244 protein-coding genes, 1 tRNA gene, 1 pseudogene, 4 riboswitches and 1 other annotated feature (1 of these 251 running past the window's edge) are annotated in these 229,781 nt (G+C 39.9%); of the genes and pseudogenes, 82 read left to right on the top strand and 164 right to left on the bottom strand.

Annotation, left to right across the window (positions count from 1 at the left end):
* The 3 genes from O2Q26_RS14015 to O2Q26_RS14005 all read left to right on the top strand — a co-directional run.
* Positions 1–154: the final stretch of an SCO family protein gene (locus tag O2Q26_RS14015; RefSeq protein WP_289216484.1), read on the top strand. It extends 410 nt beyond the left edge of the window; the window shows 154 of its 564 coding nt (coding positions 411–564); the start codon falls outside the window, past its left edge; the stop codon is at positions 152–154.
* Between the two features lie 65 nt (positions 155–219).
* Positions 220–687, top strand: a complete 468-nt coding sequence (locus tag O2Q26_RS14010) for a YkyB family protein (protein WP_289216483.1) — start codon at positions 220–222, stop codon at positions 685–687.
* Positions 688–774: 87 nt separating this feature from the next.
* Positions 775–990: a hypothetical protein gene (locus O2Q26_RS14005; RefSeq protein ID WP_289216482.1), complete on the top strand. Its 216-nt coding sequence runs from the start codon at positions 775–777 to the stop codon at positions 988–990.
* Between the two features lie 210 nt (positions 991–1,200).
* Here the strand turns inward: O2Q26_RS14005 and O2Q26_RS14000 are convergent, their stop codons facing one another.
* The 5 genes from O2Q26_RS14000 to O2Q26_RS13980 all read right to left on the bottom strand — a co-directional run bounded on the left by O2Q26_RS14000 (position 1,201) and on the right by O2Q26_RS13980 (position 4,729).
* The gene (locus O2Q26_RS14000) at positions 1,201–2,106 is read right to left on the bottom strand and encodes a chemotaxis protein (RefSeq protein WP_289216481.1); all 906 of its coding nucleotides are present in this window, start codon (positions 2,104–2,106) and stop codon (positions 1,201–1,203) included.
* A gap of 380 nt (positions 2,107–2,486) precedes the next feature.
* On the bottom strand, positions 2,487–2,876 hold the full coding sequence (locus O2Q26_RS13995) for a hypothetical protein (RefSeq protein WP_289216480.1): 390 nt from the start codon (positions 2,874–2,876) through the stop codon (positions 2,487–2,489).
* A 53-nt stretch (positions 2,877–2,929) separates the two neighbouring features.
* Complete coding sequence (locus O2Q26_RS13990; protein WP_289216479.1) at positions 2,930–3,628, bottom strand: DNA alkylation repair protein; 699 nt, start codon at positions 3,626–3,628, stop codon at positions 2,930–2,932.
* 16 nt (positions 3,629–3,644) lie between these two features.
* Positions 3,645–4,505: a patatin-like phospholipase family protein gene (locus tag O2Q26_RS13985; RefSeq protein WP_352232253.1), complete on the bottom strand. Its 861-nt coding sequence runs from the start codon at positions 4,503–4,505 to the stop codon at positions 3,645–3,647.
* 77 nt (positions 4,506–4,582) lie between these two features.
* A complete protein-coding gene (locus O2Q26_RS13980; protein ID WP_253934619.1) occupies positions 4,583–4,729 on the bottom strand; it encodes an FbpB family small basic protein in 147 nt (48 codons plus the stop codon).
* Between the two features lie 113 nt (positions 4,730–4,842).
* Here O2Q26_RS13980 and O2Q26_RS13975 point away from each other — a divergent pair, with 113 nt between their 5' ends.
* Positions 4,843–5,997, top strand: a complete 1,155-nt coding sequence (locus tag O2Q26_RS13975) for an aminotransferase A (protein ID WP_289216477.1) — start codon at positions 4,843–4,845, stop codon at positions 5,995–5,997.
* Positions 5,998–6,137: 140 nt separating this feature from the next.
* Entirely contained in the window at positions 6,138–6,659 is a 522-nt protein-coding gene (gene lepB, locus O2Q26_RS13970) for a signal peptidase I (protein ID WP_289216476.1), read from the top strand.
* A gap of 36 nt (positions 6,660–6,695) precedes the next feature.
* On the opposite strand, the gene O2Q26_RS13965 is transcribed toward lepB (O2Q26_RS13970), so the two are convergent.
* The 3 genes from O2Q26_RS13965 to O2Q26_RS13955 form a co-directional block, all read right to left on the bottom strand.
* The gene (locus O2Q26_RS13965; RefSeq protein WP_256558196.1) at positions 6,696–6,818 is read right to left on the bottom strand and encodes a YvrJ family protein; all 123 of its coding nucleotides are present in this window, start codon (positions 6,816–6,818) and stop codon (positions 6,696–6,698) included.
* An 87-nt stretch (positions 6,819–6,905) separates the two neighbouring features.
* Positions 6,906–7,118 carry a DUF2922 domain-containing protein gene (locus tag O2Q26_RS13960; protein WP_289216475.1) on the bottom strand — a complete coding sequence of 71 codons (213 nt, stop codon included), beginning with the start codon at positions 7,116–7,118 and terminating at the stop codon, positions 6,906–6,908.
* Between the two features lie 31 nt (positions 7,119–7,149).
* Positions 7,150–7,374, bottom strand: coding sequence for a DUF1659 domain-containing protein (locus tag O2Q26_RS13955; RefSeq protein WP_253934614.1), 225 nt, complete (start codon positions 7,372–7,374; stop codon positions 7,150–7,152).
* A 507-nt stretch (positions 7,375–7,881) separates the two neighbouring features.
* On the opposite strand from O2Q26_RS13955, the gene O2Q26_RS13950 reads away from it, so the two are divergent.
* On the top strand, positions 7,882–8,379 hold the full coding sequence (locus tag O2Q26_RS13950) for a DoxX family protein (RefSeq protein WP_289216474.1): 498 nt from the start codon (positions 7,882–7,884) through the stop codon (positions 8,377–8,379).
* 20 nt (positions 8,380–8,399) lie between these two features.
* On the opposite strand, the gene O2Q26_RS13945 is transcribed toward O2Q26_RS13950, so the two are convergent.
* Positions 8,400–10,091 carry a sensor domain-containing protein gene (locus tag O2Q26_RS13945; RefSeq protein ID WP_289216473.1) on the bottom strand — a complete coding sequence of 564 codons (1,692 nt, stop codon included), beginning with the start codon at positions 10,089–10,091 and terminating at the stop codon, positions 8,400–8,402.
* A 145-nt stretch (positions 10,092–10,236) separates the two neighbouring features.
* Here O2Q26_RS13945 and O2Q26_RS13940 point away from each other — a divergent pair, with 145 nt between their 5' ends.
* From O2Q26_RS13940 to O2Q26_RS13925, 4 genes are read left to right on the top strand one after another with little or no spacing between them, the layout of a single operon-like run.
* Complete coding sequence (locus O2Q26_RS13940) at positions 10,237–11,004, top strand: carotenoid biosynthesis protein (protein ID WP_289216472.1); 768 nt, start codon at positions 10,237–10,239, stop codon at positions 11,002–11,004.
* Entirely contained in the window at positions 10,988–11,659 is a 672-nt protein-coding gene (locus tag O2Q26_RS13935; protein WP_289216471.1) for a lysophospholipid acyltransferase family protein, read from the top strand. Before O2Q26_RS13940 ends, O2Q26_RS13935 begins: the two co-directional genes overlap by 17 nt.
* Before the next feature lie 6 nt (positions 11,660–11,665).
* Positions 11,666–12,769, top strand: coding sequence for a glycosyltransferase family 2 protein (locus tag O2Q26_RS13930; protein WP_289216470.1), 1,104 nt, complete (start codon positions 11,666–11,668; stop codon positions 12,767–12,769).
* Positions 12,766–14,235: a phytoene desaturase family protein gene (locus O2Q26_RS13925; protein WP_289216469.1), complete on the top strand. Its 1,470-nt coding sequence runs from the start codon at positions 12,766–12,768 to the stop codon at positions 14,233–14,235. The genes O2Q26_RS13930 and O2Q26_RS13925 overlap by 4 nt, the downstream gene beginning before the upstream one ends.
* 10 nt (positions 14,236–14,245) lie before the next feature.
* Here O2Q26_RS13925 and O2Q26_RS13920 read toward each other — a convergent pair whose 3' ends face one another.
* The 3 genes from O2Q26_RS13920 to O2Q26_RS13910 are packed head-to-tail and all read right to left on the bottom strand — an operon-like array spanning position 14,246 to position 18,043.
* Positions 14,246–15,082 carry a phytoene/squalene synthase family protein gene (locus O2Q26_RS13920; protein ID WP_289216468.1) on the bottom strand — a complete coding sequence of 279 codons (837 nt, stop codon included), beginning with the start codon at positions 15,080–15,082 and terminating at the stop codon, positions 14,246–14,248.
* A 1-nt stretch (position 15,083) separates the two neighbouring features.
* A complete protein-coding gene (locus tag O2Q26_RS13915) occupies positions 15,084–16,565 on the bottom strand; it encodes a phytoene desaturase family protein (RefSeq protein ID WP_289216467.1) in 1,482 nt (493 codons plus the stop codon).
* Entirely contained in the window at positions 16,562–18,043 is a 1,482-nt protein-coding gene (locus tag O2Q26_RS13910; protein ID WP_289216466.1) for a phytoene desaturase family protein, read from the bottom strand. The genes O2Q26_RS13915 and O2Q26_RS13910 overlap by 4 nt, the downstream gene beginning before the upstream one ends.
* Positions 18,044–18,530: 487 nt before the next feature.
* Here O2Q26_RS13910 and O2Q26_RS13905 point away from each other — a divergent pair, with 487 nt between their 5' ends.
* Positions 18,531–18,650 (top strand): YjcZ family sporulation protein, encoded by a 120-nt coding sequence (locus tag O2Q26_RS13905; RefSeq protein ID WP_289216465.1) that lies wholly within the window; start codon positions 18,531–18,533, stop codon positions 18,648–18,650.
* A 44-nt stretch (positions 18,651–18,694) separates the two neighbouring features.
* Here O2Q26_RS13905 and O2Q26_RS13900 read toward each other — a convergent pair whose 3' ends face one another.
* The 5 genes from O2Q26_RS13900 to O2Q26_RS13880 all read right to left on the bottom strand — a co-directional run bounded on the left by O2Q26_RS13900 (position 18,695) and on the right by O2Q26_RS13880 (position 24,180).
* Positions 18,695–20,056: a TrkH family potassium uptake protein gene (locus O2Q26_RS13900; RefSeq protein WP_289216464.1), complete on the bottom strand. Its 1,362-nt coding sequence runs from the start codon at positions 20,054–20,056 to the stop codon at positions 18,695–18,697.
* 43 nt (positions 20,057–20,099) lie between these two features.
* Positions 20,100–20,525, bottom strand: a complete 426-nt coding sequence (locus O2Q26_RS13895) for a YwpF-like family protein (protein ID WP_289216463.1) — start codon at positions 20,523–20,525, stop codon at positions 20,100–20,102.
* Positions 20,526–21,004: 479 nt separating this feature from the next.
* The gene (gene moaA / locus O2Q26_RS13890; protein WP_289216462.1) at positions 21,005–22,024 is read right to left on the bottom strand and encodes a GTP 3',8-cyclase MoaA; all 1,020 of its coding nucleotides are present in this window, start codon (positions 22,022–22,024) and stop codon (positions 21,005–21,007) included.
* A 13-nt stretch (positions 22,025–22,037) separates the two neighbouring features.
* Positions 22,038–23,312, bottom strand: a complete 1,275-nt coding sequence (locus O2Q26_RS13885; RefSeq protein WP_289216461.1) for a molybdopterin molybdotransferase MoeA — start codon at positions 23,310–23,312, stop codon at positions 22,038–22,040.
* A gap of 334 nt (positions 23,313–23,646) precedes the next feature.
* On the bottom strand, positions 23,647–24,180 hold the full coding sequence (locus tag O2Q26_RS13880; RefSeq protein ID WP_289216460.1) for an HD domain-containing protein: 534 nt from the start codon (positions 24,178–24,180) through the stop codon (positions 23,647–23,649).
* A 126-nt stretch (positions 24,181–24,306) separates the two neighbouring features.
* On the opposite strand from O2Q26_RS13880, the gene O2Q26_RS13875 reads away from it, so the two are divergent.
* The 3 genes from O2Q26_RS13875 to O2Q26_RS13865 all read left to right on the top strand — a co-directional run bounded on the left by O2Q26_RS13875 (position 24,307) and on the right by O2Q26_RS13865 (position 25,629).
* Positions 24,307–25,056 (top strand): SDR family NAD(P)-dependent oxidoreductase, encoded by a 750-nt coding sequence (locus tag O2Q26_RS13875; protein WP_289216459.1) that lies wholly within the window; start codon positions 24,307–24,309, stop codon positions 25,054–25,056.
* 76 nt (positions 25,057–25,132) lie between these two features.
* Positions 25,133–25,465, top strand: coding sequence for a hypothetical protein (locus O2Q26_RS13870; RefSeq protein WP_289216458.1), 333 nt, complete (start codon positions 25,133–25,135; stop codon positions 25,463–25,465).
* A gap of 23 nt (positions 25,466–25,488) precedes the next feature.
* The gene (locus O2Q26_RS13865) at positions 25,489–25,629 is read left to right on the top strand and encodes a hypothetical protein (protein WP_289216457.1); all 141 of its coding nucleotides are present in this window, start codon (positions 25,489–25,491) and stop codon (positions 25,627–25,629) included.
* A 139-nt stretch (positions 25,630–25,768) separates the two neighbouring features.
* On the opposite strand, the gene corA is transcribed toward O2Q26_RS13865, so the two are convergent.
* Positions 25,769–26,719 carry a magnesium/cobalt transporter CorA gene (corA, locus tag O2Q26_RS13860; RefSeq protein WP_289216456.1) on the bottom strand — a complete coding sequence of 317 codons (951 nt, stop codon included), beginning with the start codon at positions 26,717–26,719 and terminating at the stop codon, positions 25,769–25,771.
* 118 nt (positions 26,720–26,837) lie between these two features.
* Here corA and O2Q26_RS13855 point away from each other — a divergent pair, with 118 nt between their 5' ends.
* Positions 26,838–27,443, top strand: a complete 606-nt coding sequence (locus O2Q26_RS13855; protein WP_289216455.1) for a GNAT family N-acetyltransferase — start codon at positions 26,838–26,840, stop codon at positions 27,441–27,443.
* Positions 27,444–27,465: 22 nt separating this feature from the next.
* On the opposite strand, the gene O2Q26_RS13850 is transcribed toward O2Q26_RS13855, so the two are convergent.
* Positions 27,466–28,392 (bottom strand): manganese-dependent inorganic pyrophosphatase, encoded by a 927-nt coding sequence (locus O2Q26_RS13850; protein WP_289216454.1) that lies wholly within the window; start codon positions 28,390–28,392, stop codon positions 27,466–27,468.
* 169 nt (positions 28,393–28,561) lie between these two features.
* On the opposite strand from O2Q26_RS13850, the gene O2Q26_RS13845 reads away from it, so the two are divergent.
* Both O2Q26_RS13845 and O2Q26_RS13840 read left to right on the top strand, forming a co-directional pair.
* Entirely contained in the window at positions 28,562–29,695 is a 1,134-nt protein-coding gene (locus tag O2Q26_RS13845) for a zinc-dependent alcohol dehydrogenase (RefSeq protein ID WP_289216453.1), read from the top strand.
* A 156-nt stretch (positions 29,696–29,851) separates the two neighbouring features.
* On the top strand, positions 29,852–30,706 hold the full coding sequence (locus O2Q26_RS13840; protein WP_289216452.1) for a DUF1206 domain-containing protein: 855 nt from the start codon (positions 29,852–29,854) through the stop codon (positions 30,704–30,706).
* Between the two features lie 127 nt (positions 30,707–30,833).
* Here the strand turns inward: O2Q26_RS13840 and rsgA are convergent, their stop codons facing one another.
* The 3 genes from rsgA to O2Q26_RS13825 form a co-directional block, all read right to left on the bottom strand.
* A complete protein-coding gene (gene rsgA / locus O2Q26_RS13835) occupies positions 30,834–31,847 on the bottom strand; it encodes a ribosome small subunit-dependent GTPase A (protein ID WP_289216451.1) in 1,014 nt (337 codons plus the stop codon).
* A 442-nt stretch (positions 31,848–32,289) separates the two neighbouring features.
* Positions 32,290–34,269: a penicillin-binding transpeptidase domain-containing protein gene (locus O2Q26_RS13830; RefSeq protein WP_289216450.1), complete on the bottom strand. Its 1,980-nt coding sequence runs from the start codon at positions 34,267–34,269 to the stop codon at positions 32,290–32,292.
* Between the two features lie 120 nt (positions 34,270–34,389).
* Positions 34,390–34,743, bottom strand: coding sequence for a hypothetical protein (locus tag O2Q26_RS13825; protein WP_289216449.1), 354 nt, complete (start codon positions 34,741–34,743; stop codon positions 34,390–34,392).
* A 397-nt stretch (positions 34,744–35,140) separates the two neighbouring features.
* Between O2Q26_RS13825 and nfsA the strand changes: the two genes are divergently transcribed.
* Entirely contained in the window at positions 35,141–35,878 is a 738-nt protein-coding gene (gene nfsA, locus O2Q26_RS13820; RefSeq protein WP_289216448.1) for an oxygen-insensitive NADPH nitroreductase, read from the top strand.
* 18 nt (positions 35,879–35,896) lie between these two features.
* Positions 35,897–36,649 (top strand): NAD-dependent protein deacylase, encoded by a 753-nt coding sequence (locus tag O2Q26_RS13815; protein WP_289216447.1) that lies wholly within the window; start codon positions 35,897–35,899, stop codon positions 36,647–36,649.
* Positions 36,650–36,667: 18 nt separating this feature from the next.
* Here the strand turns inward: O2Q26_RS13815 and O2Q26_RS13810 are convergent, their stop codons facing one another.
* Positions 36,668–39,031, bottom strand: a complete 2,364-nt coding sequence (locus tag O2Q26_RS13810) for a penicillin acylase family protein (RefSeq protein ID WP_289216446.1) — start codon at positions 39,029–39,031, stop codon at positions 36,668–36,670.
* A gap of 134 nt (positions 39,032–39,165) precedes the next feature.
* On the opposite strand from O2Q26_RS13810, the gene O2Q26_RS13805 reads away from it, so the two are divergent.
* Together O2Q26_RS13805 and O2Q26_RS13800 are read left to right on the top strand one after the other, a co-directional pair.
* Positions 39,166–40,161 carry an aldo/keto reductase gene (locus O2Q26_RS13805; protein ID WP_289216445.1) on the top strand — a complete coding sequence of 332 codons (996 nt, stop codon included), beginning with the start codon at positions 39,166–39,168 and terminating at the stop codon, positions 40,159–40,161.
* Positions 40,162–40,272: 111 nt separating this feature from the next.
* Positions 40,273–40,755 (top strand): DUF456 domain-containing protein, encoded by a 483-nt coding sequence (locus tag O2Q26_RS13800; protein ID WP_289216444.1) that lies wholly within the window; start codon positions 40,273–40,275, stop codon positions 40,753–40,755.
* Between the two features lie 41 nt (positions 40,756–40,796).
* Here O2Q26_RS13800 and O2Q26_RS13795 read toward each other — a convergent pair whose 3' ends face one another.
* The 11 genes from O2Q26_RS13795 to O2Q26_RS13745 form a co-directional block, all read right to left on the bottom strand.
* Positions 40,797–41,264, bottom strand: coding sequence for a helical membrane plugin domain-containing protein (locus O2Q26_RS13795; protein ID WP_253934583.1), 468 nt, complete (start codon positions 41,262–41,264; stop codon positions 40,797–40,799).
* Positions 41,257–44,208: a formate dehydrogenase subunit alpha gene (fdhF, locus tag O2Q26_RS13790; protein WP_289216443.1), complete on the bottom strand. Its 2,952-nt coding sequence runs from the start codon at positions 44,206–44,208 to the stop codon at positions 41,257–41,259. The genes O2Q26_RS13795 and fdhF overlap by 8 nt, the downstream gene beginning before the upstream one ends.
* Before the next feature lie 11 nt (positions 44,209–44,219).
* Positions 44,220–45,026, bottom strand: coding sequence for a formate dehydrogenase accessory sulfurtransferase FdhD (gene fdhD, locus O2Q26_RS13785; protein ID WP_289216442.1), 807 nt, complete (start codon positions 45,024–45,026; stop codon positions 44,220–44,222).
* A 408-nt stretch (positions 45,027–45,434) separates the two neighbouring features.
* The gene (locus O2Q26_RS13780) at positions 45,435–46,625 is read right to left on the bottom strand and encodes an MFS transporter (protein ID WP_289216441.1); all 1,191 of its coding nucleotides are present in this window, start codon (positions 46,623–46,625) and stop codon (positions 45,435–45,437) included.
* A 104-nt stretch (positions 46,626–46,729) separates the two neighbouring features.
* On the bottom strand, positions 46,730–47,317 hold the full coding sequence (locus O2Q26_RS13775) for a DUF2087 domain-containing protein (protein WP_289216440.1): 588 nt from the start codon (positions 47,315–47,317) through the stop codon (positions 46,730–46,732).
* Positions 47,318–47,409: 92 nt separating this feature from the next.
* Positions 47,410–48,273, bottom strand: a complete 864-nt coding sequence (locus O2Q26_RS13770; protein ID WP_289216439.1) for a DUF1028 domain-containing protein — start codon at positions 48,271–48,273, stop codon at positions 47,410–47,412.
* A gap of 329 nt (positions 48,274–48,602) precedes the next feature.
* Positions 48,603–50,081: a phospholipase D family protein gene (locus O2Q26_RS13765; RefSeq protein WP_289216438.1), complete on the bottom strand. Its 1,479-nt coding sequence runs from the start codon at positions 50,079–50,081 to the stop codon at positions 48,603–48,605.
* A gap of 108 nt (positions 50,082–50,189) precedes the next feature.
* Positions 50,190–50,762: an energy-coupled thiamine transporter ThiT gene (thiT, locus tag O2Q26_RS13760; protein WP_289216437.1), complete on the bottom strand. Its 573-nt coding sequence runs from the start codon at positions 50,760–50,762 to the stop codon at positions 50,190–50,192.
* 81 nt (positions 50,763–50,843) lie between these two features.
* Positions 50,844–50,944: riboswitch (TPP riboswitch) on the bottom strand.
* 66 nt (positions 50,945–51,010) lie between these two features.
* Positions 51,011–51,436 (bottom strand): universal stress protein, encoded by a 426-nt coding sequence (locus tag O2Q26_RS13755; RefSeq protein WP_289216436.1) that lies wholly within the window; start codon positions 51,434–51,436, stop codon positions 51,011–51,013.
* A 99-nt stretch (positions 51,437–51,535) separates the two neighbouring features.
* Positions 51,536–52,285, bottom strand: a complete 750-nt coding sequence (locus tag O2Q26_RS13750) for an alpha/beta hydrolase (RefSeq protein ID WP_289216435.1) — start codon at positions 52,283–52,285, stop codon at positions 51,536–51,538.
* Positions 52,282–53,136 carry an SDR family oxidoreductase gene (locus tag O2Q26_RS13745; RefSeq protein ID WP_289216434.1) on the bottom strand — a complete coding sequence of 285 codons (855 nt, stop codon included), beginning with the start codon at positions 53,134–53,136 and terminating at the stop codon, positions 52,282–52,284. The genes O2Q26_RS13750 and O2Q26_RS13745 overlap by 4 nt, the downstream gene beginning before the upstream one ends.
* A gap of 341 nt (positions 53,137–53,477) precedes the next feature.
* Here O2Q26_RS13745 and O2Q26_RS13740 point away from each other — a divergent pair, with 341 nt between their 5' ends.
* Positions 53,478–54,059, top strand: coding sequence for a YgjP-like metallopeptidase domain-containing protein (locus O2Q26_RS13740; protein WP_289216433.1), 582 nt, complete (start codon positions 53,478–53,480; stop codon positions 54,057–54,059).
* A 299-nt stretch (positions 54,060–54,358) separates the two neighbouring features.
* Here O2Q26_RS13740 and zupT read toward each other — a convergent pair whose 3' ends face one another.
* Together zupT and O2Q26_RS13730 are read right to left on the bottom strand one after the other, a co-directional pair.
* On the bottom strand, positions 54,359–55,165 hold the full coding sequence (gene zupT, locus O2Q26_RS13735) for a zinc transporter ZupT (RefSeq protein WP_289216432.1): 807 nt from the start codon (positions 55,163–55,165) through the stop codon (positions 54,359–54,361).
* A gap of 850 nt (positions 55,166–56,015) precedes the next feature.
* Positions 56,016–57,209, bottom strand: a complete 1,194-nt coding sequence (locus tag O2Q26_RS13730) for a dicarboxylate/amino acid:cation symporter (protein ID WP_289216431.1) — start codon at positions 57,207–57,209, stop codon at positions 56,016–56,018.
* A gap of 281 nt (positions 57,210–57,490) precedes the next feature.
* On the opposite strand from O2Q26_RS13730, the gene O2Q26_RS19090 reads away from it, so the two are divergent.
* Entirely contained in the window at positions 57,491–57,964 is a 474-nt protein-coding gene (locus tag O2Q26_RS19090; protein ID WP_352232252.1) for a 3D domain-containing protein, read from the top strand.
* A gap of 41 nt (positions 57,965–58,005) precedes the next feature.
* On the opposite strand, the gene O2Q26_RS13720 is transcribed toward O2Q26_RS19090, so the two are convergent.
* The 15 genes from O2Q26_RS13720 to O2Q26_RS13650 all read right to left on the bottom strand — a co-directional run bounded on the left by O2Q26_RS13720 (position 58,006) and on the right by O2Q26_RS13650 (position 76,180).
* Positions 58,006–58,245, bottom strand: a complete 240-nt coding sequence (locus O2Q26_RS13720; RefSeq protein WP_289216430.1) for a hypothetical protein — start codon at positions 58,243–58,245, stop codon at positions 58,006–58,008.
* 155 nt (positions 58,246–58,400) lie between these two features.
* Entirely contained in the window at positions 58,401–58,799 is a 399-nt protein-coding gene (locus O2Q26_RS13715) for a secondary thiamine-phosphate synthase enzyme YjbQ (protein WP_289216429.1), read from the bottom strand.
* 18 nt (positions 58,800–58,817) lie between these two features.
* Positions 58,818–59,777 (bottom strand): diaminopimelate epimerase, encoded by a 960-nt coding sequence (gene dapF / locus O2Q26_RS13710; RefSeq protein WP_289216428.1) that lies wholly within the window; start codon positions 59,775–59,777, stop codon positions 58,818–58,820.
* Positions 59,778–59,828: 51 nt separating this feature from the next.
* The gene (locus O2Q26_RS13705; RefSeq protein ID WP_289216427.1) at positions 59,829–61,856 is read right to left on the bottom strand and encodes an iron ABC transporter permease; all 2,028 of its coding nucleotides are present in this window, start codon (positions 61,854–61,856) and stop codon (positions 59,829–59,831) included.
* A 129-nt stretch (positions 61,857–61,985) separates the two neighbouring features.
* Positions 61,986–62,987 (bottom strand): ABC transporter substrate-binding protein, encoded by a 1,002-nt coding sequence (locus O2Q26_RS13700; protein ID WP_289216426.1) that lies wholly within the window; start codon positions 62,985–62,987, stop codon positions 61,986–61,988.
* Between the two features lie 939 nt (positions 62,988–63,926).
* On the bottom strand, positions 63,927–64,979 hold the full coding sequence (ilvA, locus tag O2Q26_RS13695) for a threonine ammonia-lyase (protein WP_434221040.1): 1,053 nt from the start codon (positions 64,977–64,979) through the stop codon (positions 63,927–63,929).
* Complete coding sequence (leuD, locus tag O2Q26_RS13690; RefSeq protein WP_390216664.1) at positions 64,936–65,523, bottom strand: 3-isopropylmalate dehydratase small subunit; 588 nt, start codon at positions 65,521–65,523, stop codon at positions 64,936–64,938. The genes ilvA and leuD overlap by 44 nt, the downstream gene beginning before the upstream one ends.
* A gap of 3 nt (positions 65,524–65,526) precedes the next feature.
* The gene (leuC, locus tag O2Q26_RS13685; RefSeq protein WP_289216425.1) at positions 65,527–66,945 is read right to left on the bottom strand and encodes a 3-isopropylmalate dehydratase large subunit; all 1,419 of its coding nucleotides are present in this window, start codon (positions 66,943–66,945) and stop codon (positions 65,527–65,529) included.
* An 18-nt stretch (positions 66,946–66,963) separates the two neighbouring features.
* Positions 66,964–68,070: a 3-isopropylmalate dehydrogenase gene (leuB, locus tag O2Q26_RS13680; protein WP_289216424.1), complete on the bottom strand. Its 1,107-nt coding sequence runs from the start codon at positions 68,068–68,070 to the stop codon at positions 66,964–66,966.
* A gap of 12 nt (positions 68,071–68,082) precedes the next feature.
* Positions 68,083–69,627 (bottom strand): 2-isopropylmalate synthase, encoded by a 1,545-nt coding sequence (locus O2Q26_RS13675; protein WP_289216423.1) that lies wholly within the window; start codon positions 69,625–69,627, stop codon positions 68,083–68,085.
* Entirely contained in the window at positions 69,614–70,645 is a 1,032-nt protein-coding gene (gene ilvC / locus O2Q26_RS13670; protein ID WP_289216422.1) for a ketol-acid reductoisomerase, read from the bottom strand. The genes O2Q26_RS13675 and ilvC overlap by 14 nt, the downstream gene beginning before the upstream one ends.
* Positions 70,646–70,669: 24 nt before the next feature.
* Positions 70,670–71,191: an acetolactate synthase small subunit gene (ilvN, locus tag O2Q26_RS13665; RefSeq protein WP_253935862.1), complete on the bottom strand. Its 522-nt coding sequence runs from the start codon at positions 71,189–71,191 to the stop codon at positions 70,670–70,672.
* Positions 71,188–72,903: a biosynthetic-type acetolactate synthase large subunit gene (gene ilvB, locus O2Q26_RS13660; RefSeq protein WP_289216421.1), complete on the bottom strand. Its 1,716-nt coding sequence runs from the start codon at positions 72,901–72,903 to the stop codon at positions 71,188–71,190. The genes ilvN and ilvB overlap by 4 nt, the downstream gene beginning before the upstream one ends.
* Positions 72,904–73,266: 363 nt before the next feature.
* Positions 73,267–74,172: a branched-chain-amino-acid transaminase gene (gene ilvE, locus O2Q26_RS13655; protein ID WP_253935864.1), complete on the bottom strand. Its 906-nt coding sequence runs from the start codon at positions 74,170–74,172 to the stop codon at positions 73,267–73,269.
* A gap of 1,135 nt (positions 74,173–75,307) precedes the next feature.
* Complete coding sequence (locus O2Q26_RS13650; RefSeq protein WP_289216420.1) at positions 75,308–76,180, bottom strand: SMP-30/gluconolactonase/LRE family protein; 873 nt, start codon at positions 76,178–76,180, stop codon at positions 75,308–75,310.
* A gap of 156 nt (positions 76,181–76,336) precedes the next feature.
* Positions 76,337–76,453, top strand: a riboswitch (SAM riboswitch).
* A gap of 83 nt (positions 76,454–76,536) precedes the next feature.
* Here O2Q26_RS13650 and O2Q26_RS13645 point away from each other — a divergent pair.
* Together O2Q26_RS13645 and metC are read left to right on the top strand one after the other, a co-directional pair.
* Positions 76,537–77,661, top strand: coding sequence for a methionine biosynthesis PLP-dependent protein (locus O2Q26_RS13645; protein ID WP_289216419.1), 1,125 nt, complete (start codon positions 76,537–76,539; stop codon positions 77,659–77,661).
* A complete protein-coding gene (gene metC, locus O2Q26_RS13640; RefSeq protein WP_289216418.1) occupies positions 77,654–78,841 on the top strand; it encodes a cystathionine beta-lyase in 1,188 nt (395 codons plus the stop codon). Before O2Q26_RS13645 ends, metC begins: the two co-directional genes overlap by 8 nt.
* A 1,134-nt stretch (positions 78,842–79,975) precedes the next feature.
* On the opposite strand, the gene O2Q26_RS13635 is transcribed toward metC, so the two are convergent.
* Positions 79,976–80,749, bottom strand: coding sequence for an SDR family NAD(P)-dependent oxidoreductase (locus tag O2Q26_RS13635; RefSeq protein WP_289216417.1), 774 nt, complete (start codon positions 80,747–80,749; stop codon positions 79,976–79,978).
* 373 nt (positions 80,750–81,122) lie between these two features.
* Between O2Q26_RS13635 and O2Q26_RS13630 the strand changes: the two genes are divergently transcribed.
* Together O2Q26_RS13630 and O2Q26_RS13625 are read left to right on the top strand one after the other, a co-directional pair.
* Positions 81,123–81,545: a GNAT family N-acetyltransferase gene (locus O2Q26_RS13630; protein ID WP_390216658.1), complete on the top strand. Its 423-nt coding sequence runs from the start codon at positions 81,123–81,125 to the stop codon at positions 81,543–81,545.
* A 14-nt stretch (positions 81,546–81,559) separates the two neighbouring features.
* Entirely contained in the window at positions 81,560–82,210 is a 651-nt protein-coding gene (locus O2Q26_RS13625; protein WP_289216415.1) for a YczE/YyaS/YitT family protein, read from the top strand.
* Positions 82,211–82,223: 13 nt separating this feature from the next.
* On the opposite strand, the gene O2Q26_RS13620 is transcribed toward O2Q26_RS13625, so the two are convergent.
* The 4 genes from O2Q26_RS13620 to O2Q26_RS13610 all read right to left on the bottom strand — a co-directional run bounded on the left by O2Q26_RS13620 (position 82,224) and on the right by O2Q26_RS13610 (position 83,909).
* Complete coding sequence (locus O2Q26_RS13620; protein ID WP_289216414.1) at positions 82,224–82,733, bottom strand: hypothetical protein; 510 nt, start codon at positions 82,731–82,733, stop codon at positions 82,224–82,226.
* 395 nt (positions 82,734–83,128) lie between these two features.
* Complete coding sequence (locus O2Q26_RS19085) at positions 83,129–83,452, bottom strand: hypothetical protein (RefSeq protein ID WP_352232251.1); 324 nt, start codon at positions 83,450–83,452, stop codon at positions 83,129–83,131.
* Positions 83,453–83,497: 45 nt separating this feature from the next.
* Positions 83,498–83,677 (bottom strand): hypothetical protein, encoded by a 180-nt coding sequence (locus tag O2Q26_RS19080; protein WP_352232250.1) that lies wholly within the window; start codon positions 83,675–83,677, stop codon positions 83,498–83,500.
* A 76-nt stretch (positions 83,678–83,753) separates the two neighbouring features.
* Positions 83,754–83,909, bottom strand: coding sequence for a DUF1540 domain-containing protein (locus tag O2Q26_RS13610; protein ID WP_289216413.1), 156 nt, complete (start codon positions 83,907–83,909; stop codon positions 83,754–83,756).
* A 208-nt stretch (positions 83,910–84,117) separates the two neighbouring features.
* Between O2Q26_RS13610 and O2Q26_RS13605 the strand changes: the two genes are divergently transcribed.
* On the top strand, positions 84,118–85,674 hold the full coding sequence (locus O2Q26_RS13605; protein ID WP_289216412.1) for an ABC-F family ATP-binding cassette domain-containing protein: 1,557 nt from the start codon (positions 84,118–84,120) through the stop codon (positions 85,672–85,674).
* 46 nt (positions 85,675–85,720) lie between these two features.
* Here O2Q26_RS13605 and O2Q26_RS13600 read toward each other — a convergent pair whose 3' ends face one another.
* Positions 85,721–86,023 (bottom strand): DUF2178 domain-containing protein, encoded by a 303-nt coding sequence (locus O2Q26_RS13600; protein WP_289216411.1) that lies wholly within the window; start codon positions 86,021–86,023, stop codon positions 85,721–85,723.
* Complete coding sequence (locus O2Q26_RS13595; protein ID WP_289216410.1) at positions 86,016–86,225, bottom strand: helix-turn-helix transcriptional regulator; 210 nt, start codon at positions 86,223–86,225, stop codon at positions 86,016–86,018. Before O2Q26_RS13595 ends, O2Q26_RS13600 begins: the two co-directional genes overlap by 8 nt.
* Before the next feature lie 202 nt (positions 86,226–86,427).
* Between O2Q26_RS13595 and O2Q26_RS13590 the strand changes: the two genes are divergently transcribed.
* Entirely contained in the window at positions 86,428–87,552 is a 1,125-nt protein-coding gene (locus O2Q26_RS13590; protein WP_289216409.1) for a DUF2515 domain-containing protein, read from the top strand.
* A 53-nt stretch (positions 87,553–87,605) separates the two neighbouring features.
* On the opposite strand, the gene O2Q26_RS13585 is transcribed toward O2Q26_RS13590, so the two are convergent.
* The 4 genes from O2Q26_RS13585 to O2Q26_RS13570 form a co-directional block, all read right to left on the bottom strand.
* A complete protein-coding gene (locus tag O2Q26_RS13585; protein WP_289216408.1) occupies positions 87,606–87,809 on the bottom strand; it encodes an anti-sigma-F factor Fin in 204 nt (67 codons plus the stop codon).
* 301 nt (positions 87,810–88,110) lie between these two features.
* The gene (locus tag O2Q26_RS13580) at positions 88,111–90,834 is read right to left on the bottom strand and encodes a UPF0182 family membrane protein (protein WP_289216407.1); all 2,724 of its coding nucleotides are present in this window, start codon (positions 90,832–90,834) and stop codon (positions 88,111–88,113) included.
* Positions 90,835–91,363: 529 nt separating this feature from the next.
* Positions 91,364–91,822, bottom strand: a complete 459-nt coding sequence (locus O2Q26_RS13575; protein WP_289216406.1) for a flavodoxin — start codon at positions 91,820–91,822, stop codon at positions 91,364–91,366.
* 66 nt (positions 91,823–91,888) lie between these two features.
* Positions 91,889–92,101 carry a hypothetical protein gene (locus O2Q26_RS13570; RefSeq protein WP_289216503.1) on the bottom strand — a complete coding sequence of 71 codons (213 nt, stop codon included), beginning with the start codon at positions 92,099–92,101 and terminating at the stop codon, positions 91,889–91,891.
* A 335-nt stretch (positions 92,102–92,436) separates the two neighbouring features.
* On the opposite strand from O2Q26_RS13570, the gene O2Q26_RS13565 reads away from it, so the two are divergent.
* A complete protein-coding gene (locus O2Q26_RS13565; protein WP_253935879.1) occupies positions 92,437–92,622 on the top strand; it encodes an H-type small acid-soluble spore protein in 186 nt (61 codons plus the stop codon).
* 145 nt (positions 92,623–92,767) lie between these two features.
* Here O2Q26_RS13565 and O2Q26_RS13560 read toward each other — a convergent pair whose 3' ends face one another.
* The 5 genes from O2Q26_RS13560 to O2Q26_RS13540 form a co-directional block, all read right to left on the bottom strand.
* The gene (locus O2Q26_RS13560) at positions 92,768–93,982 is read right to left on the bottom strand and encodes an EAL domain-containing protein (RefSeq protein ID WP_289216405.1); all 1,215 of its coding nucleotides are present in this window, start codon (positions 93,980–93,982) and stop codon (positions 92,768–92,770) included.
* 160 nt (positions 93,983–94,142) lie between these two features.
* Positions 94,143–95,327 (bottom strand): GTP-binding protein, encoded by a 1,185-nt coding sequence (locus O2Q26_RS13555; protein WP_289216404.1) that lies wholly within the window; start codon positions 95,325–95,327, stop codon positions 94,143–94,145.
* A 20-nt stretch (positions 95,328–95,347) separates the two neighbouring features.
* Positions 95,348–95,617 (bottom strand): 30S ribosomal protein S14, encoded by a 270-nt coding sequence (rpsN, locus tag O2Q26_RS13550; RefSeq protein WP_289216403.1) that lies wholly within the window; start codon positions 95,615–95,617, stop codon positions 95,348–95,350.
* Between the two features lie 197 nt (positions 95,618–95,814).
* On the bottom strand, positions 95,815–96,471 hold the full coding sequence (locus O2Q26_RS13545) for a reverse transcriptase-like protein (RefSeq protein ID WP_289216402.1): 657 nt from the start codon (positions 96,469–96,471) through the stop codon (positions 95,815–95,817).
* 111 nt (positions 96,472–96,582) lie between these two features.
* Positions 96,583–97,314: a ZIP family metal transporter gene (locus O2Q26_RS13540; RefSeq protein WP_289216401.1), complete on the bottom strand. Its 732-nt coding sequence runs from the start codon at positions 97,312–97,314 to the stop codon at positions 96,583–96,585.
* A 197-nt stretch (positions 97,315–97,511) separates the two neighbouring features.
* Between O2Q26_RS13540 and rlmN the strand changes: the two genes are divergently transcribed.
* Positions 97,512–98,597, top strand: coding sequence for a dual-specificity RNA methyltransferase RlmN (gene rlmN, locus O2Q26_RS13535; RefSeq protein ID WP_253935884.1), 1,086 nt, complete (start codon positions 97,512–97,514; stop codon positions 98,595–98,597).
* A gap of 48 nt (positions 98,598–98,645) precedes the next feature.
* Here the strand turns inward: rlmN and O2Q26_RS13530 are convergent, their stop codons facing one another.
* A complete protein-coding gene (locus tag O2Q26_RS13530; RefSeq protein WP_390216650.1) occupies positions 98,646–99,188 on the bottom strand; it encodes a DinB family protein in 543 nt (180 codons plus the stop codon).
* A gap of 149 nt (positions 99,189–99,337) precedes the next feature.
* Positions 99,338–99,640: a hypothetical protein gene (locus O2Q26_RS13525; protein ID WP_289216400.1), complete on the bottom strand. Its 303-nt coding sequence runs from the start codon at positions 99,638–99,640 to the stop codon at positions 99,338–99,340.
* A gap of 289 nt (positions 99,641–99,929) precedes the next feature.
* On the opposite strand from O2Q26_RS13525, the gene O2Q26_RS13520 reads away from it, so the two are divergent.
* Positions 99,930–100,460, top strand: a complete 531-nt coding sequence (locus O2Q26_RS13520; RefSeq protein ID WP_289216399.1) for a DUF420 domain-containing protein — start codon at positions 99,930–99,932, stop codon at positions 100,458–100,460.
* Between the two features lie 292 nt (positions 100,461–100,752).
* Here O2Q26_RS13520 and O2Q26_RS13515 read toward each other — a convergent pair whose 3' ends face one another.
* The 7 genes from O2Q26_RS13515 to O2Q26_RS13485 all read right to left on the bottom strand — a co-directional run bounded on the left by O2Q26_RS13515 (position 100,753) and on the right by O2Q26_RS13485 (position 107,641).
* A complete protein-coding gene (locus tag O2Q26_RS13515; RefSeq protein WP_289216398.1) occupies positions 100,753–101,961 on the bottom strand; it encodes a Bcr/CflA family efflux MFS transporter in 1,209 nt (402 codons plus the stop codon).
* Between the two features lie 237 nt (positions 101,962–102,198).
* On the bottom strand, positions 102,199–103,215 hold the full coding sequence (locus O2Q26_RS13510; RefSeq protein ID WP_289216397.1) for a ThiF family adenylyltransferase: 1,017 nt from the start codon (positions 103,213–103,215) through the stop codon (positions 102,199–102,201).
* Positions 103,215–103,985: a thiazole synthase gene (locus O2Q26_RS13505; RefSeq protein ID WP_289216396.1), complete on the bottom strand. Its 771-nt coding sequence runs from the start codon at positions 103,983–103,985 to the stop codon at positions 103,215–103,217. Before O2Q26_RS13505 ends, O2Q26_RS13510 begins: the two co-directional genes overlap by 1 nt.
* Complete coding sequence (gene thiS, locus O2Q26_RS13500) at positions 103,982–104,185, bottom strand: sulfur carrier protein ThiS (protein ID WP_289216395.1); 204 nt, start codon at positions 104,183–104,185, stop codon at positions 103,982–103,984. The genes O2Q26_RS13505 and thiS overlap by 4 nt, the downstream gene beginning before the upstream one ends.
* Positions 104,169–105,260 (bottom strand): FAD-dependent oxidoreductase, encoded by a 1,092-nt coding sequence (locus O2Q26_RS13495; protein WP_289216498.1) that lies wholly within the window; start codon positions 105,258–105,260, stop codon positions 104,169–104,171. Before O2Q26_RS13495 ends, thiS begins: the two co-directional genes overlap by 17 nt.
* A 26-nt stretch (positions 105,261–105,286) precedes the next feature.
* The gene (locus O2Q26_RS13490; protein WP_289216394.1) at positions 105,287–105,904 is read right to left on the bottom strand and encodes a thiamine phosphate synthase; all 618 of its coding nucleotides are present in this window, start codon (positions 105,902–105,904) and stop codon (positions 105,287–105,289) included.
* A 148-nt stretch (positions 105,905–106,052) separates the two neighbouring features.
* Positions 106,053–106,165, bottom strand: a riboswitch (TPP riboswitch).
* Between the two features lie 141 nt (positions 106,166–106,306).
* Entirely contained in the window at positions 106,307–107,641 is a 1,335-nt protein-coding gene (locus tag O2Q26_RS13485; protein WP_289216393.1) for an NAD(FAD)-utilizing dehydrogenase, read from the bottom strand.
* 311 nt (positions 107,642–107,952) lie between these two features.
* Here O2Q26_RS13485 and O2Q26_RS13480 point away from each other — a divergent pair, with 311 nt between their 5' ends.
* Positions 107,953–108,342 carry a hypothetical protein gene (locus tag O2Q26_RS13480; protein WP_289216392.1) on the top strand — a complete coding sequence of 130 codons (390 nt, stop codon included), beginning with the start codon at positions 107,953–107,955 and terminating at the stop codon, positions 108,340–108,342.
* Positions 108,343–108,387: 45 nt separating this feature from the next.
* On the opposite strand, the gene O2Q26_RS13475 is transcribed toward O2Q26_RS13480, so the two are convergent.
* The 10 genes from O2Q26_RS13475 to O2Q26_RS13430 all read right to left on the bottom strand — a co-directional run bounded on the left by O2Q26_RS13475 (position 108,388) and on the right by O2Q26_RS13430 (position 116,366).
* Positions 108,388–109,167 carry a PAS domain S-box protein gene (locus O2Q26_RS13475; RefSeq protein ID WP_289216391.1) on the bottom strand — a complete coding sequence of 260 codons (780 nt, stop codon included), beginning with the start codon at positions 109,165–109,167 and terminating at the stop codon, positions 108,388–108,390.
* A gap of 371 nt (positions 109,168–109,538) precedes the next feature.
* Positions 109,539–110,330, bottom strand: a complete 792-nt coding sequence (locus O2Q26_RS13470) for a GNAT family N-acetyltransferase (RefSeq protein ID WP_289216390.1) — start codon at positions 110,328–110,330, stop codon at positions 109,539–109,541.
* 177 nt (positions 110,331–110,507) lie between these two features.
* Positions 110,508–110,681: a hypothetical protein gene (locus tag O2Q26_RS13465; protein WP_253935891.1), complete on the bottom strand. Its 174-nt coding sequence runs from the start codon at positions 110,679–110,681 to the stop codon at positions 110,508–110,510.
* A gap of 12 nt (positions 110,682–110,693) precedes the next feature.
* Entirely contained in the window at positions 110,694–111,215 is a 522-nt protein-coding gene (locus tag O2Q26_RS13460) for a hypothetical protein (RefSeq protein WP_289216389.1), read from the bottom strand.
* A 203-nt stretch (positions 111,216–111,418) separates the two neighbouring features.
* Positions 111,419–112,111 carry a Na-translocating system protein MpsC family protein gene (locus O2Q26_RS13455; RefSeq protein WP_289216388.1) on the bottom strand — a complete coding sequence of 231 codons (693 nt, stop codon included), beginning with the start codon at positions 112,109–112,111 and terminating at the stop codon, positions 111,419–111,421.
* A gap of 98 nt (positions 112,112–112,209) precedes the next feature.
* Entirely contained in the window at positions 112,210–112,485 is a 276-nt protein-coding gene (locus O2Q26_RS13450; RefSeq protein WP_289216387.1) for a four-helix bundle copper-binding protein, read from the bottom strand.
* Between the two features lie 507 nt (positions 112,486–112,992).
* Positions 112,993–113,238 (bottom strand): hypothetical protein, encoded by a 246-nt coding sequence (locus O2Q26_RS13445; RefSeq protein WP_289216386.1) that lies wholly within the window; start codon positions 113,236–113,238, stop codon positions 112,993–112,995.
* A gap of 43 nt (positions 113,239–113,281) precedes the next feature.
* Positions 113,282–113,788 carry a GNAT family N-acetyltransferase gene (locus tag O2Q26_RS13440; RefSeq protein WP_289216385.1) on the bottom strand — a complete coding sequence of 169 codons (507 nt, stop codon included), beginning with the start codon at positions 113,786–113,788 and terminating at the stop codon, positions 113,282–113,284.
* Between the two features lie 20 nt (positions 113,789–113,808).
* Positions 113,809–114,456, bottom strand: coding sequence for a DUF3267 domain-containing protein (locus tag O2Q26_RS13435; protein WP_289216384.1), 648 nt, complete (start codon positions 114,454–114,456; stop codon positions 113,809–113,811).
* Between the two features lie 488 nt (positions 114,457–114,944).
* Entirely contained in the window at positions 114,945–116,366 is a 1,422-nt protein-coding gene (locus tag O2Q26_RS13430) for an MDR family MFS transporter (RefSeq protein ID WP_289216383.1), read from the bottom strand.
* A gap of 187 nt (positions 116,367–116,553) precedes the next feature.
* Between O2Q26_RS13430 and O2Q26_RS13425 the strand changes: the two genes are divergently transcribed.
* Positions 116,554–117,276 carry a 3-ketoacyl-ACP reductase gene (locus tag O2Q26_RS13425; protein ID WP_289216382.1) on the top strand — a complete coding sequence of 241 codons (723 nt, stop codon included), beginning with the start codon at positions 116,554–116,556 and terminating at the stop codon, positions 117,274–117,276.
* Between the two features lie 91 nt (positions 117,277–117,367).
* Here the strand turns inward: O2Q26_RS13425 and thpD are convergent, their stop codons facing one another.
* The 6 genes from thpD to O2Q26_RS13395 form a co-directional block, all read right to left on the bottom strand.
* A complete protein-coding gene (thpD, locus tag O2Q26_RS13420) occupies positions 117,368–118,270 on the bottom strand; it encodes an ectoine hydroxylase (RefSeq protein WP_289216381.1) in 903 nt (300 codons plus the stop codon).
* Between the two features lie 508 nt (positions 118,271–118,778).
* Positions 118,779–119,975: a S8 family peptidase gene (locus tag O2Q26_RS13415; protein ID WP_289216380.1), complete on the bottom strand. Its 1,197-nt coding sequence runs from the start codon at positions 119,973–119,975 to the stop codon at positions 118,779–118,781.
* Between the two features lie 129 nt (positions 119,976–120,104).
* Entirely contained in the window at positions 120,105–120,365 is a 261-nt protein-coding gene (locus O2Q26_RS13410) for a hypothetical protein (protein ID WP_289216379.1), read from the bottom strand.
* A gap of 40 nt (positions 120,366–120,405) precedes the next feature.
* Positions 120,406–120,603, bottom strand: a complete 198-nt coding sequence (locus tag O2Q26_RS13405; protein ID WP_289216378.1) for a hypothetical protein — start codon at positions 120,601–120,603, stop codon at positions 120,406–120,408.
* A gap of 251 nt (positions 120,604–120,854) precedes the next feature.
* Positions 120,855–121,049: a hypothetical protein gene (locus O2Q26_RS13400; RefSeq protein ID WP_253935904.1), complete on the bottom strand. Its 195-nt coding sequence runs from the start codon at positions 121,047–121,049 to the stop codon at positions 120,855–120,857.
* Between the two features lie 119 nt (positions 121,050–121,168).
* Entirely contained in the window at positions 121,169–121,321 is a 153-nt protein-coding gene (locus tag O2Q26_RS13395; protein ID WP_289216377.1) for a hypothetical protein, read from the bottom strand.
* Between the two features lie 256 nt (positions 121,322–121,577).
* Here O2Q26_RS13395 and O2Q26_RS13390 point away from each other — a divergent pair.
* Positions 121,578–122,246 (top strand): annotated as a pseudogene (locus tag O2Q26_RS13390) (SDR family NAD(P)-dependent oxidoreductase); the annotation flags it as partial.
* Between the two features lie 57 nt (positions 122,247–122,303).
* On the opposite strand, the gene O2Q26_RS13385 reads toward O2Q26_RS13390, so the two are convergent.
* Positions 122,304–123,794 carry a potassium/proton antiporter gene (locus tag O2Q26_RS13385; RefSeq protein WP_289216376.1) on the bottom strand — a complete coding sequence of 497 codons (1,491 nt, stop codon included), beginning with the start codon at positions 123,792–123,794 and terminating at the stop codon, positions 122,304–122,306.
* 412 nt (positions 123,795–124,206) lie between these two features.
* Entirely contained in the window at positions 124,207–126,270 is a 2,064-nt protein-coding gene (locus O2Q26_RS13380) for a cation:proton antiporter (protein ID WP_289216375.1), read from the bottom strand.
* Positions 126,271–126,522: 252 nt separating this feature from the next.
* Here O2Q26_RS13380 and O2Q26_RS13375 point away from each other — a divergent pair, with 252 nt between their 5' ends.
* Entirely contained in the window at positions 126,523–126,714 is a 192-nt protein-coding gene (locus O2Q26_RS13375; protein ID WP_289216374.1) for a hypothetical protein, read from the top strand.
* A 171-nt stretch (positions 126,715–126,885) separates the two neighbouring features.
* On the opposite strand, the gene O2Q26_RS13370 is transcribed toward O2Q26_RS13375, so the two are convergent.
* The 5 genes from O2Q26_RS13370 to O2Q26_RS13355 form a co-directional block, all read right to left on the bottom strand.
* Positions 126,886–127,419, bottom strand: a complete 534-nt coding sequence (locus O2Q26_RS13370; protein ID WP_289216373.1) for a PilZ domain-containing protein — start codon at positions 127,417–127,419, stop codon at positions 126,886–126,888.
* Between the two features lie 12 nt (positions 127,420–127,431).
* Positions 127,432–128,148 (bottom strand): EAL domain-containing protein, encoded by a 717-nt coding sequence (locus O2Q26_RS13365; protein WP_289216372.1) that lies wholly within the window; start codon positions 128,146–128,148, stop codon positions 127,432–127,434.
* Between the two features lie 324 nt (positions 128,149–128,472).
* Positions 128,473–128,562: riboswitch (cyclic di-GMP riboswitch) on the bottom strand.
* A gap of 13 nt (positions 128,563–128,575) precedes the next feature.
* Positions 128,576–128,707, bottom strand: coding sequence for a response regulator transcription factor (locus O2Q26_RS19075; protein ID WP_352232249.1), 132 nt, complete (start codon positions 128,705–128,707; stop codon positions 128,576–128,578).
* Positions 128,689–128,946, bottom strand: coding sequence for a hypothetical protein (locus O2Q26_RS13360; protein ID WP_289216371.1), 258 nt, complete (start codon positions 128,944–128,946; stop codon positions 128,689–128,691). The genes O2Q26_RS19075 and O2Q26_RS13360 overlap by 19 nt, the downstream gene beginning before the upstream one ends.
* A gap of 254 nt (positions 128,947–129,200) precedes the next feature.
* A complete protein-coding gene (locus tag O2Q26_RS13355) occupies positions 129,201–130,274 on the bottom strand; it encodes a branched-chain amino acid aminotransferase (protein WP_289216370.1) in 1,074 nt (357 codons plus the stop codon).
* Positions 130,275–130,652: 378 nt separating this feature from the next.
* On the opposite strand from O2Q26_RS13355, the gene O2Q26_RS13350 reads away from it, so the two are divergent.
* The 3 genes from O2Q26_RS13350 to O2Q26_RS13340 all read left to right on the top strand — a co-directional run bounded on the left by O2Q26_RS13350 (position 130,653) and on the right by O2Q26_RS13340 (position 132,021).
* Positions 130,653–130,814: an aspartyl-phosphate phosphatase Spo0E family protein gene (locus tag O2Q26_RS13350; RefSeq protein ID WP_253935913.1), complete on the top strand. Its 162-nt coding sequence runs from the start codon at positions 130,653–130,655 to the stop codon at positions 130,812–130,814.
* 234 nt (positions 130,815–131,048) lie between these two features.
* Entirely contained in the window at positions 131,049–131,543 is a 495-nt protein-coding gene (locus O2Q26_RS13345) for a L,D-transpeptidase family protein (protein ID WP_289216497.1), read from the top strand.
* Positions 131,544–131,646: 103 nt separating this feature from the next.
* Positions 131,647–132,021: an SET domain-containing protein gene (locus O2Q26_RS13340; protein ID WP_289216369.1), complete on the top strand. Its 375-nt coding sequence runs from the start codon at positions 131,647–131,649 to the stop codon at positions 132,019–132,021.
* Between the two features lie 320 nt (positions 132,022–132,341).
* On the opposite strand, the gene O2Q26_RS13335 is transcribed toward O2Q26_RS13340, so the two are convergent.
* On the bottom strand, positions 132,342–132,704 hold the full coding sequence (locus O2Q26_RS13335; protein ID WP_289216368.1) for a YuzC family spore coat inner layer protein: 363 nt from the start codon (positions 132,702–132,704) through the stop codon (positions 132,342–132,344).
* A gap of 171 nt (positions 132,705–132,875) precedes the next feature.
* Between O2Q26_RS13335 and O2Q26_RS13330 the strand changes: the two genes are divergently transcribed.
* Complete coding sequence (locus O2Q26_RS13330) at positions 132,876–133,007, top strand: YjcZ family sporulation protein (RefSeq protein WP_253935916.1); 132 nt, start codon at positions 132,876–132,878, stop codon at positions 133,005–133,007.
* A gap of 92 nt (positions 133,008–133,099) precedes the next feature.
* Here O2Q26_RS13330 and O2Q26_RS13325 read toward each other — a convergent pair whose 3' ends face one another.
* Positions 133,100–133,813, bottom strand: a complete 714-nt coding sequence (locus tag O2Q26_RS13325) for an EAL domain-containing protein (RefSeq protein ID WP_289216367.1) — start codon at positions 133,811–133,813, stop codon at positions 133,100–133,102.
* A 130-nt stretch (positions 133,814–133,943) separates the two neighbouring features.
* A complete protein-coding gene (locus O2Q26_RS13320) occupies positions 133,944–134,495 on the bottom strand; it encodes a hypothetical protein (RefSeq protein ID WP_289216366.1) in 552 nt (183 codons plus the stop codon).
* Between the two features lie 178 nt (positions 134,496–134,673).
* On the opposite strand from O2Q26_RS13320, the gene O2Q26_RS13315 reads away from it, so the two are divergent.
* Positions 134,674–134,826: a YjcZ family sporulation protein gene (locus O2Q26_RS13315; RefSeq protein ID WP_289216365.1), complete on the top strand. Its 153-nt coding sequence runs from the start codon at positions 134,674–134,676 to the stop codon at positions 134,824–134,826.
* A 40-nt stretch (positions 134,827–134,866) separates the two neighbouring features.
* On the opposite strand, the gene O2Q26_RS13310 is transcribed toward O2Q26_RS13315, so the two are convergent.
* The gene (locus O2Q26_RS13310) at positions 134,867–135,346 is read right to left on the bottom strand and encodes a site-2 protease family protein (RefSeq protein WP_289216364.1); all 480 of its coding nucleotides are present in this window, start codon (positions 135,344–135,346) and stop codon (positions 134,867–134,869) included.
* A gap of 294 nt (positions 135,347–135,640) precedes the next feature.
* On the opposite strand from O2Q26_RS13310, the gene O2Q26_RS13305 reads away from it, so the two are divergent.
* The 3 genes from O2Q26_RS13305 (at position 135,641) to O2Q26_RS13295 (ending at position 137,995) form a co-directional block, all read left to right on the top strand.
* The gene (locus O2Q26_RS13305) at positions 135,641–136,597 is read left to right on the top strand and encodes a ribose-phosphate diphosphokinase (RefSeq protein ID WP_289216363.1); all 957 of its coding nucleotides are present in this window, start codon (positions 135,641–135,643) and stop codon (positions 136,595–136,597) included.
* A gap of 110 nt (positions 136,598–136,707) precedes the next feature.
* Positions 136,708–137,571, top strand: a complete 864-nt coding sequence (locus O2Q26_RS13300; protein WP_289216362.1) for an SDR family oxidoreductase — start codon at positions 136,708–136,710, stop codon at positions 137,569–137,571.
* Between the two features lie 187 nt (positions 137,572–137,758).
* Positions 137,759–137,995: a hypothetical protein gene (locus O2Q26_RS13295; RefSeq protein WP_289216361.1), complete on the top strand. Its 237-nt coding sequence runs from the start codon at positions 137,759–137,761 to the stop codon at positions 137,993–137,995.
* Between the two features lie 470 nt (positions 137,996–138,465).
* On the opposite strand, the gene O2Q26_RS13290 is transcribed toward O2Q26_RS13295, so the two are convergent.
* Positions 138,466–138,538 (bottom strand) — tRNA-Val (locus O2Q26_RS13290).
* Between the two features lie 238 nt (positions 138,539–138,776).
* Here O2Q26_RS13290 and O2Q26_RS13285 point away from each other — a divergent pair.
* The 4 genes from O2Q26_RS13285 (at position 138,777) to O2Q26_RS13270 (ending at position 141,258) form a co-directional block, all read left to right on the top strand.
* Positions 138,777–139,508 (top strand): alpha/beta hydrolase, encoded by a 732-nt coding sequence (locus O2Q26_RS13285; RefSeq protein ID WP_289216360.1) that lies wholly within the window; start codon positions 138,777–138,779, stop codon positions 139,506–139,508.
* Positions 139,509–139,523: 15 nt separating this feature from the next.
* The gene (locus O2Q26_RS13280; RefSeq protein WP_289216359.1) at positions 139,524–140,036 is read left to right on the top strand and encodes a YjcG family protein; all 513 of its coding nucleotides are present in this window, start codon (positions 139,524–139,526) and stop codon (positions 140,034–140,036) included.
* Between the two features lie 5 nt (positions 140,037–140,041).
* Positions 140,042–140,470, top strand: coding sequence for a GNAT family N-acetyltransferase (locus O2Q26_RS13275; protein ID WP_289216358.1), 429 nt, complete (start codon positions 140,042–140,044; stop codon positions 140,468–140,470).
* 101 nt (positions 140,471–140,571) lie between these two features.
* A complete protein-coding gene (locus tag O2Q26_RS13270) occupies positions 140,572–141,258 on the top strand; it encodes a YetF domain-containing protein (RefSeq protein ID WP_289216357.1) in 687 nt (228 codons plus the stop codon).
* Here the strand turns inward: O2Q26_RS13270 and O2Q26_RS13265 are convergent.
* The 4 genes from O2Q26_RS13265 to O2Q26_RS13250 all read right to left on the bottom strand — a co-directional run bounded on the left by O2Q26_RS13265 (position 141,240) and on the right by O2Q26_RS13250 (position 143,146).
* Positions 141,240–142,133, bottom strand: a complete 894-nt coding sequence (locus O2Q26_RS13265) for an MBL fold metallo-hydrolase (protein WP_289216356.1) — start codon at positions 142,131–142,133, stop codon at positions 141,240–141,242. The genes O2Q26_RS13270 and O2Q26_RS13265 overlap by 19 nt on opposite strands.
* A 24-nt stretch (positions 142,134–142,157) precedes the next feature.
* Entirely contained in the window at positions 142,158–142,454 is a 297-nt protein-coding gene (locus O2Q26_RS13260; protein ID WP_289216355.1) for a hypothetical protein, read from the bottom strand.
* A gap of 58 nt (positions 142,455–142,512) precedes the next feature.
* Entirely contained in the window at positions 142,513–142,821 is a 309-nt protein-coding gene (locus tag O2Q26_RS13255; protein ID WP_289216354.1) for a DUF1360 domain-containing protein, read from the bottom strand.
* A 61-nt stretch (positions 142,822–142,882) separates the two neighbouring features.
* Positions 142,883–143,146 carry a hypothetical protein gene (locus O2Q26_RS13250; RefSeq protein WP_289216353.1) on the bottom strand — a complete coding sequence of 88 codons (264 nt, stop codon included), beginning with the start codon at positions 143,144–143,146 and terminating at the stop codon, positions 142,883–142,885.
* A 193-nt stretch (positions 143,147–143,339) separates the two neighbouring features.
* Between O2Q26_RS13250 and O2Q26_RS13245 the strand changes: the two genes are divergently transcribed.
* Positions 143,340–143,792, top strand: coding sequence for a CotY/CotZ family spore coat protein (locus O2Q26_RS13245; protein WP_289216352.1), 453 nt, complete (start codon positions 143,340–143,342; stop codon positions 143,790–143,792).
* Between the two features lie 44 nt (positions 143,793–143,836).
* Here the strand turns inward: O2Q26_RS13245 and O2Q26_RS13240 are convergent, their stop codons facing one another.
* From O2Q26_RS13240 to mgtE, 3 genes are all read right to left on the bottom strand, one after another.
* Positions 143,837–144,343 carry a CotO family spore coat protein gene (locus O2Q26_RS13240; protein ID WP_289216351.1) on the bottom strand — a complete coding sequence of 169 codons (507 nt, stop codon included), beginning with the start codon at positions 144,341–144,343 and terminating at the stop codon, positions 143,837–143,839.
* Between the two features lie 182 nt (positions 144,344–144,525).
* Positions 144,526–145,302: an enoyl-ACP reductase FabI gene (fabI, locus tag O2Q26_RS13235; protein ID WP_253935951.1), complete on the bottom strand. Its 777-nt coding sequence runs from the start codon at positions 145,300–145,302 to the stop codon at positions 144,526–144,528.
* Between the two features lie 92 nt (positions 145,303–145,394).
* Positions 145,395–146,759 carry a magnesium transporter gene (gene mgtE / locus O2Q26_RS13230; protein ID WP_289216350.1) on the bottom strand — a complete coding sequence of 455 codons (1,365 nt, stop codon included), beginning with the start codon at positions 146,757–146,759 and terminating at the stop codon, positions 145,395–145,397.
* Positions 146,760–146,902: 143 nt separating this feature from the next.
* Here mgtE and O2Q26_RS13225 point away from each other — a divergent pair, with 143 nt between their 5' ends.
* Both O2Q26_RS13225 and prpE read left to right on the top strand, forming a co-directional pair.
* Complete coding sequence (locus tag O2Q26_RS13225; RefSeq protein WP_289216349.1) at positions 146,903–148,075, top strand: FtsW/RodA/SpoVE family cell cycle protein; 1,173 nt, start codon at positions 146,903–146,905, stop codon at positions 148,073–148,075.
* Positions 148,076–148,148: 73 nt separating this feature from the next.
* On the top strand, positions 148,149–148,889 hold the full coding sequence (prpE, locus tag O2Q26_RS13220; RefSeq protein WP_289216348.1) for a bis(5'-nucleosyl)-tetraphosphatase PrpE: 741 nt from the start codon (positions 148,149–148,151) through the stop codon (positions 148,887–148,889).
* Positions 148,890–149,203: 314 nt separating this feature from the next.
* On the opposite strand, the gene O2Q26_RS13215 is transcribed toward prpE, so the two are convergent.
* From O2Q26_RS13215 to yjbM, 3 genes are read right to left on the bottom strand one after another with little or no spacing between them, the layout of a single operon-like run.
* Positions 149,204–150,088: an RluA family pseudouridine synthase gene (locus tag O2Q26_RS13215; protein ID WP_289216347.1), complete on the bottom strand. Its 885-nt coding sequence runs from the start codon at positions 150,086–150,088 to the stop codon at positions 149,204–149,206.
* The gene (locus tag O2Q26_RS13210; protein ID WP_253935956.1) at positions 150,054–150,860 is read right to left on the bottom strand and encodes an NAD kinase; all 807 of its coding nucleotides are present in this window, start codon (positions 150,858–150,860) and stop codon (positions 150,054–150,056) included. Before O2Q26_RS13210 ends, O2Q26_RS13215 begins: the two co-directional genes overlap by 35 nt.
* 7 nt (positions 150,861–150,867) lie before the next feature.
* Entirely contained in the window at positions 150,868–151,515 is a 648-nt protein-coding gene (gene yjbM, locus O2Q26_RS13205; protein WP_289216346.1) for a GTP diphosphokinase, read from the bottom strand.
* A 171-nt stretch (positions 151,516–151,686) separates the two neighbouring features.
* Here yjbM and O2Q26_RS13200 point away from each other — a divergent pair, with 171 nt between their 5' ends.
* The 4 genes from O2Q26_RS13200 (at position 151,687) to O2Q26_RS19160 (ending at position 153,938) form a co-directional block, all read left to right on the top strand.
* Entirely contained in the window at positions 151,687–152,268 is a 582-nt protein-coding gene (locus O2Q26_RS13200) for a CYTH domain-containing protein (RefSeq protein WP_289216345.1), read from the top strand.
* 54 nt (positions 152,269–152,322) lie between these two features.
* Positions 152,323–152,724 carry a globin domain-containing protein gene (locus O2Q26_RS13195; RefSeq protein WP_289216344.1) on the top strand — a complete coding sequence of 134 codons (402 nt, stop codon included), beginning with the start codon at positions 152,323–152,325 and terminating at the stop codon, positions 152,722–152,724.
* Positions 152,721–153,608, top strand: a complete 888-nt coding sequence (locus tag O2Q26_RS13190) for a ClpXP adapter SpxH family protein (protein WP_289216343.1) — start codon at positions 152,721–152,723, stop codon at positions 153,606–153,608. Before O2Q26_RS13195 ends, O2Q26_RS13190 begins: the two co-directional genes overlap by 4 nt.
* A 153-nt stretch (positions 153,609–153,761) precedes the next feature.
* Entirely contained in the window at positions 153,762–153,938 is a 177-nt protein-coding gene (locus tag O2Q26_RS19160; RefSeq protein ID WP_491624962.1) for a hypothetical protein, read from the top strand.
* A gap of 216 nt (positions 153,939–154,154) precedes the next feature.
* On the opposite strand, the gene pepF is transcribed toward O2Q26_RS19160, so the two are convergent.
* From pepF to mecA, 3 genes are all read right to left on the bottom strand, one after another.
* Positions 154,155–155,960: an oligoendopeptidase F gene (pepF, locus tag O2Q26_RS13185; RefSeq protein ID WP_289216342.1), complete on the bottom strand. Its 1,806-nt coding sequence runs from the start codon at positions 155,958–155,960 to the stop codon at positions 154,155–154,157.
* A gap of 73 nt (positions 155,961–156,033) precedes the next feature.
* A complete protein-coding gene (locus O2Q26_RS13180; RefSeq protein WP_289216341.1) occupies positions 156,034–157,176 on the bottom strand; it encodes a competence protein CoiA in 1,143 nt (380 codons plus the stop codon).
* An 86-nt stretch (positions 157,177–157,262) separates the two neighbouring features.
* Complete coding sequence (gene mecA, locus O2Q26_RS13175) at positions 157,263–157,964, bottom strand: adaptor protein MecA (RefSeq protein WP_289216340.1); 702 nt, start codon at positions 157,962–157,964, stop codon at positions 157,263–157,265.
* Positions 157,965–158,248: 284 nt separating this feature from the next.
* Here mecA and O2Q26_RS13170 point away from each other — a divergent pair, with 284 nt between their 5' ends.
* The gene (locus O2Q26_RS13170) at positions 158,249–158,911 is read left to right on the top strand and encodes a TerC family protein (protein WP_289216339.1); all 663 of its coding nucleotides are present in this window, start codon (positions 158,249–158,251) and stop codon (positions 158,909–158,911) included.
* 39 nt (positions 158,912–158,950) lie between these two features.
* Here the strand turns inward: O2Q26_RS13170 and spxA are convergent, their stop codons facing one another.
* From spxA to O2Q26_RS13130, 8 genes are all read right to left on the bottom strand, one after another.
* A complete protein-coding gene (spxA, locus tag O2Q26_RS13165; protein WP_253935964.1) occupies positions 158,951–159,346 on the bottom strand; it encodes a transcriptional regulator SpxA in 396 nt (131 codons plus the stop codon).
* Between the two features lie 300 nt (positions 159,347–159,646).
* Entirely contained in the window at positions 159,647–160,231 is a 585-nt protein-coding gene (locus O2Q26_RS13160; RefSeq protein WP_289216338.1) for a GNAT family N-acetyltransferase, read from the bottom strand.
* Between the two features lie 229 nt (positions 160,232–160,460).
* Positions 160,461–161,666, bottom strand: a complete 1,206-nt coding sequence (locus O2Q26_RS13155) for a putative glycoside hydrolase (protein ID WP_289216337.1) — start codon at positions 161,664–161,666, stop codon at positions 160,461–160,463.
* Between the two features lie 175 nt (positions 161,667–161,841).
* Positions 161,842–162,783 carry an ABC transporter ATP-binding protein gene (locus O2Q26_RS13150; RefSeq protein WP_289216336.1) on the bottom strand — a complete coding sequence of 314 codons (942 nt, stop codon included), beginning with the start codon at positions 162,781–162,783 and terminating at the stop codon, positions 161,842–161,844.
* Positions 162,780–163,838, bottom strand: coding sequence for an ABC transporter ATP-binding protein (locus tag O2Q26_RS13145; protein WP_289216335.1), 1,059 nt, complete (start codon positions 163,836–163,838; stop codon positions 162,780–162,782). Before O2Q26_RS13145 ends, O2Q26_RS13150 begins: the two co-directional genes overlap by 4 nt.
* A 16-nt stretch (positions 163,839–163,854) precedes the next feature.
* Positions 163,855–164,988, bottom strand: coding sequence for an oligopeptide ABC transporter permease (gene opp3C / locus O2Q26_RS13140; protein WP_289216334.1), 1,134 nt, complete (start codon positions 164,986–164,988; stop codon positions 163,855–163,857).
* Positions 164,989–164,995: 7 nt separating this feature from the next.
* The gene (opp3b, locus tag O2Q26_RS13135; protein WP_289216333.1) at positions 164,996–165,922 is read right to left on the bottom strand and encodes an oligopeptide ABC transporter permease; all 927 of its coding nucleotides are present in this window, start codon (positions 165,920–165,922) and stop codon (positions 164,996–164,998) included.
* A gap of 161 nt (positions 165,923–166,083) precedes the next feature.
* The gene (locus O2Q26_RS13130; RefSeq protein ID WP_289216332.1) at positions 166,084–167,760 is read right to left on the bottom strand and encodes a peptide ABC transporter substrate-binding protein; all 1,677 of its coding nucleotides are present in this window, start codon (positions 167,758–167,760) and stop codon (positions 166,084–166,086) included.
* Positions 167,761–168,108: 348 nt separating this feature from the next.
* Here O2Q26_RS13130 and O2Q26_RS19070 point away from each other — a divergent pair, with 348 nt between their 5' ends.
* Both O2Q26_RS19070 and trpS read left to right on the top strand, forming a co-directional pair.
* On the top strand, positions 168,109–168,534 hold the full coding sequence (locus tag O2Q26_RS19070; protein ID WP_352232247.1) for a DUF3899 domain-containing protein: 426 nt from the start codon (positions 168,109–168,111) through the stop codon (positions 168,532–168,534).
* A gap of 59 nt (positions 168,535–168,593) precedes the next feature.
* Positions 168,594–168,783 (top strand) — a binding site (T-box leader).
* A 51-nt stretch (positions 168,784–168,834) separates the two neighbouring features.
* A complete protein-coding gene (gene trpS, locus O2Q26_RS13125; protein WP_289216331.1) occupies positions 168,835–169,833 on the top strand; it encodes a tryptophan--tRNA ligase in 999 nt (332 codons plus the stop codon).
* Positions 169,834–169,861: 28 nt separating this feature from the next.
* Here trpS and O2Q26_RS13120 read toward each other — a convergent pair whose 3' ends face one another.
* Both O2Q26_RS13120 and O2Q26_RS13115 read right to left on the bottom strand, forming a co-directional pair.
* Positions 169,862–170,623 (bottom strand): YjbA family protein, encoded by a 762-nt coding sequence (locus O2Q26_RS13120; protein WP_289216330.1) that lies wholly within the window; start codon positions 170,621–170,623, stop codon positions 169,862–169,864.
* Positions 170,624–170,713: 90 nt separating this feature from the next.
* Complete coding sequence (locus O2Q26_RS13115) at positions 170,714–170,914, bottom strand: YuzI family membrane protein (RefSeq protein WP_289216329.1); 201 nt, start codon at positions 170,912–170,914, stop codon at positions 170,714–170,716.
* Positions 170,915–171,062: 148 nt separating this feature from the next.
* On the opposite strand from O2Q26_RS13115, the gene O2Q26_RS13110 reads away from it, so the two are divergent.
* Positions 171,063–172,043: an LCP family protein gene (locus O2Q26_RS13110; protein ID WP_289216328.1), complete on the top strand. Its 981-nt coding sequence runs from the start codon at positions 171,063–171,065 to the stop codon at positions 172,041–172,043.
* Between the two features lie 224 nt (positions 172,044–172,267).
* Here O2Q26_RS13110 and fabF read toward each other — a convergent pair whose 3' ends face one another.
* From fabF to O2Q26_RS13095, 3 genes are all read right to left on the bottom strand, one after another.
* Complete coding sequence (gene fabF / locus O2Q26_RS13105) at positions 172,268–173,509, bottom strand: beta-ketoacyl-ACP synthase II (protein WP_289216327.1); 1,242 nt, start codon at positions 173,507–173,509, stop codon at positions 172,268–172,270.
* Positions 173,510–173,527: 18 nt separating this feature from the next.
* Positions 173,528–174,460 (bottom strand): beta-ketoacyl-ACP synthase III, encoded by a 933-nt coding sequence (locus O2Q26_RS13100; RefSeq protein ID WP_253935978.1) that lies wholly within the window; start codon positions 174,458–174,460, stop codon positions 173,528–173,530.
* 169 nt (positions 174,461–174,629) lie between these two features.
* Positions 174,630–175,163 (bottom strand): hypothetical protein, encoded by a 534-nt coding sequence (locus O2Q26_RS13095; RefSeq protein ID WP_289216326.1) that lies wholly within the window; start codon positions 175,161–175,163, stop codon positions 174,630–174,632.
* Between the two features lie 135 nt (positions 175,164–175,298).
* On the opposite strand from O2Q26_RS13095, the gene O2Q26_RS13090 reads away from it, so the two are divergent.
* Together O2Q26_RS13090 and O2Q26_RS13085 are read left to right on the top strand one after the other, a co-directional pair.
* Positions 175,299–175,472, top strand: a complete 174-nt coding sequence (locus tag O2Q26_RS13090; protein ID WP_253935980.1) for a YjzD family protein — start codon at positions 175,299–175,301, stop codon at positions 175,470–175,472.
* A 166-nt stretch (positions 175,473–175,638) separates the two neighbouring features.
* Complete coding sequence (locus O2Q26_RS13085) at positions 175,639–176,448, top strand: undecaprenyl-diphosphate phosphatase (RefSeq protein ID WP_289216325.1); 810 nt, start codon at positions 175,639–175,641, stop codon at positions 176,446–176,448.
* Positions 176,449–176,552: 104 nt separating this feature from the next.
* On the opposite strand, the gene moaD is transcribed toward O2Q26_RS13085, so the two are convergent.
* From moaD to O2Q26_RS13060, 5 genes are all read right to left on the bottom strand, one after another.
* Positions 176,553–176,786: a molybdopterin converting factor subunit 1 gene (moaD, locus tag O2Q26_RS13080; protein ID WP_289216324.1), complete on the bottom strand. Its 234-nt coding sequence runs from the start codon at positions 176,784–176,786 to the stop codon at positions 176,553–176,555.
* Positions 176,783–177,253 carry a molybdenum cofactor biosynthesis protein MoaE gene (locus O2Q26_RS13075; protein ID WP_289216496.1) on the bottom strand — a complete coding sequence of 157 codons (471 nt, stop codon included), beginning with the start codon at positions 177,251–177,253 and terminating at the stop codon, positions 176,783–176,785. Before O2Q26_RS13075 ends, moaD begins: the two co-directional genes overlap by 4 nt.
* Positions 177,243–177,761 (bottom strand): molybdopterin-guanine dinucleotide biosynthesis protein B, encoded by a 519-nt coding sequence (gene mobB / locus O2Q26_RS13070; protein WP_289216323.1) that lies wholly within the window; start codon positions 177,759–177,761, stop codon positions 177,243–177,245. Before mobB ends, O2Q26_RS13075 begins: the two co-directional genes overlap by 11 nt.
* A gap of 83 nt (positions 177,762–177,844) precedes the next feature.
* Positions 177,845–178,156 (bottom strand): metal-sulfur cluster assembly factor, encoded by a 312-nt coding sequence (locus O2Q26_RS13065; RefSeq protein ID WP_253935984.1) that lies wholly within the window; start codon positions 178,154–178,156, stop codon positions 177,845–177,847.
* A 71-nt stretch (positions 178,157–178,227) separates the two neighbouring features.
* Positions 178,228–178,992, bottom strand: coding sequence for an alpha/beta fold hydrolase (locus O2Q26_RS13060; RefSeq protein ID WP_289216322.1), 765 nt, complete (start codon positions 178,990–178,992; stop codon positions 178,228–178,230).
* A 179-nt stretch (positions 178,993–179,171) separates the two neighbouring features.
* On the opposite strand from O2Q26_RS13060, the gene O2Q26_RS13055 reads away from it, so the two are divergent.
* The 3 genes from O2Q26_RS13055 to O2Q26_RS13045 all read left to right on the top strand — a co-directional run bounded on the left by O2Q26_RS13055 (position 179,172) and on the right by O2Q26_RS13045 (position 180,439).
* Positions 179,172–179,996, top strand: a complete 825-nt coding sequence (locus tag O2Q26_RS13055; RefSeq protein ID WP_289216321.1) for a Cof-type HAD-IIB family hydrolase — start codon at positions 179,172–179,174, stop codon at positions 179,994–179,996.
* A gap of 95 nt (positions 179,997–180,091) precedes the next feature.
* Positions 180,092–180,229: a hypothetical protein gene (locus O2Q26_RS13050; RefSeq protein WP_253935987.1), complete on the top strand. Its 138-nt coding sequence runs from the start codon at positions 180,092–180,094 to the stop codon at positions 180,227–180,229.
* Positions 180,230–180,439: a DUF3813 domain-containing protein gene (locus tag O2Q26_RS13045; RefSeq protein WP_289216320.1), complete on the top strand. Its 210-nt coding sequence runs from the start codon at positions 180,230–180,232 to the stop codon at positions 180,437–180,439.
* Between the two features lie 66 nt (positions 180,440–180,505).
* On the opposite strand, the gene O2Q26_RS13040 is transcribed toward O2Q26_RS13045, so the two are convergent.
* Together O2Q26_RS13040 and O2Q26_RS13035 are read right to left on the bottom strand one after the other, a co-directional pair.
* Positions 180,506–180,928: a hypothetical protein gene (locus O2Q26_RS13040; protein WP_289216319.1), complete on the bottom strand. Its 423-nt coding sequence runs from the start codon at positions 180,926–180,928 to the stop codon at positions 180,506–180,508.
* A gap of 21 nt (positions 180,929–180,949) precedes the next feature.
* Positions 180,950–181,783, bottom strand: coding sequence for a DUF2785 domain-containing protein (locus O2Q26_RS13035; protein ID WP_289216318.1), 834 nt, complete (start codon positions 181,781–181,783; stop codon positions 180,950–180,952).
* A 133-nt stretch (positions 181,784–181,916) separates the two neighbouring features.
* On the opposite strand from O2Q26_RS13035, the gene O2Q26_RS13030 reads away from it, so the two are divergent.
* Positions 181,917–182,180: a NifU N-terminal domain-containing protein gene (locus O2Q26_RS13030; protein WP_253935991.1), complete on the top strand. Its 264-nt coding sequence runs from the start codon at positions 181,917–181,919 to the stop codon at positions 182,178–182,180.
* A 33-nt stretch (positions 182,181–182,213) separates the two neighbouring features.
* Here the strand turns inward: O2Q26_RS13030 and O2Q26_RS13025 are convergent, their stop codons facing one another.
* Both O2Q26_RS13025 and O2Q26_RS13020 read right to left on the bottom strand, forming a co-directional pair.
* Entirely contained in the window at positions 182,214–183,080 is an 867-nt protein-coding gene (locus tag O2Q26_RS13025) for a BsuPI-related putative proteinase inhibitor (RefSeq protein ID WP_289216317.1), read from the bottom strand.
* 68 nt (positions 183,081–183,148) lie between these two features.
* Positions 183,149–184,000: a YitT family protein gene (locus O2Q26_RS13020; protein ID WP_289216316.1), complete on the bottom strand. Its 852-nt coding sequence runs from the start codon at positions 183,998–184,000 to the stop codon at positions 183,149–183,151.
* 191 nt (positions 184,001–184,191) lie between these two features.
* On the opposite strand from O2Q26_RS13020, the gene O2Q26_RS13015 reads away from it, so the two are divergent.
* Positions 184,192–185,052 carry a DegV family protein gene (locus O2Q26_RS13015; protein WP_289216315.1) on the top strand — a complete coding sequence of 287 codons (861 nt, stop codon included), beginning with the start codon at positions 184,192–184,194 and terminating at the stop codon, positions 185,050–185,052.
* A 149-nt stretch (positions 185,053–185,201) separates the two neighbouring features.
* On the opposite strand, the gene O2Q26_RS13010 is transcribed toward O2Q26_RS13015, so the two are convergent.
* From O2Q26_RS13010 to O2Q26_RS13000, 3 genes are all read right to left on the bottom strand, one after another.
* Entirely contained in the window at positions 185,202–186,725 is a 1,524-nt protein-coding gene (locus O2Q26_RS13010) for an alpha-amylase family glycosyl hydrolase (RefSeq protein WP_289216314.1), read from the bottom strand.
* Positions 186,726–188,100: 1,375 nt separating this feature from the next.
* Positions 188,101–189,945 carry an asparagine synthase (glutamine-hydrolyzing) gene (gene asnB, locus O2Q26_RS13005; protein WP_289216313.1) on the bottom strand — a complete coding sequence of 615 codons (1,845 nt, stop codon included), beginning with the start codon at positions 189,943–189,945 and terminating at the stop codon, positions 188,101–188,103.
* A 392-nt stretch (positions 189,946–190,337) separates the two neighbouring features.
* Positions 190,338–190,697 (bottom strand): YisL family protein, encoded by a 360-nt coding sequence (locus O2Q26_RS13000; protein WP_289216312.1) that lies wholly within the window; start codon positions 190,695–190,697, stop codon positions 190,338–190,340.
* Positions 190,698–190,856: 159 nt separating this feature from the next.
* On the opposite strand from O2Q26_RS13000, the gene O2Q26_RS12995 reads away from it, so the two are divergent.
* Positions 190,857–192,050 (top strand): ornithine--oxo-acid transaminase, encoded by a 1,194-nt coding sequence (locus O2Q26_RS12995; RefSeq protein ID WP_289216311.1) that lies wholly within the window; start codon positions 190,857–190,859, stop codon positions 192,048–192,050.
* Positions 192,051–192,110: 60 nt separating this feature from the next.
* Here O2Q26_RS12995 and O2Q26_RS12990 read toward each other — a convergent pair whose 3' ends face one another.
* Genes O2Q26_RS12990 through O2Q26_RS12980 form a run of 3 tightly spaced genes read right to left on the bottom strand, consistent with a single transcriptional unit; the run spans position 192,111 to position 195,005 of the window.
* On the bottom strand, positions 192,111–192,611 hold the full coding sequence (locus tag O2Q26_RS12990) for a GDYXXLXY domain-containing protein (protein WP_289216310.1): 501 nt from the start codon (positions 192,609–192,611) through the stop codon (positions 192,111–192,113).
* The gene (locus O2Q26_RS12985; protein WP_289216309.1) at positions 192,608–193,798 is read right to left on the bottom strand and encodes a DUF2157 domain-containing protein; all 1,191 of its coding nucleotides are present in this window, start codon (positions 193,796–193,798) and stop codon (positions 192,608–192,610) included. The genes O2Q26_RS12990 and O2Q26_RS12985 overlap by 4 nt, the downstream gene beginning before the upstream one ends.
* Positions 193,799–193,814: 16 nt before the next feature.
* The gene (locus tag O2Q26_RS12980) at positions 193,815–195,005 is read right to left on the bottom strand and encodes a DUF418 domain-containing protein (protein ID WP_289216308.1); all 1,191 of its coding nucleotides are present in this window, start codon (positions 195,003–195,005) and stop codon (positions 193,815–193,817) included.
* Between the two features lie 88 nt (positions 195,006–195,093).
* Here O2Q26_RS12980 and O2Q26_RS12975 point away from each other — a divergent pair, with 88 nt between their 5' ends.
* From O2Q26_RS12975 to O2Q26_RS12950, 6 genes are all read left to right on the top strand, one after another.
* Positions 195,094–195,312 carry a spore germination protein gene (locus O2Q26_RS12975; RefSeq protein ID WP_253936002.1) on the top strand — a complete coding sequence of 73 codons (219 nt, stop codon included), beginning with the start codon at positions 195,094–195,096 and terminating at the stop codon, positions 195,310–195,312.
* Positions 195,313–195,325: 13 nt separating this feature from the next.
* On the top strand, positions 195,326–195,550 hold the full coding sequence (locus O2Q26_RS12970) for a spore germination protein GerPB (protein WP_289216307.1): 225 nt from the start codon (positions 195,326–195,328) through the stop codon (positions 195,548–195,550).
* Between the two features lie 81 nt (positions 195,551–195,631).
* Complete coding sequence (gerPC, locus tag O2Q26_RS12965) at positions 195,632–196,156, top strand: spore germination protein GerPC (protein WP_289216306.1); 525 nt, start codon at positions 195,632–195,634, stop codon at positions 196,154–196,156.
* Positions 196,153–196,356, top strand: a complete 204-nt coding sequence (locus O2Q26_RS12960; protein ID WP_289216305.1) for a spore gernimation protein GerPD — start codon at positions 196,153–196,155, stop codon at positions 196,354–196,356. The genes gerPC and O2Q26_RS12960 overlap by 4 nt, the downstream gene beginning before the upstream one ends.
* 13 nt (positions 196,357–196,369) lie before the next feature.
* Positions 196,370–196,717 carry a spore germination protein GerPE gene (locus O2Q26_RS12955; protein ID WP_289216304.1) on the top strand — a complete coding sequence of 116 codons (348 nt, stop codon included), beginning with the start codon at positions 196,370–196,372 and terminating at the stop codon, positions 196,715–196,717.
* A gap of 53 nt (positions 196,718–196,770) precedes the next feature.
* A complete protein-coding gene (locus O2Q26_RS12950) occupies positions 196,771–196,986 on the top strand; it encodes a spore germination protein (RefSeq protein WP_253936007.1) in 216 nt (71 codons plus the stop codon).
* Between the two features lie 31 nt (positions 196,987–197,017).
* Here O2Q26_RS12950 and O2Q26_RS12945 read toward each other — a convergent pair whose 3' ends face one another.
* The 5 genes from O2Q26_RS12945 to O2Q26_RS12925 form a co-directional block, all read right to left on the bottom strand.
* Positions 197,018–197,302 (bottom strand): HNH endonuclease, encoded by a 285-nt coding sequence (locus tag O2Q26_RS12945; RefSeq protein WP_289216303.1) that lies wholly within the window; start codon positions 197,300–197,302, stop codon positions 197,018–197,020.
* Between the two features lies 1 nt (position 197,303).
* Positions 197,304–200,993, bottom strand: coding sequence for a helicase-exonuclease AddAB subunit AddA (gene addA / locus O2Q26_RS12940; RefSeq protein ID WP_289216302.1), 3,690 nt, complete (start codon positions 200,991–200,993; stop codon positions 197,304–197,306).
* Positions 200,977–204,498 (bottom strand): helicase-exonuclease AddAB subunit AddB, encoded by a 3,522-nt coding sequence (gene addB / locus O2Q26_RS12935; protein WP_289216301.1) that lies wholly within the window; start codon positions 204,496–204,498, stop codon positions 200,977–200,979. Before addB ends, addA begins: the two co-directional genes overlap by 17 nt.
* An 861-nt stretch (positions 204,499–205,359) precedes the next feature.
* Entirely contained in the window at positions 205,360–205,896 is a 537-nt protein-coding gene (gene lepB, locus O2Q26_RS12930) for a signal peptidase I (protein ID WP_289216300.1), read from the bottom strand.
* Between the two features lie 54 nt (positions 205,897–205,950).
* A complete protein-coding gene (locus tag O2Q26_RS12925) occupies positions 205,951–206,598 on the bottom strand; it encodes a TVP38/TMEM64 family protein (protein WP_289216299.1) in 648 nt (215 codons plus the stop codon).
* Positions 206,599–206,797: 199 nt separating this feature from the next.
* Here O2Q26_RS12925 and O2Q26_RS12920 point away from each other — a divergent pair, with 199 nt between their 5' ends.
* A complete protein-coding gene (locus tag O2Q26_RS12920) occupies positions 206,798–207,205 on the top strand; it encodes a YhjD family protein (RefSeq protein ID WP_289216298.1) in 408 nt (135 codons plus the stop codon).
* Here the strand turns inward: O2Q26_RS12920 and O2Q26_RS12915 are convergent.
* Positions 207,174–207,653, bottom strand: a complete 480-nt coding sequence (locus tag O2Q26_RS12915) for a competence protein ComK (protein WP_289216297.1) — start codon at positions 207,651–207,653, stop codon at positions 207,174–207,176. The genes O2Q26_RS12920 and O2Q26_RS12915 overlap by 32 nt on opposite strands.
* A gap of 191 nt (positions 207,654–207,844) precedes the next feature.
* Here O2Q26_RS12915 and O2Q26_RS12910 point away from each other — a divergent pair, with 191 nt between their 5' ends.
* On the top strand, positions 207,845–208,306 hold the full coding sequence (locus O2Q26_RS12910) for a DUF3939 domain-containing protein (RefSeq protein WP_289216296.1): 462 nt from the start codon (positions 207,845–207,847) through the stop codon (positions 208,304–208,306).
* Positions 208,307–208,618: 312 nt separating this feature from the next.
* On the opposite strand, the gene O2Q26_RS12905 is transcribed toward O2Q26_RS12910, so the two are convergent.
* The 3 genes from O2Q26_RS12905 to O2Q26_RS12895 all read right to left on the bottom strand — a co-directional run bounded on the left by O2Q26_RS12905 (position 208,619) and on the right by O2Q26_RS12895 (position 212,111).
* Positions 208,619–210,151, bottom strand: a complete 1,533-nt coding sequence (locus O2Q26_RS12905) for a long-chain-fatty-acid--CoA ligase (RefSeq protein ID WP_289216295.1) — start codon at positions 210,149–210,151, stop codon at positions 208,619–208,621.
* A gap of 157 nt (positions 210,152–210,308) precedes the next feature.
* Complete coding sequence (gene lplA / locus O2Q26_RS12900) at positions 210,309–211,307, bottom strand: lipoate--protein ligase (protein ID WP_289216294.1); 999 nt, start codon at positions 211,305–211,307, stop codon at positions 210,309–210,311.
* A 66-nt stretch (positions 211,308–211,373) separates the two neighbouring features.
* Positions 211,374–212,111 carry an MBL fold metallo-hydrolase gene (locus tag O2Q26_RS12895; RefSeq protein ID WP_289216293.1) on the bottom strand — a complete coding sequence of 246 codons (738 nt, stop codon included), beginning with the start codon at positions 212,109–212,111 and terminating at the stop codon, positions 211,374–211,376.
* 119 nt (positions 212,112–212,230) lie between these two features.
* Between O2Q26_RS12895 and yhfH the strand changes: the two genes are divergently transcribed.
* Positions 212,231–212,359: a protein YhfH gene (yhfH, locus tag O2Q26_RS12890; protein WP_253937472.1), complete on the top strand. Its 129-nt coding sequence runs from the start codon at positions 212,231–212,233 to the stop codon at positions 212,357–212,359.
* Between the two features lie 1,057 nt (positions 212,360–213,416).
* Here the strand turns inward: yhfH and O2Q26_RS12885 are convergent.
* From O2Q26_RS12885 to O2Q26_RS12865, 5 genes are all read right to left on the bottom strand, one after another.
* Complete coding sequence (locus O2Q26_RS12885) at positions 213,417–214,436, bottom strand: LacI family DNA-binding transcriptional regulator (protein WP_289216292.1); 1,020 nt, start codon at positions 214,434–214,436, stop codon at positions 213,417–213,419.
* A 127-nt stretch (positions 214,437–214,563) separates the two neighbouring features.
* Positions 214,564–215,964, bottom strand: a complete 1,401-nt coding sequence (hemY, locus tag O2Q26_RS12880) for a protoporphyrinogen oxidase (RefSeq protein ID WP_289216291.1) — start codon at positions 215,962–215,964, stop codon at positions 214,564–214,566.
* Positions 215,964–216,899, bottom strand: coding sequence for a ferrochelatase (gene hemH / locus O2Q26_RS12875; protein ID WP_289216290.1), 936 nt, complete (start codon positions 216,897–216,899; stop codon positions 215,964–215,966). The genes hemY and hemH overlap by 1 nt, the downstream gene beginning before the upstream one ends.
* 13 nt (positions 216,900–216,912) lie before the next feature.
* Positions 216,913–217,950, bottom strand: a complete 1,038-nt coding sequence (gene hemE, locus O2Q26_RS12870) for a uroporphyrinogen decarboxylase (protein WP_390216607.1) — start codon at positions 217,948–217,950, stop codon at positions 216,913–216,915.
* 110 nt (positions 217,951–218,060) lie between these two features.
* Positions 218,061–220,226: a transglycosylase domain-containing protein gene (locus O2Q26_RS12865; protein WP_289216289.1), complete on the bottom strand. Its 2,166-nt coding sequence runs from the start codon at positions 220,224–220,226 to the stop codon at positions 218,061–218,063.
* 91 nt (positions 220,227–220,317) lie between these two features.
* Between O2Q26_RS12865 and O2Q26_RS12860 the strand changes: the two genes are divergently transcribed.
* Positions 220,318–220,824 carry an antibiotic biosynthesis monooxygenase family protein gene (locus O2Q26_RS12860; protein WP_289216288.1) on the top strand — a complete coding sequence of 169 codons (507 nt, stop codon included), beginning with the start codon at positions 220,318–220,320 and terminating at the stop codon, positions 220,822–220,824.
* 1,359 nt (positions 220,825–222,183) lie between these two features.
* Here O2Q26_RS12860 and O2Q26_RS12855 read toward each other — a convergent pair.
* Together O2Q26_RS12855 and O2Q26_RS12850 are read right to left on the bottom strand one after the other, a co-directional pair.
* The gene (locus O2Q26_RS12855) at positions 222,184–222,660 is read right to left on the bottom strand and encodes a thioredoxin family protein (RefSeq protein WP_289216287.1); all 477 of its coding nucleotides are present in this window, start codon (positions 222,658–222,660) and stop codon (positions 222,184–222,186) included.
* On the bottom strand, positions 222,657–223,085 hold the full coding sequence (locus O2Q26_RS12850) for a disulfide oxidoreductase (protein WP_289216286.1): 429 nt from the start codon (positions 223,083–223,085) through the stop codon (positions 222,657–222,659). The genes O2Q26_RS12855 and O2Q26_RS12850 overlap by 4 nt, the downstream gene beginning before the upstream one ends.
* Before the next feature lie 170 nt (positions 223,086–223,255).
* Between O2Q26_RS12850 and O2Q26_RS12845 the strand changes: the two genes are divergently transcribed.
* Positions 223,256–223,693 (top strand): ferritin-like domain-containing protein, encoded by a 438-nt coding sequence (locus tag O2Q26_RS12845; RefSeq protein ID WP_289216285.1) that lies wholly within the window; start codon positions 223,256–223,258, stop codon positions 223,691–223,693.
* A 139-nt stretch (positions 223,694–223,832) separates the two neighbouring features.
* Positions 223,833–225,011, top strand: coding sequence for a M20 metallopeptidase family protein (locus tag O2Q26_RS12840; RefSeq protein ID WP_289216284.1), 1,179 nt, complete (start codon positions 223,833–223,835; stop codon positions 225,009–225,011).
* Here O2Q26_RS12840 and O2Q26_RS12835 read toward each other — a convergent pair.
* The 3 genes from O2Q26_RS12835 to O2Q26_RS12825 are packed head-to-tail and all read right to left on the bottom strand — an operon-like array spanning position 225,002 to position 227,710.
* Positions 225,002–225,712 (bottom strand): EcsC family protein, encoded by a 711-nt coding sequence (locus O2Q26_RS12835; protein ID WP_289216283.1) that lies wholly within the window; start codon positions 225,710–225,712, stop codon positions 225,002–225,004. The genes O2Q26_RS12840 and O2Q26_RS12835 overlap by 10 nt on opposite strands.
* 47 nt (positions 225,713–225,759) lie before the next feature.
* A complete protein-coding gene (locus tag O2Q26_RS12830) occupies positions 225,760–226,974 on the bottom strand; it encodes an ABC transporter permease (protein ID WP_289216282.1) in 1,215 nt (404 codons plus the stop codon).
* Entirely contained in the window at positions 226,967–227,710 is a 744-nt protein-coding gene (locus O2Q26_RS12825) for an ABC transporter ATP-binding protein (protein ID WP_289216281.1), read from the bottom strand. The genes O2Q26_RS12830 and O2Q26_RS12825 overlap by 8 nt, the downstream gene beginning before the upstream one ends.
* Before the next feature lie 153 nt (positions 227,711–227,863).
* Between O2Q26_RS12825 and O2Q26_RS12820 the strand changes: the two genes are divergently transcribed.
* From O2Q26_RS12820 to O2Q26_RS12810, 3 genes are all read left to right on the top strand, one after another.
* Positions 227,864–228,295 carry an HIT family protein gene (locus O2Q26_RS12820; RefSeq protein WP_289216280.1) on the top strand — a complete coding sequence of 144 codons (432 nt, stop codon included), beginning with the start codon at positions 227,864–227,866 and terminating at the stop codon, positions 228,293–228,295.
* Positions 228,296–228,404: 109 nt separating this feature from the next.
* Positions 228,405–228,932: a tryptophan transporter gene (locus tag O2Q26_RS12815; RefSeq protein ID WP_289216279.1), complete on the top strand. Its 528-nt coding sequence runs from the start codon at positions 228,405–228,407 to the stop codon at positions 228,930–228,932.
* Between the two features lie 162 nt (positions 228,933–229,094).
* Positions 229,095–229,508: a YtxH domain-containing protein gene (locus O2Q26_RS12810; RefSeq protein ID WP_289216278.1), complete on the top strand. Its 414-nt coding sequence runs from the start codon at positions 229,095–229,097 to the stop codon at positions 229,506–229,508.
* Positions 229,509–229,781: the final 273 nt, after the last annotated feature.

Below are 229,781 nucleotides of genomic sequence, written 5' to 3'. Positions count from 1 at the left end.
ATCTCCTCTTAGCCAGTTAGATAATACAGACCAAGTCTCACATGGTACCAGCTTCTTCTTAGTTGATCCAGATGGAGAGGTAGTTAAGCGGTATAATGGTACGGAAGCAGGAGAAATGGAAAATATCGTAGAGGATATAAAAAAAGTTCAATAGCTTTTTTTTGCTAAATTTTACTTTCTCAACTAAAATGGAAGATAATTCAAGAAAGGAGGACATTTATGGATAGAGCACAACTTTCTAACCGAGAACTTGCCGAATCATTATTCATTGTAAATAGACACGCAAAAACTGCACCTCAGCCTAAACATTTATACGATATAAAAAAAGAAGCGATTTCAAAATTGCTGAAAGAAAATAAAGCAAAAAAAATCGGCTTACATTTTTCAGAACGCCCTAAGTACAGTAAACAACATTCCACTCTCCTTATTGAGGTGGGCGGGTATTATTTTCATGTACCCGCTGAGAAAAAAGATTTTGATCAGTTGGAACACTTAGGTAACATTGATCAAGCTTACAGAAATCCTAAACCTAAACTTTCCCTTTCCAGAGCAAAGAAAATTCTATACAGTTACTTAGGTTGGAATGCTAAGAACCACTCACCTTCCCCTACTTCTTATCAAACGTCTCCAACTATGTTAGGACAACAGAACATCACCCCTTGGAACCAACGTCATAAACGCAGGTAAAGCAGTCAGATTTACTGGCTGTTTTTATTTATTCAAATGTTTCATATTATTGGAAAAAGGTTAGTAGAGGTATAGGAGGTTGATTAAATGACTATGAATCCAATGGATGATTTTCTATATCATCTTAAGCGTTACATGGAATATACTACTGAAATGAGGTCTTCCTATGAACACCTCACAGCTCAAGAGAAAGAAATGATTGTAGAGTCCCATCCAGATGGAAACAGCCCTGAGGTTATCTCGAAACAAGTGTACCAATGGCACGATAACTTATTTAAAAGAATGGGAAAAGATCAGGAGTAAAAAAGGCCTTGTTAAAGGCCTTTTTTACTTAAAAGATATTTTTGTAGGGTATTTCGAATATCAAACCATGTACGACAATCACTGAAGAGTAAGTGCTGCTTTAGAAACAACTTTCTTTTGCAGGATATTGAAAGTTTTTACATTACAAACCATTAATTTTTATCCATTCAGATACTTCCCTGAAGCATGTAAGTAAATCCCATTTCACTCCTATTGAATTACATTATCGATCGTGTGTATTAAACCTACAATTTCAGGTTTTGATATTTGGGCATCCGCTCCGACTTTCTCCCCTTTATGCTTGAGATCAGCTGTAATTAGAGAAGAAAAAATCACTACAGGCAATACTTGAAGCTCATTATGCTGTTTGATCAACTTAGTGAAATGGTGGCCGTCCATTCTCGGCATTTCAATATCCGTAATAATAAGCTGATATTCGTCTAAAATATTTTTTCCGTTTTCTACTTGCTTCAGTAAATGGTCGTACGCTTCTTTTCCATCATCAAATAGAAAGGTATGAACGTATCCCGCCTCTTTCAGTGTTTCTTGTAAGAGACCTCTTAATAATGCGGAATCCTCAGCAATTAATATTTTTTTATCTGACCTCTCCCGCTTTTCAAGAGCTTTCATTTGATCTTTGTGGATACTCGTTTCTGGTGTAATATCCGCTACAACTTTCTCAAAGTCCAATAAAAGCAGCATTTCATCATCTTTTTTGATAATCCCGGTAATTTGCTTTTCCAGCCCCTGGTACATCCTTCCTGGCTTTTCAATGTCTTCCCAGGATATTCTGTGTATTTGAGTTACAGTATGAACATGGAATACGATTTTAGTCTGATTGAATTCAGCAAGAATGAATTTATCTTGATGAGGGTGATCGGATGGGGCAAAACCTAAAGCGTTGGCCATATTCACCACAGGTACTACATCCCCTCTTATTTCTATAATCCCTTCTACAGATGAGTGAGAATGAGGGATTTTAGTCACTGGGGCTGGATTTAGAATCTCCTTAACTTTAATGACATTGATGCCAAATCGATTGTCCCCAACACTAAATTCCACAACTTCCAGTTCGTTAGTACCACTTTCAAGTAAAATGCCTTCGTTTTTAATCATATGTATAATTCTTTCTCCTTTGTAAGGTGCAGTCTCAATATAGACTCTACCATAATTTACACATTCTTAGTACTTGTGAAAGAGGAAATTATGCTTACCTTTTATAAAAGTGACTGACCAAAAACTCCTTAATTGAGATATAACTTTAGAAAACAGTAGTAGAATTATGGTAATCTTCTTAAACTATTGGGACCGCCTCCACGGTTTGGTCCTGGTATTTAAAAGTTAATTCTTTCTTATTAATGAGCCAGTAAATATTTAAATAGCAGAAAAAAAGATAGAAGTCACTTAAGTATAGTAAGTGAACCTCTACCTTTTTTAACCCTGTTAAATCAAATTATTGATTTAATCCCTCATTGTATCAATGATTTTCACCTGCACTAAGCAGCTTTCTTAGATTTTTTCATAAACTTTTTGGCAAGTTTGGATAAGCTTCTGCCAAGAACTAGAAAAGTCCCAAATGCACTCATAGCAAGCAGACTGATCGACCAAAAATATGGAGGCAGCAGCGATCCATCTACATCTATAGCATATCGATCAACTAATTGAAGAAACAAAAAAACTACGAGTAAACTGCATACATAGCTCATGAAAGTGATCCAATTTCTACTGATCCCCCACTCAAGAACTGGCTTTATCACCCACATACTGCTCATAACAAGTAAAAAAACGAGTCCAAAGAGAACATGCCATGCTTCAATTCCGAATATCTGTAATAAATCATTGTCAAACCATTGGAAAATCGAGTCTAAAATGGAAAAACTAATCATAAGAGCACGCCCCTTTGGTCACTTTTCCTCATTCTAGACAATCATCTTCCATTTTATACGGTTATTGAACTTCCTCGATTCTTAAGCCATTTCAAAGCTTCTCTCTTACTTAAGGAGCTTAAATTTTGAGTTTGAATAAAGTTAATTACGAGCTTGGGATTTGTTTTACTGTATTCCCTTAAAGCCCAACCTATTGCTTTTTCAATAAAAAATTCTTTCTCTTCTTTCAACTGATCTATCGTTTGAAAAAGCAATTCATAATCAGTTTGTTGTTTAAAACGCAGTTGGGAAATGATAGACGCTCTTCTGACCCACATATTCTCAGAAAATGACCATTTCTCGATGATAGGCCATAAATTTTCACGATGATACAGAAAATAATCTCCACAAAGATTTGAAGAAATCATATCAACTGTGTCCCACCATGGTTTTATAGACAATAAATCTTTGTACACCGCAATACTTGAAACAGGAGGGGATAAGGAAGCTTTACTTAGAAGAGACAGTGCAGCGTACTGACATTCCCTTTCATCTTTTTCAAAAAGCAGATAGGCAGCTTCTACAATTTCTCCATAAGTCAGATTGGGGTAACGGTTATACACCTCCCTGAAAACTTTATTCCTTTCTGGAGTTTTGATTCCAAAAAAACAGAACTGGTTTTTCATATATTTTTGCATCGGATTCTTTTGGTCTTCGTTCTGATGATCTTTAAGGGTACAGTATATTTCACTGCTGATCGTTTGACCGCTCAATGCACGAACGCTCCCTTCAGCTGCTTAGAAACCTGAGCAGCTCTTCGCGTTTTAGTTGTGAATCTTCATATCCTTTTTGATAGAGATTGTGAAGTTTCTCTCTGTTTCTTTCAATTCTACTGACATGAAGCGGGCTTATCGGCCGAATAACGAACGCCTGGTCTGTTCTTTCCAATTCTCGAATTACTTTAAGTGTTTCATTATAAACAAAATGACGCATTTTAAGAGCATGGGTGAACCGGGGATAATCCTTAAATTTTCTTCGAAAAAGCCAATTCCATTTCATAGTAGGTTTAACATATTGCTCATTTCGGGTCAGCACGATTACATGTTTTTTATTACCATCATGTATGGATTGCTGAATAGGGATGGGATCTGAAATCCCGCCATCCATTAAATCTTTACCTAAGTAGCGTATGCTCGGAGCAATCAAGGGAAGCGAACTTGCGGCTCTAATGATTTGCAATAAACTTTTATTATCAGGGAAGTCATCATAAAAGTGTGCTCTTCCAGTTTTCATATCTGTGGTTCCCACTATAAAAGTCGCAGATCGGTTCATGAAAGACTCATAATCAAAAGGTACAAGTTGGTTGGGCAATGTATCAAAGATAAAATCCATCCCGATTAATTGTTTGTGAGTTAATATTTTTTTATAAGATATGTATTCAGGGTGGCCACCATATTCAACCATGACTTTGTAATTTCTTCCCCTTTGTCGAGCTACATAGGAACTGCCATTACACGCACCGGCGGATGTTCCCACTACATATTCGAAATGTATGTTTTCATCTAATAAAAAATCTAACACGCCAGCAGTATAGCTGCCCCTCATGCCACCGCCTTCTAATACCAATCCAATATTTCTCAACAGACACACCTCCTTACTATTCCAATTTTTAGCATAACCACAAAGAAAGCAACCACAAATGCGGTTGCCTTTCCTGTATGATATGATCAGTTTAACGTTTTGTTTTTATCCGTATTTTTCAGCATTTTTTCATCAACCTGGGCATCAATTTTGTCTAATGCCTGTTGATCAGCTAGTAACTGCTTTTTATTCTGATCTACGAGCTCTTCAAATGAGATTCGGTTTGGTCTCATGATCAAACTCCTTTCTCTCTAGTTAATACGCTTTCATTGTATCAGAAAAAATAAGTGATAAATCAAAATTGTTTGAACATTTTGTTAACATCTTGTAAATGGAGGTTCTTTGTATGAAGCCAGAAATAAATAAAAATTTATCCACTATTGAAATTTCCGGTATCCGTAAGTTTTTTAATTTAATTGAAGAATATGAAGATGTAGTATCGCTGACGATTGGCCAGCCTGACTTTCCTACACCTGATCACGTTAAAGAAGCGGCTGTTCAAGCGATTAAAGATAACAAAACTACATATACACATAATGCAGGTATCGTTGAATTGAGAAAAGCAATCACCCGATACACCAAAGACCGCTATCAATTAGACTACGATCCAATGAAGGAAGTGATTGTGACTGTAGGAGCATCTCAAGCTATTGATATCACACTCCGCACCATCATTGAACCCGGGGATGAGGTCATTCTACCCGGCCCTATTTATCCTGGATATGAACCTTTGATCAAGCTGGCTGGTGCAACTGTAAAATATGTGGACACTAAACAATCAAATTTCAAGCTGACAGCTGAAAATTTAAAAGAAGCCATAACAGAAAAAACTAAATGCGTTATTACTCCTTATCCATCAAACCCTACCGGAGTAACTTTGTCCGAAAAGGAACTAAGAGAAATCTCTGAAGTCATTCAAGAAAATAAAATCTTTATGATATCTGATGAAATTTACAGTGAACTTGTTTATGAACAAGTCCACACTTCAATAGCTTCTATGCCAGGGATGAGAGACCAGGTCATCGTTGTGAATGGAGTATCAAAATCGTTTTCTATGACTGGCTTCAGGTTGGGTTATCTTCTTGCTCCTGATTGGCTGTCCCAGCACATCCTGAAAGTTCACCAATATAATGTTTCCTGCGCATCCTCGGTCAGTCAATATGCAGCTCTGGAAGCTCTCGAAAATGGCACTAAAGACCCTGCCGCTATGAAAAAAGAATATAAAAACAGACGTGAATATGTAAAAGGCAGACTGGATAAAATGGGGTTAGAGTATGCTCAGCCTGACGGTGCTTTTTATATGTTTGTCAAATTTCCTGAAAGTAAGAACTCAACGTTTGATACAGCTATAGAATTAGTCGAAAAAGCTGGAGTTGCCCTGGTGCCGGGCAGTGCTTTCTCAGTTTATGGTGAAGGGTATATGCGACTTTCTTATGCTTATAGTCAACAAACTTTGGAAAAGGGAATGGACAGAATTGAAAAATATTTAACAGTTACTTAGACAGCTTGATCCACTTTGAGTTATTGAATCATTAAATTTTTATGACATTGACCATTTCCATCCATGTATTTTTAAATGCTGTGGTAAAATGAAATAGAGTATAGTGATTAACACGGCTCAGCTAGAGAGGAAGATTAAGATTGTCCGAAGAAACTAAAAATGAATGGTTGGAATGGATAAAAGCGATAGCGATAGCCATTGCACTCGCTTTTATACTAAGAACTTTTTTCTTTGCCACCTCAATCGTCGAAGGGGCTAGTATGGATCCCACCCTTGAAAGTGGAGAGAGAGTAATGTTCAATAAAATCATTTACTACTTAGATGAACCGACTCATGGGGACATCGTTATTATTGAAAAACCCTCAAAGAATTATGTCAAGAGAGTAATTGGAAAACCGGGAGACACAATCGAATTCAGAAATAACCAGCTTTATATCAACGACCAAGTACAAGACCAAAATTATCTTGACCATCAGTCTCTGTCAGGCACCCGTGATTTTGGTCCTATCAAAGTTCCTGAAGAAAGGTATTTCGTAATGGGTGATAACAGGTCAATTAGTAAAGATAGTAGAAATGGGCTCGGGTTTGTGAGCGAAGATGAAATCATTGGTCGTACAGAACTCATAATATATCCTTTTAATGAAATTAGTCTGACCAATTAAAATGCGCTTTAACCTTAAAAAGGTTAAAGCGCTCTTTTAATGCACCTTATTCGGGAGTTGGTGAAGAGTTTCTATGAGCAGATCCAACTTTCCTTCAATGCGATGAAGCAAATAAAAGGTCACCGCAATCGGAAAACCAAGTTCTGTTATCAAAGTCATCCAATTCTCCACGTAACATCACTTCCTCCTATAAATAGTGTAGTGAGGAGCCTGCTAAGAAAAGGCCGCTATCTCAGCGGCCACATTCTATAATTCAATGTTTGTAACATTTCTTTCTACGATTCGGGCTTCTTTCTTCGCCACTAAATCTCCTCCACTTGAGTAAAAGCAATTTTCGTTGATAATTGTATCCATTGCGGCATCAATTTCTTGTTCCACCACTGGTTCAATTGGGTGATCTACGGAAATGGTTACGATTTTACCTTCCTCATTCAAGAACTTTAACTCTAGTTTCTTCATAATAACGCCTCCTTTCTATTTTGTTTTCATTTTAAAGATCTACTAGTAGTGAACTATCATTTCTCTCAACTGTAGAAAGAGTGCTTTGCTGAAGATCGGCTAACGCGATAGCCACATTGTAAAGCTGCTCCTTGGTCGCCTCCATTTTTACGTTATTGAAGGACTTTCTGCGAAACTTCACGTTTCCCTTATCATCAGCGCCGTTTTCAAATACGAGTTGCAATTGCGAATTCATCAAGTCGGATGTTACTGCCATGTTTATCACCTCCTTTCACTTTTATAATCGAAAAAGGTGAAGAAGAGGTGTCAATAAACATAAAAAAAGTGAAAGCCTTATACAGCTCTCACTTCTTATCTTCTGTGTATATATACTATCAATTTATGTCGGCAGCGCTTACCCGCGGTCAAAAATGCAAAACCCGATTAACGCAAACAATACAACAAGACATACAATAAACATGATAATTTCCGCCATAATTTCGCCCCCCCTTTATATCTTTATTAATTTTACCAAAACTTTCAATCGTTAGCCTGAACTTTTAATAATTTTATCATAACATTTTTTTAAAACCTCATGCACGTTCCTTTATGGAAAGTCACTGCATAACTCCATAACCTTGTTTCACCATGTTCATAAAACAGACAAAAAGTTTCGAACAGTTTGTGAAGTGTTGAACAATCGATATTCATAATGCATGATTAAAGTTATTATATACATGTAAAGATATTGTGAAATGTTGAACATAATAAGGAGGAAACAAAAATGATCAAACAATGGTTTACTGAACACGTAAGTGCCGCTATCATCTTACTCGGGTTACGAATTTATTTAGGTTATTCCTGGTTTACCTCAGGTCTTGGAAAAATAACTGGTGGTTTCGATACGAGTGGTTATTTACAGGGAGCAATCGGGAAGGCTCAAGGCGAAGATGCCATAGTTCAACCATGGTGGGGTGCTTTTCTAGAGACTTTCGCTCTTCCAAACAGCGGGCTGTTCACTTTCCTTGTGATGTGGGGAGAACTGCTGGTCGGGCTGGCACTGCTCATTGGGTTACTAACTAAAACGGGTGCATTTTTCGGGATGTTAATGAATATGGCTTTCTTACTTAGCGGTACGATCAGTTCAAATCCGGAAATGCTAATAATAGGCAGTTTGATTATATTAGGTGGAACAAACGCCGGACGCATTGGACTTGACCGCTATGTTAAATCTATTATGAAACAGAAAAATCTTACATCTGTGAAAAAGAAGGCAGCCTGATGTCTGAACCAGCATAGCTATTAGCTATGCTGGTTCTCAGACTGCAGGGATGAATAGAAAATATGCTGGCTCCTCCCCCGTTTTTTCGCTTCATATAAAGCCAGGTCTGCAAATTTCTGAATGTCCTCGATTTCATTGGAGTCATCAGGATATATACTGATGCCTAAACTGCATGTAAAATTAAAGGTATGGTCTTGAATATAGAACAATTGGCGGATACTTTCTATGATTCTGCGTGCCACTGACTCTGCTTCTTTGGAGGAAGAGACGTTCGGTAAAAGAATAGCAAACTCGTCCCCTCCTACTCGTGAAACTATATCTTCTTTTCGGACAGCTCGCTCCAGCCTTTCGCCGATGTATCTGAGTAATTCATCACCAATGTTGTGGCCGAATTCATCATTCACAGACTTGAACTGATCGCCATCTAAATAGATTAAAGCAAATTTATTTACTTGTACTTCAGTTCTTCCTGCATGAATATCACTCAAATAGTCTTCAAAGACTCTTCGATTGGTCAGCCCTGTCAGATGGTCTGTATACGCTAATTGTCTCAGCTTATCTTCAGCTCTTTTTCTCTTTGTAATATCACGAGTAGTAGAGACAATCTTTGTATAGCCTCCCTCTTCATTTTTGACGGGTGTCAACCTTGTTTCTACCCATAGTACCTCTCCATTATTCTTGATCATCCTTACTTCATAACGAAGCTCTTGTAAGTCCGTTAACAATGATAAGGAATTCTCTTTAATCACTTTATGATCCTCTGAGTATATGTGCTCTATATACTTATTTCCAACTAAATCTGAGGGTTCATAGCCAAGTACATGCGAATGAGAAGGGGAGGCGTATTGAACGATTCCCTCCCTATCAATGATTTTAATAAGGTCTTGAGAATGATCTGCGATCAACCGGTATCTGTTTTCTGATTCTACTAGTTGTTTTTTAGTATTCACTTTTTCGGAAATGTCTTCTAAAATCATGACGATTCTCGTATAATCCCCGTTCTCATCAGTAATCGCAGTTAGACCGATTGAAGCGGTCATCCATTCCCCGTTTTTACGCTGCATTTGATATTCGAAACGTTTTAATTTCATCCCTGTTTTAAGTTTTTTTATTAACTTTAAAAAGTCTTCCTGTGTATTCGGATATATCACAAACCACGATTGGGCGTAGAGTTCGGATTTCTGATATCCAAAGATGCGGTAGAAAGATTCGTTTATTCTTAAAAAGTTCAAATCGACATCAAATAATGCGAAGGCTTCTTCAGTATTTTCAGTATAAGATGAAAAAATCCTGTTCAAATGGCGCATTTCAGGTGATTTCATTGAGTACATGGAAATGTTTTTCGTAACAGCAAGGATATATGTAATATGGGATTGAGCGTTTTTCAGTGGAAACAGTGTCGTTTCTGCAAGATACTGGACATCTGGAAACACGACGGTGTCTTTGTAGGAGATCTTATGGTGGAGTTCCAATACTTCTTCATATTGGTTGGTTAAAAAAGCAGCTTCACTTTCCGGTAAGCATTCGTAAAGGCTTTTTCCTAAATCTTTACGATTTAGTCGCGCCAATTCATACCCTGAATCGTTCATAAACTCGTAAATCAGTTGTGAGCCTTCAACTTTCATGATAAAGAGACAGTCACTCATACAGCTTCCCAATTCTTTAAGAAGCTGGAGGTCGTCCTCTTTTAAGACGTTTAAAGATGGTGTCATGTCATTCCTACTTTCCAAATAGCACATTCACCTAGTTTCAATTGAATAAAACTGAGGTATCTTTATATAAACTGTTGCTTTACATTATACAACACTTTCCATCATCATTTACAATAGAAATATATTCTTCTTAAGAGGTGCATGAATGCTAACTATCATATTTCGTTTTTTTATTTTTTGGTACATATGCGGTATCTTTTTACTAACTTTTAATTGGCTCCCTTCATGGCTGGAATGGGCCAACAGTGTATTTCTCATAACAGCAGGAGCTATAGGCGGTATTTACTTCACACAATTGTATGGGACAATTAAAGGCCTCCTTTACAGCATACTTATTATCGTTATTAGTATATATGTAGAGCACCTCGGAGTTGAAACTGGGTTTCTATTCGGGGAGTATCTTTATAACGAAAATTTCGGGGTGAAAATATACAATACTCCCATTACCATTGGATTCGCTTGGCTGCTAATCATCGGGTGTTCTCATGAAATAGCCAGAGGTTTAACGGCACGTATTAAGGGATGGCAAAGAGCTGCAGTTTTCATCCTCTCCGGAGCTCTGATTTCAGTAACAATGGATTTAATTCTAGATCCTGTAGCTTTTAAAGTACAGGAGTATTGGTTATGGCAGGAACCAGGTATCTATTATGACATTCCCTTGTCCAATTTTACCGGGTGGTTTTTATTGGCTTTGTTCTTCCATAGTCTTCACTTCGTATTTAAAAACAACTTATCAACTGGTCACTCTCCATGGAAAAAACGTATGGCTTTTATGTTCGGCGCGATAATATTTATGTTCAGCTTACTGGCAGTTACTGGAGGGGTCCCAGGGGCAGCCTTCCTCGTCACTTTCCTTACTTTGCTGTGGTACGCTTTGTACTATTGGGGGTTGCGAAATGCTGAAAGCAGATAAGAACAATTTTATTCTATGGGGATTCACTAGATTCAACCGCAAGTTTCTAAAACATCACTTCCATAACATTTATGTAAAGAATTCAACTAAAAAACCAATGAACAAACGTACCCTCTTTATGGTCAACCATTCAAGTTGGTGGGATTCATTGGTCATTTTCTTCTTGAACGAACAAATCATCAGGTCTGATGCCTATGGAATGATGCATGAAGAAGGAATTCGTCGATTTCCTTTTTTTAGAAAAATCGGTATGTATTCTATTAACACGGATGACCGCAAACATCTACTTGAATCTTTACGATATAGTGTAGATTTATTGCATCATGATAAAACTGTCTGGATCTTTCCTCAAGGTGAAGAGCAGCACCTGGAGAAACGTCCATTAGGGTTCTATAGTGGCGCTTCTTATATTTCCCAAAAAGTTGAGCAGCTTTCTATTGTACAAGTATCAATTTATTACTCGATGGAACATCATAAAAAACCAAATTTGTATATTCACATTGGCCCTCCTTTGAAACCAGAGGCATACGCGAATTACAGCAGAAAAGCGAGAACTCAACTGTTTGAAGACAAGGCTACAAATCAGCTTGATCAGTTGAAACAATGCGTTATTGCAGAGGACCACAAATCTTTTATTAACTACGGAAGGGAATGATGCAAATTGTTAACGACCGCTGTCATTTGCACGTTCCTCTTGAACGTATGGACAATCATCAATTCGATTTTTCTTCCTAAACTTAAGCTTAGGCGTTCACAACCGATACATCACAAGGTATCCTTGCTCGTACCTTTACGTAATGAAGAAGAAAATGTTGAAGGGCTGGTGAGATCCCTTAAAAAACTGACATACACTGATATCGAGTTTGTTTTGTTAGATGATCATTCTGAAGACGACACTCTGCGCCTTTTACAAGAGCAGACTAAAGAAGATTCAAGATTCAAGATTGTTACAGGAAAAAAGTTGCCTGAAGGTTGGAATGGGAAAGTATTTGCTTGTCATCAACTTGCCGAACAAGCAGAAGGTGACCTTTATTTTTTTCTAGATGCAGACGCACGGGTTCAACCCTCTGTCATTGAAAAAACTATCGCGACTATGGAAAAACATGGCGCTTCTATGTTGAGCGGATTCCCGAAATATCCTAACTACCATTTTTTAGCACATATGCTGGTTCCCCTGCAGCACATGGTCGTACTTTTACACCTTCCATTGGCAGTAGCCAATTTCACATTACGTCCTGCCTTCACAGCAGCCTGCGGTATATTTATCGTGATCAAGCGGGAGGTTTATGAAAATATCGGCGGGCATGCTTCTGTAAAAAATTCTTTAGTAGAAGATGTACATATCGCAAGAGAGGTAAAGAAACAGGGCTATAAAATGCTTTTATGTAATATCACTGATGAAGTGATTTCATTCATGTATGACTCCTCAAAAGAAACGTGGGAGGGTTTCAAGAAGAATATTTATACTGGAGTCGGACGCTCTCCTTTGATGGTAATTTTTCTGACGATTTCTTACTTGATTCTTTTTCTACTACCTTTTACTTTAGGTATTTACGGAGTGCTGATTCAAAATTGGATATTTGTCCTCCCTTTTCTACTCACTGTCTGTTTTAAAATGTATATAGACACTATAACGAGGCATCCCCTCTGGTTAGCCTGGTTGCTGCCAGTATCTATCATCCTTTTAATCTCAATCCTTTTTGCTTCTATGAGTGTGCATATAAGAGGGCAATCTTACCAATGGAAAGGAAGATCTTATAAATGAAAACTATAATTATAGGTGGAGGACTTGGAGGCTTGTCTTCAGCCGTGACGCTTGCCAAGCACGGGGTAGATGTTGAATTATTTGAAAAAAACGAGCATTTTGGAGGTAAAATGATGGACGTTAAACAAGATGGCTATCATTTTGATTTCGGCCCCAATACGATTACGATGCCCCATGTGTTTAAACAAATCGTTTCGCAAGCAGGTCTTGTACCCGAAGAAGAACTTCCCTTCATTCAAATAGAAAATCATACAAGGAACCAATTCGAAGACGGCACCATTTTTGATTTTTCTACTGACAGAAGTTATATGAAAGAGCAATTTTCCCGGCTTGATCCTAAAGGTATGGCATTATATGATGAATTTTTAACAGAAGTCCACCGATTATACACTCTTTCCAATCGTCACTTTTTGAATCGAAGCTTCACAGGCTATATGGACTATCTTTCTCCTGAATTATTCGCCAGCATGGCCAAGGTAAGACCATTTGAGTCTATGGATCATTTTTTCAAAAAATATTTTCAGAATTCTCATATCATCCAATCGTTGAACCGTTATGCTACGTACACGGGTTCAAACCCATACACCTCCCCCGCAACCTTTGCTATGATTGCCCACCTTGAACTAGGAGACGGCGTATATTACCTTCCTGGAGGAAATACGAAAATCGCAGAGTCCTTTGTTAAAGCTGCAAAAAAATTGGGGGCTACTCTCCATAACCGTACGGAGGTAGTAAAGCTGATCACGGATTCTAATAGAATTACAGGTGTCAAACTGTCGAACGGTCAAGTAGTTGAAGCAGATCATGTGATTCTAAATGGAGATCTACTGTCTTCTCTTCCTATGCTCTTGAAAGACGAAGAAAGACCGTCTTTCAGCGACCGCATCATTCACAAAATGGACGCTTCTACCTCCGCCTATGTCATATTGGCAGGGTTAAACACTAAAATCGATCCGCTACATCATCATCATGTAGTTTTTTCAAAAGATTACAAAAAGGAATTTCAAATGTTGAAAAATCAAGAATATAGCGAAGACCCTACTATCTATGTATGTACTTCATCAAAAACCGATCCCAGCATATCACCTCAAGGGGATAACTGCTTCATTTTAGTAAATGCCCCTCCTTTAAATAATAATGAATCTGCACCTGAAGGTTATAAGGATTTGATATATAGTAAGCTGAAAAGGACAGGTCTCCCGCTTTCAGACTACGTAGCTGCTGAAAGAGTGATTGACCCTGGAGAAATACAATCGACGTTCAGAGCTTATCGCGGCTCCATATACGGACCTTCTTCCAACACCAGATTACAGGCATTCCGCCGTCCATTCAATAAATCGCAGGATTATAGTAACCTTTATTTCTGCGGTGGCAGCACACACCCAGGTGGTGGTTCTCCTATGGTCGTATTAAGCGGTCAAAATGTCGCTAATCATATTTTAGGGAAAATTGTTTCTATAGAGTAAAAGAAGCAAATTATTGCATTTCAGCAATAATTTGCTTCTTTTGTTGATCAGAAACATAATTCCTTTTTTTAAAAACGTCATAATTATTATTTCTTACAGAAGTCAGAATAGCTCTGTACATGTACGCAGCGCCCTTAACAGGAGTCCTTGAATAGATAGGATACTGCGGCAAAGTGGAGATAGCACTAGTATAATAGCTTTCTGCGTCTTTCGCTAAATCTTCCCACAATGCAATAAATGATGGGTCAATCGTGCCGTTCATAAGGTCTGAATGTGTATATTGATGAAGTTCCATAGTTTGTCTAGGAATATATACTCGTCCTCGCTCCAAGTCCTCCCCTATGTCACGTAGAATGTTAGTGATCTGCATGGCGTATCCCAGTTCGATCGCCCCTTGCCTCAGATCTCTTTCTTTGCCCGGAGCAATTACTGGTAGCAGCATTAATCCTACTGTACTTGCTACGTGGTAGCAATAATGTAATAAGTCTTTCTTATCTTCGATATCCGTTGGCCTTAAGTCCATCCACTGTCCTTCGATCATTTGATGAAACGGTTCTACATCAATTGTGAAATGATCGAACACATCAGCTAACGCGATCCATCCTGGGTGATCTGTCTTCAGTTTGCCCTCAATGAATAAGTCAAACTCTTGAGAAAAGGCTTTTAACTCTTCTTCGGGATGCAGTCCTTCATCTACTATATCATCCACTCGTCTGCAGAAGGTATAAATAGCCCATACAGCCTTCTTCTGCTGTTTCGGAAGCATCGAGAATGCTTTAGAGAAAGTTTTAGAATGGTTATCAATTACATTTTTGCAATAATCGTAAGCTTTGTTCAAGTCCGTCATTTTACCCACCTCGCTTGTAATTATGCCTCGAAGTCCTCTTTTCTTGCAAATGATCAGCCAGTAATTTCGCTCCCTGCATAACGATAGGGATACCTCCTCCAGGGTGAATAGACGCCCCTACAGCATATAAATTATCTACAGGGTAAGGCTGAAGCTGAGGGCGAAAAACACCGGATTGAAATAAAGTCGGTGCAATTCCAAAACTTCCTCCTGCAAAAAGCCCCTCTTTGGATGCGTCTTCTGGAGTTCTCACTTTCATCCACTCGATATGTTCTCGTAAATTCGGAAAACCCCTGTTTTCCATTTCATCGAGAACTGCTTGAACGAGAACTTCCCGATCTTTCCAATCTACCATTTCCCCCGCAGGGACCGGTATCAGCGTATAAAGTACACCTTTCCCTTCAGGAGCTAAAGAAGAATCAATCAATGAAGGCTGGAAGGTGTAAAAAGACGGGTCTTCAGGCAAAATCTTTTGGGTAAATACTTGATTCATATGAGCGTCGAAATTATCAGACATGAAAAATTGATGAATAGTGTCATTTTCAAAATGTCTATTAACCCCCATATAAATGAGCACACAGCCTGATGATGGAGTATATTTACGATTTAATCGATCTTTTTTATTGAAAAGTTTGTCCATCACGGGGAAGTCACCGTTTAAAACCACCTGATCGACGGGTGTTGTAACACCTGAGACCTCTATATTATTGATTCGTTTATTCGTTATCGGCAATTGCTCGACTTCACTTTTCGTGTGTATTTCCACTCCTCTGTTTACTAATTCTTGGACAATTAGATCCACAAGGTGTGCATACCCACCCTTCATATACCAGATTCCGTGGGTATGCTCACTGTAAGAGACCAATGAATACATTGCAGGTGATTGTTCAGGGTGTCCACCTATATATAAAGTTTGAAGTGTATAAGCTTCGACCAGACGCTCATCGTTAAAATAGCTCCTCATCATTTTCTTTACATTTTGATAAGCTTTCAGCCTCAACAGGGTTTGAAGGTTTTTACGAGTGAAAAAGCTTTTCTTGTCTACAAATGATTGTTCTAGAAACTGCTCTTTTCCTTGCATAAACCTTAGCTTCATATCCTTGAGAAATCGATCATAACCTTGTTCATTCCCCGGGAACTTTTTGTTTAGTTCTTCTTTTTGCTTTTCTGTATCTGCATATTTCGTATAAGTAGTTCCGTCCTTGAAATGAATGTGATAAAGCGGGTCACAAAGCTCAATTGGAATTTCCTCACGTCTCATTCCGCCTTCTTCCAATATATCTAACAGCATATCAGGAAGTAAAATAATGGTAGGTCCTTGATCGATCTTATACTCTCCGTGCCTTTCGTAAGTGAGACGCCCACCAAGATAGTCATTTTTCTCAAAAATTGAAATGCGGTCATTTCCCTTATTAGACAAGAGCAAAGCAGTAACTAGTCCGCCAATCCCTCCTCCTACAATAGCTGTATGAGACTTTATCATTGGGCCGCCTCCATTTCGTTTATCCAGTTCGTCGTAATTCTTGCAGATTCAAGAATGGTCGGCAGTCCGCTTCCGGGATGCGTTCCTCCTCCTACCAACCAGCAGTTATCAAATTCCTGAAATCGATTGTGAGGACGGAAATACATCATTTGAGAAAGTTGATGACCCATACTGAACGTTGCTCCTTTATGCACGAAATGGTCTGTTTCCCACTGCATCGGTGTCAAAACTTTCTCTTCAACAATGTGAGCACGAAGGTTGTTAAAACCTGTCTTCTGTTCCACTTCATTTAAGACAAGTTCTTTAAATTGCTCTTCTTTATCTGCCCAGTCGATTTCTGCGTAATTATTTGGCACTGGTGCTAATATATAGATTGCTGAGTGACCTTCTGGTGCTAATGTAGGATCTGTAACACTGGCATTATGAATGTAAATCGATGGCTCCTTTGAAAGCACTAAATCCTTAGTCATTTCTTCGACATTTTTTTTATAATCTTCAGCAAACAATATCGTATGATGTGGCATATCGTACAATTTATCGACACCGGCATAAATCATGAAAGTCGAACAGGAATACTTTTTCTTTTCAATCTTTTCTTTTGAATATTTCTTAAGGGTATCATCTTTTATCAAGTGGCTCATAGCTTGAGCGAAATCGGCATTAACAATAACCTCATCCGCTTCAAACGTTTCTCCTGAATCGAGCTTTATACTGGATATCCTTTTCCCATCCAGCATAAATTCCTGGACTCCCTGATTTAAATGAATAGCGCCGCCATGTTCTTCCGTTACTTTAGCCATAGCTTTAGAGAGCTGGTTCACCCCACCTAACGGGTGAAAAACTCCGTATTCATGCTCCATATAGGATAAGATGGAAAAGGCGCCTGGGCATTCCCATGGTGACATTCCCAGATACTTAGCCTGGAAGGTAAAGGCGATTTTTAAATTCTCATCAGTGAAATAGTCCGATAAAACATCGTATACAGACTTTCCTAATGAAAGCCTTGGCAGCGCCTTTAAGGCTCTTTTACTGACATAATCCCTCAAACGATGGTGTCGGGTTTGCAGCAATGGAAGCAAGGCGTTCATCTTTTTTCTCGTATCTTCCATGAAATTCAAGTAACCTTGTTCATTCCCCGGGAAATGCTTTGCAATCTCAGCTAACATTTTTGTACGATCCCGATACATAGGGACACGCTTATCCGAAAATTGCAGCTCGTACATAGGCGCTAACTCTACCAGGTCTAAGTAATCATGAACATTTCTGTGGGATTGATTAAACAGCTCTTCTACAATATGAGGCATACTTAGGAACGTCGGCCCTATATCGAATGTATATGAGCCTAAATTAAAATGGCCGTTCCTTCCACCTACATAACCCTGCTTTTCAAAGACATGAACATCGTGCCCTTCGCTGGCTAGAATCATTGCAGCTGCTAATCCACCCGGCCCTGCACCTACTATTGCAATTTTCTTCATGGTCACTACACCTGCTCTCTAATACAAAACTTATACAAAAAGTATACAAATGAAATATGTAACTTGCAATTGATTACATTTGTTTAATGTGCTTATGCTAAATTTTGGATTTTAATATGTTTTATATTCCACGATACCCTTCGATAAACTTATATACTCTAAGTTTACCTTATAATATTTCACTTTCTAATAGTTTCTTTACAATAATGTGAAAATTAGAAGAAGGTTATTAATTGTGACCATCAGTTAATAACTAAAATGGTAAAAAAAAGCAATGAAAATGACGCTACTCTATTTGAACCTTTGGCAAAGCTAATTTTTAAAATGGAGACAGAGCCGCCCTTTCTAAAAACCGATCGTAAGCCAGGTTATGTTTGATCGAGCTGGCAGCAGATGCTTTGCAGGTAATGAAGATTGTTTATTTTTCGCCCATACGATCTTTCATCATATGCATAGGCTGAAATGTAGACACTTGGGAGGTGAGATCATGTACGCAAACAGTCCATACCAACACGGGCGCAGGTGCCCTAGACCAGGCAGCAGTTTCGCTTTAATTGTTGTGTTGTTCATCCTACTGATCATTGTAGGTGCAACATTCTATTGCTGATAAAAAAAGCTGTCCCGCTTATTACAAGCGGGGCAGCTTTTTACTTAACCGATTAATATTCGTTCTTTAGGATAATGGTAATTCGTTGATTTCCTATCATTTGAGAAACTGAACAAGAATGTCAATATGCCGATCCTTCCAATAAACATAAGAATCATTAGTACGGCTTTCCCGAACGAACTCAATCCTGGGGTTATGCCTAAAGAAAGTCCAACGGTTCCAAATGCAGAACACACTTCGAAAATAATTTCATTGAGTGAGAACGGCTCGCTGATGGTTAGAGCTATTACAGCTGTGAATACTGTAATCAGCGCCATAATAGTTACCACTACGGCCCTATTCAAATCCTCGTGATGGATTTCTCTTCGAAAGACGCGAATATTCTTTTCTCCACGAGCAAAAGTCAAAATGAAAATGACAACAAGTGCAAACGTGGTGGTTCTAATACCCCCTCCTACGCTGCTTGGGGATGCACCAATGAACATAAGCGATGACATGAAAAGCTGAGTATGTTCAGCAAATTCATTAATATCCATAGTTGCAAGCCCTCCGCTCCGTGTCGTAACGGATTGGAACAGTGCATAGAAAAACATCTCATGCCAGCTTTTATCAGCGAAAAAATTATTGAATTCAAGCGCGATAATCATGACAACACCATAAAGAATTAGCGCAAAAAATGTGAATGACGTTAATTTAGCGAATAATGAAAACTGTATGGTTCGAATTTCATAATTGTTGAAAAGATACTGCTTAACTTCAATCAGTACAGGGAAACCTATTGCACCAGCTACAATTAAAATCATATTGATGAATTGGACAAAATAATCATCACTGAAAGGAATAAGCGACTGTCCGGTAATATCGAATCCTCCGTTAGTCATAGCACTTATCGCACCAAAAAAACCTTGAAGATAGGCTTCGCCAGGATCATAATATTGTAAAAAGTAAGTTCCTAATGTTAAAAACCCTATAAATTCAATAATCAATACGACAATGACGATTTCTTTCACCATTCGAACCATGCCTTGGAAAGAGGTCTGGTTCTGGTCCGTCATAATTAGTCGGCGCTCTTTCAAACCGATTTTTTTCCCCATAACCAGCCATATCATTGTTCCAACAGTCATAACACCTATTCCGCCAAACTGAAGGACAAAGGCTAAAATGAAATAACCTGTGGTACTGAATGTTTCAGCAGTCGGAACAGTCGTCAGCCCTGTCACGCTGACAGCACTTACTGCCGTAAATAATATGTCAATAAACGACAATTCCACCCCTGGATTGTGAGCTACTGGCAGGGCAATTAAAATGGATGAAATTGTAACAGCAAACAAATAAAACATCGCAATCAATTGGAATGGGGATAATGCATTAATCCATCTCCAACTGCGCTTTCTCACCCATAACATAAATTTTTGCCCCTTTTAATTCATTATGTACTAGACGAAGCGCCTATGCCCCGGCTTCTTCGCCTCTTCTTCTGAACTCGTCAAGAAGCTCGTCTCCTTGATATCCTTCATCCAATAATGTTTTAAGTACTTTTTCAATATTTTCTCTTCGTCGATCGATCATCGTCCCCATGAATATCACATTCATATCATTTCCGATTACATTCATATCAATTACTTTTGCTATAAATGTTGCCGGCTGATTACTGCTTTTAGTAATTTTAACTTGTATGAACAATTCTTCTTCCGTTTGTAAAATGCTGCTGAAGTACTCTTCATATATATTATCCACGTATGCTTCAATAACCCAGCGTCCTCGATCATCCTCACGATTTATAATTAAACCATCATTCAGCTTAATCCTTCTTTGAGTTATGTCTTCGTTTTTCTCTTCCACAATATCAAGGGATACAAGCTTAAAGGTTTTCACAGTCTGCACCTCCGTATGAATTCTATCATCATTATAGATGAGGATAAAGGATTGAGCAAAGTATCCTTTCAATTTTATTTTAATTTTGGCTCTGTTAAATTTCCGTATTGATATTCAAATAAGCTCCCTTTAGTGGAAGACTCAGATTCGAGATATTCGGGCCGTTTCCGTTATGAGTGACAGCGTTTAGAGCTCCGTGAAATCACTGCTTTCCGCGCCGCCCTGATCCACTCACCAAATGTCTCGAAATCAAGGCTTCCACAATCCTGCCATATTGTTGAATAACTCACTTATCAATATCAACAACCAACTTTAACATAGCCTATTTTTAAAAAGGCTCTGCTGAATTTCTTTATTGATCAATAAATCCCCTTGTTTGGAAGGTACTCGAAACTACCTTTTAAGTGAAGGAATCTTGAGAAACTGATAAGTAGTCTAAAAATGAAAAGCGGACTCATCATTTAATGAGTCCGCTTTTTTTATCCCCCTATATATGACATTTCAATTTTATTTTTAACCGGTTTTTTATTTTTACGATCTATAGAATATTGATCATCACGTCTTGTCCATATTTTTACCAGTTTAGAGATGATGGCTTTATCCTCTTCTTCGCTGCGCAGCATCTTCTTAATGTCATACCCTTCTGATGCGAACAAGCAAGTGAATAGCTTACCATCTGCAGACAGGCGCACTCTTGTGCAACTGCTGCAAAATGCGTCTGTCACGGATGAAATGACCCCTATCTCTGAAGACCCATCTTTGTATCGATAACGATTGGCAACTTCCCCATAATACTTTGGTTCCAACGTTTCTAAAGGGAGTTCTTGATGAATTTCATCGATAATTTCTTTTTTTGAAACGACAGTATCCATGTTCCAGCCATTGTGGTTTCCTACGTCCATAAATTCAATGAATCTTAATGTGTCTCCTGTCTCCTTGAAATAACGTGCCATGGGAAGTATCTGGTCTTCATTCATCCCTTTTTTTACGACCATGTTGATCTTGATTGGCAGTCCAGCCTCTCTTGCAGCTTCTATACCTTTAATTACGGGCGCCGTCTTGATTCCGCGACCGTTCGTTTTTTTGAAAACATCATCTTCTATAGCGTCCAGACTGATATTGACACGATCCAGTCCTGCTGCTTTTAATTTTTGCGCCTGTCTTACTAGAAACACAGCATTGGTTGTGATCGCTACATCTTTTATTCCCTCAACTTGTTTAATTCGAGTAATTAATTCATCCATGTTTTTGCGCATCAAAGGTTCCCCACCAGTAATACGGACTTTTTCAGTGCCGAATTGGGCGAATATTTTAACCAATCGAACGATTTCATCAAAGCTTAACAATTCTGATTGGGGCATAAATGCATAATCATCGCCGAAAATTTCTGCAGGCATGCAATAAGTACAGCGGAAATTACACTGATCAATTACGGAGATGCGTAAGTCTTTCATCGGTCTCTCGTGTTTGTCTAAAACGTATTGAACCAAAGTCGACATCCCCTTTCTTAATTTAAGCGTCTATTTGAAAAAACTGTGATCCCTCATTTGGGCTCAAAAGAAGGACTTGAACCTCGTCCCCTTTTTGGTAACCTCTAGTGCCGCCTTTTAAAATTATAAATGCGTTTGTGTGCGCAAGTGAAGTTACAACGGCTGATTTATCAATTCCTGCGGGGTGCACTGTAACTTTTCCTTTTTCATAAGCTACGGACCCTCTTATAAAACGGGTAAATGGATTAGGTTTCATTATATCAGTTCCTAGAATACCCTCAATGATTGAGTGATACGGCTCAGTTTTATTTAATGATTTTTGGATATAAGGATATACATATAACTCGAACCCTACATAACAGGCTGAGGGATTGCCAGATAGACCGAACATTAACTGTCCGTTGACTTGAGCAACAGTTGTGACACTGCCCGGTCTCATTGCGATTTTATTAAAAAGGACCTCTGCTCCCAATTTTTCATATACGTCAGGCATCAAGTCATAATCACCTACAGATACTCCGCCAGTAGTAATGAGCATATCCACCTTATTCAAAGCCTCACTTACCGCTTCATAACAACGATCAAATTCATCCGCCAGCTTTCCTAGATATAAAGGTTCCGCACCGCTCCGTTCAATCTGAGCTGTTACCATATATGCATTGGAATTGCGGATTTTTCCTGGCTCTAATGCCTGATCTACATCAAGAAGCTCTGTCCCCGTTGCAAAAACTCCAACTACCGGTTTTCGGTAGACTTGCACGTTTGAATAACCGAATGTGGCTAGTAAAGCTTTGACCCCAGGATTTATTTCCGTGCCTTTTTCAACCAATAAGGTTCCCTTTTTTGTTTCTGAGCCCTGCTCAATAATATTCTGTCTTTTTTCCATTGGGCGTTTAATTGTCATATAAGACTTGTCCTCTGCCTCATAGGTTTGGCATATTTCGAACATCGCTACACAATCAGCACCTTCAGGTATTTCTGCTCCTGTCATAATACGAACAGCTTCTCCAGGTGCAATAGCCCGGCTGGCTCTATGTCCGGCACCAATTTCTTCTATAACATGAAGATGGACCGGAGATGTTTTTGAAGCATCATTCGTACTTTCCGAATTGATTGCAAAACCGTCATAAGGAGATTTATTGAATGGAGGAATAGAATGAGTGGCTACTATATCTTCAGCCAGAATTCTATCATAACTGTTCTCAATTTTTACTTTCTCTATATAATTTTCTGCTTCTAAACTAAGCACACGCTTCACCGCTTCTGCAACAGGTATTGGCTCTCTATGTAAATTCATTTTCTTTCCTACCTTCTAATAACGTCTTTAATTGACCATAACGAAAATTATAATAAAATACAAAAATTTTAAAGCATAAAAAAATCCTTCCCCGACTCAGGTAAGGATTTAAATCTAGTACAAGTTGTGGTATTGAGCTTTTCGATTCAATAGTTTTTCCTTAGCTTTCTTATATTCCTCCTGCTTTACAGTATTACTATTCTTCTTTACTGTAATTGAAACTCTATAGAAAAAAATGTTAAAGACCATCAGACCTCTTCCTTCCTCAAATGAATAATCCGTGTTAAAAAAGCCACAAGATTACCTTACGCGAGGTCTAATCAGAGGATGTGTACTATTCTGCTTCTATATTATTTTCATAATAGTCTGTTATTTTCTTATCGAGAACACTGAGGTTTTTGATCGCGCTGCTTGGGCTCATTTTATTGTAATGATGCAGCCCATTCGGCTGTTCATCTTTGCGGTCAGCTTCTGCCACTACATCCTGTAACGAAGTTCTTTTCCCTGACAATGAAAAAGGAAGGTAGCTGTCTGTGTGCAGCAATACAGCTAAAGAAACTTCTTTTGCTACTAAGCGGTCTTCCCCTAGACGAATGAGCAATTTATGGGCTCTTTCAGCTCCTTTAATCGCATGGATATCATGTTTTCTATACTCCTCATAATCCCATTTCCCATCAAGGTACCATTCGTAATGTCCCATGTCATGCAGGAGAGCAGATTTTGTGGCTAAGTCGGGAGATACTGAAGCTTCAAGTGCTAAATCATAGGCATAGCCTGCCACTGTGACCGCATGATGTATTCCTGAGCGCTGCAAATACTTCTGAGTAATTCTATGTTTAAAAACGTCTACTAAAGTTACGCGGGCCATCCTATCACCTCTTTTCAAAAGAATATACCATTTTATCAGGTGAATCCTCAAGCACTCCGTTTACTTTAATGGTTTATATTTTCATGGAATAAGGAAATAGAAACAAAGTATAGGAGGAAATAAAATATGAAATTTGCAAACGATACAGTATTAATTACAGGGGCAAGCAACGGGATTGGCAGACATCTTGCTCACGCTTACTCTAGAAATGGCGCTACAGTAATCATGGCCGACCATGACGCAGAGCACGGAAGGCAATTGTTAGGAGAAATACGTGAAAATGGTGGAGATGGCTTTTTCTTCTACTGTGATGTCAGCGACCCTCAGTCGATTGATCAGCTATATAATAAAATACTAGATGAAGTGGGATCTTTTACTATATTAATTAATAATGCCGGTATTAGTGAATTTCAACCATTAGAAGAGCTGTCAGTGGAAAGCTGGGATTCGATCATCAATACGAATTTACGAAGTGTTTTTTTACTTTCAAAACATGCGACACAAATTTGGAAAAAGAACGGGGTAAATGGAAGAATCGTAAATCTCGCTTCAACTCGCGCTTACATGTCAGAACCGAATTCTGAAGGATACGCAGCAAGTAAAGGCGGAATTATAGGTATCACCCACGCTCTTGCAGCTTCTCTATCTGAATTTCAAATTCGAGTGAATTCGATCAGTCCCGGATGGATCCAAACAGAAAACTATTCTGATCTAAGAGAGATCGATCATAAACAACACATGAGTAATCGGGTAGGAAAGCCTGAAGATGTAGCAAAAGCCTGCTTTTATCTGACAGATGAAGAGAACGATTTCTTAACAGGAACTGACTTGACGGTAGATGGAGGAATGACAAGAAAAATGATTTATGAACATTGATATCTGTCATGTTTTAAAAAAAGATGACTCGGGTAATATTATTGTAAGAAAATGAAGCAGCAGGGGGGTGAAAGGAATGAGTCAATTATCTTCTTATCAAATTCGTTTCAACCAGCCATTATCTACTACTCAGATTGTAAATATTTATAAATACTCTTCCAATAAAGAGCGCAACATTTACCTGCACCAGGACCATTTGATCGCAGATGCCGGTCACTTAACTAAACTGTTATCTTTCTTTTTGTTCGTGAATACAGACCAGCCTGCGGTAATGATCATTGATGGTGAAAACATTGAAGAAGTCTATCATACGATACACAATGAACTGGAAGACTGTATTGATGATATCAGTGTTCGTTCCAAATACAGCGAGGCTCAAGTGAATAGTCAAACATCTATATTCGTTTAATCATCTTTAATGAGGTGTATAAAATGAGCCAGCCTTCAGGTAATCAAAAAGAAGATCAATCCAGCCGGAAAACCAGTGGTTCATTGGAACGATTGAAGTATATTCTTTATTTACTTATATTTTTTTCAATACTTTGGGTCATTGCAAATTACTTATTAGTTTAAATTGAATAGATAAACAACAATGCCGATATCCTCTTGACGAGGAATATCGGCATTGTTTATCTTTTATTTAACGAAATAAACTGATTTGAACAGGAAACATTATAATTAGAAGCCTGTTTTATTCGGCTTGCTTCATCAATCAGTCAAACCACCCTTTGTTCTTGAACCAAAAGAACATTCCGACTGCCATAACGATCATCAGTCCCCACACTACGAAATAACCATACTCTGTATTCAGTTCCGGCATGTTCATAAAATTCATCCCGTACACTCCTACAACGAAAGTCAACGGCATGAAAATAACTGAAATCACTGTAAGAATCTGCATTGTCCGGTTTGTCTCATGAGAGTTCAAAGATAAATAGCTGTCTCTTATATCCTGAGTCATTTCCCGATTCGACCCGACGATTTCAGCTACCTTTATCAGATGGTCATAAATGTCGGCAAAGTACTCTCTTCTCTCTTTCACTCCATCTAGATGATGCGTATTCAACATCCGGTATAGCAGGTCTCTCATAGGATGTACCGTTTGCCTTATTCGCAGCAGCTCTCCTCTGCGGTCAAATAATTCTTCTAACAACTGTTCCATAGACAAATTCTGTGTATTATCTTCTATTTCGTTGATATGATCTTCTATTTCATACACGATTGGAAAATAACGGTCCACGACTTTATCTAATAGTTGATAAAGAACATAATACTCATCCAGCTCCTGCTGATTTTTATGTCGGGTCAGCATACTTTTTACAGCTTCTATTTCTTTAGAAGGCTCTTTGTGAAATGTAACCACAAACCCCTCACCAAGGAACAAATTGATTTCCTGGCGGTCCATTGACTCTTGATGCAGGGCATGAAATACAAAAAAAGTATGGTCCTCGTAATAATCAAGCTTTGGTCTTTGCAAGTCATGCAAACAGTCTTCTATAGCTAAGGGATGAAACTGAAAGTATGTATCTAAACATTTCACTTCTTCCTCAGTCGGAGAATCAAGGTCCACCCAATACCATTCTACAGCAGCCTGATCCATATTTTCTAAAGAAGTAAAAGTTTGAAGACCTTCTTCTTTTGAATAACCGTAAACACTTATCATATAATCACCCTTTTCTGCTTACGAAAATTAATTACCCTGCTCATTCATTCTAAAACATACTTTTCATGAATCGTGTGATACGATGACTAATAAAGCTTTTCTTTTAGGAGGGGAAATCATGGTTGCTACAGAAACTAAATTGTTGAATAACAAACTACAATTAAGAAGTATTAATGAAGCAGATACCAAAACATTGTGGGAGCTGATTTACAGCAGCCCAAATCCTGAATGGAAAGAATGGGATGCGCCGTATTATCCCTTAGAACCCCACACTTTAGAAAGTTATCGCAGTCACGAGAACGCTCGAAAGGAACGAATTAAAAATGGGGAACCGGATTCGAGGCTTCTTATCGAAGTAGATAATGTAATCATCGGCACGGTCACATATTACTGGGAGCATAAGCCGTCATTATGGCTGGAGGTTGGTATCGGCATATATAATAAAGAGTATTGGAACGGGGGATATGGTACCTCTGCTTTAACGTTGTGGATAGACCACCTGTTTCAAAACTTACCTATTGCAAGAGCGGGTCTGACTACATGGTCCAGGAATGAAAGAATGATGCAAGTCGGACGTAAACTTGGGATGAAATTAGAAGGAAGAATGAGAAAGTGCAGAATCTATGAGGGAAAACATTACGACTCCATCCGTATGGGTGTTCTAAGAGAAGAATGGTACGAGCATATAAATAAAACGAAGGGCTTACTCCGTGAATTGGAATAAGCCCTTCTTCATGATTGTTTTCTTAGTCAAGCTGCTCATTTAAAGGAGGCACTATTTGCTTCTTGCGGGAAACTACACCTTCAAGGACGGCCTGATTGTCTTTCAGTTCCACTCCGAAGGCTTTATTTACAGAAGAAGCCTCATCACCTAAAGCAATGACTGTCGAATCATTTGTCAGGATGTCTGTGATTACAAATACAAACAAACCTAAAGATTTATCTGAAATCGTATTTTTAATCGCCTTTGAAATTTCACTTTTACGTAGAAGCACCTCTTCGGTATCTACTGTGTTTACTTGTGCAATCTCGACTTTAGAATTACCCATTGAAAACTCTTTAGCGTCTAGAGAAAGAAGCTCTTCTGCACTAAGTCCGCTTATATCTGCCCCGGCTTTCAATAATTCCAAACCATACGATTCAGCGTCAACACCTGCAATAGCCTCAAGCTCTTTCGCTGCCTTCACATCTTCGTCTGTGCACGTTGGAGATTTAAAAAGTAAAGAATCCGATATAATGGAAGAAAGCAATAACCCAGCTTGGCTCTTAGAGATTTCCTCCCCATTTTCTTTAAACATTTTAGTTAATATGGTAGCCGTACATCCAACAGGCTCAGCACGGTAATAAAGCGGACCATTGGTTTCAAAGTTCGCTATTCGGTGATGATCGATCACCTCAGCTACTTCCACTTCATCGATATCATCAACACTTTGCTGGCGTTCATTGTGGTCCACTAGAATGACTTTATCCACCTCATTCGCCACAGTTTCAACTAAACGCGGAGCGTCCACTTGGAAATAATCCAATGCGTATTGGGTTTCACTGCTTACTTCTCCCAAACGTACAGCTTCTGCCTCTTCCCCGATTTTGTTTTTCAGCTCAGCGTAAACAATAGCCGAACAAATGGTATCTGTATCAGGATTTTTATGACCGAATACTAATTTTTTTGTCATAAGACACTCTCCTTTTCTATTCGTTATGTAGTTAAACTCCAGTTCCGATTATAAGGGAAATTAATTGATACGTCTATCAGTGCGCCATAATGGATGATTCACCACTATGTTTACTATTCTAAAATAATGGTTATAGTACCCTAAATCTGTTAACAAGGAAGTGTAATGAATGAGAGCAGTTACTTACCAGGGCAAAGAAAAAATGGTCGTAAAGGATGTAAAAGACCCTTCTATAGAATTAAGTGATGATATGATTGTTCGAATTACTGCAAGTGGTATTTGCGGCTCTGACCTCCACTTATATAAAGGTGGTATTGAACCGGAGCAAGATTATATCGTCGGGCACGAACCTATGGGTATTGTAGAAGAGGTTGGACCAGACGTGAAAAATCTTAAAAAAGGTGATCGAGTGGTCATCCCATTCAATATTGGATGTGGAGAATGCTTTTTCTGCAGCAATCAAATGGAAAGCCAATGTGACAATTCCAACCCCCACAGTGATGCAGGCGGACTATTCGGTTTTACAGAACCATTCGGGAACTATCCTGGAGGACAAGCAGAATTTCTACGTGTACCTTATGCTGACTTCACCTCTTTTAAAGTGCCCGAATCAAGCAGCCTTGATGACGAAAGTGTGCTATTTTTATCTGACGTCATTCCAACAGCATACTGGAGTGTGGAAAATAGCGGAGTTAAGAATGGAGATACAGTAATTGTCTTAGGGAGCGGTCCTATAGGATTGATGACTCAGAAGTTCGCCTGGCTTAAAGGGGCTAAGCGAGTAATTGCTGTGGATCAAGTAGATCATCGCTTGAATCACGCTAAGAAAACGAACAATGTGGAAACCTATAATTTTAAAGATACTAAAGAAATCGGGCCTCTGCTTTACAATGAGACCAATGGCGGTGCCGACGTGATCATTGATTGTGTAGGCATGGATGGCACCGTCTCACCTGGTGAGGAATTCGGTTCTGACCATGATAATCAATTTGGAACAATCAGTCCGATTATTACAGCCTCACAATCAATTAGAAAATTCGGAACGGTACAATTGACTGGAGTATACGGTACAGAGGCCAACGCTTTTCCATTAGGTGACTTTTTCAGCCGCAACATTTCTTTAAAAATGGGACAGGCACCAGTTATTCATCTAATGCCGAAACTTTATGATATGGTTGAAAATAATGAATTTGATCCGACAGATATCATTACACACAGCATCAGTCTTGAAGATGCAGCCAAAGGTTATGATATTTTCGATAAAAAAGAAGATGGTAACATTAAAGTCATTTTAAAACCATAATTATAAATATTATAAGGTTCTACAAATAACAGTGTAGTGATAGATATAATGTAAAGCGGGAACTTTGCGGTTGCCGCTTTTTTTTATTGGTTTGCATGTCTTTTTTTGGGGAATTAAATGGTAGAATTTAAAATTGTATTGAAGGGGAAATGACACATGGCGACTACTTTATCTAAGGGAAAAAACAAAACGAATGGTGTGGATACTAACGAAGACATTAAACCTTGGATAAGAAGATTTGGGCGATTTGGACATATGGCGAAAGGGACCGTATATGCTCTAGTCGGTTTATTATCCTTAATGGCTGCCGTAGGAGTCGGTGGGAAAACAACCGGTACCGGCGGGATGTTTCAGTCCCTGGCTAGTATTCCGTTTGGTGAAATATTATTATGGATCATTGGAATCGGACTGATTGGTTATATTTCCTGGCTCGTCATTAAATCGATTAAGGATACATCACGTAAAGGAAGCGATAGTAAAGGGCTGTTTATCCGTTTTTGTTACTTGATCGGGGGCGTGATTTATGGTGCATTAGCCGTAAACGCTATTCAAATAGCCATGCACGCTGGCAGCGGTGGCGGTAATTCTGAAGAATCCATTTCAGCTCAACTCCTGTCCCAACCGTTTGGGGCCTGGCTTGTAGGACTTCTCGGGGCAATTATAATCGGCTACGGCGTTAGTGAATTTTACAGCGGCATTACTAAGAGATTCATGAAAAAATTCAATATTAGTGAGATGGATGACCATGAAAGGAAAATCGCCAAAAACTCTGGAAAAATGGGACTCATTTCGAGGGGAATTGTTTTAGGCACCGTCGGATTCTTTTTCATTCAGACAGCCTTCTCATCCAATCCAGATGAAGCAAAAGGTTTAGACGGGGCTTTGGCTGAAATATCACAACAACCTTTTGGCCAATGGATGTTAGGAATCGTTGCCGTAGGTTTAATACTATACGGTATATATGAAGTCATAAGAGGCCGTTATGAAAAAATGAGTTTCGGAAAACAATAGCACTTTATACCGACTTAAATGAAAGACCACACTCTTCTTCGTAGATGAAGCCTTAACTGAGTGATGTATAGAAGGGCTGGCCATAAAAGTCTATTTATGGCCAGCCCTTCTTCTTTTTTAATAACTACTAGAACTTTTTGGAATTAGGACTATGAAGAATTCGATTTGTCCGATGAGCCCCATATTTTTCTTTAAGTTCTAATCTTTCAAGCTCGCGAGTGAGCTTGTGATAGCTTTTCAAACGATCAATGGTCATGCCCCCATTAGATATAGCAGCCTGCACCGCACACCCTGGTTCCTCGTTATGTTCACAATCACGAAATTTACAGTCCTCAGCCAGCTGATCAATATCAGAAAAACTTAAATCCAAAGATTCAGACTCTCCCCAAACTTGTATCTCCCTCATGCCGGGGGTATCCATAACGATAGAGCCGTTATGAAGAAGGAACATTTCTCGATGAGTTGTCGTGTGACGTCCTTTCCCATCCTGTTCTCTAACTTGATTCGTTAATAAAACGTCTTGACCTAATAACTGGTTGATGAGAGTCGACTTACCCACCCCGGACGATCCAATCAACGCATAAGTTTCCCCTGATTTCAGCTCAGACATAAAATCTTCCATACCATTTCCGTCAAAACTGCTTATCACATAAACAGGGACTGCAGGAATATAGTTTTCAATTTCCGCTCTATACTCATCATAATTCTCGACTAGATCACTTTTCGTACAAATGATAATTGGCTTAGCGCCACTTTCATAGGCTTGCATTACATACCTTTCCAGCCTTTGCAAGTTAAAGTCATTCTTTAACGCTGTCACTATAAATACGCTGTCTATATTTGCTGCAATCATCTGCTTTTGATGCAGAGTACCGGGTTCTTTTCGATAAAGTACTGTCTTTCTATTCAATACTTTGTGAATAATAGCTTGGTCATTCGAATGCGGTTTATGAACTACCCAATCACCGATGATCGGCCATTCATTAGATTCGTAGCGAAATTTACCTGACACTTGGGAGAAGTAGCTTTTTTGCTCATCCCATATGACAAAACTTTCACCATTCACTCTCGCAATTCGACCAATCTTTTCCTCACTCACTCGCTGTGACTTAACATACTCGGGCACTGTGGTTTTTTCCATTCTATTCCTCCTGAATTTAGGAGGACACCGATTCAGCTGATGGGTCCTCCATTTTTAAAATGTTGACATGGACGGGGTAGATCAATATAATTTCTCATAAAACATCAGCTCCTCTACATTAATTATTTTTATTATATCTTACTATCCAAGGTTTTGGTCAGTTGATTTTGATAAGTATAAATGATTAGTAATTGATTCTTCTTTTTATCATCCTCGCAATGTACCCCCTTTGCAGAAATTAGTTACTAAAATTTCAACTTGCCCCTTTTCTACAGGGTTGCTCCGATTTGTAAATTCATCATGACTTTTAATAAAACGAGAGAGTCTAAGCAGCAAAACAGCAAGACTTCGGTTGATGGCTGCGAGTGACTAACATGAATCTTTTATCAAAAAAGCCCTAAGCCAAATTTAATCAAAGTGGCTTAGGGCTTTTTGTTGTTGATTAGTTCATTTCTTCAAAAACTTGTTTAACTTTGGAAACAGCTTCCGAACTTCCATTCTCGACATTCTCGATCATCATGGATACTAATAAATCTTCCTGATCTGTATCCCATGCGATAAACCATCCGTTTTCCTGGCCATCTTCATCGTCGAGTGACTCTTTTAATTCTGCAGTCCCAGTTTTGCCAGCCAGACTTACGTTTTCTAGCTGAGGTTCATAAGCGGAACCTTCTGGATCATTGACTACTGCCTTAAGATCTTCACGGATGCGAGATGCAGACTCTTCACTAATTACATCTTCTCTCCAGATTTGTTCGGTCTCATCACTCTGAATAAGAGTTGGTTCTAGTAAATCTCCATTTGTAATGAACGGAGTGTACGTCATAGCAAGGTGAAGTGTACTCATTTGCACTTGTCCTTGCCCATAGCCTGTATCGGCTAGTAAAACATCCTCCGTGATTTCTTCCTCATTAGCAATTTGAGAATTCTCGATTGGGAAAGAGAAAGGGACTTCTTCTGAGAAACCAAAATTCTTGGATTTATCCATAAATGAATCCGCACCGATTTCTAATATGGAGCGAGCGAAATAAATATTGTCAGAGCGCACTAGAGCATCCCTTAGATCTACCTTGTCGTCTACATTTGCTCCATCAACTCTACTGACAGAGTAACCACCCCAGCCGTCTTCCGTATATGTTTTATCCGGGATCGACATTTCCTCATCAGGATCGATGTTGCCAGTTTCAAGTCCGATGGCTGCAGTAATCGGCTTGAATGTTGAACCTGGAGAATACGTCTTATTGAACCTATTAACTGTAGTCTCCACGCTGCTCCTACCTAAAATTATGTCATTAGGATCGTAGCTGGGCGAACTGACTAAGGCTTTCACTTCGCCTGTAGTTGGGTCAATAGCTGAAGAAGCTCCCGGTTCTTCTTCCATGCTCTCATATATAGCCTGCTGTAGTTCTTTATCGATGGTAAGATTGAAGTCTTCACCATCAACCGCTTCATTCTCTGCTAATACTTCTTTTTCTTCATCATTTTCATCAAGGATGGAAACCTTTCCTCCTGCCTGCCCTCGTAAATCATCTTCTAGTACATATTCAAGACCTGCCTGGCCTATTTGGTCTCCAGCAGAATAACCTTGATCACCAACCTCTTCAAGCTGTTCTGCAGTTACATCGGATATGTATCCAATTAAATGCGCTGCTGATTCCCCTTCAGGATAGACGCGGGCACTTTTTTCCTGAAGCTGTATACCTTCTATGCCGCTTATATTTTCAATTCTTTCCTCATCGCCGGCAGCAATCGATCCAACGGGTACGAAAGATGAAGCCTGAACCCAGGATTGATTAAGCTGTCCATCAATATCCTCTACAGATATATCTAAAATATCAGCTGCTTCTTCCTTCGCTTCTTCTTCGTTTTCACCTAACTCACCAGGGACAAATCCGACTTGCTGTACCTCTCCATTTTCAGCCAAAGGATCACCTTCAACATCAAAGATTTCACCCCTCTCAGGTGAAGTGGATTGTGCACTGACCGTATCTTCTTCCTCCATGCCAGGGAAAATCATAGAAGGATCCCAATTTACAAGCCATTTACCATCTTCTTCATTTTCTTCAAACGTTAGCTGCACCTCATTAGCAAAGTTAAGTGCACCCGCTAGTGTTTCCATTTCTGCTTCATAACTAAAGGACGGTTGATCTTCTTCAGCAAAATCTTCATCTTCTGCGGGTTCATCATATGTAATCAGAAGGTTATTCATATTTATTCCATCATAAATAGTAGAGTATCTTTCAACAAATTCTTGCTCATTAATTCTATCTTTTGATTGCTCGCTAAGTAACTCGTACATTTCCTCAAAATTCTCATCTTGCCAGGCTTGCATATAAGCTTCTAAAGTGCCTGAGGGTTCAGGTTGTTCAGAGCAGCCTAATAGAGCAAGTACCAGCAGCAGTAATGCTGTAATCTGTTTCATTTTTGCCTCCTTGTGCTTCATTATCCCTAAATTTTTGAAGCATTATAAGACAATTATATCAAATCAGATTATAAGATTATAATTTAAAGTGTTATAGATTTCTATCAACTTTTTTACCATTTAGTCTCTAGCATTGTTGATCTCTTTTTCTATAAATACACATAGATCGCCTACCGTAGGAAAATTTTCAAAATTATTATCAAATAAACTCGTTTGAACAGCGTCTAAATTGATTTCCCAGTACTTTATCAGTTCATGAAACGTTTTATTAAAAATTTCTTCGTCCTCGTTAAAAATTACTTTAAGAGAAGTATCTGTCGTGATGTGGTCCCCAAGGTGCTCAGGTTGGAAAACTCCATGTTTCTTCACATATTTAATTGTTGTCAAATAAATCTCGTATACAAGATTTTCATGAGTAGTCTTTTTCATCTCTTTTTTGGATTTATAGCGATCGAAGTCAAATACTTCTGCCATAAGAACCCCTCCCCGTGCTTAAGCAAATAAATATATAATAATAATTCTACTTTATTCAACAGAACCCTCTAATTACTATAAAAATTTTATGTAAACTTATACTTTTACACTCATGCCTCTTTCAAATATGACGTATGTTGATGTTTCTATACACTATAGTGCGGTATGATACAAATATCTGTAAGTCTCGAACGAGATTTCTTTAAATAATTTATGTTATCTTAAATAAAAAGTTATGATAAACATAGTTGTAGACTTTTCATAAAACAAGCGTACACTGGGGAATACTTGGCTTCTCACTGAACCATTCATCCTTACTGTCAGCCTAGAAATATTTCTCATTAGGAAATAATAGTTAACAAGATTAATAAACATATAAATAATGGAGGCTTAAAATATGAATTCTACGATCCATACTCTTCTAAATCATAGAAGCATTCGCAAATTCAAAGATCTACCACTTACCGATGAACAGATTGATGCCATTATAGGGGCAGCTCAGCAAGCTTCGACCTCAAGTTATATGATGGCGTATTCGATTATAGGCGTAACGGATTCTGAACTTAAATCAGCTCTAGCTGATATTAGCGGTCAGCCCTATGTTAAACAAAATGGGCATCTTCTTGTTTTTTGCGCCGATCTTCACCGTCAAACTCATTTAGCGTCGAATGAAGAATACAGTGAAATGATCGAAAATTTAGAGAACAGCGAGCATTTTCTCGTCTCCGCCATTGATGCGGCGCTGGCTGCGCAGAACGCAGCTATAGCAGCAGAATCACTCGGCTTAGGAATCTGTTATCTTGGGAGCTTAAGGAATGATATAAGCAAAGTTGACCAGCTGCTTGACCTCCCTAAACATGTCATCCCTTTATTCGGTATGGCCATTGGCCACCCGGCCCACCAGCCGGATCTTAAACCAAGACTTCCAAAGAAAGCCGTTTATTTTGAAAATCAATATAAAGAACACGATGAGAGCTTACGAGCATTCGATAAAGAAATCGCAGGTTACTACGAATCTCGCAGTTCAAATAGTCGCACAGATACGTGGACGGAACAGATGAAAAGGCGCTTCATGAAGACAATGCGCATGGATGTGACCGACCTTGTCCAGAAGAAAGGTTTCAATAAACGCTAGAAAGAAAGGATGGAACTCATGTCTGAGAAACTAGTCGCAGCCGCCCGTCAAATTGACGAGGCAGCTTCCATCGTAATATTAACGGGGGCGGGTGTGTCTACAGCGAGCGGAATTCCTGACTTCCGGTCCTCTAAAGGGGTTTGGACTTATGATCGAAGAAGAGAAGATTACATGTCCAGTGAATATTTTGCTTATGATCCCATGGATTTCTGGAAAAAGTACAAAGAGATTTTCCGCATCAAGTTATTACAGGAGTATCATCCCAATCCGGTACACCACTTTATCAAAAACTTAGAAACTGAACATCGGGATGTTAATATCATCACTCAAAATGTTGATGGACTGCATGCGGCCGCACACAGCCGACGAGTTGTTGAATATCATGGTTCTTTGGATAAAGCATCCTGCCCATCATGTGGGAAAGTTTTTACCATCGATTATGTTCTGGAGCATGAAACACCTGAATGTGATGCTTGCCATACTATCATCAAACCAAATGTCGTTTTGTTCGGAGATTTGATTACTGCTCATGACGAAGCCGAAGCCATCATTGATCAAGCAGATTTCCTGATGGTTTTGGGCACGTCACTTCAAGTTACACCGTTCAGTCTTTTACCAGAATATGCAGTAAGCAGGGGGATTCCTTCGCTTTTAATAAATAAAGAACCAACTATAAAAGATTACTTGTTCGATGAAGTCATCACTAAAGATTTAAAAACGGTCATTCCCCAACTTGAACAATATCTTAAGAACGTGTCCTCATCGGAATAAGAGAGGACACGTATCTTATTAAGGATGCAAAGTAAGTTCGCTGCCATCAGATTCGTTAAGAAGTGTCGTGTGATACTTTCCTGAAACCCAATCACCCAGTTGATTGTGATACCACTCACTGCGAAAATGGCCCGCCTGCCCCGGCCCTACTACGTGCTCTGCCTTGCTTGGATCTGCTAGGTCCATTACAAACCTCCATGAGGCCCCATGATCGACAATTCCACTGTTATTGAAACCTGCCGCTCTTACGGTTATCCTGCTTCCACTAACAGGGACAGGAGCACCGGGATTATAAAACCTTTCCAAAAACCCAATGCTCGATAGCGGGTGAGTAAATTCTACAGCGTGCCATTTCCCCCACTCCCAGTCAGCAGGTTCCTGCACCTGTTCTTCCTTCAATTCAATGAGGGTTTCATCGAAAGCCAGCTGGACGACGTTCTCTATACCACCAGCCTCTTCCAACCAAATAGATTCTTCTCCTTTCATACTCGTACGTAGTATTTCATCCGTGGTCTGTCCTGCCCCTTTAAAAAACTCCAACATATCTTTTGGTATCTTCTTTGAAAATATTTGATCTTGTATCGCCAGCATCCACCGGTGAAATATGAGAGGCTGCGGCAAATTTTCTTCATCTTTATAGTTCCAGTCGTTCATTAATTGAATTGTCTCTTCGTTCGAACCTTCGAGCTGGTCCAGAAGATAAATTAGGAATTCTTCAGCCTGCAGGTTCAATACATCTAACTGCATGTCTTTCATATCTTTTGAGGTGTGGTTATCTTTGCCGTTAATCATGTCGATAATACGTTGATAACGGTAAGGTTGTGCCCAATTATGACTTATATGATAAGGGTATTCTACTGTAGTTATTTTATTATTAGCTGTTGCGATAAACCCCTCTTCCGGATTGACGGCACCTGGTAGTTCATCAAACGGAATAAACCCGTTCCATTCATCCTCAGATGTCCATCCTCTTAATGGAAGAAGAGCATCATCAGGGTTCTCATATATCGGAATTCTACCATTTGCTTTGTAGGCTATGTTCCCTTCTTTATCTGCATATACAAAATTCTGAGCGGGTGCTAGGAACTTCTCTAAACCATTTTCGAATTCTTCCCAATTTCTTGCTTTATTGATTTCCAGAATAGCTTCAAGTTCCGTAGTAGGATCAAGAGCCGTCCACCTTAATGACAAGACTGATGATTCACCCGTGTTTTCCGCAAATTCACTGATGACAGGTCCATGTCTCGTTTCTGTAACAGAATAGTCTATCGTATCCTCACCTTTCACCCGTATCGGCTCGTTAATAACCTCCGCTTCTTCCCACTTCTCTTCAAATAGAAATTCATTCTCATTTTCAGGATTTCTTTTTTCCATATACAGCTGCTGCACGTCCGGTCCTACATTTGTTACTCCCCATGCCACATCTTCGTTATGACCTAAAATAATTCCCGGAACACCGGCGAAAATAACACCGGAAACATTGTAATCAGGGGAGTTTAAAGTCATTTGATACCATATGGACGGAGTGGCTAAACCAAGGTGAGGATCATCCGCCAGCAAAGGAGAACCTGATGAAGTGAGGCTCCCATCAATTACCCAATTATTACTTCCATTGAATTCTTGTGGCAGGACGGCACCTTTAAAGCTTGAAGCTATGTCTATTGTTTCTTCATCCAGAATCGTCGGAGCATTTTCGGGATAGGCTGGCATAAGCTCTTCTGCTTCTTCGGGAGAAAACTCTTGCATCGCATAATAGTTAAAAGCCTGTCTCTCCCAATGTCCTCCTAAATCAAAGGCCATGTACTTCCCGATGGTCAATGAATCGACAGGTTCCCAGGGTTCTGGTTCAATTCCCATTAAAATGAATTCTGCAGGTAGTTTGTTTTGATCTACAGCCTGCGCGATGTACTCATTCACGCCTTCCGCAAATGCTTCCAAACTTTTCAAAGCCTCTTCGGAATATTCTTGAATAGACTTTTCCGCAGCCCTCCTTAACCCTAGCGTTCGAAAATACTTATCTTGATCGATGGCCGTACTCCCCACAACTTCACTTAGCGTACCCGATGCCTGCCTTCTTGCAAGCTCCATTTGGAACATACGGTCTTGTGCCTGTACATAACCCTGCGCTCTAAATAGATCTTCATCAGACTTAGCTTTAATATTCGGGACTCCTTGCTCGTCCCGAATAATGCTGACTTCCTCACTAAGACCTTCTAACTTAATTTGGCCGACGGTTTCGGGTAGTGAACGATTTATGTAAGCGTTTACAAATATAAGCGCAGCAGCCATTAGCAACATAATTACACCCGTAATCACTAATGTGACCTTTTTCCAGCGCTTTATTTTTCTCTTCTCGTGTTCAATCTCTTTTAAAGGTTCCATTTGGAACTCCCCCTTTTAAAAAAGCCTGAATTAATTATACCTCAACCACTTTTAATATGTATATATGCCGAAGTAGAAGGTTAATAGACGAACATTAAGGGTACATTCCATTATAAGATTTTGGAGGTGTAACGATGGAAAAGATAAATATTGCAAACACAGATATTACATCCAGCCGAATCGGGTTAGGAACCTGGGCTATTGGAGGCTGGATGTGGGGTGGAACAGATGAAAAAGAGTCCATAAAAACTATCCATTCAGCTTTAGATAAAGGAATCAACTTTATTGATACGGCTCCTGTTTACGGGTTTGGGCGATCTGAAGAAATAGTCGGTAAAGCCGTTAAAGAATATGGGAGCAGAGACCAAATCTCTTTGGCTACTAAAGTGGCTCTGGATTGGAAAGATGAGCAGCCATTTAGAAATGGCACTAAAGAAAGAATACATCAAGAAGTTGAAAACTCATTGAAGCGTCTTCAAACTGATTATATTGATGTATATCAAGTGCACTGGCCTGACCCTTTGACGCCTATTCATGAAACGGCGGAAGCTTTACACTATTTGCATAAACAAGGTAAAATCCGGGCAATTGGTGTAAGCAATTTTTCACCTGAACAAATGGACATTTTTAGAGAAGCTGCACCTATACACACGTTGCAGCCTCCATATAACTTATTTGAAAGAGATATTGAGGGAGACATTTTACCTTACACTCAAAAGCATGACATCACCACAATAACTTACGGCTCGCTTTGCCGCGGTTTACTTTCCGGGAAAATGTCTGCAGACCGTTCATTTGATGGGGATGATTTAAGGAATAACGACCCCAAGTTCCAACAGCCTCGTTTCAACCAGTATCTAAGTGCAGTACAAGAACTTGACGAATTAGCCAAGGAACGTTTTGACAAAGACGTCATCCACCTCGCTATTCGCTGGGTACTTCAGCAGCCGGGCTCTGGAATTGCGTTGATGGGTGGCCGCCGCCCCGATCAGCTGGACCCTGTTGATGGTGTCAACGATTTTTCAATTGATGATGAAAGCATGAAAGATATTGATGAGATCTTAAATAGAAATATCAAAGACCCAGTAGGTCCAGAATTTATGGCTCCTCCTACAAGACAAGAAGTTTAGTATTACGTTCTTTAAATCAAAAGGAAAATCGAGCTCAAAAAATTGAGCTCGATTTTTTATCGTTGATCATTTAAGATATAATCACTTGCAATCATACAGGAGGTCACTGCATTGGATATTGTAATATGGATAATTATCGGTTTATTATTCCTGGCTAGTTTCGCCAGTTTAATTTTCCCAATCATTCCGGGACCGCTCGTCTTATGGCTCGGATTTCTTGCTTACCAATTTTTTATAGACGGCGGAGAATTAAGTATCCTATTCTGGATAGCGATGATTCTGCTGACTGTTGTACTCATAGTATCGGATATCATCGCCAACAGTTACTTTGTTAAAAAGTATGGGGGAAGTAAATGGGGAGAAAGGTCTGCCGCTATCGGCGTAATTGCGGGGTCCTTCATTATCCCGCCTTTTGGCATCATCGTTGTTCCATTTGTACTTGTGCTCGTAGTCGAATTGGCTCAAAAAAGAACAGCAGATGAAGCGTTCAAGGCCGGCATTGGATCGTTATTCGGTTTTCTCAGTGGAAGCTTTGCTAAGGTCATCATTCAATTGATGATGATCATATGGTTTTTTGTAGAGATTTGGATTTAAAAAACAACGGCAGTGCCTGAGAATAGGCACTGCCGTTATTTTTAATCTCTACCCATACCTTTTAAGAGTTGCATAAGCATTGTGATGCTTTTATTGATTTCAGGGTCCTTTAAAGCTTTAGCTAAATCGAAAATGGTCGTTTTTTGCTCAGGCTCAAGTTCATTCATTTCTTTTATGCCTTGGTTCACCCGTCCTGTCGTTTCTCTAATTGCTTTCATATCAAGATCCCCCATTAGGAAGACAAGCTCAGGCAGATTCTCAAAAAGCTGAGTATATTGGTCTTTACTGACTTCATTAACAAGATGCTCCAAAGCTTTTTTCTTTGAATGAGAAAAAGCGTTGGCCGTATCCAGGGTTCCTACTTCATCAAGCGATTTTAACAATTTTATCCCTTTTAAAATTGCTTCTTTATTTTCGGAGACTGCTTCCCTGACTTCATCTAAATCTCTTTCCACCTGCTTCTCTTTAGGAACTTCCAACCTCTTAATATTAGTTATAGATTTAGCCATCTTTATTCACCTGATCTCCTGGGAATATATAATCTTCTCTTTCCCATTTCTCTTCAACCTTAACTCCAACTTGCGGAACGGGTTGGCCTCTTCTGTGATTATTCGTCGGAATTGGTGATTTCCCTTTTTTCTTAACAACTTCCATGCGCACCGCTATTTCTTTATAGGCGGGAGTGTTCGTATCCTTATCCACACGGTTATCTGTTAAGAAGTTTACGGCGGATTTACCATTGGCACTCATAGGAATGAACAATTCATTTCCTCTAACACGGTCAGTGACAGTGACCACACCCGTAGCTTCTCCAGCTTCAGAAATCAGTTTGATTTCAGCGCCTTCATGAATTTTCCGCTCTCTTGCTAACTCTTCAGATACTTCTATAAATGGGTTAGGTGTTTTCTTAACAATACCTTCCACTTTATAGGTCATGTTTCCTTCATGGAAATGTTCAAGAAGTCGTCCATTATTTACATGAAGGTCATATTCCTCTGAAGTATCGTAATCCAGTTCAAAGTCCAGCGGGAAAAATTTAGCTTTACGGTCTTCGAAAGGAAAGCCATCTAAGAACAGTAATGGTTCATCCGTGCCGTCTGCAGCCACTGGCCACTGAAGAGAATCATACCCTTCCAAACGTTCGTAAGATACACCTGCAAATAGTGGCGCTAAGCTTGCGGCTTCGTCCATAATCTCAGAAGGATGATCATAGTTCCAGTCACCACCCAGCTCTTGAGCAATAAGCTGGAGAATTTCCCAATCGGGCTTAGAGCCAGGGAGAGGGTCCAGAACTTTATATAATCGCTGGATCCGACGTTCTGTATTAGTAAATGTTCCTTCCTTCTCAAGACTTGGAGAAGCCGGAAGGACTACGTCTGCATATTCAGCAGTTTTTGTGAAAAATAGATCCTGAACAACGAAGAAATCCAACTTTTCAAAAGCAGCAGTAACGTAATTGATATTTGCGTCGACAATACCTGTATCTTCTCCGATGACAAACATCGAACTTAAATTGCCGTCATGTATTGCTTCTATCATCTGATGGTTATCTTTCCCTGCTTCTTTAGGTATTTCACAATTCCAGGCTTCTTCATAGCGGCTGCGAACTTCATCATCAGTGGTTTCCTCATATCCTGGGAAAAAGTTAGGAATACTGCCAAAATCGCTGCAGCCCTGAACATTATTATGGCCACGCAATGGATACGCTCCACAGCCTTCCTTCCGGTAGTTTCCTGTAAGTAGCAGTAAATTAGAAATTGCAGTACTCGTATCACTGCCACGCATATGCTGAGTGACTCCCATAGCCCAGCATACGGATACCTTACCTGAACGGGCTATATCTTCAGCAACATCTATAAGTTCACCTTCAGGAATTCCAGTCAAATTGGAAGCATACTCCATCGTAAATTGTTCTAAGCTCTGGCGGTACTCTTCAAACCCATTCACCCACTCGTCGATGAATGTTCTGTCCTCTAAACCACGATCTAAGATATACTTGGATACTGCAGAAATCCACACGAGGTCCGTACCTGATTTCGGTTGATAGAAACGATCAGCTCTCGTAGCCATCTCATGTTTTCTAATATCAAATACAAACAGCTTCTGCCCGAACAATTTTTGCGAGCGCTTGATGCGGGAAGCCAATACTGGATGAGATTCTGCTGTGTTTGAACCTATAGTAATTACTAAGTCAGCTTTAGCTATATCTTCAATGGACCCGGAATCTCCTCCATGCCCCACTGTGCGGAATAAACCTTTAGTTGCCGGTGTCTGACAATATCGGGAGCAGTTATCGACATTATTTGTCCCTATAATTTGACGAGACAGCTTCTGCATCAAATACGACTCTTCATTGGTAGCCTTTGAAGAGGAAATGAACCCGATATCATCGGCTCCACGTTTTTCTTTAATTTCTTTGAATCTGCTGGCTACATATGAAATCGCTTCGTCCCATTCAACTTCTTCAAAAGCATCCCCGCGTCTTATTAGCGGTTTAGTCAGTCGTTCCTCGCTGTTCACGTAGTCCCATCCAAATTTCCCTTTTATACAAGTGGAAATCCCATTGGCAGGAGATTCGGCATTAGGTTCTACCTTTAATATCTTACGGTCTTTAGTCCATACATCAAAGGAACAACCGACTCCACAGTAAGTACATACTGTTTTAGTCTTCTTGATTCGTTCTTCACGCATGGCTGCTTCACTATCAGAAACAGCAAACAATGGACCATAGCCTGTTTCCACTTTTTTTGTCATTTCAATCATCGACTTTAAAATGCCCGGCTCCTGATCAGTAAGAAAACCAGCCTCTCTCTCCATACCTTTTTCCATCATTGCATTACATGGACAAACTGTAGAACACTGTCCGCAGTTTACACATGATGATTGATCCATGGGAACATCGTTGTCCCATATGACCCGCGGCTGCTGCCTTTCCCAATCGATGGTCAATGTTTCGTTGACTTGAACATCCTGGCAGACTTCAACGCACCTGCCGCACAAAATGCACTGATCAGGATCATAACGGTAAAAAGGACCGGAATCATCTCTATTATATGGCTTTTCTTCAAATGGTCTCGACTGGTGTTCTAAACCGAACTCGGCCATTGTATTATGTATTTCACAATCGCCATTATTATAGTCACATACTGTGCAATACAGCTCATGGTTTTCTAAAATCCGATCCAGGGATTCTTTTTGTGCTTTGTGAACATGTGGCAGCTGTGTCTGTACCTTCATACCTGCTTCGACTTTCATACCGCAGGCACGTTGAAGTTCCCCATTGATTTGGACGAGGCAAGTGTCGCATGTTTCAATTGGTCCCAACGATTCGTTATAACAAATTTGCGGGACTTGCTCTTCTGTCGTATTAATAAAATCTAATAAGTTCTGCCCTGGATCTGCTAAGTACTCTTTCCCGTTAAGCGTTATCACCGTGTGATCTCTTTCTAACAAAATAACCCCTCCTAATTTAAGTCCAGCTCTGTTGATTCTTCAATGAGTAATCGATTGGAGTGTGTATATATATTCATTCGTTTTCCCCTGGCAAAACCTATCGCCGTAATATTCAGGTCGTCAGCGAGCTCAATAGCCAGATCTGTTGGAGCTGATTTAGATAGTAGGAAACCCAATCTCATTTTTGATACTTTTATTAAAATCTCTGAAGAGATCCTTCCACTGAAGATTACCATTTTTTCTTTTCTAGATATTTTATTTTTGATCATAAAGCCATTCAATTTATCCAGCGCATTATGTCTGCCGATATCGTGAAAAATCAACTCAATACCTTCTCTTGATGCAATGGCTGCCTGATGGACTCCGCCTGTCTTTTTAAAAATAGAGGCTCTCTCCTGAAACGCTTTCATCAAGTTAAGACAATCTTCAGGCTTCACTTTAAAATCATCCATTACTGTTTTAGCCTGTTTTGCATCTGTTTGAAAATAAAAAGCTCTGCTCATTCCGCAGCAAGACCCGATCCACCGTTTATTGGAAGATGTGGAATTAACCTGTTTATGGGTCGTTATGTAAGCATAGCCCCGACCTTTATCGATATGCATAGATAGGATATCGTCTACGTATCTTATTATCCCTTCAGAAGCGAGAAATCCTATGACTAATTCTTCGAGGTGATCTGGTGTGCATACCATAGTAGCGAACTCCTCATCATTCACCATAATGGTTAGAGGATACTCTTCGGCAATTTCATCGTCTGTATGTGTAATTTTTCCATCTTCGTACTTTATCATGGGAATATGACGAGTCTCTCTTTTCATTGTTCCCCACCTCAAATCGACAGTTATATACATTTAACCTTTTTCATCTTTGATTAAACGTAATTTTTATATTGCAATATTAATCAGACCTGCACTTTAATTAACTGCAGACTTAGTATCAGAGAGTTTTACTAGTTTCTTTAAATTCGCTGCTTTAATAAATTCTCACCATCATAAACCGCTGCTGCTACTTTATTATTTTTATAGAGATGTGACTTAGTTAATTACCCACTGTATACTTTTTGCAAATAATTTTTTATATCAATTCCTGCACCTTAAAAAATAATTCCATGTTTAGCATCACCGTTCTTATTTGCTTACTTTTTGTAATACTATACAGTTCTATTATTATCCGATTATGGTACAAGATATTATTAACTCTTTCGTTTGTTGTTTTAAATAGTTACCTTAACTGATCCTTTTACAAAAAACTTTAGAGCCAACAAGAATGAGCATAAATAGAACGGCCAACGCTATATTCAACTCCCCTCCATATAAGCCAAGTAATCTGGCTTCGAAACTGTCGATCAATATTCCGCCTGCAACCATAAATATCCCGACTTGTATATTTGATACAGCTTCTATAACTCCAAACACTTTCCCCAAGTGACTAGGATCTGTTTTTTCCATTACTAAGCTGTCTAAGCAGGCTGCCGTCACTCCGCCAGCTGCTGATATCATGATAAAAAGGAAGCACATAGAAACGATAGAGGAAGACTGACTGGCTAAAATTTGCATCACCCCTTCTACAACAATGAAAAAGAGACTGGCTTTCAGTAACTTCCTTTTATTAAAACGTGCTGAAATATAAAAGCTGATGACAAGACCGATACCAAGAGATCCATACAACAGGCCGATCCCTAGATCTTCCTTTCCAAACGTGTTGCCGCCGTAATAAGTAATTAAAACGTTAAATATCCCATCCGTAATCGGCAGCAAGAATTGGACGAAAAGGACAAACCAAATAATCGGTTTCAAGTTACGGTACCAATCCGATTCATCTTTAGTCTTTTCCATTTGTTTTTTATTTGATTTCAATTCAGGTAATTTTTTTATCCATAAAGCAGCAACCAGAAATGTTAGAGAGTTAATGATAAAAGAAACTTTTGGACTGATAAAAAATGCTACAATACCACCTGTCACTGACCCTAATATGAGTACGACTCCTATCATTACTTGTTCCAATGCGTTCACTTTAAGAAGCGATTCCTTTTCAACTAATGAACTAATAGTGGATTTTCTAATGGGCTGATAAAAGGCCTCTCCACAAGCAAGCACGATTACTGCAGTGTACACAACCCATAACCCTTCCTGATTTTCAACGAACAAAAATAACAGAGCGAAAGGAAAACGGATACTATCCGTTAGTATCATGAGTGTTCGTCGGTCATAACGATCTGCTAACCTGCCGCCTAATGGAGGTAAGATGATATACGGTATGATGCGTGCTCCCATCACGAGACCTACCATCAGCCCTGATCCCGTCAAATTCAAGACTAGTGCTAACACGGCCACTTGACTGAAGCGGTCACCAATCCCATTAACAATTCCAGCTTGAAATAAATACTTATATTGATGACCTTTTAGTAAATGAAACATAATAACCCCACCATAATTAGATATTCATCTAATTAGTTTCCTGAAATAAAAGTTCCGACCTATGTCAGAACTTTTATTCTATAAACCTATTTCATTTTGACTTTTTAGCGCTTCACAACGAGCGGCCACATTTCCTTAGGGTTCAATTCATATTTACCCTGTTCACGGTACATGAATTGATGCATAACCCATTCTCTTCTAATCGCTGCGTAATCCTCATGGAATGTCAAAACGTATTCATTCACTTCTTGCTCAGTATATAACTTCCCGTGCTCGAAACCTTGAACGAAATAAGAAAGAACGACGAGCTTTTTCTTAAGTTGACTCGGAATTCTCGTCAATTTCCCTTCCCTGCTAATAAAACTTCTCATTACTTTGAGCTGATCTGTTTCAGACATATACATCTCTTCTTGTTTCAATGGATCATCTCCTAACCTTAGAATTGCTGTAGCCATGAACTCAAGGCGTTTAGCATCTAAATAAAAATAAATCGTGTTCTTATCTCTCCTTGAATAAAGTATCCCTGTGTCTCTCAATTTCTTTAAATGATGAGTGATGGTAGGAGGTCTTAACCCTAATTTATGGGCAATGGCCTGGCCGTGAAGAGGACCACTCTTTAGCAGAGATACTATTCTGATCCTGGTTGGGTCACCAATTGCTTTATAAAAAGAAATCATTTTATCCAGTTGCATAGGATACCTCCTCTAGTTAGATTAATATCTAATTAGATGATAATCTATTTATGTTTTATATGCAATAAAAAAAGCTGCCTATTTAAGCAGCTTTAATCGCCCATCTGTTTTAAAAAATGCACAACTTCCATATCAATCCATCCTTGCTTCTGTTCTCTCTCTTCGAAATTTTCTGTATGAAGGAAAGTAGTTACCCCTTTATATAAGTCGATGTCGTCTGGATTAGAATTCTTCAAATAACCGACCCGATACAAGTGATAACTAACTTTTTCCTTCAAATCCCCCTTCAGCTGTTTGATTTGCGCAGGATTAGATTCTGCGAAATATAGTTGGTGAAGGAAATAAATCCTCTCCAATTCTTTAATAGGTTCTTGATGATCATCTACTCTTAGATCTACTAGAACATCACTTAGCCCGCCATATCCACCTTTTTCCTTTACAACGTAAAGAGCTGCAGATTGTTTACCTCGACGATCTCCTCCAGCTTTTTGTGCAGATTTTAATGCTTCCAGCAGCCTTTCGCTTAAATTACCTTTTGCATTTTCAAAAGCCTTCCCCATTTTAGTAACAGTTTCCTCATTCACTAAAATGTTTCCCTGGGCAGCAAAATGTTTGCCGGTGATACCCCCGGCCCAGTCATAACAGTCATCTCCTGTATAAGAAGCTGCATTCCCCTGAAAATCCACTACTCCAATTTGCCGTTCACTCGCTCCGGGATCAGACTTGATTAATTGATCAATGGTCTGTTCAGCATTCAAGCCTGAGCTTAAGTGCTCCAAGCCATCCGGTCCATAAGCAGGATTGGCAAAAGCCTGAGTAGCTACTGCGCCGACACCAGCTTTTGCATAAGGTACTACAGCACCTACACCAAGAAATTTTGATTGAACGGCTACACCCACCTCTCCTGTACTCGGATCTGCTGCGACAATAGAATATGTAGCAATAATATGCCTCAAACAATCACTCCCCTTTTCTACAATTATTCGACTTTCTTAATAGAATACCTTCAAAAAAGAAATACTGTGTTAGCTTAGCGAACGAAGACAAGGATATTTCTTACCCTTATCTAATCGTGAGATACCGCAACGCGTTAGCCCGGGGAAGATCACCTTATGCCCATGGAAAGCGAGTAATTCCCCGGGCTTTCAAGCTCCATCCTTAAAAACGGAAGCACCCGAATACCTTGAAGATGATTCTTTATGATAAAAGATTATATGAAGAATCAGAAAAGCGTTGTAAGAGCAGTAAAAAAGCTGTCGATAAATTTATCGACAGCTCTGCCTATTTAATATGTGGTAAACCACGTCCACTTCTGAAGGTAGTACGTAATATATCTTCCTATCGTCATATTATCTTGATATTCTTCATAGTCAGCCGTGTAATTTCCGTCTTCATTGGACCAGATACGCGTAAAGTATTCATCAACTTGTTGGAATACCTCTTCCTCAGAAGGCCCTATAATTCTTACATCCGCTTCAAGATTTAAGTTGGATAAATTTCTTCTTGTATAGTTACCTGAACCAGCGATAATCACACTTTCAGCATCTCTGTTTATATATAGCATTTTTGTATGATATTGCTCCATGTTCACGTCGTACCACTTAAGGTTAATGTTATCGTTTCCAAGCTCCTTCATTTCAGCTGCTACCGGTAAATTCGGAAGCCCAGATTTTTCATGTCCGAATGATTGCTTGTTCGGGTCCATGACAATGTTCACTTCGGCACCACGGTCAGCTGCTTTATCGAGCTGATCGATAATATTCCTTTCTGCTAAGTAATACATGCCAAGCCATACCGTATCACCAGATTCCGCTTTGGACAGCTCCTCAACTACAGCGTCTAATATTTTCCTTTCAGTAATATACTGCGCCTCTAAATTACCTGCTTCTTCTCCAAAGTCTCGGTTTTCATACTCCGGAAAATCAGCTTCTCCTGAAAAATTGACGACTGCCTCTTCTGCTTCGAGAATATCTCCAATAATAGGTCCAGTCATTTTAAAAGCGACATTTTCATGAAGTCCGCTCTCATTATGAGGATTCGCCGTAGACACCATGGCAGCATCTTCTGTAACTAGTACTTTCCTGTGGTTCGCCTTTACGTTTAAAAGTTTTAAGTAGGATCTGAGGGTAACATCTGGGGCCTCTTTTGAAAATGGATTAGCAATCCATCCATCGCCGCTCGTACCCATCCAGCTGAAAAAGACCCTCCAAATACTAGAATATACAGGATTTGAATCCCTTAACCTATTTAAATCTGTCAATACTACATCTACTTCATGGTCTCTAAGACGATCAATTTCTTTTGATTCGTAGGATCCATACACCGTATTAATTTCATCTGTTATAAATATCACTTTCATATCCGGATGTTTTTCCTTTTGTTCTATAATATGGTCTGTTAGTTTTCCAGCGATATTAGGGAATTTATCGCCATCATCGCTATAGCTGTTAAATAAGAACATATCAATGACAATAAAGTCTTCAGCTTCTGAAATGACTTTATTGATTTCTTCAAATATCTCGAGTTCGTGCACGACTTCACCATTTTCGTCCTCATAAGTCAAGTCTTTATAAAATTCTATGCCTTCAAGGTTCCTGAATTCGCCTTCATAAGACGTCCCTTCTGGTAAACTTTTCCACGACACATGGTACGCAGTAACTACAGATAATAAAAGGATAATTCCAACCATTATCCAAAACCATTTTTTCTTATGAATATTCTTTATTTTTTTCAACTCCAGCGCCCCAATCCTTAACTCCATCATGTACAAGCTATCCTTAAATTAAAGGTAACATTCCTTCATATAAAAGTATATGTGGAAATAAAAGGGCCTGTCTGATTAATATACGTAATCAGACAGGCTTATGGTCAATTATGCACTTTGGGTTAAGAGGGAAGGACGTTTTAGGAATAGTAAACCAAGAACGATCGTACTTACTATAAATGCCGGGAGCATATAACCTCCATTATAGATTAATGAGTATAACCATACTGGCTGTCCTTCAGGAGCAAATTCACCATAGAATACAATTCCAGCCACAAAATGACCAAGAAAACGGAATAGACTACCTATGAAGGCTCCGGCTATCACCCATGTCATCAATTTCTTTTTACGATGAGCTGCCGCTGCATCCCATACTGGCTTAGCAAATACTCCAGCCAGGCCTATCACTCCGAAAGCTACAATATAATCTAGTAGGGTCTGGAGAGGAGTTACCATTATAGCTCCGAATAGAATTTGATAAATACCTAATAGTACACCGGTTAAAACTCCACCGCTGAGCCCCCACCTGAAGGCCATAATAAATACCGGAACCATGGCAAAAGAAACTGATCCTCCTTGTGCCCACAGCTTGAATGATAGAAATGGTATAACGTCTAGTAAAATAGCAAGTGCAGAAAAAATTGCTACTTCTACTAGAAACAAAACTCTTTTGTTCCTCATTTTGTATCTCCCCTTTTTAAAGACACAAAAAAAGCAATGCCAAAGGGGAAAGCTTCCTGATGGAGGAATCCCGTGCATCGCCATCAAAAAAGCCACCATCCCTGCGTCAGTACTAACTGACAGGTTCGAAGGGTCTGAACTACACGTTCACTCTCAGCGCAAAGGCTCCCCCTGAAGGCTCATATTTCGTTTGCTTTTCTTGCTATACTTATATTATATACGATGAGAATAACTGTGACAAATGTTAGCTAAGGTACGATCGTAACGGGGATTGTGGTTGACTGCAGCACACCGTAACTGACACTTCCGAGAATGGCCCCTTTCACGCGCCCAACTCCTCTTGTGCCCATTACAATAATATCGGCGTCTGAATCACTTGCTTCTTCAAGAATCACCTGATCAGGGATCCCCATTCTTTTTCGCAGTGTATAATCTACATCACTGTCTTTCAAAAACTCTTCTGCCCTATCAAAAGACTCTCGTGCGGCGTCATCCAAGTAAGACTTGATTTGATCTTGCGTTGCAAAGCGTCTTACATTTCTCGTATTATAATCGAATTGGACATTCAGAATGATCAGTTTACTTCCATCTTCCTTAGCTGTATCCACCGCATATCTCAATGCACGCTCTGAACTAGGTGAAGCATCAAAAGGTACAAGCAGAATTTTATTCATTTCTACCCCCTCCTTACTTCTATTATACTTGAAATGGTGAGAATGAGCCATGGCATCCAAGAATTCACAAAAGAGCTGAAATACGTAATCACCTCGTAATTATTTTGCGTTAGAATACATCACGAAAAATTCCAGGCTTCTTTCAATGATAATGTCCTGATCGTTATCCAGTGTAGCCACATGGTAGCTGTTATCTAAGTGAATCAGCTCCTTATGTTCTGATAAGACCGTTTCAAATACCATCTCTGAATTCTCAGGAGGGACAACGTGATCTTCTTCGGATACAAATATAAAAATCGGGCAGTGAATTTTCGCTAATTGATCGTGCACTTCCTTCATCAAAGTCAGCAAGTTTTGAATCGAACGGACAGGCGTTCTTTGATAAGCGAGCTCTTCAATTCCTTCTTTTTTTATATCCGAACCAATGGCAGCAATAAATCGATCATCTGTCTGTTCTACTATGTTTTCCATAGCTGGTATGTCGATTGCTGCGTTAATGGGAACAACCCCTGCAATTTTATCATAACGAGCAGCCATACTTAGAGCCAGAGTCCCACCCATCGATAAGCCTACAGCAAATACTTTAGAACACCTCTTTTCCAGCCACTGAAAAGCACTCTCGACCGACTGTATCCAATCACGGTAAGTGGTTTCTTCCATTTCTTCAGGAGACGTCCCGTGTCCTTTCAAACGAGGAGCAGCAATGCTGTACCCTTCTTTTGCATATGCTTCTACTAATGGTTTCATACTTTGGGTTGTTCCTGTAAATCCATGACAAACTAATATACCTATTTCGTTTCCTTCGTGAAAAATTTCCTCTGCCCCTTTTTGAACTTGATGTACTGTCATTTATCCCTCTCCTTTTTATAGAGTATTTTATTGAGCACAGTCTTTTCAAGAAAAGACCATGGCAAACACCTTTTTAACAGAATGTTCATTCGAACACCCGGACCGATAGGATAGCGAAGTTTTTTCAAGGTGTTTTTCTCAGCCAACTGTCTTAAGAGAAGGGCTACCTTACGGGGATCTTCATGTGTTTCACGATTCAACGCTTTCCATAACCCTTTAGTATACTGATAATAAGGAGAATCAGGATGATAAACCGCCGGGGGCAGTTCTAAACCTGATGACCAGATATTCGTTTCGTAAGAACCTGGTTCTATAAGCGCCACATCTATGCCAAAAGGTTTCAATTCAAAGCGCAGGCTCTCAGACAACCCTTCAAGCGCATGCTTTGAACTCACATAAGCTGAGAGACCGGGAAAGCCGATCAGACCACTAATACTACTGACATTCAATATTTTACCGTATCCTTGACTTCTCATTTTAGGAAGTACGGCTTTAGTGACTCGAATGACTCCAAATACATTTGTTTCGAATTGACGCCTGTAATCTTCAATTGGAACCTGTTCTAGAAAGCCGCCTAAAGCAAACCCTGCATTGTTGACCAATACGTCTATGCGCTCCATTTTTCCAACAAGATTGCTAAAATGCTGTAAAGAGGATTCATCGGTTACATCTAATTTCCATACCGTGATATTTTCAAGAACCTCATCAGTAAGCTGAGATTGCTTGAAAACATCCAATTTCTCAGGATTACGTATCGTAGCGATTACTTTCATTCCTCTTTCCGCACATTTTACCGCTGTATGATATCCAAAACCGCTCGTTGCCCCAGTAACCAGAACCGTAGGCTGCATCTTAACCCTCCGTTCGGTAAATCTTCTGTTCTATCATCTCTTACCCTTTTTCGCTCTTATGTAAATCCGTTTTGTAAAGATAATCCACTTTTAAAGATTGTCTTTTCATTTTTAAATTTATAGATTAGCTATTGGGAAAAATAAAGTCGGGCTATGTGAGCAATTTTGGATTTGGATATGATTACCCTGGACGGCATCTTCACCATCATAGTAGTAATGTTTATCGTATTAATCACTGAGGCACATCCTTGTACAAGGTATCAAGTTCCTGGTTTTAAGTTTTGACGCTGATCTCCCCTTTTATTACAATTGAAACTAACGAAAAGAGAGAGGGGATTCTCATGCCCGTTTTAAAAATTGAAGAAGATACAATCAATTTTGCTTATTACAAGAAAGATGATGTATCATTTGTAAAGATATATTTGGACGATCTCAATGGCGTAAGTGTTACAGCTCATACTGATAAATCAGAAGAAGATGTCAAAGCCTTCCTGAGAAAAAAGAAGAATTGGCTTGATGAGAAGTGGAAAAAGCTCCACCTCGATCTTTATACAGAGAATGAACTAAAAGAGAATGCTAAAATCGCATACTTAGGCAGAAAATACAAATTGAACATAGAAGAAACGACTAGTAAAGATCCTGGTTTCACTTTTCATAAAGGTAAATTTAAATTTACATGTCCTCATTCTCTTTCAAAAAATAAACAAGAACAAACTTTCACCCAGCTAATGGAAAATTGGTTACAAAAAAAAGCTGAAGAAAAATTTCCTCAGCTTTATCAAGGCGCACTGATGGAAAACGATCAGTACCGCTTGGGCGTAAAAACAGATTCAGCCATCTACTTAAATTGGCGCTTGGTCAAACGTTCCAAGCAGGAGATCTCAAAAGTCATTGAAGATTTAAAACAAGAAAAAACCTACTAAAAAGTGTAGAGCTGAAGCTCTACACTTTTTTAATGAGTGAACCTGTTAAATTTCCGTGTTGATCTTAATATAAGCTCTTTTTTCTTGAGTACTCCTTTTCGAGACTTTCCTATGGCAGTAATGACGGCTTTAGTAGGCATGCGTTGAACTTTCTCATGCTTCGCCTTCAGGGCTCTTACTTACCGTGTTTATCCCACAGGAGACTCTCTACGCTCCCATGGAAAGCGAGCCGTTCCCCACCACCAGGAAACACTCACTAATATCTAGAATCGAGTCTTCAACCATCCATCCGTACCATTCTAAATGAATAATAATAAACTTAATGACATAACCATCATTCCCGCCACAACACCATAAATGGAGAGATGGGCCTCTCCATACTTACGGGAAGCTGGCAACAATTCATCCAAAGAAATAAAGACCATGATCCCAGCTACACCAGCAAACAATATACCAAACATCAAATCATTAAGGAACGGCATTAATAACAAATAAGCTGCAAGTGCGCCTACTGGTTCAGCAAGGCCTGATAAAAACGATAACTTAAATGCTTTTTTCTTGTCTCCTGTAGCGAAGTATACAGGGACTGAGACGGCGATACCTTCTGGAATATTATGAATGGCAATGGCTACAGCAATTGCAAACCCAAGTGACGGATCCTGGAGTGTCGAAGTGAAAGTTGCAATACCTTCAGGGAAGTTATGAATAGCTATTGCCAGAGCAGTAAATGTTCCCATTTTTAGAAGTTGCTTATTTTTAATCTCTTCAGGCGACTTCGACATATCCTCTACTTTCTTAACCTCATGTGGATTACCCTGCTTAGGAATTGCTTTATCAATGAGTGCGATAACTAGCATTCCTCCAAAGAAGCTGGCCACATTCACCCAGTTCCCAGTTACATCTCCTAGCGCATTCACTAGTGATTCTTGAGCTTTAAAGAAGATTTCCACGAAGGATACATAAATCATGACTCCTGCCGAAAATCCTAAAGCAAGGGACAGAAATCTTGTATTTGTGGTTGAAGTAAAGAAAGCTAGAATACTTCCGATACCTGTAGCCAATCCGGCCATTAATGTAAAACCAAAAGCGAGCAGCACGTTTTCCATAAAATACCTCTCCTTCTCCATATCTGTTTATCTAAATTTAGTTTAGTACAAAACTTTCCTTAGTGCAACTTTTTTAGTTATAGGTATATTTTATGTAGGCGGGTAAGTTTTGACACTTAAAAAAAGACCTCATTTTGAATTTCTTCAAAATAAAGTCTCCCTTGGTTCATCTACTTCTTGACCATCAAGGTAAAGAATTATCAATCGATCACTTTCATAAACTAACTCATACTTATATACAGTTATTTCCACTTCGACATCAACCGTTTCCTCAACACCTCGCGAAAACCTTAATAGTTCGTATTTTCAAGGTTCTATTGCATTAAGATCTTAAAAATTCAGTTTTTCGTTTTGATTCTGTTGTAAACGCACGACCACCTTTTAGCTTACTGCATAAAATAATCAAACCACCTGAGAGGAGTGTTGATCATGAGTGGTCGTCCAAACAAAAAAGATGCCCAAGATTCATCAAGAACAAGGAAGAGCTGCTGTGGAAAAAAGCGAAAAGGAACAAAATAATAAAAAAAACAAAATTAATCTAAATAGCTCAGATATCTAGGATAATCTAAAATTACAAACGAATTACCATACGATCAGAATGCTAGTTTCACTGGCAACACGGAAAAAAGCTCGGAGTCCATCTATGGCTCCGAGCTTTTTAACATATAATGTTTATTCAATGAAAGCTCTATTACCGGATGACTTAGCATTGTTCCTAAGAATTGATATTGGCGAGCTATTAAACTTATTAAATGGAGGGTGAGTACTGAAAAAGCACACCAATCAATATAAAAATCGAGTATAAAATCATCGCGATTTCATACTCGACTTCATCTGAAAAATATATAGTTTATCCGAACTTCTTTTTTTGGACTGTATCCAAATTCGCTTTTTTACCAGCTAAACGATTAGCAATCGTAGTAAGCGCTCCGTCCCCAGTCACATTTGTTGCTGTTCCAAAGCTGTCCTGAGCTAAATAAAGAGCGATCATCAAGGAAACCATTACTGAACTGAAACCTAGCATACTTTCCAGTAATCCTACAGCTGCCATTACTGCTCCTCCTGGAACTCCTGGTGCAGCTACCATTGTAACTCCTAGCATAAGAATAAATGGAAACACATCCATAAAACTAGTAGCTTGTCCTTGCATATACATGACAGCCATTGCACAGCTGGTAATTGTTATTGTACTGCCGGCTAAGTGCACATTGGCTAATAAAGGTACGGCAAAGTCTGCTACTCTCTCTCTTACACCAATCTGTTTCGTATGCTTCAACGTTACCGGAATAGTAGCGGCAGAAGACTGAGTCCCTAATGCTGTAAAATATGCCGGCGTCATTTTTTTAAGAAGATAGAAAGGATTCGCTCTATGCATAGCACCTGCGACCCCATATACAGAGACTAAATAAATAAGATGCAGAATAATGATCATAACGAACACTTTAGCAAACACACTTAAAATGGTCGCTACCTGACCAGCATAACTCATGTTAGCAAAAATCCCGAATATATGGAAAGGTAATAATGGGATGATAATTTTCTCAATCACTTTATATATGATTGAGCGGAATTCGTCCATTGTTTTATAAAGAGTATTCCCTTTAACTACTGTCATTCCGACACCTATGATAAAAGAGAATATTAAAGCAGCCATAACATCGATCATAGGAGTCATTTCGACCGTGAAGGAAGCTTCTACTAATGATTCTTCTGGATTAGACATTTCATTCGAATCCTGGGTGTTTAAAATGGCAGGATAAAGGTTGGAAGCAGCAAGATAAGCTGCCACACCTGCCAGTACAGTAGAAAGGTAAGCCAGCCCTGCGGTAAGGCCAAGCATTTTCCCAGCGCCTTTTCCTATAGAAGCTATGCCTGGAGCGATGAAGCCTATGATAATGAGCGGAATGACAAATCCTAGAAAATTATCGAATAGACCTGTAAAAGTGGCAAAGAGTTCAATCGCCCCTTCTGGCACTACTAACCCAATAACAATACCTAGAATGATAGCAATAATAATTCTTGCAAGTAATGGTACTTTCTTCATCACATTTTCCCTCTCTTTTCAAAAGATTTAGTCAATTAAAGTAGTGCAGAGTTTTTTCTTCATCCACATTAACGCACATATTCTATTTTGTGAAGGGGAAAATTACTTTGAATAGCCTTTAATAGTCAAAAAAATCAAAAAAGCGCTTACCTTTTCAAGGTGACTTTTGATATACAGCTTTGTCATTAAAACGTAATGTTTTTGTAGTGCTTTTGTATTTGTTATAAATCTATCCCCTTGATATAATTCAATGAGTGTCAAAGAGAAAGGGGTAAAAAGTCATGAAGTTTGCCATTATATTGTTTTCTTTTATGTCCTTTTATACTTTAGGAATACTAGGCTTTAATCCTGACCCTTCTTATATCCAAGCAGATGAAAAAGCAGAAATGAAAGAAACAGCCCTTTCTGAGAAATCAGAAAAACACCAGAGATTTATAAATGATGAAAACGAAAAAGAAGTTATAAAAACTGTGAATGTTGAGGCTACTGCCTATACAGCTTTTTGTGAAGGTTGCAGCGGCGTTACGAAAACGGGAATAGACTTGAGAGATAATCCTGATCAAAAAGTCATTGCTGTAGACCCTGACGTCATTCCTTTAGGTTCTAAAGTCCATGTTCCTGGCTATGGTGAAGCCATTGCGGGAGATACAGGCGGAGCAATTAAAGGTAACCGTGTGGATTTGTTCATGAAAGAAAATAGTGAAGCAATGGATTATGGACGTCAGCAAATAGAAGTGGAAGTTTTATCTTCCTAAATAATAAAAGGCAGCTCTTTTCAATTAAGAGCTGCCTTTTATTATTCTTTTGAAAATTTCGTACGTTGTGTGTACTCACTCAAATAATAACTTTCAACACTGGACGTATGAATAGATACTCCATCTTCTAAGAACCACCACTCACCTCTGTCCAGCTGCTTCGAAATAAATTCCATCGTTTCTCTCTCAGTCATCTCTTCACTTAAGTCCAAGTCATGAGTTACAACTCGGCCGCTTATGAGAAGAAACACTACTTTCCAATCTCTTTTGCTTGATGCCATTAATGTCACCTTCCTTTATGTATTCGTATAAATCTTTTCCCTATTTAATTAGAGGTTAATCTTTATTTTTATTATTTTCAAAATCCTGATTAGTTTTTACCATTTTATAAAGATGAATAATCGAGAAGTAATCAAAACCTGTCGTCATAACCCGTTCATGATGTTATTTTCACATGGACTTTTCGTGATCTAGGCCCATCAAACTCACAGAAATAAATTCCTTGCCAGGTCCCGAGCAGAAGCTCTCCGTCCGTGATGATAATGGTTTGTGCATGCCCTACCGTACTCGTTTTCATATGAGCAGCCGTATTGCCTTCCATATGCTTATCTTCCGCTTGCTCCCATGGGTATACTTCACGGAATCTTCTCAACATATCTGTTTTTACATCAGGGTCGGCATTTTCATTAATTGTAATTCCAGCGGTTGTATGCGCTGAAGATACTATGACCGTCCCTTCCTTTACACCTTGCTCGCGCACCCAATCAGAAATTTGGCTGGTTATATCAATCATCTGGTCATGGTGGTCTGTTTTAACCGGAAAAGTTTTTAACACAATATCACCTTTCTCTCATTAAATTTGAGATGAAGCGTATTCTTTAAGTTTCTCATACTTGTCGATTTCGGAGTGATGCGTTTCGGTTTCAATCCAATTCCATTCACTAGTTGAGATGTTCACGTCTATAGACGCACTGTACACGTTTGTTGCATTCCCTCTTAATTGGATTTTGTAACGTCTATCCGCTTTTTCAACGACACAGTTTACAAGACCACCTTTGTTTATAACGACTATCGGTGTTTCTAAATCGTTAGGCCCAAGAATCGTCGATACTAGAGTAGAAGCTGACATCGCTGTGCCGCAAGCGTTCGTCAAGCCGACTCCTCGTTCAAAGGTTTGTACAAAAATCTTATTTTTTCCAAGGATTTGAACGAAACTTACATTGACTCCTTTAGGAAAAACAGAAGGTGAGTTGTTAGCTTTCTCCCCAATATCGATGAGGTCCTGTTGAACAACCTCATCAACAATCGTGACGATATGCGGATTAGGCACACTTAACGCTGTGAAAGTGAAATCGTGTGAAAGGCCGGGAATTTCTACATCCATCGCCTCCGCCTTCTCGTAATTCATTGGTAAAGTTTCTACCTCAAATGAGACCGGTTCTATGTCTACAGAGAAAGTGTCGATTCCTTTATATATAGGTTCTACTTGCTCCACAGCAAGCACCGCCTTCTCAGTTTCTATATGAATAGAAGCCCGGCCATCGCTCTGGATAATATGACGTGCCACACAACGTAAACCATTTCCACACATTTCAGCTTCGGTACCGTCTGAATTGAACATGCGCATTCTCGCTTCGGCAACATCACTTTTCATAACAAACAGGATTCCGTCTGAGCCTACCCCATTCTTTCTGTCGCATAGCAATACGGAAAGCTGTCTTCGCTCTTCTTCAGAGAATGTGTAGCTATTTGCAATTTCATCAATCAAAATAAAATCATTTCCTGATCCATGACACTTAATAAAATTAATCATTCTTATACTCCCTCTACCTTTTTTATCATTATCATAGCATATTTTACCGCATTATACAGAACGTCGCTTCATGAGCCATAAGAAATAAGGAGCTCCTATTAAAGCTACCAAAATCCCCGAGGGGATCTCATTAGGTGCAAGAAGTGTGCGGCTGAACAAATCAGCCACAACGAGAAGGAATCCTCCAATGAGCATCGTCACGGGAAGCAGCTTCTGATTCGCACTGCCGACAAGTAATCTTGAAAAGTGTGGTGCGATCAGCCCAACAAATCCAATTGAACCTACAGCAGCTACACTGCATGCCGCAAGTAAAGTTGCTAATAAAGCCAATTGAAAACGCACAGAAACTACATGAAGCCCGAGTCCTTTAGCAGCTTCATCCCCTAATGAAAGGACATCTAAGTTTTTAATATAAAAAGCTAATAGTGGAATAAATATCAAAATCGGCCAAAGCAGAAACTGCAATATTTCACTCCACCCTCTAGCATACGTTGTCCCTGACAACCAAGTTAACGCTGAGGCTACTCCTAATTCCGATTGTACGACCATGATTTGTATAAAGGCTGAACCAAAGGCTGAAATCCCTATACCTAACAAAGCTAAAGTCGTAGGATGAAATTCAGCTTTAGCACCTAGAGCCATTACTATCAAGAAAAATACAAAAGCCCCTGTCATCGCCCCAATAGGAACCCAAAAAGCCGAAACACTGAAAAAGTACATCGTTGCAAGTGCGCCAACCCCGGCGCCAGATGTTATTCCAATGACTGACGGGTCTGCCAAAGGGTTTCTTAAGACTCCTTGAAAAATGAGCCCGCTTACGGCAAGGACTGCACCACTTAATAGAGCTACTAGCGAGCGGGGTAACCTGGAATCTATTATGAAATTCTTCATAAATTCATTCGTTCCACCGAACAATGCATTATACGCCACAAGAGGTTCAAAACCGTAGTTCCCTGAAGACATGCTTATAACGACCGCAGCAAGAATTATCACAGACAGAATGGGAATGATTTTCTTCAATGGCAGATTGACTGCGACTTTACCTGCGAGAATTGATCCCGTCTCTTTTGTATTTGAAGCCTGCTTCATCCTGAGGACCAACCAGATCAGCCATGGGGAACCAACGAGAGCAGTAATTGCACCGACCGGCAGCTCAGAAAAGGATGGGTCGATGATTCTCGCTGCAACATCTGCTAATAACAGCACATTAGCTCCCCAGAGGAAAGATCCGATCATTAATGGAAGATGCGTACGGTATCCTATTAATTTAATCAAATGAGGCGCCACAAGTCCTACAAAACCGATAGGCCCAACAACACTTACAGTTACCGAAGTAAGGAGCACAGCTGCTAAAATGGAAACGAACTTTACAGAACGTATATTTTGACCAAGAGCTGTAGCTACGTCATCACCTAACGCTAAAGTATCCAACTTTGGTGCATAGAAAAGCAATAACAGAAAAGCAGCTGCCACAAAAGGCAAGGAAAATTGGACGCCGTTCCAATCGTTCTGTACTAAAGTTCCAGATCCCCATAAAAATAGACCTTGAGTCTCGTTTTCATAAAAAATCTGCAGCATAGATGTGAGAGAAGAGAACAGAAAGGTAACGATCATACCAGCTAATACCATACGAACAGGAGTAGCGTCATTCCCACCAGAAAGTATATATACAAATCCGAATGTGAGAATACCCCCGATAAAGGCCGTGATAATTCCATTAGCGGCCAATGCAAATGGCATATAAATAGTTGTCACGATTACAGCAAAATATGTACCCGAATGAATCCCCAGAGTGCTGGCGGAGGCCAGAGGGTTTTTCGTAACCGTTTGAAGAACTACACCTGAAACGGCGAGAGCTCCACCTGCAAGAATACCAATGACGGCACGAGGGAGTCTAAGAACACGGACGGTATGGTGTTCAATCAGATTAGCTGGATCCACGATAGCTTGAACCACCGTAGATAAGGGTAGAGAAACATTGCCCTGATTAATATGTATAAAAGTCAATAAGCATAATAAGATGCTCCCACCTCCAAAGGTGAGAGCTCCTACTACTACTTTTTTGTATAATTGATTCATCTTCAATCACTACCTTTTACTTGCAGTAATGGGCAGGAAGAATAATATCTCCTGCCCAGATTCTATCAGTATAAGTCATCACTTGTTCGTGGTATGGATTTTAGTCGAACAGGACTAAGTGTTTGTGGCTTACTCACTTTCTCCTTCTTTTTCTAATACGGAATCGACCACTTGCTCAGCTAATACTTCCGCAGACAATGGACCGCCAAATGTCCATGTACTTCCCGGCATTTGATACAGCCTGTCGTTTTTAACAAAATCCAATTCTTCCCATACGGGGTTCCCAGCTAATTGTTCATCAAAAATATTGTCTTCGTCTTGAACGATGTAGAAGAAATTAGAATCTTGATAGTTTTGCAACGTCTCTACCGTAGTTTCAGTATATCCGTAAATTTCCAGTTCTTCAGATTCATAGTCGTTTGTCATTCCAAGCTCACCCATCACGTTAGCTACCATAGAATTATCTGTAAATAGACGCAGTGTAGGAGTGTTTTGCGCAGTAAAGGCTTGGCTGATGACGTAATTCATATCCTCCTGGCCAGCTTCTTCAAGACGGGCTCTCTGCTCTTCAAAGGATTGCTCCATTTTACTTACAGCTTGCTCAGCCTCATCTTCTTTATCAACGGCAGTTGCTACTGTATTGAACTCTTCAAGCATAGCATCGAATTGGTTCTGGGCACTCTCCTCAGAATAAGGAGCAAACATAAGGGTTGGTGCAATCTCCTCTAAATCTTCAGCAATTTCCTCATGACGGAAATCGACTCCGATAATCAAATCCGGTTCAAGACGGGAAATGGCTTCAAGGTTCGGTTCCTGTCTAGTACCTACATCTTCCACTGAATCGCTGAAAGGAATGCCCACATCAACCCAATCTCCATATGAATCAAGATCGGCTACCCCGGTAGGCTCCATGCCTAAAGCTTGCAGTTCTTCTGCGTAGGACCACTCTAGTACAACAACATTTTCTGGTGTGCCTTCAATTGTTTTTTCACCCGTTGCGTCCTCCACTGTCACCGATCTTGTTTCGTTCTCTGAAGATGTTTCATTTTCCGTTTCTTCCTCGTTATCACCGCTGCACGCAGCTAAAATCATTATGGATAAAATAAAAAGTAACATTAAAAGCTTTTTCATCAACTCTCTACCCTTCTGTATTAGATTAAGTCAACTCCAGATCGTTACAATATGTATATCAAAATCAAAGCCAACTTTTAAATGATAAGGATTATCATTATCAAAATGATATCGAAACCTTTATATCATGTCAATAAAAATGTTTGTTTGGGGGAGAAGTTCGAAAGTTGATTCTTATGTTTTCATATATAAGCTCCGTATTCTTCAAGACTTAGTTTCGATACATTCAGGGAGTTTCCATTACTTAGAATAGAGATAGAAGGTCCGGGAAATCACTCACTTTCCATGGGCGTACGGTGAGCTTCCTCGGGCTAACGCCCTCCGGGATCTCACCATGTACTGTCATCCCATCTCTTAGACGTAAATTAGTCTAGAGCCGTAAACGAGTTCATAAATATTATGGGAGACTATTCAGCTCCAGCGCTTAGCGGCTACTGAGACTTCCTTCACTTCTGTACAATAAGTCAACATCGAATCACTCTGTTCTTCGTGTTTCCTTTATCTCCGCCAGCTCAGTCCAGTCCATACACCGCTGAACGAAGCGCTTCCGCTTTTACAAAAGGAGTCTCGCAATTTCCCGGACCTTCTTGCGTTTGTAAGAATAACGGAAACATTTTATGAATGGCTTCACGAAAAATTACAGCGTTTTAGTGAAAAAAAGTTTCTAGGCAAATCAAGAAATATCCGAAAACTAAAACCGACTCTAATTCAAGCCTTAGATTTGTTTGGTGTGAGAGGTGGGAGAAGGAAAGCGAGTAGTTTCCCTACCATCCCTGACTCTTAATTCGGCAACGAACCACGGTTATCTTGAATTTGAGTATTCTACAATCCTTCTTTATTGTTGAATTACTCTCTTATGAACTTCAACAACCACCTTTAACATAGCCTCACAAAAAAAACGCCGATCCCATTTGACCGGCGCCTTCATCCTCATCTTTCTTAAACCATGACCATTCTCTTTGTAGTAGCTAGCTGTTGAACGTGTGGTAATCTGGAAACATCCATGTTTCCGCCACTTACAACAACACCGCACTTCTTACCAGCCAAAGCAGGCTTTTGAGCTAAAACTGCTGCAAGAGCAGTTGCTCCTGCGCCCTCAACAAGTGTCTTCTCTCTCTCAAGAAGTTTCATAATGGAATCAGCAATTTGCTGTTCGTCGACTGTGACGATAGCATCCACATACTTACGGATATAATGGAACGTTTTTGTTCCATGCTGCTTAACAGCTATACCATCAGCAATCGTTGAAACAGAGTTCAATTTTTTTGGTCCACACTTATAATAAGAGTTGAACGTAGATGGTGCCCTTTCCGATTGAACACCTACTACTTTAATGTCAGGCTTCAACTGCTTCGCCGCATAAGCGATACCGGCAATTAATCCCCCTCCACCGATAGGCACAACAATCGTATCTAAATCGGGCTGTTCCTGAAGCATTTCAACAGCTACAGTAGCTTGGCCAGCCATCACGTCCACGTCATCAAAAGGATGGATAAAAGTGGCTCCACAGCGCTTTTGCTCTTCCATGGCTGCTGCATAGGCTTCCTGGAAAGATTCACCTGTAAGGACAGTTTTCGCTCCATAAGCTTGAGTTGCTTGCACTTTAGCTTGAGGAGTCGCCTCCGGCATAAAGATTTGTGCAGGAATTCCGCGTTTAGAAGCAGCTAAGGCTACTCCTTGTGCGTGATTTCCTGCAGAGGCAGCAATTACACCACATGCCGCTTCTTCTTCAGTCAGCTGGGAGACTTTGAAAGAAGCTCCTCTCACTTTAAATGCACCTGTCTTCTGCTGGTTCTCCATCTTCAAGTACACTTGCTGTCCCGTGCACTGATTGAATGTTTCAGAGGTTTTAAACGGTGTTTGATGCACCACATCGTTTAATTGTTCTTTGGCTTCAAAGACTTTAGCTAGCGTTAAGAAATCCCCAACGTCTTCACTCCTTGTTTTTTTATTTGGCTTTTTCTGTTTCATATTGATCAATGGCTTCAGCATAATTCAACGTCACAGATATTTCATCCCAGCCATTTAACAACATATCTTTATGATAAGGTTGAATATCAAATGCTGATACTAAACCATGATCACTTTTAACAAGTTGATTGACGAGATCTACGCCAATCATTACTTTTTCTTCTTTTGCCTGGTTTAGAAGGTCATTCACTTCATGACGAGGCAGGACTATCGGTAAAATACCATTTTTAAAGCAATTATTATAAAAGATATCCGCAAAACTTGTGGCGATTACAACCTTGAAGCCATAATCCTGTATGGCCCAGGGGGCATGCTCACGTGATGAGCCGCAGCCAAAGTTCTCACCACCCACTAGAACCGTTGCTTCTTTATACATCGGATCATTCAGGGAGAAATCTTCACGTAGAGACCCATCGTCGTTAAATCTCCAATTGTAAAAAAGAAATTGCCCAAACCCTTGACGTTCTATCCGTTTCAGGAACTGTTTTGGGATAATTTGGTCGGTATCGACATTTGAACGATCAAGCGGGTAAATTAACCCTTCGTGTTGTTTAATAGGCTCCATAAATTACCCTCCTACTGTCGCGCCAAATTTTCTGACGTCTACAAAAGTTCCTTCAATCGCTGCAGCAGCAGCCATTTCAGGGCTGACCAGGTGTGTCCTTGCTCCATTTCCCTGGCGCCCTTCGAAGTTACGATTTGATGTGGATGCACAGCGTTCTCCTGGAGGAACTATATCATCATTCATAGCCAGACACATGCTGCAGCCTGCGTCGCGCCACTCGAATCCAGCGGTTAGAAAGATTGTATCCAAACCTTCTGCTTCTGCTTGTTGTTTTACAGAGTGTGATCCAGGAACTACGATTGCTGTAACATCCTTGTGGACTTTACCGCCTTTTACAATTTCAGCTGCTTTTCTCAAATCACTGATACGTGAGTTCGTGCAAGACCCTATAAAAACGTGTTCAATAGGGATGGATTGTATCTCCTGATTCGCTTCCAGTCCCATATAATCAAGCGCTCTCTGGATGCTGTCTTGTTCCTGAGCATCATCCAGTACCGATGGATCAGGCGTTTTAGCTCCTACTGGAACACATTGAGATGGATTCGTTCCCCATGTAACCTGGGGTTCCACTTTAGAAGCATTGATTTCTACGTGAGCGTCGTATTCAGCTCCAGGATCCGTAGCCAATGATTTCCACTCTTCAGCCGCAGCTTCAAATTCTTCATCTTTCGGTGCATGACGTTTTCCGCGCAAATATTCAACAGTTGTATCATCCGGGCTGATCAGACCAGCTCGGGCACCTGCTTCAATTGACATGTTGCAGATTGTCATCCGTTCTTCCATCGAAAGTTTGCGAATGGCCTCTCCAGTATATTCCACAACATAACCGGTCCCAAACCGTACACCGAATTTAGCAATGATCGCCAATATCAAGTCTTTTGCAGTCACACCAGTACCAAGCTCTCCGTCTACTTTAACTTGCAGCGTCTTTGGAGTCGCCTGCCATAGAGATTGAGTCGCAAGTACATGCTCTACTTCACTCGTTCCTATCCCAAAAGCCAAGGCACCGAATGCACCATGAGTAGACGTATGACTATCTCCGCATACAATTGTTTTACCAGGCTGGGTCAAACCGAGCTGCGGCCCGATAATATGCACTATTCCTTGATCAGGGTGATTTATATCGGCAAGAGGAATCCCGAACTCTTCACAATTTTGTTCTAATGTGTCCATTTGTTTCTTTGAGATTTGATCTTTAATGATATGACGATGACGGGTGGGAACATTATGATCCATTGTCGCGAACGTACGGTCTGGACGACGTACCTTTCGCTTTTTCATTCTCAGGCCTTCGAAGGCCTGAGGAGAAGTAACTTCGTGGACCAAATGCAAATCAATATAAATCAGCTCTGGTTTACCTTCTTCTTTATGAATGACATGCTGATCCCATATTTTTTCTACAATCGTTTTAGGTCGCCCCATTTTCGGCCTCTCCTTTCTCTATGCGTAACACCTCATGATGTCATCTGTCGTATCGTTTGAAGTCATCTGTTCAGAGACTTTTTTAGCTAATTCGCTTCCGCTAACTTGCGTTCCATCTTTCACCTTCAGATCCGCCGTATGATACTTGTCATTTAATACAGACTGTACGGCAGATTCGATTTCATCTGCTTCTACACTCATATTAAATGAATGACGCAGCATCATGGCAGCGGACAAGATGGTTGCCAAAGGATTGGCTTTATCTTGCCCAGCGATATCCGGCGCGGATCCATGGACCGGCTCATATAAACCTAATCCATCCTGTCGGATACTTGCTGAAGGAAGCATTCCAAGCGAACCTGTCAAAACGGAAGCTTCATCACTTAAAATATCACCGAACATGTTTTCAGTAACAATCACATCAAAGTATGCCGGATTCGTGACGAGTTTCATTGCTGCAGCATCCACCAGCATATGTTCAACTTCAACATCAGGATGCTCTTGTTTCTTTTCTTCAACAACTTCTCTCCACATTCTGCTGGACTCCAGCACATTCGCCTTATCTACAGATGTGAGTTTGTTTCTGCGAACTTTGGCGCTTTTGAATGATTGATCAACGATTCGCTCGATTTCACTACGAGAATAGGCTAGTGTATCCACGACATCCTGGCCGTTGTTTCGTCGTTCACTAGGTTCCCCGAAATAGAGTCCGCCCGTTAACTCTCTTACAATAAGCAAATCACTACCGCCTACAACTTCCGGTTTTAGAGGTGAAGCATGAAGCAAAGAATCAAATCCTTTTACAGGACGAAGGTTAGCGAATAAACCAAGCTGTTTACGGATTCCAAGCAAACCTTTCTCTGGTCGCATGTGTCCAGGGAGATCATCCCATTTCGGTCCGCCTACAGCACCGAGCAAGATGCCGTCTGCTTTTCTGCAAGCTGCAACTGTATCTTCCGGAAGAGGGGTGCCTTGGTTATCAATGGCTGACCCGCCAATTTCATGTGTTTCAAATGTAAAATTATGACCGAATTTTGCAGCTACGGTCTCTAGAACACCTTTAGCTGCATTAGTTACTTCTGGACCGATGCCATCACCAGGCAATATTACGATATGCTTTTCCATACCTTTCCCCTCCTATAGTTGGACTTCTTTCACATGATTCGTTTGACTTGAATGGAGTGTTCGGTTGACTGCGTTTAAGAATGCGTGAGCTGAAGCTTCAAGGACGTCTTGAGCAGATCCGCGTCCTGATGCTTTTTTACCATTAACAGTTAATTGGACGTATACCTCAGCTAAAGCATCTCTGCCTTTTCCAATTGAACTCAATTGATAATCTTGTAAATGGACTTCTTCATCCAGCAAATCATCTAACGTATTGTAGATCGCCTCTACACTTCCTTCGCCCGTTCCAGCTTTTTCTGCTTCTTTTCCATCAGGACGAGTCAGCAAGATAGTAGCTGTGGGACGATTGACACTTCCATATTGCACTTGAAAAGCTTTTAGTTCATATTTAGGAACATCTTCATTCTCTGTTTGTTTATCTGTAAGAATAGCGAACAAATCTTCATCCGTTACTTCCTTCTTCTTACCGGTTAAGTCTTTAAAAGAACTGAAGGCCTCTTTTAATTTAGCTTCCGATAATTCGAACCCGAATGATTCCGCTTTTTGCTTGAAAGCGTGCCGACCTGAATGTTTGCCAAGCACGAGATTATTAGATTCGATTCCTACCATATTCGGTGTGATGATTTCATACGTGGTAGCCTCTTTAAGAACACCGTCCTGGTGAATTCCTGATTCATGGGCAAAGGCGTTTCGTCCTACTACCGCCTTGTTTCCTGGCACCTGCATACCTGTAAGCTTGCTCACAAGATCACTTGTACGCTTGATTTCTTTAAGCACCAAACCTGTTTGGAAATCATATCGATCTTTACGAATTTCCAGAGCGACTGAAATTTCTTCCAATGCTGCATTACCAGCACGTTCACCGATGCCGTTAATAGTACCTTCAATCTGGCCGGCACCTGCTTCAATTGCTGAAAGTGAGTTACTTACCGCCATCCCGAGGTCATCGTGACAGTGAGCTGAAAGTATGACACCTTCTGAATTACGGACGTTTTCTCGTACATATTTGAAAAGTTTCGCATATTCATCAGGGGTCGTGTAACCTACCGTATCAGGAAGATTGATAACGTCTGCACCTGCTTCAATTACTTTTTCAATAATATGAACGAGGAAGTCGTAATCAGAACGAGTCGCGTCCTCGGCTGACCACTGTACGTGTGGGAACTTCTGCTTAGCATAAGCTACGGATTCCACTGCCGTTTCAACAACTTCTTCGGGGGTTTTTTTCAGCTTGTGGGTCATGTGGATAGGAGAAGTAGCCAAAAAGATGTGAATTCTTGGCTCTGCTCCTCCTTTTAGAGCTTCCCAAGCTGAGTCGATATCGCTCTTGAACGAACGTGCCAACCCAGTCACTGAACAGTTACGGACCGTATCTGCGATTTCTTTTACTGCATTGAAATCTTCTTGGGAGGAAGCAGGAAAACCTGCTTCCATAATATCCACACCAAAACGCTCTAATTGTTTAGCAATCTCAATTTTTTCAAGACGATTCAAGTTTACGCCAGCTGACTGTTCGCCATCTCTAAGGGTGGTATCAAACACATTAACGCGAGCCATGGGAGACCACATCCTTTTCTTTTGATTGAGGTTTCTTAACAAAAGGCATTAATTCGCGTAATTCTTTACCCACCTTCTCAATTTGATGATTGTTTTCTAAAGCATTTGTCGCGTTGAATTCAGGACGGTTCACTTGGTTTTCAATGATCCAGCCTTTTGCGAATTTACCAGTTTGGATATCGGATAGCACATCTTTCATACGAGCTTTAGTATCTTCATTGATAACGCGCGGTCCGGATACGAAATCACCCCATTGCGCTGTATCGGAGATAGAATAACGCATGCCTTCAAGTCCGCCTTCGTACATAAGGTCAACGATCAATTTCAGTTCGTGCATACATTCGAAGTAAGCAACTTCAGGCTGATATCCAGCTTCAGTAAGTGTTTCAAATCCTGCTTTTACAAGGCTTGACAGCCCGCCGCAAAGTACAGCCTGCTCCCCAAATAGATCCGTTTCTGTTTCTTCTTGGAAAGACGTTTCAAGAACTCCTGCGCGTCCTCCTCCGATTCCTTTAGCATAAGCTAAAGCTACTTCACGAGCTTCACCAGTTACATCCTGCTCAACTCCGAATAAAGCGGGAACACCTGCACCCTCTTCAAATGTACGGCGTACAAGATGACCTGGACCTTTAGGAGCAACAAGGAAAACATCGACATTGCTCGGAGGTACAACCTGGTTGAAATGAACATTAAACCCGTGAGCAAAAGCTAAAGCAGCTCCATCCTTCAGATTCGGTTTGATTTCCTCTTCGAAAACTTTAGGCTGATGTTCGTCTGGAAGAAGAACCATCACTACATCAGATTCTGCAACAGCTTCCGCTACACTTTTAACTTCAAGTCCGTCTTCTTCAGCTTTATCCCAGGACTTCCCTTTTCTTAGTCCTACCACGACATTATAGCCGCTTTCCTTCAAGTTCTGTGCGTGCGCATGACCCTGTGAACCGTAACCTACAACTGAAACTTTTTTGTTTTTTAGTACCTCATCTTGGATATCATTGTGATAATAAACTTTAGCCATTATAATCTTCCTTTCAAATGTGAGTTATTTTAGTAATGAATATGATTTGATTTCTGCTACTTGAGGTTGGTGCCCTCTTGTGAAGGCAGTTAACCCCGTCCTTGCAAGTTCTTTGATTCCATAAGGTCTTAGAAGATCGATCAAAGCATCAACTTTGTCTGAATTTCCAGTAACTTGAACCGTCATGCTTTCACGGCTTACATCAATTACGGTTGCCCTGAACGGTTCAATAATACTTTGGATCTCGCTGCGTATTTGTGGGTTGCTGATAACTTTCACCATTGCCAGCTCTCTAGCTACAATCGCTTTATCAGTAATATCGGAAACTTTCAATACATCAATCTGTTTATTGAGCTGTTTCGTCAGCTGTTCCAACTTCCGTTCATCTTCAACTTCCACGACGAACGTCATTTTTGATACACCTTCCGTCTCTGTTCTCCCAACGGAAATACTTTCGATATTAAACTGCCGCTTCGACAGCAGTCCCGTCACCCGGTTCAAAACACCACTCCGGTTGTGAACGATCGCTGTTACAATTCGTTTCATCGTGTCACCCCTATCATTTCATGAAGTCCTTTGCCGGGAGCAATCATCGGATAAACATTTTCCATTTGCATGACACGGCAATCTATAACGGCTGGGTTCGGATCATTCAATACCTCAGGCAGTACTTTCTCCAAATCTTCTTTTGTTTCCAACTTATAGCCTTGTATCTCATAACTCTCTGCCAACTTAACAAAATCAGGTTGTGATTGGGCGAGCGAATGAGAATAACGTCCCTCGTAGAATTTTTCCTGCCATTGTCTTACCATACCTAGTGCTTCATTATTAACAATAACGATTTTGACTGGAATTTTCCTCTCCTGTAAAAGAGACAGTTCCTGCATCGTCATTTGGAATCCACCATCTCCGACGACCGCTACCACGCTCGCTTCTGGCTCAGCTAATTGGGCACCGATGGCGGCAGGAAAACCGAAGCCCATCGTACCTAAACCACCTGAAGTAACCCATTTGTTCGGCTGATGGAAACTGTAGTACTGAGCCGCCCACATTTGGTGCTGCCCTACGTCAGTAGTTACGATTGACTCTCCTTGAGTATAGGCATGGATTTTTTTCATTAACCATTGTGGCGATATCTTATCCTCATAATCATCGTGCCAAAGCGGATACTCACTCTTATTAGAACTAGTTTTTTCTATCCAGTCTTTATGATCCAACTGAGAAACAGTTCGATTATTCAGTGCTTGAAGCGCTGCTTTCGCATCCGACACGATCGGTAGGGAAGTCGGAACGTTTTTGCCGATTTCAGCTGGGTCAATATCGATATGAGCCACTTTCGCATTAGGTGCAAAGTGCTCCAGGTTACCCGTCAAACGATCATCGAACCGCGCTCCGATATTAATTAACAAGTCACATTCGTAAAGTGCCATGTTCGCGGAATACGTTCCATGCATACCGCCCATCCCGAGAGAAAGTTTGTCACTCCCTGAGAAACCTCCCAGGCCAAGCAGTGTAGTAACTACCGGGATATTATAATTTTTAGCGAAACTCGCCAAATCTTCCGAACCTTTCGAATGTATGACTCCTGCACCAGACAATATTACTGGTTTCTTCGACTGTAGAATAGCTTCATGCAGTTTATTAATCTGTATTGGATTCGGGCGAACATTCGGCTGGTATCCAGGCAAGTGGAAAGTGGAATCTACTTCTGCCTCATGAACGGTGGACGAAATATCTTTGGGAATATCTACAACTACCGGACCAGGTCTTCCTGTCGTTGCTATATGAAAAGCTTCCTTCACAACTCGAGGCAGCTCTTCAATCTGTTGCACTTGGTAATTATGCTTAGTGATTGGAGTAGTGATCCCCATCACATCTGACTCCTGAAAAGCGTCAGTACCAATAACTCCTTTAGCCACCTGACCTGTAAAAATAACGACCGGCAGGGAATCCATCATCGCATCGGCAATGCCTGTAATTAAGTTTGTAGCTCCAGGACCTGATGTACCGATGACCACACCAGGTCGACCAGAAACTCTCGCGTAACCTTCCGCTGCATGAATAGCACCTTGCTCGTGACGCGGCAATACATGGTCAAAGGATCCCTCAGCACGATAGATTGCGTCATAAATCGGGAGAACCGCTCCTCCTGGGTATCCGAATAAAGTATCAACACCCTGTTCAATCAATGAATCTACCAACAAATCTGCACCTGTACGAGGTGCTGAATTCACCTTTCGAGTTGCTTCAGCCTTCATTTTTTAATCCCTCCTATGTTTCACTTAAATATAAAAAGACCTTTTCGTCCTCAATTCCTCTACAAAAAAAGATACTTGTAGAAAGAAAGGAGGGGCGAAAAGGTCTTGGATCTTCCACGGTACCACCCTCATTTACGTACATTTCGTACGCCTCTTGGAGCTCTATTAAATCAAGCTCACGTTTTGATAACAGGTGCTTTGGTACACCTGATCCCACCTACTAGCTATCGCGTTCAGTCGGGACACTCAAGGATGATGTCGGAAATAAGCGGCAATTCCGGGCTTCCAGCAACCCCGGCTCTCTGTAAAAGCCTGATCTTATTCCTTTATTCCTGTCTTCGAGTTAATTTTATAAAATTATAATTAGCTGACTTGTGCTTTTTCTTTAGATGGATAGACCTGATGTCCATCGGTAGTTGTTACTTTTCTGAATTCTGATAATAGATGGTTAGTCACAGCTCCAGGTGATCCGTCTCCAACTTTACGTTGATCCACTTCTACTACAGCGATAACTTCTGCTGCTGTACCTGTTAAAAATACTTCATCAGCTACATAGACATCATGTCTTGTGAATGGTTCCTGTTTCACCTTATAGCCATGCTCCTCTGCAAGGTCAATTATTGCATTTCGGGTGATTCCTTCAAGAGCACCTAAATAAACAGGCGGTGTATAAATCGTTCCGTTTTTCACAATAAAAATATTGTCTGCTGATCCTTCTGTCACATATCCTTGATCATTTAACATAAGTGCCTCATCTACGCCTGCTTGATTTGCTTCCATTTTCACTAAGATATTATTTAAATAGTTTAAGGATTTAACTTGAGGTGGTAAAACATCCGGCCGGTTTCTTCTGCTTGATACAGATGCAAGTCGGACACCACGTTCATATAATTCTTTAGGAAATAAAGCAAGTGCTTCAGCAATGACAACCACTCGAGGATTTGAACAGCTCGCTGGGTCAAGACCAAGATTTCCGGTCCCTCTCGAGACGACAACCCTGATGTAGGCTGTTTCCAGCTTATTTTTGCGGACAGTCTCTGCAATAATCTGCTCCAATTCCTCCTTTTCGTATGGAATGTGAAGCATGATTGATTTCGCTGAATCAAAGAGGCGTTTCAAATGTTCGTCTAATTTGTAGATGTTGCCTTCGTAAACACGAATGCCTTCGAACACACCATCTCCATAAAGGAAACCATGGTCATAGACGCTTACAACAGCCTCATTTTTATCAACGTATTCTCCGCTTAAATAAATCCACTGGTTGCTCATTAAAAGCACTCCTTTCTTTTTAGATTTGTCTAATATACATATTAAAGTTTGGGTGACCCGGTGCAGGCATGCACTCCTGCACCAAAGGGTCAAAAGGTCGATCTTTCCACATGAATCAACTTGCGCGGCCATTGGTTTTTGGGATGCGTTATAGTTGATTGAGGACTACTTTAAACCCATTCCGGGAAAAGGTCAACAGGTTTTCAATAAGTTTTCTGACTAATTAGATTATTGAATAAATTTAGAAAGCGTTTTCATTCAGGCTACACTTGTTCTCAAGCCCTTTTCACATAATTTCTTTTTTTCTTTTTTATCTGAAAAATGAAGGACTAATGTTGCAATAAAGCTGATTATCACCTTTTATAAGCGTATTTCACCTCCTGGAGATTATCCTGTAATAAGTCTTTGTTTACTAGGATGAATAAATAAAGGTCGAACAATCTGTCTAGTATAACTAGCGCTTCACGTACTATTTAAGATATATTAAATAATTCTATTGATAAGAACAATAATACACCTGCAAAATATTGCACAGTTAAGGGCTCAAGTTTTACTTTTTTTTATAATCCCTCTATAGATCCGTTACAAAATAGTTAAAATCATCAAAGACTACTTAATAGTTTCCTCTATAATTAATAGGGTATGATTCGCATAAATAATCATCAGCAGTGGATGAATAATGATCAGCTTATGAATCTTCTCTAATTATTGAAAAAACCAGAAATAGTTGAAGTAGGTAAATTCATAGATATGCTATTGATTAAATGGTGATATATTTTTGTTATATTAATAAGGAAGAAAGTGATATTTATATAGAAGAAAAGCATACTTATTCACAAGTTATAAAAATCAATTTCTCATATATTTCTATAAAACTCGTAATACACATACGTGCAAAAATATGCAAATAAAAAGATGCTTGAATTCACTCGGATTCAAGCATCTTTCAAATATATAAATTCATCAGCAAGTATACACTATGAGCGTCAGCATCGTATTAGCAGACCGCAGACCTTTAAAATTCATAGTTCACTACTGAAGGATATGAAAATTAAATATAATTCAGTCGAATTGGCCCAATTTTTAATTCTAAATCAAATTTCTTTCTCCTTAGAATGTTCGCAGCTAAACTTATTCATCCTTTAAAGCTGTAACAAGGACTTCCCTTGATTCCTGTTTTCACTTTAAAAACTCCTCCTGCCTTGGGGTATCTTTCTAAATCCTCTTCTGACATCCCTTTCCTGGCTGTCGTAACGTATAATTCGTCTAAATTCTCTCCTCCAAAAGTGCACGAAGTGACGTTAACTGCTGGAATTTCGATAAAATCAAGCTGTTCACCTGTATGAGGGTTCCAACGGGATACTCCATAGCCGGCAAAGTGTGCAATCCACAACATACCTTCCTCATCAATCGTCATACCATCCGGATGACCGATTCCTTCCGGGAACTGAACCGCTACTTCTGGATTTGTAATTTCACCTGTATTTACCTCATATTCATATTGAAAAACTTTCCCTGTCGGAGTGTCTATAAAATACATGAAACGTTGATCTGGAGACCAAGCTAACCCATTTGAAATCCCCACATTATCAATTTTTTTCTCTACTTTTAAATCTTTTTGAAGACAATACAGGGCCCCTGTCGTGGACTCCTCCGCCAGATCCATCGTTCCTGCCCAAAAACGTCCGGCTGGATCGCATTTTCCATCGTTGAACCTGTTCATAGGGAGATGATTCTCTGGATCGGCAATAGGTGCCAAAGATTCTTTTTCCCAATTGAGATAATAGAAACCTTTCTGTAAGGCGACAACCAAGCCTCCTTGCTCCCGGGGCACAACCGCTCCTACGTAGCTGTCGAGCTGAATATATTCAATTTCTCTTGTTTCTGGAACGTACTTTCCGATCCTTTTTTCCAAAATATCAACCCAATAAAATACATCTGCATGGCGATCCCAGCATGGACCTTCTCCTAAAGTCGCTTGACTATTTACAACTAATTCAACATACATATGTAAAAAACTCCTTTAATCAGTTATTTAACTCCATTCTAGATATAGGCGTCTAAACCCTTTTCAATTTAAAATAAAATTTAATTCCTTTCTTGCCCTTGTCAAAACATTTCCAGTAGTGTACATTAGGATGAAAGAATTTTATAAATATTAAATCTCTTATCAAGAGAGGCAGAGGGACTGGCCCGTCGAAGCCTCAGCAACCACTGGTTCAACCAGCAAGGTGCTAACTCCAGCAAACCGAATGATCGATTGTGGTTTGGAAGATAAGAAGAAGAGCTAATAAAGCGCAAAAGTCTTCTTCTTATGAGGGAGACTTTTTTTGATATCTAAATTTGTTTTAAAGGGGAATCCTAATGACTCAAAAAAAAACCGAAACCCAACTAGTTCATACAGGGAAGAATAATGGAGATGTAACTGGATCAATTAACGCTCCCCTCCATTTTTCCACGGCTTATCAACATCCTGGGGTTGGAGAATCCACCGGGTATGATTACACGAGAACAGGGAATCCTACTCGCACTTTGCTGGAACAATCTTTAACAGAACTCGAACATGGAAAAGCAGCCTTTGCTTTTAGTTCTGGAATGGCGGCTATTCAAGCGGCTCTTTCCATTTTTAAAACGGGAGATGAAATTGTAGTTTCCGAGGATTTATACGGTGGGAGTTACCGCTTATTCGAGTATTTGACCGACCATTACGGAATCCTCTTCAAATATTGTGACAGCCAAAAACTTGATGACCTAGAAAACTACATAACAGGGCAAACTCGAGCGATTTACATTGAATCGCCAACCAATCCACTAATGTATACGGCTGATCTTAAAGCCATTTCAAAAATCGCTAAAAAACATGGGGCCTACTTCATTGTGGATAATACCTTATATACCCCTCTTCTTCAGCAGCCACTGAAAGAAGGGGCGGATATCGTCATTCATAGTGCCACTAAATATTTAGGAGGTCACAATGACGTCCTGGCAGGGGCTCTGGTAGCAAAAGATGAACGCTTATGTGAAAAGTTAGGCTACTTTCAGAATACAGCTGGAGCTGTACTCTCTCCGTTCGACTCCTGGCTATTGATGCGAGGAATGAAAACATTAGCTTTACGAATGGAAAAACATGAACAGAATGCAAAAGAACTTGCTCATTATTTACAGAATCATGAAGCGGTAACTGATGTATTCTACCCTGGCCGCGGCGGCATGTTGTCCTTCCGATTACAGTCTGAGTACTGTATCGACCCGCTCTTGCGGCAATTAAACGTAATTACGTTTGCTGAAAGCCTTGGTGGCGTAGAAAGTTTCATTACGTATCCAAGTACCCAGACTCATGCGGACATCCCCGAAGAAACTCGAAACCGTTACGGAGTTTGTAACCGTTTGTTAAGGTTCTCTGTCGGTATCGAACACATTGAAGATTTAAAGCAGGATTTAGAACAATCACTCGCTTATTTAAAAAAGGAGGAGATTTATTATGACTGAGTCCCATTCATTTCAAACACGGCTGCTTCATAACAATCACAAGTTTGATTCACAAACAGGCGCGGTAAGTGTTCCTATTCAACAAGCATCGACTTTTCACCAAGCCGATTTCGATAACCCGGGCGTTTACGATTACAGCCGGTCAGGAAACCCGACAAGAGATGCTTTAGAAGAAACAATTGCTGGGCTTGAAGGTGGCTCCCGTGGTTTTGCATTCGCTTCTGGAATGGCAGCGATTTCTACCTCGTTTATGCTATTATCCAAAGAAGATCACGTCGTTATTTCCGAAGATGTGTACGGAGGGACCTTTCGGATGATTCATGATGTTCTGTACAGATTCGGCATAGATCATACATTCGTCAATATGACAGATCTTCATGAAGTTGCTACAGCTATTCAGCCTAATACAAAAGTGTTGTATATCGAAACTCCTTCAAATCCGCTCCTCAATATTACGGATATCCAGGCGGTAAGTAAATTGGCGAAAGCCAACGGGTGCCTCACTTTTGTAGACAACACGTTTATGACCCCTGCTTTACAACGTCCACTTGAATTAGGTGCTGACCTGGTTCTGCACAGTGCAACGAAGTTCATTGCAGGACACAGTGATGTTGTAGCAGGATTAGCAGTCACAAACCATCCTGAACTTTCTGAGCAGCTATCATTTCTACAAAATTCGTTTGGTTCAATTTTAGGTGCCCATGATTGCTGGCTTGTGCTGCGAGGCTTAAAAACATTGGACTGCCGACTGAAACAGTCATCTGAGTCTGCCTATAAGGTAGCCACGTACCTGCACGGACACCCACAGGTTGAGGAAGTTTATTATCCTGGTTTCAGTACTCATCCAGGTGCATCCACACACGCTTACCAATCAAGCGGATCAGGGGCAGTTTTATCTTTCCGTTTAAAAGATGAAGCGGAAGTAAGATCTTTTAGTCAAAAGATAGAGCTTCCAGTCTTCGCAGTCAGCCTTGGAGCTGTAGAATCCATCCTTTCTTACCCTGCAAAAATGTCACATGCCGCTATGCCGGAAAAAGAGAGACTGAAGCGAGGAATTACAGATGGATTGCTGAGGCTGTCGGTCGGGCTGGAAAATCCGGACGATTTAATCAAGGATTTTGAAACAGGATTAGCTTATGTGAAAGCAAGAAACAATTTATCTAGTGTCCAATCGGTTTGAAATGTAAATAGCCGCATTCAGCGGCTATTTTATTTTTAGGTTGTGTCAAATTTCCATGTAGATATTCATATAAGCTTCCTTATGTTGAAGACTCAGTTCCGAGACATAGTGTGACTTTAAGGGCTACAGGAAACGGTTCGCTTTCCGTGGGACGGGCGCTGAGCCTCCTCGAGCTTCGCTCTGTGGGGTCTCACCTGTCCCGCTAATCCCACAGGAGTCTCACCGTTTCCTTCCGCCCCTTTCCATATAAGTGTCTCGAAACCGCTTCAAGGAAAGCAGCAACCTCAATGTAAGCATGTGTTCGAAAGACTTGCTATACAGCGTTTTCTACATATAGGACAGGAATGACGGAAGCCTTTCCTTATGGGATGCGTTTCTCACCTTCATCGGATGGGGTTGTTGGGAAGCTGCGAGACTCCCTTTGTAAAAGCGGAAGCGCTTCGTTCAGCGGCGTATGGACTGGACTGAGCTGGCGGAGATAAAGGAAACACGAAGAACGAAGGGAGTCGATGTTGACTTATCGTACAGAAGTGAAGGAAGACTCGTTAAACCGCTAAGCGTCGAAGCTCGAATACACGAGTTTGGTTGGAAAACGTTGGTATAAGAGAGTTTTTTGCTTCTCATGTCTTAGTTCCGTCTCTTAATATAAGTTAGGTGGTTTTAGGAATGGATGAGACTCCTACCTTTGAAAGCGGAAGCGCTTTGGTCAGCGGCGTATGGACTGGACTGAGCTGTCGGAGATAAAGGAAACACGAAGAACGGAGTGATTCGATGTTGACTTATCGTACAGAAGTGAAGGAAGTCTCAGTAGCCGCTAAGCGCTGGAGCTGGATAGCCCCCCCTGAGATATATGAACGGATTCACGCCCTAGACTATTAAGGTGTAAGAGGTGGGATGAGAGTGATCGGTGAGATTTCGGAAGGCGGCAGCCTGAGGAAGCTCACTGCACTCCCACGGAAAGCGAGTCCATTCCTAAAACCACCTTCCTCTCATCATGATGACGGAACAGCAAAGATCCCACAGGAAAGCGGGTAGCTTCACAACAACCCCTGACTCTCAACACGGCAACAAACCATACTATCTCGAAATCAATTCTTCCACTATCCTGCCATATAGTAAAATTACTTTTATTCATTAGTTCATCGTCATTCCGCCCGTTACATTCACACTTTCTCCAGTAATATAGTCAGAACCTGAACTCGCAAGAAACAGAACAGCCTGGGCGACATCTTCTGGAGTAGCTGTTCGTCCTAGAGGGACTTGAGAATGATCCTCTGCTTCTACATCCAAAGCACTTACCCCCCTAAGTTCTCCCCCTCTTTTCCTTTCATTTCTCTTCATATCCGTTTCCACAATTCCAGGACATACTGCATTCACGTTAATTTGGTAATCAGCCAGTTCCAGTGCCAGGACTTTCGTAAGACCGAGGACCGCGTGCTTGGAAGCTGAATAACTACCTAAATATTTATATCCATTCTTGCCTGCTTGTGATGAAATATTTATGATTTTTCCATACCCTCCCTGATCAATCATTTGCTTCGCCCCATATTTGCAGCACAAATAAACACCTTTAGCATTAACGTTAAAAGTTTGGTCCCAATCCTCTTCTTTCGAATTAACGACCGTGTCCATTGTAGAAATTCCTGCATTATTTACTATAATGTCTAAACGCCCATGATCATGAACAATTCCTTCAATAACCGATTGAACTTGTTCAGAAGATCGAACGTCTACTTTTTTGGCACTCACTCTCCCACCAATCTCTTTTGCCGCTTCCTGGGAATTTTCCAATTGATAGTCAGCGATTACAACAATTGCATCGTTCAAAGCCAACAGTTCCACAATCGCTCGTCCAATTCCCTGGCCGCCTCCTGTTACCATAGCAACCTTTCCGTCCAATTTCCCCATTATTTCAACCTTCCCTTTTATATATTTTTAACAGCATAGTCTTTCTTCAAAATAAGATCAGCAGCTTCATTTATCCTGTTCTATTATTAAAAAGCCGCGCAACTATTAAAGTTTGCACGGCTCACTAAGAATTCCTTCTTATTTTTAATAGGTTCCCTCTAGGAGCACCATTGTAAACTTGGGAAATTTAATATGAAGAAAGCAAATTCTCATAACTTACTCAGCATTTTACAGAAAAAGTATAGCGCTGCAGCGAACCTCCCCTCACCTTTATTCTTTGGCCAGTTTTTCATCCGACCTTTTTTCATTGGAAAAGTTCGGATATCCGTATATGATTGAATAGATGTCCTTTAACAAGGAAGGTGGAACTATTTTGACAATAGTAAAGGTTACAACCTCGACTCAATTAGAAGAAGCATTTTATATAAGGAAAAAGGTATTTGTTGAAGAACAGAGTGTTCCTTTAGATGACGAATTCGATCAACACGATCAATACTGTGAACATATTCTCGCTTATCATAAATCAGTTCCAGCTGGCACTGGAAGAATACGATTTTTAAACACCACAGCAAAGCTTGAAAGAATATGCGTTCTTGATTCCTATCGTACGATAGGCTGCGGTAGAAAAATCATTTTATCCTTAGAAAAAGTAGCAGCCGAAAAATCTATGACAACCATTAAATTGCACGGCCAAGTCCAAGCCAGAGGGTTTTACGAGAAGTTGGGTTATAAAGTAGAGGGAGACGAGTTCGTAGAAGATGGGATTCCTCATTTACTTATGACTAAGAACGTGTAGAAAGGAGCGGTAAATTGAATAAACGGTCAACACGAAGATTATTTTTTTACTTAATAGGTATTATCGTCATGACGTTCGGAATCGCCCTTACGATTCATTCGCAGCTAGGTACTTCGCCTTTTGATGCTCTTCTCGTCGGCTTATACCGGACGTTTGGGTTGACGATTGGAAGCTGGGAGATTGTAGTAGGGTTTTCAATGATCCTTTTCAATGCCATCGCAGAAAAGAAGAGGCCTGAATATTTAGCTTTACTAACTGCGTTGCTTACGGGGTTCTTCATTGATATTTGGGTTTTTTCCACAGAGAGTTACTTCACCCCAGAAACATGGGGTTTGCAGATGACCTGCTTATTAATGGGGCTGTTTTTTGCCGGTCTAGGTATAGCTATAAACCTGCAGGCCGATTTCGCGCCTAATCCGTTTGACCGCACGATGCTTGTTGTAAAAAACCTCACAGGTTTGAATGTTTCGATTTCTAGATCTTTAATAAGCGTAGTGCTGGTGATTATCGCTTTCTTTTTCAACGGGCCGATAGGCTTAGGAACGCTGATTATCACGCTGTTTAGCGGGGTCGTTATACACTTTTTCATGCATTACGTCAGTCTTTTTGACGATGCCTTGACAAAAAAATCAAATAAAGAAGCAAGTCGAGTACATTCGATGTAATAAGCGGTCTTATTTAAGATCGCTTTTTATTTGGATGTTCTTGGGAGCTCCAAAAAATATATACGATACTTGCTAACAGAGAGGAATCAACCTCTTTAAGTTCATGTAAAGAATCAATTTGTATTTTATGATTAAATAAACCCTTGATGACCGTAGAACCTTTTTTATTGATCTTTCCAGTTCGTTTCCACGTAGAAGTTACTTGGATAGGCAGGTGCCCCTTTACGTTTGCGATGATCCGGTGCTTCTTTGTACCATCAGGATTTGATTGTATATCACCAATAACCACCTCATCTTTGAATATCGTCCAAACTAAACCTCCATTTGAATGGAAAAGTTCCTGTTGAATAGTATACTCATCGTTTGTCTCTTCACTTACAACTTCTAAGTTGACCCCTGTATTCAGTTGACCCTCTATACCCTGCTGATATCTCTGCATGTAACCGATTATGTATTTCCCTTTTTGAATAGCAATTTCTCTTGTGGAAGTCTCAAGTTTAGGAGGGATGTAAGTGATCACCAAATTATGACACCTCTTTTTAATTCTGCAGTCTACATCAGCACTACAGCCTTCTTTATTTAAAATGACGCTGTTTTATATGAGTTATCATTGACTCTATGTTTTCTAATTCATCTATTACATATAGGATATTCCCTTTTTCCAAATGCCGTACATTCCTATGTTGATTGCAGTTTATAGGATAAACCTTACCTTTGGAAACATACCCTCTCAATTTCAAAAACTTCATTATGTAAAGCTTTTCAGGGTGCTCGATGTAATCATAATACCTTTCGTATTGATTAACAAGAAATCTTTCCAGAGATTTTTCTCAATCTAAAAGTACCATCAGCGTCGAAAATGACTGTACTAATCACGACAGCAAAACCTACTCGTTCGTATCACATTTAATAAGCCTTTCATCTCCTCAATAAATTAGAATATTTCTTCTTATATTTATCTTCTCTTACATTTTCAATAAGTTCCTCTGCTTTTTCTTTTATATCTTCTTCTTGTCTTTCTTTATATAATTTGCTTAGCCCTTCGATAATATCATAACGGATTAATGTATAATTTTTTTCGTGGATACAGTTTAAGAAACGATCTTCAAAATGCTTCATCACTAAATCTTTTTGGTTTATTCCTGCTAAACCTACACGCCAAGTTGCCTGCAAACTGTGTCTTGCGATCACGAATTTAGGATCTTTCGTCACTAACCAAACCCTGGAGAAATCTTCAAGCATCCTTCCCTCTGGATCACTGATAGCCAAGTGAGCGAGGAATTGAGCTTATCTGGTCTTCCTATGCGGGTCATTATGATCCAAATCTTCCAATAGCTGATTCCACACTTCATTAGCCCAATCGACTTCCTGTTTTACAATCTCCATTATATACGTAAAAGCGTCATACTGATTTTGTTTGTCTTTTGACTGAAGGTTGTCAAACTGTTTTTTTATTATTGCGTCCATGTCCCACACCCCTCTAGTCATCTAGAGAATTTTTATAAAAGAGGGGGGGGGGCCGGTTAATGGCCTCCCTTAACAATTAAATTTCTGGATCGAATGTTTTACAATCTGTCTCTTCACTTTTTGAAGCCCGGTCTCCTGTATGGCTTACTACATAAATCGCATCTGCGGTACATTTGTTTCCTTGACCCCAGTACTTGCAGTTATTCACTTCACACAATACATCTTGTGCCATTGACGCACACCCCCTCGTTGTTATTTTTTCCAGGGAGTGGTGTCTCATTCTAGGTAATTTTTATTGTTAAAGTTATTGTGCATAAGACCTTCCTTTAGGTATTTCAAGTATAACACGGCCGTATTTCTGACCCCAATACCTTTATAATCCTCGCTATCCCCTTTATAATGGGGAAGGTTAAACTTATACGAAGGAAAAGGTGTATCAAATGAGCATACTCACAGTTAAAAATTTAAGTCACGGGTTCGGAGATCGTGCCATCTTTGATGATGTATCGTTCCGTCTATTACAAGGAGAGCACATTGGACTGATTGGTGCAAATGGTGAAGGAAAGTCTTCATTTATGAATATAATCACCGGTAAACTTGAGCCGGATGCAGGTAAAATCACATGGTCCAAACATGCCAGAGTCGGCTACTTAGATCAGCATGCCGATTTAAAACAAGGAATGTCTGTACGAGATGTATTGCGTACTGCTTTTCAATATTTGTTTGATATGGAAACAGAGATGAATGATCTTTTTGGCAAAATGGGAGATGCGGATCCAGAGGAACTAGAACAATTGCTGGAAGAAACCGGCCGTCTTCAAGATGCTCTGACTAATAACGATTTTTACACAATCGATGCAAAGGTTGAAGAAATAGCTAATGGTCTGGGATTAGATGACATTGGGTTGGACAGAGATGTCCATGACTTAAGTGGTGGCCAGCGGACGAAAGTTCTTTTGGCCAAGCTTTTATTAGAAAAGCCGGATATTCTTCTTTTAGACGAACCGACGAACTACCTTGATGTAGAACATATCGAATGGTTGAAAAATTATCTTCAGGAGTACGAACACGCTTTTATTCTCGTATCACATGATATTCCGTTTTTAAATAGCGTCGTCAACTTGATTTACCATATGGAAAACCAGGAGCTGACTCGCTATCCTGGGGATTATGAAGAATTCCAGCGTGTTTATGAAATGAAAAAACAACAAGTCGAAGCTGCCTATAAGAAACAGCAGAAAGAAATTGCCAACTTAAAGGACTTTGTGGCAAGGAATAAGGCCAATGCGGCAACCAGTAGAATGGCCATGTCCCGTCAAAAAAAGCTGGATAAGATGGATGTCATTGAACTGGATGCAGAAAAACCTAAGCCCTCTTTCCGCTTTAAACAAGCTCGAACTTCGGGGAAATATTTATTTGAGACAAAGGATCTTGTGATAGGTTATGGAGAGCCATTATCGAGGCCGCTTAATTTGGAAATGGAACGCGGGCAGAAGATTGCCTTATCCGGTGCGAACGGTATAGGAAAAACAACTTTGCTACGAAGTATCCTGGGGGAAATCAAACCAGTTTCAGGTACTGTAGAACTAGGTGAACATCTTCATATCGGCTACTTTGAACAAGAACTGAAAAATGAATCCAATCATACGTGTATCGAAGAAATATGGCAAGAGTTCCCTCACTTCACTCAGCAAGAGGTCCGTTCAGCATTAGCTAAATGCGGGCTTACAAGAAAACACATCGAAAGTAAAGTCCAGGTACTAAGCGGTGGGGAGAAAGCTAAAGTACGCCTTTGTAAATTGATTAATAAAGAAACGAATTTGCTCGTTCTCGACGAGCCTACCAACCACCTGGATGTCGATGCTAAAGCTGAACTAAAAAGAGCTTTACAGGACTTTAAGGGCAGTGTCCTGCTCATTTCACATGAACCCGAGTTTTATGAAGGGATTGTAACCGACGTTTGGAATTGTGAGGATTGGACAACAAAAGTATTTTAAATAAAAACCCAGACATGCCACAGCGGGGGCGTGTCTGGGTTTGTTGTTAATTACGAGTAGAAAAATAAATACTGGTACCCATTAGTGTTAAACAATGAGCGACATATAGGCCTGTCATAATGAAAAAGGACACCGAAATACCGTCAAATAAAATGATAAGGCCCCATGCTATCAAAATGAGGACAAGGGTCGTATTCCACCCTGCAGCTTTTGCCTTTGCACTAACAAATTCTTGTCGCTCATCATAGATATGCTTTTTCTTTCCTAGTTTCTTCGTAATTAAAAAAGTTAATAACACTCCTAATCCTCCACCGATTAACCCCAATAAGCCCATCCACATATCATTCAATATTCTCATCCCCCTCAAAAATGAAAAGATCTTCAATCGTACATTCAAAAAGCTGCGCTAACTTGTGAGCAAGCACTAAGGATGGTTTATACTTGTTCTTCTCCAGTGAAATAATGGTTTGTCGAGATACTTGAAGTAGTTGAGAAAGGTCTTCCTGAGTGTAATTACTTTTCTTACGATTTTCTCTGATAAGATTCTTCATAATTTTATATCACCTTTTTGTAAAGCTAACTTAACGTAAAGTATACTTTACAAAACACAATTATGTCAACACGATTGTTTCTGCGAATAAGGTAATTTTAAACGGTTAATAATAAACTACAATTATTTTCCACACCCTCATGATGCAACCTAAAACTAAATACAATTAAATACGGGGTGCATTCTTGAAAGGAGGTAACAAAATGTTCAAATCTGCAAAAAAGCAACTAAACATGCTGGCCAGGCAATTAAAATTAAGTATCCCCCATAATAATGAAAGTCCTATAACCGATCAGGATAAGGAAACATTAAGCGTCATCAGAGCTGAAACAGAAAAATTGAACCAAAATAACGTAACGAGAACCCAGGCATATTTTGACTTTTTTCAGAAACATAATGAAATACATTGGGCACTTTTAGCTCACCTCGTCTCAAGAAACGCCGGGTGGAACATGACCGATTTAAAAGGAGAATATCTCCCAATGCTTCTGAATCAAACAGAACAAAATAATTTTTTCTGTTTTCTCGAACGAGGCAACTGGCTGATTTTTCAAGATGCATACCCTCAACTTCTCTTATATGAAAAAAGCAAGGAAACAAGCCAGCCTCTCTTCTATTTATTATCTGAATTGAAGGTTTCATCATTCATGAGACCTTTTTGGGAAAATTTCTGGCTTCACAGAAACAGCTTAGAATTGACGTTTGCTCTTATAATTAACGAACAACAATACATTGAAAAACGTGTTATCCAAAATAAACTATATAAAGAAACTGTACTTGATACCATACTTTTTAAGCTACAGGACCTCTTCGATTTCAATCTCATATTGTTTCCATATACCACTCCTCTACAAAAAAAGACTAAGGTTGTTGGAGGTACAGTACATCATTTTTCATCTTTAGAAGATCGCATCAACCTTGGAAAAGGGTTGTATAACTTACTATTCTCTGTAAAAACCCGTCTGGCCCAAACAATTGATTGGGCTGATATGAACCCTCACACCGGGTCACGAAAAGATTTCTGGCCTCACCTTTTTAATGATGTGAAAGAAACCGCCCCAGGGAGCATGCACGAGATTCATAACAGCCCCTGCTCCCTCCAAGTAAAATCACTGCGTATTTACAGTCCATCCTTAACACTAGTTTGGAAGGACTGGGTACACGAAAAAGCTGAAGCAGGAGACTGGTATAAAAACAAAAAAGCCCACAACTGGATTAAAAAGCATGACAAGGAGTTGAACGGAGACATTCAAGAAACATATTGTCATATGATTGAGCAACTTGAAATGGCAGCATACACCAAACATTTATTATTTAACAAAAATTAGTTGTAATAAAAAAACCCTTACTTAAGGTAGTAAGGACTTGTAGTTTCACTATATTAACGGGCAGAAAACCTTTCTTCTTCTAAACAATTATCGCATATTGTCCGGATGGTCAAATGCCCACCGCCCTGCATTAGTAAGGATTGCTGAACGTCCGTATCATTTAAAACGTCTGATCCTAACTGTGAGACATCCAGTTTTTTTGCCTCAAGCTCCCCCACTTGACGATCGCATTTTCTACATTGGTAACAAATTTTCATGACGTTCCTCCTAATTTAAAGCTGGAATAATTCTTAGTCTGTACGATATGATTAGACGTTATGCGCTAAGAATAAAACAAAGCAATTCTAAAAAAGGGGGGGACTCCTCCACGAAAAGAAGCAGTCCCAAAAAGTCTATTTCCTGGACTTTTGAGACTGCCTTGTTTTCTTTTAAAGAAGCTAAGCTAAGCGTTGTAGTAATTTTTCATAAGAGAGTTACTCAATTAAAAGGGCTTTGCACTTTCACTTCCAACTTGGTTCTCTCAAATAAAAAGACTTTCAGGACAGCTCCTTCAAGAAATTATTCATTTTCGTTAAGACGATCTTCGATTTCACTCATAATGGCTCCTGCCTCTTCCCAGTTGCCACTTGAAAGTGCATCTTGATAATTATCAAAGAGAGAGGAGAGTTCCTCCAACATTTCTGCAGATTCGCCTAGAGCCTGTTCTTCTTCAGGTGCGTCAGCTTCTTCCTCTCCTTCTTCAACCTCAGGATCAATTAAACCAAGCATTCTTTCCAAGGCTTGATCAAAGGTAGGCTCCATGACGATTTCATCACCATAAGCTAAAATTACTTGTTTCACCTCGGGTAGAGACGTTTCATTAGAGGATTCTATATATATCGGCTCTACGTACATTACGGTATCTTCTATCGGGATGGCTAAAAGATTACCTCTAATTACTTCGGATCCACCCTGCGACCAGAGATTCAATTGCTGTGAAATGTTACTATCCTGGTTGATTCGATTTTCAATTTGCTGTGGTCCGTAAACATTTTCTTGTTTAGGGAATTGATAGACAAAAGTTTCTCCATATTTGTCACCGTCGTTACTGACACCCATCCACGCAATCATATTTTGGCGATTTCTTGGAGTATAAGGCATCATAAGGACAAACTCTTCTTCATCGTATTCCGGAAGCTGCATCGTAATGTAATAAGGTTCCATTTCTATATCCTCATTGAAGTATTTCTCAGTTGGAAATTGCCAATAATCCTCCCTATTGTAAAACACTTCTAAATTTTGCATATGATAGGTACCATACATTTCAGCCTGGACTTTAAACAAATCAATCGGGTAACGAAAATGAGATCGGACATCCTCAGGAATTTCTTCTTCAAAGAGATCAGGAAACATTTTTTGGTACGTTTGAAGTAATGGTTCCTCTGAATCGACCGCATAGAAATTAACTTCTCCCGTATAGGCGTCAATTTCCACTTTTACTGAGTTCCGTATATAGCTTTCGTCCCCCTGGTGAGGTTCTGAATAAGGATAACTTTCTCCGCTAACATAGGCATCCATTAACCATGAAAGGCTGCCATCTTCCTTAACAAAAATGTAAGGGTCCTCGTCATATTCTAAGAATGGAGCTATTCGCTCTACTCGATCCACAATGTTTCTTGTATCAAGCAGCTGACTATCCTCATTCAACTGATCTGATACAAACATGCGGAAGGAACCTTCATTGATAGAAAAAAGCAAGCGGTTCAAACCTGATAACTGAATACCAGTATCCGCTTCATATCGTGAAGACATATTTTCGTCTCCCGCCGGATAATCAAACTCATCGACTTCACTGTTTACAATGACGTTTCTGGAATCCTCTTCACCAAAGTAAATTTGGGGCCGTTCAATATCAAGTACACCTTCAGACGGAACATTTTCAAGCATATATTCGGGCTGACCTTGAGACGTGATTTCATTCACATCACTCATAGCTACGCCATAACCATGGGTATATCTAAGGTTTTCATTAACCCAGGTTTTTGCCTGTGAAGGCAGGTCACTCGTGTTCAATTCTCTTGCTCCGAGAAATACTTGCTGATATTCTCCATCAATTTCATATCGATCTACATCGATATCGTTAAATTGATAATACGTACGGAAGGTTTGGAGCTGGTTATAGATATCGAGAATTGGTCTGGCATCGTTGATCCTCACATTATCAAATGTGAGTTGATTACGCTCTACCATAGCCGCATCCAGTGTTTGATTGCCTGGATGTTCCCTCTCATCAATATTTTCCAGATCATAAGCTGCTCGAGTAAAGTCTAAATTATGCTGCAGAAAAGGACTTTCTTTTGAAAATTCATTGGGCGATACAACGTAATTTTGTACAATTACTGAAGCGCCCTGAGCTACCATCACTAAACCGATATACACGATGATGGGAAGGACCATAGCGAATAATTTTCCACGGGTCAGAGAAATGATCATCCACACTGCGCCGATAACCGCAACAGCTGCCAGCACATAGGAAGCTGGGTTATTGACGACTTTATCTGTGTAGCTTAATCCATGTACTACACTATCCTGAAAGATATTGACCTCGTTAGTCAGTAAGGACTCAAAAGGCTGCAATAAATGAACCGCAGCTAATAAGAGTCCGATCCCTCCTAAAGTCACCCCCATATGGAGCTGTGCCATACGGCTTTTGCGGTACATTTGATAAGGTGAATAGAATCCCATTATTATAAGCAGAAGAAAAACCGCAAGACCCAACAATGTAAAAACAGCGAATTTTATAAAAGGAAGAACAAACATGTAAAACGAAATGTCCATGTCAAAATGCGGGTCAACTATACCGAATGAGGTATGATTAAGGAACTTAAGCCACAGTTCCCACCCGATCCCCTGTACGATACTGCTGCCAAAAAATCCTACGAAAACTGACAAGCCAGCTATTGTCAACCGGCTCCACATTTTATTTGAAATGAAAGCTGGCAGTTGAGATTTATTGAAGTGTGACACATATCCTCTTCGAATCCAGGAGGCTGTAAAGTAAGTACTAATGAAAAATACAACGAAACCTATAATCCCTAATATGACCTTACTGCTTAAAATCGTAGTATAGACTTCCTTGAATCCTAGAGAATCCATCCAAATGTAATCAATCACCCAGTGTAGCGAAAGCCAGCCGATGATAGCAAGTACTACAAGGACTCCAAAGATTTTGCCTGCGATGGTCCCAAACTTCTTCAACTGGTTTTTTTGCTTCGTATTAATATTTGTAGTTTTATTATCCAATTTGCTCCCCCTTAACGTTTACATATCTTGTCTTTCTTGATGAATGTTTACTTTCTCATTTCTATGTACGTATAAGTAAAGTATTTGTTTCATTTTTATCCTTTACGGTGTCTTTTACAACTTTAATCTGGAAATCCTGTCTAAGTATCAATCATAATTATAACATTCTTCCGAAATTTAATTGACCTTTTACAGCATTGCTCTTTTAAATTTCCATGTTGATGTTCATATAGCCTACTTAATAAGGAAAGTCGATATCGTTAGTTTGAGAAAATGTGGTATTCAAAAACCTTGTTATATCTTTGAATAATTCACATATAAAAATCAACAACCACGTTTAACATAGCTTAAGGCATCATTTCTTTCGCTTTCTATAAACCGATGCCTACTTTATAGTGGGTGTCATAACTTGTAATCAAATTCGTATATAGCTCTTAGATAAATAAAAAAATCATCTAGTAAAAATTCTTGTTTTTCAATAAAAAACACTATAGCCGATAAAGGAATAGTGTTTTCTTTAAAAATTTGTTCATTTTATTTTTACATGAATTTGAGATTTGAAATTTTCGGCAAATTGGCTGCAGCGCTCAGCATCTTCAGAGTCAGGAGTCAATTCCACTTTCAAAGATTCAACTACTACATCAGCCCCGCAGGCCTTAAATCTTTCCTGAAACTTGTCGATGGCCCCACCGTAAGCAGGATACATAGAGTCACACGAGCCAAATAGTCCGACAGGTAAACCTGTTAAATTAACCGATTCCATATCATCATAAAAGTCCTCCAGCTCATATGGAACATCACCATCTCCCCATGTATATGTACCGAAGATCACCGCATCGTACTTAAGCATATCATCTACTTGAATATCGTCCATATCTATTTGAAACATCGATACGTCCACTTCTTTTGAACTCAATCTACCCTGTATAATTTCTGACATTTCTTCTGTATTCCCAGACATACTTGCGTACATTAATATTATCTTCATTATTCATAACCTCTCCTTGATAATAATAATCAATACATTGATTATAATTGATAATGATTATCAATGTCAATTAATGTGTGAGATATCGTCTCCCTGCTTTCTACTTAAGGTAGAAGTTTTATGACGAAATTTTTGATTATGGTTATCCAGCCGATCGTTATGGGAAGAAACCATGGCTCTTCCCTCTGCTTTAGGGTCAATGTATTTTTTCGCCTGGTTCACCGCATGAGCGGCATCTTGAAAACCACGGAAAGCAAGCCATTCCCCGCCCTGACCCACTCACCCAATGTCTCGAAATCAAGTCTTCCACTACCCTGCCATATTGTGAATAAATCACTTATCAATTCAACAACCACCTTTAACATAGCCTAATTAAAAAGAAATTTAATACCCCCTTCTCCTTTATTACATGTGTTTGATTTCCCCTTCCGCAACGTAAAAACTTCACTCTGCTCGCCCATTCGGTCAAAGGGATATGAACAGCTACTATCCAACAGGATTTCTCTACACATGAATAATGTACTAAGCTTTTTCAAATTCTCACTCGATATTTATTGAATATCCTCTGACTAATTGCAAATAGTATTGATACTAAGTAAAAGGAGGCTGCATTGATGAATAGACAAAGAGCTGAAGAAATCGCCGCATCTCCAGTCATGGCGAGCGTGACATTTAATAATATGAAGGTCTATATCCAGCACGTTAATGAAAATGGCGAAACTGCCAGGATCTATGATCTCAGTGACCCGAAAAATGAACTTGATGTATCTTTAGACGAATTAAATGAAGTGTATCAATAATAAAAGGCCATCACCTTTGAGAGTGATGGCCTTTTATTATTGATTTTACTGTCAGTATGGGCGATAAAAACTATTGAAGTGATCTCCGGCAAGGATTCCTTTTTCATGCGTCAACTTCCAGTTTTGTTCAACCAATTCTATCCCCTCAAACAAGTAAACATTCATTCTCATACATAAATGAATAATTCAAATCAATAAATAGAAAATGTTGTTCTGTTAGTGGAAAGCTGAAAGTCCGGATCAAATCTTTCGTTTCAATATCAGAATAGATATCAGATAAAATGCCTTTCTTCCACGTTTTCATTTGCATAACATTTTCTAAGAAATAAGGACGAAACGCCCAATTTGATCCCTTCTTGGATGTTTCAACGATCCATTTTTCTTCCTGTTTACGAAAGTTTGATGAAACCTGCTGTCCATCACTGTTACAAACAAACATACGAAAGCTCTCTTTATTGAATTGACCTTTCACTAAATCAATGAAGGCATCTACTTTCTTCGGCCCTTCCCATTTTGTAAGCAAGGTTTTCACTTTTAGTTCCCAGGCTAAATTCAGATTGAGTCTTTGTTCAATAAGTGATTTCTCCCGTTGAATATAAGCGCCTACTTTATTACCTATATTTAAAGAGATGGATTCCTTTGTTAGCAGCTGGAAGTTTGGGCGCGACAGATAGAATCCTTGATAGTACCTGCCTCCATGCTTCCAGGCAAAGTAAAGCTGAAAATCATCTTCGATATTTTCAAATAGTAAAGCAGCACCTATACGATGTGCAAGCATAGATAAGGAATACATAATATCATAAAAGCCTTCAGAATTATGATTTCTTATCGATTTCGTATCAATTTTTAATATGTGTGGTTCAAGCTGTCGAATTCGATCAATATTAGAACTTTTTGCTCCTACATGATCAATGGCGATTTGAAGCCCAAATGTCTTATAGTATAGCAATAGATGACTCAGTTCTTCAAAGTCTTCATCAAAGTCGTGTTCAGTCACTTCAATCACAACCTTGCTCATGGCAAAGCCTCTTTTCTCAAAGGATAACAATGTATTTAGTAAGTCCTCTCCATCATTCACCATCAATTGCTTGGCATTTCGATTAATAAACAAATACCCACTATTATCGGCAGCCAGCATTTCTTCTAGTGCCATATTTAATAAATGCTGATCGACTTCCACTTTAAACTCTTCAGGAACATCATCATCATGGAAAAAACCACCTAAACTTTTCCATTCATTCTCTGTTTGAAACCTTCCCAAAACTTCATAACCTGCCACGTCGTGTTTAATTGCGCTAATGACCGGTTGATATATGGGTTTTACCTTATGTAAATTACCTACGATATCTAGTGGATCCATAATTCCCCCTCCTCATTACTAAGTTAATTTTTAATTTTTGCGAGGCGCACTAGTTAATGCCGTAGAAAAATCCGAATATATTCATTATATATCCGGACTTCTAATGTTGTCATTTGATATTTAATTTAAATTAGTTTTCTGCGAATGATAGTTAATATACTCATTGTTCAATTACGAAATTGGGAAGATCGTCATGAAAACTTCTCCAGTCCTCTTCCATTTCTGATTCAGTCAGCAGACAATCGTCCAGTGTATTCTCCAAATATTTCTGCTCCGCATGAATACCGATGAATACTAGCTCAGTTAATCTATCGCCGTAAATCCTATCCCACCCTTGCAGAAGTTCAGGCTCTCTTTCAAATATGCTCTGTCTTTCATCATCAGGTAAAGCTGCGATCCACTGTCCTGCCCCTTGAATGACTAGTGATGAACCGGCTTGTGATAAAAGACCTGCTACGTCATTTCGTGAGGCAAGCCAAAAAAACCCTTTGGATCGAACAATGTCTTCTGGCCAATTTTCTAACCATTTCTTTAAGCGATCTGGATGAAATGGTTTTCTACGGCGGTATACAAAAGAACTGATACCATATTCTTCACTTTCGGGTGTATGCTCTTCATTTAACTCTTTGATCCATCCAGCACTTTGACTTGACTCTTCAAAATCGAACAAATTAGTATTAAGCACTTCCGTAAGATCAGTTTGACTGTAACGTGCTTCAATAATACGGGCATCTGGGTTAAGCTGGTGAAGGACAGCGGTTAACTTGTGACAATCTGTATCTGCTACGAGATCGACCTTATTCAAAATAATAATGTTTGCAAATTCAATTTGATCTATAAGCAAATCTATCACTTCTCTAGTATCTGCTTCATCAGCCGCCTCGTTACGATCCAGCAAGCTTTCTCCTGACCCGTAATCAGACCAGAATCGGTTGGCGTCTACAACTGTTACCATAGTGTCCAGCCTAAAGTTTTCTTTAAGGTTGATGCCAAGTTCCTCATCTTCATAGGTAAAGCTGTGAGCAACAGGAATAGGCTCTGAGATTCCTGTTGATTCTATGACTATATGATCTATATCTAAAGATGCCAATTTTTCAACTTCTTTTATAAGATCTTCACGTAAGGTGCAGCAGATACAACCATTCTGCAGTTCAACTAACTTTTCTTCTGTGCGGCTGAATCCTCCCTGTTTTATCATACTCGCGTCAATATTGACTTCACTCATATCATTTACAATAACAGCGATTTTTCGATTCTCTTTATTGTTTAAGAGGTGATTCAGTAATGTTGTTTTACCTGCACCCAAGTAACCGCTTAGTACAGTTACGGGTATTTTTGTTTTCATTTAGAATCCTCCCCTATTAATCACCAGCTGGATTTTTTCACGCCTGGTATTTGACCCTTGTGGGCGTAGTCTCTAAAAGCAATACGTGACATGTTAAATTTCCTCATATAACCTCTCGGACGCCCAGTAATTTCGCAGCGGCCCGTCAATCGAGTTGGGGAAGAATCTCGCGGAAGTTTCCTAAGTGCTTCATAATCACCTTTTGCTTTTAACTCTTTTCGGAGTTCTGCATATTCAGCCACCATTTTTTGACGTTTTATTTCTTTTGCGATTTTGGATTTTTTAGCCACCCATCAACGCCTCCTTCAATTTATAATTGCATTTTTTCTTTCACCTTTACTTTTAATGTAATGGTTACGCATATACAATACAATAAATAGTAATGGTTACGATTTATAAATTATATGATAGCCCGTACTTTTTGTAAACCACCAATAGTAAAAAACAAAAGAAGGAGCTGTGAGTTAAGCTCCTTCTTTTGTTTGCTTTATTTTACTTCGCTGGTACTCGTTATCTCTATCTCCTTTAAAGCTTGAGATGCCAACCTGTCCGCTTCACGGTTTTCTTTTCTAGAGATGAGCGCATACTCGGGTTTAATTCCCATATTATACATTTTATTTTCAATTCGGTCCGCCCATTTTGTCAATTCTTCTTCTAAGCAAGGCCATTCACCCTTTAGCTGGTTAATGACCACTTGAGAATCTCCTACAAATTTAACTCTTAAATGATGGACGCCCAGCAGATCTAGTTCAAGTAATGAAAGGTGAAGTGCCGCGTATTCCGCTTCGTTGTTCGTATTCAATTCTTCGACCAAAGCATTCTTTCTTAGTCTGAAATTTTGATTGTTTTGTTCATAGTAGACGGCACAGCCTAACCCTGACTGTTTAGTACTTAAATCGAACCCGCCATCAAAATATACGACTATGTTGTGAGGTTCTGTTTCTATTCCTTTCATGTATTGCTTTAATTCCTTTAAGTTCCAAGTACGGTCTAGATCGTCAACAAATATTAAATTTTTCGATCGACCCGTCCTATCAAGATCTTCTGCGATTAAAATGCCTTGTCCCACACTCATCTCCTCAGAATGAAAGGTTGTTTCTATTCCTTTTGGCTTTTTATAAGTCCATTCGATTCTAACATTCATTTAAAATCCACCTTTAGGGAATGTTATTTAACTAATTTTTAGTATTGTTTATTTCCATTTTACCCTAATCGAGCCTCCTATATTAATAAATGCTATGGTCATTTTAAAAATTCACCGAAACCACTCTACTAACCCAATCATACTCAATAGCCCTAATAGAAAGGAAAAAGTGGCTACTCTTTCGTAACCATGACCATGTGTTTCTGGAATAAGTTCTTTATAAACAATAAAAAGCATAGCTCCTGCTGCAAATGCAAGCCCATAAGGAACGAGGAATAGCGCCATATTAACTAATTTATATCCTATGTAACTTGCTATAAACTCTATAAAACCAGTCAATAAAGCCAAACATAAGGCAAAATACCGATTAACTTTCTGATTTATAAGAAATAGTGCGACGAGAAAACCTTCAGGCGCATTTTGTAATCCTATGGATAGTGCGACAACTGCCCCAAGGTGTTCCGTCTCACTTGCAAAGCTGGCTCCCACCGACAACCCCTCGGGAATATTATGCAAGGTCATTGCAATCACCATCATGAAAGATTGATAAGGAAGAAGTACTTGGAGTCGATCATGCTGTACATCTACATGTGGAATAAACTGCTCTAGCAAGTTTAAAAGCAGGGCACCTGCCAATACTCCAATGCACAGCACATAGAGATTCGTTAATTTCAAAGATGCGGGAATCAAGCCGTATGTAGAGGCCGCCACCATAATCCCAGCAGTATAAGCAAGAATCATATCCATTTGGCGATGCGAAATCCTGCGAATTAACAAAACCGGGAGCGCACCCAGTCCTGTAGTAAGTGCACACAAAATCATAAATAAAACATTAGAATCCATAGAAACCTCCTGAAGAAGCAAAGGGATAGAAGCCCTGTCCTCTTCAATATATGTACCTCCATGGATATTAAGAAGTTATATTACTGCTTGTATTATTTAAATTTAATAGAAAATTCTAACATAGAGATTAAGGGTTGTCTACAAATACTAAATCGATTACTATAGGAATAGCGAATTTTTTTACGAGGAGCGTATTTATGAAACGATCCATCTACGGATTGACTTTTGAACAACTGACGAACTGGCTTACGGAACATGGAGAGAAAAAGTTTCGATCTAAGCAGGTTTGGGATTGGCTTTATCAAAAACGTATCACAGCATTTTCTGATATGAAAAACGTGAACCAGTCTTGTATTGACGTGTTAGAAGAGCACTTTACAATTGAATCTTTATCGGAAGAAATAAAGCAGGAATCCAAAGACGGTACAGTAAAATTCCTTTTTAAATTACATGACGGGAACGTAATTGAAACTGTTCTGATGCGTTTCAACTATGGCCTCTCTGTCTGTGTAACGACTCAGGTTGGATGTAACATCGGCTGTTCATTCTGCGCAAGCGGTGTGCTGCGTAAAAACCGCGATTTATCAAGTGGAGAAATCGTAGAACAGATCATGCAGGTGCAGCAGCATTTGGATCAGCAGGGAAATGATGAGCGTGTCAGCCACATTGTAGTGATGGGAATTGGAGAACCGTTTGATAACTATGAAAATCTTATAGACTTTTTGAAAGTGGTTAATGACAATAAAGGATTGTCGATCGGTGCCCGTCATATTACTGTTTCAACCAGTGGAATCGCACCTAAGATGTACGAGTTCGCGGATGAAGGTATCCAGATCAATTTAGCCTTGTCCATTCATGCGCCAAACAATGAACTGCGTACAAAGATTATGAAAATCAATAAAGCTTATCCATTGGAAAAATTGATGCCGGCGATCGATTATTATTTAGAAAAGACGAACAGGCGGATCACATTTGAATATATTCTTCTAAAAGATGTGAATGATCATAAAAAAGAAGCTGAGCAGCTTGCGGACTTGCTGAAAAATAAGCGGCACTTATCCTATGTGAACTTAATACCGTACAACCCAGTTGCAGACAATCCATATGAACGAAGTGAAAAAGAAGCGATTCTTACGTTCTATCAGACATTGATGGATCGCGGGATCAAATGCGGTGTAAGGACAGAACACGGTACGGATATTGACGCAGCGTGTGGTCAGTTGAGAAGTAAACAGATTGAAAAAGAAAAAGCTCAAAAGAAGAAAAAAGTTCAAACCAATTAATAAGCATGAGGCTTTATGCCTCATGCTTATTTTTATGATCGTTTCAAATTATCTCGATCTATTCCTTTCCATGTGCCGTCGAATCAGACGAATTTGACCTCTATGATTAATTTCATCCTCAAATACATGAAACCATCGGAAGTAGTTATTTGCTTCATGATCTGGGCCAAAAGGTGAGACTTCATCCAGCCAACTGTCATGCTTTCTTGTAAACAACTCCATTGTTCGGGATCTAGCATGAGACAATTGCTCTATGTAAAACGACAGGTCACGGTTACAGATGATCTGATGAGCTTTTTCACCCAGCTCCAATCCTAAACCAATCTTCTCAAATTCTTTTTCAGTCGGAGCACGGTCCTCAAAAGTAATGATTTGATATACCTCTTCAACGCACGCCATGTGGTACAGAAGACACCCAATTGAGTTTCCTTGACCACCTATACGATAATCAAGTTCTTCAGATGTAAGTCCCTCTGCCGCTTCTAATGTAGTGATACGAACGTAATGCATCATGGATAATAATCTTCCTATAGAAGGGGAATAGCCTGCGGTCTCTTCAACCATGTATCTTTTTTCATCCAGGGTTTCCATATTCATCACCTCAAAAATTCACTTAATTATTTTATTCGGCAAACCTGGTAGAAATCCTTTATTTTTATTGTTAGTCCTCTATCATGATGAAGAAAAATGTTTCCTCATAAGATGAAGCGGCCTTATCTTCTATGATAAGGCCGCTTGGATCAATGTTTACTATTCATTTTAAATTGCGTAGAATTTTCCATTGCAAATCGAATGATCTCATTGTAATTTTGCGGATCAAATTCTTTTTTAGAAGGGATGTACAGCTTTGCTGTCCCTTCATCGAGAATTTTTATTCTCTCTCCTCCTCGAACATACAAGATGACGTATAAAAATGGCTCTATCATTTCGTGGTTTGCCAGAAATTCATTAGAAAAATCTCCAGTGAGCAACAACCGGTCTTCCACCTGTTTCAAGGACAGCTGACTGTAAAACTCAAGATTCTTTATTTCTATTAGAGACAAGTAATTACACTCCTTTGTAATCTTTTCCACAATTGCCCAATCGTTAACCACTTAAGATGTTACTCTTTCTTCATCCTATATATTCCCTTTACCTGTTAAAGCTGTGTAAATTTTTATAAAGAGTATCATAAATTAGAGGTTTAAAGTAACCTTTCTATCTAACCTATGTCAAAACGACAATAAATTTAACATTTTCGTCACCATTCTAGTCGTTTTCATAATGAAATTGATAGTTATTTTCTATATACTAGATTGGGAACATTCTTATAAATGAGATGGGGTAATACTTTTGCAAATAAATAAGGATTTCAACTATGTGCCCTGGGTTGTCGGACTTTCAATTGCCATCAATGCCATTGTTGTAGCATTGTTATTCGTTCCTGAAATAGGCAGTGGAACGAGCTTTGACATCACGGTACTGCCTTTAATGAATGCGGTATTCAACTCATTCACCTTCGTGTTTTTATTAGCCGCTCTATTCATGATCTTAAAGAAAAACATAACCTGGCATAAACGGTTCATATTCGCAGCTTTTACGACAACCGCTTTGTTTCTTATTTCCTATCTAACGTATCATTCTATGTCCACATCTACTTCTTATGGTGGAGAAGGAATTATGCAGACTATTTATTATTTTATATTGATTACACATATCTTTCTTGCGGCAGCTATCGTACCTTTAGCTCTGTTGACTTTATTCCGCGGCTTAGCAATGAAAGTGGATAAACACCGTAAGATCGCGCGCTGGACCATGCCTATTTGGTTATATGTTAGTCTGACCGGTGTCATCGTCTACCTGATGATCTCACCATATTACTAATCACTCTTTAAAAAGGCTCGGTTAAATTTCAGCGTTGATATTTATATAAGTTCCCTTATGTTGAAAACTTAACCTCGAGATATTATCGATTTTTCCATTCCAAAGAGTGGAGATTGAATGTCGGGGAAATCACTCGCTTTCCATGGGCGTACGGTGAGCTCCCTGGGGCTAACGCCCTTCGTTGAATAACTTTTTTGAAAAATCAACAACGATGTTTAATATAGCTTTTTAAAAAAGAGTCAGTTCTTATTTTTTCAAATAAGAACTGACTCTTTTCTTATGAGCTTGGAAATTAAGTTTGTGCTAATTGACTCTTTTTAGTTAACGTGAAAAAGATGATGGCACCAATAAGGGATGTTATAAACAATACAGCGCCCATAGGAACAGCGGTCGTCTCATCTATACCAACAAGCGGAGAAACCATCGATCCAAATAATAAGGGAAGCATTCCGAGGACAGCACTGGCGCTCCCTGCACGATGCCCCTGTTTGTCCATTGCAAGAGTAAAGGTACTAGTAAGAATCATTCCCATCGAAGTCATGTAAATGAAAATAGGGATGACAATGGAAGCAAGAGGGCCTTCTATGATTGTCATAACTAGAAGTACCGATGTTGCGCTGACAGCCGTAATAACTGCCAGACGTAGCAAACTCCTTTCATGGATAATGCCGCCGAACCTTCCTATAATGAAACTGCCTGATATGATAGCCAGTCCATTAATCCCAAATAGTATGCTGAATACTTGTGGCGATACGTCATAGATTCCCTGATATACAAATGGAGTACCTGAAACGTAAGCAAAGCTTCCCCCGTGGATAAATCCTATAGTGAGTGCATACCCGATAAAAGAACGATCTTTTAACAAGTTCCCGATTGTTTTAACAGAGTGCTTGACGGTGCTTGGAATCCGCTTCTCAGGCGGCAGTGTTTCTTTTAGCCTCACAGCCACTGTCAACACTATTATCAGGCCGAGAATGGCCAAAGAATAGAAAATCGTATGCCAGGTGGCAAATGGAAGCAGCAGAATTGCTCCCCCTGTCATGGGAGCGATCATAGGGGCCGTAGCGTTTATAACCATCAATAAAGCAAAAAACTTCGTAAGTTCTCTTCCACTGAACACGTCTCTTACCACAGCGCGAGACAACACGATACCTGCTGACGCTGTAAAACCTTGTAAAAATCGAGCGATAACTAGAATCGTTATGTTCGGAGCTATAGCGCAAAGAAGAGAAGATAGGGCGAATAAAGAAATAAAAAGCAATAATGGCTTTCTTCTCCCCTGTGCATCACTGATTGGACCTACCACGATTTGGCCGACTGCAAGTCCTATCAAACATGTTGTCAAACTAAGCTGCACGAACGAAGCCCGGACGCCGAAATCATCAGCAATCTGAGGAAAGCTTGGTAAATACATATCTATGTTAAGCGGGCCAAGAATCCCTAGCATTCCGAGAAGCAGAGCCAGTCCGAACCGCTCTTTTCCTGTTGGATTATGAATCATCAATCTCAAACACCTTTCCTGTATAACTGAACTTGAAAGAGGCTTTAACCTCCACCGTTTGGGTATCCCCATTTTTATTACCTTTATAACCTATTTTTTATTGGATCTATAAAATAATTGACTTTAAACATCTATTCTACCAGAAGCCGAACAATTACTCTGTATTATTGCAATAAAAAATCTAATTCCCCTTACTAGGTTAAGAGAAATTAGACAGTCATTGGTGACAATTTGATGTCACGCTCCTATATACTGTTGATATAATTTCTGCGCTTCGCTTGTATCACTTATTCCATGAATAAGTGTTCTTCCATCTTTAAAAACAACGAACCGTAAGTGATTTATTTGAAAGATCAGCAGTTCACCATTGCCCCTCACTTCACTCGTAACTTGTTTTATCCGATCATTTAAAGCCTTTAATGAAAATCCTTCGATTTGCCCGGGCCTTACTTGTACGGTTTCCCTGCCACATAGCATATACGTTCTCAACCCTTTTTCTTTTTTCAAAAATGGATAATCAGCTTGACTGGAGCAAGAAGAGCATTCCGGATCCAATAATTTCGTTACTTCTACAGAAGAAGACTGCCTTTCCCACACATCAAAATAAACCATTTCTGGAGACATCAATTGACCCGTTAGAAATTTCAAACATTCTGCCGTTTGATAAGCAGCTGTCATTTGGACGGCAGGCCCGATAATCCCTAACGTATCACACGTCCCACCTTCTTGGGGTAAATAATCGAATAAACACTTCAAACATGGCGTTTTCCCGGGCAGTATAGCAAGGCAGGTTCCATGACTTTCTAAACACCCGCCATATACCCAGGGGACGTTAAGTTTGCAAGTTACATCGTTAATAATGAAACGCGTGTTGAAATTATCTGTACCATCAATTAGAATATCTACAGATTCTACTAATTGTTCTGCATTTTCTGCATGGAACTCTTCAGCTATACCTACTATCTTGACTCTTGAATTAATAGCCAGTAGCTTTTGTTCGGCTGCCTTTGCTTTTGGTAAAGAGGTGAGCGCATCCTCTTCGGTATACAATTGCTGTCTTCCTAGATTACTCCACTCGACATAATCGCGGTCTACAATGGTAATCTTCCCGACCCCCGCCCTTACTAACATCTCAGCGTTCGCGCTTCCTAATGCACCAGCACCGATAATGAGAACGTGTTTCTCTGCTAATAACGCTTGTCCCTCACTTCCTATTCCAGAAAAAAGCTCCTGCCGGGAATAACGTTCCTCCATTATTTAATCATCCCGATTTCCGGACTGCTTTTAGAAGCATATATTTTTTTAGGAATTCGCCCAGCTTCATACGACAGCCGGCCAGCCTTGACGCCCAACTTCATTGCTTCCGCCATTTTTACAGGATGTCCTGCTGAGGATACGGCTGTATTCAATAATATTCCATCAGCCCCCAATTCCATTGCATAAGCAGCATCTTTAGGAGAGCCGATCCCCGCATCCACAATAACAGGGATACTTGATTGCTCGATAATAAATTCCAGGTTCATAGGATTCACGATACCTTGACCGGAACCAATGGGTGAAGCCCCCGGCATAATAGCATGGACTCCTTCTTCCTCTAAACGCTTAGCTAATACTACATCATCCGATGTATAAGTCAATACCGTAAAACCTTCCTCTAACAACTGCACGGAGGCTTTCATCGTTTCAAAAGGATCGGGCAATAATGTCTTATCACACCCGATCACTTCTACTTTAATCATGTTGCATAACCCGGAAGCATGAGCTAGCCGTGCAATTCTTACTGCTTCTTCAGCTGTTTTAGCCCCTGCTGTATTAGGAAGCAGTGAATATTTCTGCAAGTCTAATTCCTCAAGTAAATTAGGCTCCTCTTCATCGAAGATATCCATTCTTCGTACGGCAAACGTCAAAATTTCTGTCTCTGAAACTTCTACTGCTCTTTTTTGCATGTCAAAACTAGGATATTTACCGGTACCCAGCATCAATCGAGATCTGAAAGTTTTATTTCCTATTTCCAGCATGTTCATCCGCCTCCTACAAAATGTACGATTTCCAATGTATCCCCATTTGTGATCTTTGTTTGTTCATACTCTTCTTTTTTTATGATCTCTTTATTGTGTTCTACTACTGAAATCCGTTTTGTGACGTTGTAGCTCTCAAGCAATTCTCCAATTGTGATTTCATGTTCGTTAAGTTGAATCCTCCGTCCATTAACTTGAATATTCATAGATTGCCCCTCCTTTAGGTTCAAACCGTTTTGGTGATAACATATCTTTAATCGACTTATCTACTTGCTGACCGGTCATTAAATCCTTTATCATCTGACCAGTAGAAGGGGCAAGTAATATACCGTTACGGTAGTGCCCCGTAGCAAAATACAAACCAGAATAATCAGGATGCTCTCCTATAATAGGAACCCCATCTGCAGAACCCGGCCGTACTCCAGACCAATAATTCTCAAGCGAAGCCTGTTTAAAATCTGGAACGACGTGAAATGCAAGATTCATTAAACTAGATATACCGCCTGCAGTTGTATCTGTACTAACATTGAATGGGCTGGATGTAGCTCCGATAATGTATCGTCCATCCGGCTTAGGAACTATATAAAAATTGTTAAAAAATAACGCTTCCTTGAAAAAAGCTTTTCTAGGCTTAATTGCAAAGCATTCTCCTTTTGTCGGAACCATCGGATTAGTTAAGCCCGTTTCAGTGAACCACCGTCCACTCGCTGCACCCGAGGCTACAACAACTCTTTTCACTTGTATAGATTCATGTTTAAGTTTAATTTCAAAATAATCACCAACTTTTTCGATACCTAAAACAGATTCATATTCTACCAGACTTCCTCCATAACACAGCGCCGCTTTCTTAAATGCCTCACAAACTTTATAAGGTTCCACATGACCATCACGCTTCATAGATAATGCTCCCAACACTTGATCGGAAAGGCATGTAATTTCATTTCTTAACTGGTCACCTTCCATCCAATCCAAATGAGGAAAAGCAGCGTATTTTGACTTTAGTGCATCCACATGTCTTTCATCTGTTGCAACTTCCCGCATTCCAAAAGGGGAGAGTCCAATATCTATGGCAGTTAAATCAAATAATTCCTTGCTCAATTCTTCATATAGGTCTCTGCTTCTGAGACAAAACTCATGGTATTTTCCTGGTATATGATTTTCAGTGTGCACCCCAAGCATCCCCGCAGCCGCTTTAGTAGCTTGCCCGCTCCCAGAACTTTCATCTACTACCACTGCAGACATTCCACTTTTATTCAAATAGTAGGAAATCGAATGACCAATTATTCCTCCCCCCCACTACAAGAACTTCATGTTTTTTGTTCATCCTTCCCCATCTCCCTTTTATAATTTTCAACAGCAGCAAGTGGGTCTTCTTCATTAAAAATCCCAGACATAACAGCAACGCCCGCCACATTGCTGTCTTGCAATGTTTTTAAATGAGCCACAGTAATACCGCCAATAGCTATAACAGGAATCTGGATAGTAGAAATGATTTCTTCCAGTGTTGCTACACCTCTAGGTTCAAGTCCCATTTTTGATTTCGTCGAATACACATGGCCAAACATTACATAATCAGCCCCCTGCATTTCTGCTAGTTCTGCTGCTCGAAAAGAATGTACAGATACTCCTACTTTTAAATGCGGAAATTCTTTCTTCACTTCGTTAACGGATAACCCTCTTTCAGTAAGGTGTAAATTATTCACGCCAGCAATACACGCTATATCTGCTCGATCATGCACAAAGAGTTTTCTCTTATCTACCCCTGTCTTTACTAATTTATTAATAAAAGAAATGTACTCTTTTGGGGTTTTTTGATATTCCCTTAAGATAATTGAATCTAATAAAGGAGTTATTCTTTTTATAACTTCACTCAATATTGATTCTTCCATTTTTCCGTCTGTGACGCCGATTAGTTTTATTACCATCCCCACCTTTATATTAGGGTTTGTCTTACTAAATCACCTACCCGTTTATCATGTCTATTCCAATCTTAAAAGTAATCAAAAATGCCACTTTCCTTGATAGGAAAGTGGCATACTCTGTTGAACGATTATTAATGAATTTTAACATCACATAAAAGTTCTATCACTTTCCTCCGCTGGTTTTTGAAGCCAGTTCAGGTTCAAAGAGTCCCAAAGTTATACTTTGATCTCAGCCCTCAAATAAAGGCACCCCTAGTGTCATTTATTAAAATTTTGGAAATGATTTAGTATATACTCTACATGATTTGCTGTCTCAGGTCTATAATTATTTGTAAATTATTTTCCATTAGCACTTATAGACCATTACCAATTACATAAAAAGCTCAGTATGAAAACATTATAGTTCTATTGCGCTAACAGTTTCCCCAAATAAATACCGCTAGCCGCTGCCTGGGACAATGAATGGGTTTCTCCTGAACAATCACCAGCTAAATACAACCCTGTTATTTCAGTTTCGAATGTCTCACTTGTATATAATTTCGGTTCATAAAACTTTGCATCCATCCCATATAGGAGCGTGTCAGGATGGATAGTATCTCCAATCAGCCCTTCTAATGCTTCAAAGAAATCTAGCAAAGTCTCTATGTAAAGCCCGGGGACTTCATCGTTCAAATTCCCTGTATCTCCATTAAGTGATGGACGGATCAAGTTATTTTCGATGCATGAGGTAGCTGCATTTTTCTTCAGATCATCTAATCTTTGAACCACCACCCTTTCACCTTCATCATTAATGCCTCCGACCACTCTTTTCGCTTCCTTCATTGCTGCATCATATGAATGAAAATAACGAGGTGTAAACAAAGTGAAGTTCAAATTAGTACTCGGTACCTCTTTTTCGTTTTGGTTCTGACCATCCGGCATGACGAGGCCGTGCTGATACTTGCGAATGATCCTTCCCTTAGGATTCATACAGTATGTAGTTGAAGTATAACCGCGGTCTCTGTACTGTAATTTCGTTTCAAACATTTCTTTAAGTATTGAGTCGAGCTGATCTCCTTTCATTTCCACCCTCAACCCAAGATCGAGACGCGTTTTTCCCGGGTGGAGCCCGAGACTGGCTGTTTGTGCAGTCAGCCATTCACTCCCGCTCATCCCTGTTGCGAGCACTAATTTTTCACTGTGAAAGTCACCTTGATTTGTACCAATAGCAAAACACTCTTTTAAGCTTACTGTTTCTACGTGGGCACTAAAGGTAAACGTTATGTGGTCTTTAATAGCTTCATACATGTTCTGAAAAACTTCCAATGCAAGATTTGAACCTAAATGACGGACTTCAGTTGATAGAACTTTTAAGGAATGGGCGGATGCCCTGGCAGCTAATGATGCATTTTTAGTGCTATACAGGTCGGCTTGCTCCGCTCCAAAGTTACAAAGAATCTCATCCACTTCCTTCATCAGTTCGATAACTCTTTCTTCGCCGACTTTTTTGCCGAGTTCCCCACCGAAATCGTTCGTATAATTGAATTTCCCTTCTGACATGCCAAGACCTGCAAAGCCAATATATTTACTGCAGCCATCCTCACATTCACATGATTTATCTTCATCCAGTCCGCATTTTCTTTCACTTAGTTCTTTTCCTTTATCGATAACATGGATAGAAAGGTCGCTATCTGACTGCAGTAGTGTATAAGCTAAAAAAACACTGCTTACTCCTGCCCCGATGATTGTAATGTCGTACATAGGTACCTCCTTTTGTTAGTGAGACGAATCCTTATCTATGAGTCACTTCATAAAGGATCAGTCAAAACCTCACTTTCAAGAACGATAGCTTTAAGGTTATTCTTATAAGCAGGAGTCGTGCCAAACTCCCTAAACAGCTTTTCCCACTTTTACTATAACACTTCCTGCTTCACCTCGAACAACCCTCTCAACTTACTAAAAGCAGCATCCACTACGATGCTGACTATATTCCCATATTTATTTTACATAAAATTACATCAGGCAACATATTTTTCAAATTAGGAATTCTTGCCTTTTCAGCTGAATCTGCAGTGATTCTGGCAATTGCTTTATTTGTGTATGCAGTTGTGCTTTCAATTACCCAATCTGAAGGGCTGCCCGCTAGTTTAATAAGTCTAGTTTCATTTGGATTTATTGGTACTTATTCTACTATCCGTTTCGCTGTTTTAGGGATGGAGTTAACTGATGTGGTAAGCTCAAAAGACTATGTAAGGGGAAAAAGGAAAGTTTGGAAAACGCCCATTGGAATCGGTGCTGTTTATGCGATAATAACTCTTTTACACAAAGGAATCCCTAAAAATACAGAACAAACATTAGATATTGCAGGCCCTGCAGTTTTAATAGCTGTACTCCTATTTTTCCTAAACTTCACTTCTCTCAAGAAATCATACAAAAAGAACAAGGAGTTAATTCATGATTAAAAAGCTGCTGTACGTTTGGGGGCACCCATCCTCAGCAGCTTCACCTTATGTTTTATTGATTTTTTGTATAGCTTGTTTGACGGTGCCTACTGTGTGCATCTCGGTTAAATCCTTTCCAATTTGTACGGCTTTTCTCGCAAGCTCGGGGCGTATCCCCGTAAATACAGGGTGTATACCAAGCAGCCTGATAATGTCGTTGATATTGAATAGGAACCCGACAACGACCTCATCCAGCTTATAGATACCTGAAAAATCGATGATTAAATAATCCAGATCAGAGTCCTTCAATTTTAAAGGAATAGTATCCAATAACTGATCAACCCGCACACTATCAATCCGCCCTCCGAGAGGGATAATTGATACGCCATCTGATACAGGGACTATGGCCGTAGCAATCTCATAAATTTCATGCCTGACTTCTGACAGTTGAGACTCCGTCAGCTTATATTGCGTAATATCTCTGAACACCGTTTGAATAGCTCTTTTGTTACCGAATTCTACAGGAGCGCATGTGAGTTCAACTTCTACTAAACTCCCGTCCGTTTTTATCAAAAACTCTTCAAAACGCCCAGGAGCTTGTTGATTATTGTGCACTCTCTCTATTCGATCGCTTATTTCTTTTTTCTTATCCTCTTTAAAAAAAGCTAAAGTTGAATTTCCAATCAGTTCGTTTCTGTGTGCATCTAAAAAATCTTCCGCTGCTTTATTCAAATACAAAATAATTTTCCCCGAATGAATGATGGTAGGTTCAAAGGAATGCTCAATGATTTGCTTATACAGCTCTTCTTTTTCATTAACTGTAAGACTGTTGCTTAGCTGACTCATCTTATCTCTCCTTAATAAAAGCTGAATAGTAACAAAGAACAGTCAAACGTCGTCCATAAATAACATTTCGATATAATAGATGGATTATCCTTCTATATGTTTAAAAATTACCTAAATTTGAAAAAAAAGGTTAGATTTATGTCCCAAAATATTAGGGAGAAGTTTAAAGGAAGGGTGGCAAATTAAAACGCTGACAATCGAGGAACTGCAACTGGTTCGACCAACCTCTATTGCAAAAAAGACGGACAATTTTGGTGGTCTCCATTTAAGCAGTCTGTTCACACGCATCTTTGGAGTTTGTATCAACATTGATGCCAGTGTATCCATCTGCAGATTTTTGACCGATAATTAATTTCTGCTACGAAATGACCTCATTTATCCTTGAAATACCTTGTTTTTGGTGATTGACATCCATACGAATAAGCCAGGCAATCAAAACCATTCTTCTCTAGAATGGGCTGGCTGGTGGGAAGTGCGTCAACTGTCATAAAGCGGTACCCATGTTCAAAGGCTTTTTGAGCACGAACTTTTAGTAAGGAGGAGTAATACCCTTTGCCGCGAGCCTCTTGCTTTGTGGCTCCTCCCCAAAAGCTGGCAAATGACGTCCCATTTTCAAGATACATCCATGCTGCACTGACAAGTTCTTCATTTTCATATATTCCATATAAAAATAGAGATAAAGGATTTTTTTGTTTGTCACGACACAACCTTTTTTCTAATTCACTCAATGATTCTCCAAAGACCATTTCTGCTAATTGAATCAACTCTTTGATCTCCTGCACACTAGTAATTTCTCTCAAGTTTGAAGGTAAACTAGAATTCAGAAATGGATGATTTTCATTAATCTCCATTACCATCAATGCTTCTCGATCTTCCACTTCAAATCCCTCGGCTTCTAATATCTTTAACAAATTTGCTGGCTGGTCATAGCTGTATACTTTCCACTCAAAACACTGGCCTATTTCATTAAAGTATTTCAATTCGGAGCGAATGACCTCATGTGCATTTACTTCATTAATATTGGATGAAGAAATGAATCCATCTTCATTGTAGTTAGATACGTGCCTTACTACATAATCTGTTTTTTCTCGTTTAAATCCCTGGGGTTCTATATCCACTCTCAATTGTTTATGAAAAATATTTAAGATTTCATCTTTTGACACTGCGAGCTCCTCCAATTCCTTCACTTTTCCATGGAATCCTTCATTCATGTTAGTACTGCTAAGCAAAGAAAGTTTGCCACTTAAAGAGTTAATTTATATATTTTATAGTATCACAACTAATATATTCGCATATAAAAAAACTGGCCTAAGCTCTTCTATAGACCAGTTCCCTACCAACTATTCATCTTCAATAATGGAAAATTCATAACCTGTTGTCCACCTATTTTCTTTCTTTACTTTAACAGCAAATTCGTTGGCTTCTTGATACGTTTCAAATACTATCTCTTTATTGTTTTTCGCAAATTCAATGACGATTTCTTTTGCATCTTTTGCTATTAGTTTATATCCCATTCATATCCCCCTTTAATAATTGGTTCCATGCTCCAATTCTTCCTGTGGATCATCTTTTTGATAATCCGTCAACCGGCCATGTCTAATAAGGTCGTATATGACTCTCCCGTTACTCGGTTGACCATCAGGATAATACAGCGGAAGTATATCGAAGAGTACAAAATAAAAGGCATAAAAGATAAACTGCTGCCAAAAGGTTTCCATACCAATTGATTCTGACGCTAACAACCCATTCACACCTAAAGCGACTATGATATTACTTAGTATCGGTGCGGAATATACGAGAAGATGTGCCCAATTTTTATCAACTTTTAACTCTTCATAGCTGCACCAGCTATACATGAAGTAATATTTACGGATTTCAAATACCCCTAAATTGAAAATGCGAGGTCCACAACCCACAGTCACCTTTGAGCTTTTGGCGCCGAGAAAGTGACTCGCAATCAAATAGCCGCCTTCACGAATTACCGATACAACCGGCAGGATAATAAAAGCTGATAGAAGCAGCTTTAATAAGTCGGCAATTCCGAACATTTAGTTTCCTCCTTTTTTTACTCTTAATTTAAAATGGCTCTCAGTTGAATGAAGTGTTGAAATTAATTTAAGAGTAATGACGGTTCACCCTTCCCTCAAAATAAATTGGAGTACTTCCATTTTCTTCATAGGAAAAGCCGAAAAGGATCATATCCTCTCCGGCTTATGTCTAGCTCTATTGTCTAGTACATTTCCACCAGTCTTTATTTTGGTTTTAAGATAAATATGATGTAGCTTTTATCCAGGCTGAAATCCCAGTCCACAAAAATATCCTGGATTTGGGTTCCAAGAATCGTTTCAAACACTGTAGGGTCAAGTAACCTTTTCTCGAGCTGTCTTTTGCTTAAACGAAGTTGTTCACTAAAACCTGAGTTGATGAGTTCTTTTTCAATACGCACAAGGATTCCTTTACGATCGACAAGAAGGGTCCTTGAGTTCAAATATACGGACTCAACTTTCTCAGGTGCCTTCTCAGCCAGCTCACTCACCCTGATAATTTCATTGTTAACTTCATCTTTTTTAGGGTAATCGGAAAGGTCACTTATTTGCTCCTCGCTGTTCTCTTCTTTGATTACGGCGACCAGAATGCCTGATTTATTTCTGAGCGACCAATCGTAATAAATATTTTCAACATCTACGTCCGCTGTCACTCGCAGCGTCGCCTTAATTTCAGGCAAGAGTTCCTGCATGAGAAAATCACGTGTCTCTTCAACCTTCATATAATTTTTCTGCCCTACTAATACTCTTTCCATAGGTGCTAAAAAGTCACTAAGATAAATAGTGATAAAGGGATGTTCAATAGAAACATAAACAGAGGATGGTCCTTTTCCAAAGTTATCCCTGAACAGCTTTCCCGTATAACTTGCAATTTCTGCGTGTACTGAATTTTTTTCCATAGATCTCATCCTTTTTATATTGAAATTAAAACCAATCGCTTTAGTTATCAATAAAGTTCCACTCATCTATAGAAATTAAACAAGGCTGCCAATCATTTTTATTTCACATTAGAATACAGTTCATCACACATCATGGCATTTGCCAGACAGATTTTCATAACTTCCTGTAACTCTTCATCGTTCAGTTGCTTAATATTTTCCACACAGTCTCGACAAATTGCTGCACATGCACTTGTGATCTCATCAGCAATTGGTGAACCGGAACCCACTGTTTCTTTCGCATGGTGATAAGCTTCCATACTCTTTTTCGCTAGATGAAATCCTGTAAGCAAGTGAAGTGACTTTTCATACCTCTTTCTATCTAATCCTTTCATTTCCCGTGATCCTCCTAAATTTTCCAATAAAAAAAGCCAAAAAAGGTAAAGGTCCTTTTTTGGCTTATGTCTAGCTCTATTTGTCCAGTACATTTTTACCAAGATTATTCATTTGTTACATTTCAATTCAACTAGCACATTTATAGGGGAAAAAGTACTATCCCTTTTTCCTATTCTCCATTGTAACGCTAACTCAGTTAATTGAAAAGGGGTATTGAGTTAAAATTATGCTTTTCTTAATGCTCGCCGCTCTGCATAAGACAAACATCTAAAACAGACGGGTACTTTATTCCCTTCGTCGTCCAAATAATAACTTGGGTTCTTTGCTTTCTTTTTACATATATAACACGATCGCTGGCCAAATAATCGTTTGAAAAAGCTTCCCATTTTACCACCTTCCCTTTATTACATATGATTTTAACTTTTTCATAAAGGAGTGTAAAAGTATAAGCTTACTGATTCAGTAATGGCCTTATATCTGCTTCCTCAATGGTTCTCCAGGAGTTTTTATTGGATAAAATAGGTCATTAATATAAATGCGGCGCCCATTGCAATGAGCAGGTAAACCATCGATCCAATATATAACAATTTCGTCTTCTTTTCCTTTTTCACTTCTTTCCAGGGAACATGAGCAAACCCGAGCATTAGACCGCCGATGATTGTTAAAAGTCCATATAACGGATGTACAAATGCTGCAAGTGAAAGTCCCCCTGTGAATAAAATCATCGCAAAGAATACTATAACCAAATACATACTCCTGTTTCCTCCTCGTCATATTTAACTATTGCCATCTACGTTAAATATATCGGTGATACCTGCAAGAAATATACTGTTCCTCTTCTTGATTAGCATAGCTTCTGTCTTCAAACATAAACGTAAAGCCCCTGGCTTCGTAGAAAGGGGTTCCCATATCATTTCCTTTTTGTACCGATACCCATTGTTCTTCCGCTCCAAATTCTGTCTGTTGCTTTGTTACCGCCTCCAGCAGCAACGATCCTATCCCTTGATTCTTTTTGTCTGGATCCAGATAAAGAACATAGACTTCAGCTTCTTTTTCATTTTTCATACCGCCCCCACAAGCTCCTAAAACATTATTTCCTTCTAAAGCTACATAATAGCCTCCCCATCCTTTATTGGAAGTAGTGACTTCTTGATAAATACGATCATAATTATAAAACTCTTTAATGACACGTGCTATGTATTCATCTGAGCAAAGGTTACGATACGTCGCCCAGTTGCCTTCTGAGCAAACCTTGGCAATCCCTTCTATATGTTGTATCGAAGCTTTTTGTATTTTGACCATCTTTAATAACCCCTCCCATTTCATTTTTTCATGTCCCATTTGACTGTTTTTTCACTTTTCCAATAGGATTTAATTCCATTGTTTACCATAGTTGCCCGCTTTGGCACTTGAAAAGTTATGATGATTGCTCCAAGCACATCTACCGAGGATGCAGCAGCGTTAATAATTGCTAAGATCTTTAAAGTCGAGTTCATAACCCCTAAGAATCCGAGCATGAAAGGGGTCAGTATAGAAAGAATGACAAATGGAGCGAGCGTAATCAATAGAAACCTTTTTTTAGTCAGCTCTTCCTCCGTATAAACGTACCCACCGAAGAATGTAAGTCCTGCATAGGTTTTTTTAGATTTGAGAAATTTCGGAACGCATAATAGATGGATTCCTTCATGAACTACTACCAAAATAAAAATTAAGAATAAAAAGTATAAAAGCGATAATAAATTTATAGTGATTGTGAATGAATGACCGTGGATACCGAATTCATTGAAAGAAAGCCCAGAAGCTAGATATAAAGCTCCCAAGGTTATCATCATATTAATTATCATAAGAGGTATCGAAAATACAGTGGCCAAAAAAACTGAAGATGGCTCTTTTAAAGGAATCCAGCCCTGTTCTAAGAGTTCATTGTGTTTATTAATGTTATTCTTCGGCAATTCATTTTTTATTTTCAACCTGAACCTCCTTCATGTCGAAATATTTTTGGGAGTTATTTATAGAAGAGTTACTTAAGTTTAACTATATGATGAACGTAGTCGCTGCTTGAATTGATTTGACGTTTTTCTTAAAGCTGGAGTTAAGCATAAACTATCAAATAATCAGTGTTAAACTTTTCAACGGTAAAGGGTACCCGTCAGTTTCGGTTTATTCAAAACTTTACATTATATAATCGTTCAGCTTCTTCAAATTTCCATTCTGTATGAAGAAATACATTCAAAATTTTGGATAATTCGAGTTTATCATAACCCTTTACTTCATATACCATATTTCTATTATTAACATTAAAAAGAATAAGTCTGTTAGGCCACTTTAATAACTCACTTATGAATATCACCAACCACCTTTAACATAGCCAATAAAAAAGTAGAAGACACCTATATTTAGCAGGTGAACTTCTACTTTTTTGCTTTGGAGCTTTCATTAAATAATCTCGATATATTCTTTAAGAACTTGCTTGGATATTTTGTTCGGCCTTAGAACTTTTTATAAAAAAAGATAAGATTAAACCGACTAGGGCGGCTATACCCGCCACCATGAATGAAACGTTGACTCCGTGAATCAAACCATTGACTCCTTCGTCAGGAATTGCCCCATTGGTCATTACAGTGACAAGAAGTGCTGTGCCGACAGCACCGGAAACCTGTCTCATCGTATTATTCATCGCGGTTCCATGCGGGATCAGGTGAGTAGGCAGTTGATTTAATCCAGCTGTCGTCACCGGCATCATAACCATAGCCACCCCAAACATCCTCGCTGCATTTACAACAGCTAAATACGTAAACGTCGTTTGTGAATCCAAGTTTGTAAACATAAAGGTGGTAGTGGTCACGATCAATAGGCCGATAATGGCAAGCCACCTCGCCCCGAACTTATCAAAAAGCCGGCCTGTAATAGGATTCATAAAACCCATCAGGAGGGCTCCCGGCAGAAGCATCAAACCTGACTCAAGTGCAGTGAAACCAAGCATATTCTGCATGAACAGCGGCAGTACAGTCGCTCCACCGATCAGTGCAATAAAAACGACCATTCCTAGTACCGTTGTTAGAGTGAACACTTTAATTTTAAAGACTCTAAACTCAAGAATGGGCTGTTTCAATTTGAATTGTCTTAATATGAATGTTGTAAGAGCAACAGCACCTACAGCCATGGATATAAGTACCTGCTGGTCGCCCCAGCCCGTGTTTCCAGCCGTACTGAAGCCATACAGTAACCCTCCGAACCCTAGTGATGAAAGAATGATAGATAATACATCCACTTTTGGATAGGTTTGATTTGTTACATTTTTCAAAATGAAGTATGCAATAATAAAATCAATGATTACTACTGGTAAAATCACATAAAATAGACTCCTCCATGGGAATTGCTCAACCATCCAGCCTGACAGCGTCGGGCCGATAGCAGGAGCGAAAGATATTACCAGCCCAAACATTCCCATGGCTGATCCTCGCTTTTCTATAGGGTAGACCATCATTAAAATAGTTTGCATTAAAGGCATAATAATTCCTGCACCTGAGGCCTGGACAATCCGTCCGACCATCAGGATAGGAAAGTTGGGAGCTACTGCACAGACTGCAGTACCAACAGCAAACAATCCCATTGCCGTCAGAAATAACGCCCTCGTTGTAAATCGCTCAATCAAAAAAGCTGTGATCGGAATCATGATCCCATTCACCAGCATAAATATCGAAGTAAGCCATTGAGCCGTGCTTGCATTCAAATCAAGATCTCTCATAATATGCGGCAATGCTGTGGCCAATAAGGTCTGGTTCAAAATCGCGGCAAACGCTCCAGAGATGAGAACCAGCATCAAAGGTCCCCGATTTATTTTATCTTCTGAACTTGTTGTTTCACTTCTTTCAACCATGTTTTTCCTTCTTTCCCGTCCATCTGGCTAATATTTCGTACATCGAAATATATTAACACATCCATTCATTGACCGAAAGAATTTTGTTTAGGCACCTAATCATTAATATAGTGTAATCCATATTTTTGATAATAGATTTTATAAACATTACACTTACACTAGCAGTAAATCAGAAAGGATGGGTTATATGGGACAAGATATCAAAGGAAAAATCGCTTATATTACAGGGGCAGGACGAGGCATTGGACGTGCCGCCGCTCTTGAATTTGCCCGTGAAGGCGTTCATGTCGGTTTGATCGCCCGCACAGAAAGCAGATTAAAAGAAGTGGTTTCAGAGGCTGAGGAATTAGGAGTGAAGGCCAGTTATGCTGTCGCAGATATTTCTGATATGGAGGCTGTCGACCAGGCTGTCGCACATTTGAAAAACGAACTCGGAACAGCTGACATTTTAATTAACAATGCAGCAATCAGCGCAAAGGGGTCTTTTTTGGAAATAGATCCTAAGGACTGGAAAAAAACTTTTGAAGTCAATGTATTTGGCACATATCATGTTACACGTGCCGTTCTCCCTCAGATGATTGCAAAGGATCAAGGAAATATAATTAATATTTCATCAAGTAATGGTTTAAAAGGTACGGCTGGTTCCACAGCTTACAGCGGATCGAAATTTGCCATCCAGGGCATGACTGAAGCACTTATGCAGGAAGTCCGCAAAAATAATATCCGAGTTTTCACCCTGAATCCAAGCCTTGTAGCCACTGAATTAGCTTTCGGCGAAAAACTTGAAGAGCAGGACAAGGATAAATTCATGCAGCCTGAAGACTTAGCGGAATATATGGTATCACAGCTTAAACTGAACCAGCGCATCTTCATTAAAACTTCTCTTCAATGGGCGACGAACCCTTTTTAAATCCATTTCATTGGAATAATTAAAGCACAAAAGCTCGAGGCAGTAATTATGCCTCGAGCTTTTTTCATTTTGGGGAAATTCCATAGGATATTTATTTGTTGTAGCTTAAGTCTCGCACTCCATCACGTACGGCAATAAACTCTGGTCGTTCCTTGCCTCCAGAATACGGTTTCACGAGCTGGTTCTCGACACTATTATAAACCATAAATAGATTATTACGGCTGTATGGAGTTATATTACCGTTGGAACCGTGCATGGTATTACTTTCAAATAGTGTGATAGACCCAGCTTTTCCTGTTGGCACTGAAATGCCTCCGCCTTTTTCAGCCAGCCATCTCAAGCTATCGTGATCAGGAACACCCAGCTTTTGCTTTTGTAGAGACTCTTTATAATTATCGTCAGGCGTTTCACCTATACAACTGACATAATAATTTTGGGACCCAGGTATGAGCATCAGAGGCCCGTTAAACGTGTAGTTATCGGACAAAGCAATGGACAAGCTGACCGCTCTCATTCTTGGCATTCCATCTTCAACATGCCATGTTTCAAAATCAGAATGCCAATCGAATTCTTTTCCAGTAAATCCTGGTTTATAGTTAATACGGGATTGATGGACATACACATCGCTTCCCAGTAAATGATTGACAATATCCAGCAGCCTTTGATCATTGGCTATGTTTTTGAAATAGTCGTCATCTTCGTGAACGTGGAATATGGAACGGATTTCATCACTCTCAGGCTCCCTGATGACTTTATCCGATTGGACGCCGTGGCTGTCCTCCTGTAATTCAAAAATTCCTTTTTGCATATTTGAAACCTCTTCATCAGAGAAAAAGTTTTCAATTTGCAGAAATCCATTTTCTTCATAGAAGTCAAGCTGTTCGGTTGAGATAGGTGCTTGGTCATCCTTTGAACGGTCCGTATGAATCACTGGATCCTTTCGCTCAAAAATCTCAGGTTTGTTATTCTGTCTTGAAGGATAAAGATCTTTCATTACAATACACTCCTAGGATAAGATTTTTTCACTTTTTTAGCAATCCATGGAATTTTCCCCACGTACGGGTTAGGTTCCCACTCACAAAACAAATAAACTACTATTTCAGAAAAATTTTAATAAAAGTCGAAAAAATTCGAAAACAATTGATAAAGCGAGCAAGAAAGAGATAATTTTAATACAATAATTTTAAGGAAGCATAATTGGCTTCCATCACTTCTATTCGTTATTGTTTTCCATAGTAATGCCTTATCATTTTACTACCTAATCATGTTTCACATCTTATTTATGCTCTTTATTTATAATAGATTTTTTGACTTCAATTCTGATACTCACAAATTAACCACATTGGAAATAAAGACCGCAGAAGCTTTTTGATGTCTACTATCAATATTTCCCTCATAAAATTATCCCTATATAGTAAATGGTGATTTTCAAACTACTTTCTTCACACTAAAAAAACTGACTTTAAAGGCCCCCACCTTTAAAGTCAGTTTTAAAATATAGATTAATAGCTTAGAGCTTCATAAGAGTTGATTCGCCCATCATTAAAATAGTACCCTGTACCGCTAATCGGGTCAGCTGTATTTTCGATGGCAGAACGAATTTCAGAATTACTTTTTCCTTGACTGGCTAATAGTCCAGCTAGACCAGCTACATGAGGAGATGCCATGGATGTTCCGGACATGTAAGCGTATCCTCCGTTCGGTACCGTAGAGGCAATATCTACGCCAGGTGCAGTAACATCAACCCATGTGCCATAGTTCGAAAAAGATGCTCTATTGTCATTCTCGTCGACTGCCCCTACAGCTATTACGTTACTATAGGAAGCGGGTTCAAAGGTGGTCGAAACTCCATCGTTTCCTGCAGCAGCTACGACAAGGGAGCCTTGGCTCCAAGCGTAATTCACTGCATTTTCAAGAGTTTGAGTATCACAATCACAGCCCAGCGAAAGGTTAATGACTTCCGCTCCTTGATCAGCTGAATAACGAATGGCGTCAGCAATAGCAGCTAATGATCCATTCCCGCTGGCATCAAGCGCCCTTACTGCTAGAATTTCTGTATCAGGAGCCATACCGGCAACTCCCTGGCTGTTGTTAGTCTCAGCCGCAGCCGTACCAGCTACATGAGTACCGTGTCCATTTTCATCCATAGGATCATAATCATTGTCAATAAAGTCATACCCGCGTATTGTTTTATCATCTAAATCCGGATGGTTATAATCCACTCCTGAATCAATTATAGCAATTTGTTGATTGGTACTGCCTCTTGTTATGTCCCAGGCCGCCGGTGTGTTTGTTGTTTGCGGCCCATATTGTACACTATTATAATAAGTATCGTTTGGAGTCCATGCAGCATCAAATTCATAGTTAGGTTCTGCATACTCGACATTAGGGTTTTTGTTAAGCGCTTTGACAACAGCCTCAACATTACCCACCTTCAACACTTTAAATTCAGAATCTACGGCATCATCATCAGGAATTTCCGAAGCTTTTAACCCATCTAATGCAGACTTTTCACCAGATTTTCCTTCTTTGAATTTAACGACTACCTCCCCTTTAACGTAATCCCCTTGATCAGCCTTATTATTCACTTCTACTTTGGGAAGGGGCTCAAATTTCTTTTCTGCAGAAGCTTCACCTGAATCAGGTAAAAGTGCCATTGTGAAAGCTAATGACAGTGTTGCTAAACCTTTAAACTTCATAAAAATTCCTCCTTTTTGGTATATCTAACTCATTCACCAAATTAAGGAGGAATTCCTTCTATTTCGACTTGGGAAACCCCTTATCAATCAGGGGCTCTTAAAAGCATTTTACGCGCTATGATTGGGCAACTATTCTTTTCCAAGGATTAATAAACCAAGATTTCTTTTCATGACATATGGTCCTGGTAATTCCCTCGGAGGTACGCCATAGTAAGATTTAACGGCTACTTTATCAGCTTTTTTTCGTTCACCTATGAATTGATCGATCTGCTCCTCTGGCGCATCGCTTGGCTCAATGACTATCGTATTGTCGATTCTTACACTGTATCTGCCGTGTATTTTTAATTTTTTCTTGCCAAAATAAAGTTCTTTAATCGGTTCGATTGTCAATCTATCCTTTCGTTCTCAATTTCCTATAGTCAGGCTCTTGTTAAAAAAAGGTCTGGTAATATAAATAAGCTACCACCAGTGATAGTAACGAAGCGATAAAGCCTGAAACCGCAGTTGGAAGTTTAAGTCCGCGCAATACAGCTGCCACAATCATTCCTGCTACAACCGTACAAGTACTTAAATAGATTAGGTGGACTACAATATAATTCATAGAACCTGAATCTACATTCCCAAACAAAACTTCCACCTCCCCGGTAGTGGACCTATACACTCATCGACTTACTTTAATATTTATATATATTCAGTCGAACCACATGTTTTAAATTGCATCAATACCTTTGCAAGGCCTGTATTTTTATAAGTTTATGTCTCAGCCCATGATAATGATCCCTATATCTATACCCTATATCGAACAATTTCGACAAAAATATACATAATCCTTCCTTTACATGAAAATAAATCTAAAAAAGCACCCGATTAGGATGCTTCTCATTTATTTAATGCTTGAATTAATGTAATTAAAGTCGGAGACACAGTATTCGTATCCACTAATCCATCCTCACATTCTCTCACTTTATCTAATTGTTGAAGGAAGTAATCGTCACGACATTTGAATTTTAATGTCCCCGAGCAAATTTGCCCTTTTACACTCTTTACTTGTTCATGCAGCCATTCCCTATCCACTTATATCTCTCCTTTACTTTAGATGTTTATTTAGACAGTATAGGTAGAGAAATTAAGAAATATACCACATATTTCATAATCGGCTGCTGTTTGAGAAAATGCAGGTGGACAGGCTGATTTTATTCTTCTTCTTTTTTGCTGAAAAATTCGTTCGGCTGAGCTCCAGGTTCACTGTTATGGTTTTTGAATTGACTTAGCCGGCCATTTCTAGTCTCTCCATGATTTTTGTTTTCCTTGAACTGTCGACTGACTTTCTTATCTTTTTTTGACATCGCAATCACTTCCTTTCGTTATCAATAGCTTTTGTGTATAGCTAGTTTTCATACAATAAAACAAGAAAGGTTTCTTTTTGAAAATTTTGGGAATTGTGACTGAGACAAAAGATTCGCTACTTTGTCTAAACTCATACTAAGGAGCTGTTTTTTAATGGCGCGATTAGATGGACAGTGTGCAATTATTACTGGAGGAAGCGGTGGCATTGGCAAAGCGACAGCTAAGCTATTTCTTAAAGAATGAGCTAAAGTCGCTTTAATTGATAGGAATGAGCAGGCTTTAGAAGACGTAAAAACAGAATTGAATCGTTACGGAGAAGTTCTTACTATAACTGCAGACGTTACAGAGGAAAATGAAGTTCAACAATATGTTGAAAAGACATTAGAAAGATTGGGCACGATAGATATTTTCTTCTACAATGCAGGAATCGAAGGTAAAGTGGCACCCATAACGGAACAGACGGTTGAAGACTTCGATCAAATAATGAATGTTAACGTACGGGGTGTTTTTCTTGGTTTAAAACATGTACTGCCTATCATGCAGGAAAAGAAGAGTGGAAGTATCATCAATATGTCGTCTGTGGCAGGATTGATGGGTTCGCCAGGCGTAGCGCCCTATGTTACTTCTAAGCATGGCGTAGTTGGAATTACAAAAGTTGCCGCTCTTGAAGCTGCTCCGTCAAATGTGCATGTTAATTCAGTGCACCCTTCTCCAGTTAATACAAGAATGATGCGCTCTCTTGAAAAAGGACTTAATCCCGAAAATTCAGAAGCTGCAAAGGAGCAACATACATCCGCTATCCCTCTAAACCGCTATGGAGAAAGCGAAGATATAGCCAAACTGGTACTTTTTTTGGCATCGGATGACAGTAAATTCATTACAGGCAGTCAATATCGTGTGGATGGCGGGATGGGTGCTTCATGACCACACTGATTTAGAAAAGTGCAGGCCATCTAATTAAGATGCCCTGCACTTCTCTAGTCAAGATCCTTTTTCATGACTCGTTTTTTGCTCTAATATTTTCTTAAGTTGTTCTTTATATTTAGCTTCTACTAATATATATAGAAAATCCCCTTCTTTAATCTCTGTCTCACCATAAGGAGTGACAACTTGATTATTACGGATAATGGCACTGATATTTGCACGGTTTGGAAATGATACGTCACGAAGCTTTTTGCCTACAACAGCCGATTCGCGATTCGTTTGGTATTGGATCATCTCTGCTGACGCTTTCCCCATCGATATCAACTCTATGGAGTGATGAGGGATATCTTTTTTTGGACCGACGAGGTCGAGTAACTTCGCCGCATAGGAAATAGTGGAACCTTGCACTAAAGTTGAGGTCAGTACTACGAAAAATACAATATTGAATAGTGTTTGGCTGTTATCAAGTCCCTCTACAATCGGGAATGTGGCAAGAACGATCGGCACAGCCCCACGAAGTCCTGCCCAGGACAGAAATGTTTTCTCCTTCAGGCTATATTTCATTTTAATTGTAGATATAAATACAGCGACAGGTCTCGCTAAGAATATTAGGATAGCCGATAAAAGAAATCCATTCAACATAATTTCTTTAGTGAACAATTGCCCAGGAAATACTAATAAACCTAGTATGATAAACATTAGGATTTGTGCCATCCAGGCAAATCCTTCATTGAATTGAAAAATGGAATATCGGTAGGTCAACTCAGAATTCCCTATAACAAGAGCAGCAACATATACGGCAAGAAAACCGCTTCCTCCAATAAATGATGTAACACTGTAAGTGATTAAAGCAAAGGCAACAGAAAAAATTGGATAAAGAGCGCTCGAGTCCAGTTTTATATGATTTATGGAATATGAAGCCAGTTTCCCAAAAGCAATACCGAGAATTAAACCTAAACCCATTTGAAGGAAAAACGTCGGAATCATCATTAAAATAATGCTATCTTCCATTACGATCAATTCAATAAGGGATAACGTCAAAAATACTGCCATCGGGTCGTTTGTTCCCGATTCAGCTTCTAACGTTGCACCCATTTTCGCTTTGATATTCCGCTCTTTTAATGCGGCAAAAACTGCAGCTGCATCTGTAGAACCAACAATAGCACCGAATAAGAGTCCTTCAATCAACTTAATATCCATTATGAAATATGCTGCAAAACCGACTATGCATGAAGTAATCAAAACACCTAACGTAGCTAAAGATAATGATGGTCCAGCCACAGATCGCACGGTTGACCACTTTGTATGTAAACCACCTTCAAATAAGATGATCACTAAAGAAAACACACCTATAATTTGAGCTGTCCGGGCATCGTCAAAATAAATTAAACCTAATCCATCACTTCCGACGAGCATTCCAACCAAAATGAAAAGCACGAGCGAGGGTATACCCCAGCGACTCGAAAACCTTGCCACTAAGATACCACTAAAAAATAATAACGCAGTTATGAGTAAAAAGGAATCTGTTCCAAATGATTCAAAAAGCATATGTGTGAGAGTCTCCTTCTACTAAATTAAGCTCTGAAAAATTCATAGTTTCATGTATTGGAATATATAGCTGAGTGCCATAACATCTAAAAGCAAAGGTCATGGAATCACTACCTTTCTACACAGACGACGACGAAGCATGCTCATCCTATCAACATGGTAAATATGGCTTGTATGGATCGGATGAAGCCTCCCAGTTATCCAGAGGAAAACCATTCTAAGCAACAGAGCCAAAATGAAAACTTGTTCGTGAATCATTGAACAATGCAGGGGTGAGAATAGAATAACAAATAGTGAGCAATTAGATGAAAGTTTATATTTATAATATCATAATGTTATGTAAACTTAACTGCAGAGACTTTAAGTGGACATTTAAAATAAGTAATGCCGGTTTTCTCAAACCGGCATTTTTTCAGTCGTTATAATCACTTCTAAATAATAATTCTTTCGGCAGCTCAGTCCCGCGAGTGCCACGAATATCTGCTTCTTTCATTTCTGTAGGATAAAACACGATCAGACTGCCGCGGCTCATATCCGCAAGTTCCTTAGGCAGTCGTTCTAACTCAGGGTGCCAGGCTACCGTTCCACGGCGTGCACTTATCAGAATAACCAGGTCGTTGTTTTTAATCTCCTGCAAGTTTTCTTCATATAGCGATTCCCAGCTTTCAGCAGAAAATAAGTCAATTTGAATCCCTGGACGGATCCGGTCAGAAACACTCTGATACGTGTCCAAATTATCTCTAACTACATAGCCTTTTAAAGAGGCATTTAGCTGGACTGCAATATCTTTAATGATAGAGATTGAGTCGTCGAACCCTGGCTTAAAAGCCACATTATTAGGGATGATCATAATGATACGTTCTGTCATATTCAGCGGATGCTGAATTTTAGTGATCAAAGACCGTTGGTAGGTATGTTCTAAGAAGTTATCAATGATTCCGCCAAAAATCTTCTGACTTCCTACTTTTTGACCATTCCAGCCTGCAATGATCGTCGTAATTCGTTCTTCAGCGACTGCTCTCTCGATTCCATGACCGATGTTTCGATCGACTCGAGTCAATAGTTTCACAGGAACATCTGCACCTGAAGCGTATATGACCGAGTGGCCAAGCATCCGCTCAGCATGCGCCACTTCTGCCGTAGCTTTTTTCAAATCTTTTTGCACTACGCTCAATGGGTATAGGGGCTCCTCAGTTCCTTTTGCCTTTTTCAATATAAATCCTAAATCCATTAAGGACTCCGTCGTTCCAGGATTCGCAAGTGGGATGAGAATCCGCTCAGGCATCGTTTCGTCCTGAGGGCTCTGCTCTTGTCTAGTAGCCAATTTCCGAGCGTATTTCTCAGAGAAATATGGGCCTAAGATACAAGTCATTAAAATCATCACAATAACAGCGTTGACCGTCTGCTGATTTAAGAGACCAATTTCAAAACCTACAAGTGTAGACGCAAGGGTTGCAGCGGCTTGAGAGATCGATAAGCCGAATATCAATTTGCGTTCTTTCACTGTATAGCCATATATCTTACTTGTAATCCATCCGGCTAAAGCTTTACCGAATACAACAGCAAACAGAATTAATCCTGTGACTACCCATGCTTCTGGACTGGATATTAAAACACTTAAGTCCATCAACATTCCGACAGACAATAAGAAGAATGGGATAAACAAAGCATTTGCAGTAAACCTGATCCGGTTCATCAGCGGACCATGATCATAAATGTAGCGGTTCAGCGCTAGACCTGAAAGGAAGGCCCCAATAATAGGCTGCAGTCCCGCAAACAAGGCAATACTTCCTGCTACAAATAGAACAGCCATCACAAAGTTGAACTCAGTGGCTCCATCATTGTTTGAGTTTTTGAAGAACCATTTGGACAGGTAGGGTGTAAGGACTAAAACACCAAGCGCAAACAAGGTCGTTGCAATTATGAGCTGAGCCCAAAAGCCTACAGACAATTCCCCCTCTGCTGCACCAGTAATTACTGCCAGCACTAGCATTGCAAGTGTGTCTGTTAATAAAGTCCCGCCGATAGCTGTAGTCACCGCTTTATTTTTTGCGACCCCAAGCCGGCTTACAATCGGATATCCTAAAAGAGTATGTGAGCCTACGATGGACCCTAACAAGATCGAAGCGGGGACACTAAACCCAAGGTACACCCCAACGGCCGTCCCTAAGGTCAATGGTATAGAGAAAGATAGTAAACCGAAAACAACGCTGCGTTTCCTATATTTCTTAAATCCGTCAATATCTAATTCTAACCCTGCAATAAAGATAATAAATAGTAATCCCACTGCTCCCAGAAGCTCGATAGTCGAGTCTCTAGCCAGAAGGTTCAACCCATTAGGCCCAATAATAATACCGGCTACAATCGGTCCGATAATAGCAGGGATTCGCAGCTTCCCCATTAGAATAGGGAAGAATAAAAACATTAGAACAGCTAAGCCGAATATAATGACAGGTTCCTGCAAAGGTATATCCATAGTCAACTCCTCGCAATCTTAAAGACCATCACTGACTAAGTGTCAACTACATAAAGGGTTATGGGTCGATTTTATTTTATGAGTCAACAATATACTATAATTCATATATAATTGGCAATAATTTATCTTCTGTTCCTAAAAAATTAATAATAACTTTACTTCCCTTACATTTACTGGGTGAAAAGAAGCATTGTAGATCAGAGGATCACTATTTTATACTGATGATATCTATACACTTTCGGAGGGATGATTATGGTCATTCGATTAATTACGTTCTTTATGATCGGTGCTGTCATTTTTACGTTATTCACTCTGTTTATGCCTGATCTTTTAAGCTATTTCTGGCTCAGCCTCGCTATCCTTCTAGTGATTGGGATAGGATATTTATCGTATCATTATTTAAAAAAGATCATCTATTTGATTCACTATAATAAAAATAATTGAGACCTGAATTCGATTATTGTAAGTAGAAAAGCAATACCACAACTAGTTTACATACAAAAATAAGCGCAGAACGTCTTTTGACAGGCTCTGTGCTTATTATCATAGGATATGCCGGTCCCATTAAAAAGTGAAAGGCGTTTCAACCATTTTTCATAATTTGCTTATTTTCACTCAGGAGATTCTCTTCCTGTTTTCCGATTCAATTCTATGCAATACGATGCTAAGTCTTTCTTGATCTTTTGCCGTCATCTCGACGAACTGAAGCCCGTAAATCATCAGCTGATGATTGGTATGCTCTTCTTTCCTTACTATATCCGCGCCTAAAGAGAATTCTTCACCTCTCAGCTCGAATACAGATGTCACCTTAAAGTTGAATTTCACCGGAAGATCATAGCGGCAGACGAATTTGACGCCTGAAGCACTGATGTTCTCAATGTAACCTTTTAAAGACCTCTCCTTGAGCTTCTCCATATTACCATGAGTAGACTCCTTCAATACTAATGTACAATCTTTTCTGTTTAAGGTTAAACGGAAGCTTCCTCTGCGGTTCTTGTCCTCTGACTGTTTCTTCTTCAATTTATTTCTTTCTTCATCAAGTAAACTGTAAATCCTTTTTCTTTCAGCTTTTGATTTCTTTTGCAAATAGATGATAAGCCCTGTCAGCAACAAATTAATCACGATGAAGTAAGCTACTAGAAGTGTCATCACATCACCTCATTATTTCAAATTTTTTAAATGATCCGGGTAGCCAAGCACATACCCTTGAGCAAGTGTGCCCCCCAAATATTTAATAATGGCTAACTCAGTCGGCTTTTCAATTCCTTCAATCACTAATTTCATATCTAATCGCTCACAATAATTAATGATGAATTCAACAAACAACTGTTTTTCTTTAGAAGTGTCTAAATCTCGTGTGAAGTATTTATCCAGCTTAATGTAATCCGGCTTGCTTTCGATAATAGATTCTATATCCGAAAACCCTTTACCGATATCATCAAAAGCAACTTTAATTCCTGTTTGTTTAATTTGACGGACAATTCCAGCAAGCTCTTTGATGTTGTTGATACTTTCAGCTTCACTGATTTCGAGTATCAAATTATGGGGTTCTGGGTATGAGAGGGCTATTTCTCGAATAAAAGCCATGAAATTTTTATGAACGATGGTGGACGGAAACACGTTAAGGAACAACATGTCTTTTCCTGCGAAACCATTTGCTGTGAACGATGCTATAGCTTCATAGATGGACAATGTGTCTAAATCGTAAAGTTTTTTATCTTTTCTAGCCGTTTCGAACGCTTCCTCTGGACTCTTAATTTCTTTTGATCTAAGCAAAACTTCAAATCCGATTCTCTTCCAACTCGTTATATCATATACAGGTTGAAAATGATGAAAAATCGTACTTTTTGTAAGGGTCGGATCAAGGATTCGAACCACCTCTTTTACTTAATATTTATATAAATCCGCTGTTAAAGCTTCTTGTTGAACGAATAAAAGTGACTAACAAGGTTTATATACCCCCGCCGTAAGTCTGTCAGGGTATGAGCATCTTCGGTATTAAAAATGGAAATGTTATGCCTTTTGTTCCTGCCTGATCCTTCTAATTTTCCTTCATATGTTGACTTTGTGATAGTAATGCATAAGGCTTGATTTCGAGATATTAGGAATTTAACTATGGTTCCAACCCCCATATATCCCTTAAAAAACCATATTTATATAAAAAATAACCTCAAGAAAATGAGGATATTTAATTCTCACTTCTTCGAAAGCCGGCTGTCATAGTATATACCTTTATACCTTAGACCCATGGTTTTGCGTCCCTATTTTTCAACAGGTTTGCCATTATCGGAAATTGAATATTCAGTTATTTTTCACTATATTTAAGGATTAGTTCCACCTTATTTTTCACTTTCAATTTGCTATATATATTCCTTATGTGCACTTTAACTGTATGCTCTGATATATGTATGCTTTTCGCTATTTTGGTATAAGACATCCCTTTGACAAGCAAAGAGAAAATTTGTAATTCCCTTGGCGTAAGCGTTTTTTTTTATAGTGTTGTGTTTCCGGCGAGTCTTTTTCCGTGGAAATCGAAAGGAAGGACTCTTTGATTTTCTTTAAGCGTATCAAACGGTCTGGATGAATAGTAGAAGAAGTTTCAATTGTATGAGTGATTGCAGCCATCAAGTCTTGAATTTCTTCTTCACTTAATTTAATGGATTGAATAAGCTTCATTTATTTCCCCTTTTTATGCTTCTATTTACTACTTAAATATACAATACAATATAATAGTATAATTTTCCTATAACCCGTGTGGATTATTTTTTCACCATAATGTACTATTTTTAATATCTTTTTACATAATTTTGTGACTATTTTACATACACTTTATAAGTATTACCACAACTTTTTACCTATTAAAAACAATAAAAAAAGCACACCCTGTTAATTAAGAGATGTGCTTTTAACGTCTTCCATTTTAAAATTACTTAAATGACTTCTACTGTCCATTCATAGGAATCTGTAACTTCTCCTCTTTGAATTCCTGTAATCGTATCATAAAGCTTTTGAGATAAGTCACCAATTTGATGATTGTTAATCACCATTTTTTTACCAAGCCAGTTAAACTCTCCAACTGGAGAAATTACTGCTGCCGTGCCCGTTCCAAATACTTCTTCTACTATACCTTCTTCGTATGCTTGATACAGCTCATCTATCGAAATTTTTCTTTCTGTAACAGGTATACCCCAATCCTGTAAAAGTTCAATGATCGACATCCGGGTAATTCCCTTTAGTATACTCCCGCTCAGTTCAGGGGTAATAACTTCTCCATTGATTTTGAAGAATATGTTCATACTGCCGACTTCTTCGATAAACCGTTTTTCAACGCCATCTAGCCATAGAACTTCAGCCCCTCCCTCTTGAGAAGCCTTTGCTTGTGCTTGATAAGCTGCTGAATAGTTGCCGGCCGTTTTGGCCATTCCAGTTCCGCCTTTTACTGCACGAGTGAATTGATCCTCGACGTTAATTGTAACAGGACGCAATCCCCCGGTGAAATAAGAGCCTACCGGAGAAAGGATGATCATCAATTTATAAGTTTTTGACGGAGCTACGGCTAAGTTTGGTTCTGTCGCAATAATGAAAGGACGGATATAAAGGGAAGTGCCCTTCGTTTCCGGTACCCAGTCTTTTTCCAGACTGATCAACTCTCTTAAATGGTCCATCACCTCTTCTTCGTTGATAGGGGGAATACTAAGGCGCTCACTTGAACGATTCAACCGAGCGAAGTTCTGTTCAGGTCTGAACAGCAGAATACGGTCTCCTTCACCTCGGTATGCTTTTAAACCTTCAAATACTGTTTGGCCATAATGAAAGATCATAGCTGCGGGGTCCAAGGTTAATGGTTCGTAAGGAACGATTCTAGGGTCGTACCAGCCTTTTGCTGAATCATAGTCCATTACAAACATGTGGTCGGTAAACACACTTCCAAAAGGAATTTGGTCCGATTCAGGCTTAGGTTTCTGCTGATTGCTTTTTTCAATTTCAAGTCTTTGCTTTGTCATGTTTAAATCTCCTTCTCCTGGATTATAAATTCCTATTCTGTGAATAAGTATGTAGAATAGAGTCTCAGATATTAGTATTCATTGTACTCGCAACCTTTAGATTTTTAAAGACTTAGCACTTCATAAATCAAATTTTCTTCCATACTTTAAAGAAGCAATCAGATCTCCAATAAGGAACTTTACCTATTAGCTTTCTATCCAATTGAAATCCATTAAAAAGTGATGTTGTCGACTAACCATAGGAACGATAAAGATTATTAATTATCAGTGTCTTTTTATGGAAAGTTTTGACGAAGCTATTGAATTCATTTTGAATAATAGGCATAATTAATTTCGTTGTTTGTTAACATTCTTTCTAATAGCCAAGGAGGCAAATTTGTGAATAAAGTGATCGAACCACCAAAATATAAGTTGTCTAAAGCTATATTGATTAAGAAGAGGGAAATGATTGAATTAGGCACAAGGTACGGGCTGACAGATGTAAGAACGGTGCGCTGCAGTCAGCAGCTTGATGATCTCTTGAATAGACAAGCAAATTAAATTCTTTCATTTTGCTTGTCTATTCATCCCTTCAAACTTTTACCCCCCCCTTTTTATCCCTTAAATAGGCGGACCAGAGATAAGGTTGCTTTTCTCCCTAAGTTTTACCATGACTCTCCCCGAAAAATTTTCCATTCAATTCATTTGCAGGAGTCAGTTCAGTTTCCTGCAATTTGATGAAAAACTCTTAAAAGCCTACATACAATGTATAAAAACATTATGGAGGTGCTTTAACTGTTTCATATTGTAAAACCTGACGAAACACTTTCACAAATCTCTCGTGATTACCGCACACCCTTATCCACTATTTTAGCTGCAAACCCAGGAATCAACCCTAACATTATCTATCCTGGACAGTCCATCGAGATTCCAGGGATTCCACCTGCTAGTTCAATCCCTTACCAAATCGGGGTATCCTTAAGCGGAAGACACCTTAACCTTCTTAAGGACGGCGTATTACAGAAACAATACCCAATTGCAGTAGGCAGCATTTTAAATAACACACCGATCGGTCAATTCATTATCATTAATAAGGCTCCTAACCCCGGAGGCCCTTATGGAACAATGTGGATGAGCCTTTCAAAACAATATTATGGTATTCACGGAACTAATGATCCCAGTTCTATAGGTAAAGCTGTATCGAAAGGTTGTATACGCATGTACAATAATGATGTAGAAGAGTTAGCTAGAACAATACCTGTTGGAACTCCTGTGTTTATCCATCCTTAAGGTTGCTTTAGAGTGAAATTCTCCCCATTTAACAGAATAGTAAAAAAGTTGCGTTTCGCTTGCTCTCCTGTCAGACTTAATATAGAAAGAGCAGGTGATAAAAATGATTGAAATAAAAACGTCAACTCTACCTGATGAAGAGTTGAACCGTGGTGTATTTGCTACAAGAGATATAGCTAAAAGCGAACTAATACACCAGGCTCCGGTCATCCCTTATCCTAATGAAGAGCATGACTTCATAGAGAAAACTCGTTTAGCCGACTATGCTTTCGAATATGGTGAGAACCATTCGGCTTTTGTATTAGGTTATGGCATGATGTTTAACCATTCATACGAACCTAATGCGAATTATAAAATAAATTTTGAGAACGACACTTTTGATTTTTATGCCTATCGGGATATAAAAGCTGGAGAAGAGGTCCTTATCAATTATAATGGCTTCGTGGACAATGAAGATCCTCTTTGGTTCAATGAATAGTTCTTTAATTAACGCACTCATTTTCTTGAGTGCGTTTTTTATTTTAGTTAGGTTAAACTTCATTGGTGATTTTTCACGAAAAGTTATTCAACGCTGTGGCAGGATAGTTGAAGCCTTGGTTTAGAGAAAATCTGGTCTTTATTTTAAGGAACTGAATCTCAATGCAATCTTCCTCTATGGAATTTCTAAGCACATTTTTTGAAATCACTTGATAAAGTCATTTTCAAAAATTATCATTTTACGATCAAATCCCTTAATTGACATACTTATCGAACAAAAATACCCTGCCCCACATAAAGTGAAGCAGGATATCATAACAACTATCTCCAGCGAAACGCCAAAATCAATTTACAGCACTCCTCTGAATTATCGGAGTTATGTGATGTGTTAAATTCTAAATGTAAACTTTCAGGATTGTAGCGTATGGATAATTCAGAAGTAATGCCGATAGAATAGATTAATCGCTCGACTTCTCCCATATCCGAGTACTGGGCTGCATTCATAATTTTTTCCGACAAATTTTTAGATGAAGCCAGCTTTTCAATCACCTTTTCAACATCAATCAACAGTTTTTTCATTTCATTTGCGGAATGTTGAAAAAGATTAGAGTCAATTTCTTCATAAGCCCGACGAGATCCGCATGCTGGACAATAATACAATTGAGGATGATACGCATAATACATTAACTGAATCTCCTCCCATAACAAACATCTCCTTCATCATATGTATAGAGGTTTTGTTATGGGAATGAAAAGATTCCAACGTGCCCTAAAAAGAACGTAGTTAGTCGATAGCCTTTCCACCTCAGCTATATAAGCCATATAGTATAGTATCGAACTAAAGGTGGTGAAATTATGAGCTATTATGGCGGATTCGGTGGTTTCTGCGGAAACAACTACGGCGGATACAAAGGCGGCGGCTTTGCGCTGATCGTTGTTTTGTTCATCTTGTTAGTTATTGTTGGTACAGCCTATTATAAACATTAATAGTGAATGAAAGGTCCATTCCTTTCTTCAATCATATTAATTCTCACCAATCTTAGTCAGGACGTCATTCGTCCTGACTTTTTTAAAAACGTTCAATATTGATTAAGATCCTCAGGCGGTGAGAGGACATTCCCTTGAGCTAAAGGAATACCCAGATATTTTGCCAGTGCCAGCTCATTGGGACGCTCTATTCCTTCGATAATTAGTTTTGTATGAAATTCCGCACAATATTTTTTTATGCAATTAACAATAAATTGCTTTTCTTTAGATTGCTCCAAATTACTTATGAGATAACGATCAAGTTTTACATAATCAGGTTTCAACTCAACAAGTGAGGCGATATCGGAATAACGTTTCCCAAAATCATCAATAGCCACCTTAATGCCCAGTTTCCTGATATTTTGCAATGCCTTATTTAAGACAATGTAATCTTCAATTCTTTCCGATTCATTTAATTCTAAAATCAAGTTTTGCGATTGTTGGAATTGTGTAGTTAGCTTCTCTATAAAAGATAAGAAAAGTGGATTTGAAATCGTTGAAGGAAAAACATTTATAAATAACATTCCATTTCTGCTTGTATAACCTTCATTATTATAATACTCCACAGCTTTTTGAATAGATAAAGTATCTAATTCGTAAAGCTTTTCCTCAGCTTCAGCTAATTGGAACGCTTCCTCAGGTGACAGTGAACATGCCGGTCTCAGCAATACTTCATAACCTATTTTTCTCCAAGTAGCCAAGTTATAAATCGGTTGAAAATGATGTGAAAAAGATCGACCATTCAACAGTTGCTCTGCAGATGTCAAATCCAACACCTCTTTGGTATTTTATTATAAAAAAGCCTCACTTACATGAGGTCCGGTTCTTATGCAGGAAAATGACTTAGAAACATTTCACTAATAATTATTTATTGCAAACAACCATTCTGAACTTAAGCTATTGTTTAATTCCATAATCTCTTTTTATATTATACCATGCCTTATAACAATCTTGTAAAAATTCTTCCATTTCCCTTTTTTGATATATACGATTAAGCGGGATGTTCGTTTCTGGAATGTTCTTGAACTTTAATTTATTGTTCAAGATTTCTAGCGCACCAAAAAACAATCTCATTCTATCTATCTCGTCTACTCTTATAATGGAATGTGCAAGCAAAACAGCCCTAAGACTTTCAAGGTATTCTGTATTTTCTTTTATAATTTTAGTGATTTCCTCGCCTTTTACATTTTGAGTCTCTGCTTTGCAGAAGTTCATTAGCAGCTGCTCAATCATTTGTTTGTTTATGACTAATTCTCTTTTCAGAGGCTTTCTTTCTTCAGCAATCCTTCTAATGGTTTCTTTTTTAGCTTTATTTTTTTCAATCACTAAAGTGACGAATACAGGGATTGCTATAGCTAAAAATGTCAAAAGGTTGCTTAACCAGTCAGCAGGGGATATACAGTTCCAGAAGCCTTCGCAAAATCCATTAGTGAGCGTATCTTGATTCAATGTCCTCCTCCTCATGTAAGCTAATGTAATTAGTGAAATTAAATATAATCAGCAAAATAAAATATATGCTGTTTTTATCTGTGCATATAACCAGCAAATTTCTTCAAAATAGTCATTCGCCTTTCCACTTCAGTTGTTTTTCCATAAGTTATCTTAATGAGATAAAGGTGGTGAGGTTATGGGATATGGTTGTGGTTACGGCGGCTTCGGTAATAACAGACCGTACGGCGGATATGGTGGATATGGCTGCAGAAGAGGTGGAAACAACTTTGCTTTGATCGTTGTTTTGTTCATCCTTTTGATTATTGTAGGCGCTGCTCTCTGTAAATAAGCATGAAAAAGCCCAGGGCAGCTGCCCTGGCTTTTTTCATTTAATCAATAGGGTCGTTCGCTTTCCCATAACGTATGACATCATAGATTGCCATCCCATCACTAGGCTTTCCTTCTTCGTTTCTAAAAGGAAAAAGTGAAAAGAATATGAAATATACTGAGAAATAAGCATATTGGTAAAAGAATAAATCAGCTGGAATAACACCAGCATAGATCAGATAATTCATAGCGAGAATGACGATCAAGTTAAATATACTTCCAGCTAAATAAATCGCCACATGAGCCCAGGTCTTATTGTACGAAAGCTTTTCATACTGGCACCACCCCTCCATGAAATACATCTTCTTCACTTCCAAAGGTCCTAAGTGAAAAAGTGTATTGCCTGTTCCTATACAAAACTTTATCTTTCCTCCGAACAGCCGGGCAACAAGTACATGACCCGCTTCATGCACTAATGTCACCATAGGAAGGATAAAGAAGAAATTCACAAAAAACATAGGGATATCACTTAACGTAAACATATAATTCTCCTCCAGCATAGTCTTCGTTGTACTGAACTAATGCCTTCCCGTTATCCAGTGTTCTCTAACTTTTTTAAAGATATTTATTATATTGATATGATAAATCATCCATTTTCCCTAGTCGATTTTAAATATAGTCAGCTCTTCCAAAGCTAAAATTGAAGTAAATTACATTCCTTAAATTCAGACATGTAAAGATCAGCTATTAACCATTGGTTTCTTGTGTATCCAACGAAAATTTGGGATAATGGTATTTAAAATAATCTACCCGCCCTACATAAGGAGGAACCATATATGTCCACCGTAAGTCCTGATCCTAAATTAAAGATCTTTTCTTTGAATTCCAACACAGATCTAGCCGAAGAAATCGTCGACAATCTTGGAATTGAATTAGGTAAATGCTCAGTAACAGAATTTAGCGATGGAGAATTACAAATTAATATAGAGGAAAGTGTCAGAGGGTGTGACGTGTACATCATTCAATCCACAAGCGAACCTGTCAATCAACACATTATGGAACTGCTTATTATGATTGATGCTTTAAGACGGGCTTCAGCGGAGTCAATTAATGTGGTTATGCCTTATTATGGCTACGCGCGCCAGGATCGTAAAGCCCGTTCGAGAGAACCAATTACTGCCAAACTGGTTGCTGACTTAATTGAACGCGCTGGAGCAACGAGACTTATTTCGATAGATATTCATGCCCCACAGGTACAGGGCTTTTTTGATATCCCTGTAGATTTACTGCTTGCCATGCCGATTCTATCTAAGTATTTCTTAGAGAAAGAGTTGGAAGATGTGGTCGTCGTATCCCCTGATCACGGCAGTGTTAAAAGAGCCCGTCAAATGGCTGACCGTTTGAAAACAGGAATCGCTATCATAGATAAGCGCGCCCCTAGAGGAAACTTCGCTGGCGAAATAAACATTGTCGGAGATATAGCTGGGAAAACTTGCATATTAATGGATGACATCGTAGATACTGGTATCAGAATTGAAAGCGGAACGAAGGCTTTAATTGAAAATGGAGCAAAAGAAGTTTACGCTTGCAGCACCCACCCTGTTCTATCAGGTCCTGCTATCGAGAAGATTGAAGCTTCCCCTGTTAAGGAATTGATCGTAACGAACAGTATTCCTTTACCTCCTGAAAAGCGAATGAAGAAATTAACTCAGCTTTCTATTGCACCATTAGTAAGCGAAGCGATTAAACGTGTACATGACGAAGAGTCAGTCAGCCCATTGTTCGATTCTTAGAAAATGAAACCAATCATGACAATCAAAATTGTCATGATTGGTTTTTTTCATGACTGAATTCTTCTGGTAAGGGCATCCTTTTTATTAACTTGAATTATAAGGGTGATGACATGTCCAATACTAAGAAAGAAATAAACCCGAAACAGCATCAAAGAAAACAACCAGGTAACGAGCATGAAATGAATCCTCTCCCAGAATATAATGATCCCGACTATCAAAGCAGTGGAAAGCTAAAAGGAAAAACTGTCATAATCACTGGAGGAGACAGCGGAATCGGAAGATCGGTCAGTTTATATTTTGCAAAAGAAGGTGCTGACATTGTTATCTTATATCTAGATGAACATGAAGATGCTGCCTTTACTAAACAATTGGTGGAGCAACAAGGACGCATTTGCAAGTTAATTAGTGGGAATGTTGGGAATGCAGGCTTTTGTGAAGATGCAGTAAAAGAAACAGTTAATCAATTCGGAAAAATTGATGTTTTAATTAATAATGCTGCCGTCCAGTTCCCTCAGAATGACTTTATGAGTGTTACAAATGAACAAATGGAGCAAACCTTCCGAGTCAACTTTTTTTCTTACTTCTATATGAGTAAAGCTGTGGTCCCTTATTTAAAAAGAGGCAGTTGCATCATTAATACTTCATCCATTACAGCTTATGCAGGAAATGAGCAGCTGATTGACTATACGGCGACAAAAGGGGCCATTACTTCATTTACCCGAGCCTTATCAAAATCTCTAGTCGGAAAAGGAATACGAGTGAACGGCGTAGCTCCTGGTCCTGTTTGGACCCCTCTTATTGTATCAAGCTTTGACGCGCAAAAAGTAGCAGAATTCGGCTCAGACAACCCTATGGGCCGCCCCGCTCACCCGAAAGAAATTGCTCCAGCCTATGTTTACTTAGCAAGTGAGGATTCAAGTTTTGTGACAGGTCAGATGATTCATGTAAACGGCGGGATTATTATCAATGGATAAAAGAGAAAAGAAAAGCTGTCTTCAAGGCAGCTTCTCTTTTCCTTTGAAAAAGATAAATTAATGAGCAAGCTTCATCCATAAATATTCTATTATTATATGTTTTTATCTATTAATAGTAGATTGTCCCAAGCATTTTACTAGAACTTTCATATTATAAAGTAATCTATAAGGTAAGGAGGTGTTTCATATGGGATGCTGCGGAGATAACAATGTTGCAGGATCTTCCAACCGTCGAAGAAAAAGAAATAACGTAGCAGGTATTAGTGATGACAACTTCAGAGTACCAGTCAAATCTTTTATTGATAGTGATGACTTTTGCCGTGCCGTTAACCGCTGTCTGCTTGATGATTTAGTAGCTGGAGCTGAGGACGATAACCGACGACGTAGACGTCGCAAAGGTCATAGCTGGGACAGCTGGTTCTAATCACAAAAAACCTCCACCACCTGTATAATTTCACTGACCACGTTTAAAGAAATAGTCAGAAATTTAAAGGCGTGTCATATATTCCTCTTCCGCCAGAGGGATTATGCTCGCTTTTTTTACGAAAAGCTCACCTACATAGGTGTTTTTTTACTTTATGGAGGACTTAAAATTACCTAAAGCCTCTTGAGTGTGAGGATCCCCAATTTGATGAATATGACTTTCGATGTCTTTAAGATTAGACTTCAAAGGATGAACTTCAGTGGTATTACTGTAATTATATAATTCAAACAGGCTTTTCCTATTAACTCAAAAAGTTCGCTATATTTTACACAGCCTTTACACCCTAGTAAATATAAAAAAAACTAGTTTTTTCAATAGGTCCACAAATGGTCCACTTTCTTTGAATATAAAAGAAATGACGCGGCCTCCCCATGGATGGAAAACCGCGCCATTTCGGCACTTTGTGTGGATGATTCCGATTGGGCTCGAACCAACGACCTCCACCCTGTCAAGGTGGCGCTCTCCCAGCTGAGCTACGGAATCACGTATGTAAATGTTTCGTAAAATTGTTTCGAACAAATATTAATATACAACGTGACGAGAATAATGTCAACGAATTTTTTTAAATCTTAAAGGCTATACGACAAAAGAAGGAAAAAGTATAATTGAACCTTCCATTCTACTTTTCTAAACATTATGTGATAAAATAAAGGTAGAACGTTTACACCCCCTGTCATACGGGAATTTTAGGAGCATGGTTTTGTTGTTAGGAGGCGGCCTAATGGGTAGAAAAGGTCAGATGAAAGACTATACAATTTCAAGTAAATACTTAGACGAAGATATGCAGTTGAAGGTGTACACACCCGAAAATTTCTCACCCCTTTATAAATACCATTTTTGTATCATGCAGGATGGGAACGATTATTATCAAATGGGGCGAGCTGCGACTTTAAGTGATGAACTCCACTCCGATCACGACATAGAGAATACGATATTCATCGGCATTCATTACAATGATCGGTATGATCGTCAGGATAAATATCATCCGGATGGTAAAAAGCAGGGTGATTACATCAATTTTCTTATTCGAGAGGTGGTCCCTTTCTTAGATGAAGAATTACCGGGCTTCAGCATGGGGAGAGGACGGACGCTGGCTGGTGACTCCCTTGCAGGAACGTTAGCCTTGATGACCGCTGCAAGATTCCCGAACATCTTTGGCAATGTGATCATGCAGAGCCCTTATGTGGATGCGCATGTCATGGAATATATCCAGTCGATCAAAGATTTCTCATCTCTGACTGTTTATCATACAATAGGAAATGAAGAAACTGATGTTAAGACTACTAATGGGGATCGTAAAGACTTTTTGACCCCGAACTTGGAATTACGTGATTACTTAGATAAACAGTCGCTGTCCTATGTTTTTTATGAGCTGGAGGGCGACCACACGTGGGGATCCTGGCAAAAGGATTTCAAACGTGCACTGGTGACCATATTCGGTAAAGAAGATTAAGGAGGTCATGGAAAAATGAGATACGGAATTGCAGTATTCCCATCAAAAAAAGTACAGGATGAAGCTAACTCTTATAGGAAACGTTATGATCCGCATTACGCTCTAATTCCACCGCACATCACTCTGAAGGAACCGTTTGAAGCTGAAGAAAATCAGATTGAGAATGAAATCATCCCTGAGTTAAAAAAAATCTCCAGTGGAACGTCACCATTTAAAATTAATATTCACAAAGTCAGTTCTTTCACTCCTGTAACGAATACGATTTACTTGAAGGTTGAACGTACAGATGAAATATTCACTTTAAATGAAAAACTGCACGAAGGAATATTGCCTGATAACAAGGAATACTCTTTTGTTCCGCACATTACGATTGCCCAGAAGCTTTCGGATGAAGAGTACTCAGATGTGTACGGCACACTCAGTATGCTGAAGTTCGATCTGGAAGACAAAGTTGATCGCTTTCAGCTTCTTTACCAACTAGAGAACGGAGCATGGAGCGTGTATGAGACGTTCCGGCTTGGAGAATAACTGAAATGCATGTTGATATTCGGATCGCAGCTAATGATTTAGAGAAGAAGGATGCATTTACTGTTCGGGAAATCGTTTTTGTTGATGAACAGCAAGTATCTATAGAAGATGAACACGATGAACATGATGAGACAGCCACTCATATCATTGGCTACGTGGAGAATGAACCATTGTTAGCAGCAAGACTTCGCTTTGTAGAAGATTACGGTAAGTTTGAGAGAATTTGCGTGGCAAAATCTCACCGTGGACTGTCTCTGGGTAAACAACTCATCCAGTATATGGAACAAGTGACAAAAGAGGCAGGCTTTCCAAAAGCTAAACTGAATGCTCAAACTCATGCTGAGGGTTTTTATCAAAGTTTAGGTTACGAAGCAGTCTCTGCTGAATTCATGGATGCCGGCATCCCTCATGTAACTATGATAAAGTTATTATGAGTATGAACACCTGCTTATTTATGAGCAGGTGTTTTTTGTATAAAATTCTCCTTTCACGTCTACAATGCTGAGAGACGATGTTTTTTGGGGAAGGGGATTTTATGGAATACTTACGAATTGCAGTGGAGTCGCTGTTCGGTTTTGGGGCCTTATTCATTCTTACGAAGGTTTTAGGAAAAACTCAAATCACACAAATTACTGCCTTTGATTTTATTGCGGCACTCGTTTTAGGAGAGTTGGTCGGTAATGCATTATATGACAAAGAAGTCGGCATCGCTCAGATTGGTTTTGCCGTCTTTCTCTGGGGCATCCTCATCTATGTAACGGAAATCATCACAGAAAAGCTTAAAGGAACCCGCAAGTTTCTGGAGGGTAAGCCATCTATCATTATCGATCAGGGACGAATCCAGCGAGAAGAATTAAAAAGCAACAAATTAGACATTAATCAGCTACAGCACCTGCTCCGTTCAAAAGATGTTTTCTCTATACAGGATGTTCATTTTGCGGTGCTGGAAACGGATGGCACTATTTCTGTCATGAAAAAATCTCAAGCGGAAACTGTGACACGGGAAGACATGAACCTCCCTCCTCAAAGGTCATCCCTCCCACGTATGCTCGTAAGTGACGGAGAGGTGTTGTGGGACAATCTTAAGGAGCTTGGATATGATAAGAGATGGCTGGAAGCCGAGCTTCATACGCAAAATTATCAAAGAGTTCAGGATGTTCTCATTGCAGAATATACACCGGGAGAGCAGCTCTTCGTCATGGGTTATGAGCCGGCTGGATAGAAGGTCCACTTAAAATCACTCACTTGATGGGTGATTTTTTTACGTTTAATTAGTCCGACCAGATAAGCAGAAACAGCCGTTCTGTATAACAACCACTGAGAAAGATGGGGAGCATTGACTTTATAGGCTTCACACATAGAAGCTACAATACTTTCATGCGTGACCGGTTGATCAATATAACGGTCCAGCCAAACCAGTAATTTTTCATGGTAATCTATATTGTCCTGGACAGTTGCCTGAAAATCTTCCTCGTATACTCCATGACCAGGGAGAGCTCCTTTGCAATCTATATCTTGTAACATTTTCAAGCTTTGGATCGCAGCCTCGGCATCTGTTATGTATGGAATCTTATGCTTGCTCAGCTGATCTGAACTGAAATAAGCATCCGCTGCAAATAAAATATCATAAGCAAGTATGCAAAGCTGGTGATAGCTGTGACCCGGGGCAGCTATCGCTCTGAGTCGTAACGTACCTGCTTTCAATTCACCCTGTTGGACTTCAGTGTCTACTTGCATGGCAGCCCCCTGCAAAAATTTGTTTTGCAACTCTGGAAGGGGGTCATTCCCCGCAAATAAATAAAGAGGTTCAAGTTTTGGATTCTGCAGAATGGCAGCTTCAAATTCGGGCGCAATCGTATGGATGTTGTAATTCTTTTGGAGATAGGCGGCCCCTCCATAATGATCTGCATGTGCATGAGTAATAAAAAGATGGGTTAGAGGAAGCTGCTGTCTATGCAGCTCCCTCTCCACCTTTTTCACGGAAGAAGTGTCTATTCCTGTATCGATAAGTAAACCTGTAGTACCATCCGTTATATAGCCTATGTTGACAGTACTATTGTAATAATAGCAATGTGAATTGATCTGTATAAGTGACATAAATACTACTCCTAAAGTTAAATTCTAAATCGTTTCACTGAAACGCCGGCCTTTGCCAGTCACTGCTGAATACACTTGTTGATGCATTTCCGTTGTTTTTTCATTCTTTTTATAATGAATCGTTTGTGGGGCATGCAATTTGCCGCGAAGATATTGAGAATCACGTCGATCCTGTTCCCTAGGTTTATAATATTCTTTCAATTTATGATCCAGGGTAACCTTAAAAACTCGATCCAAAGCAAAAGGATTTCGTTGATCAGGAATTACTCGCTGTTGATAGTCTTGGTACTGGTAGTGGGTCACTGGAAGAATATAGCCCATCTTCTATCTCCTCCTCTTTGTTATTGCATACCCTCTTTCTCAATTAATTATTCCCATATCAGCGATCAGTCCAGGTATATAATAGTGATTGAATACCTGCTAAAGCCATTACAAGTATAAAAAAGTAGCTATAAGGTACATAAAAATAAAGAAAGGAGACAAATAAACTCATCCACATACCTACACACCACTGGCAGCTTAATAGTTCCCCGAAAACTCCTTTAGGTTCAAGCCATTCCTCCCCTTCTTTATTCACTACATGAAAGAATTTCACTCGAAAAGGTTCGAATATGACGTCCTGTACTATTAAACGAGTAAGTCTAAAACAAGCAAATGCCATCAAGAATAATTCCATCCAGCTTATCATTGAAGTTTCCCTTCTTTTTTTCTTCGATAAAAAAGGCCACTACTTTGTAGTGACCTAATTATTAAATCCAGGAAAATCCACCTCGAGAGCTGCTCGATTCATCGTCATGTTTCCCTTTTTTATGGCGAGAATTGCTGGATTCGTCATCATAAGATTTACGTCCAAAGAACGGATCGAACCGATCTTGCCCTTTACGATGGTCGTCTTTGTCGTCCCTATGATGATGTTTGCGATCTTTATCATCAGAATCAATGAAGACATTATCCGCCTTTATGATAAGGTCTTTGACATAGATTACATTTTTCTCTTTTTTCTTCTCGGACATTCCATTCATCTCCTTATTAATAAGTCATTGTTACTTTATGGATTTTTCGTCTATTCGGTGTAGTCATACGCCCAGCCATTCGTTAATCCGTTTGAATTTAATAAAACAAGACAAATGCCCACACCCTATGACTGCGAATACATATTCTATTAAAGACATTACGTCAATACGTATTGAGAGGGGCAAACGAAAAATGAGCTGTGGCAAACATCATGATTCTGGAAATTGTGTTTGTGATATTTTAAAAGAAATTGTTGCTGCGCAGAATGATGTACTTTCTGATTGCAACACGAGCTGTGAACAATCAATCGGAGATTTACTTGGAGACACTGGAGGCTCAGGACGTGACACGGTGCCTGTATTGCTTTATTGCAAAGGGAACTGCAAACCATTTAAAGGTTTTGGAGCTCGTCGTGATTCTATTGAAGACATCAAAGGAAGTTACTACTTCCGTGTCAAAGACGTAGACAAAGATTGCTGTGCAACAATTGAACTGCTTCGCGATCCTCATGATAACGATGAGGATCCAGATTCTCCGGTTAAACAATTTACTAAGTACCTTAAAGCTACTGGCATCTGTATCTCAGTAGACCTTGACTGCTTCTGCCATGTAACTTGTTTACCGGCAATTACTGCACTTTCTTAAGTGTTCAAAAAACCGCGCTGAAGTTGGCGCGGTTTTTTCTATGTTTAAAAACCGAGTAATCGAATCGATTGAATATCTTCGAAAGGTATCTTCTCTTCGTAAGGCTTCTGGAATGTTTTCATAAGGACAATATTTTCTTCGAATTTTTGAATATATCCTTTAAAAGCATGATCTGTAGTTGTCACTTCGCATTTCATCTTTGGAAGCTGACTGGGAAGGCGGACAAAATAGTTCACTTTTTCTTCAAGGCTCATATCTCGGAACCGCTGCCGACGATCCCGTCTGGAGAGCCTAGTTGATTCTGTTTCCTCCTCTATATTAGGTTCTTCAGCTACATCTTCCCTCTCTTCAGCTTTTGGTTCATCTTCCTTCAGTTTCTGTTGATTGCGAAGTCTGAGTTCTTTTTCCAATTGAGAGGTGTTTTTTTTAGGCACAGGTGCAGGAGCTGCCCGGAAGCTTGTTTGCATTGAGACCTCAGCAGGAGGCATATTGGGCTGTGTAATATAAAGCAGCGGTGGTTTTGCGGTTTGTTTTTTATTCGCCACGTTCATCTCTCCTTTTTAATATCATCATCTTATGTATATGCGGGTGATTTTTTTCATGTGCCCATTTTTCAATTTCTTCACTGGAAATTACCGATGCTGTGGGTCATAGCTGAACTCAAATATAATTGGAGTATTTTCCACAAAAAAAACGCCCTGATAGGAATCAGAGCGTCTTCTTATTTTTAAGATTAGTATGCTACTGTGCTGAATCCGGCGTCTACGTGAATGATTTCTCCGGTTACTCCGCGGGAAAGGTCGCTCATCAAGAAGTAAGCTGTATCTCCTACCTCGTCTTGAGTGATCGGACGACGAAGCGGTGCTTTCTCTTCGATCACTTGATGGATTTTGTTGAAATCACCTACTCCTTTTGCAGACAGGGTACGAAGTGGACCTGCAGAAATTGCGTTCACTCGTATCGCGTGTTTACCAAGATCGTTGGCCAAGTAGCGTACGCTTGCATCAAGGCTTGCTTTCGCTACGCCCATCACATTGTAATTCTCGACTACTTTTTCACCACCCAGGTAAGTAAGAGTGACGATTCCGCCACCTTCAGACATGATCGGTTGAGCCGCACGTGCGACAGCTGTCAGAGAATATGAACTGATGTTGTGAGCCGTCAAGAATCCGTCACGGCTTGTATTTAAGTATTCACCTTTAAGCTCATCACGGTTGGCGAATGCAATACAGTGAGCAAGGCCATGAATGACCCCGACATCTTTTTGAATGTGGTCGAATGTTTGAATGATCGCTTCATCGTTCGTTACGTCACACTCGTAAAACAAGGACTCAGGACCTTCTAACGTGTCGGCCAGGTCACGAACTGATTTTTCAAAACGCTCGGAAGCATAAGTGAAAATAAGACGGGCTCCTGCTTTGTTAAGAGATTGGGCTATACCCCAGGCGATGCTCCGTTTGTTCGCCACACCCATAACGACATACGTGCGACCTTCTAGTGAAAAATTCATAAATAATCCTCCTTGAGGTAATTTCATAAGTATTATGATTTGTTATTAGTACCTGCTCTTATCTTATTATATCCACAGATAAATTACAATTCTTATATAAGCAGCCCCATAAACGCGGTAGCCATACCAAAATAAATCAAAATAGAAATAATATCATTAATCGTTGTAATAAAAGGTCCAGAAGCCACCGCCGGGTCTATATTGAAACGATGCATCACCAATGGAACAAGAGAACCGGCTAACGTGGCAACAACTAAAGCAGCCATGATGGATAATCCCACCAACAAACCTAAATAAATATTTCCTTGCCAAAAATAAACGATAAGCGTTATAAGGGCACCACAGCTTACTCCTGTAATCAAACCTGTACCTGCTTCTCGGAATACCATTTTCATTTTTCCTTGTTTATAAATTTCCCCAGTAGCAATTCCGCGTACAGCAACTGCTAGTGCCTGTGTCCCTGTATTCCCGGCCATGCCGGCAATTAGTGGAATGAAGATCGCTAAAACAGCCACTTGGTCAAGTGTTGCTTCAAATCTTCCGATCAGGCTAGCTGTAAAACTTCCGAGGAAAAGAAGAATAATTAACCACGGCAGCCTTTTTTTAGCTGAGGTAAAAGCATGATCGTCAGGACTATCCACATCTGAAATGGCAGCTAATTTCGAATAGTCATCGCTCGCTTCTTCTTCCATAACATCCATGATATCATCCACGGTAATAATCCCTAAAAGGTGCTGCTGGAAGTCAACGACCGGCAAAGCGAGGAAATCGTAGTCACGCATCATCCGGGCAATCTCTTCCTGGTCTTCACCGACAGACACGGATACGACGCGCTCGCTCATGACATCCGATATCATCCAGTCTTCTTCGGAAATGATAAGATCACGTAAAGAGATAACACCGACCAGCTGTTTTTCTTCATCAATTACATAGGTATAATAAATCGTTTCTGCATCTGGCGCTTCTTTCCTCAAATGCCCCATCGCTTCTTTAATAGTCATGCTCGCTTTGACTACTACAAACTCTGTCGTCATGATCGATCCGGCTGTTTTCTCTTCATAGTGAAGAAGATCTTTTATTTCATCAGCAGAATCGTTATCCATAATCGTAAGGAAACTGGCCACTTTATTTTTGTCGAGCTCATTAAGAATATCAACCGCGTCATCAGTAGACATTTCAGCAAACACCTGGGCAGCAAAGCGAGGATCCATTTCTGTAAAGAAGGGTTCAATCTCATCATAGTCGATGTGCTCCATGACATCGGCTACTTCTTCAGGAGACAAATAAGTATAGATTTGCAGTCGGACCTCATCTTCTACCGCTTCAAAAATTTTAGCTTGATCGTAGGGATGCATATCAAGAAACTCTGCTCTAAACTGATCAATCTGTTCATTGAATAAAGCATCCTTTATCATTGCCCATTGATTCATACGTTCCTCATACTCTAGATGGTCCATACTTATCCCTCCAATCCTGTATTTTAGTTAATGTAGTGGTATTTCGGAAAAATTTGGATCATACTTAAAAAATAACCCCGAATGCTGTACACTTACAATACTAAGGTAATTTTTAAGTTTGCTCAAATAGAAAGGGACCTTACATGAACGAAAATTCGAACTCCTCACCGATAGACTATACAATCATTTTTATTATCTTATCTTTTGGTATTATCAGCTGTTTCACATTATACACATTAAATCCCGTCCTTGGTGCAGGAGACCAGGGTTCATACTTCAAACAAATTTTTTGGTATTCTTTCGGCTTTATCGGAGCGGCATCTGCAATGCTCATTGATTATGATAGGCTCCATCAGGTCGTTTGGTTCCTTTACGGTTTAGGAATCATCATGTTATTAATGTTATTTTTCAACTTTCCTCCACAACTGGTACATACATCCGGAGGTGCAACTAGCTGGTTTCGTCTTCCAGGAAATGTAACACTGCAGCCCGCCGAATTTATTAAAGTATTTCTTGTCATTGCCCTCGCGCATGTCATAGTAAAACATCACGAAAATCACCGCTTAAAAACCACTAAATCCGACCTGCTTTTATTAGGGAAGCAATTAGGTTTAGCGCTTCCACCAATGCTTTTCATAGCCATACAGCCAGACCTTGGCTCCTTTTTGGTTTTGGTGGCCATCACGGCATTTATGATATTAATTTCGGGAATAAAGTGGAGAATTCTTCTATCTTTGCTTGGAGGGTTTCTTTTAGTAACTGCCAGCATCGTCATGATGTTTGTGATTAACCTCACGTCCGTCACTACTTTTTTGGAAGAATCCGTATTTGCTCACGTTGACTCTCGCTTTTATGGCTGGCTGCAACCTGAAAAATATGAGTTAGATGCTGGCTTACAGCTGATTAAAGCTATTACAGCCATAGGTTCTGGACAACTCTACGGAAAAGGGTTAGGAAACTTTGAAATCTATGTTCAGGAGCGTCACACGGACATGATCTTTACAGCTGTATCAGAGCAGTTCGGTTTTATTGGATCGAGCATAATTGTTACACTCTTTTTCCTATTGATTTACCGTATGATTCACATCGCCCTTGAGAGTAATGATTCATTTGGAAGTTATTTGATTGTAGGGATTATTGGAATGATTACGTTCCAGGTATTTCAGAATATCGGGATGTCTGTTCAACTTCTTCCTATCACCGGTATTCCCTTGCCATTCTTGAGTTATGGAGGGAGTTCGACATTAGCTTATTTGCTTGCCATCGGAATAGTATTGAATGTAAAATCCAGGACACAAACGTACATGTTTGAATAAATTCAAACAAAGGTGGGGAAGCTTACAGAAGTTTCTCTGCCTTTTTTAATGGAAGAAATAGGAGGTTATTCACTTGAAAATTGATGTGATTGGTGATGTACATGGATGTCTTAAGGAACTTAAGTTGCTCTTCTCAAAGCTAGGCTATGAGTGGGAAAATGGTCTTCCTATTCACCCTGAAGGACGTACCCCTATATTTTTAGGAGATATAACCGATAGAGGTCCCTCCTCTATTGATACGATCCGATTAGTTTATCAGCTAGTCGTAAAAGAAAAAATGGCGAAATATATTCCTGGCAACCACTGCGACAAGCTAAATCGATTTTTCAAAGGAAACCCTGTCCAGGAAAAACACGGTCTGGAAACCACGTCAGCTGAGTATTATGCATTGCCAAAAGACGAACAAAAGGAAGTCAAATCAGAATTTCTCGAGCTCGTTGAGACCTCTTCGCTTTATCTGGAAGTCCCTGATGTCAATGCTGTCATTGCTCATGCAGGTATCCGGGAAGAGGATATCGGACGTAACAATAAACAAGTGAAGACATTTGTTCTATACGGTGATATAACTGGGGCCAAGCTGCCGGATGGGCGTCCGGAAAGAAGAGACTGGGCCCAAAGCTATAGTGGCAGCCGCTGGGTTGTTTACGGTCATACCCCTGTCTATGAGCCGAGATACGTAAATAAAACAGTCAATATAGACACCGGATGTGTATTTGGGAATAAGCTGACTGCCTTCCGCCTGCCCGAAGAAAAAACGGTGAGCGTCCCATCTTCTATGCCTTTAGTAGAAGAAAAGTTCAACTACTACTCTTAATCATAAAGATATGTTAAACGTCATTATTGATTTTTCATAGTAAAATATTGATTCAGAGACATTTCTTGAGTGGATCGGGGCGTCAGGGAATGGTTAGCAGGCCCCCACACTATAGATTTGCTTCTCAAAATCGATTGAATAAAAGCATTCTTAATAATAGCCTAAAGTCACCATCCTCACATACAAAAGCCCTGAACCGGTTCTCACTGGAAAGCAATTGTTCTTTATATGAAGCATCGCTCTAGATGTTTTTGTTATTCTCCCAATTAATTACGTTAAAAAAAACAGACTCCTTTATGATCGGGAGTCTGCTTTTAAATATAATCCCACTCTTTTGGATGACTGCACGTAAATTTCATACATTTACCGGTCCAGGGGTGGACCACAGCAAGCTCATGGCAATGCAAGGCTTGCCCTTTCAATCCTTTAAACGCACTTCCATACAGAGAGTCACCAAGTATCGGAGAATTTAAAGACGCCATGTGTACCCGTATTTGATGGGTACGACCTGTAAGAATTTTACATTGAATTTTACTGCTCGAAGAGGCCTTATCAAGCACCCGGAATTCTGTTATAGCTTTTTTCCCTTCTTCATGAACTTCACGTTGGATGATTGATGAGGAATTCCGCCTGATTGGTTTATCGATCGTGCCTTCATTCTCCAGGTTCCTACCCTCTACTAAAGCTGTATATTTCCTATCCACCATGATTCCTTGCGCTGTCAACACTGAATGGCTATACGAATGCTTCGCCACAAGAATCAACCCTGAAGTGTCCCGGTCCAACCTGGTAACAATGTGGACGGTGAAAGGTATATCATGCTCATCGTAGTAGTAGAGTATACCTTGAGCTAGTGTGCCCGAGGAATGATCCCTTCCCGGGGACACCGCAATTCCAGGTGGTTTGTTCAAAACGAGAATGTCTTCATCTTCATATATGATAGATAGAGGGACCTGCTCACCAGTCATACGAAGGCCCCTCTCCTCCTTCGGAAAAACGACTTTGAGAAGATCACCCCGCTTGACCGGATAGTTCAAGTCAGCTTTTCCACCATTTACAAATAATTTTCCGGCCGTTTTGACTTTTTTTAATAACTGTCTGGAGAATTTCAAATCGGAACGCATAAATTCACGTAAGACACCTTCTTTATGGACACGGAAAACTTTAGTTAGAGTACTCATCGGATACAAAGGAATCATGGACTCGTTTCCAAAATGGGAAAGGACGGAAACGCGCAAACCTTACCCGTTCTTTAGCAACGCGGCACTGAATCGACTTTACGTCTTTATAAGTTCGAGTGATATGATCAATTGTGAATAAGAAACTTTTATCGTTCAAAGGTTTCAACAGACATGTATGGTGACCAGGCAAAATGAGCGGAGAACCTATTGTACGGAAGACCCGGTTATTGATTGAAGCCATTTCTGCGATTTGAATAGCTTCGAGAGAAGGGTGTAAAATAGCTCCTCCTAACGCTTTATTGTAAGCTGTGCTTCCTGATGGAGTAGATACACAAAGGCCGTCTCCTCTGAACGTTTCAAAATGGTCGCCTTTAATTTCAATGTCAAGAACCACCGAACCCTCTGATGTTTTTATTGCGCATTCATTCAGCGCTAAGTATCTATCTTCTCCACCTCCGTCTTTAGGGCGGATCGTCACCTCTAGTAGAGGATATTCCACAACTTGATAAGGGGTTCGAGCAATTTCTATGATCAGCTTTTCTAATTCATCAGGCGTCCAGTCTGCATAGAATCCTAAATGCCCTGTATGTACACCAATAAAAGCTGTCTTATCAAGACGGTGGACATACGTATGAAAAGCTTCGAGAAGTGTGCCATCTCCGCCTACAGAAATAGCTAAGTCAGGCTCTTCTTCGTTATACTCTAGTTTGAATTCGGTCAAGTAGTTTTTTATCTTGGAGCGAATTTCGTTTGATTTTTTATCGCCTTTAGAGAGGATCGAGAACTTCATATCAACTTCATCTCCTTTCTCGTTTGTTAGTCTTCTTATCTTGTTCTTCTTTACGATTGAAGACTTTTTGTGCTTCCTGAATTTCATTTTTAATTTTCGACATCTCTTCATCCAGCTGAAAGGCAGCCTCTGCCGCTCTTTTTAATCTTGATCGAACTTCAGCAGGCATTTGGCCGGCGTATTTATAATTTAAAGAGTGTTCGTTCGTCGCCCAAAAATTCATCGCTAGTGTGCGAATCTGAATCTCAGCCTGGACTAATTTCTCGCCGTGGATTGTTTCCACAGGATAACTGATAATCACATGGAAAGAGCGGTAACCGCTGTCTTTCTTTTCAGTAATATAATCCTTCTGCTCAACAATATCAAAATCATGTCGATTCTTCAGCATGTCCACGACTTCATAAATATCGTCAACAAATTGACAGACAACACGAATGCCTGCTATATCCTGGAGTTCTCTTTCGATTTCTTGTAAATTAACCCCTTTTCGCATCGCTTTCTCAATTATACTCGATTTCGGTTTAACGCGCCCTGTTACAAATTCAATAGGCGATTGATCACGCTCATATTCGAACTGCTGTCTCATGCCTTTTAATTTCACCTTTAATTCATCCACCACTTGAGCGTAGGGTGCCATAAATATATCCCAATCCATGCTTCCGAGCACCACCTTTATGTAACCTTTTCCATAGCTTTTAAGAACTCAACTTTTATAATCATTGTATCATATTTCCCAGTTCCCAATAGAAAATAACTCTCTTTAATGGTTAATCTTTGCAATTTAAGACCTAAATAAATCATAATTGATAATAGAGGTGAAGGACAAATGACCCAAGAAATTGAAATCGAATTTAAAAACATATTGACTGAAGAAGAGTTTGTTAAGTTGTATGAGCATTTATCTTTCGATTCTGAGGAACTTATTGAACAGACCAACTATTACTTTGAAACTGAAGACTTCAAATTAAGACAACAAGGGTCCGCTTTACGTATTAGGAGAAAAAAAGATCAATGGACCCTGACATTGAAACAACCCCATGAGGAAGGTTTACTTGAAACACACGATAACCTTACAGAGGATGAGGTAAACCAATGGATGCTCAACCGTCCGACATCCACAACTTATGTGCAAAACCAACTACAAGAGGCAGGCATTGACATAGCGGAACTACGGTATATGGGTTCTCTTATGACAAGACGCAAGGAAAAAGATTACAAAGGAACAACTGTAGTTTTGGATCAAAGCTTTTATTTTGAGCGAAATGATTATGAACTTGAACTTGAAGCAGCTGATTACGAATCAGGTAAAAAAGTATTTGAAGAACTATTAACTGCACAACATATTCCAAAGCGAAAAACAGATAATAAGATTAAACGGTTTTTCAATGCTAAGCCTCAATCAGATTAGTTGCCGAGAGAGTTGACCGTTGCTAAAATGAATAAACAGACAGGAAGGGATTTTATGCAACCTACACCAGGCACTATTTATGAAGCAATTGGAGAAGAAAAATTAAATGAACTCGTCGACCATTTTTATAAATATGTAAGTGAGCATCCGGACCTTATACCGATCTTCCCAGATGATTTGACAGAGACGAGACGTAAACAGAAACAATTTCTCACTCAATTTTTCGGGGGACCCCCCTTATATATTCAAGAGCATGGACACCCGATGCTGCGAGCACGTCATCTTCCTTTTACTATTACTCCGTCACGCAGAGATGCTTGGCTCTTTTGTATGGACCGTGCTCTTACGGATGCTGAAATTGAAGAACCTTATAGAACAGCCATGTTGGACAGATTAACGATGACTGCCAACCATATGATGAATACACCAGAGGATGAGAAAGGAGAATCGATGTGAGTTGGAAAAGCTTAGAAAGCTCAAATGAGCAGCAGGGTACGTCGACAGGTTTTTTTGATCTACTCAAAAGACCTATCGAGATGTATGTGTTCATTGACCCACTTTGCCCGGAATGTTGGTCACTTGAACCCATATTAAAAAAGCTTACCATCGAATATGGTCGATTCTTTACCATTCGCCCTATTGTCAGTGGCAATTTGGCATCACTTCAGCAAAGTAATTCCTCAAATTCTGAAAAGCTGAAGAAAGTATGGGATAACACTGGTTCCCGGACTGGTATGTGCTGTGATGGTGATGTTTGGCTGGAGAATCCAATTTCTTCACCCTTAGCCACAGCTGTAGCCGTCAAGGCAGCGGAGCTTCAAGGAAAGAAAGCGGGTATGCGCTTTCTGCGCAAAGTTCAGGAATATGTTTTTCTTGAAAAAAAAGATATATCCGATGAGAAGGTGTTGATCGAGTGTGCAGAAAAAAGTCGTCTGGACGTTAAAGAGTTTGAAAAAGACTTGCACTCAGAATCAGCCAGGAAAGCCCTTCAATGCGATATTAAATTAACTCGCGAAATGGAAGTGGACTCAGCTCCATCCATCGTCGTCTTTAATGAATCAGAAGAAGAAGCAGGACTAAAAATCACAGGCATTTATTCTTATGAAGTTTACGTGAAAGTGTTGAAGGAAATGCTCCAGAAAGACCCAAAACCTTCAACGAAACCGAGTCTTGAAGACTTCTTAAGCCACTATCGATTCGTTGCCAATAAAGAAATTTCAGTCGTATATGACTGGACGGAACAGCAAACGAAAAAAGAAATGAAGAAGCTTGTTCTTAAACAAAAAGCCAGAGAAGTTCCTGTGAAGCACGGAGCGTTCTGGGAGTATACCGATATTTGAAAATCCGCCACGGAAAGCTGCTATGTATCGGCTTTCCGTGACGGGTTTTTTAATATTTTCCGAATAGATAATTTATCAATTGCGCGCTCATAATCTCGTCCTTTTTGAATAGAATATCTATGAATTGACTATACAAAAAGGGAGTCCAGGGTTATGAAAGTATGGTTCATCATCTTATATATCATTGCATTTATAATCATTGGTATCTTCCATCTTTTTGCGCTCATGCGCCTATATCCTCTTTATATTACGACGCCTCTGTTGGTTCTATCGATTTATTTCTTCTTCTCACTTCTATTTCACCAAAAAAAATTCCGGGGGTTCTCTTGAATCCCCGGAATTTTATGGTTCTATTAAAATCACATATTTTCCTTATTAGGAAGAAATTTTCATCGATCCAATTGAATGGGGTGGTCGGGAAAAGGTGAGACCCCCGCAGGAAAGCGAATTATTTCCAACACCACCCGTTCGTTTCTTACGGTAAATAAATTCACCTCGTAATCAAGTCTCCCCAGTAACTTTCCCGTCAGCAAATACTTCTTCAGACTATTTCAATAATTCTTCCATTTCATTTAACTTTTGTTCAAAGACGTCCAGTGCTTCGTAAACAGGGTCCTTTGAAGTCATATCTACACCTGCTTGTTTTAAAACTTCGATTGGGTAGTCACTGCTTCCAGCTTCCAGAAAGCTCATATAACGATCGACGGCTGGTTTGCCCTCAGATAAAATTTGCTCAGCTAAAGTAGTGGCAGCTGCGTAACCTGTGGAATATTGATAGACGTAGTACCCCATATAAAAGTGAGGAATACGTGCCCATTCAAGACCTATTTCTTCATCTATGACAAGTTCTTCTCCAAAGTATTTCTTATTGAGGTCATAATAAATTTCTGTTAATTTATCGGCTGTCAGCGCTTCACCATTTTGTGCCTGCACGTGAATCTCATGCTCAAATTCAGCGAACATCGTTTGACGGAACACAGTGCCTCTGAAGCCTTCTAAAAAATTGTTCAGCAAGTATAGCTTTTCTTTTTTATCGTTCGTCTTCTTCAGCATATAATCGTTCAACAATGCCTCATTACAAGTCGATGCTACTTCAGCAACAAAAATCGAGTAGTTTCCATACCGATAAGGCTGATTTTTGTGAGTGTAGTAACTGTGCAATGAATGACCGAGTTCGTGAGCGAGGGTGAATAGATTGTTCACGTCATCCTGCCAATTCATAAGAATGAAAGGGTTTGTCCCGTAATGTCCGGAAGAATAAGCTCCACTCCGTTTCCCTTTATTTTCTTCTACATCGATCCAGCGGTTGGCAAAGCCTTCTTTAACTACGTCCACATAGTCTTGTCCTAGCGGGGCAAGGCCATTGACTACGAGCTCTTGAGCTTCTTCATAGGACACTTCAAGTTCAGCATCTTGAATCAGGGGGGTGTACATATCATACATATGCAATTCATCAAGCTCTAACACCTTCTTACGCAATTCCACATAACGATGTAATAAAGGCAGTCGCTCATTTACTGCTTCAATCAAATTGTCGTAAACCGCTTCCGGAATGTTGTTTCTGTCAAGAGCAGCTTCTCTTGCTCGTTCATATTTCTTTGCAGAAGCGAAGTAGTTATTCTTTTTCACATTACCGCTTAGTGTAGAAGCAAATGTATTTTTGAATTGGCCAAATGTATCGTACATAGCTTTAAAAGCTGCTTTCCTGACTTGACGGTTTTCTGACTTCAAGAAACCTACGTATCTTCCATGAGTAAGATCAACCTCCTCCCCTTCTTCATTTTTAATAGAAGGAAACGCCAAATCTGCATTATTTAACGCACCAAACGTTTGAGAAGGATTCGATGCCACTTCAGAGAATCCGGCAAGCAACCGTTCTTCCTGTTCACTAAGTACATGCTCGCGGCGGCGAGTCACTTCTTTTAACGCATGTTCATACAATTTCAAATCAGGATTCTCGCTTAAAAACTGATCGATCGTTCCCTCAGGGAGCGCTAAAATTTCAGGAGTAATAAAACTCATGGAAGAAGCAACTTTAGTATATAAGCTCTCTGCTTTTGCGTTCATTTCCTGATAATAAGAATTTGTGGTATCCTGGTCATTCCTCATGTGGGCATAAGTAAACAAAAGACCAATTTGGTTTGATATTTCATCCTGCAGCTTTAATAATTTATATAATTGACCAGCAGACTCTCCTAGCGTACCTTTGAACTTTTCAATCTCAGGCACTAAATCCTTTACATCCTCAAATTGCTTATACCATTGTTCATCTGTTTCAAATATGGATTCTAAATCCCACGTTCGTTCTTTTGGTATTTCATCTCTTTTAGGTAATTGCTTTGTCGATGCCATGTAAAAAGTCCTCCTCGAAAGTATTTCGTCACACTAAATTATTCTAGATGAAAAGTAGAAATCCTGCCTTTTCCTATAAAATGTTGAATTGCTTTAATTTGCTTACAACCCATCTGTCTTCTGAAATTGCCTCATGTACGTTGTTGTGAAATAAAACTTCTTTTAACTTTATCCACCCTTTATCGCTCATCCTAGTTACAATATCAAACTTCTCGAGGACATCCATATATTCCTGTAGTACATTCGGCGATTCTTCATTTACGGTACTTATGGTTTCTATTTCGGTAAATGTAATCACCTCTCCGATTTTTGTATGACAGAATGAATCCGTAATGAAGCGTGTCTGCCAAATATAGGGCTCAACTTTTGCGAGAACCTGCCCTTGTACAGGAAGATAACACAAGCTCGGTATCAGAGAATAGTGTAAGCTCTTCAAATACAAAGACTGTCGCCATTGCTTTTCCCGGCTGCTCGCGTGTTTACGATAAATTGTACGGTAGCGGTACAGTACTTGTTCCCACAAAGGGTATAGAGATTCAACAGAAGAAACAGAGGGAGTAAATAATTGAGGGAATGAAGATGAATGAAGACGGTAATTTTTAAATGCAGCAAAGTGTTTAGAAGAGGAATAGCTTCCTAACGTGTGTGTTTCAATGATAGCTTTTGCATTTACATCCAAAAAATACATCCGATACTGACCGTGAATTTTATATACTATAGATTTATGAAGGCCATTCAAGATGAGGTTAAATTCACCTTTTCGTTTCAACTGGTTTTTCCCCAGAATCCACAAAGGGAAAATCCCCTCCTTTCTGAAACCTTCTGTTCTTTTCTGTATAACAGATACTGGAATAGTTGCACATTGGAATTCTACGGCGACCTTTTTGCTATTGACTATGAACAACAAATCAGGTCGCTGCTGAATCCCAGGTAAAAATTTTTCGACTTCTACCTTAAAACCCTGGGAAGACAGCCATTTATAAAGCAGCCATTTACCTGATTCATGATATTCACTTTCACCACGATTTTTAATTTCACAAGTGCTGGACGGAAAATGCGCAAAGTGAGGGGTCGTGCTGCTACCAGATTTTACGATGAGGGGTTCTTTACAAGTGGGGCAGTAAAATGAAGATTCTTTTTTTAATTGTTGGAGAACAGATGCAGGCTCCTGAAATAAAGAAGAGAGTTTGCCATTCTCATTATATGCGTAGAACATACGTCACCTCCTTTATTCGTACATTCGACATAACTACGTAAAACCCTTTAATAAACAAAAAAAAGCGCACTACATAAAGTGCGCGTTTACTTATCAGCTGGGAAATGTTCTTTCACTTGCTGAAGTGCCTGCTCAGCAAATATTGATTTTCCATACTCCTGAAGACGATAAATCGTTACAGAGGATTCATGTCCAAATTCCATTAACTGACTAAGAATATTTTCTTGTTCATTATCACTCATATTTTCATCGTTGAACTGAATATATAAATAATAAGCACTTTCAAAATGATACAATGCGTCATCAAGTAGATTCGCTTTATTATCCATATAGTGACTTAATTGAATGACATCTTCAAAGTCAGTAAAGCGTAAAGTGAAATTAAGCGGAGCTAAATCGTCCTCATCGGATTCATCTTGATCATTTGTGGATTCTTCTGCATCTGAATTATATTTATCGTCAAGTAGATTATCAAGGTTTTCGTCTACAGGTACATCAATTGATTTACCCTCATCACTAGGGAGTTCGAGCTTTTGACCATCTTGGGAAACCTGCGCTTTAGTAACGATCACTTCTAGCCCTTTGTCCATTGCTTGAACTTGAATCCAAAGCGGACCGTCAGCTTGAAAGTTCTCTTGGTCATTAACTTCATCCATCATTTCCCAAAAAAGCTGTTCGCTGCGTTCGCGGTTATACCATATCTCTTCGCGGTCAAAGCCTAGCTGTTCTACGTCGTGATAGGAAACATAAAATTTAACAGTGTTCTCATTAATGCGTTCGATTTCCATTTCTCTCTCTCCCTTCTATCGATTTGTAGGCGGAAGGGATCGTAAACCCTAAATCGCTTATAAATAACTTACCCTTCAGGTTAAAGCTTTAACCCTCGTGATGCAATAGCGTAAGGATTGATGTACTTCTATTGTATGACAGGAATACGAAAATGGAAAACAAATTGCTTCGAATCAGCGGATAACCAGAAAACAAGCCATAGATCATCTTTTTTATTTAAGGTTGGCTTTCCATTCTAGCTTATTTTTTGAAATTTGTCACTACTTGGAGGGGTTGTTTTTTTATGAATTGGGACATGCTTGAGCCTATACTGATCATTATAGGCATCGATATTATTTTAGGTGGAGATAATGCTGTCGTCATAGCACTTGCAAGTAGGAACCTTCCCCCTAAGCAGCGGAATAAGGCTGTTTTAATAGGAACCGGACTGGCGATCGTATCAAGAGTGCTGCTCACGATGGTCGCTTTATACCTTCTACACATTCCTTATCTGCGATTAATTGGCGGAGTGCTGCTTATTTACATCGCCATTAAGCTGTTGATTGATAATGAAGACACCGCTTCGATTAAAAGCGGTGACAGCTTATTCAGTGCCATAAAAACCATTGTTTTTGCAGATATTGTCATGGGCTTCGATAACGTGCTGGCCATTGCAGGAGCCTCACACGGAAATATCACTTTAGTGATTTTCGGCTTACTAATATCTGTGCCCATAATCATCTGGGGCAGTCGCATCATTTTAAAACTCATGGAAAAATTCCCTATTTTAGTCTACATCGGAGCAGGGATATTAGCATTTACAGCTGGAGAAATGATACTGGAGGACCCAAACATATCGGAATTGTTTTATCATGTGAATCCTATGCTCACTTTATTTCCATTGATGATGGTCCTTGTAACGATATCTATAGGTTATTTTTATAACAGACAAGCTATTGAAAAATAAAAAAACTGTTCCGATTTTTGGTCGGGACAGTTTTTGATATTAATTGACAAGACGCTGAGCTTCCTTAAGCTGGAAAGTACGAACACTTCTCGGCAGAAAGCGGCGAATCTCGTCTTCGTTGTATCCGACTTGAAGGCGCTTATCATCAATGATGATCGGGCGTCGAAGCAATCCGGGATTTTCTTGAATAAGATCGAAAAGATCTTGCATAGGTAATTGATCAAAATCAACTTTCAACTTTTGGAATACTTTAGAACGAGTAGAAATGATTTCTTCTGTACCGTCTTCAGTCATTCTCAGAATTTCTTTAATTTCATCAATAGTTAAAGGTTCGGAGAAAATATTCCTTTCAGTATAAGGAATGTTATGTTCCTCAAGCCACGCTTTTGCTTTTCGGCAAGATGTACAACTTGGTGAGGTATAAAGTGTTACCATACAGATACTTCACTCCTCGAGATTTATTGTAATGCATTATTTAAAAGAACCTAATTTAAAATTAGTATAATCTAATCTTATATATTTACTATAACACATTTGTCAACTAAAATCTATATTGCAATGTGTTAAAAGGTTTACATTATTGATTAAACTGTAAAAATAAAGTGTTATACAGTAATTTACCACAATTTCGAGGTATTCAAACCTAAAACCTGAAGAATTTTGTGAAGAATTTCATTTTCAACTATGCGAAGTTATTGAAAATCCCTGCCAATACAAAAGGCAGGGATTTCTGAGTTATAATTTCTTCAAGTCTTTTAAAATATCGTCCGCTTCACGTTTTTCATCGATCGTTAATACTTCATCGACAGGCTGATATGATTTTCCGTAAAACTCACTATCTTTGTAAGTGTGAATTTCTTCATACATTCTTTTCATCTGTTCATAAATTTCTTCTTCAGATGCATCTTCAGGAGACCAGTAGAGGATTTCCATTGGATTGGGTTCATTCGTGGCAAGCGAACGTCGGGTATAACCAATAGATTGAGCGTGCTCAAAGCCTTCTCTTTGATAAAAATGAAGACGTTTCGCTGTATCAGTTTCTTCATAATCGACAGGTTCTACTTCCAGGATGATCGGTTTACCCTTCGATTTCATTTTTTCGATTAGTTGGTGGCCTAAGCCTTGACCTCTTGCATCAGATGATACGTAGACGTAATCAATGAAAATAAAAGAATTGAACTCAGCATACATTAAAACGTGATGCTCGCCTTCATCTTTATAATATACATCGCTTTTTTCTTTTAAAAGAGTTTCCATATGTTCTTCAGATTTCATTTCCTCTACAGGAAAGTATTGTTTAAGCTTTTTATACCAACTCATTGATCTACTCCCTTATAAATTGATAATTACATTATAACTGATTCTTGATTCATTGTTAAATTGATACCGGTTACAAAATCTATTGTTTGCATAAAATGGGGGAAATATCCATAGTGATTTCACTTAAAAATATTAAAAAATCTCGCACCGGTCGATGATCGATGCGAGATAATTTCCAATATGTTTGTAATACTAAAACCTGGCAGGTAAACTTGAAGGCTGCCTACTCTTAAGGAGTATAATCTACACCTTTTGTATAATTGTTCGTGGCATTCCACAATAAATACTCTTTAATTCCGTTGTCATTTAATGCTCGTATCTGGTCTTCCACTTCGGCTTTACCATATTGGAATGTCGGTCCGGAATAAAGCCAAGGTGCTTCAAAATCCTGCAGCCATGGACGGGAAACGGGAGCTTCTTCTAATGCACCAAGTACTTTGTTTTCTACCTTTGAATATTCATCGATGATATTATAAGGCTCTGTGTCAGGTTTATCAATACCGAAATAAGGTCCCCAATGACTCGGATAAATCATCGAAGAAATAACATCTACATTACTAGAAATTTGTGAAAAATTCTGTCCAATGCCCGGTGATTCCTCAATTGTTGCAGCATAACCGAATATATCTACTGAAACATCAACATCATAATCACTTAAATCCTGACGGGCGTATTCCACAAAATCAGTTACAGCGCTCACACGTTTTTTAATATTAGATTCTTCAGAATCTGCATATTCTCCTTCATCATATTGCAGCTCTTCATCACGATTTTCAAATCCCTCAGGGAACCTGACGTAATCAAATTGAATTTCCTGGAACCCTAATTCTGCAGCCATTTTTGCAATCTCTAAATTATATTCCCATACTTCTTTCTTAAAAGGATTTACAAAAGCTTCATTTCGACTGTTTCTCCACACCTCACCATTTTTTTGAAAGGAGAGGTCCGGTCGTTCTTCAGCTAATAAATTATCTTTAAACACAACCACACGAGCAATTGGATATATATTTTTTTCTTGTAACTCTTCGAGCATTTTTCTAGGATCATTTATGTATGGCTCTGCAATATCTGCATAAGGTGAATCTTCGTGCGGTTCAAATGAAATGTTCCCATGATCTTCTTTGACATCGATCACCATTGCATTTAAATCCGTGCTTTCTACAAGTTCGGTCAGCCCTTCCATTTTTGCACCACCAGCTGAAGGACCGGTGACATAAATCCCTCTAACAGCATCGGGATATTCAAAATCCAAACCAGCATCAAATACAAAGCGGGCAATCCTATCTGGTATATCCAAGGTTTGCAAATTCAAGTCTTTTCCAGAATGGTTCTTTGCCTCCATTTGAGCCTCGACATCTGATACATTAAATAGCAGTAAAGAAGTAAAAAATAAAAGGCATGCAAAAATAATTTTGTTAAAATAACTTTTCCCCATCTAACCCCTTCTTCCAATCTGTAATTTTCTAATTCTATTATATAAGAGAATAGTATGTAATGAATAGTCTTGCATTATTTTTTTTACGTTTTTTTCAATTTTTGCCAATAGTAACCACTTAAAAAAAGGGCCTTACCGCCATAAGCGTAAGGCCCTTTTCATTTTAATTATCATGTCACTCGGTCACTGTACTGTATTCTCTTTGATAATTCTCAAATTCTTTTGTTGTGCATAATACCCAATGGTCCGGACGAACTTCTCTGAATTCAGGCTCTTCACTAGTATCATGATCGTTTGGATCATATGTGAACCTCTCACGCGAACGTTCATAAATAGGGTCAGGAAGAGGTATGGCAGATAATAACGACTGAGTATATGGATGCATCGGATTCTTATACAATTCATCTGCATCAGCAAGCTCTACCATTTTTCCGAAATACATTACACCTATTCGATCGCTGATATACTTAACCATTGATAAATCGTGTGCAATAAATAGATAAGTTAAGCCCTTCTCCTCCTGGAGCTGTTTCAGAAGGTTGACTACCTGAGCCTGAATGGAAACATCAAGTGCAGAAATTGGCTCATCAGCAATAATGAAAGATGGATCTACTGCAAGTGCTCTTGCGATCCCGATACGTTGACGCTGTCCCCCACTGAACTCGTGAGGATATCGGTTTGCATGCTCCTTATTTAAGCCAACTGTTTCCAACAGTTCCTCCACTTTAGCTTTTCGAGCTTTGACGTCACCTTCTAATCCATGGATATCCATTCCTTCCGCAATGATATCCACGACCTTCATGCGGGGATTGAGAGATGCGTATGGATCCTGGAAGATCATTTGCATCTCGCGGTTAAATTTCTTTAACTGCTCACGATTCTTTTTCCCGTGAACATTTTCACCATTAAATAGAACTTCACCATCTGTAGCATTGTATAAGCGGATGATGCTGCGGCCGGTCGTAGACTTTCCGCAGCCTGACTCACCTACAAGCCCAAAGGTTTCACCTTTATAAATGCTGAAATTCAAACCATCTACAGCCTTTACCACGCTGTTGCGGCCGGTTTTGAAATGCTGTTTTAAATTTTTAATTTCTACTAATTTTTCTTGACTCATAAACGATCACCTTTCTCACTATTTGAGCTTGTGGCCATACCAGCCACTCGTTTCTTGATCGCTTCCGGTGGGTCAATGTCTGGCGCATGCTCATGCAGCAGCCAAGTTGCCGCATAATGTGTGTCTGATACTTTGAACAATGGCGGGTCCTGCTCCTTATCAATCTGCATTGCAAATTCATTACGTGGAGCAAATGCATCTCCTTTTGGAGGGTTCAATAGATCCGGAGGTGAGCCCGGGATCGCGTATAACTCAGCATCCTCTGAATCTAAAGAAGGCATAGAGCCAAGCAATCCCCACGTATATGGATGTTTCGGATTATAAAAGATATCATCTACTGTTCCGATTTCTACAATCTTTCCAGCATACATTACGGCAACTCGGTCAGCTACGTTTGCTACAACTCCTAAATCATGAGTAATGAAAATAGTAGCTGAGTCTGTTTTTTTCTGTATATCTTTCATTAATTCAATGATTTGAGCTTGAATGGTAACATCTAAAGCGGTTGTCGGTTCATCAGCTATCAACAGTTTAGGATTACAGGCGAGAGCGATTGCTACAACTACTCTCTGACGCATCCCACCAGAAAACTGGTGAGGATACTGTTTAATTCGGCTTTCAGCATCTGGGATACCTACTAGCTCCAGTAATTCCATTACACGCTTCTTAGCTTGAGCTTTATTCATTTTTTGATGTTTAATCAGACCTTCCATGATCTGATTCCCGACTTTCATCGTTGGGTTTAAAGATGTCATAGGGTCTTGAAAGATCATCGAGATATCTTTACCACGAATTTTTTGCATTTCCTTTTCACTCAATTTTGCCAAATCGCGACCTTCAAAAAGAATTTCACCCTCTTTAATTCGACCCGGAGGCATTGGAATCAGCTTCATAAGAGCTTTAGTTGTTACCGACTTACCTGATCCCGACTCCCCAACAATTGCAAGAGTTTCACCTTTTTTAACACTGAAGTTGACTCCACGCACAGCTTGTACTTCTCCACCATAAGTGTCAAAGGATACGTGCATATTTTTCACTTCTAATAAATTGTCCATTTTCTACACTTACCTCCTATTCGCGCATCTTCGGATCAAATGCATCTCGAAGACCGTCAGCCAACATATTAAACGCAATCATGATCAATGAAATAATAATCGCAGGGAATAATAATATGTGTGGGTAAATTTGCAACGACTGGAATCCATCTTCTACAAGCGTACCTAGAGACGCCAGTGGTGTTGGAAGTCCAAGACCTATAAAGCTTAAAAATGCTTCAAAGAATATGGCCGTTGGTATGGTGAACATTGTATTAATTATAATTAAACTTAATACGTTTGGAATCAAATGTTTTCTTAAAATTCTACCATCCGGAGCTCCTAAAGTACGAGAGGCAAGGACAAATTCTTGGTTTTTCAGCTTAAGAATCTGCCCCCTGACTATACGGGCCATAGATATCCAACCTGTTATCGTCAAGGCTATCGTAATTGATATTATCCCAGGCTCTAATATGAGAATCATAAGGATAACAACCACAAGGTTAGGTATTCCGACTAATATTTCAATGATACGCTGCATAACATTATCTACTCGTCCACCATAGTAAGCTGAAATGCCGCCATAAGCTACACCGATAACCATATCAATCGCTGCTGCTAAAAAGGCAATATATAATGAAATTCTTGTTCCTTCCCAGGCTCTAGTGAATAAATCTCGACCAAGCCCATCCGTTCCGAACCAGAAATTCTGTCCTTCCATGTCTTTTGCAGCATAAATATCATAGACAGCTTCCACTTCTGCAGGTTCACCATTGCTTCCATCATTAAGAACTGTTGTCTCAATATGATCTTCGTCATTATTAAAACGCATCAATGCATTGGTTTCTGCTTGTTCGAGAGATTCGTTTGTTTGCACCGTGCTGAGAGTCCCATCCATTCCAAGCCATCCCATATTTTCTACCTTAGGAGGCATTTTTGCCCTCGATAAATCTTGTTCGAATTGATCGTATTCGTTTAACGAGGGTCCAATCGCCGCCATTACAATTAGAATAATAAGAACAACTAATCCGATCATTGCTCCAACATTTTTTCGTAAACGAATAAACGAATCCTGCCAAAACGATAAGCTCGGCCTACTAATCTTTTCACTATCGTCCTGTCGTGTATCTACAGGTACGAATAAGTCTTTATTTGGTTTGTCATTATCCATATAGGTACTACTCTCCTTCTGCCAGTCGAATTCGCGGATCAATGACTCCGTATAGTAAGTCAATAACCAGAACGATTAAGATGAAAAAGAATGCAAAGAACAACGTGGTTCCCATTATTATTGGAAAGTCATTCGTATTGATAGACTTAACGAACTGTTCACCAATTCCAGGGACAGCAAAGATGTTCTCAATAACAAGAGTACCTGTCATTAAACCGATAGCTAAAGGACCTAAAACAGTAACTAGAGGGATTAAAGCGTTACGTACTCCATGCTTAAACACGACACCAAACTTGTTAACTCCCTTTGCACGAGCTGTTGTAATATAATCTGACCCCATTACTTCAAGCATCTCTGTTCGCATAAAGCGGGCTGCAATTGCGAGCGGGAATATGGCTAGTGAAATCGTAGGCATCACTGTGTGTTCCCAAGTTCCCCATAGAGCCACCGGAAACCATCCTAGCTTTACGCCAACAAAATACTGAAGGATCCCTGCAAATACGAAAGATGGGATCGATTGACCTAATACCGCTGTGAATGTAGATCCATAATCTAAAAATCCATTATGATAAATCGCTGATACTAAACCTAATAACATTCCTAAGATTGTACCAACTATCATGGCTTGGAACCCTATTTGCAAAGAAGGACCAATTCTATCAAGGATAATGGTGGTCACTTCACGATTATCAAACTGGAAAGATATCCCTAAATCACCTTGTACTAAGTTAACCATATAATTAAAATATTGAACGGGAACAGGGTCATCCAATCCATATTTCGCTAACACAATGGCTTGCTGCTCCTCCGATAACCTATCTGCTGCACTCAATGGAGTACCTGGAAGGAATTTCATCAAGAAGAACGTAAAGGTTGCAATTAAAAACATCGTAATAACCAAATACACTAACCTCTGGGTAATATAACGTGCCATTGAAGCACCTCCTCATTATATCTCTGTCATTGATGTTAAATGAATTAACTGAAATTTTTATATTATCGGAATATTCTATTAACAGGGAAAAAGAGAGTATACGCCAACAATTGGACATATACTCTCTCCCCTATTAGTTAGCCGATTCTGGGCTTGTTTTATTACTCTTTATAAGCGTACTTGTAGTTGAAATCTGCTCCCATTGGGTTAACTCCTACATCTTTAACTGAGGAACTCCAAAGGTAAGCTGTAGCTCTTTGATAAAGTGGTGCGATAACCGCATCGTCTTGAATAAGGATTTTCTCTGCTTCCAGGAAGTTTTCATAACGTTCAACTGGCTCTAGAGCTAGTTCGTCATTCGCTTCTTCGATAAGAGAATCGTATTCTTCACTTGAGTATCCAGTCTTGTTATTAGCACCGTCTGTTACCCACATATTTAAGAAAGTGTTTGGATCGATGTAGTCAGGACCCCATCCAGAGTTCTGAAGATCGTAATCCATTGCAGTATCACGGTCAAGACGTTCTTGGAAAGGAACAGCCTGTACATTTACAGTAAGTCCTTCAAGTTCTTCAAGTTGTGCTTTAAGGTAAGCATCCAAGTTCTTAGACGTTTCCGTATCTCCGCCTAAGTAGCCGATTTCTGCTTCCTCAATACCAAGTTCTTCTTTAGCTGTGGACCAAAGTTCTTGTGCTTCTTCTTTATTTGTTTCTACTAGGTCACCGTTGATTTCACGGAAGTCTTCTTCAGTCTCAGGATGTGAAGTGAAGTTATGAGGAATATCACCAACACCTGGAACTGATCCGTTGTTAAGAATTGTATCAACCATAGACTGACGATCAATTACCATTTGAATAGCTTTACGAGCATTTACATTAGAAAGAATTTCATTTTCCTGGTTCATCTTCAAGTAGAATAATGTCGGTTCTTCTTCAACACGGAATTCCTCAGATGAACGGTACTCATCTACAAATTCAGCTGTAAGACCCGTACGATCAACTTCTCCAGAATTGTAAAGGTTAACACCAGATGAAGTTTCTTTTACTACACTTACATTAATTTGTTCTAGCTGAACGTTATCAGCATCCCAGTAATCTTCATTCTTTTCAAGAGTCCAACCTTCACCCTGGTTCCACTCAGTAAACATAAATGGTCCATTTGAAAGTAGAGTATCTGCTTCTAGTGCGTAATCTTCTCCAGCTTCTTCAACAAAAGCTTGATTCAATGGAAGGAAAGTACCGAATGCAGTCATTGATTCAAAATATGGAGTTGGTTTTTCAAGTGTAACTTCTAAGGTATAATCATCTGTTGCTTCAACACCAAGCTCTTCCACCGGTGTTTCACCATCAGCGATTTCTGTTGCGTTATCAATTACTCCTCCAAGCATGTATGGTCCGTACTCAGAGCCAGTGTCTGGATCTACAGCACGCTGCCAAGCGTAGACGAAATCGTTAGCTGTAACTGGATCTCCGTTAGACCAAGTTGCATCTTCACGCAAATTGAAAGTCCAATTAAGTCCATCTTCACTAACTTCGTGATCTTCAGCAATTGCTGGTTCTGGCTGAGCGTCTAATCCAAGACGATAAAGACCGTCTGTAGTTGACCCTAACCATTGGAATGCAACGGCATCTGTTGCCATTGATGCATCCATAGTTGGAATCTCAGCAGATTCCATTAAGTTAAGTACTTGTTCGCTATCCCCGGATGATTCTTCTCCTCCGTCGCCGCCATCATCGCCGCCGTCTGATCCAGTATCTGAATCATCGCCGCCTGAACATGCTGCGAGGAACATGCTTAGCGCTAACACTAGCACTAGCAATAACCAATTTGCCTTTTTCATGTAGAAAATGACCTCCCCTAAAAATCTAAAATTTTGATGTGGCAATTTGTCCACATATCGAATTATACAAGTTTTCTAACTATTTTGCATTCCTTTTTTTCTAAAATGTTAAAGAAACCCCTTTATTATTACGTTCACATGACACAAAATAAGACTATTTACCTAGTTTATTTTACAATTTAATTGATTAATATTCTGTAATTATTCAACATGGAGAATAAATAATAACTAGGAATAACAATATGTCATATATATAAGTTTCACCTGCAGGTTATTTTGCATAGGCTATGCAATATTTTGGTTATATTGAATTTTCTGTTATTAATTTCACCTTTACTAAAGCTCAAAATGTTATACGATGGTATAATAAAGTGCGTTTTATATTCATTAAGGGTGTGTTTAATATTGATTCTATTACAAAATAAATGGGTTTTTACTGTTATCAATTTCGTTCTGATCGCCTTCATATTTTTGCTTTTTTCGTCTTCTTACGAACTAGTTGAGCTAATTGATATTCTATTTTATTTTTGCTTTTTCTACCTTTTCATAGGGTTACTTCTTTGGATTATTAAGGGTGGTTTTTTTGACGCCATAACATATAGTTTCAGAAGAGTTGCAAATCGAACGACTAAAAATAGTGATTATATGGACGACTTTGAAGAAAAACCTCTTCCGTCTAAATTTTTCAAAAGAAAAAACGTCAATTTTTTTCTTTTTCAAGGAAGCGCTATGCTCCTTACTCTGCTAATTTTATTAGCGGCTTATTACTATTAAATAGAAGAACTTGCATTGGCTTTATGTATATTCTATAATTTGAACAGGATTTAGAATATTGTAATGCGATGAAGAAGCAAAAGTAGTTATGATGGTGTCTTCATAGAGAGGCTGTGGGTGGTGGAAACAGCCAGGCACATTATGATGAATTGGGGCTTTCGAGTATATGCGTATCTCCGGCGTTAACGGAATCGAGCTGACTTTTAAAAAAAGTAATTAGGGTGGCACCGCGAACTAATCGTCCCTTCCATTAGGAAGAGATGATTAGTTTTTTTTATAAATTTTAATGAGGTGATGGAATTGAAAACAATTTTTTCTGGAATTCAGCCAAGCGGTACATTAACGCTTGGAAATTATTTAGGGGCTATGAAGCATTTTGTTGATATGCAGGATGAGTATAACTGTTATTTCTGCATTGTCGATGAACATGCGATTACAGTGCCTCAAGACAGGTTAGAATTGAGAGATAACATTAAATCTTTAGCAGCATTATATTTGGCGTCAGGTATAAACCCAACTCGTTCAACTCTCTTCATTCAATCTGAAGTACCTGCACATACTCAATTAGGATGGATGCTGCAGTGTGTCAGTTATATAGGAGAACTTGAGAGAATGACCCAGTTCAAAGATAAATCAGCCGGCGGTAAAGATGCCGTTTCTTCTGGACTTCTGACCTATCCTCCCCTTATGGCATCGGACATATTGCTATATCAAACGGATATTGTGCCTGTAGGAGAAGATCAGAAACAACACTTGGAATTGACTCGTAATTTAGCTCAGCGTTTTAATAACAAGTACAATGATATCTTTACAATACCTGAGGTAAGTATTCCAAAAGAAGGCGCAAGAATCATGTCTCTTCAGGACCCTTTGAAAAAGATGAGTAAGTCGGATACAAATCAAAAGGCTTTCATTTCAATGCTGGATGATGAGAAGAAAATCACTAAAAAAATAAAAAGTGCAGTGACCGATTCAGAAGGGATTGTAAAATACGATAAGGCCGAGAAGCCTGGTGTTTCGAATCTTCTTACGATCGAATCAGTATGCTCAGGTCAATCCATCGCTAGCCTCGAAGATAAATACCGAGGTAAGGGGTATGGAGACTTTAAGGCTGGAGTAGCTGAGGCCGTCGTTAATGTTCTCATACCGATTCAGGAGCGGTACGCCGAACTTATAAATTCAGAGGAATTGGATCAAATATTGGATCAAGGTGCTGAAAATGCTTCGTTCCAGGCTGATAAAATGCTTGCTAAAGCAAAAAAAGCTATGGGATTGGGCCGCGTTAAAAAGAAAAAGTAAAAATTAAAGCCAGAATTGAGTATAGACCTCAATTCTGGCTATTTAAATGCTGGGTGCTTTTTTGATTTTCTGATTGCCACATCGTTTCAAAAAATGGCTGGCCCTTTATTAGTTTTCCACAAAGATCTTCATGCTGCTGGCTCCATCCTTCAATAGCTCCGTAATAAAGACGGTGCCATGCCGATTCCGCGGTCAATCCTTTTATTATTCCATATTGGGAAGGATCCCACTCTGTCAGCCAATACCCTACTTCTTCTGGATGATCCGAGTGTCTTAAGTGATCAAGAGCCATCATCAATAATTGTTTCAGCTGGCGCTCTCTCCGAGTAAGTCCAGCCATTTTTTCTGGAGACAATGAAAGAATATGATATTCTTTAGGTGCCGGATTCTCTAAATGGTAGATGGATGCGCGTTTTCCTTCCACCATATCAAAAACTAGTCGTTCCTGCCTTGGAATGAGCCGGCTTTTTTTCACTGGAAGAGAATAACCTAATGTATCGAACACTAATACACTTTTCCCGTCTGTGACAACAGCTGCATAATCGATTGTTTTTCTTTCTTGATTTTTCTTCATATATGTCCGTTTATGAACATCATCTAACAGACCCTTCGGGAGCTCCTGGAGATCATTCTCGATGAATCTAAATAATTCTTCTTCAATGACTAATAACGGTATTTGATCAACGAGTTCAATTCCATCTTCTTTACGCCATTCATGAAAATGACAAACATTGTATCCATTTTCTTCTCCTTCGAACCAATTCACCCATAAGTCATGCATGTATAACATAGCGCAACCTCTCTTTCTTACCGTAAGCTCTTTAGGTTACATTATGACCAATGCTGGGTTTTTTATTCTTATCGCCCAACATTTAGTAAATTATTCTTTCATACATATAAGGGCGAGCAAACTGAGGACGAGCCCGCTGGGAAACAGATAACATTCAGGTCGCGTTTTTACTAATAAAAGAAATTCCACCCAAGTCAAGCCTGCTGGAACAAGGTTCAGATAAGTGATAGTTACAGTGCCTCCCGCAACAGATAGACCAAAACCTATCAGTAATAGCATCCACTGCCACATGGCTCGTCCTCCTCTACTTTAGTTTATGTACAAGGTGCGAAGCCATGCCTCTCATTATCCGGGAGGTTCCTACATAATTCCTCTTTACTTAACCATCAATAACAGGTAAATTTAATAAAGGAGTTTTGTTAGAAAGGAATGGTTTTTTATGACAAATAAGCGCTCCTTACGTATTCGACGAAAACGTAAACGCAAAAAACGCATTTTTATAGCTGTTTTATTCCTTATGTTTCTTACTGCTGTAAGTTATACAGGCTATGAATATATGATGGGAAAACAAGACTCTCAAGGGAAGGTATCTGGTGATGACGGAACTACCGCTCTTGATGAAATGTCCAGTAAGTATAAAGATGAATTTAACGGGGTAGAAAGCCAAAACGGAAAAACAAATGTCCTGTTACTAGGAGTCGATCAGCGTAATGATGAGACACCACGTTCTGACACCATTATGGTCGCTCAATACGATGAAGAAGGCAATGTAGCTAAAGTAGCTTCTATTATGCGAGACACGTATGTGAGAATACCCGGACATGATTATAACAAGATCAATGCAGCCTTTGCTTTAGGCGGTCCTGAGTTGATGAGGCAGACCATTAAAGAAAATTTCGGCGTAGATGTGGAATATTACTCTATAGTAGATTTTAATGGATTCACTCAAATTGTAGACACATTGGCTCCTAGTGGAGTGGAAGTAGATATTGAAAAAAATATGCAGTATAAATCCGGGGATACAAATATTGATCTTCAACAAGGAACACATGAACTTGATGGTGAAGAACTTCTTGGTTATGCCAGATATCGCAGTGATTCACAAGGTGATTTCGGCAGAGTTCAGCGCCAGCAGGAAGTCCTTAAATTATTAAAAGAGGAGGCTGTTTCGTTCAACGGAGTGATGAAGGCACCTCGTTTGCTTGGTAGTCTTCAGCCGTATATAGATACGAATTTCAGCAGCGGTAAAATTTTGGACTTAGGTAAGGATCTCATTTTTAATCCTTTAGATGATATTGAAACATTCAGCCTGCCTGAGGAAGGAAACGTTTGGAACGAAAGAAAGGAATACCCTATCGGTTTAGTCCTAGCCCACAATGAAGAAGAAAGCGCGAAAGCCATACAAGAATTCTTAGAGTAAGCATATTTAAAGCACCTGACTTTTGTGGTCAGGTGCTTTAAATTTTTGGGGAACATTTGTATTTTTTGATTCGACTATTGGGAGTGGGAATTCCTCCATACGGGAGTAAAATTCACCCGCGAGTAATTAAAGACAATTGAAGTATTTCAACCGTTGGCTTAATTATTCCATCCTAAACGACTATTTCACAAAAAAAACGGGCAAAATATTGCCCGTTTTAATACTTATCCATTATATTTTTGAAAAATCAAAGCAGCATTGTGACCGCCGAAACCAAGCGAGTTGCTCATTACGATGTTTAGCGCTTGAGTCCTTGCTTCATTCGGTACATAGTCCAGGTCACATTCTGGATCCGGGGTTTCATAGTTGATGGTTGGCGGTATAATTCCTTCATTAATAGCTTTTAAAGATATAATTGCTTCTACTGCGCCTGCCGCCCCAAGCAAATGTCCTGTCATAGATTTAGTAGATGAAATCGCTAATTTACTCGCATGTTCTTTGAACACTGATTTAGCTGCGATTGTTTCAAATTTGTCGTTGAGGTCTGTAGATGTACCATGTGCATTTAAATAATCTACAGAATCTGCTGGTATTCCGGCATCCTCTAAAGCTTGTTCCATAGCTCGGCTTGCACCTTCCCCTTCAGGAGCTGGAGAAGTCACGTGATAAGCATCTCCTGTAGAGCCGTAACCGGTAAGCTCTCCGTAAATTTTCGCCCCGCGTTTTTGGGCAGACTCCAGGGATTCAATGACAAGTATTCCTGCCCCTTCACCCATAATAAATCCGTCACGGTTTTTATCAAATGGACGACTCGCTTTGGCAGGGTCTTCGTTCAACGAAAGAGCTCTTGCCGATGCGAATCCTGCAAATGACATTTTGTTCATCGGGGCTTCTGTGCCTCCTGTGATCATTATGTCTGCATCTCCACGCTGAATAACCTTAAAAGCATCTCCTATCGAGTTGGCACCTGAGGCACATGCCGTAACCGTACAAGAATTGATACCTTTCGCCCCAAGGGCAATAGAAACTTGTCCTGCAGCCATATCAGGAATCATCATCGGGATAAAGAACGGGCTTACACGACGATATCCTTTTTTCTGAAAGGTCTCGAATTGAGACTCATACGTATTCATTCCACCAATTCCTGAGCCAATCCATACGCCTGTTCGGTTGGCAATGCTTTCGTTGATTTCAAGTTCTGCATCTTCTACAGCCATTTGGGAAGCGACCATAGCATATTGTACGAAAGGATCCATTCGACGCAGATCTTTCCGATCAATATAGCCTGAAGGGTCAAAATCTTTCAATTCTGCCGCTACATGCACAGGATAATCCTCTTTATTTACTTTCGTGATTTCCCCTACACCAGACTTTCCTGCTTTGATACTTTTCCACATTTCTTCAACTGAATTACCGACAGGAGTCACTGCGCCCAGACCGGTAATTACAACACGTTTTTTTTCCATTACACCATTCCTCCTTCGTTACTTACCCCATCTGAGTGCAACAGCACCCCAAGTAAGGCCGCCGCCGAATCCGACGAGTACAACCAAATCGTCATCTTTGATTTTACCTTCTTTCACGTCTTCTGACAAAGCGAGCGGGATGGACGCGGAAGAAGTATTCCCATATTTGTTCACTTTTACAGACATTTTTTCAGCTGGGATTCCTAACCGTTCTCTAGCAGCCTCCATAATACGAATGTTCGCCTGGTGAGGAACTAGGTAATCTACGTCCTCTTCCTTCAATCCGATTTTCTTCACGACGTTAACGGAAGACTCCGGCATTTGACGTACAGCAAACTTAAATACTTCTCTCCCATTCATATGAAGAAACTCTTCCTGATATAGGTGTTGCAGTCCACTGCCATCTGCCCCTAGTTCAAAAGATAAGATACCTTTACCATCACTTACCGGTCCAATGACAGCGGCACCCGCTGCATCTCCGAAAAGCACGCACGTATTACGGTCTTCCCAGTTTGTGATTTTTGAGAGCTTTTCCACACCTACTACTAGTACGTTTTTATAAGCACCTGTATCGATATACTGCTTCGCTGTAATGACGCCATACATAAATCCCGCACAGGCCGCACTTATATCCATACTAGCGACTTTACGCGCACCTAATTTATGCTGAAGCATAGTAGCTACAGATGGAAACGGATGGTCAGGTGTAACTGTGGCTACTAATATTAAGTCAATCTCCTCTGCAGTCATCTCTGCATCCTCGAGAGCATTTTTTGCCGCTCTATACGCCATATCTGAGGTATCCATATCATCCTCTGCAATACGCCGCTCTTCTATACCTGTGCGAGAGCGAATCCATTCATCACTTGTATCTACGATTTTTTCCATATCTTTATTTGTCAGCACTTTTTCAGGGGCATAGTGCCCTGTTCCAATGATTCCAGCGTTCATATATTCATCCCCTTAAAGGTATTATCTTATAGCAAATCTTATGACTTGGTACTAATTTTAATTCATATTCTCACAATAGGCAAGTCTTTGAACCACGTAAAAACACAGGTGCAAAAGCCCCTGTGTTTGAAAGTCAAGTATTTGTATTTTATATCGAACTCGGTAAAGTTTATCGATTCATCGTGTGAATCAGCCAAATTCTTTCTAGCAGTTCAGATAGTTGATCAGCTTCTTGTGACCGTTGGAATGTTACATCCTTTATGTCAGTTAAATCCCCTTGCTCAAAATGCTCCATTACAGGATCTAAAAAATCCTCGATGTAAACTGCATTGTTTTCCATAATCCAGAATTTAAGATCATCGATCGTTTCTATTTGTTTATCCTCCATTTCCATCCATTCACCATATAGTGGTGGTACTTCTATTTTTATTTCATGGACTGAGGCTTTTTCTTGAAATAATATAAAGTTTTCATCTGAAACGAAAATTTGTGGATCTTCTCTGCTGGAATGACTGTGATTTTCACGTTCTTCTATTGTATTAAAGTGCTGGAAGTGACTGTTCCGCCCCACATACATATATAATTCTTCTTTCTTCGGATGATTGATCTCATCTACCCCCACCACCTCATGACCTCTATGAAGAAGATGTCTTGCACAGTGATAGCCCGACCAGTGGAAGCAGTTTAAAATGACAACTACCATACCGATGCCTCCTCCCTTATTCCTTTTATACTATTCGCCTGTACGATTATTCATGCTACTAAAGCGATTGCATATTTATTTTTTAATAACCTTCTGGTAGAATGAACAAAGAATGTGTAAAATGAGGTGAGTAATATGCGGATGATTTGGACCGTACTTTGGGCATTTTTGTTAAGCTTTATGACAGCATACGTTGTCAGCAACATGGCAGGTACAAGCTTTTCTTTTCTACAAGTGATAATCATGACAATTTTATTCAGCGTTGCCGCAATCGTACTTGGTGAAGGTGTTATTAAGGAAGAAGCATAGGACCTTTAAGAAAACGTTGCTACCTTACCATACGTAGCAGCGTTTTTTCTTTTGTTCTTAACATTCGTTTTAAAGGTGTGATATTACATAAAATTAACCGTACATATAAATAAACAGCACTTCGAATGAATGTATTTGCACGTTTAATCAAGGGGGACAAGCTTTAATGGAACAACTATGGCTGATCATTAAATACTTATTTCTGGGGATATTTCAAGGCTTCACAGAGCCTATACCTATTTCATCGAGCGGGCATTTAGTCATATTACAGGACTTAATGAATTTACAAATTGAAGGTTTGCAATTTGAGGTAATGGTGAATTTCGGATCTTTAATAGCTGTACTCATCATTTATCGCGAAGATATTATACGTTTATTCAAGAATGGCATCGGTTTTCTTATTACAAGAGACGAACGTCAAAAAGATGATTTCAACTTTGTCATATACTTATTGATCGCAACAATTCCCGCTGGGCTGATCGGGGTCCTTTTCAAGGATTCTTTTGATAGTCTGAAAGGGATGACACAGGTTGTCGGGATTACGTTGATCATTACTGGTCTTGCCCTATGGCTGATCCGGAATCTGCGCGGTAGGAAAGGCGACGGAATGTTAACGTGGAAAGATGCGCTCATCATTGGTTTTGCCCAGGCTGTCGCTCTCGTGCCAGGAATAAGCCGCTCAGGGGCTACGATTGTAGCTGCTATGTTATTAGGCACTAAGCAGCAAACAGCGCTTCGCTTTTCGTTTCTATTATTTATACCCGTAAGTTTAGGGACGATGCTCCTATCTATCGGTGATTTGCTGGAGGATGATCTCGCTACTTTATGGCCAAGCTATCTTGTCGCTTTCATTGCGTCAATCATCGCTTCATATTTTTCATTAAAATGGTTTATGAACATCATGGCCGAAGGAAATCTCAAATATTTTGCCATTTACTGCTTCGTCGTAGGTGGGCTCGTTTGGATGTTTTTGTAATCAAGCGAGGATATCAACTATGAAAAAACCACAATAATAACATAACTGATACACAAAAAAGCTGTCTCTGCTTAGGAATACATCCTAACATAGAGACAGCTTTTTTATCCTCCGCTTACTGGCGGGATAAAAGCAATCACGTCATTTTCCTGAATAACATCGTCACTTGCCGCGAATTCTTCATTGATGGCCGTCATTGACTCATTGATTTTAGCAAGTCCATATTCCTGCGCAACAAATTCCTTTACTTGTTTGACGCTTTTTCCTGAAACATCTAATTCAATCGATTCTTTACCTGCTTTTTCCTGAAGCGCTGCAAAAAATAAAATTTTATTCAAATTAAATCCTCCTCTGACGGCGTTCCTTTTCTATACGATTTTGTTTCGAGTTGGTTACCGATCCATTCTTCCCCATCTTCCCAATGTTCTTTCTTCCAAATAGGTACGATTTCCTTGATACGCTCAATTGCATAGCGGCTGGCTTCATAAGAGTCTCCTCGATGAGGTGAGGATACAGCAATCACAACTGCTATATCTTCAATATCCAGTTTGCCGACCCTATGGGTGATCGCTGTTTTTGTTTCAGGCCATTTTTGATTGATTTCTTGACCGATTTCAGCTAGTTTAGCTTCAGCCATTGCAGCGTATGCCTGATATTCTAAGTACAATGTCCGCTTCCCTTTTGTAAATTCACGCACTGTGCCTATAAACGTATTGATAGCCCCGGCATTACGACTGGAGACTAAGCTTACAGTCTGTTCAATTGAGATCGGTTCTTCTGTAATGGAAAACAACTTACTCACTATGGTGATCCCCTTTTATGATGGAATATAGTTCTTCGATATTTTCTGTCCAATGATGGATCGAATAGACAGGCACCGGCCGGGTAATTAAAATATTATCTTCCCAAGTTAAAACCACTTGGATATTATCCAAATCTAAAAGCTCCAAGTCTTCATTTTTTTTAATGATCACAGCTTTCGGATACGTCGCCTTCTTATAGCCCTCCACTAATATGAGATCAGGTTCTAAGAAGCTGTACCATTTCACCATTTTTTCTAAAGAAAGTGATGATTTCATTTGCATCTGTACTTCATCTGCACCTGTCACACTCGTTATAAAAGCTCCATTTTCATGAAGGCGCGCACTGTCATTAAGCCTGTGTGCTTCGTCCAAAGGAGTAGTATGACCGTGATGTTTTACAACAGCCACTCTATCCCCCAGTTGATCTCCGTAATGGATTAACTTCTCTAATGTCGACGTTTTTCCGCTTTTTTTATAACCTACAACTTGAAAAATGGGAGGATGTGCCATAAGTGATGCTTCCCTTCTCGTACAACTTATCAGCTTATTAAAAAAACCCCCGCCGAAGTGGAAGGGGCTTTCAATTCATCAAATCAATCTGGAATACCTAGCGCAATTTTTGCGTAACGACTCATGCGGTCTTTCGTCCAAGGCGGATTCCAAACAATATTAACATTGACTTCATTGACCTCTGGCAGGTCTGCAAGACAACGTTTCACATCTTGTTCAATATGACCAGCTAATGGGCAGCCCATGGCAGTTAATGTCATTGTCACAGTAGTATTACCGTTCTCATCCATATCGGCTCCGTATACAAGGCCTAAATTGACGATATCAATACCAAGTTCTGGGTCAATTACATTCTCAAGGGCGCCCATAACATTCTCTTCTAGTGCAGTATCCATAATAGTACCCCCTTCTTGTTACTTCAACTTCTATTATATACAAAATTCCTGCGAGATTAAACCACGAACGTCTAAAGAACAATTTCCAGCCAGTTCACCATCTCATTAACCCCAAAGCGAGTGACTTTATGATCCACACCAGCCTCCCTTAAAAAACGAATCTTTTCAGGGTTTTTATACGTTCCTACAATTTCGTTATAGAAATCATACGAATGTTCAAAAGGCACAACAGGATCTGCGTCACCGTGCCAAAAAAATAAAGGCCTCTCTCTAAGCTTATCAGAATTAGCAGAAAGATCGATACTGTGCAAGGAACTATATAGAACATTCAGCTCAGTTTCCGTAATTGGAAGCTGAAGTCCAGTCTTTTCTACATCTTTTATAAGTTTCTTTGCAAAGTCGACAGGTTTAGGAGAACCCATCATGACGGCTGCGGCCTGAATCCATGGATACATAGTAAGGGCTGCACTAGTTGTGACACCGCCCATTGAAGTACCTCCCACACCAAACCTTTGATTTAAAATTAGATCCCTCTGATCGAGCACGTCCTTAATATCTTGTAGATCTTTCAAATTTTGATACACTATGTCCCAGAATTTAAAACTTAGTTCTTCTTTTGATAATACATCTGTACGTTCCCCATGGTAGAGGCTGTCTGGCAGTATGACGCGGTATCCTTTATTTGCCAATAAATAGGCCTGGGGAAGATTTTGTTCTTTAGCTGAAGTGAAACCATGGAAATATGTAAACACTGGGAGTGGCTGATCATATTTTTGAGAATCTACAATAACTAAAGACGGAATGTGTTTTAGCGTTTCGCGATATATGCCAATCATTATTTGGTTCCCTTCTTTCAATCTTTACATGCTTCCTATACTAATTTACATGTTATTTTGTATAATTTACATCGTAACATTGAGAATAAAGGATGGAAAGTATTAGGTCTTTCGATTGTAATATCTTTGCAATACTCACGTTTAACCGCTACACTGGACTATAAATGAGGTGAATTAGGATGACAAAACAACATTTAATTGCATTAGATTTGGATGGAACTTTGCTTACAGATGACAAACAAATAAATCCACAAACAAAAGAAGTTGTGCTTGATGCGATGAATAAAGGACATGTAGTCTGTATTGCTACAGGTCGTCCACATCGAGCAAGCATCGATTTTTATAAAGAATTAGGTTTGAACACCCCTATGGTAAATTTTAATGGAGCATTGATCCATCACCCCAACAATAAATACTGGGACGCGTTACATTCTCCTTTATCTATTCGTACCGCCCACAAAATAATTCATAAATGTCATGAGTTGGGAGTCAAAAATATTCTTGCAGAGGTCAAGGATTCCATTTATTTAGACCAGCACGATGATGAAATCATGAAAATCTTCCAAACAGAGGATAACAACCCTGTTACAGTCGGCAGGCTTCAGCAAAATTTAAAGGATGATCCGACCTCTCTTTTAATTCATCCTGAAGAAGAAAAAATCAAAGCTTTACGTAAAGAATTGGATACCCAGGCTGAATTTATCGAACACCGAAAATGGGGAGCACCCTGGCATGTAATTGAAATTGTGCGTGCAGGTATGAATAAAGCGGTAGGGCTTCAGAAAATCGCTCATTATTATCACATCCCTAAGGAGAGGATCATTGCTTTTGGGGACGAAGATAATGATTTGGAGATGATTGACTATGCAGGTGTAGGCGTAGCGATGGGCAACGGCATTGATGAACTGAAAAAAATGGCAAATTACGTGGCAGGAACTAACGAAGATAATGGCATCGGAGAATTTTTGACGGAATATTTAAAACTTAATCGTAAAGCCATGTAAGTCAATTTTTACCTTGAGTATATGTGAAGTACACAGCCATACTAAGCTTGGACGCAAAAAGCGTTCAGGCTTTTTTTATGACAGGAGGCTGTGTCATGGATAAGCAAAACAAAGAAGAAAAACGTTGGACTGAAGTTCGTCCTTTTCAAGAACGCGATATGGAACCCAAGAGGCTTTCAGATGCGAACCGTAAGGAAATAGAAGCAGACCAACATACTGTAGGAGGGTTTTAAATGGAGAATTCCCTATTTGAAAATGCACGTAACGCTGTCAATCGTATGACTAAGAATCGCAACAAAAACGGTCAAGAGCCTAGTCAGCAAGATATGCAAGCAGCTAAACAAGCTATTCAATCTGCATATAGCCAATGCTCTCAAGAAGAGAAGCAAGAGCTACAGCAGTTAGAACAAAAGCTTGAAGCTGAACACAACAGCATGCGTTAAATCATTTTAAGACCAGACTTTAATTAGTCTGGTCTTTTTTTAAAAACTTTAACAAAGCCAAACTTTTCATGTCCGATAATAAGAAGACTTTAGAACAATTGCATAAATAGCATGGCCTATTAACCAATACGTGATAGCAGTCAGATCAAATAACCCCGGTGTCTCTTTAATGGCGAGAGCAGTCAAGGGAAAATAACTGGTTGCCGCTCCTCCTGCAAGAATAAAAGCTGCGATCCACTGCCTTTTCATTGTTACTTTAATCTTCTTCATGAAAAGGTAACAAAATAAGACACCTATTCCCCAGGAGATGATCATATGAAAGAGCCACTCTATATAAACAGGCCAATGGATATCTCCAATCACTGGGATGAAATCTACGTTCATCAGCAAAGTATACACCTTAATTTCTGTGACCAGTTCCACAATCCACATGTATAAACCTAGAGCTATCCCAGAGGTTGTGCCTATATATACGCCCCATTTAAACATCATTCATCCCCCGCAAGTAATTTAATAAGCTTCTTGTTTTCTAAGTTCCCTTAACAAATCTTCTAAAACAGAAATCAGCTCATTACAACCACTCGGTTCTTCGATAATACGGAAATATAACGCTCTTAGAAAATGCTTACTGTTATTAATAATGATTTCTTCAGCAGGATCATTCCAGCCTTTACGTTCATATATAAGAGTTTTCAGCCACTCAGCTCTTTCGTCTGGTTCAATCTTATCGAACATAGCGATTAACGCAGTAACCATCCGTTCTTCTTCATCGAATAGATAAGGCTGATCAATTAGGAACTGTTCGCGGATAATGGGTAGCATATCTCTCACTTCTTGTGTAGTGATCTCTTCGCAGGAAGCAACATTATATAACGCATCTGCAGCATTGGCCATCGCATGCGCCCACCCTTTGCCATCAATATATCCACGGTGGTCTTTCTCCTGCTCCATATACTTTTTTAAGTTGTCCCACACCCGATGTATTTCTTGTTCGGAAAGAAACTGGTTTTCACGGTGTTTCTTCATAATAGGGGAGATGAGTCTAACCGAAACACTTCTTCTGAATACGGCATTCTCTTCTTTATTGGACGTTTTAATTCGGTAAAAAAGATAGTTTTTATTTAATACAGATCGCAGAATATTTTTCAGTTGTTCCGCATTGTAATAATCACGCTTTATGAAATTAGAAAAAATCATATAAACCAATTCTTCACGCAGCACAGGATCAGGTGATCCGATCTTTTGTAACATGAGCGTCGTAAGTTCTGAAAGATTCTGGTTTTCAGATAATCTATAGTCATTGTCTTTTATAGGCTGTAATACATCAATTAGTCTAGTTTCCATTTCATACCTCCCTGAAATCGTTCATATTGTAACACACAATCAAGATAAAAAAGAAACAAGAAGCTGTGAGTTTAGAGTTGGTTCGTTTTCTGCTAAAATAAAAACTGAAAGAATAAGAGGAGGAATACTGAATATGGCTATTACCGTAGATGAAACACCAAACCCGAATGCACGTAAGTTCACTACTGAATCAATGATTTTCCAAGGAGACGGCAGCGTGTCTGTTATGCCTGGTCAAAAAAGCGAATATGAGATCATGAACCAGCTCATGGAACTGGATGGCGTAGACAATGTCTTTGGATTCCAAAACTTCATCACCGTCAACAGACTGCCTGACGCAGATTGGGAAGTTCTCACAGCTAAAGTTGAAGGTATTCTAACAGAACACGGTTATTAAAAGAAGGCTGACCTTAAGAGTCAGCCTTCTTTATTATTGTGCATCGAAATTATCTAAGGGGACAAAATTCATTTGTGTAGGCTGTCCTTCCTCATCTTTATTGAACATCGTCATGATCAGTGCACCTCTATTAGGCAAATCTTCTTCAGGAATAGTGACCTCTGTTTTAAAAGAGGACCATTCTGCGCCTGGATCTTCCACCTGAACAGCTTCTTCCTCTATCAGCAAGTTGTGACCATCTTCCACCATATAGAAAAACTGTCCGTCTATAGCATTCACTTCACCTGATACCGTGTAGCTTCCGTTTTCACCTTCTAAAGTTAGATCACGGAAAGCTTCTTCATTATCTCCTTGTGATGTCTCAAGCTCTTCATCAAGTTCTTCAGCCTCTTCTGAGCCGGATGAGGTTTCTCCCCCTTGACCGATTGTAGTTTGTTTAGAAATTTCAAAGGGTTTTGACTCAAAAGGCTGGTCATTTATAGAAGTTACAAGAAACGTCATGGTTACATTATAATCACCTGGAGGCAATTCTTCGTTCACTGTTTCATTAGCCTCAAGTTTCTCTCCAGGTTCAAGCTCCTCCATAGTAAGCTGTTGGGTGAAGGCCTGACCCTCAGAATACTTATACACTTCTTCTCCATCTTGATTCTCTACGATTACATCGTATTTCAAACTAGAATTAAAGCCCAGGATCACTGGTTCTTCTGCATCGTTCGTAATGGAAAATTCAGCCATTATTCCATCTTTTCCCTGAACAACCTCAGCCTCAAAAGTAAGCTGTTCAATCAAAGCTACAATATTATCGGAAGGCTCTTCCGATTCAGAATTGGAGGTTTCTTCTGTCTCATTATTATTATCTGTTTCACTCTCACTAGCGTCATCGCTATTGGAGCATGCCACGAGAAAAACTGTTAATACGCCTGCGATTATGGGGTACCATTTCTTCAGTTTTTACACACCCTTTTTAATTATTTGTCATCTTTCCTGAAGAATCCAAAAATGCCTGTTGTTTGCACTATATTTGTGAACGCCTGTGGATCTACTTCAGAAATTATACTTTGTAAGTCATATAACTCATATCTAGTTATAACCATCACCAGCATATTTTTATCTTGCTGAGTAAATGCACCTTTTGCCGGCAAGGTTGTAATTCCGCGCACCATTTGAGAATGGATCGCTTTTTCCAAATCTGCAGCCTTTGTGGTGATGATCATAGCTGTCAGTTTTTCATGACGAGTGTGAATAGCATCAATAACACGGGTTGTTACGTATAGCGTCAATAATGTGTAGAGCGCATTTTCAGGGGAATAAAGAAGTCCCGCTACAGCAATAATCAAACTATTTATGATTAAAAAATAAATTCCGATAGGACGATCTCTCATACGCGATAAAATCATCGCTACGATGTCAAGACCACCAGTAGAAGCACCCCATTTTAGTGTAATCCCTACACCAAAACCGCCGATAACACCGCCAAATACCGCATTTAGAATTATATCTTCTGATAATTGGACGACAGGGATGACTTCAAGAAATAAAGTAGTGAAACCTACTGATATAATACTATAGATTGTAAATCCTTTCCCTACTTTAAACCAGCCTAGTATAGCAACTGGTATGTTAAGTAATAGCAAAATTAAACCTGTACTTACGCCAGGTACGTTCAGAAAATCTTGAAAAATACTTGTAAGCAACTGAGCGACACCAGTAAAGCCGCTAGCGTAGACATTAGCTTCAATAAGAAATAAGTTCAGTGATAAAGCATTGAATACTGCACCTACTAGTACGATTAAGATTCGTTTAAATTCAAAGGAAAACATGTCAACCTCCTATTCTGCATTAAGCGCTATCTATTTTTTATCACCGACACCGCCTAAAATCAAGTCATATCTTCAGCGTCTCCCAAGTTCGACGGCTTATAATCATCAAGAATAGTTAGATATCTCTTTACTAACTCCTTTCATAAGCCTACACTAAAAGGAAATAATACAATTGATTGGCAGGTGAAGATATGAACGTCAAAATTTTAACCGATTCCGCTAGTGACCTATCATCCGAGACTTTACATAAACTCAATATTGACTGTTTACCTCTCGGTGTGACGATCAATGGAAAAGAATACGAGGATGGAAAAACGATCACACCAAAAAAGGTATATGAAATGATGAAAAATGGAGAAGCACCTAAAACATCTCAAGTATCTCCTCAAGCCTTCCGAGATACTTTTCTAAAGTATGTGAAAGAGGACCAGCCCTTCATTTATTTCGCATTTTCTTCTGAGCTCTCTGGGACTTATCAGACCGCTAAAATGATTGGAGAAGAAGTAAAAGAAGAATATCCTCATGCAAAATTTGAAGTTTTAGATACAGAAGCTGCCTCGTTAGGTTATGGTCTTATTATCATGAGGATCGCAGAATTAGCTGAACAAGGAAAAACATTTGAAGAAATCGTTGAGACTGGCAAGTACCATGCAGAACATATGGAACATATTTTCACTGTAGACGACCTTGAATATTTATACCGTGGTGGTCGTGTAAGTAAGACGGCTGCATTTGTAGGAAGCCTTCTTAGAATCAAACCACTCCTCCACATGGAGGATGGCAAGCTTGTCCCTTTAGAAAAAATACGCGGAGCAAAAAAAGTATTAAAACGAATGGTTGAAGTTATGAAAGAACGCGGTACTGCATTGGATCAACAACGAATAGCTATCAGCCACGGAGATGATGTTGAATCGGCTGAATTGCTGGCTGAAATGATTAGAGATGAATTCGGCACGAAAGACATTCATATCGACATGATCGGGGCAGTCATCGGCGCCCATGCAGGTCCCGGTACCATCGCTTTATTTTTCCTTAACGAAGAACCTGTATAGTTACAAAAAGCTGCTTATATCGGCCTTAAGGCCTTTATAGGCAGCTTTTTTCCAGAGTTTTGGAAGTGTTTTAAACCCGGGTCTTTGGGTGACAAGTCTTCATCAAGCATGCCACATGCATTATCAACATATGTAACTTGTTCTCGTATTCATTCCTTATTTTTTAAACTGATCACAATAACTGCTGTAACGAACAACAACAGTACTCCCCCGACAAACCCAATGAACAGCCAGTTTAATCCTTTGTCTTCTTCAACAACAAATACATCTGCTGTTTCTCTTTCCATCCCGAGTTTATAAACACCTTCTCCATTTTGCCTTACGACACCATCCTCTAGAAGACCACGCATTTGCTGGTCATCCGGCAGCTCAGTCAAATCCACCGCCTGTGTCCTCGGGGAGTTATTCATAGCGATAACCATCGTTTCTTCCTTATAAACCCTTTTAATAACAGCTAATCCATCACTATTGAATAATTCTTCATAAGTCCCTCTTCTCAGGACCGGGAACTCTTCTCTCATCGAGTTCAATTTCTCTATGTGCTGTTTTAATTCTTCATCTCCGCCTTTGAAATTCATCATTTTAAGATTATCGGGAGGTTCACCTCCATCTAGTGGAACCTCACTTCCATAAGTTAGAATGGGATACCCCGGAGAAGTGAACATATGAGTCAAAGCAAGTTTCCAGCGAGTTACGGGATTGCCCCCCTCTTCCACTGCAACTCTTGTAAATCTTTTTGTACTAGGATCATCTAAATAATGACCAAGCAGTTCAGGGTTCTCAAAATTCTGTAGGCTGGACTGCCAAACCTTAAATAATGAATCTAGAGAGGCATCTGTATGGTTAAAAGAACCTGAAGCAGCTTCATAAAACGGATCGTTAACAAAACTGTCTATACCAGCAGATTCGTAAGCCTCTATGTCATCAGGGTCCTCTACATTAACATCACCTATTAAAATGAAATCATCATCCAATAATTTCAAGGATTCATTGAATATGGATAAAAACTCCTTGGAGACTTGATTTATAGAACTGAGCCTGAAACCATCCACACCCGTTTCTTCCTTCCAAAACTGAGCCGCTTCCGTTAATTGGCTTTGCACCTCGGGGTGGTCGGTATTCAAACGGGGCAAATTAGAAAGCCAAGTATTTTCTACACTTGCCACATCATTTTCTTCCATAGCTTCTGAATCAAAATATTTGTCCTCTTGCCCGCTTTCTTCAAGCCAAGGATGTTCATTTCCTGTATGACTGACCACAAATTCAAAAATTACTTTAAGGTCACGGTTGTGAGCTTCCTCTACAAGCCTCTGTGCATCTTCTATCGTTCCAAAATGCCCCTCAACTTGCATAAAGTCATCTATCCAATAGCCATGATAGCCCTCTTCCGTGTTTTTCATAATCGGACTTAACATAATAGAAGTAAAACCCATTTCTTCTATGTAATCAAGCTGGTCGATAACACCTTGCAAGTCGCCGCCATGGTAAGCTTCCGGGTTATCCTTATCTACCTCGTAATCGTTTTCAGTATTCCCGTTCATAAAACGATCGACCATAATATAATACATACTTTCGTCTTGCCATCTTCGTTCTTCTTTTTCAACGGCTTCAGTTTCAAAGGCGTAAAAAAGAAGAAACGGAATGAACATGAGAACCATTGTAAGTTTTCTCATCTCCCGCTCCCCCTTATTCTATAACATCCACCTTTAAGGTTATCCCTTTGTACCTCCACCCGTCAATCTAGAAATGAAATCTCTTTGTAATGTTTAATGATCGTTCATTTTAGAACGGAGATTAGATGAGAACGAATGAATATTCTTTCAAAAAGCTGTTATTATGTAACAGTCTATTTTAAAGGTGGTTGTTGATATTGATAAGTTAGTTATTCAACAATATGGCAGGATAGTAGAAGTCTTGGTTTCGAGATAACCTGGGTTCGTTGCCGTATTGAGAGTCAGGTGTGGTTGGGAAGCTACTCGCTTTCCTGTGGGGGAAGTGGCGAGCTTCCCCGGGCTGAAACCCAGTAGAATCTCTGCTTTTCCGTCATCGGGGTGAGTAGAAGGTGGTTTTAGGAATGGACTCGCTTTCCGTGGGAGTGCAGTGAGCTTCCTCAGGCTGCCGCCTTCCGGGATCTCACCAATCACTCTCATCCCACCTCTTACACCTTAATAGTCTAGGGCGTGAATCCGTTCATATATCTCAGGGGGAGCTATCCAGCTCCAGCGCTTAGCGGCTACTGAGACTTCCTTCACTTCTGTACGATAAGTCAACATCGAATCACTCCGTTCTTCGTGTTTCCTTTATCTCCGTCAGCTCCGTCCAGTCCATACGCCGCTGACCAAAGCGCTTCCGCTTTCAAAGGTAGGAGTCTCGCCCATTCCAAAAACCACCTAACTTATATTAAGAGACGGAACTAAGAAATGAGAAGCAAAAAACTCTCTTATACCAACGCTTTCCAACCAAACTCGTGTATTCGAGCTTCGACGCATAGCGGTTTAACGAGACTTCCTTCATTTCTGTACGATAAGTCAACTTCGACTTCCTTCGTGCTTCGCGTTTCCTTTATCTCCGCCAGCTCCGTCCAGTCCATACGCCGCTGAACGAATTTACAAAAGGAGTCTAGCAGCTTCCCAACCAGCCCATTCGATGGAGCTGAGAAACGAATCCTTGTTTAAAATGAGGATATTTTATATGTCTATCAGGTGAGAAGATAGCGTTTTACTTCAAGGTTTTTAACATAGGACAGTTGTTATGAAAATCAGCAAATGTTTGCTTTTTTTGAAGTGGTTTCGAGATACTTATATGGTAGAGGAGCGGAGGGAAACGGTGAGACTCCTGGGGGAGGAGCGGGACAGGTGAGACCCCGGAGAGCGAAGCTCGAGGAGGCTCAGCGCCCGCCCCCCGGAAAGCGATCCGTTTCCCGGAGCCCTATATTCTCATGATGTCTCGAAACTGAGTCTTCCACTATAGGGAGCTTATATAAATATCAACACGGAACTTTAACAAAGCCATTATGTAATAAAACCGCACTCTATGAGCGCGGTCAAATCAGTTTATTTTTATTCGATAAACAGTCAGCCAATAGTTGATTTGGCATAAGTGGGCAATCAATTGAGGTCCCGTCATTAACTGGCCGAACCATGGGGTGCTAATCGCTTTACCTTCAGATTCATTTAATTGCTCAAGAGCTTTTCGATCAAATAAATTGAATATGGGTGCATTAGGCTGGCTGAGTATTTCTTTCATCCAAACCGTTACTGCTTTCGTATAGTCGGGGTGGAAAGTTTTTGGATAAGGGTTTTTCTTGCGGTGCAATACTTTATCAGGCAAAATGCCATGTAAAGCCTGACGCAATAACCCCTTTTCCTGATTACCAAAATGCTTCATTTCCCAGGGAATATTATAAGCATATTCCACGATCCTATGATCACTGAAGGGAACTCTCACCTCAAGACTCGCTCCCATACTCATTCGGTCTTTCCTTTCCAGAAGCGTTTGCATGAACCAGTTCATGTTCAAGTAAAGCATTTGACGATGTTTTGAAGCCGATTCCGTTTCCCCATCCAGCAGTGGAGCTTCCCCAATAGAATTTTGGTATCTTTTGAGCATATAATTTTCTAAATCAAATCGTTGAACGATATCTTCTCTAACCAGATTTTCCCTCTCTGAGATCGACCGTATCCAGGGGAAACCTTTTCGATCACGGTCTTCTTTGCGATAAAACCATGGGTACCCTCCAAATATTTCGTCAGCACACTCTCCTGATAGAGCAACAGTCACGTGGTTTTTAATTTTTTCACAAAACCACAGAAGAGATGAATCTACATCGGCCATTCCTGGCAAATCTCGCAATTCGACTGACCTTTGCAACCTTGAAACTAAATCTTCAACACTTGCTTCCAATGTGAAATGCTTTGTCTTGTGCTCTTTTTGAACTAGCTGAATGTAAGTTAGATCGCGATCCGGTTGAAATGCATTAGATTTAAAAAACTTTTCCTGTTCTTTGTAATCGATAGAGAAGGTTTTTAAATTACCTAAATTCTCTTTTTTGTAATAATTTGCGGCTATGCTTGTAATTGCGCTGGAGTCAACTCCTCCTGAAAGAAAGGTTCCTAGCTTCACATCACTGACAAGCTGTCTCTGTACTGCATCAGTAAACAAACCCCTGACTCGTTCTACGGTCTCTTCCCACGTATCCTTATGTTCACGGCTTTCTACATTCCAATAACGTTTTTCTTTGAAAGCTCCCGCACTCCATGTAGCATAGAACCCCGGTCTCACTTCATGGATACCATCAAAAACCCCATGTCCCGGCGTACGAGATGGTCCTAAAGTAAGAACCTCCAAAATCCCTTGCTCTGATATACTGGCGTCTTTATCTGGATGGGCAAGCAGCGCTTTTATTTCTGAAGCAAATGTAAGTCCACCATTTTGTTCATTGTAGAATAGCGGTTTTACACCGAGCCTATCCCTTGCAATAAATAAACACTGCTTATTCACTTCCCAAACACTGAAAGCAAAAATGCCATTGAATTTCTGGACGCATTGTTCTCCCCACTCTATATAACTAAGAAGGACGACCTCAGTATCGGAGTGGCCTTGAAAAGTCCATCCTTTTGCTCTCAATAACTTGCGCACGTCTTCTGTATTATAGAGTTCGCCGTTATAGCACAGAATATATTCCTCTCCATTCGATTGACGTACCATTGGCTGGACTCCGCCTTTGGGATCGACCACTATCAAGCGCTGATGCCCAAATCCAGCCTGCTCCCTCACCCACTTTTTATAAGCATCTGGTCCTCTATGTTCAATAGTCTTTGCCATTTGATCCACGATCAACGAGCGTTCCTCTTCTCTTGCAGGAGACCCCACCCAACCTACAAATCCACACATAACATGTCACCATCCCTTTTACTTTAGAACCCTTAACTTTAGCTGAAAAAAATAAGCTAAGAGCAAAAAAAGCATCGTAATAAACGTTATGTAAGATGACAAGACTTTTATGTGATTTTTTTACGTAAAGACTTAAAATTGTCAATCTGTTGAATTGAATAAATGTCAAACGCAGATGAAGGAATGACTTAATATATCTATAAATATAAAAACAGAATCATGCATTAAAAATTTTCGAAATTTATATTGACTTTATCAGTGAGAATGATTATCATTTTAATTGATAAGAGTTATCACTCGTTCCCCCAATAACGGTGATACAACAGTCATACAAATACCCCTTGTTTTTGTCATAAAAAAGCCTGCATGTCCAAGACATGCAGGTTCCTTTTTTATGCAGGCAGTATACCCAGCGGCAAGAAACCGAATCCAAGTACGATAGCAATAACTGCCGCTATTAGAAGCTGAGCCCACCATACTCCCACCGGCTTTTTCTTCTTGAACTTGATAGTAACCATTTCCATCGCTGCAATCACCCATAGCCCTACAAGAACTTTAATGATGATCAAAGCTCCATACGTTGCGTAGCTTGCGAACAGTGAGCCCCCAGAATATAAAATGAGTAAATAATCGGCTCGCAAAATCATGTGAGATATTTTCGCTGCTTTTTCATTTCCGCTTCTTGTAAACGTTGTGGCTAGTCCTACGAGAACAAAAGCAATTACCCAAGAGGTAATATGTAAATGCGACATGATCCTTCCTCCTTATACATAAAGCTTCCTTAATGATACCATGTGAGTTTCATATTTTCCTATAAAAAGCTTGAACTTCAATTTTTGAATTAGTAAGAAAATTGTTACAAAACCTGTTATACTGGACGTGGAGTTTTCAAATGTAATTGGAGGGATATCATGACTATAAATAGCCAGGAGATTATTGATCAAACGCAGGAATATGGTGCGAAAAACTATCACCCCTTACCGATTGTAATATCAAAAGCTGAGGGGGTATGGGTGGAGGATCCTGAAGGTAACCGGTATATGGATATGCTTAGCGCATATTCAGCAGTAAACCAGGGTCATCGTCATCCAAAAATCATACAGGCTCTCCAGGATCAGGCATCTCGCGTAACTCTTACTTCTCGTGCTTTCCATAACGACCAGCTCGGTCCATGGTATGAGAAAGTATGTAAATTAACAAATAAAGAAATGGCTCTTCCCATGAATACAGGGGTTGAAGCAGTTGAAACGGCGATCAAAGCGACGAGACGCTGGGCGTACGATGTAAAAGGCGTTCCAGACGGCCAGGCTGAAATCATCGCTTGTGTAGGCAACTTCCACGGCCGTACCCTTACTGCAGTGTCTTTATCTTCAGAGGAAGAATACAAACGGGGCTTTGGCCCATTGCTACCTGGAATTAAAGTTATTCCTTACGGGGATATTGAAGCTCTTAAGGAAGCGATCAATGAAAACACAGCAGGTTTTCTATTTGAACCGATTCAAGGTGAAGCCGGCATCGTTATGCCTCCTGAAGGATTCCTAAAAGAAGCATATGAGCTTTGTCAAAAGGAGAACGTCCTTTATATTGCGGATGAAATCCAGGCAGGACTGGGCCGCAGCGGTAAAATGTTCGCCTGTGACTGGGAAGATGTTTCACCAGATGTACTAATTTTAGGAAAAGCACTTGGAGGCGGAGTCTTCCCGATCTCGTGTGTTGTAGCCAACAAAGATGTGCTAGGAGTTTTTAATCCAGGCTCCCACGGTTCAACATTCGGAGGAAACCCATTGGCTTGTGCAGTATCAGTCGCTGCGCTAGATGTCATTGAAGAAGAAAAGCTTGCCGAACGCTCCTTAGAATTAGGAACTTACATGAAAGAAGAGCTTCAATCCATTGATAATCCTAAAATCAAAGAAATTCGCGGCAGAGGGTTGTTTATCGGGGTAGAAATGACGGTACCTGCCCGCTCATATTGTGAACAATTAAAAGAAAAAGGACTTTTGTGTAAAGAAACACATGAGAATGTGATTCGTTTCGCTCCTCCTCTGACGATTGATAAATCAGATTTAGACTGGGCGATTGAGCAAATTAAAGATGTTTTAAAATAAAGAAGTTCGGCTGAGGCCGAACTTCTTTATTTTATACTCGACATGATTTGAACTTCATCGTCATTCTAAGGATATGATTTTTTTCTGACCCCACGGGGCTACTACGATCTCAGCCGTCGCATCGCCTGCCTGCTCAATAGTATTACCCGTGCCCTCTTCGATGAAATAACGGTCCAATCCAATATTCACTTGATAAGTGTCAGTTTGTTCATTATGCCATTCAAACCTGGCTTTTAACTCAACTTGACCCGCCTTAGCACGCTCGGAATGAGAAGAAGCTTTCACTAATTCGTAGAAACCAGAATCCTGTTCTTCTACCGTGATGAATACGGTATCTCCACGAGCTGGCTCCTTCTTATCTTCCCACATTTCAACAGGAATATCTTCAATACTATAACGAACCGTGACGTAATCTCCGTAAAATGGATCGCGGGGATCTAGAGGTTGTGTTTCTAATATGATCGTTTCTCCAAAACGGTCCATTGCATAGTATGAAACCCCCATTCCCATCAAAAAAATAACTTGCAGCGCTACCGCCGTATAAAACAACCACCGATTCATGAAGGCTCACCCTCTCTTCTCACCTGGCGTCTTTTCCTCTCTAAGAAGAAACTTAAGACAAATAAAAGACAGCCTCCTGTGAAGAAAAATATCGATCGATCCATGAATGCCCAAGCCAGTTGAAAATAAGCGATCAATGTCGTCAATAGAAATGCAATTGTTCCTTTCGCAACCCACTCTGAATGCTCTTTCCGATAGCCTGCAATCAGCCACCCGAGGGAGTACCCGAATAATAGGAGCAAGGAAAGAAGGTCTCCTTCTCCTATTCGAAAGACAGGTATAAATAAAACAAGATCAATCCAATTGAACTTCGTGGATTCGATGGCTGATTGGATGACTGCATATAGGAATAGCAGCGACCAGCCTAAGAAAAACAAATTCGAATATTCAACCGTTTCACTCCCGTGACCTAATAGGAATACTTGAAAAATATCTACTATAAAAATGGACATTACAGCCACTGAACCGAATGATTTCAAGTGAATTTGACCATAAGGGAGATGGCTGACGATATAGAGAATGAGAAATAGCAAGATCAGCCAGTAGTATGACCATCCATATGCAAACACGAACACAAGCGATTGAATGACATAACTGACAGCAAACAAAACTGTAAGTAAACGATTCCCTTTTACAAATAAAACCCAGCCTAGACCGAGGAATAATATGCCTAAAGGAATATAAAAATCTTGATAGACGCTTCCGCTGTAAATTTGTCCAGCTGTTATAAGTATTATCGCGGCCAGGAATAAAAGCGATTCCCAAAAAACAAGAAGCAGGACAAAGGCAGCGGCAGCCCAGATGAAAAACGGAAATGCACTGAACGAAGTGTAATTATACATTTGACCAGTCAGAAATATTCCTGCACCAAATACACACAGAGCAATGATAATTAAACTCAAGCCAACAGGTTTCGAACGATTTCGATATAGATAACCACCTGTCAAATAGAAAGCGAGCAGGAAAAAAATGATGATGGCAAGCTTTACAATATCTGATAAGGCCGACCAATTTGAAGCAATGAAAGTCAGAAATCCAAGGCCAATGAATAATGCAGCGAAAGTCAACAGTATAGGATGACCGGATGTATGACTATAGCGTTTTAAAATCTGATCCCTTTGAGAAGAAGTGATAGTTCCATCCTTCACCCACTTCTCAGACTCTTTTTCTAACTGTCCCCTTTTCATCTGACCCTCTCCTTTATTAAGAAGCCTGCCTTGTTGACCGCTTTAAAGGCTGTTTCTTTCTGTACGTCAAAGTTCGCCACAGCCATTCCAGCGGACCATAACGGTATTTTTTCAGCCAGGCTTTACTCCCGGCCACTTGCATACTAAAAATGATCAGCACAATAAGAACACTCAGAAGCGGTGTAACTTCGCCATACCAGCCAAACCCGACAGAGTAGAATAAAAAGAAGCTGATGACGGATTGTAAGATGTAATTCGACAGCGACATCCTTCCGACAAAAGTTAAAGGATAGATAACTTTTCTGCCAAAAGAGGTTCTAAAAGCCAGCGTAATGGATAATACGTAAAATACTGCAGATGCTGATCCTCCGATATTGTCTTGTAAAAGTTGAAACCATTCTGGGTTCCCAATCACATATGGGCCAGCTTTAAATAATATAAATAAAACCCCTGTAACTACCCACCACTTTTTTATTGAAGTAAGATGTACTTCAGGCTCATGCAGCCATCTTCTTTTAGCAATATATGCTCCAATTAAAAACATAGGTATTAAAGATAAAGCAAGCAAAGGGATCGTCCCGGCATTATTGCTGTACGTCCAGTCAGTTAAGTTTTGCTGCCATATATCCATTAGGTTTCCTTCCCCATAATTTCTAATCGCTTCCTCTGCAGCCTGGCTGTTGCCTAATGCGCCTAATGAATCTCGAAGAGCATATAAACCAAGGGTCAGGGGAATCACTAGAACGCCCAACATACTAAAAGCAGAGATAAGAAGCGTAGCTGGTTTGACGTTAAAGAAAGTGAACAATATAAATCCAAATACTCCATAGGATAGAAGTATATCACCATGCCATATGAGAAAAGCGTGTACCGCTCCAAATCCAATAAGGATAAGCAATCGCCTGAAGATGATGGGACGATAGTTCATATTCTTTAATTCCAAGCGTTCTTTCATCATGAATATTCCAAATCCGAACATTAGGGAGAAGAGTGTATAAAAGCTAGCTTGAAAAAAGATATCTATAAAGGTCTGTACAGCCTGGCTCGTTGTAGATGTCCAGACGAACTCTCCACCTCCATATAAGAAATAAGGAGCGTTAAATGCAGGGACGTTTACCATGAATATCCCTAAAATCGCCAACCCTCGTGAAGCGTCTATCCAACTCAGTCTTTCTTTATCTTGCAGCGGCGATGCTTGTGGTTCCATGCCGAACTCCCCCTTATTACTTTTCATTTTACTTTTAATACGAAAATTACACAATGTGGCTTCATATAGATGAAGAAAGGAGAACCCCATGCCTGCTACCGTCGGTTTTGTAAAAGTGATTTCCATATCTTCAGCAGCCGTTTTCAATATCGGTGATGTGTATAGCATAGCTCCTCAAGCCACCGCAAAAACTTACGCAGGAGGCGGATCATTTAATACAGGCGATGGAATACGGGTGCAATTGAACAAGGCTAATACGTATATCAATGATCAAGAGGTTGTGGATCAGCCAAACTATTCCCCATAAGGAGAGGTTATAGATGAACTTGACCGTTTACCAGACGATTTCAATTCGCTTTTTGAAAATCGGTACCGTCGCTAACTCTTCCATCGTCCAAATTGGCAGTTCAGGGGTGATTCAGGCCCAGTCAGACTTATATAATACTGGAGGGTTTACCGGACCGGCTAAGGAGCCAGAACCTATAGACGGAGAAATAAGTTACCCTGAAACGGACTCCTCTCCACTAGTGCCCCTCACAATTTAAGGACAAATTTTCAACCCTTGGTGCATAGACTGTAACGTATAACTTCCTTTAGAGCTCAGGAAAGGGGTGAATTTCATACTCATGGATAACTATTATTCTTGGAACGCATGGATGCAGCAGATGATGGAACAAATGAAGGAACAGCAAAAAATAATTGATCAACTCACCCAAAAAATTGAAAAACTTCAATCATCAGATCAGCGTAAGACGGTGATTGAGAAAATCGAATACCATTTCGACCAGTTGAAGATAGAAACCTTGGAGGGAACATTGCAAATTGGTTTGTCTCCTCAAGGTATCGCCGAATCAGAAATTGAAGATTTATATAAAGGACAAACCAATGATCACCACTTAAATAATCTGATGACCTCTCACGTTCCTAACCATATTGATGAGTATGTAAGAATTCACAGCCTTCCTTTATCGAGTGAACATCGCGAAAAAATAATTTCCGACATCAATAAACAGTTACCTGAGCGTTTTCAACAGTACCAGAGGCAGCATCCCGATCTGGATGTTCATGACATTGTCGACCGTCTATCGAAAGAAGTTCAATCCTCTGTCATTCAGTATTTAAATAATTATAAAAGGGAGGATACACCATGAATCATAGCGTTCATAACTACGGACTTCACGTTGGATGTATTCGTGTCAGCAGTGTGACCACCTCTTCTGTGTTTTTAATTGGCGACAACAAAACAATCCGCTTACGTTCCTTCTTCGATACTCCACCTGAATCTTTGATCATCGGTCCGTTTGTTCCTTTAGAGGCACAAGGGGAAGTAGAAATGATTCCAGATGAATAACCGGATGGTAGAAATGCATAATATTGACGTCATCGCCCTTTCGATAGGCTCCGGGTTTCTTATCGGTGACCTGAGCCGTTCTAATTCACACGCGAGAGTTATTGCTGTTCAAGAAGAAACTCGAGCCATCTCAGAAAAAGTAGATTTTGATGATTTCTCCATTTTCCAGCGTGAATTGCCCCCTTCCCGTCCTTCAATAGTCATCAACTCTTCTTTCTGCAACCATCACCCCGTTATTGATGTTCAATCTATGCATGTAAAAGGTATTTCAACAGCAGGCCTGATACAAGTTGGCGGCGTAGATCATATTGAAGGGGAATCAAGACTTAAACACATTCGCATATTGAATGAGGAACAATAACTTCACAGATCTCATACGCTGTAGAAGTATATAGATTAAGGAGGGCTAAAATTATGCCATCCATAGTGGGTCCACTAAGAATTAACAGCATCAGCGGAGGAGTAGTTAATTTCGGTGATTCTTTTTACGTCTCACCTAAGAGCTCCTCAAAAACCGCTAACGGAGCAGGTTCATCAAATACAGGTGATTTTATAGCAACGAATAATGGTTTCAGTAATACGTCGGCTATCGACCCAGATGTCAATGACCAGAATGTCGGTGGAGCATAAATGAAAGGGGATGGCCGCCTGCTATCCCCTTTCATCTTTTCTTTTGATTGGATTTCCGTGTAGTGATTCTTTTATTTGGATCTTGTTTTTTTATCCATCTCAAATATTTTGTCATATCCGGGTGATCCGCCAGCCGTTCCAAAGAATGATAGAAACTCGCTAGCTCCTGGTTTGTAAAAAGTGCATGAATTTGACGATGACAAGGCTTGCAAAGAAGAGCAGTTGGGCCTTCGACGCCTCCGTATTCTTTTGGAATGAGATGATGTACATTCGTTTCCACTAAAGTTCTTCTACATAATTCACATTTATCACCCACATTAATCTACCTCCACAATGAGCGGTCCATTGAAGAAATATAGCCAGCTTTTCTCAACAGGTTGATTCCATATTTTTTCTAATGCTCTCCCATACAACTGAAGCTGGGTGCGATATCGTTTTTTTAATACTTCTTCTACATCTACATCGGAAGGAATCGTATCCGTCTTATAATCAATGATCAACCAGCCGCTGCCATAAGGAACCACAGCATCAATCACCCCTTGGATAAAAACCTTTTCCTCCGTAGGATTTTGCCAGTCTTTATACACTTCATGAGCGGGTAAAGTCAAGCTGAAAGGAACTTCTCTCTCGATATGCTCCGCTTCTCGTAAGAGCTTTCCGACAGACGTTCCAAAAAAGCTGGAAATCGCATGGTGATCGATTTCATCCGCTTCCTCCCGCCGCAGGATTTCTTTATGAACGAGATGTTCTACAAACTCTTCCACCTCTTCTGGGCTGTGTGATTTTTTTAAAGAAATATGCTGCATTACCGTATGCATCGCTGTACCGATTTCACCAGAGGAGAGTCCTTGTTTTTGCTGCATAAAGCGTGGACGTGAAACAAGCGGTGCTCGATAAGGGGTTAGCAATTGATCACTTGAATATTCATCCATGACCTCGCGCTGCCTCTTTATTTCTGTAACCGTCTGTTTAGCACGGGAATGAGCAGCTTCTTCATAAGGATAGCTGTAATCCAGCCGATCAATCCGTGAGTCGCTCTCTGTTTGAACAGGCGCCCATGAATCAATATGCATTTGCAGCTCTTCGTCACGTTGTTTCTCCAATTCCTCTACAACGGCAAAATCCGCTCCGTGCGCTAAATGAATTTTCCATTCTGAAGCATCCTGTTCAATTTCTTCTGAAGTCCTGACTTCGACTTCTTCTGAACGTAGTTCTCCACTATCTTTATGACGGATTAAAGCAGGTCCTACCCAGTCCAGGTAAGATTTAGCTTCCAGCCGATCATGAGGCGGAAGAACCCAGTCCTTGTCTTCGGTATGTGTCAGCCACTTCTCTTGTTTTTTCTCAAATGAAGCCACATTACCCACCATCACCAACTTCTCTTTAGCACGAGTTAAAGCCACATACAGAACACGCATTTCTTCTGCGAGTAACTCTCTTAGTTTGACCCTTTTTATTGCGTGGTAGGCAAGAGTTGGGAACATAAGCCGCTTCACAGGATCAATGTACCTCGTTCCGAAACCGTAATCCTTATGAAGTAAGTAGCGGTTTTTCAAATCCATCATATTAAACTGCTTATCCATCGCCCCTAACAGTACAACTGGAAATTCCAGGCCTTTACTCTTATGAATCGTCATGATACGCACGACGTCCTCTTGCTCCCCCAGGGCTCTGGCTGAACCCAGGTCATCCCCGCGCTCTTCCATCCTTTCTATGAAGCGTAGAAAACGGAACAGCCCTCGAAAAGATGTAGCTTCATAAGTACGCGCTCGATCATACAAAGCTCTCAAGTTGGCTTGACGCTGCCGCCCGCCAGGCATTCCGCCGACAAAATCATAATATCCCGTCTCACGATAGATTTGCCAAATCAAATCTGAAAGCCCTCCCTGGTGGGCCTTCTCTCTGAACTTAGATAATTGGTGGAGAAACGTTTTTACTTTTTTTCCTGTAGCGGTGGAATCTGCTGATTTTTTTATCGATTCATAATAACTTGCCCGCTGATCTTCCAGGCGCAACTGCATCATTTCATCCTCATTCAGCCCGACAATAGGAGATTTCAACACAGAGGCAAGCGGGATGTCCTGCATCGGGTTATCAATGACTTTCAATAAATTGATCATTATTTTTATCTCAATGGCTTCGAAATATCCAGTAGAAAGCTCCGCATACACAGGTATGCCCTGGTGTTTCAGTTCATCCAATATAGTCGAAGCCCAGGTCATCGACCGCATTAATATGACGATATCACGATACTGTACAGGACGCTTCATCCCAGTATCTTTATCTACTACCTGTAAGGGTTCTGATTCTCCATGCCCGAGCCACGCCCTTATTTTTTCAGCATATGCCCTGGCCTCAAGCTGTGCTTTTTCCAAGTCTTGAAAGCTGTCATCCTGCGGGCTTTCTTCTTTTACTTCTCGATCAATGATCATCAGTTCTGCCTTAGCATTATCAGAAGGGACATCATCATACAACGTGTTACTGTAGATAAGTTCAGCCTCTGGTTCATAGTTCATTTCACCAACTTCTATGTCCAGTACTTGCCGGAATACATAGTTTGCCGCGTCCAACACTTGTTTACGGCTGCGAAAGTTACGGGCTAAATCGATCCGTTCCGCATTATAATCTTCTTGGCCGTATAATTGGTATTTGTTTAAGAATAACGAGGGCTCTGCGTGCCGAAAGCGGTAAATGCTCTGTTTGACGTCTCCGACCATGAACAAATGTCCGGCATCAGGAGCATCAGTCAATAAACGGAGAAGCGTTTCCTGCACGAGGTTCGTATCCTGATATTCATCAATAAGCACCTCGGTGAATTGATCATGAAAACTTCGAGCTATTGAGGACGGCACAAGCTGCTCCTTAGTAGAACTGTCATCCAATAAGATTTGCAGACAATAGTGCTCTAAATCTGAAAAGTCGACAAGAGCTTTTTCCTTTTTGAGCTGCTGGTAGCGCTCGTGAAAATCTTTTACGACAACAGCAAGCTGTTCCATTACTGGATGCAGAGCTTGCATATCGTTCAAGTAACTCTCAAGGCTGCGGTGGAACCATTCTTCCTTCATTTCTGTCCAGCGCTTTTTATAGCGGTCCCTGATTTTCTTAGCCCGTTCTTTTTTCTTTTCATCACAATTCATTTTCTTGCGTGAAAGAGCTGTAAACTTGCTGTTGCTCATATAACCTTGCAGTTCTTCCCAGGATACAGCGAGTGCCCCTTTCGCCTGCTGTACCATTTCCAAATCGGAAGCAGCCGTCTCTCCATAGCTGGAAGGCCCATCGGGTTCTCGTGTCATCTCAATAAACTGGTGAATTTCAGCTTCGATAGAATCAAGCTGACTTTTCACATCTCTTTTTAACAGGGACAGCCATTTAATGTCATCTTCTGTCTCATACTCCGGCTTTTCATACATTTCGACCATTTCATTCAGCCATTCTTCCGGCCAGGGGTTCTGCATAGCGAATGTATGAAGCTCCAGGATTAACTTTTCTACATCAATGTCATTACGGTCACTTGAAAAACGATCGACCACATCAAAAAATCGTTGCTGCTCCTCACCTTCTTTTCCATACCAATCCTCAAATAGATCTTCGAGCACTTCCTGTCGTATCAAGTCCGCCTCTACATCATCTGTAATTCGGAAACCAGGGTCTAAGTCTATTAAATAGGCGTGTCTTCGAACTACTTCCATACAAAACGAGTGGAGTGTCGATATGGAAGCATTCTGTATGAGGGAAAGCTGCTTTTTCAAATGCCTTGATTCGGGATTACTTTCTAATGCTTTTCCAAGTGCCAGGCCGACTCTGTTTCTCATCTCTTGAGCCGCTGCATTTGTGAACGTTACGACTAGTAAAGAATCGATGTTGATCGGCGACTGCTTATTCAAAAGCTTTTGGATGATCCTCTCGACAAGAACAGCGGTTTTTCCTGAACCTGCAGCCGCAGCAACGAGGATATTTTTACCTTCTGTATAAATGGCTCGTTCTTGTTCTTTAGTCCAGCTGACCACGTACATTCTCCTTTCCTGACATGATTTTCTCTATGACTTCTTCTTCTTTGTAATTTTTCAACTTGCGATAATTATGATCTTCTAAGGCAGGATCGAATTGACAGACAGATCGGAATTGACAATAATCACAAGCCGTCTGGTCGTCTTTTAAAAAAGGATTCAAATCGATTTCCCCATCGGTCACTTTTTCTCCAGCATTTTTCATAAGCTGGCGGATGTATCCTGTGAGCTGATTGAATTTTTCGCTTTCCACCGTTTTCGACCCTTTGTAAAATCCTCCACCTGCTTTTAGACCCGCAGGTATGATTTGACTGCGCCCTTTCTCAAGACTTGTATCCATCATAGAGACAAGTTGTTCATCTTCTAACAACAATCCAGACATTTTAAACTTTTTGAATATTTCCTGCTCGACTTCATCCTCACCGATCCACTGTTTCCCTGAAATCATTGGATTGTGCACGTGGAAATAAAGGACTCCGGCAGGTAGTGCTGGTGTTCCAAGCCAATGTTCCGCATTCGTTAATACCACATCTAAATAAGCCAGCATTTGCAGGGCCAGTCCATGATATACATCGATCAAGTCCAGTCCTTTGGCACTTGATTTGTAATCAATGATTCTCAAGTACAATGCCTGTTCATTAAGTGCACGATCCACGCGATCAATACGCCCCCGCAGCATTAACTGATGACCATTCTGAAGATGAAGAGACAGCGGAGGAAGTTTTGAATTTTCTCCCATACCGAACCCAAGCTCCAAACCTACTGGAGAAAATTCGCTCTTTCTTGCCTGTTCACTTAAAATGAATGCCGCTCTCGCAATCACACCCTGGAGCTTATGTTTGATATAGTGATGGCGATTTGAGCTGTGAAGTATTTGATTTTGTAGGATGGGAGCCAGTAATGTCGTCGCTTTCTCTGCGTATTTTGTAGTATCCTCTTGATTCAATTGGGAAAAATCACGGCCCTCCTGCTGGATCCACTCAGTGATTTGCTTTAAAGCCTCATGAAACAGCTGGCCGATATCGGGGGCATCCAGCTTATAAGTTTTTCTTTCCTGAAGCTTGAGACTATGATTCGAAAAATATTGATAAGAGCAGCGGTGATAGGTCTCCAGCTGGGACACACTTGTGTTGACAGGGCCATCAAAAAGTTTTTTCTTTGTATCTTCCTTTAAATGCACTGGGGTATTGCGATAGAACAAACTTTGAAGGACGCGGTTCGTAAGTCCGCCCTTTTCTTCTTTTTCGATGTACCAATTCAGGACATTCCACCAGACAGGATCGACAGCATACCCTCGCAAATGACGGGCGAGCTGGGAGGTCAAAGCTGCTCTTGTTTTAACGGGAGTTGATATGAACCTTGAAGCTTCTTTTACATCGTCAGGATCCTGTAGTAACAAGTGGTCTTCCGCATGCGGGAACATTTCATTTATTCGCTGAATGATTTGCGCAGGCACTTTGGATTTACCTTCCTCATTACTTAATGGATAACTCATCCAGAGATAATCCTTAGCCATCGTTAATGCTAAATACATATAGAAACGGTCATCCAATAACTGCCGATTCATCCCGTCAGCTAAACGAACTCCACCTTCTGATAGGATTTCCCGTTCTTTTTCAGATATCATGCCATCAATGGTAGGCTTCATCGGCCATACTCCATCCGTCATTCCTAACAGGAATGATGCTTTTATTCCCGTGATTCGGGAACGATCGACATTACCGACAATTACGTGATCCATACTAGGGGGAACATGAGCAAACGTCAGCGCTTCAAGCCCGCTTTCTATAGTACTTCTGAAAATTTGCAGCGATATTTTTTCTTCTCCGGCCATCTCTACAATTTCGTCCAGGAGCTGTAATACGGCATCCCAGACCTGTTCTTGCTCTCTTGCTCGCTCTATGTTTCCACGCTCATCGTACAAATCACGCCATTTTTCCAATTGAGCAGGAACATTCATCTCATCGAGCCAGTAATAGATAGCTTTTGCACGATCAGCAATTGTAGCTGCTCCCCTTAAATTGCGGTCAAAGGGCTCAAGATAGTCGATCACTTGTTTACGATATGCATTGATCCGGTCTTCCTTACGCTTTTCTCCATCGGTTTGAGCAGCCTGTTCAAACCCTCTGAACCGCTGATATATCCATCTCTCTTCACTAAACCAACGGTCACGTTTACGAACTCCATACTCTAACACATAGTTTTCAAGCTCATCGATCGCTTCTTCATCAAGAGGAAACCTTTCATCATCTGCAGGGATGAAACCCGTTTTTAATAATCTAAACACAGCATCATACCGGAAGTTCCCTTCGATGACGTCCAGCCCAGACCGAATCAATTCGATCATCGGATGATTAAGCATGGTGCGTTTCTCATCAACGAATACCGGGATTCCGTAATCATCAAATAACGTGTCGATAAGGTTGTGATAAACATTTGGTTCACGTATCAATACCGCTATGTCTTTATAACGGTAGCCCTCCTCTCGAACCAATCTCAAAATTTCTTGCGCCGCCCCTTCCACTTCCGCTCGAGGATGTACGGCTTCAGCTATTCTAATAGGGGCATTCTCTTCACATACCGGAGCAGGGTGGACATCAAAATACTTTTCTAAATGAAGTAATGCATGTTTCCCTTTGAACCTTCCTTCTTCGCGGTCAAGCACTTCGATATCATCGACAGCCGTTCCTGTCTCCTCTGCAAGCTGCTTTAACGTGAAATACGTTTCTTTAGTTTCGTAAAAAAGATCAAGTTCTTCCTGTTCCTGAGACTCCTCTTCTGGAAGGTCCGTAGTCAACGTTACCCGTACGGTTCTACACTTTTTTAATAAAGCTTCGATCACAGTGTATTCCTGAGGAGTAAAGCTATGAAAACCATCTAAATATATATCAGCATCTGTTAAAAAGTCAGCCTCAGGGATTTTTTCAGCTAACAGCTGTAGTTGATCTTCCGCATCTATGTATTGCTCACGCAAAGCGTCGACTAGACGATCGTAGATATAATTTAAATCGTCTAATTTGTCTCGCAAACCTTCTTCATGGCTTGTACGGTGGACAAACTGATCCATAGCCATCATCTGAGAATGTAAAACATCCGGAGTTACTTTATAGCGTTTAAATTCTGTAATCATGCCTTCAAGCTGTTCAATGAATCCTTGTTTTTCAATAGCTTTTTGGAATACTTTCCAGTCTGAGGTCCGCTCTTCAACAATTTTCCTGAGCATCATTTGTACTCCAGTTGAACTGATAAACCTTCTTGTACCTCCGCCCGTTTCTTGTAGAACCCGCCAGGCCAGCCTCGAGAAACTGAACACTTGGGCACGGATCGCACCTTCGATATCTCCGCCAGTCAACAGAGCATACTCCTGCTGAAACGTCATTTGATCAGGCACAATATACATAATTGGCGGTCCTGCTGGATTTTCGCTAAGTTTACTTCGAATTTCCTCTAAGCACCGCGTTCCTTTTCCCGCTCCGGAACGACCAAGTAAAAACTGAAGCCCCATAATTTCAGCCCCTCCCTATCCATCTTATTACCATTCATTTTACCATCTAATTCTACCCGCACATAGCTTTTGGCTCGTACACAGTTCGATCGAAAAGAGAACAAAAAATCCTATCATAAAAAGTTATTCCACTATATGGCAGGGTTGTGGAAGACTTGAATTCGAGATAACCGGGGTTCGTTGCCGTATTAAGAGTCAGGGGTTGTTGGAAAGCTACTCGCTTTCCTGTGGGGGAAGTGGCGAGCTTCCTCGGGCTTGCAGCCCTGTGGGATCTCGCCTACATCCTTCTCCCACGGGAGTCTCGCAGCTTCCCAACAACCCCATTCGATGAAGGTGAGAAACGAACCCTCTGGGCATTGGATTAGAAAAGACTTTGGCGCTCATCTAATGCGAGTATTCCAGCTAAAGCGCTTAGTGACTAACAAGTTTTGAAAGTTAAAATCGGAGCAATATGATCTTCGTTTTTCTTTTATCTCCGGCAGCTAAGTCCACACGATTCTGAACGAAGCGCTATCGCTTTTAAAATGGAGCATCACCGTTGCGCAACACCCCCATGCGAAGGAAGTGAAAAAAAGAATCACGTTCACTCAGGAGAAGCGGCTTTCATCTCTGTCCTTTGGGAATAAGCTCTATAGCAAGGTTTTTTCAACATGAGCACTTGCTATGAGAATCAGTTTGCTTTTTCTTGAAGCGGTTTCGAGATGCTTATATGGCAGAGGGGCGAACCGCTTCCTGCAGCCCCTAAACTCCCACTATGTCTCGAAACTGAGTCTTCAAAAATAGGGAGCTTATATGAATATCAAACAGAAATTTAACAGAGATTTTCACAAAAAAACCGCCCTGGTCAGGGCGGTTTTTCATTTAAAACCGTAAAGCCAGTTGTGAGACCGGCCAGTATCGTACATCCACTTTTCCCACCACATGGTCTATCGAGACGAATCCAAACGAGCGACTGTCCAGACTATCACGCCGGTTATCCCCCATTACAAATATATAACCATCGGGTACTTCGTGTTCACCCGTTACACCTTCCAACGTGAAATCATCAGTGAACATGTTCCCATCTTCCGGCCTTAAAGGATCTAAGTACGGCTCTGGAACTGCTCTGCCATCGACTTGCAAAACATCGTCTTCAAAAGCTATATGGTCACCTGGAAGTCCTATGATCCTCTTCACGTAATCATCTTCTTTATTTGCATGGAACACGATTACATCTGTACGATTGAAATCCTGCCAATCATAAACGAGCTTATTGACCATCAATAAGTTTCCATCATAAAGGGTCGGTTCCATCGATTCCCCGTCGACTATATAACTCGCAAATAAAAACGTTTTAAAAATAAAAGCAAGGAGTAACGAAAGCAAAACTACCTTCACAGTCGTCCCAAATTTTTTCATCGTCTTTTCCTCCAGGTAAGCTACTATTTACAACTTACCCGTTCAAACTCAATTTTAACCGCTGCGACCGGCCTTGCGCTCGGCTGTTTTTTGGATTCTCTTTTCTATGACTTTCCCGATCATCCAAAAAGCAAGAATGCACACTCCAACGACGATAGATTTGGTCGGGTTTTGCGCAAAAGAAGCGATACTAGATCCTACATAAGAAATCGTAAAGATCATGACGGATTTCCCTAATATGGCAGCCAGCATAAATTGCTGACGGCTTACATTAGATAAACCTGACACAACATTAATGATAGAAGAGGGGGAGAAAGGAAAGCACATCAATAAAAACAACGGTCCAAATCCATGCTCTTCCAACCATGTCATCACTCGTTTGACCTGCTTATGACGGCTTACAAAATTGAAAAACCTCTGCTGGCCCAGTCTTCGGACGATTAGGAAGACAAGCAGCGAACCCGCCACTGCCCCAATCCATGAATATAAAAATCCTTTGAATAAACCATAAACGACAGAATTAGCTAAAACAAAAGCTACGAGAGGCAAGATTGGTAAAAAGGCTTCAATCAAGGGCAGAAGTATGCCCGGCAGTGGACCAAAGCGGTCCAGCTGTTCCAACTGGTGGATAATATAATCAAACAGCTGGTCATCTTCCGCCATTTCTCTAATTTCTTGAAAATCAATCATCAACAGCTCCATAAATGGCTCCCCTTATCGCATGCGTGAAGTCTTCCATGTTTTACTATCTCTATTTTAATAAAAACCCTCTTACTTTCCTACTATAATTCAGCCTCACCATTTCACACCATTATTAATCACCAAAAAATGGTTGGATACATCTCAAAACAACGTGGTATAATACAAGAACAGACGTTCGCATATACAGGAGGGGATCACCATGCGCCAATTACGACAAAGAGAATTAGAGATTGCCTCGCGCTACCTATTCTTATCGATGGCCATTACAGTTATCATGCAAGACCACAAACATTTCAAAGAGGGTGATTTTAAAATAAAAGAACCTTACTTGGACCTTCTTGGAAAAATGGAACTTACAGCGAGGGAAGAAAGGAAAATTCTGAGGACCCAAATGAACAGACAAAAACTACAAGTTATAGAATCAGGACGTAACGATTCATTCACTTCCTTTTTATTTTTGGCTCATGGGTATGAAGAAAAACGAAATTATTTTAACCCTGCCATTCGTAAAAAAGTAGAAGGAATTTTAATCGAACTTATGAGAAAGTCTCTGCAACCCCATCAATTGGAGGAACCTAAGAGCGTTTCAAGCGAGCTTCAAGGATAAAACGAAACTGTGCGGTGCGTTGAACTTGATTAGAAATCATGCCTACGGATACTGGCACATTGAGAGAGGAGCCATTGGTGAAAATGATCGTAGTGGAATGATCGGACTCACTTTTATATGTATGAATATAATCATGAGCGAGCCAGGTGCATTCTCTGCGTTTCGGGGAAATTATAGGGAAGATATATAAGCCCATCGCTTGAGAGATGACAATCGGCGGCTTATGCGTAAAGCCGGCTACTTGCTTTGTACCAGCGATACGGCCTTCTAAACTGCTGGCAAAGTAACGACAAGAGTTATCTACCACTTTTCCAGGTGGATCTATTAAATAAAAACCCTCATTACTTTCCATCACTTCGGTAATAATTCGGCCTTGCGCGTCAGTACGCGCAACAAGCGCCATGGTTTGCGCGTTTACTTCATATTCTCTTTTTTGAACCAAGTCCATTCTTTTCAACACCCTTTCAAATTATCGTCCGGAAAGCACGATTTTAAGCGCCCGCCGCCTTTACTATATAAATTTACCAAATTCCGATAAAAAAGTCACAATATTCATTAAAATAAATCATTTTTATTTATATTTGATATAATTATTGTAAACAAAGTTCATCAAACTTTTAAATAATGGGAGGAAACAGGATGTGGAAAAAGAAAAGCAACAAAGGGAAAGAGGATGAAAAAGTTTTGGAAGTGAAGGATTTATCCATCCATGACGTTAGAAAAGCCATTCACGCTTACGCTGATCATAAACCAAATGAAGTTCCTCTGAGTGTGATCATCAATCACGACTTGACCATCGATTATCATTTACTCTCCCCCTTCATCGACGGAATTCCTAAAAAAAGATTTTACATGTCTAAAGAAACCTACGAGCTCTTTGAAGAACAGGACCAGGAATTGGCTAAAGAAATTGATCTGGTGCAGCAGGCTGTAGATCAATATATTGAACAGACAGGTGAGACCCCGGTCATCGACTCGGATCCATATAAACGTATTAGTTATTATAAGCTCGAAAGGCTTTTTTTGCTGAGCGAACGTCCGCAGAGAGACTTTTATTTAACAGGAGAAGAATACATGATCACCTATAAGAAACCGAAATAATGAATAAAAAAAGGACCAATGCTCGTAATGAGCATTGGACAATGAGACGACTGGTTAACTTTTGAGTGAGGGAATTAATGTATGAAAAAGTTTTCACCTTTCCATAGCAACACTCATCAGTAAATACATTACTGACCCACTTATGAAACCGAATCATAAATGGTGTGTAACAAATAAGCATGATCGCTTATCTAATTCTTATTGTAATATATCTCTTCAAGCTATTCACCGAAAAGATTTTGCGGAAGACCGCAAAGCATTGCGTTATTGTTAGTGACTGACATACTGACAAGTTACGGTACTGCCTGTCATTTACTTTTGAGAGAGCTGTTCCCTTAAGTTTTTCCTCAAAATTTTACCGGTCGTGTTTTTCGGAAGTTCTTCCATAAAGTGAATTCTTCTGGGCTGTTTATACCTCGCTAAAGAACCGCTGCAAAACTCTTTCAACTCGTCTTCATCTAGTTCTGGATTAGAGGAGACGACGAAGCTGATTACTGATTCTCCTGTTTGCGGATCTGGTGACCCGACTACAGCTACTTCGCTTATATCAGGGTGGCTGTAAAGTACTTCCTCTACTTCTCGAGGGTATACATTGTAGCCTCCTACTAAAATCATATCTTTCTTACGATCTACAATGTAAAAGTAGTCTTCATCATCTTTCCTAGCCATATCTCCCGTATAGAGCCAACCATCACGGATAGTAACAGCCGTTTCCTCCGGCAGCTTATAGTACCCCTTCATAACGTTAGGTCCTCGTACAATAAGTTCGCCAACTTCACCATTAGGAACCTCTTCTCCTAATTCATCTACTACTTTATTCTCAACATTCACAATGTTTGTACCAATCGATCCTGGTTTGCGTGGACGGTCAAGCGGGTTGAACGCAGTGACCGGCGAAGCTTCAGACAATCCATACCCTTCAGAAATTCTAACGTTAAAATGTTTTTCAAAATCGTTGAGCAATGCTACAGGTAAAGATGAGCCGCCAGCTATACAAATACGCATATTCTTAAAAGCAGACACTCGGTCTTTGCCTGTTTGCAGTAAATAGTTATACATTGTCGGTACGCCTGCAAAAACAGTTGCTTTATAAGATTCTGCAACTTCAAATACTTCTGGTGGAGAAAATTTAGGAACGATCAGTACAGTTCCACCATTCATGATGGGAGCGTTCAAAGAGACAGTCAAACAGAACACGTGGAACATCGGCAATGTCGCAATGACACGGTCACTAGATGATATTCTAAGGTAATCCGCTACATCCGTTGCATTCGAATATAAATTCTTATGCGTTAACATGGCCCCTTTCGGTTTACCAGTAGTCCCTGAGGTGTAAAGAATGACTGCGACTTCTTCACCATCTAATGGCGGGCCTTGAAAATGCACATCTCCCTCTTCCACACACTTTGTAAACGATTTCATTTTATGAGATAAAGAAAAATCACGTGGTTCTGCACCTGTATCCGCAACAAAGTAATCTTGAATATTCAGATCCGCATCCATTTGTTCAAATTTTTCCATTAGAACATCCATCGTAATGACACCTTTAACATCTCCGTTTTTTAATATATAACTCATTTCATGGACCGTATACGTAGGATTTACTGGAATCACCGTAACCCCCGCCCGAATAGAACCATAAAGTCCAATCATGAATAGTGGACTATTTCCGCTTATTAATGCCAGGTGGTCTCCCTTTCCATAGCCTAGTTCATTTAATTTTGCCGCAAATTTAGTTACAGAGGCGTTAAACACCTGGTAGCTTACACCTTCTCCTTGAAATATGTAAGCTTCCTTCATAGGGTCTTTTTCGGTAGTTCTTATCAGTTGATCACTCAAATTCATATGTTGCTCCCCCTTCAATGAATGAACCATCATTCATTATATTTTTAAAAATATTCAATTTAATTATAAAATACTGTCAATTCATGCGCAACATTTAGCTTTAAACAGAGCCTTCTTAAAAAAGCAAAACCAGCAGATGTATCTGCTGGTTTATTTCTTAATATATAATATCTAAAAAAGCTTCTTTTGATATTTTACCTAAATAATGAGAAATATCTATATCTTCTAAGGCTGCTGAGATAGACTGGCGATCATACCTCACATCAATCAATTTCTCTTCTACTTCAGAAATATCGCCAACACCAAAGAAATCACCAAAAATTTTCACATTACGAATGCAGCCTTTTTCAACATCCAGTCGAATATCATAACTGCCAGCTCCTTCGATTCGCTTCGTTTGTTGAACATTGAATTTAGGAGATTTCCCATAATTCCAGTTCCAGTTTTGATAGCGTTCTTCAGCGATTTTATTAATTTCCTTCCAGTCTTCTTCCTTCAGCTTATACTGTGGAACGTCTTTTACATCTTCAACATCAAAAATGTACCGCAAAATTAAGCTTTTGAACTCTTCCATTGTAATTGGTTCATCTATATATTCGGATATATTAGCTACCCGGCTGCGAATAGATTTGATTCCTTTAGACTTAATTTTTTCGGTTTTGACATTCAACGCAGATACTACGTTTTCTATTTCGGAGTCCAGCATTAATGTTCCGTGACTGAACATACGTCCTTTTGTGGAAAACTGAGCGTTTCCTGAGATTTTTCTTCCATCCACAACGATATCATTTCGGCCTGACAACTCTGCAGAAACTCCAATTTTATTCAGAGCTTGTGTTACAGGCTCTGTAAACTTAGCAAAATCATGAAAACTATCCCCGTCATCCTTCGTAATGAAGCTGAAATTCAAGTTCCCAAGATCGTGATAGACTGCTCCGCCTCCAGAGAGCCGTCTTACCACATGGATGCCGTTATTTTCAACATACTTTGTGTTGATTTCTTCTATTGTATTTTGGTTTTTCCCAATGATGATAGATGGCTCGTTGATATAAAACAACAAATACGTCTCATCAATATCTAAATTCTTCAGTGCATATTCTTCAATAGCCAGGTTAATCTTCGGATCGTTTATCCCTTCATGGTCAATAAATAACATCGTCTCATCCTTTCACGTTTAACTCTACCCTATATTGTATAAAATTCGACAGCATTAAACAATTCTTTAGGTGCGGCCACGCCAGGTTAATTCTTCCGAAGCCAGCTCAATATTCCCTTTAAAAACATCCGCTGCTTCCTGCTTCAATAAATTCAAATTACCAAAATGAGGCAAATGACTGAGCCACAAAGTTTCCACTTCAGCGTCCCTGGCAATCAAAGCTGCTTCTTCACTCGTCATATGGCCTGGTTTACTTCCATCCATTCCTTTATAAAAGTTCGTATCCGTGATTAATAAATCTGCACCGCGAGCAAATTCGGCAAGCCCAGAAAAATAGCTTGTATCAGCTGTATATACGATTGTTTCTGTACCATTACAGATTTTCATAGCATAACAAGGAACTGGGTGTTTCGTTTGCAGAAAATTTATCGTAAAAGGCCCGATTTCCATCGTCTGCTCAGGGTCATACTCCACTCCTTTTGTATATTGGTGACTTAATTCTTTAAAAGCTGCCTTATCTTCCCTATGCCCATAGATTGGTAATACTTGTTTAGTATCGTGAATGGAATTTTGCACAAGCCACGCATATTGCAGGACCCCGATATCTGCTACATGATCCTTATGATAGTGAGAGAGGAGAACTGCGTTCAATTCCTGAACATCTGTTCTTTGCTGTAACCTGGAAAGACACCCGCTTCCGCAATCTATCAACAGCTTGAATCCCTCCTCTTCCAACAAGTAGCTTGAAGTAGCACTGTTTGCAGCAGGGTATGCTCCCCAAAATCCTATAATACTAATTTGCATAATGATCAACTCCTTAATACTATTTACCTATTTTTAATTTGTTTTATAACAGGTGGTTGTAATCTGCATATTGTTATAATACAATGACTATACAATAATTTATTTGGAGGCGATTTATCATGATGAATGTCATTGAATTTTTCCGTAACCTTCCGAAGAAACAGTGTACAAAATGTGGCCACGCAATTCACGAGCAAGCTGACTGCTATGGAAATGAATGTGACGAGTGCAGTCACCCTGCCCGTTAATCATAGTATTCCACAAATCTAGTTTTTCTGAACATTAAATCTTTCAAGCGGCTGTTAAGCTGCTTTTTTTTTTTGGAAAATGTTTGTATATTACATGATAATCATTCAACAATATGGCAGGATTGTGGAAGACTTGTTTTCGAGACAAGCTGGGTTTGTTGCCAGTCAGGGGTGGTTGGGAAGCTACTCGCTTCCCTGTGGGGGAACTGGCGAGCTCCTCGGGCTAAAGCCCTGTGGGATCTCGCCTACCTCCTTCTCCCACGGGAGTCTCCTAGCTTCCCAACCATCCCATGCGAAATGTAAAGAACGAACCCCCTGGCATTGGAATAGAAAAGACTTTTGAGTTCTCATCTAAGCCCCGTATTCCGGCTATAGCGCTTAGCGACTAACAAGACTGGTAAGTCTAGGCACTTTGTTCTTGTTTTCTTTCTCTCCGCCAGCTCAGTTTAGTCCAAACGCCGCTGGACGAAGTACTTTCGCTTTTTAATAAGGAATCTTACCGTTTTCCTCCGCCCCTTGAGCTATACATTTTCTTGAAATGGATCACAATTAATCTTATCCAGGAAGACAATAGCAATTAAGCGACTGTGACATAACCTATTAGACAATAAACATGTAGCCATGAAAAAACAAATTGTTGTAATGGGGTATTAGAAATGGGGCGACTTGTCGTTGCCACTCAAAATAGCTGTACTTCACTCAAAGCATTGTCTCAGATGTTTCCGTGAACCTAAAAAACGCAAGAAGGTCCGGGAAATTGCGAGACTCCTATGGCAGAAAAGTACAGGAGGAGATCCCGCAGGGCGTTAGCCCGAGGAAGCTCACCGTACGCCCATGGAAAGCGAGTGATTTCCCGGAACTTCAAGCACTATTTTTGTGGCGGAAACAGCCCGAACCTCTCGAAATCAAGTTTTAAAAAATAGGGAGTTAATATAAAAAATAATTCCCAAAAATGAGTGGTAATATGTTCAAATAGTATAAAAGAGAGAAGACACCTGAATATAGTAGGTGTCCTTCTCCCTTTTTGATTAAAAAACACTTTTTCAGTTGCTCATCATTAACGAGCGGTTTTCTTTACAGTATTACAGTCGGTCGACTTTCTCTTTATTAATTCATATGGGTAAACAAACCTCTGAGTAGGTGCCGACAGCTTATTTTTAATTTGATCCACTAGAACTTGAATGGTTTTTGAAGCTATTTGCTCTACTGGCTGCTCAATAGTGGTAATTGCCGGCACCATAAGCAAAGACAGCATCTGGTTATCAAAACCGACCACCGCCAGATCCTCAGGAATTCTCCATCCCTCCTTGGAAGCGGCGTATACGATCCCTGCAGCTACTTCATCTGAACCTGTGAAAATGCCGTCAACTTCGGGTTGGTGTACTTTCAAATATTGAAAAGTCGTTTGTCCATCCCCTACGTCTAATACCTCATTGATTTCCAATTCTTTTGATAACCACATATTATGTTCTCTCAATGCATCGCAAAACCCGATCTTCCGCTGCTTGCTAATGTACGTTTCCCGTCCGCCACTAGCATAAGCGATACGCCGGCAGCCTTGTTCAATAAGATGAAGGGCAGCATCGTAAGCTGCCTGCTTGTGATCGATATGTATCATCGTTACGTCTTGTGTCTCCATGTATTCGTTACACAAAACAATCGGCCCAGAGTCAAGAAAAGGTTCAATGTCCATCCACTCATTCGTCAAAGAAGCCATAATCACTCCATCAACTTGCTTTGTTTTTAATAGCTGCAAGTAATCTAATTCTTTATATTTCTTATCATGTGTCTGGCAAACTATCACCTGGTAACCGTAATCGGAGGCCTTCTGTTCTAATGATTCGATTAATTGACCGAAAAAAGGATTGGTTACCCGCGGTAATAAAACAGCAATGGTTTCCGTACGCTGGCTTCGTAAACGTCGAGCGGAAGAGTTTGGAACATAGCCAAGCTCTTTCATCGCTTCGTTGATTTTTATCTTCTTTTCTTCCGTTACATATGGTTGATTATTGATAACACGAGACACGGTCGTTCGTGACAGACCCGCCAATTTCGCCACATCTTCAATGGTAGCCATTATAACTCCTCCTGCTCAGCTACATTTTGAAATCGTTTTCATAACAAATCATACTAAGAGTGACATAATTATGCAAGGAGGAAATTATTGGAGCCAGAAACGCCTAACGTCTCTGGCTCCATCAGATTTAAAGTTTTAGTTGTTTGAGCACCTGTTCTACTGCGACTTCACCTTGATCAATACAATCAGGAAGACCTATGCCACGGTAAGAGCCTCCGGCAAGATAAATACCTGGGAGCTCTCGTTCGAGGTGATCGGTCACCTCTTGCAGGCGATCTTTATGACCGACAGCATACTGCGGCATCGAATCATGCCATCTTGTAACTACTGAAAAATCAGGTTGCGTATTTATGTCCATGATTTGACTCAAATCATGGAGTGCAATCTCAGTAATTTCTTCATCAGTTAAGTTTACTACTTCCTGGTCATCTGGTTTACCTACGTAACAGCGCAGCATTACTTTGCCTTCCGGTGTAGAATGGGGCCATTTTTTATGCGTCCATGTACACGCTGTAATCCTAAACTTGCTGTTCCTGGAAACGACGAAACCTGTACCATCGATGTCTTTACTAATGGCAGCCGCATCAAAAGCCATCGCTACGTTAGCTACTGATGTGGCTTTCATCTCTTTTAACTTGTTCATGAACTCATACTGGGAAAGCATCCGCTGGGCAGCAAAATAGGGAGCTGCAATAATCACAGCATCAGCTTTGTCAGCTGTCCCATCGCTTAAGAGCAAGTGATAGGTGTCACCCTTACGCTCAATATGATCGACTCCTGTATTCACCTGTACAACGCCTGGACTCAACTGTTCTTCCACCGCCTCCACTAACGAGGACAACCCATTTTCAAAAGTACGGAACATGCTCGGCTTAGGCTTGTTTTTTGGAGGTTTAGATACAGTTTTTCTCAACCCTTTAATCAGACTGCCGTATTCTTGTTCTAGATCATAAAAGTTCGGAAAGGTGGATTGCAGGCTTAATTCGTCGATATCTCCTGCATATATACCTGAGAGCAGCGGTTCAATCAGGTTTTCGACCACTTGGTTTCCCAACCTTCTTCTGAAAAAAAGTCCAAGAGATTGATCATGCTCGATTTGTTTTTTAGACTTCACTAAATCCATTGCCGCTCGAGCTTTACCAGCCGGGGAGAATAAACTAGAGAATAGAAAAGGACGGATTCGAGTAGGTACTCCCATGAACGATCCGCTCGGCATTTTATGAAGTTTTTCTTTGACTAGAATATAAGCCTGTCCTGTTCCGTTCGGAACCATTTGGTCTTCAAGACCGACTTCGCGTGCAAGCCTTCCCGCACTTTTTTTACGCTCTAAGAATGAATCCGGCCCTCTTTCAATAGTGAATCCATCCCGTTTAACGGTTTCAATCTTCCCACCCAGATGACCGCTCGCTTCGTAAAGTTTAATGTCAAGAGGGAGCTGTTTTTCTCGCTTGTCTTTTTGTAAGTAATAGGCAGCGGTCAATCCGGAGATTCCGCCGCCTATTATAACTACTTTCTTTTGTTCCACCATTAAACCTGCTCTTCCATTTTAGAAAGAACTACGCCTGCTAACGTACGGATAAATTTAGGGTGGGTATTCGGCATTGCCGGGCGATAATAGTCTGCACCGATTTCATGGCAGACGACTTTACATTCATAATCGTTATCATAGAGCACTTCTAGATGATCCGATACAAAACCTACAGGGGCATATACAAAAGTACGATAGCCTTTTTCATTAAAAAGATCACGAGTGAGATCTTGAACGTCCGGACCTAACCATGGATCAGGTGTATTCCCTTCACTCTGCCATCCGATTTCATATTGTTTGATTCCCGTTTCTTCAGAAATCATTTCAGCCGTTTTTTTCAGTTGATCAGGATACGGATCTCCGCCTTCTAATATTTTTTTCGGCAGACTGTGCGCTGACACTACTAAACAAGCAAGATCTTTTTCTTCTTCAGGCATTTTCTCGTACTCCGCTAAAATCTGTTCGCTCCAATAGTCAATGAAGCCGGGTGCATCATACCAGCTTTCTACAGAACGTATAGTAATTCCATGCTTTTCCGCTTCTTCTTGGGCTCTTCCATTATAGGACTTCACGCTATATGTTGAATAATGGGGGGCTAAAACGATAGAAACAGCTTCAGTAATTCCATCATCCGCCATTTGCTGAACAGCATCCTCTACGAAAGGTTCAATATGCTTTAAGCCTAAATACATTTTAAACTCGATGTCGTCCTGTTCTTCATTTAATGTATTTTGTAAAGCAAGTGCTTGGTCGTCTGTAATTCGGGCTAATGGTGAAATGCCTCCAATTGCGTTGTAACGATCACGCAGATCCTCAAGCATTTCTTCAGTGGGTTTTCGACCTCTGCGAATGTGAGTGTAGTATCTTTCTAAATCTTCTTCCTTATAAGGCGTTCCATACGCCATTACGAGTAAACCTACTTGTTTCTTTTCCATTATCGTTCACCTCTTAATTCTTTTTTGAATAATCGTGAATGAGCTTGGTCAAGCGTTTTAATGTTTCTGGTTCAATGTCTGGCGTGACCCCATGGCCAAGGTTGAAGATGTGGCTTGGGTGAGCTTTTCCTTCATCAATGATCTGTTTCGCTCTCATCTCAATTACTTCCCAATCTGAAAGAAGAATAGAAGGATCCAGGTTTCCTTGTAAAGGTTTCGTAATCCCCATGTCTCTCGCCTCTTTAATTGAGAGTCTCCAATCTAAGCCGACTACATCAACAGGAAGATCGTTCCACTCTAACGCCAGATGTCTGGCGCCTACACCAAACAAAATCAGCGGGACTCCTGTCGAACGCAGCTCTGTGAAAATTCTCTCCATAACAGGCTTGATGAACGTTCGGTAATCCTCTACATTCAGAGCCCCAACCCATGAATCGAAAATTTGGATGGCACTCGCTCCGGCTGCGACCTGCGCGCGGGCATAAGTAATTGTTGTTTCGGCTAACTTGTCCATAAGCATGAACCAAGTGTGAGGCTCGCTATACATCAACGCCTTCGTCTTATTATAATTCTTTGAAGGACCGCCCTCAATCATGTAGCTTGCAAGTGTGAAGGGAGCTCCGGAAAAACCAATCAGAGGAACATTCAACTGCTCTTTTGTCAATAAACGAATAGTATCCATAACGTAGGATACATCCTCTTCTGGGTCGATGCTTCCCAGCTTTTCTATATCCGCTTTGCTCCGCACAGGGTTATCGATGACTGGGCCTATGCCTTTTTGGATTTCCACATCTACACCAATAGCAGGCAGAGGTGTCATTATGTCTTTGTAAAGAATCGCTGCATCTACATCGTATTGTTCCACAGGCAGTCTTGTCACATATGCACCCAGCTCTGGCTGGTGAGTAATTTCAAACAAAGAATATTTTTCTTTCAACTTTCTGTATTCCGGTTGAGAACGCCCTGCCTGGCGCATGAACCAGACGGGAGTATGATTTGTCGACTCACCTCGGAAAGCTTTTAGAATCGTATCATTAAATGGTTTTGACATAGTAATTAACTCCTTTTAGGCACTTATCCGCTTCCACTATAACTATAAATCTGCGATGTGTATAGAAAAACGATGTGTTTGTCACGAATTTGTGCATTCTTTCACAGGATTCAATCAAGCTCCACTGGATTGGAGGCTTCTCCTTCAAGTCCCGTCAAAGGGTCATATGGAACGATGACATACGAGTGATTATTAAATAAACTGACAAAATTCAGCTCATATTCCCCTTCACCTGTTACTTCTCCCACAAGTCTCTTGTTTTGCCCCTCCTCATACAAACGATAAACTATACGTTCATCCTCTGAAGCAGTCCAGCTGATGGAGGCTGACACTAGGCTAAGTCCTCCAAAGCTTACAGATCCTTCTGCATCCGTAATCTTTGGTAGTTTGATAGGTTCAGGCAGCTCTTCAAGCCCATCTGGTTTTTTGAAATCGGCCGTCATACCTTTTGCGCGGTCAACTTCTGTTAAAATATCTTTCATTAAAGATGTCGGATATGAACTTCCGCCTGTGAGATAAAAATCCTCCCCTGCCTGATCATAGCCCATCCATAAAGATCCTACATAATCAGGCGTATATCCAGCGAACCACACATCTTTATTCTCCCCTTCAACTGAAGGGTGCTGCTGGGTCCCTGTTTTACCTGCCAGCGCTTTAGAATAAGCACCTGAGGAAGCAGTCCCAGATTGGACAGTAGTTTCAAGCATCTGCGTCATTTCCCATGCTGTCTCATCGTTGAACACTTTCGTTTCACTTCGTTCATGTTCGTGAATTACTTCACCTTGGCGGTTCGAAATTTGCTGAATCGTATATCCTTCTGCTGTACTTCCACTATTCACAAAGCTGCGATAAGCTTCCGTAATTTGCAAAGGAGTATAACCTCTGGAAAGGCCGCCTAAAGCAATAGAAAGACCTTCGTCTTCTGTTTCGAGACCGAGCTTATTCAAATACTCCTTCGAATAGGAGATTCCCATTTGATCGAGCAGCCAAACGGCCGGAGCATTTTTAGAATCGACAATGGACTGATACAAGGATGTGAGACCCTCATATTTTCCATCATAATTCCTTGGCTTATAATCGCCATAACTACGCGGCTCATCGACTAGCAATGAAAAAGGAATGTACGTGTCAGTCATCAATGCAGGACCATAAACGGATAAAGGCTTGATGACCGACCCTGGCTGTTTTTCAGAAGTTACGCGATTCAGTTCACCATGATTATAATCACGCCCTCCTACAGCGGCTACTAATGCACCTGTGGACTTGTCCATGAGGGTGAAAGCACCTTCTACCTCAGGTTGAGAGCCAGGGGCAAACTCACCCTCTTTCATATAATTAGAGGCAATTTCTTGGATCTCGGGGTCCATTTCTACAGTGACCTGGTATCCTCCTCGTTTTAGCTCCTCACGTGAAATATGATAACGTTCTGCAGCTTCGCGAATCACTAAGTCTACATAGCTGTTCGTCCAGCTTTCTCCACTATCTTCACGTGCTTCAGTACCGAGTGTAGCACCTTGCATACTGACCATTTCTTCAGCATCGAGCACACCCGTAGCCTCCATCCTTCCCAGAACGACATTCCGCCTATCCAATGACGCCTCAGGATTATCAAAGGGAGAGTAAGAATTAGGAGCTTTTGGCAGCCCAGCTAATAAGGCCCCCTGGGTAACAGAAAGTTCAGTAACTGATGTATTGAAATATTCTTTTGAGGCTGCTTCTACTCCATAAGCTCCACTTCCGAAATAAATCGTATTCAAGTACAATTCCAGAATCTCATCTTTCGTATATTCTCGTTCTAATTGAATAGCAGCCATAACCTCTTTAGTTTTGCGCATCCAGGATTTTTCATTCGTCAAAAAAAGATTCTTCGCCAGCTGTTGGGTAATGGTACTCGCCCCTTCTGCTTTGCTCATTGTAATGACATCACGATAGACAGCCCGTAAAATCGATTTGAAGTCGACTCCCGAGTGTTCATAGAAGCGAGAATCTTCGACCGCTACAAACGCATCTTTCACATGGTCAGGTATCTCCTCATGATCAATCAACGTCCTGTTCTGCGTATAAACCCTTTCGATAACTTCCCCATCCACTGTTTCAATAGTTGTAGACGCATCCAAAACAAGTTCAGTATCTTTTACAATAAATCTCCCGCCTTGAAGAATCACGAGGAACCCTATCATCGTCAATAAAAAAAGCCCGAGCACAACGAATAGTGGCCACTTGTATTTTTTCAACCAATCCGGTATCAGAAGTATTTTTTGTTTAATTTTCAGCATCTTGCATCCTCTCTTATCATGTAAGTTCAAACTTGCAGTTCAATGTCTCCACTTGCTACACTTAACTTGATGCAGGAAAGGAGATAACACTATGAAAGTATCTATGACAAATGGTACCCTAAACTATTTAGCAAAGCTAGAGAAAGAAAACAAAAAGGCTGCACTTTACTTCATGCAAGACCAGGACAAAACGGTGGCTTACTATGAAGGTGAGGAAGAGCCGGTTTTTGCGGAAGGTCGAGATTACGAAGTAGTGGAGGCTGTAGGTGATGTTGAAGAGTCAGGTTTTGTAGTTATGAATAATATCCCTGTTTCAGACGAAGGACGCCCTGTTTTCGAAGACCGATTCAAAAAACGCGCGGGAAGCGTCGAAAGTATGGAGGGCTTTCAAGCCATTCGAATTTTAAGACCAGTTAAAGGAAACACTTATGTTGTTTTTACGCAATGGCGTAATGAACAATGCTTTGAAGATTGGAAAAATTCCCAGGAGTTCGAGAAAGCTCATGAAAACTCTGGACCTAAACATAAAGAAAAACCATCATTCATTGATGGCAAACCTTACATTACTAAATACCAAATGATTCAATTAGAAGATTAACAGAAAAAGTATTCGTCACTAAGTCTAACTGTTTCCGTTCCGATCAAAAACTTAAAAATACATTCTGAAATGTCTATCAAGTTGTATATCAATTTGTTAGACATTTTTGTTGAGAAAAAAGTTTCGATATAGAAACCTTGAAAAAATGTTCTTAAACTATATGGCAGGATACTTTAAGACTCAGTTTCGAGATAACCAGGGTTCGTGGCCACAATGAGAGTCTGGTGTGGTTGGGAAGCTACTCGCTTTCCTGTGGGGGAAGTGGCGAGCTTCCTCGGGCTTGCAGCCCTGTGGGATCTCGCCTACATCCTTCTCCCACTTCTTACACTTATATTAGTCTAGGGCGTGGTTCCAATCATAAACCTTATGGGGGACTATCCAGCTCCAGCGCTTAGCGGCTACTGAGACTTCCTTCACTTCTGTACGATAAGTCAACATCGAATCTCTTCGTTCTTCGTGTTTCCTTTATCTCCTCCAGCTCAGTCCAGTCCATACGCCGCTGAACGAAGCGCTTCCGCTTTTACAAAGGGAGTCTCGCACTTCCCAACCACACCAATCGATATGAGATGAACGAACCCCCTTATACTGTTCTTTGAATTATTTTTATCTCCGCCATCTCAGTCCAGTCCATACACCGCTGAACGAAGTGCTTCCGCTTTCAAAGGTAGGAGCCTCGCACATTCCTAAAACCCCTAACTTATATTACGGGACGGAACTATGAAATGAGAAGAAGAAACTCTCTTGTACCAACGTTTGCAGAATAATTAAACCGGTTGTTTTAGAAAAACTAACTATCCAATAGACTTTTCATTTCCGTGAAAGCAAGCTAGAAATGAACCCTTTTTGCAAGAAGGTGCGTCTTCTTTATCCATGTTCATTTTTTGGTGAGCGTTTGTTTATAGGGATAAACCGCTCAATATCAAGTTTTTATCATAACTGTAGCGCACATCTGACATCCTGAAATCGGTGTTTCCGTACCACCTAATCATCGCAAAGAGCTCCGGGAAATTGCGAGACTCCTGTGGGAAAAGAGTGCTTGGTGAGACCCCGGAGAGCGTTAGCTCGAGGAGGCTCACTGCGCTCCCACGGAAAGCGAGTGATTTCCCGGAGCTCTCAACGCTGTCACTCATAACGGAAACAGCCCGAATATCTCGAATCTGAGTCTTCCACTAAAGGGAGCTTTAGTGGAACAACTTAAATTAAACATTTTAAAAAGGCTCGGTCGAAAAGTCGACTGAGCCTTTTATTATTTTAACGAAAACACTTCAACAAACATGAATTAACTTACTATACATATACCGATTAGTGTTTTTGCTATAGTAAACGGAGTAGTTACACTAAGCCGCTACCTTTTTTACATTATTCAGCAGTCACTTCTTCTTCAAAAAAGCTTTCGAACTCACCTTCAGGATTTTCACCTACGATCCGCGCCTGTTCCTCTCCATCTTCAAAGTGGACAAGGGTTGGAGTCGATTGGATCTGATACTTTGCACCTTCAGTGCCAAATTCACGTAAATTCATTTTTTTCATGTCTACGTTCATATCTTGTGCAATCGGTACAAGAACGGGAGTAGTATTTTGACAATGCACACATTCAGGATCATAAAAATACACAGTTACCGGCTCACCGGATGAAATTTCTTCTTCTAATTCATCAGGTAATATTTGGTTCTGGTAATTAGGATCGTCCAGTTGATCGATGGTGCTTTGCTCAAGGTCATCTTTTCCGTAAGGATTTCCTTCTGTTTTTTGAGAATTTTGGTAGTTCACTACAAAAGCGAGTACTACTAGAAGAACGACGAGTACCGTTCCAAAAATAATCATTTTCTTTTTCATTTCGCTTGTCCCCTTTGCTCACGAATCATAAGTACGTGACTGATAAAAATAATAATAAATGCGGTTCCTGCTAAGAACGGGATTGTGATGAAACCCAGCACATTGAGGTACTCCGCATTACACGGAACCGCACCACAGGAATTCCCCGCTGATTGAAAGGCGGGCACCTTTTGTAATGAATAGTGGTAAACAGAAAAACAAGCACCTATTCCACTCAAAATTAACCCCGACAGCGCTGAAGTCACATTCTTCTTAATTAATGACACTCCATAAATAACGACAAGGGGATACATCAAAATCCGCTGATACCAGCACAGCTCACAGGGCTCATACCCTAACACTTCCGAGAAAAACAAACTTCCAAGCATAGCCGCTAACGAAGTAGCCCATGCTATAAACAACCAGGTTTCGCTTCTCTGTTTCATAAAAAAGTTCCTTTCTTCCTCTCTCCCATTGTTATTATACAAGGTATTGTTTTCAATTCAAACTAGATTGCCACAACAGTTTTAAGAATCGTTTTATACTTTACGTTTAAACTAAAAGGAACAGGGAATATTTGAATATGTGCCAAGATTTCTTTGAAAGGATGATGAACATGGATGAAAAAATGCAACAATTAATTGATGGTTTAAACGAAGACTTAGCAAACGAATATGCAGCTTCAATTATGTATACTTACAACGCTGCAGTCGTTTCCGGCTTGTACCGCTCCGTACTTAAGCCATTCTTTGAAAGTGAAGTAGCTGATGAACAAGGTCACGCTTTATACTTGGCTGAGAAGATCAGTACTCTGGGAGGTACTCCAACCACATCTCCTGCTGAAGTTAAACAGCATACAGAAGTTAAGGCTATGCTGAGAGAAGCTCGTGAAGCAGAGCGTGCTACAATAGAGCGTTATGAAGAACGTAAACAACAGGCTGAGGAATTAAACTTAACGGAATTGTCCGTTAAGCTGGATGACCTCATCTCTGACGAAACAGGTCATATGGAAGAGATTGATCGTCTTCTTCAAGATTCCCGTCTTCATGAATAATCTTCAACGATGAGCCTGCCGATCCTATCGGCAGGCTTTTTTAGCATACGACTGTACCCTTCCTCCCCTGCTTTTAATATTAAAAATAGTCTGATATATTAGGAAGACCACTTAAACTTACAAGGGGATGGAAACATATATGTGGGAAAATATATTTACAGCCATTGATGAACAATACGAGCACATGGTAAAAACTCGCCGATACTTACATCAGTATCCTGAAATATCCTTCCATGAAACAGAAACAGCAAAATTCATTCAGCAAACTTATGATCGACTTGGTATTCCGTATGAAAGTAATGTGGGAGGAAATGGTGTGCTAGCTACCCTTAAAGGAGGTAGGCCAGGAAAAAAAATCGCCCTGCGCGCTGACTTTGACGCTCTGCCGATCCACGAGGAAAATAATGTGGAGTACCGCTCTAAAGTCGATGGAGTGATGCATGCTTGTGGTCATGACGGCCATACAGCCTCCTTATTAGGACTAGCAGAATCTCTGGTCCCTTTTCAAGAGGATTTGCCCGGTACCCTGGTATTTCTCCACCAGCATGCAGAAGAGTTTGCGCCCGGTGGAGCTAGACCTATTATCGAATCAGGCGCACTAGATGACGTTGACGCTGTATTCGGAACACATTTATGGGTGAATACTCCGACCGGAATTATCCAAACCTCTAAAGGCGCTTTTATGGCGGGTGCGGACCGTTTTCATATTAAAGTCAAAGGGAAGGGCGGACACGGTGCGATTCCTCATCAAACTAAGGACGCTATTGTGATTGCTTCCCAGCTTGTAACGTCCCTTCAGCAAATCGTCAGTCGACGATTAAACCCTCTTGATACAGCCGTTTTAACCGTAGGTACTTTTGAATCGGGAGATGCTTTTAATGTGATTGCGGACTCAGCAGAACTTTCAGGGACTGTCCGGACATTCGACTCTTCTGTACAAGACTTAATAATTGAAGAGATGGAGAAGGTCATTAAAGGCGCGTGCATAAGTGCAGGAGCCGATTATGACTTTGAATATTTAAAAGGGTACACTCCCGTGATCAACCATGCAGAGGAAGCGGAATTGATTTTAGATGAAGCTTCTAAAGCAGATGCTTCCCTGTCTACGGAAGAGGTGGATCCTGTAATGGCTGGCGAAGACTTCGCCTATTATTTAGAACAAAAACCTGGGGCCTACTATTTCACAGGTGCACAATTACCAGACCATTACTTTCCACACCACCATCCTAAGTTCGATTTCGACGAAAAAGCCTTACCTCACGCAGCCAAAACGCTGCTCCAAGCGTACCGTTCATATCAAGAGAAGCATCAAGTATGAGAAATCAAGCGGAGGCGATAGATATTCATCGTCGTCTCCCCTAATTGTTCTAAAAACCTGCCATTCGCTACATAGCCTACTATAGCTCCTACCCCTGGCACGAGCTGCATCAATTTCACTAAGTCGATCGTATCCCGGTATTCAAGCTGCAGAGTTTTCCAGTCCACCTTTTTCCTCTCTAAAGGTTCGTTTTCCCAGTTCAGAAGTACATCTCTCACTTTCACTTTTTCTTTATCACTGGAGAAAGTAAGCATGAAAATGTGAAGCAGGTATACTCTCTCCTCATAACGGTTGATATCCACCCCGTAGAATTGGGCCGTATCAAACAAAAATTTCATTTTAATGCTTAGTAACATAGGAAAGTCAGCCACACCCAGCCAAAATCCTCCCGCACCTGTACCCGCCCCTTCCCACGAGGCCGTCGATTTGTACTGCTTCAATCTTCCTTTAATAAGCTCTTCCCTTTCTTCAAAACTCCACTCCTCATTATGTTCAACTGGATGTATATACTGTGATGAAGTCAAAGATAACTCAATCATTCTCTTAATACTTTCCGTCACAACGACATGTACACGGTCAGGGATTTTTTGATTGATCGCTGATTGTAACCCTTTCGATGTCCTCTGTATGACTCCGGACCTTTTCTCAAGTGAACGACTCCACCTGAGCGCTTCTTTATACTTCTTTTCTTCGTAAGTCATGTCTTATCCTCCTAAAAAGGCGGCCCCCGCAGGAACCGCTCATTGGCTTAAATCAATCTTGGTCTAACATATCCCTTAATAAACATATAGCTGAACAGCGTTCCGCCTATAGCTACAATGGCAACTCCGATCCACTGCCATTGAATGATGAATAACAAAGTAAATAGCAGTGTCTGCAAAAGCATAAGTTGATACAGGAAAGTCAGCATTGCTTTTTGCTTCCACTCTTTTTTTACGGGGTAAAGGTCAAGCCACACAATAGTTCGATGGTGATTCCATAACGTCATCATTTGAAAAGCACTTAAGTAAAGGAATAAAATGGCAAATGCTACTTTCACCCATAGATTAGGTACAAACCAAACAGCGAGTCCACCTATAGCAATCAGTCTGAAATACATACCTAAGTAATCACTGCTTCTGATAAAAGTGATCCTATATAAATAAGTGAAGGTCTCCTTCTGACTGTATGGTACTGCAGAAGCAAGCATTCTAACGAGCGTATGTCTCTTTTTGACTGTATTCCTTAAATGAGGAACATCAGTAAACATATTAGCGATCCTATAAAAAGTCCGCATTCTAGCCTGATCTTTCTGAACGAGCAAATCAAACACAAGACCAGCTTTCTTGCGAGCCAGAGAATATATATATAACGTTACTCCCACAAGGAGGATACCCACTATGGCTGAAAATGCCCATTCCCCTTGTGCTAAGAAGTAAAAGAACACAATACTTAACACAACCCGAATGACCTGATCGACGTTCCGGCTATAGGCATTCCTCTCTTTAAGCATCCACCAGTTAGCCAGCATATTAATTAACTTCAAAACAAGAATACCGGCAAGCATCGTTAAATAGTGGTTCGTGCCCAGTTCAGGATACGATTCAAAATAGAGGGGACCAAGCGCTGCCACTACAAGTAAGATCAAATAAAGCTGGATAACAAAGCTGTACATAAGGCATCGCTTGAAATAGCCTGCAAGCTGATGCTCAGCAGGAAGTAAAAAAACTAAGTCCGGTTCTTTTAAAAGCGTCCTTACTGGACTATAGCTGGCTACTAGTCCAAATGCGCCCCCAACAATCCAAGCGGTCGGGAAACCTTCAGGAAGTTCCATCAGCCACTGTTGATAGTAATAGGCAAGAGCTGATATGAAAAAAAACATGGCAATGGCAATATGACCATTAAAAATGTATTTTAAATAGCGGCTTGTCTCTTTTATATGGGCTTGAAAACGTTGACTCCATAATTCATTAGCATTAATCATCGGCGTCTTCCTTCGTCAGTTGGATGTAAATATCATCTAATGAAGCTTGTGGCCGGTCAAATGACTCTCTTAATTCTTCCAATGTTCCCATCGCCCTTATATGGCCATCATGAAGGATCACAAAACGATTACAGTATTTTTCTGCTGTAGCCAAAATGTGAGTGGACATCAGGATTCCTGCTCCATTATTTTTCATCTCCTCCATAAGTTCCAGGTAGGATTTGATACCAAGAGGGTCCAGACCTACGAAAGGCTCGTCTACAATATACAGTTCCGGCTCAATGAGAAATGCACACATGATCATCACTTTTTGGCGCATTCCTTTAGAAAAGTGAACAGGGAACCAATTGAGTTTCTTTGACAGTCGAAATTCCTTGAGCAAAGGATCCAATCGCTTTTTAAAAGTATCTTCAGGAATGTTATAAGCCATCGCAGTCAGCCTCAAATGTTCATGAAGTGTCAATTCATCATAAAGAATCGGTACTTCCGGAATATAAGCTAATTGTTGACGGTACCCTTCTGGATTCTCATCGAAGGTGGTTCCGTTGATTGCGACCTTTCCTTTTTTTGCTTGCATCATACCGATGACATGCTTGATTGTTGTACTCTTCCCCGCTCCGTTTAAACCGATAAGTCCAACAATTTCATTTGGAAAGACCTCAAATGAAATTCCATGAAGCACGTTTTTATGTGTATAGCCTCCATGGAGATCCTCTATATGTAACAATGAATTCAAGTCAATCCCTCTTTTCAAAATATAACTGCATTCTTTAAAATTTTATCATAATATAAGTTAGCTTACACAGAAATGCTTTAATAGCTTCTCAATCGAGGAAAAAGGTTTAAATATGATACAATTATACAAACGCCTTAAAGGAGTGTATGTACGATGAGCCATGACAAAGATTGTATTTTCTGCAAAATAATTTCAAGGGATATTCCTTCTGCAAAAGTCTACGAAGATGAAGAGGTATATGCTTTTCTTGATATTAGTCAAGTCACAAAAGGTCATACGCTGGTGATTCCAAAAACACACACCCAGGATATTTACTCAACGGATGAACAGACGGCAGAGCAGTTGTTTGCCCGAGTACCTAAAGTTGCAAAAGCAATCAAAACTGCTTTTCAGCCGATTGGTATGAATTTACTCAATAACAATGAAGAACCTGCAGGACAATCAGTTTTCCACTTACATATTCATCTTATTCCTCGCTATGGGAAAGAGGATGGATTCAATCCAGAATGGACTGTACATTCAGATGACTACACAACAGAGGATTTACAAAAAATGGCTTATGAAATCAGCGAGCACGTGAAGTAGCCGAAAAGAAACCTATTTGATATAATCAAATTATGCATCTGCAGACGATCAAGAGGATACGTTTGAGGTGTGAATTCAGCAGAGTTTAGTCGAGAAGAGGAGAGTTCAAATGAATACAAGAATTTTAGTTTTTCTTTCGTTACTTATAGGAATAGGCGCAGTTCTACATGCTGTTATTCCGCCTTTTTTCTTTGGGATGCGTCCTGACATGATGCTGGCTATGATGTTTTTAGGTATTATTTTATTTCCCAAGTTATCTTACGTCTTCGTGCTCTCTATTGCAACCGGACTTATGTCCGCTTTGACGACGACAGTGCCTGGAGGCCAGCTTGCTAATCTTGTGGATAAACCTTTAACAGCGCTAGCTTTTCTTGGAATGTTTTTATCATTAAAAAAGATATTAAAAGAAACCGCGGCTCCTGTATTGACTGCAATAGGGACGATTATCAGTGGTTCAATTTTCTTAAGTTTCGTTCTCTTTTTCGCAGGAATTATGGAAGCCAGTTTTGGAGTGATGTTTATCACTGTGGTATTACCGGCAGCAGCAGTTAATACCATTGCTATGATAATCATCTATCCTATAGCTCAGAATATTATGAAAAGAACACACTATGCTCAATCAATGAGCGTTTCATAACAAGGCAGCCATTCTGTAAAGTCTGTTTAATCACCACTTAAGGTTGGCCGCTTCACACTTATTTGTCAGCGGCCAACTTTTTTCTTTTCTTTATTTAGGTTTTAAACGTACATATTAAGAGAAAATAATAAATAGTCAAAGTTTCTGAAAGGAGTTTTTCTAATGGCCAATGCAAAATCATTAGTTTTAGGTGTTTTTGTTGGAGGGGTAGTCGGTGCAGCCTATACACTCTTTAACACTCCTTCATCGGGGAGAGATTTCCGGGAAAATGCAAAGTTAAAAAGTGAAAATTTAAAGAATACAATTTTCAGCTTGAAAGAGGAAGGGCTTCAGCTTAAAGATCAAATTGCTCAAACTTCTAAAGAAGGAGCAGAATTGGTAAAAGAATTATCTGAAGACGTAAAAAGCTCCATTGAAAGTTGGAAAAAGACAGTGGAACCTCATCAGAAGAATATACAAATGTATTTAGAGCAAATCGAGGAAAGTTTAAAAGATCTTGAAGAAAAAGCGAAAGCTGAACAGAACACGGATTCGCAGGATGAAACTCAGTCTGGCAGCGAAGAGACCAAACATTAATTTCAAATATTTACTTGGGGGAGTTTTCAGATGAAGGAGTCTGAAAACTCTTTTTTATTTTCTTAATGAAAAGTAAGCTGAAAATAAAAAAAATTCCTTTCACCTTTCGCCCGATCCTTGTAATGTAAATTCAAGTTGTTCCACTAAAGCTCCCTTTAGTGGAAGACTCAGTTTCGAGACATTCTGCCTGTTTCCGTCACAAAAATAGAGCTTGAAGGGCCGGGAAATCACTCGCTTTCCATGGGCGTACGGTGAGCTTCCTCGGGCTAACGC

The sequence above is a fragment of the Halobacillus campisalis genome, assembly GCF_030345335.1.
Lineage (GTDB): Bacteria > Bacillota > Bacilli > Bacillales > Halobacillaceae > Halobacillus_A > Halobacillus_A campisalis.
Note: the sequence above shows the minus strand (reverse complement) of the source record. Positions and strands in the feature narration are given on the sequence as shown.

Bases quoted from the DNA above. Each gene is read 5' to 3' on its own strand.
- O2Q26_RS14010 (WP_289216483.1), top strand. From the start codon at position 220: ATGGATAGAGCACAACTTTCTAACCGAGAACTTGCCGAATCATTATTC.
- O2Q26_RS14005 (WP_289216482.1), top strand. From the start codon at position 775: ATGACTATGAATCCAATGGATGATTTTCTATATCATCTTAAGCGTTAC.
- O2Q26_RS14000 (WP_289216481.1), bottom strand. From the start codon at position 2,106: ATGATTAAAAACGAAGGCATTTTACTTGAAAGTGGTACTAACGAACTG.
- O2Q26_RS13995 (WP_289216480.1), bottom strand. From the start codon at position 2,876: ATGATTAGTTTTTCCATTTTAGACTCGATTTTCCAATGGTTTGACAAT.
- O2Q26_RS13980 (WP_253934619.1), bottom strand. From the start codon at position 4,729: ATGAGACCAAACCGAATCTCATTTGAAGAGCTCGTAGATCAGAATAAA.
- O2Q26_RS13975 (WP_289216477.1), top strand. From the start codon at position 4,843: ATGAAGCCAGAAATAAATAAAAATTTATCCACTATTGAAATTTCCGGT.
- O2Q26_RS13965 (WP_256558196.1), bottom strand. From the start codon at position 6,818: ATGACTTTGATAACAGAACTTGGTTTTCCGATTGCGGTGACCTTTTAT.
- O2Q26_RS13960 (WP_289216475.1), bottom strand. From the start codon at position 7,118: ATGAAGAAACTAGAGTTAAAGTTCTTGAATGAGGAAGGTAAAATCGTA.
- O2Q26_RS13955 (WP_253934614.1), bottom strand. From the start codon at position 7,374: ATGGCAGTAACATCCGACTTGATGAATTCGCAATTGCAACTCGTATTT.
- O2Q26_RS13950 (WP_289216474.1), top strand. From the start codon at position 7,882: ATGATCAAACAATGGTTTACTGAACACGTAAGTGCCGCTATCATCTTA.
- O2Q26_RS13945 (WP_289216473.1), bottom strand. From the start codon at position 10,091: ATGACACCATCTTTAAACGTCTTAAAAGAGGACGACCTCCAGCTTCTT.
- O2Q26_RS13940 (WP_289216472.1), top strand. From the start codon at position 10,237: ATGCTAACTATCATATTTCGTTTTTTTATTTTTTGGTACATATGCGGT.
- O2Q26_RS13935 (WP_289216471.1), top strand. From the start codon at position 10,988: ATGCTGAAAGCAGATAAGAACAATTTTATTCTATGGGGATTCACTAGA.
- O2Q26_RS13925 (WP_289216469.1), top strand. From the start codon at position 12,766: ATGAAAACTATAATTATAGGTGGAGGACTTGGAGGCTTGTCTTCAGCC.
- O2Q26_RS13920 (WP_289216468.1), bottom strand. From the start codon at position 15,082: ATGACGGACTTGAACAAAGCTTACGATTATTGCAAAAATGTAATTGAT.
- O2Q26_RS13915 (WP_289216467.1), bottom strand. From the start codon at position 16,565: ATGATAAAGTCTCATACAGCTATTGTAGGAGGAGGGATTGGCGGACTA.
- O2Q26_RS13910 (WP_289216466.1), bottom strand. From the start codon at position 18,043: ATGAAGAAAATTGCAATAGTAGGTGCAGGGCCGGGTGGATTAGCAGCT.
- O2Q26_RS13905 (WP_289216465.1), top strand. From the start codon at position 18,531: ATGTACGCAAACAGTCCATACCAACACGGGCGCAGGTGCCCTAGACCA.
- O2Q26_RS13900 (WP_289216464.1), bottom strand. From the start codon at position 20,056: ATGTTATGGGTGAGAAAGCGCAGTTGGAGATGGATTAATGCATTATCC.
- moaA (WP_289216462.1), bottom strand. From the start codon at position 22,024: ATGTCGACTTTGGTTCAATACGTTTTAGACAAACACGAGAGACCGATG.
- O2Q26_RS13885 (WP_289216461.1), bottom strand. From the start codon at position 23,312: ATGAATTTACATAGAGAGCCAATACCTGTTGCAGAAGCGGTGAAGCGT.
- O2Q26_RS13880 (WP_289216460.1), bottom strand. From the start codon at position 24,180: ATGGCCCGCGTAACTTTAGTAGACGTTTTTAAACATAGAATTACTCAG.
- O2Q26_RS13875 (WP_289216459.1), top strand. From the start codon at position 24,307: ATGAAATTTGCAAACGATACAGTATTAATTACAGGGGCAAGCAACGGG.
- O2Q26_RS13870 (WP_289216458.1), top strand. From the start codon at position 25,133: ATGAGTCAATTATCTTCTTATCAAATTCGTTTCAACCAGCCATTATCT.
- O2Q26_RS13865 (WP_289216457.1), top strand. From the start codon at position 25,489: ATGAGCCAGCCTTCAGGTAATCAAAAAGAAGATCAATCCAGCCGGAAA.
- corA (WP_289216456.1), bottom strand. From the start codon at position 26,719: ATGATAAGTGTTTACGGTTATTCAAAAGAAGAAGGTCTTCAAACTTTT.
- O2Q26_RS13855 (WP_289216455.1), top strand. From the start codon at position 26,838: ATGGTTGCTACAGAAACTAAATTGTTGAATAACAAACTACAATTAAGA.
- O2Q26_RS13850 (WP_289216454.1), bottom strand. From the start codon at position 28,392: ATGACAAAAAAATTAGTATTCGGTCATAAAAATCCTGATACAGATACC.
- O2Q26_RS13845 (WP_289216453.1), top strand. From the start codon at position 28,562: ATGAGAGCAGTTACTTACCAGGGCAAAGAAAAAATGGTCGTAAAGGAT.
- O2Q26_RS13840 (WP_289216452.1), top strand. From the start codon at position 29,852: ATGGCGACTACTTTATCTAAGGGAAAAAACAAAACGAATGGTGTGGAT.
- rsgA (WP_289216451.1), bottom strand. From the start codon at position 31,847: ATGGAAAAAACCACAGTGCCCGAGTATGTTAAGTCACAGCGAGTGAGT.
- O2Q26_RS13830 (WP_289216450.1), bottom strand. From the start codon at position 34,269: ATGAAACAGATTACAGCATTACTGCTGCTGGTACTTGCTCTATTAGGC.
- O2Q26_RS13825 (WP_289216449.1), bottom strand. From the start codon at position 34,743: ATGGCAGAAGTATTTGACTTCGATCGCTATAAATCCAAAAAAGAGATG.
- nfsA (WP_289216448.1), top strand. From the start codon at position 35,141: ATGAATTCTACGATCCATACTCTTCTAAATCATAGAAGCATTCGCAAA.
- O2Q26_RS13815 (WP_289216447.1), top strand. From the start codon at position 35,897: ATGTCTGAGAAACTAGTCGCAGCCGCCCGTCAAATTGACGAGGCAGCT.
- O2Q26_RS13810 (WP_289216446.1), bottom strand. From the start codon at position 39,031: ATGGAACCTTTAAAAGAGATTGAACACGAGAAGAGAAAAATAAAGCGC.
- O2Q26_RS13805 (WP_289216445.1), top strand. From the start codon at position 39,166: ATGGAAAAGATAAATATTGCAAACACAGATATTACATCCAGCCGAATC.
- O2Q26_RS13795 (WP_253934583.1), bottom strand. From the start codon at position 41,264: ATGGCTAAATCTATAACTAATATTAAGAGGTTGGAAGTTCCTAAAGAG.
- fdhD (WP_289216442.1), bottom strand. From the start codon at position 45,026: ATGAAAAGAGAGACTCGTCATATTCCCATGATAAAGTACGAAGATGGA.
- O2Q26_RS13780 (WP_289216441.1), bottom strand. From the start codon at position 46,625: ATGTTTCATTTACTAAAAGGTCATCAATATAAGTATTTATTTCAAGCT.
- O2Q26_RS13775 (WP_289216440.1), bottom strand. From the start codon at position 47,317: ATGCAACTGGATAAAATGATTTCTTTTTATAAAGCAATTGGTGACCCA.
- O2Q26_RS13765 (WP_289216438.1), bottom strand. From the start codon at position 50,081: ATGATGGAGTTAAGGATTGGGGCGCTGGAGTTGAAAAAAATAAAGAAT.
- thiT (WP_289216437.1), bottom strand. From the start codon at position 50,762: ATGAGGAACAAAAGAGTTTTGTTTCTAGTAGAAGTAGCAATTTTTTCT.
- O2Q26_RS13755 (WP_289216436.1), bottom strand. From the start codon at position 51,436: ATGAATAAAATTCTGCTTGTACCTTTTGATGCTTCACCTAGTTCAGAG.
- O2Q26_RS13750 (WP_289216435.1), bottom strand. From the start codon at position 52,285: ATGACAGTACATCAAGTTCAAAAAGGGGCAGAGGAAATTTTTCACGAA.
- O2Q26_RS13745 (WP_289216434.1), bottom strand. From the start codon at position 53,136: ATGCAGCCTACGGTTCTGGTTACTGGGGCAACGAGCGGTTTTGGATAT.
- O2Q26_RS13740 (WP_289216433.1), top strand. From the start codon at position 53,478: ATGCCCGTTTTAAAAATTGAAGAAGATACAATCAATTTTGCTTATTAC.
- zupT (WP_289216432.1), bottom strand. From the start codon at position 55,165: ATGGAAAACGTGCTGCTCGCTTTTGGTTTTACATTAATGGCCGGATTG.
- O2Q26_RS13730 (WP_289216431.1), bottom strand. From the start codon at position 57,209: ATGAAGAAAGTACCATTACTTGCAAGAATTATTATTGCTATCATTCTA.
- O2Q26_RS19090 (WP_352232252.1), top strand. From the start codon at position 57,491: ATGAAGTTTGCCATTATATTGTTTTCTTTTATGTCCTTTTATACTTTA.
- O2Q26_RS13720 (WP_289216430.1), bottom strand. From the start codon at position 58,245: ATGGCATCAAGCAAAAGAGATTGGAAAGTAGTGTTTCTTCTCATAAGC.
- dapF (WP_289216428.1), bottom strand. From the start codon at position 59,777: ATGATTAATTTTATTAAGTGTCATGGATCAGGAAATGATTTTATTTTG.
- O2Q26_RS13705 (WP_289216427.1), bottom strand. From the start codon at position 61,856: ATGAATCAATTATACAAAAAAGTAGTAGTAGGAGCTCTCACCTTTGGA.
- O2Q26_RS13700 (WP_289216426.1), bottom strand. From the start codon at position 62,987: ATGAAAAAGCTTTTAATGTTACTTTTTATTTTATCCATAATGATTTTA.
- ilvA (WP_434221040.1), bottom strand. From the start codon at position 64,979: ATGCTGAAGCCATTGATCAATATGAAACAGAAAAAGCCAAATAAAAAA.
- leuD (WP_390216664.1), bottom strand. From the start codon at position 65,523: ATGGAGCCTATTAAACAACACGAAGGGTTAATTTACCCGCTTGATCGT.
- leuC (WP_289216425.1), bottom strand. From the start codon at position 66,945: ATGGGGCGACCTAAAACGATTGTAGAAAAAATATGGGATCAGCATGTC.
- leuB (WP_289216424.1), bottom strand. From the start codon at position 68,070: ATGGAAAAGCATATCGTAATATTGCCTGGTGATGGCATCGGTCCAGAA.
- O2Q26_RS13675 (WP_289216423.1), bottom strand. From the start codon at position 69,627: ATGGCTCGCGTTAATGTGTTTGATACCACCCTTAGAGATGGCGAACAG.
- ilvC (WP_289216422.1), bottom strand. From the start codon at position 70,645: ATGGCTAAAGTTTATTATCACAATGATATCCAAGATGAGGTACTAAAA.
- ilvN (WP_253935862.1), bottom strand. From the start codon at position 71,191: ATGAAACGAATTGTAACAGCGATCGTTCACAACCGGAGTGGTGTTTTG.
- ilvB (WP_289216421.1), bottom strand. From the start codon at position 72,903: ATGAAGGCTGAAGCAACTCGAAAGGTGAATTCAGCACCTCGTACAGGT.
- ilvE (WP_253935864.1), bottom strand. From the start codon at position 74,172: ATGAGCAACCAGTGGATTTATTTAAGCGGAGAATACGTTGATAAAAAT.
- O2Q26_RS13650 (WP_289216420.1), bottom strand. From the start codon at position 76,180: ATGTATGTTGAATTAGTTGTAAATAGTCAAGCGACTTTAGGAGAAGGT.
- O2Q26_RS13645 (WP_289216419.1), top strand. From the start codon at position 76,537: ATGACTCAAAAAAAAACCGAAACCCAACTAGTTCATACAGGGAAGAAT.
- metC (WP_289216418.1), top strand. From the start codon at position 77,654: ATGACTGAGTCCCATTCATTTCAAACACGGCTGCTTCATAACAATCAC.
- O2Q26_RS13635 (WP_289216417.1), bottom strand. From the start codon at position 80,749: ATGGGGAAATTGGACGGAAAGGTTGCTATGGTAACAGGAGGCGGCCAG.
- O2Q26_RS19085 (WP_352232251.1), bottom strand. From the start codon at position 83,452: ATGCTTGAAGATTTCTCCAGGGTTTGGTTAGTGACGAAAGATCCTAAA.
- O2Q26_RS19080 (WP_352232250.1), bottom strand. From the start codon at position 83,677: ATGGACGCAATAATAAAAAAACAGTTTGACAACCTTCAGTCAAAAGAC.
- O2Q26_RS13610 (WP_289216413.1), bottom strand. From the start codon at position 83,909: ATGGCACAAGATGTATTGTGTGAAGTGAATAACTGCAAGTACTGGGGT.
- O2Q26_RS13605 (WP_289216412.1), top strand. From the start codon at position 84,118: ATGAGCATACTCACAGTTAAAAATTTAAGTCACGGGTTCGGAGATCGT.
- O2Q26_RS13595 (WP_289216410.1), bottom strand. From the start codon at position 86,225: ATGAAGAATCTTATCAGAGAAAATCGTAAGAAAAGTAATTACACTCAG.
- O2Q26_RS13590 (WP_289216409.1), top strand. From the start codon at position 86,428: ATGTTCAAATCTGCAAAAAAGCAACTAAACATGCTGGCCAGGCAATTA.
- O2Q26_RS13585 (WP_289216408.1), bottom strand. From the start codon at position 87,809: ATGAAAATTTGTTACCAATGTAGAAAATGCGATCGTCAAGTGGGGGAG.
- O2Q26_RS13575 (WP_289216406.1), bottom strand. From the start codon at position 91,822: ATGAAGATAATATTAATGTACGCAAGTATGTCTGGGAATACAGAAGAA.
- O2Q26_RS13565 (WP_253935879.1), top strand. From the start codon at position 92,437: ATGAATAGACAAAGAGCTGAAGAAATCGCCGCATCTCCAGTCATGGCG.
- O2Q26_RS13560 (WP_289216405.1), bottom strand. From the start codon at position 93,982: ATGGATCCACTAGATATCGTAGGTAATTTACATAAGGTAAAACCCATA.
- O2Q26_RS13555 (WP_289216404.1), bottom strand. From the start codon at position 95,327: ATGAAAACAAAAATACCCGTAACTGTACTAAGCGGTTACTTGGGTGCA.
- O2Q26_RS13545 (WP_289216402.1), bottom strand. From the start codon at position 96,471: ATGAATGTTAGAATCGAATGGACTTATAAAAAGCCAAAAGGAATAGAA.
- O2Q26_RS13540 (WP_289216401.1), bottom strand. From the start codon at position 97,314: ATGGATTCTAATGTTTTATTTATGATTTTGTGTGCACTTACTACAGGA.
- rlmN (WP_253935884.1), top strand. From the start codon at position 97,512: ATGAAACGATCCATCTACGGATTGACTTTTGAACAACTGACGAACTGG.
- O2Q26_RS13530 (WP_390216650.1), bottom strand. From the start codon at position 99,188: ATGGAAACCCTGGATGAAAAAAGATACATGGTTGAAGAGACCGCAGGC.
- O2Q26_RS13515 (WP_289216398.1), bottom strand. From the start codon at position 101,961: ATGATTCATAATCCAACAGGAAAAGAGCGGTTCGGACTGGCTCTGCTT.
- O2Q26_RS13510 (WP_289216397.1), bottom strand. From the start codon at position 103,215: ATGGAGGAACGTTATTCCCGGCAGGAGCTTTTTTCTGGAATAGGAAGT.
- O2Q26_RS13505 (WP_289216396.1), bottom strand. From the start codon at position 103,985: ATGAACATGCTGGAAATAGGAAATAAAACTTTCAGATCTCGATTGATG.
- thiS (WP_289216395.1), bottom strand. From the start codon at position 104,185: ATGAATATTCAAGTTAATGGACGGAGGATTCAACTTAACGAACATGAA.
- O2Q26_RS13490 (WP_289216394.1), bottom strand. From the start codon at position 105,904: ATGGTAATAAAACTAATCGGCGTCACAGACGGAAAAATGGAAGAATCA.
- O2Q26_RS13485 (WP_289216393.1), bottom strand. From the start codon at position 107,641: ATGTACGACATTACAATCATCGGGGCAGGAGTAAGCAGTGTTTTTTTA.
- O2Q26_RS13475 (WP_289216391.1), bottom strand. From the start codon at position 109,167: ATGAGTCAGCTAAGCAACAGTCTTACAGTTAATGAAAAAGAAGAGCTG.
- O2Q26_RS13465 (WP_253935891.1), bottom strand. From the start codon at position 110,681: ATGGGATATAAACTAATAGCAAAAGATGCAAAAGAAATCGTCATTGAA.
- O2Q26_RS13460 (WP_289216389.1), bottom strand. From the start codon at position 111,215: ATGTTCGGAATTGCCGACTTATTAAAGCTGCTTCTATCAGCTTTTATT.
- O2Q26_RS13455 (WP_289216388.1), bottom strand. From the start codon at position 112,111: ATGGAAAAAAATTCAGTACACGCAGAAATTGCAAGTTATACGGGAAAG.
- O2Q26_RS13450 (WP_289216387.1), bottom strand. From the start codon at position 112,485: ATGAAAGGATTAGATAGAAAGAGGTATGAAAAGTCACTTCACTTGCTT.
- O2Q26_RS13445 (WP_289216386.1), bottom strand. From the start codon at position 113,238: ATGTATTTGGTTATAGTATTCTTTGCGATGATTTTATTCACAGGGGGA.
- O2Q26_RS13440 (WP_289216385.1), bottom strand. From the start codon at position 113,788: ATGGTCAAAATACAAAAAGCTTCGATACAACATATAGAAGGGATTGCC.
- O2Q26_RS13430 (WP_289216383.1), bottom strand. From the start codon at position 116,366: ATGGTTGAAAGAAGTGAAACAACAAGTTCAGAAGATAAAATAAATCGG.
- O2Q26_RS13425 (WP_289216382.1), top strand. From the start codon at position 116,554: ATGGGACAAGATATCAAAGGAAAAATCGCTTATATTACAGGGGCAGGA.
- thpD (WP_289216381.1), bottom strand. From the start codon at position 118,270: ATGAAAGATCTTTATCCTTCAAGACAGAATAACAAACCTGAGATTTTT.
- O2Q26_RS13415 (WP_289216380.1), bottom strand. From the start codon at position 119,975: ATGAAGTTTAAAGGTTTAGCAACACTGTCATTAGCTTTCACAATGGCA.
- O2Q26_RS13395 (WP_289216377.1), bottom strand. From the start codon at position 121,321: ATGTCAAAAAAAGATAAGAAAGTCAGTCGACAGTTCAAGGAAAACAAA.
- O2Q26_RS13385 (WP_289216376.1), bottom strand. From the start codon at position 123,794: ATGCTTTTTGAATCATTTGGAACAGATTCCTTTTTACTCATAACTGCG.
- O2Q26_RS13380 (WP_289216375.1), bottom strand. From the start codon at position 126,270: ATGGATATACCTTTGCAGGAACCTGTCATTATATTCGGCTTAGCTGTT.
- O2Q26_RS13375 (WP_289216374.1), top strand. From the start codon at position 126,523: ATGGTCATTCGATTAATTACGTTCTTTATGATCGGTGCTGTCATTTTT.
- O2Q26_RS13370 (WP_289216373.1), bottom strand. From the start codon at position 127,419: ATGACACTTCTAGTAGCTTACTTCATCGTGATTAATTTGTTGCTGACA.
- O2Q26_RS19075 (WP_352232249.1), bottom strand. From the start codon at position 128,707: ATGTCTTATACCAAAATAGCGAAAAGCATACATATATCAGAGCATACA.
- O2Q26_RS13360 (WP_289216371.1), bottom strand. From the start codon at position 128,946: ATGAAGCTTATTCAATCCATTAAATTAAGTGAAGAAGAAATTCAAGAC.
- O2Q26_RS13355 (WP_289216370.1), bottom strand. From the start codon at position 130,274: ATGACAAAGCAAAGACTTGAAATTGAAAAAAGCAATCAGCAGAAACCT.
- O2Q26_RS13340 (WP_289216369.1), top strand. From the start codon at position 131,647: ATGATTGAAATAAAAACGTCAACTCTACCTGATGAAGAGTTGAACCGT.
- O2Q26_RS13335 (WP_289216368.1), bottom strand. From the start codon at position 132,704: ATGTATTATGCGTATCATCCTCAATTGTATTATTGTCCAGCATGCGGA.
- O2Q26_RS13330 (WP_253935916.1), top strand. From the start codon at position 132,876: ATGAGCTATTATGGCGGATTCGGTGGTTTCTGCGGAAACAACTACGGC.
- O2Q26_RS13315 (WP_289216365.1), top strand. From the start codon at position 134,674: ATGGGATATGGTTGTGGTTACGGCGGCTTCGGTAATAACAGACCGTAC.
- O2Q26_RS13310 (WP_289216364.1), bottom strand. From the start codon at position 135,346: ATGTTTACGTTAAGTGATATCCCTATGTTTTTTGTGAATTTCTTCTTT.
- O2Q26_RS13305 (WP_289216363.1), top strand. From the start codon at position 135,641: ATGTCCACCGTAAGTCCTGATCCTAAATTAAAGATCTTTTCTTTGAAT.
- O2Q26_RS13300 (WP_289216362.1), top strand. From the start codon at position 136,708: ATGTCCAATACTAAGAAAGAAATAAACCCGAAACAGCATCAAAGAAAA.
- O2Q26_RS13295 (WP_289216361.1), top strand. From the start codon at position 137,759: ATGGGATGCTGCGGAGATAACAATGTTGCAGGATCTTCCAACCGTCGA.
- O2Q26_RS13285 (WP_289216360.1), top strand. From the start codon at position 138,777: ATGGGTAGAAAAGGTCAGATGAAAGACTATACAATTTCAAGTAAATAC.
- O2Q26_RS13280 (WP_289216359.1), top strand. From the start codon at position 139,524: ATGAGATACGGAATTGCAGTATTCCCATCAAAAAAAGTACAGGATGAA.
- O2Q26_RS13275 (WP_289216358.1), top strand. From the start codon at position 140,042: ATGCATGTTGATATTCGGATCGCAGCTAATGATTTAGAGAAGAAGGAT.
- O2Q26_RS13270 (WP_289216357.1), top strand. From the start codon at position 140,572: ATGGAATACTTACGAATTGCAGTGGAGTCGCTGTTCGGTTTTGGGGCC.
- O2Q26_RS13265 (WP_289216356.1), bottom strand. From the start codon at position 142,133: ATGTCACTTATACAGATCAATTCACATTGCTATTATTACAATAGTACT.
- O2Q26_RS13260 (WP_289216355.1), bottom strand. From the start codon at position 142,454: ATGGGCTATATTCTTCCAGTGACCCACTACCAGTACCAAGACTATCAA.
- O2Q26_RS13255 (WP_289216354.1), bottom strand. From the start codon at position 142,821: ATGATAAGCTGGATGGAATTATTCTTGATGGCATTTGCTTGTTTTAGA.
- O2Q26_RS13250 (WP_289216353.1), bottom strand. From the start codon at position 143,146: ATGTCCGAGAAGAAAAAAGAGAAAAATGTAATCTATGTCAAAGACCTT.
- O2Q26_RS13245 (WP_289216352.1), top strand. From the start codon at position 143,340: ATGAGCTGTGGCAAACATCATGATTCTGGAAATTGTGTTTGTGATATT.
- O2Q26_RS13240 (WP_289216351.1), bottom strand. From the start codon at position 144,343: ATGAACGTGGCGAATAAAAAACAAACCGCAAAACCACCGCTGCTTTAT.
- fabI (WP_253935951.1), bottom strand. From the start codon at position 145,302: ATGAATTTTTCACTAGAAGGTCGCACGTATGTCGTTATGGGTGTGGCG.
- mgtE (WP_289216350.1), bottom strand. From the start codon at position 146,759: ATGGACCATCTAGAGTATGAGGAACGTATGAATCAATGGGCAATGATA.
- O2Q26_RS13225 (WP_289216349.1), top strand. From the start codon at position 146,903: ATGAACGAAAATTCGAACTCCTCACCGATAGACTATACAATCATTTTT.
- O2Q26_RS13215 (WP_289216347.1), bottom strand. From the start codon at position 150,088: ATGATTCCTTTGTATCCGATGAGTACTCTAACTAAAGTTTTCCGTGTC.
- O2Q26_RS13210 (WP_253935956.1), bottom strand. From the start codon at position 150,860: ATGAAGTTCTCGATCCTCTCTAAAGGCGATAAAAAATCAAACGAAATT.
- yjbM (WP_289216346.1), bottom strand. From the start codon at position 151,515: ATGGATTGGGATATATTTATGGCACCCTACGCTCAAGTGGTGGATGAA.
- O2Q26_RS13200 (WP_289216345.1), top strand. From the start codon at position 151,687: ATGACCCAAGAAATTGAAATCGAATTTAAAAACATATTGACTGAAGAA.
- O2Q26_RS13195 (WP_289216344.1), top strand. From the start codon at position 152,323: ATGCAACCTACACCAGGCACTATTTATGAAGCAATTGGAGAAGAAAAA.
- O2Q26_RS19160 (WP_491624962.1), top strand. From the start codon at position 153,762: ATGAAAGTATGGTTCATCATCTTATATATCATTGCATTTATAATCATT.
- pepF (WP_289216342.1), bottom strand. From the start codon at position 155,960: ATGGCATCGACAAAGCAATTACCTAAAAGAGATGAAATACCAAAAGAA.
- O2Q26_RS13180 (WP_289216341.1), bottom strand. From the start codon at position 157,176: ATGTTCTACGCATATAATGAGAATGGCAAACTCTCTTCTTTATTTCAG.
- mecA (WP_289216340.1), bottom strand. From the start codon at position 157,964: ATGGAAATCGAACGCATTAATGAGAACACTGTTAAATTTTATGTTTCC.
- O2Q26_RS13170 (WP_289216339.1), top strand. From the start codon at position 158,249: ATGAATTGGGACATGCTTGAGCCTATACTGATCATTATAGGCATCGAT.
- spxA (WP_253935964.1), bottom strand. From the start codon at position 159,346: ATGGTAACACTTTATACCTCACCAAGTTGTACATCTTGCCGAAAAGCA.
- O2Q26_RS13160 (WP_289216338.1), bottom strand. From the start codon at position 160,231: ATGAGTTGGTATAAAAAGCTTAAACAATACTTTCCTGTAGAGGAAATG.
- O2Q26_RS13155 (WP_289216337.1), bottom strand. From the start codon at position 161,666: ATGGGGAAAAGTTATTTTAACAAAATTATTTTTGCATGCCTTTTATTT.
- O2Q26_RS13150 (WP_289216336.1), bottom strand. From the start codon at position 162,783: ATGAGTCAAGAAAAATTAGTAGAAATTAAAAATTTAAAACAGCATTTC.
- O2Q26_RS13145 (WP_289216335.1), bottom strand. From the start codon at position 163,838: ATGGACAATTTATTAGAAGTGAAAAATATGCACGTATCCTTTGACACT.
- opp3C (WP_289216334.1), bottom strand. From the start codon at position 164,988: ATGGATAATGACAAACCAAATAAAGACTTATTCGTACCTGTAGATACA.
- opp3b (WP_289216333.1), bottom strand. From the start codon at position 165,922: ATGGCACGTTATATTACCCAGAGGTTAGTGTATTTGGTTATTACGATG.
- O2Q26_RS13130 (WP_289216332.1), bottom strand. From the start codon at position 167,760: ATGAAAAAGGCAAATTGGTTATTGCTAGTGCTAGTGTTAGCGCTAAGC.
- O2Q26_RS19070 (WP_352232247.1), top strand. From the start codon at position 168,109: ATGTTATACGATGGTATAATAAAGTGCGTTTTATATTCATTAAGGGTG.
- O2Q26_RS13120 (WP_289216330.1), bottom strand. From the start codon at position 170,623: ATGTTATACATGCATGACTTATGGGTGAATTGGTTCGAAGGAGAAGAA.
- O2Q26_RS13115 (WP_289216329.1), bottom strand. From the start codon at position 170,914: ATGTGGCAGTGGATGCTATTACTGATAGGTTTTGGTCTATCTGTTGCG.
- O2Q26_RS13110 (WP_289216328.1), top strand. From the start codon at position 171,063: ATGACAAATAAGCGCTCCTTACGTATTCGACGAAAACGTAAACGCAAA.
- fabF (WP_289216327.1), bottom strand. From the start codon at position 173,509: ATGGAAAAAAAACGTGTTGTAATTACCGGTCTGGGCGCAGTGACTCCT.
- O2Q26_RS13100 (WP_253935978.1), bottom strand. From the start codon at position 174,460: ATGAACGCTGGAATCATTGGAACAGGGCACTATGCCCCTGAAAAAGTG.
- O2Q26_RS13095 (WP_289216326.1), bottom strand. From the start codon at position 175,163: ATGGTAGTTGTCATTTTAAACTGCTTCCACTGGTCGGGCTATCACTGT.
- O2Q26_RS13090 (WP_253935980.1), top strand. From the start codon at position 175,299: ATGCGGATGATTTGGACCGTACTTTGGGCATTTTTGTTAAGCTTTATG.
- O2Q26_RS13085 (WP_289216325.1), top strand. From the start codon at position 175,639: ATGGAACAACTATGGCTGATCATTAAATACTTATTTCTGGGGATATTT.
- mobB (WP_289216323.1), bottom strand. From the start codon at position 177,761: ATGGCACATCCTCCCATTTTTCAAGTTGTAGGTTATAAAAAAAGCGGA.
- O2Q26_RS13065 (WP_253935984.1), bottom strand. From the start codon at position 178,156: ATGGATACTGCACTAGAAGAGAATGTTATGGGCGCCCTTGAGAATGTA.
- O2Q26_RS13060 (WP_289216322.1), bottom strand. From the start codon at position 178,992: ATGATTGGCATATATCGCGAAACGCTAAAACACATTCCGTCTTTAGTT.
- O2Q26_RS13055 (WP_289216321.1), top strand. From the start codon at position 179,172: ATGACAAAACAACATTTAATTGCATTAGATTTGGATGGAACTTTGCTT.
- O2Q26_RS13050 (WP_253935987.1), top strand. From the start codon at position 180,092: ATGGATAAGCAAAACAAAGAAGAAAAACGTTGGACTGAAGTTCGTCCT.
- O2Q26_RS13045 (WP_289216320.1), top strand. From the start codon at position 180,230: ATGGAGAATTCCCTATTTGAAAATGCACGTAACGCTGTCAATCGTATG.
- O2Q26_RS13040 (WP_289216319.1), bottom strand. From the start codon at position 180,928: ATGTTTAAATGGGGCGTATATATAGGCACAACCTCTGGGATAGCTCTA.
- O2Q26_RS13035 (WP_289216318.1), bottom strand. From the start codon at position 181,783: ATGGAAACTAGACTAATTGATGTATTACAGCCTATAAAAGACAATGAC.
- O2Q26_RS13030 (WP_253935991.1), top strand. From the start codon at position 181,917: ATGGCTATTACCGTAGATGAAACACCAAACCCGAATGCACGTAAGTTC.
- O2Q26_RS13020 (WP_289216316.1), bottom strand. From the start codon at position 184,000: ATGTTTTCCTTTGAATTTAAACGAATCTTAATCGTACTAGTAGGTGCA.
- O2Q26_RS13015 (WP_289216315.1), top strand. From the start codon at position 184,192: ATGAACGTCAAAATTTTAACCGATTCCGCTAGTGACCTATCATCCGAG.
- O2Q26_RS13010 (WP_289216314.1), bottom strand. From the start codon at position 186,725: ATGAGAAAACTTACAATGGTTCTCATGTTCATTCCGTTTCTTCTTTTT.
- asnB (WP_289216313.1), bottom strand. From the start codon at position 189,945: ATGTGTGGATTTGTAGGTTGGGTGGGGTCTCCTGCAAGAGAAGAGGAA.
- O2Q26_RS13000 (WP_289216312.1), bottom strand. From the start codon at position 190,697: ATGTCGCATTTACATATTACCTCTTGGGTAATTGCTTTTGTTCTCGTA.
- O2Q26_RS12995 (WP_289216311.1), top strand. From the start codon at position 190,857: ATGACTATAAATAGCCAGGAGATTATTGATCAAACGCAGGAATATGGT.
- O2Q26_RS12990 (WP_289216310.1), bottom strand. From the start codon at position 192,611: ATGAATCGGTGGTTGTTTTATACGGCGGTAGCGCTGCAAGTTATTTTT.
- O2Q26_RS12985 (WP_289216309.1), bottom strand. From the start codon at position 193,798: ATGAAAAGGGGACAGTTAGAAAAAGAGTCTGAGAAGTGGGTGAAGGAT.
- O2Q26_RS12980 (WP_289216308.1), bottom strand. From the start codon at position 195,005: ATGGAACCACAAGCATCGCCGCTGCAAGATAAAGAAAGACTGAGTTGG.
- O2Q26_RS12975 (WP_253936002.1), top strand. From the start codon at position 195,094: ATGCCTGCTACCGTCGGTTTTGTAAAAGTGATTTCCATATCTTCAGCA.
- O2Q26_RS12970 (WP_289216307.1), top strand. From the start codon at position 195,326: ATGAACTTGACCGTTTACCAGACGATTTCAATTCGCTTTTTGAAAATC.
- gerPC (WP_289216306.1), top strand. From the start codon at position 195,632: ATGGATAACTATTATTCTTGGAACGCATGGATGCAGCAGATGATGGAA.
- O2Q26_RS12960 (WP_289216305.1), top strand. From the start codon at position 196,153: ATGAATCATAGCGTTCATAACTACGGACTTCACGTTGGATGTATTCGT.
- O2Q26_RS12955 (WP_289216304.1), top strand. From the start codon at position 196,370: ATGCATAATATTGACGTCATCGCCCTTTCGATAGGCTCCGGGTTTCTT.
- O2Q26_RS12950 (WP_253936007.1), top strand. From the start codon at position 196,771: ATGCCATCCATAGTGGGTCCACTAAGAATTAACAGCATCAGCGGAGGA.
- addB (WP_289216301.1), bottom strand. From the start codon at position 204,498: ATGGGGCTTCAGTTTTTACTTGGTCGTTCCGGAGCGGGAAAAGGAACG.
- lepB (WP_289216300.1), bottom strand. From the start codon at position 205,896: ATGAAAAAATTTGGGACGACTGTGAAGGTAGTTTTGCTTTCGTTACTC.
- O2Q26_RS12925 (WP_289216299.1), bottom strand. From the start codon at position 206,598: ATGGAGCTGTTGATGATTGATTTTCAAGAAATTAGAGAAATGGCGGAA.
- O2Q26_RS12920 (WP_289216298.1), top strand. From the start codon at position 206,798: ATGCGCCAATTACGACAAAGAGAATTAGAGATTGCCTCGCGCTACCTA.
- O2Q26_RS12915 (WP_289216297.1), bottom strand. From the start codon at position 207,653: ATGGACTTGGTTCAAAAAAGAGAATATGAAGTAAACGCGCAAACCATG.
- O2Q26_RS12910 (WP_289216296.1), top strand. From the start codon at position 207,845: ATGTGGAAAAAGAAAAGCAACAAAGGGAAAGAGGATGAAAAAGTTTTG.
- O2Q26_RS12905 (WP_289216295.1), bottom strand. From the start codon at position 210,151: ATGAATTTGAGTGATCAACTGATAAGAACTACCGAAAAAGACCCTATG.
- lplA (WP_289216294.1), bottom strand. From the start codon at position 211,307: ATGTTATTTATTGACCATGAAGGGATAAACGATCCGAAGATTAACCTG.
- O2Q26_RS12895 (WP_289216293.1), bottom strand. From the start codon at position 212,111: ATGCAAATTAGTATTATAGGATTTTGGGGAGCATACCCTGCTGCAAAC.
- yhfH (WP_253937472.1), top strand. From the start codon at position 212,231: ATGATGAATGTCATTGAATTTTTCCGTAACCTTCCGAAGAAACAGTGT.
- O2Q26_RS12885 (WP_289216292.1), bottom strand. From the start codon at position 214,436: ATGGCTACCATTGAAGATGTGGCGAAATTGGCGGGTCTGTCACGAACG.
- hemY (WP_289216291.1), bottom strand. From the start codon at position 215,964: ATGGTGGAACAAAAGAAAGTAGTTATAATAGGCGGCGGAATCTCCGGA.
- hemH (WP_289216290.1), bottom strand. From the start codon at position 216,899: ATGGAAAAGAAACAAGTAGGTTTACTCGTAATGGCGTATGGAACGCCT.
- hemE (WP_390216607.1), bottom strand. From the start codon at position 217,950: ATGTCAAAACCATTTAATGATACGATTCTAAAAGCTTTCCGAGGTGAG.
- O2Q26_RS12865 (WP_289216289.1), bottom strand. From the start codon at position 220,226: ATGCTGAAAATTAAACAAAAAATACTTCTGATACCGGATTGGTTGAAA.
- O2Q26_RS12860 (WP_289216288.1), top strand. From the start codon at position 220,318: ATGAAAGTATCTATGACAAATGGTACCCTAAACTATTTAGCAAAGCTA.
- O2Q26_RS12855 (WP_289216287.1), bottom strand. From the start codon at position 222,660: ATGAAAAAGAAAATGATTATTTTTGGAACGGTACTCGTCGTTCTTCTA.
- O2Q26_RS12850 (WP_289216286.1), bottom strand. From the start codon at position 223,085: ATGAAACAGAGAAGCGAAACCTGGTTGTTTATAGCATGGGCTACTTCG.
- O2Q26_RS12845 (WP_289216285.1), top strand. From the start codon at position 223,256: ATGGATGAAAAAATGCAACAATTAATTGATGGTTTAAACGAAGACTTA.
- O2Q26_RS12840 (WP_289216284.1), top strand. From the start codon at position 223,833: ATGTGGGAAAATATATTTACAGCCATTGATGAACAATACGAGCACATG.
- O2Q26_RS12835 (WP_289216283.1), bottom strand. From the start codon at position 225,712: ATGACTTACGAAGAAAAGAAGTATAAAGAAGCGCTCAGGTGGAGTCGT.
- O2Q26_RS12830 (WP_289216282.1), bottom strand. From the start codon at position 226,974: ATGATTAATGCTAATGAATTATGGAGTCAACGTTTTCAAGCCCATATA.
- O2Q26_RS12820 (WP_289216280.1), top strand. From the start codon at position 227,864: ATGAGCCATGACAAAGATTGTATTTTCTGCAAAATAATTTCAAGGGAT.
- O2Q26_RS12815 (WP_289216279.1), top strand. From the start codon at position 228,405: ATGAATACAAGAATTTTAGTTTTTCTTTCGTTACTTATAGGAATAGGC.
- O2Q26_RS12810 (WP_289216278.1), top strand. From the start codon at position 229,095: ATGGCCAATGCAAAATCATTAGTTTTAGGTGTTTTTGTTGGAGGGGTA.